This is a genomic window from Micromonospora sp. USAFONa4 (assembly GCF_057197825.1).
This window is the reverse complement of record NZ_CM170072.1, coordinates 3,071,699-3,299,985: the sequence shown is the minus strand read 5'-3', so window position 1 is coordinate 3,299,985 and position 228,287 is coordinate 3,071,699. Positions and strand designations below refer to the sequence as shown.

Genomic DNA, 228,287 nt, shown 5'->3' with positions numbered 1-228,287 from the left:
CCGCCCGGGGCAGCCCGAAGAGTGCCATTCCCGGCTGGTAGGGGGTGTAGCCGAGCAGTTGTTCGCCGGGTGGCAGGGCGGCGATCGCGTCGTGCCCGAGGTACGGCGTGCCGGTGTCGACGAGCCGCCGGCCGGACTCCTCGACGACCAGCACCTCCTCCTGCGCCCGGTCGGTGCGTCCGCCGGCCCGTTGGATGCTCTGCCAGGCCAGCGGCAGCAGGGCGGTGGCGAACCAGGCGAACCCGGTGACCGCCCAGCGGGCCCGCAGCCCGGCCGCCGGCGCTGCGGGGTCGCGCCGCCGCAGCAGGAGCTGGCCGGTCGCGGCGAGGGCCGCGAGGAGGTATCCGACGGCGGCGACGGCGCCCCAGGCCCGGTGCGGGAGCAGGGTGGACGTGGCGGCGGTGATCGCGGCGAACGCCGCCGACGCGGCGTACAGGCCGAGGTCGAGGGCGAGGCCGCCGGCGGCGGAGTCGAGGCGCTGCCAGCCACGGCGGCGGGCGGTCGGGGCGGCGGTCACGCGGGCCAGTCTGGCAGCAGGTGCGCGTCGCCGCGTCAGGTGGGCGGATGGCGCCTGCCGCCGCGTCAGGCGGGCAGGTGGCGGTCGGTGCGGCCGCGCCCGCCGGGCCGGCGGCCCGGGGCGAGCCGGATCACGGCTCCGGCGTCGTGCAGCGGAGGGGCGAGGGTGCCGGGGCTGCCCCCGGAGCCTCGCCGGAACGCCGCGAGGAGCGTGCCGGCGGGCACCGGCCGGGCGAAGAGGTGCCCCTGGCCGGCCGTGCAGCCCAGCTCCCAGAGGGCCCGGCGCTGCGGCTCGCTCTCCACACCCTCGGCCACCACGTCGAGCCCGAGGCTGCGGCCCAGGTCGAGGGTGGAGCGGATGACGGCGGCGGCCTCGGCGGAGGTCTCCATGGCGGTCACGAAGCTGCGGTCGATCTTCAGCTCGTGCACGGGAATGCGGGAGAGCAGCGACAGGGAGGAGTAGCCGGTGCCGAAGTCGTCGAGCGCCAGCCGGACCCCCTCGTCGCGCAGCCGGCTGAGCACCCGGTCGACCACGTCGAGCTGGCTGAGGGTGAGCGTCTCGGTCAGCTCCAGCACCAGCCGGTCGGGGGGCAGGTCGTGGGCCCGCAGGCGGGCCAGCACGGAGCCGGGGAAGCGGGCGTCGAGGAGGCTGCGCGGCGACACGTTGACCGCCACGGGCACGTCGAAGCCGGCGTCCCGCCAGCTGCCCGCCGCGAGCAGGGCCTGGTCGAGGATCGCCTCGGCGAAGGCGGGGAGCAGGCCCGAGCGTTCCACCGCCTCCAGGAAGCGCAGCGGGTCGATCATCCCGTGGGTGGGGTGGTGCCAGCGGGCGAGGGCTTCGGCGCCGGTGACCCGGCCGGTGCCCAGGTCGACGATGGGCTGGAAGTTGACGGTGAACTCGTGGTCGGCGACGGCGCGCGGCAGTTCGCCGCCGAGGGTGAGCCGGCCGAGGTCGGCGGTGTCGCGGGTCGGTGCGTACGTCGAGGTCCGCTGACCGGCCCGTTTGGCCTGGTACATGGCCACGTCCGCGCGGCGCAGCAGCTCCGGCATGCCGCCGGTGGCGGGTGCGGCGGCGATCCCGCCGCTCGCCTCGACGCTGATCCGCATGCCGTCGAGGTCGAACGGCTCGTGCAGCGTGGCGAGCAGGGTCTCCGCGCGGTGCGCGGCCACCGCGGGGGCCGGCAGGCCCCGCAGGAGTACGGCGAACTCGTCGCCGCCGAGCCGGGCCACCAGGTCCCCCTCCTGGGCGGCGTCGCGCAGCCGCTCGGCGACCTGCACCAGGACGTGGTCCCCGGCGGCGTGCCCGAGGGTGTCGTTGACCTCCTTGAAGTGGTTGAGGTCGATCAGCACCAGCGCGGTCACCCCGTCGGCGTGCCGGGTGTCGAGCTGTTCGGTGCCCTGGTCGAGCAGGTGTCGGCGGTTGGCCAGCCCGGTCAGCGCGTCGTGGGTGGCGGCGTACGCGTGCTCGTCGGCGACCCGGGCCAGTTCGGCGTACGCCTGCGCGTTGCGCACGGCCGTGCAGAGCGCCGAGGCGAAGGTGCGCAGCGTGTACTGCTCCCGCTCGGAGAGCTGCACGGGCCCCCGGAACCGCAGCCGCAGTACGCCCACGTCGACCGTCCGGTCGTGCCCCTCCAGGGCGGCGGGGACCACGGTGCCGTCCACGGCGGTCGGCTCGCCGGCCGGCCCGTCGTACGTGATGGCGACGGCACCGCCGCGTACTGTCCGGCCGCCGTCGCGCAGCTCGATCTCCACCTCGTCGGCGGAGAAGAGCTCGGCGGCCTGGGTGACCGCCGTGGTGAGGACCTTGTCCAGGTCGACCACGTTGAGCGCGTCGGTGGTGCGGGCCAGCCGCTGCCACGCCTGCTGCTCGGTGCGGGCCTTGACCCGGTTGGAGTAGAGCAGGTGGAGGCTGAGTACGAGGGGCGGCACCGCCAGCAGGAGCCGGGGGTCCCCGTGGAGGATGAACAGCGTGGTGACGATGAGGACGAAGCGCGCCAGCGCGCTGGTCAGGCGCAGCCCGAGGTCCTCGCGGAAGAGTTGCCTGAGCCGGGTGCCGGTGGCGAGTGCGATGACCGGGAGGGTCAGCACTTCGTCGAGGATCACCGTGACGGCGTAGGCGACCCCGATCGGGCCGAGGGCCGGCCACAGGTCGGTGATCGGTGGCGATCCTCCGGCCGCGTGGAGGGCTGCTCCGCCGCCCACCGCCAGCAGCATGGTCTTGGCCACTCCGAAGGCGGCCTTCAGGGGCGGGAGCTTGGCGAGGTACTGGGCTATCGCCACCCCGATGCCGGTGGTCAGGATCACCAGCGGAGTCGGCGCGACCGCCAGGCTCAGGATGATCGCTGTCTCACTCCAGGAGATCGCGTGGACCGTGGCGCGGATCCGGATCCGCCACTTGATCGTCATGGCGAGGAGGGCCAGGCAGATCAGAGTGAGCGAGAGCGTCAGGTGGTTGCGTGACCAGTCCAGCCGGGTCAGCTCGCGGAGACACAGGGCGGCCGCGATGGCGGCCACGACGCAGACGAGGCCGACGTGCAGCGTGAGCCGCCGCTCGGCCTCTGTCTTGCCCACGTCCGGTCGTGTCACGGCATCCCGACTGCTTCCGACTGCAAAGCACGCCAAGATTACCCGCGGTCACGCGCCAGCCACAATCCTCAGTTCCACTCGTGTGCCGACATCGCTATCCCTCCCCGGTTTCGCGTTGGCCGTTGCGCGGCTGTGTTCCGCGACGCCGACAGCCTAAGTGCGGTTCGGCCAATTATGGAGGGATATATGTGACTATGGGCAATGGATGAGAACCGTGCCCTGCGGCGTGACTTTCTGCTTCTGGCCGGGAACTCAGTGCTGTGTTTCTATCGACTTCCGGTTAACGCTAGATAATGAACCGGTGGCGGCGTCGGCGCATCGGACACGACGGTGCAGTTTGCAGCGGCCGACGGCGTGGCGCCGGGCCGTGGCCCGTGCCCTGGGCACATCGTGTGGTCGAGGCCACCGCTTCCGTGCCGGTACGCCCGTCCGCCCGGGTGGTTCCGTCAGCGCTCACCGCCTGCCGCCGCCCCCGACGAGGTCACGGAACGATCGGAGCAAGATGCACTCCGTACGTTGCCCCGATCGATGCGGCCGGAGATTCTCCCGACGGTGATGATCGCTTCCGTGGCGTTGCGGAGTCAATGAGGTCCCGTCGTTCCGGGGCGGCATCCCGAGTCACCGTCCACCGGAAGGGAGGGCTATCGGTCCGGTCCGTGAAGTGGGAGGGAAACGGCCGCGGGACAACGGGCCGTAAACGCGTTCCGAATTCGCGACAGGGGTGGTGCCCACTCGCCGGGAGTCGCGGCCGTCGCGCGATCGAAAGGGGCATCGGTTCAGCCGGTGCGGGCCCATCGCCGGCCGGCGTGCCCGTGCCGGTGACCCCCGTGCACCCGTACCGGAAAAGATAGGCTCGCGAGCGTGACCGATCCCGCGCAGCTCACCCACGTCGATCCGGCGGGCGCGGCCCGCATGGTCGACGTCTCCGCGAAGGCGGTCACCGGCCGCCTGGCCGTCGCCGCCGGCCGGCTCCGCACCACGCCCGAGGTCGTCGAGCTGCTGCGCCGCGACGGGCTGCCCAAGGGCGACGCGTTGGCGGTCGGCCGCCTCGCCGGCATCATGGGCGCGAAGCGCACCCCCGACCTGATCCCGCTCTGCCATCCCATCGCCCTGCACGGCGTCACGGTCGACCTGACGCTCACCGACGACACCGTCGAGATCACCGCCACCGCGCGGACGGCGGACCGCACCGGCGTGGAGATGGAGGCGCTGACCGCGGTGGCCGTCGCCGGGCTGGCGCTCGTCGACATGGTCAAGGCGGTCGACCCGGCGGCCAGCGTCGACGCGGTCCGGGTGCTGCGCAAGGAGGGCGGCAAGACCGGCCTGTGGGTCCGCCCGCAGGAGCGGCCGTGATCCGGGCCCGGGTGGTCGTGGCGTCCAACCGCGCCGCGGCGGGGGTGTACGCGGACACCAGCGGCCCCCTGCTCGTCGCGGGCCTGCGCGACCTCGGCTGCGAGGTGGACGGGCCGGTGGTGGTGCCCGACGGCGAGCCCGTGGGCGAGGCGCTGCGCGCCGCCCTGGCCGACGGGATCGACGTGGTGCTGACCAGCGGCGGTACGGGGATCAACCCCTCCGACCGCACCCCCGAGGTGACCCGGGCGCTGCTCGATCACGAGATCCCCGGCATCGCCGAGGCGATCCGGGCGCACAGCCGCGACAAGGTCCCCGCCGCCGCGCTCTCCCGGGGGCTCGCCGGCGTCGTCGGCCGGATGCTGGTGGTCAACCTGCCCGGGTCGACCGGCGGGGCCAGGGACGGCCTCGCCGTGCTCGGGCCGATCCTCCGCCACGCCGTCGACCAGCTCCGCGGCGGCGACCACTGACGACGCGGGAGGGCCGCGACCAACCGGCGGGCGCGGCGCCGCTGACGGCGCGGCCGGCATGCCGCACCGTTAGGCTCGGCCGGTGAGCACGGAAACCGCCCCGGCCGCCGAGCCGGCCACCGCGCCCCCGCCCGCCGGCTGGGAGGAGGCCCGCTCCCGGGTCTACGCGGTCGGCCTGGCCGCCGCGCTCCCCGCCGTCAGCCGGCCGCTCGCCGAGATCGACGGGCACACCCTCGCCGAGCCGCTGGCCACCCGTACGGACCTGCCCGCCTTCCCCACCTCCAGCGTCGACGGCTGGGCCGTGCGCGGCACCGGGCCGTGGCGGCCGGTCGGGCGGGTGCTGGCGGGCGGCACCCCGGCCCCGCTGACCGACGACGGGACGACCGTCGAGATCGCCACCGGCGCGATGGTGCCGGAGGGCACCACATCCGTGCTGCGGGTGGAGGAGTCCCGTCGTACGCCGGAGGGCCTCGTCGACGGCACGCCGCGGCCGGCGCCGGAGTGGCGCGAGCCGGGCGAGGAGGCGTACGCCGGGGAGGAACTGGTCCCCGCCGGCACGCCGGTGGACCCGGCGCTGATCGGCCTGGCCGCCTCCTGCGGGCACGACAGCCTGCTGGTGCGGCGGCAGCCCCGCGCCGCGCTGCTGGTCTTCGGCGACGAGCTGCTGACCGCCGGCCCGCCCGGCGCCGGACGGGTGCGCGACGCGCTCGGGCCGGCGGTGCCGGCCTGGCTGCGCCGGTACGGCTGCCTGGTCCGCCCGTCGGACGTGGTCGGACCGGTGGCGGACACGCTCCCCGCGCACGTGGCGGCGCTGCGCGCGGCGCTGAGCACCGCCGACCTCGTGTGCACCACCGGCGGCACGATGCACGGGCCGGTCGACCACCTGCATCCCGCGCTGGAGGCGCTCGGCGCCGACTACGTGGTCAACACGGTGGCGGTGCGGCCCGGTTTCCCGATGCTGCTGGCGCGGCTGGCCGACGCCGACGGCCGGGTCCGGTTCGTCGCCGGGCTGCCCGGCAACCCGCAGTCCGCCATCGTCGCCCTGGTCTCGCTTGTCGCCCCGCTGCTGGCCGGCCTGGCGGGCCGCCCGATGCCGGTGCTGCCGCACGCCACGCTCGCCGAGCCGGTGCGCGGCCGGGGCGGGTACACCCACCTGGCGCTGGTCCGGTTGGACCGGACCGCCGGCACCGCCCACCCGGTCCGGCACGTCGGCTCGGCGATGCTGCGCGGGCTGGCGGGCGCCGACGGGTTCGCCGTCATCCGCCCCGGCACCTCCGGCGAGCCGGGGGACCGGGTGCCGGTCGTACCGCTGCCGCTGCTGCCCGGGGAGCGTGCGTGGTGACCACGCCGACGGCCGACGCCTCGGGCCGGTCCACGACGTTCGGCGAGGTCACCGACCGGCCGCTCGACCTTGCCGCGCACGAGGCGGCGGTCGCCGACCGCCGGGCCGGTGCGGTCGTCTCGTTCCAGGGGGTGGTCCGCGACCACGACCACGGCCGGGCGGTGACCAGCCTGGAGTACGAGGGCCACCCGAGCGCCGGGCGGATCCTGCGCGAGGTCGCGGCCGAGATAGCCGCCGACCCGGACGTGTACGCGGTCGCGGTGTCGCACCGGGTCGGCCCGCTCGCCATCGGCGACGCGGCCCTGGTGGCGGCCGTCAGCACCGCCCACCGGGCCGCCGCGTTCGCGGCCTGCGCCCGACTGGTCGACGAGGTCAAGGCGCGGCTGCCGATCTGGAAGCGGCAGGTCTTCGCCGACGGCACCGAGGAGTGGGTGAACTGCCCCTGAGGGGCGGCCCACCCGGTCAGCGGCGCAGGCTCGGCGCGGCCTGCCGGCCGAACCGGTCGGCGTAGAAGGCCGGCTCGGCACCGGGACGCCACGGCAGCGCGGCGACCAGCAGGATCAGGGCCAGCGCCAGCGAGTTCTCCATCAGCGCGCCGAAGAGGCCGTCCTGGTAGTGCGACACCTCGGGGAGCTGGTGCTCGTACGGCCAGATCGGGGAGACCAGGAAGAGCAGGTAGAGCCCGACGGCGGCGACGCCGTGCCGGAGCCCGGTCAGCGTCGGGTACCAGATCGGCGGGCGTAGCCCCGTCACCCCCGGCGGCCCGCCGTACCCGCCCTGGCCGGCCCGCTGCGCCAACCCGCGGCTGGCCTCGCGACGGCGTACGGCGGCGTCGGCCAGCACGATGATCGCCGGGATCACCCAGACCAGGTGGTGCGTCCAGGAGATCGGGCTGATCACGTTGGCGGTGAGGCCGACCAGCGTGAACGCGGTCAGCTCGTCGCCGTCGGCGCGGGCGTTGACGGCGCGGGAGAGGCCGACCGCCAGCATCAGCACCGAGAACGCCAGCCAGAGCAGGCCGGGCGTCTCGATCGAGTCGTACAGCCGGGCCAGCAGCCCCGCCAGCGACTGGTTGGGCGTCATGTCGGCGGCCCCGACGCGCTCGGTCTGCCAGAGCACGCCGCCGAAGTAGGCCCGCGACTCGGTGCCGACGACCGCGAAGGAACCGACGGTCACCGCGATCACCGTGCCGATCGCGGTGGTCGCGGCACGCCACTGCCGCGTGATCATCAGGTAGGCGATGAACAGCGCCGGGGTCAGCTTGACGGCGGTGGCCAGGCCGATGCCCACGCCGGCCCACGCCCCGCTGTAGACGAAGCGCAGCAGCGGGCCGTCGGTCGGGGGGATGTGGGTGCCCCGGCGGGCCCGCCAGCGCAGGCCGATCAAATCGGCCATGATCAGTGCGAAGAGGAGCAGGTTCACCTGGCCGTAGCCGAGGGTCTCCCGGGCCGGCTCGATGGCGACCGCCAGCGGCGTCGCGATCCCCACGGTGAACCAGAGGGGCCAGCCGAGCCGGTCGACGATCGGGCGGAGCAGCCCGGCCAGCACGACGGCCAGGGCGGCGATGCTGGCGAGCGCGTTGACCATCCCGGCCAGCTCGACCGGCAGGTGCGCCATCGGCAGCATCACCAGACCGCCGAACGGCGGGTAGGTGAAGCCGAGGGTGGTGCCGGGTGCGATGAACTCGTAGAGCTCGTGACCGCTCGCCCACCACACCACCGCGCCGTGGTAGATCTTCATGTCGAAGAAGTTGTACGGCCGCCCGAAAGCACCGATGGCGAGCCATGCGGCATAGGCGACGGCGGCCACGATGCCAGCCCGTACGACTGTCCTACGATCGATCCCACGCGTTACGCGACGGACTGGGGCGAGGCGGTCCACCCGTCTTCCGACGGTCGCCGGCATGGCGTGGCCACCCCCGTACCAAGGTCGTCCTACCCGTCCAGGTCCTGCACGGAGCCTAGAACGGCGCCTCACGTTAATGCCTCCCGCGTTATGCGACCGTGTCCGATCCCACACATGTTTTTGACATTTCCACCGCGTTAACGCCTGTCGGGTGGTTCAGGTGATTCGCGGTGTTGACACGTGAAGGCCCGGGTGGGGGGAGGTATCGACGCAGGTCAGCCAGGCAGTCGACGGGCCGTCGCTGCCGATCGTACGGCGATCCGGGCCTCCCTGCGGGCGGTACGGACGGCTCGCTGCACGGAACGTCGGGAGTGGCCGATCCGGTGACCCGTCCGCCACCGCAGCCCCGGCCTGCCACCGGTGTCGGCGGCGGCGAGCAGCAGCCCGCCGAAGAGGCCGAGGTTCTTCAGGAAGTGGACCTGGTTGTTGCGCCGCGCCGCCGGGTCGTCGTTGTTCCAGAAGGGATGCCCGGCGAGGGTCACCGGGACCAGCGTGCCGGCCAGGACCAGCGCCGCCGGCCGGGCGAACCGGCCGGTGGCGAGCATCAGCCCGGCGCCGACCTGCACCGCCGAGTTGACGCGGATCAGCGTCTCGGTGTCGGTGGGGATGCGGGGGTCGGCCTTCTCCAGCAGCGGAGTCACCCGGTCCGTCACGGGCTTCGCCGCCGGGACCAGCCGTCCGGGGTTGCGGAGGTTGGTGAACCCGCTGACCACGAAGATGCCGCTCAGCATGGCGCGGGCGAGGGAACGCACGGGTTTCATGGGTCAGTCATACCCCGTCGTCGGCCCGGCTACCCCCGCAACCGCCGATCCGGATCGGCGGACGTGCACCTCGCGCCACGCCGATTCGAGCGACCGTCGCTGATGGACGGCCCGTGAGGGGTAACGTGCCCCGCGTGACGACGCTGCGGCTGCGACCCGAGGACCCGGCCGACACCGGCGCGGTCCGGCGGGTGCTGGCCGGCGCGTTCGCCCGCCCCGACGTGACCACGCCGCCCGAGGTGGGGCTGGTCGAGGAGCTGCGGGACAGCGACGCCTGGCTGCCGGAGCTGGCGATGGTCGCCGAGTACGGCGGCGAGGTCGTCGGCTACGCCCTGCTCACCCGGGTCCGGGTGAAGTCCGACGACCACACCGCGCCGGCGCTGGCGCTCGGCCCCGTGGCGGTCGCGCCGCACCGGCGGCGGATCGGGCTCGGCACGGCGGTGGTGCAGGCCGCCATCGAGGCGGCCACGGAGCTGGGCGAGCGGCTGGTGGTGGTGCTCGGCGACCCGGGCTACTACCACCGGTTCGGCTTCGGCCGGGCGGACCGGATGGGCCTGACCAGCCCCTGGTCGGGTCTCGGCGACCCCTGGCAGGCGCTGGTGCTGCCGCCGGCCACGAGCGGCGAGGGCCCGCCGCCGCGCGGCGAGGTGCTCTTCCCGCCGCCCTGGTCCAGGGTCTGACGCCCGTCGCGGCCGGTCAGGCCGGTTGGGTACGCAGGTAGCGGCCGAAGTGCGGGACGGTGAAGGCGACCGTGCCGCGTTCACCGGAGTAGATCAGGCCCTTCTTGATCAGTGCGTCCCGGGCCGGGGAGAGGCTGGCCGGCTTGCGCCCGAGGGCCCGGGCGATCTCCGCCGTCGGCACGGCGGCGTCCATGTCGTCGCGGCCCCCGCCGTCGACCTCGCCCTCCACCAGGGACAGCGTGGCCATGGCCCGCATGTACTCGCGCTCGGCGGGGGTGGCCCGTTCGAAGCGGGAGCCGAAGAAGCCCACGGCCAGCTCGGCCTCGGCCTCGGGCGCGGCGACCCGTACGTCGGCGGCGGTGATCGGCGAGCGGGGCGCGTGGTCCCAGGTCGCCTTCCCGTACGCCTGGACGAAGTAGGGATAGCCGCCGGACTTCTCGTAGAGCAGGTCGAGCGCCTTCTGCTCGTACTCGACCTCCTCGCGCTCGGCCGGCGCGCAGAGCGCCTGGTCGGCGGCGATCCGGTCGAGCCGGTCGATGCGCTGGTAGCGGAAGAGCCGCTCCGAGTACGACTTGGCCGCGCTGAGCACGGCCGGCAGGTGCGGCAGCCCGGCGCCGACCACGATCAGCGGCGCGCCGAGCTGGGACAGCTCGTGGCAGGCGGCGCAGAGCGCGGAGACGTCCTCCGGGCCGAGGTCCTGCATCTCGTCGATGAAGATCGCGATGCCGGTGCCGACGTCGGAGGCCACCGCGGCGGCGTCGCTGAGCAGCTCGACCAGGTCGATCTCGATGTCGCCGGAGTCGGCGCGGCCGCTGGCGGCGGGCACGTCGATGCCCGGCTGCCACCGGTCGCGCAGCTTCGGGGCGGCGGTGCCGCGACCGGTCGGCGTGGTCCGCTGGGCGAACGCCTTGAGCACGCCGAGGAAGGCGTCGATCCGGTCGGGCGCGCGGTGCCGGGGCGCCAGTTCCCGGACGGCCATGTGCAGCGCTGCGGCGATCGGGCGGCGTAGCGACTGGTCCGGTCGGGCCTCGATCTTGCCGCTGCCCCAGAGGTGGTTGATCGCCTGGGAGCGGAGGGTGTTGAGCAGCACCGTCTTGCCGACGCCGCGCAGGCCGGTGAGCATCAGGCTGCGTTCCGGCCGGCCCCGGGCGATGCGCTCCAGCACGACGTCGAAGACGTCCAGCTCGCGCCCCCGCCCGGCGAGTTCGGGGGGACGCTGACCGGCGCCCGGGGCGTACGGGTTGCGGACCGGATCCACGCATCGCACAGTATCGGGCCGTCTAGCTGGGGGACTAGACATCCGTAGATGGGGCAACCGGCGTGTCGGGTCACCGGGATCGGTCTCGACACAAAACTAGGGCTGTCTAGCGTCCATGCTAGACAGCCCTAGTTTTGGTAATCAGCGCTTCTTCAGGCAGAGCACGTAGTCGAGGAAGTCCAGCGAGTTGTCGTGCACGTAGTTCGCGGTCGCCTCCGGGGCGCGGGTCTTGCACCGGTCGCCGTCCGCCGTGCCCGGGATCCGCAGGAGCACCTCGTACGTGTTGGGGCCGCAGGGCACCTTACGCAGCTCGGCCTTGCTGGCCGTGCCGTCGTTGACCACGCAGTCGCCCTTGGCGAACACCTTCCTGCTGGGGCTCGGTGCGGCGGTGGTCGGCTCCACGCTGGGCTCGTCCGTCGGTTCCTCGGTCGGTCGGCTCGTCGGCTGGCTCGTCGGGCCGGCGGTGGCGTTCACCGTCGGGGCCGCGACCGGGTCGTCGTCGCCGGCCTGCCAGAAACCCCAGCCGGCGAGGCCGAGGCACGGGCAGAGCAGGAGCACCGCCACCAGGCCGATGATCAGCGCGACCTTGCCACCGCTCTTGTTCGCGGGCGGAGCGGCCGACGGCATCGCGTACCCGCCGGGCCCCGGCGGCGGGGTGCCCCACTGGTTGCCCGGCGTGGGTGCCGGCCCGGCCGGCGGATACGGTCCCGCCTGCGGGTAGTTCCCCTGGCCCGCCGGCGGCTGCGCCCCGGGCGGCGGCGGATAGCCGGCCCCGGAGGAGGGCGGCGGGTAGCCGGCCCCGGACGTCGGTGGCGGGTAGCCCGCCCCCGAGGTGGGCGGCGGGTAGCCGGCCCCGGAGGAGGGCGGCGGGGGGTAGCCCGGTTCCGGCGCCGGCGGCTGCGCGGGCTGGTTCCACGCCGGGTCCTGCTGGCCCCACTGCGGGGTGGCCGGCGCTTCACCCCCGTACGGCGGCTGGCCCCACTGCGGTTCGCCGCCGGGCTGCGGCTGACCCCACTGCGCGGCGGCCGGCGGCTGCCCCCACTCCGGCAGGGTCGGGTCGATGGGGGGCGGGCCGCCCGGGGTGCCGGGCGGGCGCTGGTAGGGGTCGTCCGGCTGTGCGGGTGATCCGTAGGTCGTCATCTCTTCCTCAGGGGTGCGGTGGCTCAGCGCTGCTTCAGGCAGAGCACGAAGTCGAGGGTGTCCAGCTCGCTGTCGAAGAAGTACCAGTTGGTGTAGCCGTCAACCTTGGCGCACTTCGCCGCGGCGTCCTTCTCGCCGCTGGTCGCCCCGTCGATCCGGCGCAGCACCTCGTACGTCTGCGGCGCGCAGTCGCTGATCAGCAGCTTGGGCTTGCCGCCGGCCGGCCCGTCGTTGCGGACGCACTGGCCGGCCTTGACGAAGCGCGGATCGGTGGAGGACTCGGGGGCGGGTGTGCTCGGTGCGGCGGCCGTCGCGCCCGCCGGAGATTCCGGCGGGTCGGTCCGGGCGGCGGGCGCGGGCCCGCTCGGCGTGGCGGCGGGCTTCCTGTCGTCCTGGTCGAGCAGGTAGAGCACCGCGGCCCCGCCGACCAGCACCAGCAACGTCACCGTGACCAGCACCGCGACGACCGGGGCCGTCCGCCCGCGCCGCCGTCGCGGTGGCGGGGCGGGACCTTCCGCGTACGGGGAGGGGACGGCGGTGCCGTCGCTCCGGGCGGCGTACGGCACCGGGCCGTGCCCCGGTGGGGGCGGGCCGTACGCGTCCGCCCAGGGCTCCTGCCCCGCAGACCCGGCCGACGGACCGTACGACTCGTCGGGGTGCCGCCCGTGCCACGGGTCCGGGTTCCCGCGACCCGGTGCTCCGTAGTTCGCCATGCACGCCTCCCGTGCGAGTGGTGAGAGGCCGGCCACCAACCAGGGACGCCGACGCCGACGTCACCGTAGCGTGTCCACCGATGAGCCCACCTCCACCGAGTGCGCAGCCGCCCGTCGACGCAGGTACCCCGCCCGGCCCGGTCGCCGGGGCGGGTCGTACGGCTGCTGCCGCGCCGGCCCTGCTCTGGACCGCGCTGCTGCTGGTCTACGTCCTGTGGGGCTCCACCTACCTGGGCATCAAGATCGTGGTGGAGTCCATGCCACCGCTCGGCTCGGCGGCCGCCCGGTTTGCCGCCGCCGGCCTGGTGCTGGCGATCGTGCTACGGGCGCTGCGGGGGCGGGGCGCGCTGCGGGTGGACCGGCGACAGCTCGCCTCGGCCGCGCTGGTCGGGGTCCTCCTGCTGGCCTGCGGCAACGGGCTGGTGGTGCTCGCCGAGTCCGGTCCGGTGGGGGTGGCGGTGCCGTCCGGGGTCGCCGCCCTGCTGGTGGCGACCGTTCCGCTGCTGGTGGTGCTGCTGCGTACGGTCACCGGTGACCGACCCCGGTCGTGGACGCTGGCGGGGGTGACGCTGGGCTTCGTCGGCCTGGTGCTGCTGGTGCTGCCGACCGGCGGGGCGGACGCCGTGCCGCTCACCGGGGCGCTGACCGTGGTCGCGGCGGCCAGCTGCTGGTCGATCGGCTCCTTCCTCTCCGGGCGGATGCGGATGCCCGCCGATCCGTTCGTCGCCACCGTCTACGAGATGTTCGCCGGGGCGGCGGCGCTGGCCCTCCTCTCGGTGGGCCGTGGCGAGCTGCGCGGCTTCGACCTGGGCGCGGTGACCACCCGGTCGTGGCTCGCGCTCGCGTACCTGATGGTGGCCGGCTCGCTTGTCGCCTTCACCGCGTACGTCTGGCTGCTGCACCACGCCCCGATCTCGCTGGCCGCCACGTACGCCTACGTCAACCCGGTGGTCGCGGTGGCGCTCGGCGCGTTGTTCGCCGCCGAGCCGGTCACCGCGCGGGTGGTGCTCGGCGGCGCGGTCATCGTCGCCGGGGTGGCCCTCGTGGTGAGCACCGAGAGACCGCGACGTCCCGTCCGGGGGGCCGCGCCGGAGCCGTCGCGCCGGTAGCGTCCGCCCATGTCGACCGGGCTGCTGGCATGCGTGGCGCTGCTCGGCGCCCTGGCCGGCCTCGCCGCACCCCGGGTCGCCCGCCACTTCGCCGCTCCGCTCGCTCCGCGCGTCGCCGGCACCGCCCCGGACGCACCGCGCGTCGCCGGCGCCGCGCCGAACGCGGTGCGGGACGCCGGGTCCACGCCGCGCGTCGTCGAGGCCGCGCCGGGCGCGGAGCGCGTCGCCGGGGCGGTGCCGTCCGCCGGGTGGGGCGCGGCGGCGGGTGCGCTCGCGTTCGCCGGGCTCGCGGCGGCCCTTGGGGCGGATCCGGTGCTGCCGGTCCTCCTCGTGCTGGCCGCCGTCGGGCTGGTGCTCGCCCTGGTCGACCTGGCCTGCCTGCGGCTGCCCGACCCGCTGGTCGGGGCCGCCGCGCTGGTCGCCGCCGTCGGGCTGACCGGCGTGGCGGCAACGGCCGGTAGCCCCGGACGCCTGCTCGGCGCGGCGGCTGGGGCGGCGCTCTGCTCCGCCTGCCACGTGGTGCTGGCGGTGCTGCCGGGCTCCCGGCTGGGCTTCGGCGACGTGAAGCTCGCCGCCGTCCTGGGCCTGCCGCTCGGCTGGCTCGGCGGGTCGTCCCTGGCGCTCGGGCTGCTCCTGCCGCACCTGCTGCACGGTGTGCTGGTGCTCGTCCTGCTGGTGGCCGGCAGGGTGCGTCGCGACACCCCGCTCCCGCTGGGCCCGGCCCTGCTCACCGGCGCCTGGCTGGCCGCCCTGGCCGCCTGAGGCCGCCGCACCGACCGGCGCACCGGTGCCTGACGGCTTGACGCGCCCCGCACGGACAGGCACACCGGGCCGCCCTGACGGCCTGGGCGGTCACCCCGCGGCCGGAAGGACCCACAGCCCGACGGGGTGGCTCAGATCAGGCGGAGCTGGCGGTCGCGGGGGCGGCGGGGCTCGGCCTCGCCGAAGCGCTCGAAGAGGCCCGGGTCGATGACGTCGAGGAACGGCGACGGGGCGCAGTCGCGTTCCGTGCCGTGCCGGCTGCGGCGGGCCGCGTGGGTCACGTACAGCCGGTCCTGGGCGCGGGTCAGCCCGACGAAGAAGAGCCGTCGTTCCTCGGCGATCGCGTCGTCGTCGGGGGTGCTGCCGGGCCAGCGCAGCGGGAGCAGACCGTCCTCGGCGCCGACCAGGAAGACCACCGGGAACTCCAGCCCCTTGGCGGCGTGCAGGGTGAGCAGGGTGACCGCCTCGGCGCGCGGGTCGAGCGCGTCCACCTCCGCCCCGGTGGCGAGCTGGGACAGGAACAGCGGCAGGTCGTCGCCGCAGCGGCGGGCCAGCGGGGTGAGCAGGTCGACGGCCGACCGGACGTCCTCCGGGCGGACCGCGCCGGCACCGTCCAGCGTGGGCACCGCGAAGCGCTCCGCCAGCACCTGACCGGCCAGCCGGACCCGGGCGGCCAGCGAGCCGTCGAGCCCGTCGGCGTGGCGCAGTTCGCGGGCGATGGCGGCCACCCCGGGCCGGTCCCGCAGCCGGTCGTGCGAGCGCTTCTGCACCGGGATGTTCGCCCGCGCGAGGGCGTCCACGATGGGTGCGGCCTGCGCGTCGGTGCGGTAGAGCACCGCGATGTCGGAGAACGACAGCGAGGTGGACCGGCCGTCGATCCGCCCCGAGTCCAGCGACCGGTGGGAGAGGCCGCCGACCAGCTCGTCGATGGTGCGTACGACGAAGTCGGCCTCGTCGGCGACGGACGCCGCCGGGTAGCGACCCACCAGCGGGGCCTCCGGGTCGAGCCGGGCCGGGTCGAGCCGGCGGCCCCGCACCAGCGACGACGGCGCGATGGCCTGCACGGCGGCGGCCAGGATGGGCGCGGAGGACCGGTAGTTGCGGTTCAGCCGGACCAGCCGGGCGTCGGTGAAGTCCTGCGAGAAGCGCAGGAAGTAGCCGACGTCGGCGCCCCGGAAGGAGTAGATCGCCTGGTCCGGGTCGCCGATCGCGCAGAGGTTGCCGTCGGCGGGGCTGAGCAGGCGCAGCAGCTCGTACTGCACCTCGTCGACGTCCTGGTACTCGTCGACGAAGATCCAGCGCCAGCGCTCCCGGTAGTGCCGTACCAGCTTCTTGTCGGCCCGCAGCAGCGCGACCGGCAGGGTCAGCAGCTCGTCCAGGTCCACCAGGTCCTGCTTGCGCAGCAGGGCCGCATAGCCGGCCTCGTCGTCGCCGGCCTCGGCGCGGGCCTCCGCCCGCTGGGCGTCGTCGGCGATCCGGAAGTCCGTCGGCAGGCCGGCGGCGTCGGCGTTCTCCCGCAGGATGGTCAGGCCCAGCGAGTGGAAGGTGCCGACGGTGACGTCCTCGGCGACCGGCCCGAGCAGGCCGTCCAGGCGGTGCCGCAGTTCCTCGGCGGCCCGCCGGGTGAACGTGATCGCCAGGCACTGCTCGGGGAAGACGTTCAGTTCCGCGCAGAGGTAGGCGATCCGGTGGGTCAGCGTCCGGGTCTTGCCGGTGCCCGGCCCGGCGACGATGAGCAGCGGACCGCCCGGCGCGGAGGCGGCCACCCGCTGCATGGCGTCCAGGCGATCGAGCAGGCCGGTGCCGACCTCCTCCATGCCGGCGAGCATCGGCTCGAACGGCTCGTGCGGCGAGGGCGTCGGCGCGATCGGGGGCGGGGGCGCGGCCGGCGCGGCCTTGCGCTTCGGTTCGGGCTTGGTCGCCGCCGGGCGCTTGGCCCGGGGCTTCGGCGCCGGCTCCGCGGGGGTGCGCTGCGCCGGCACGGGTACGTCGAAGAGTGTCTCCTGGGCCCCGCCGGCGTTGCCGCCCAACTCGGCCGGGTCGAAGAGGGTGATGACGCCGTACTCGCCGTCGTAGCCGGGGACCCGGCGCACGTCGCCCCGGCGCAGCCGGCCGATGCCCTCGGCGAGCAGTTCCCCGCCGACCCGGCCGATCTCGTCGAGCGGCGTGCTGGTGAGGATCTCCAGCTCCGGGCCGAGAGCGGCGATCAGCTCGTGGAGCTTCCCCTCGACCCTCTTGGACCGGGCGCCCACCTTGTTGATCTCGCCGAGGATCTCGGCCAGCGGCACCAGGTGGGTGACGTCGGGGGCGTGCGCGGGGCGGTGCCCCGACGGCCGGTCGGCCAGCTCCTCGATCCGGCTCAGTACGCCCACGGTCAGCGGCTTGCCGCACTCCGGGCAGCGGCCAGCGGCGGCCCGGGTCTCCTCGGGCGACCAGTTGATCCCGCAGAGCCGGTGCCCGTCCGCGTGGTACTTGCCCTCCTCGGGGAAGAACTCGATGGTCCCGGCGAGCCCGTCACCGGTACGCAGGGCGTCGCGGATCGCGAAGTAGTCGCGGGCGGTGGCGAAGACGGTCGCCTCCCGGGCCAGCGCCGGCGGCGAGTGCGCGTCCGAGTTCGACACCAGCCGGTAGCCGTCCAGGCTGCCGACACGCCAGTTCATGTCGGGGTCGGAGGAGAGGCCGGTCTCCACGGCGAAGATGTGCCCGGCCAGGTCGGCGTAGCAGTCGGCGATCGCGTCGAAGCCCGACTTGGAGCCCAGCGCGGAGAACCACGGCGTCCAGATGTGCGCCGGCACGAGGTAGCCGTCGGCGCTGGCCTCCAGGGTGATCTCCAGCAGGTCCCGGGAGTCCAGGCCGAGGATCGGCCGGCCGTCCGAGCCAAGGTTGCCGATCCGCCCGAGCGCCGCGTTGAAGCGGGCCACCGCGTCCAGGTCTGGCAGGTAGATCAGGTGGTGCACCTTGTGGGTGCGGTCGTCCCGCTTGTAGATCGTGGAGATCTCCACGCTGAGCATGAACCGGACCGGGTCCGCCTCCGCCTCGCTCGCCAGCCGGGGCGGCAGCCGGCGGGCGATGTCCCGCTCCGCCTCCGGGCTGAGCCGGTGCAGGCCGGGCTCGGCCGGGTGCAGCGTCTCGCGGAGGTGGTCGTACCAGGCGGGGTGGGTAAAGTCGCCGGTGCCGAGCACCCCGATGCCCTTGCGCCGCGCCCACCAGCCGAGGTTGGGCAGGGTGAGGTCGCGGCTGCACGCGCGCGAGTACTTCGAGTGGATGTGCAGATCCGCGACGAACGGCGGGACGCCGCCGGGGGGTGCGGGACTGAACGGAGGCACGCCGCATCCTGTCACGCCCGCGCCATTACCCACCCGTCGCCACGCACACCCGTGACCTGAGCATCCGGTGCTGGACAACGCCGGCCGCCCGCGCTATGGGTCAGCGGGAGCGCAGCTCCACCAGGGTGATCTGCGGTTCGGCGCCGACGCGGACCGGCGGGCCCCAGAATCCGGCGCCGTTGGTGACGTAGACCTTGGTGCCGTCGACCTCGCCCAGGCCGGAGACCACCGGCTGCTGGAGCTTCACCAGCAGGTTGAACGGGACCATCTGGCCGCCGTGGGTGTGCCCGGAGAGCTGGAGGTCGACGCCGAACTTCGCCGCCTCCGTCGCCGCGACCGGCTGGTGGGCGAGCAGCACCACCGGGCGGTTCGGGTCGCGGTCGCCGAGCGCCGCCGCGTAGTCCGCCGGGGCCGCCAGACCGGTGCCGGCGGCGGTGACGTCGTTCACCCCGGCCAGGTCGAGCACGCCGCCCCGGGCCTGGATCTCCGTCCGCTCGTTCTGCATGACCCGCAGGCCGAGCCGGTCCAGCTCCTGGACCCACTCCTCGACGCCGGAGTAGTACTCGTGGTTGCCGGTGACGAAGTAGCTGCCGTGCCGGGAGCGCAGGCCGCGCAGCGGCTCGGCCGCCTCGCCCAGCTCGGCCACCGAGCCGTCGACCAGGTCGCCGACGACGGCGACGATGTCGGCGTCCAGGCGGTTGATCGCGGCGACGATCCGCTCGGTGTGCGCCCGTCCGCGCAGCGGACCGAGGTGGATGTCGGAGACCGTGGCGATCCGCAGGCCGTCCATGCTGCGGGGGAGCTTGGCCAGCGGGATCTGCACCCGGTCGAGCTGCGGCGGGCCGAGGGCGGTGCGGATGCCGTACCCGGTGAGGCCGGTGGCGGTGAGCCCGGCGAAGATCGCTGTCCCGCGGGCGAGCAGCAACCGGCGGGAAGGGTCGTGGTCGGGCTGCGCGACGGCGTCGGCGGCCGGCGGGTCCGCCGGCCCGGCCGCGCCCACCATGGCGGGCTCGGGCGCGGCGGCGGTGGGCTCCGCGGCGGCGACCCGGCGACGCAGCACGAGCTTCGCCACCGCCATCGGCACTTCCAGCGCCACGAGCAGGACCAGCAGGTAGAACATGACGGCGAGCCAGAGGTAGCCCGGCCACGCGAGCCAGTAGAGGCCCGCCTGGGTGCCGGCCATGGTCGCCGGTACGAGCAGCGCGAGCACCAGGGCGGTGATTCCGCCGACCCGCCGCCAGCGGCCCGGGGCGGTGGTGTCCCGCACCAGGCGCTTCCAGAGGTAGAGGTGGATCAGGCCGGTGACCAGCGCGATGGTGGCGACGAACGCCAGTGCCGCCAGCATGTGTGCGCCTCCCTCAGCCGCCGGCGAAGGGCGGCAGGACGTCGATCGTGGCCCCGGCAGGTAGCGGTGCCCGCCGATCATGACAGGTCACGCCGTCGACCAGGAAACTCGCCGCCTTCAGGACGACGGCGAGCCGCTCACCGTGCCGGTCGGTCAGCTCCACGACGAGTTCGTCCAGGGACCGCCCGGCGGATGCGGTCTCCTCGGTGCGGCCGGCGGCGGCCCGCGCCCCGGCGAAGTAGCGGACGGTAACCGGCGCCTGGGCGTCGGCGACCTGGGCCGGCGGCCCGGTGTCGGCCGGGCGTGCCTGGGCGGGCAGCCCGGTGTCGGCCGGGCGCGTCGGTTCTGCCACGGTCAGCCTCCGATCGCGGACATCGGCCGGGCGGGCTGGAGGAAGGCCGGGTCGTCGATGCCGTGCCCGGCCCGCTTGCCCCACATCGCGGCCCGCCAGCGCCGGGCCAGCTCGTCGTCGTCCGCCCCGGCCCGCAGGGCGCCGCGCAGGTCGGACTCCTCAGTGGCGAAGAGACAGGCGCGCACCTGCCCGTCGGCGGTGAGCCGGGTGCGGTCGCAGTCGCCGCAGAACGGCCGGGTGACGCTGGCGATCACGCCGACCCGGGCGGGGCCCCCGTCGACCAGCCAGGTCTCGGCCGGTGCCGCGCCGCGCTCCGCCGGGTCGGGGACCAGGTCGAACGCCCCGCGCAGGGTGGCCAGGATCTCGTCGGCGGTGACCATGGTCCGACGGTCCCAGCCGTGCTGGGCGTCCAGCGGCATCTGCTCGATGAACCGCAGCTCGTAGCCGTGGTCGAGGGCGAAGCGGAGCAGCCGGGGCGCCTCGTCGTCGTTGACGCCCCGCATCAGCACCGAATTGATCTTCACGGGGGTGAGCCCGGCGTCGGCGGCCCCGGCCAGCCCGGCCACGACGTCCGCCAGGCGCGGGCGCCGGGTCAGCCGGGCGAACCGCTCCGGATCCAGCGTGTCCAACGACACGTTGACCCGGTCCAGCCCGGCGGCGCGCAGCCCGGAGGCGAGCCGGTCCAGCCCGATGCCGTTGGTGGTGAGCGAGATGCGGGGGCGCGGCTCCAGCGCCGCCACGGCGGCCACGATGTCGGCCAGGCCGGGCCGGATCAGCGGCTCCCCGCCGGTGAACCGGACCTCGGTCACGCCGAGCAGGCGCACCGCGACCCCGACCAGCCGGACGATCTCGTCGTCGCCGAGCAGTTGCGGGCCGGGCAGCCAGGCCAGCCCCTCGGCCGGCATGCAGTAGGTGCAGCGCAGGTTGCACTTGTCGGTGAGGGAGACCCGCAGGTCCCGGGCGACGCGGCCGTACCGGTCGGCGAGGGCGCCGTCGGTCGGCGGGGCGGCGGTCACCCGTCGACGGTAGCGCGCCGGAGCCCGGCCAGGGCCGACCGGGCGGTACGGGCGACCGCATCCCGGTACGCCGCGCCGAACAGTGCGGTGTGCACCAGCATCAGATGGAGCTGGTGCAGCGGCACCCGCTCCCGCCACCCGTCGGCCAGCGGCCACTCCTCCGCGTACGCGGCGAGGACCCGGTCCAGGTGCGGCGCGCCGCCGAAGAGGGCCAATTGCGCCAGGTCGGTCTCCCGGTGCCCGCCGTGCGCGGCCGGGTCCACCAGCCAGACCCGGTCGTCGGCGCCCCAGAGCAGGTTGCCCGGCCAGAGGTCCCCGTGGATCCGGGCCGGCGGCTCGTCACCGCCGAACTCGTCGATCCGCTCGACGACCTGCTCGACCAGGCCGGCCTCGGCGCCGGTGAGCGCGCCGCCGTCGACCGACATCCGGAGGTACGGGACGAGCCGGGCCCGCGCGAACCAACCCGACCAGGGGCCGTCATCGGGCGTGTTGTCCGCCGGCAGTGCCCCGATGAAGCCGTTCCACCCGGCCCCGAAGGCCGACGCCCCCGCCCGGTGCAGCCCGGCCAGTTCCCGGCCGAACAGCTCGGCCGCCTCGGGCGACGGCTCGCCGGGCTCGATCCACTCCAGCGCCAGCAGCCCGGGCAGCGCCACCACCACCTCCGGTACGGCGACCGTCCCGGCCTCGCGCAGCCAGCGCAGGCCGGCGGCCTCGGCGGCGAAGAAGCCCTCCGGCGCGGGCCTTCCGGCGGCCTCCGGCCAGGTCTTGGCGAACACCGAGTGCCCGTCGTCAAGCGTCAGCCGGGACGCGGCGCAGATGTCGCCGCCAGCGACCGGCGTCTCCCGGATCCGCTGGTGGGTCAGGAAGGTCGGCAGGTGCTCCGGGTGCGCCCGCAGGTACGCCAGATCCATCTGCGCAAGGTAACCCCTCCCGCCGGCCGTACGGGTGCCGGCCGCACGATGTCGGCGGCTCACCCCGCCGGCTGCGCCTGGTCGGGTGGCACCGCCGTCACCGCATGTCGGCGCCCATAGCCGGATCGCGGCGGTTCAGCAGGAACGTGGTCTCCGGCAGCGCGCCCCCGGCACCTCGTGGCCCCTCGGCCGAGGACGGGTCGCCGCTGCGCAGGGTCGTCGTCGCCCAGTCCCGCTGGTTCCACGAGTTGTCCTCGTCGTCGACCGTCCCGCCGAGCCACGTCTCGTCGCGGTTGGCGAGGGCCAGGTTGTGCCGCAGCACCGACGGCGAGCCGACGAACGCGAACCCGGCCTTGCCGTTGCGGTAGGCCGTGCTGTTCGTGATCCGCAGCTGCCCGTGGTTGGCCGCCTCGGTGAAGCCGTACCCGGCGTTGTCCCAGGCCGCGCTCCGGGTCACCCGGTGGCGCACCTCGGGAGCGGGGTCACCGCCGCCGAGCTTGAAGCCGTTGCCGCCGCCCTCGGTGAAGCCGGGGATGCCCCACCGGTCGACCCCGTTGCCGTACGCCCAGGACCGTTCGACGCTCACCGGGTCCGTGAACTCGCTGAGGTCCAGCCCGTCGCCCGAGTTGTGGTACATCCGGCAGCCGCGTACGAGGTTGCCGGTGCCCGAGCCGTACTTGAACGCCAGCCCGTCCGCCGTGCCGCCCGCGTCCGAGGTGTCGTGGTTGGCGTGGAAGTCGCTGTCCAGCACCTGGTTGCCCACCGTGCCCGGGTCGCGCAGCAGCAGGCCGATGCCCCCGTTGTCGTGGACCGACAGCCGGGAGAAGACGGTGTGGCGGCAGGAGACGCAGACGTACGCGTGGTCGGGCGCGTTCCTGATCTCCAGCCCGCGTACGGTCCAGTAGCTCGCCCGCTGCGTGATCGCCCACTCGCCGGCGGGCACCCGGCTCGCGTCGACCACGGCCCGCTCGTCGCGGTAGCCGCTGATGGTGATGCGTCTCTGCGCGGTGCCGCTGGTGGTGATGGCCAGGGGCTCGGTGAGCCGGTGGGTCCCGCCGCGCAGCATGATGGTCTGGCCCGGGCGTACCGCCGCGACGGCCCGGCCCAGCGTGGCGTACGGGCGGTCGGCGCTGCCGGTGCCGGTGTCCGAGCCGCCAGGTGCGACGTGGATCTCGGCCCCCGCCGCCGGGGCGGCGGGGCGGGCCGGTCCGGCGGCGGTGGGCGCACCCGTGGGCCGGGAGGGTGGTGCGGCCACCGTGGGGCCGGCCGGGGCGGGGACGCCGCCCGGGTCGGGGGCCTGGAGCACGGCGTAGCCGATGCCGCCGGCCGCGACCGTGGCGACCGTGGCGCCCGCCACGACCTTGTTGGCGAAGAAGCCCTGGACCATGGCCCAGAACGTCCCGGCGGCCGGGGCCGCCGGGACGCCCGCCACGAGCCCGGCGGCGACCGGGAACGTCGTCATGCCCGGCAGCAGCCGCTCCGGTGCCAGCAGCACGTGCCCGTGCGATCCGCACCGCGGGCAGCCCCGGCCGTGCCGGCTCAGCCGCTTGCGCCACAGCGGTCCGGCGGTGCCGTCCCAGCCGCGCAGCAGCGCGGCCAGCTCCGGGCAGCGGGGTGTCGCGCGCAGCGCGCGGACGATCAGTCGGCTCTCGTCCAGGCGCGTCCGCATCCGGCCCAGCCGTACCGCCGCGTGCTTCGGGCTGACCGACAGCGCGTCGGCCAGCTCGGTGCGGGTCAGCTCGCCGATCGCCTCCCGCCACCACCACCGCAGCAGCCGCCGGTCGTCGTCGTCCAGCCAGCCGGTGGCCTCGGCCAGTTCCCGGCGCTGCTCGCTGAGGATCAGCTCGGCCACGGTCCGCTCGGCCAGGTCGCCGCCGGCGTCGGGCAGGTCCGCGTCGGTCTCCTGCTCGCGGCGCCGGGTCCGCGCCCGACCGCGCAGGTGGAGCTGCACCTGCCGGTACGCGATGGACACCAGCCAGGCGCGGAACCGTTCCGGCTCCCGCAGGTCCGGCAGGCCCCGGATGACCCGGACCATCGTCTCCTGGACCAGGTCGTCCACGTCGGCGTGCCCGTTGAGCGCCCGCCCGACGATCCCGTAGACGAGCGGGAGGTGCGCGGAGACCAGCTCGGTGAGCGCCGCCTCGTCACCCGCGCGGGCGGCGGCGACCAGGGCGGGCACGTCCGGGTGGGACGGGTCGCGCGTGCCCGGGTCCAGTTCCGCGTCGTGGGCCGGCGCGTGGACGTCGCTGCCGGTCACGGTGGCGGTCCCTCCTCGCGTCGCGGGTGGGCGGACCGACCGGATCGGCGTGCCTTCCGCCGCCCGGACCGGCGTCTCTCCGCCGGTCTGGGCGGCGGTGGACGACGCAGCTCACGGCATGCTCGCACACCGGTATGCCCCTGTAAAGATCGTCGCCCGTCACTGTCCAGGTAAGTAGGCGATCCAAACGAAGTTCTGAATTTCCGTTGTCGACGTGACCCTGCCGTCGTCTACGGAACCAGAGCGGGCCGACGCCGACCCGCCTGGCATCCGGCCCCGGGCAGCCGGTCGCCAGGCGGGCCACCACCGCACCTCCACCACCCGTACCCAGGAAGGAAGTCAATGCGACTGACCACCCATCCCCCTGACGAACGTCCGGCACCGGCGACCACCGCCGTCCGTCGCCTGTGGCGGCGTGTGGTGCCGTTGGCGGTGCTGGCCGTCGTGGCGCCGGCTGCTGTGGCGGTCGGCAGTGCTCCGGCTCAGGCGGCGGCTGTGGACACGGGCGCGTACTACGTGTTCGTGTCGCGGCACAGCGGCAAGGTGATCGATGTGTCGAACTATTCGACGAGTGATGGTGCGCCGATTCATCAGTGGACGCGTACGGACACGTTGAACCAGCAGTGGCAGTTCGTGCCGGTGGACAACGGTTACTTCCAGTTGCGGTCGCGGCAGAGCGGGAAGGTGTTGCAGATCGCGAGTGCCGAGGATGGCGCGGCGTTGACGCAGGAGTCGGCGGGTACGAACACGCGGCAGCATTTCGGGGTGGCGGATTCGGCGGACGGGTTCGTGCGGTTCGTCAACCGGCACAGTCGTAAGGCGTTGGACGTGTGGGAGTGGTCGACCGCGAACGGTGGTCGGATCTCCCAGTTCGCCGACCTCGACGGCGCCAACCAGCAGTGGCAGCTGGTCAAGCTCGGCGGTGGCAGCACGCCGCCCGGCGCGATCACCGTGGCCGCCGACGGCAGCGGCCAGCACCGCACGGTCCAGGCCGCCGTGAACGCGGCACCGGCCAACAGCGCCAACCCGGTCGTCATCGCGATCAGCCCCGGCACCTACCGGGGCGTGGTGTCCGTCCCGTCGAACAAGACGAACATCCAGCTCCTCGGCCTGGGGGCGAGCCCGAGCGCCGTGGTGATCGTCGAGCGGCACTCGGCCGGCACCGTCAAGCCCGACGGGACGACCTACGGCACCTCCGGCAGCGCCACCATGACGGTCTCGGGCCGGGGCTTCACCGCGACCAACCTGACCATCTCCAACGACTTCGACGAGGCGGCCAACGCCAGCCAGCCGGGCCACCAGGCGGTCGCGCTCAACCTCAACTCCGACCGGTCGGTGCTGAGCAACGTGCGGCTGCTCGGCGACCAGGACACCTTCCTCGTCGGCGGGTCGGCCCGCTCCTACATCCGCAACTCGTACGTCGAGGGCACCGTCGACTTCATCTTCGGCGACGGAATCGCGGTGCTGCACAGCTCGCAGATCCACGAGAAGCGGGCCACGGGCGGGCCGGTCACCGCCGCCCGCACCCCGGCGTCGCGGGCGTACGGCTTCCTCTTCTACCGCTGCAACCTGACCAGCTCGGCGGCGGCGGGTTCGAGCAGCCTGGGCCGGCCGTGGGGTCCGGACGCGCAGGTGCTCTACCGCGAGTCCACGCTCGGCGCCCACATCAGGACCAGCCAGCCGTGGACCGACATGTCCAGCAACTCCTGGCGCAACGCGCGGTTCCTGGAGTACCGCAACAACGGCGCGGGAGCCGGCACGACCAGCAACCGGCCGCAGCTCAGCGACGTCCAGGCGCCCAACTACACCCCGCAGAAGTACCTCGCCGGCACCGACGGCTGGAACCCGGTCGCCTGACCGGTTCCACCCGTCGGGCCCGTCCCACCCTCAGGAGGAGAAACACCATGAACACCCATATTCGTCGCCTGTGGCGGCGTGTGGTGCCGTTGGCGGTGCTGGCCGTCGTGGCGCCGGCTGCTGTGGCGGTCGGCAGTGCTCCGGCTCAGGCGGCGGCTGTGGACACGGGCGCGTACTACGTGTTCGTGTCGCGGCACAGCGGCAAGGTGATCGATGTGTCGAACTATTCGACGAGTGATGGTGCGCCGATTCATCAGTGGACGCGTACGGACACGTTGAACCAGCAGTGGCAGTTCGTGCCGGTGGACAACGGTTACTTCCAGTTGCGGTCGCGGCAGAGCGGGAAGGTGTTGCAGATCGCGAGTGCCGAGGATGGCGCGGCGTTGACGCAGGAGTCGGCGGGTACGAACACGCGGCAGCATTTCGGGGTGGCGGATTCGGCGGACGGGTTCGTGCGGTTCGTCAACCGGCACAGTCGTAAGGCGTTGGACGTGTGGGAGTGGTCGACCGCGAACGGTGGTCGGATCTCCCAGTTCGCCGACCTCGACGGCGCCAACCAGCAGTGGCAGCTGGTCAAGGTCGGCTCCGGCGGCACCCCGTCGGTGCCGTACGGCAACGCGCCCGACGGGTTCGCCACCGGGGTGACCGGCGGCGCCGGCGGGCAGACCGTCACGGTGACCACCCAGGCGCAGCTCAACCAGTACGTCACCGCGTCGGCCCCCCACGTGATCCGCGTCGCCGGCACGATCAACATCAGCCCGAAGGGCACCGAACTGCGGGTGGCGTCCAACAAGACGATCATCGGCGTGGGCACCAGCGGCCACATCGTCGGCGGCGGGTTCTTCCTAGGCTCCGGGGTCAACAACGTCATCATCCGCAACCTGACGATCCAGGACACCCTGATGCCGGACGACGACCCGGGCGACGACGCCTACGACTACGACGCCATCCAGATGGACACCGTCAACCGCGTCTGGATCGACCACAACCGGCTCCAGCGGATGAACGACGGCCTGCTGGACAGCCGCAAGGACAGCACCAACATCACCGTCTCCTGGAACCACTTCGCCGACAACAACAAGACCTTCGGCATCGGCTGGACCGAGAACGTCACGGCCCGGATGACCATCCACCACAACTGGTTCCAGAACACCAGGACCCGCAACCCCAGCGCGGACAACCTGGCCAACCTGCACATGTACAACAACTACCTGCAGAACTGCGCCTCGTACGGCAACTACGTGCGGGGCCTCACCAAGGCCGTCATCGAGAACAGCTACTACGAGAACGTCCGCAACCCGTACTACGTCGAGGCGGGCGAACTCGTCCAGCGGGGCAACGTCACGGTCAACAGCCCGTGGGACTCGGGCAAGGTCAAGTCGAAGGGCTCGGCGTTCAACCCGAGCAGCTTCTACCCGTACACCCTGCACAACGCCGCCGACATTCCGGCGATGTTGCGTACCCACGCCGGCCCGCAGGCCGGAATCGGTAACTGACCGACAGGCGGTGGCACCGGCCGATCGGATCGGCCGGTGTCACCGTCGCCTTCCCGCGCCTTCGGGAAACGGCGTGAGCTGCGACGATACTCTCCGTGTCTGTGGACAACCCGCGTGTCGTCCACAGGGGTCGGCGACCGCGACGCCCCCGCCGCAGGCTGCCAGCCATGACCCCGACTGACCGCCCCCGGCTCGCCGTCCGTTCCCCCGCCGACCTCATCGCCGCCGTGCCCTACCTGCTCGGCTTCCACCCGACCGACAGCGTCGTCGTGGTGGCGATGCGGGACCGCCGGATCACCTTCGCCGCCCGCGCGGACCTGCCCGACCTCGCCGACCCGCGCGACCCCGCCGGGCACCTCGCCGGCGTCATCGCCCGGCAGCACGCCGAGACCGCCACGGTCCTCGGCTACGGCCCGGCGCTGCTGGTCACCCCGGCGGTCGACGCCGTGCGCGCCGCGCTCACCGCCGCCGGGCTCCCCGTGCTCGACGCCCTGCGCGTCACCGAGGGCCGCTACTGGTCGTACCTCTGCACCGAGCCGGCGTGCTGCCCGCCCGACGGCACCCCCTACGACGTCGGCGCCAGCGAGGTAAGCGCGGCGGCCGTCTTCGCCGGCCAGGTCGCGCTGCCCGACCGGGCCGCCCTGGTCGCGCAGGTCGCCCCGGTGACCGGTCAGGCCCGTTCGGCCGTACGCCGGGCCACCGCCCGCGCCGAGCGACGCCTCGCGGACCTGCTCGACCGCGCGCCCGCGACCGACCCGCGCGGCGAGCGGACGGTGCGGTCCGCAGGGGCGGCGGCGGTACGCACCACGCTGCGCCGGCACCGGCGGGGTCAGCGGCTCACCGACGACGAGGTCGCCTGGCTGAGCGTGCTGCTGACCCACGTGCCCGTCCGCGACCACGCCTGGGAACGCACCGACGGGCGGGACGAGGACATCGCCCTCTGGACCGACGTGCTGCGCCGGGCCGAGCCGGAGCTGACCGCCGTGCCGGCCGCGCTGCTGGCGTTCGCGGCCTGGCGGGCGGGGCAGGGCGCGCTGGCGGCCGTGGCCCTGGAACGGGCGCTGGCCGAGCACCCCGGCCACTCGATGGCGCTGCTCCTCGACGACCTGCTGCGCCGGGGCGTGCCGCCGTCGGAGCTGGACGGCTGGCCGGCGGTGGGAAGCCCCGGAGTGCTACGCCGCCGGCGCCGCCGACGCGGCCCCCGCTGACTCCCGTCAGAGCATCCCGAGCGCGGCGCCGATGACGGCCTGGGCGGTACGGCCGAGCTCCGCACCCTTGGCGTCGGTCCCGGTGATCGAGTACTGCGTGCGGAACCGGCCGTCGCGGGTGGCCGCCACGCCGGTCAGGTAGCCGAACCGGGAGCCCGTCTTGATCCACAGGACTTCGCCTCCGGGCAGCGGGAACGCGGTGAGCCCGGCGCTGTACCGGGCCGGACCACCGGTGACGTCGGGGACCCCGGGCAGGGTGAACATCTCGGCCAGCTGGGCCGGCGGCACGACCCGGCCGGCGAAGAGCGCGGCGACGAACGTGTCCAGGTCGGCGAGGCTGGAGATGACGTTGCCGGCGGCCGGGGTGAAGGTCTGGCTCCACGTCGTGGCGTCCACCAGCTCGGTGACCCCGTCCCGCACGACGGCCTGGTACCCGTGCGCGTGCGGACCGAGGATGCGCGGGTCGTCGCCGGGGGCGTACGTGTCCCGCAGGTGGAGCGGGCGGGCGATCCGCCGGTCCAGCTCCCGCGCGTACGGGTGGCCGGTGACCTTCTCCACCAGCAGGCCGGCGACGATGTAGCCCATGTTGGTGTAGTGCTGCTTCGTCCCGGGCTCGAACTCGCGGGGGTTGCGCAGGCCGAGTCGCACGATCTGCTCCGGGGTCCACCGGTCGTACCGGTGGGCGAGCTGCCACTCGATGCCGTCCGGCATGGTCGGGCTGGGGATGCCGTTGGTGTGGTCGAGCAGCTGGCGGACGGTGACGGTCGGGTAGTCGGCGGGCAGCAGCCCGGGCAGGTGCCGCTGCACCGGGTCGGCCAGGTCGATGCGGCCCTCGGCGACCAGTTGCAGCACCAGCGCGGCGGTGAAGACCTTGGTGACGCTGCCGATCCGGAAGCGTGCGTGCGGCGGCACGGGGGCCTGACCGCGCAGGTCACGGACGCCGGTGGCGCCGGTCCAGCAGCCGTCCGCGGTGGTGATCCGGACCTGGGCGCTGGTGGCGTCGGAGTTGGGTAGTCCGGCGATCGCCTGCCGGAGTGGGCCGGGGTCGAGGCTGCCGGGGCGGCAGTCGGCGGCGGAGCGGGCCGGGGGCGCGGCGGTGACCGCGCCGGGGACCACGACGGTCAGCACGGTCGCGAGCGCCGTCGCCGCGAGGGCGGTCCGGCTGTTCAGGATCTTCATGACATCGAGCCTCGTCTCCCGGTGCCGGCCGGGGCATCGGGGAGATTCCCCTGGCGCACCCGGATCGGACGACCGGGGAGAACCCGGTCATGCCTCCTGTCACACCCCGCCGTCGGTGCGCGTGACCCGCTGCCGGTAGCTGCTCAGGGAGAGGCCGAGCACCGACCGGAACTCGTTGGCGAGATGGGCGTGGTCGCTGTAGCCGAGGTCGGCGGCGACGGCGGCCAGGGTCGTGTCCGGGTCGGTACGCAGGCGCTCGGCCGCCTCCTGTAGCCGACGCCTGCGGATCATCGTCGACGGCGGCAGCCCGACGTAGCGTCCCGCGAGCCGCTGCAACGAGCGGGTGGACAGGCGCACGCGTACGGCGGCGTCCTCGACCGTCCGGATCGCCGGATCCGTGTCGATGGCCTCGGCCATCGCGTTGGCCAGCAGCGCCTCGTCGTTCGGCGGTGGGATCGCCTCGCTGAGCCACCCCGCGAAGGCGTCGACGGCCCGGCGGTGCCGGGTCCGCCGGTCACCCGGCCCGGTCATCTCGCGGTGCACCCGCTCGTGCAGGTCGGGCAGGTCCACGGCCTCGTAGCGGTCCCGCAGGGCCGCCGGGTCCGCGACCAGGTGGGGTACGGCCGCCGGCCGCAGCAGGGCGCCGACGGCCCAGCCCGTTCCGGTGAGGTCACGGTGCGAACTGCCGGTCGTCGGTCCGGAGATGCCGACCGCGTCCGGTTCCACGACGAGGTTGCAGGCGGGGAAGGCGATCAGGTGCTGCCGGGAGGACCGCCCCGGCTGGATCTGCCACTCCGGGATCCAGAACCACCGCACCAGCTGCCGCACCGCGTCCGGCGGCGGGAGCCGGTCGAACGTGGGCAGCCGCGCCGGATAGAGGACACCCCGTGGGCTCGCCGCACCCGGGGCGGGCACCTGGCGCGAATCTTCAAGCCGGCCCACGCCCGCCGTTCCTACGATCGGTCACATGACTGCAACGACCAGAGCCGCCGACGGTGCGCACACCACGAACGGTACGCCGCACGGCGCCACCAGCCTGACCCCCTTCCTGGCGATCCCCGACGCTCGCGGCGCCATCGACTTCTACCGGGAGATCTTCGGTGCCCGCGTGGTCGACGTGACCGAGATGGGCGGGGTCGTGGCCCACGCCGTCCTCGACTTCGGCCACGGGCTGCTGCAACTCGGCGAGCCGATGCCCGACTACGGGCTCGTCGCGGCCCCCGAAGGGGACCAGGACTGCTACTCGATGGGCCTCTACTGCCCCGACGTGGACGCCGTCGTCGCCCGGGCCGAGGCGGCCGGCGCCGTCGTCCGTGAGGCGCCGTCCACGTTCGTGTCCGGCGACCGGTTCGCCAGCATCAGGGACCCCTTCGGCGTACGGTGGTCGGTCATGACCCGGGTGGAGGACCTCTCCGAGGAGGAGAGCGCGCGCCGGGTCGCCGAATGGGCCGAGCAGCAGAACCAGACGAGCTGACACGGGGCCACAGCGCCGGCCGTTCGCGTGATGTCCGGCCGTCCGCGGTTGCGTGGACGAAGCTCACTTCCCCAGCGTGCGTACCGCGGTCGAGGACACCGCGGCCAGTTCGGGCTGCGCAGGCAGGAACACCGTGGGGACACCGAGCGACTCGTTCATCGCGGCGAGCCGGTACTCGCTCTGCAGGTCGGTGGTGTTCCGCAAGCCGCGGACGATCACTCCTACCTCGTGGCGACGGCAGTAGGCGGAGGTCAACCCGCTCCAGGCCGCAACGCTGACGGAGGTCCACCCCGCCGGCAGAACGGCCCGGACAGCGGCCGCTCGCGCCTCTTCGTCGGTGCCCGGATCCTTGAGGCTGTTGATGGCGACGAGCACGACCACCTCGTCGAAGAGGCGGCGTGCCCGGTCCACCACGTCCAGATGCCCGGGAGTGAAGGGATCGAAGCTGCCGGGATAGACCGCCCGCACGCCTCTGCCGGTGCTCATGGCCCGACTGTAGGCGTCGGCCATGCCCTCAGCAGAATCGCTCGCTTCCCGGTCTGCGCCGCGGGCAGGCTGTCGGGATGAAGGCGAGTTTCAGCGGTGAGGTGGCGACGTACTACGCGAGGCACCGGCGGGGTTACCCGCCCGAGGTGCTCGACGCCCTCGTCGGAGCGTTCGGCCTCAGCGCCGAGGACACGGTGGTCGACCTCGGCTGCGGCACGGGCCAGTTGAGCCTCCCGCTCGCCGCCCGGGCCGGGGCCGTCATCGGCGTGGACCCGGAGCCGGACATGCTGGTTCTGGCCCGCCAGGCCGCCCTCGACACCGCAACGGCCAACACTGTGTGGATGCTCGGCACCGACAACGACCTGCCCGCGCTGGGTCGGCTACTCGGCGAACGGACGATCGGCGCACTGACCGCCGCCGTCGCCATCCACTTCATGGACCGCGACGCGCTGTTCAGGGCCGCCCGGCCGCTGCTGCGTACCGGCGGCGGCGTCGCCGTCGTCACCAACGGAGCGCCGCTGTGGCTCCAGGACGCCGACTGGTCCAGGGCGCTGCGCGAATGCCTGGAACGGCTGCTCGGGCACCCCGTCACCGCTGCCTGCCAGACCGACGACGCCGGCCGCCTACGCAACCGGGACGCCCTCGTTCGCGCCGGCTACCGGTACGCGGAGTCGTCGGTGCAGTACGACGCGCCGCTCACCGTCGATGACATGGTCGGCGGAGTCTTCTCCGCCCTGTCGACCGACCGGCTGCCGTCCACGCAGGGACGAGCCACGTTCGCCGCAGAGGTACGCGACGCCCTCGGCGGACGCGACGAGGTCACCGAGCGGGTTCACGTCCGGCTCCAGTTCGGTACGCCCGACTGAAGCCGCACCTCGCCCAGCCAAGCCTTCCCTCTCCACGGCCCGCCGGCATCGGAGCGTGCCCCGGATGGTCAGGCCCGCTCGACCAACTCGACGACGAACGCGCGCCACGCCGTCACGTCATCAAACTGTGGGGAGCCGCCGGTCCAGCCAGGCGAGCAGGATCTGTGCGTACTGGGGGCTGATGCCGGCCAGGTTCTCGGCCTCGTGCAGGGTGGGCGCGTGGTCGCAGCCGGCCAGCCGGGCGATGGTCAGGTCTACCGCAGCGGCCGCCCGGCGCCACACCGTCAGGCTCTCCTCGATCGGGATCCAGGCGTCGGTGTCGCCGTAGCAGAGCGACACCGGGCAGGTCAGCGCCGCGAATACCGGTTCCGGATCGAAGTCCATGTCGGCCCAGGCGCCGGGCTCCGGCACCTCGCGCGGCAGGAACGCCAGCGGGAACCAGGGCCGCTCGACGGCGGCGTCCAGCTCCGCCTGGGCGACCGCCCGGGGCAGCCTGCCGCGAAGGTACGCCTCTGCGACCCCACGCAGCCGGTCCAGCTCGGCGAGGTCGGCATCGCCGTACCCGTCGCGGCGAAGTTGCTCGGCGGTGCCGTACCGCATCTGCCGGGCGGGGCTGACCCCGCTGCACCCGACGAGCACGAGGAGGTCGACCGGGTGGCGGCTGGCGGTCAGCGCCGCCGCCCAGGCCCCCTGGCTGAACCCCCACAGCCCGACCGGGACGTCACCGACCTGCCGGCGCAGCACGTCCAGGGCCGTTGCCGCGTCGTCGGCCTGGGCGTTCATCGGCACGTCGCGTCCGTCGATCCGGGCACGCCGGTCGTAGCGCAGCACCGCGATGCCGGCAGGCGGCAGCAGCCGGGCCAGGTGCTCATAGAGAAAGTACGACCGGTTGTCGGCGTGGGAGCCGTGCAGCACGGCGAGGGCGCCCCGGGCCGGCCCGGCCGGCGGGTTCAGGGTGGCGGGGAGTTGCTGCTCGCCGACGCTCAGCTCCATGCCGGGCAGTCAAGCACCGACCGGGCGTCTCCGTCTCGCCCGGTGAGGAGCTGGCGGCGCGCCGATGCGGTCCACCGTCAGGATCGGGCGGCCCTTGCGGCTCGCGTGGGACTGTCGAGCTGATGTCGCAGACGATTCACGCCATCTGGTGTCGCAGCGAACCAGGCATCGCCTGATGTCACAGACGACTCAGCTCGACAGCGTCGCGCGACCTGTGCGCCCGCGGGCGGGCTCCGCCACCGCCGCACGAGGCGCGGATCACCCGGTCGAGGCTGCGTGACGAGGCGCCAGCTCGACTGCCGGCGGTCACGAGCCGTCTCCCGCACGGCGCTCGGGTTCGGCTGGGTGTCCGTGATCCTGCTCGCCCGCGCCGGGCCCGACGTGCGCTTCGGACGTCAGGCCCGCTCGGCCAGTTCGGCGACGAACGCGCGCCACGCCGCCGGTGCGAAGGTGAGTGCCGGGCCGGCCGGGTCCTTCGAGTCACGGACGCCGACGACGCCGGGAAGGTTGTCGGCGACCTCGACGCAGGCGCCGCCGTTCGAGCTGCTGCGGGTGCTCTTGCGCCACTGCGCGCTGGTCAGGTCATCCATGATCGCGCTCTCAACAGGTCGATGGTCTGGTCTCGCGGCAGCGTGGCCGATCTCACGGTATCCCAGGCCGCCCAGAGCGGAGCAACGTCATTCGGCGGGCACCGGCAGGCTGGTCTCCGTCGAAAGATGTAGGGGATGTTCGTTCCGTAAGGCGAGTCGGTGGGTACGACGCCGGCACAGAATGGGTCCGTGCCCCAACCCATCGCAAGCACCGCATGAGCGTCGGGCTGCTGCTGTCGCTCGCCGGCCTGGCCCTGGTCGACAGCACGAGCATCGGCACGCTCTTCATCCCCGTCTGGCTGCTGCTCGCTCCCGGGCCGGTAAACGCCCGCCGGATCCTCGTCTACCTCGGCACGATCGCCGTCTTCTACTTCGGCGTCGGACTGCTGCTCGCCCTCGGCGGCAGCCGGCTGGCCGACGTCCTCGGCGGCGCGATGGACAACCGGCCGGTGCTCTGGGCGCAGCTCGTCCTAGGGGTCGGGCTGTTCCTGCTCAGCTTCCGCTACGACAGCAAGCGGCGTCCGCGCAGCGGCGGGGTGCTGCGCTGGCGGGACCGGGCCACCGCCGGCGACTCCTCCGCGCGGTGGCTGGTGGGGCTGGCGCTGCTCGCCGCGCTCGCGGAGGTGGCGACGATGCTGCCGTACCTCGGCGCGGTCGGGCTGCTGACCACCTCGGGTCTCGGCGCGGCCGAGATGGTGGGGCTGCTCGCCGGCTACTGCCTGGTCATGGTCCTGCCGGCGGTGCTGCTGCTGGCGGCCCGGATGGCGCTGCCGAGGCTGATCGAGCCGGTGCTGGCCCGGCTCAACGCCTGGATCCTGCGAACCTCGGGCAGCATGCTCGGCTGGATCCTCGGCATCGCCGGCTTCCTGGTGGCCCGCGACGCGGCGTTCCGGCTGGGGCTGTTCGACACGTGGATCAGGTTGTGACCTGCTCGGTGGACCCGGTCGGTGCGGCGCAGCGCGAAGGTACGTCGCGCCTGCCCGACCGGGTCCGCGAGGAGTGGCCCGCCAGGCTCAGCGAGTGACGCGGGCCGTGTCGTCGATCTGCCCGTACTCGCAGGTGTCCTCGTTGCACAGTTCGGTGCTGCCGGTGAACAGCGCCTCGCCGGTGCGGAAGATGGCGCCGTCCGGCTGCGCGAGCACCCGTGCCGGCACCGCCTGCGGCTGGCCCGTGCACGAGAGGGGCGCCCAACCGGACCCGTAGGCGATCCTGTTGCCCGAGCGCTGCCTGACGTTCAGCTCGAAGGAGCCGGACATGCCGGCCGGGCACGTCACGGAGACGGTGACGTCCACGGCGACGCCCCGGGCGACCAGGGTCGCGGACGTGACGTCGGTGGTGCTCGCCGCGCTCGCCGGCGTTGCCCCCAGCAACACGAACAGTGGCAGGCCGAGCAGTGCGGTGGCGGTCCTGATGCGGCGCACGATGGTTCTCCCTGTGACGAAGGTCGATTACCGGCGTCAACCATAAGTCCTGTCAACACCCTGAGTGATCATCCGATGGCACAGCATGACGCGACGGGACGGTGACGTCGATCCGGTCGGAGCGGGCGTAGACGTTCATCGCCTCGCCGCGCAGGAAGCCGACCAGCGTCAGCCCGGCCTCCTCGGCCAGCTCCACCGCCAGGGTGCTCGGCGCGGAGACCGCCGCGAGCAGGGGCACCCCCGCCATCCACGCCTTCTGGGTCAGCTCGAAGCTCGCCCGCCCGGAGACCAGCAGGACGTGCCCGGCCAGCGGCAGCCGCCGCTCGCGGACCGCCCAGCCGACCACCTTGTCGACGGCGTTGTGCCGGCCCACGTCCTCGCGCAGCACCACCAGATCGCCGTCGGCGGTGAACAGGCCCGCCGCGTGCAGGCCGCCCGTGCGGTCGAATCCGCGCTGCGCCGCGCGTAGCCGGTCCGGCAGGGCGGTCAGGACCGCCGCCGGCACGGTCAGCGGGTCGTCGCCCACCGCGAAGACCGATCGGGTACGCACGGCGTCGATGCTCGCCTTGCCGCACACCCCGCAGGAGCTGGTGGTGTAGAAGTTCCGGGCCGGATCGACAGCGGGTTCGGGCACGCCGGGCGACAGCACCACGTCCACCACGTTGTACGTGTTGGGCGTCTCCGCGCCGGCGCAGAGCTGCGCGGTGCGTACGTCGTCGGCGGAGCGGATCAGCCCCTCGGTCAGCAGGAAGCCGATCGCCAGGTCGAGGTCGTCGCCCGGCGTACGCATGGTCACCGCGAGCGGCCGTCGCCGGCCGGGACCGGCCGCACCGACCCGGATCTCCAGCGGTTCCTCCACGGCGAGGCTGTCCTGCCGGCGTACCGAGGCGCGGCCCGTCGCCGCCGCGTCGAGGTCGATGCGGAGCACGCCGCGCCGGTCAGTCGCCCGTCCCATCCCGCCATCCTGCACCCCGGGGTCGGGGCGCCGCGCGGCGACGGCCCGTCCGTATCCGCGATGTACGCGGCCTGTACGCCGCCCGCCGTACGGTGTGACCGTCCGCAGGAGGAAGTCCGGAGAGGGTGGGGCCATGACCGTCAGGGTCGCTGTCGTGGACGACGGGTCGCTGACCTTCCGTGGCGTCGCCGACGCCCTCCTGCGGGCCCCCGGGGTGACAGTGGTCGGCGTGTTCCCCTCGGTCGAGCCGGTCGCCGCCCTGCGGGACGCGCTGCAGGTCGTCGTCGCCGACCGCTGCGCGGAGTCGGACGCCGGCCCGTGGTGGCCCGACGGGCCGGCGTTCGTCGTCCTCGCGACGTGCCAGGACGCGGTACGGGTGCGGGCCGCCCTGGACGCGGGCGCGCTCGCCTATCTCGGGCGGGACGTCGACGGGGCCACCCTGCTGCGGGCGGTCCACGCCGTCGGGCGGGGCGACCTCTACCTCGACGGCGCGGCGCGGGAGGCCCTGCTGCCCGACGCCGTCGCCGATGTCGGCGACGGCGGACCGCCCATGCTGACCGCCCGGGAACGGGACGTGTTGCGGCTCGTCGCCGAGGGCCTCACCCACCAGCAGATCGCCCGCAGGCTCTGCCTGTCCAAGTCGACGGTCGACACCTACACGCACCGCCTGCGACAGAAGACGGGCGCGGTGAACAAGGCGGGACTGACGCGGATCGCGATGGCGTTCGAGGCGAACCCCGCCGCCTAGGACCGGGCGGCCGGCACGTCAGCCCCGGGTCTGCACGAGGAACGAGTAGCCGATCCGCTTCGTGCCGTCCCAGTTGTACATCGGGTAGCACGGTCCCGGCGACGTCCACGAGCTGACGTACGCCGGCCGGGCCGCGTTGCACGCCTTGAGCGTGGAGTAGAGCGGGCTGTTGTAGGCCGCCTGGGCGGGCGCGGCCAGGCCGAGCACGGCACCGCCGGCCACGGCGGCGACCGCGATCAGGCTGCGTACGCGCGCGCGACGCGGAGTCTTCGTCATCGTTGCTCCCTTACCTCGGCAGATCTGCCGTGCCCGTCCCCCGTCGAGCCCATCGCCCGGGAGGGCCGCGCCACCGGACCAGGCTGCACCGGCGGCCGTCCACGGTCACGTCCCACTTCTGTGTAGGCCGCCGCTCCACACGGGAGATCCCGGCAACCTCCCGCCCGTCGCCTCGCGTCTCCCGGCGAGGCGTCGGGCGGATACCGTGGCCCGGTGGAGGCGTACGCGGCGGTGGTGCTGGCGGGCGGGGCCGCGCGCCGGATGGGGGGCGTCGACAAGCCCGCCCGGACGGTCGGCGGCCGGCCCATGCGGGACCGGGTGCTCGCCGCGGTCGCCGACGCCGCGCCGCGCATCCTGGTCGGGCCTGCCGCACCGGTGCCCGCCGGGGTGCGGGTGACCCGGGAGGAGCCGCCGGGCGGCGGCCCCGTCGCCGCCGTCGCGGCCGGGCTGGCCCTGCTCGACCCCGGTACGCCGGTGGTCGCCCTGCTCGCCGCCGACCTGCCCCTGCTCACCCGCGCGGCGGTCGGGGAGTTGCTCGGCCACCTCGACGCCGGTCACGACGGCGCGTGCTACGTCGACGGCGACGGGCGGCGGCAGACGCTCTGCGGCGTGTGGCGGGTGGCCGTGCTGCGCGCCGCCCTGGACCGCCTCGCCGCCGAGCGCGCCAGCGGGCAGCCCGACGGGTCCGCCGCGCCGCTGGCGGGGGCACCGATCAGGGCGCTGCTCGCCGGGCTGCGGGTGCGCGAGGTGCCGTGGGCCGGTGCCGGCCCGCCGCCCTGGTTCGACTGCGACACTGACGAGGACGTACGCCGGGCGGAGGAGTGGGCGCGATGACGGTCATGGACGACTGGGTGACGGCGGCCTGTGCCGAGCTGGAACTGGATCCCGCCCAGGTGCCGGTGCCGGCCGTGCTCGACCTGGCCAAGGACGTGGCGCACCAGGTGCTGCGGCCGGGTGCGCCCGTCACCGCGTACCTGCTGGGGCTGGCGGTCGGGCGGGGCGCGGACCCGGCCGGCGCCGCGGCCCGGCTCAGCGCGCTGGCCGCCGCCTGGCCGGTCGGGCTCGGTGCCGAACGCCCGGGCGGGACACCCGCCTGACCTCCGCTGTCCGATCACGGTCGGGCTGATTGGTCTCCCCCGTCGCGTGGGTAGGGTGACCGTGACGGACGGAGGCGATCATGACGGCGGACCACCCCTCGGCGCCGGGCGGCGACTCGCCCGGCACCCTGCCGGCGCACCACGAGCCGATCCTGCTCGACGAGCCCAGCACGGCCGACCTGCGGGCCAAGGTCACCCAGGCCTGGCACGAGTTCGCCCGGGCACTCGCCGAGCGGTTGGCGGCGCTGCCCACGGGCACGCACGTGGAGCTGACCCTCGACCCGACGGCCTCCGGCACCGGCGACGCGGTCTACTCGGTAAGCATCGACGTCGGCGAGGAGGGCCGGCTGGCCGCCCGCGCGGTCGGCAACGCCACCCTGCCGGACGGCTACCGGCTGGACCGGGCCGCCGTGGCGGACATGATCGCGCTCGGCTGGTCGCCGCCCGGCGTGGTGCCGGGCTCCGGCGAGCACTTCGGGCTGGACAGCGGCACCGCCGAGGCCACCCGGCTGGCCGCCCTGCTCACCCGGACGCTGCGCGACGTCTACGGCGCCCCGCACCCCGCCTTCCTCGTCTACCTCATCCACGACGCCGAGGGCGAAGCGCTGCCGGTGGAACCGCTGGGCACCGCGCGCAGCGAGTTCGGCCCCGACCGTAACGTGGAGGCCGACCTCGACGAGGCGCTCGCGGCGGCCGCCGCCGCCCAGGCGCCCGAGCACGACGCGGCGGCGCTCGCCGAGCAGGTCCGCACCGTCGTCTCGACAATGCTCAAGTCGGAGCCGGACCGGTTGCAGGTCGACTCCGACGGCGACATCAACATCCGCGCCGGTTCGGCGATGGTCTTCGTCCGGGTCCGCGACAACCCGCCGCTGGTGGACGTCTTCTCCCCGGTGCTGACCGAGGTCGAGCCGACCGAGCGGCTCTACGTGAAGCTCTCCGAGCTGACCAACCGGATGCCGATCGGCCGGCTCTACTGCGCCGACGACACCGTGTGGGCGTCCATCCCCGTCTTCGGCCGCAACTTCCAGGCCACCCACCTCATGCTCGCGGTCCAGGTGATGACCGGGCTCGCGGACGAGCTGGACGACCGCCTGCACGGCGAGTTCGGCGGGAAGCGGTTCTTCGGCGAGGGCGACAAGCCGGTCAAGCGGGACCAGGAGGAACACCGCACCGGCATGTACCTCTGATCCACGCCCCACCCCGTGGTGGGTGGCGGGTGGAGCCCGGAAACCCCGAGAAACCGGGCCCCACCCGCCGGGGAGGGAGGATCAGGTCACGGGGAGCCAGTCGAGGCTCCGGGCGGTGGTCGGATCGGTGGCCCGCAGGCCGGCGGCGGAGACGGTCCAGAGCACGTCCCCGACCAGCAGCGACCGCAGGACCGGGCCCGCCGGGCCCGTGTGGGAGACCGTGCCGACCTCGCCGATGTCGGTCCCGGACACCCGCAGCAGGCGTACGTCGTCGCCGACCGGCAGCGCGACCAGGCCCGTCTCCGGGTGGTGCAGGAAGGCGTGCGTGTCGTGCTCCAGCGCGGAGTACGCCTTCGGCACGTGCCACTGGTCGAGCCGGCTCGGCCGGGCCGGGTCACGTACGTCGAACAGCGAGACCTGGAGCCCCTGTGCCCGTCCCCGCCGGTCGGCCTCCTGGCCCACCCCGAGCAGCCGGCCCTCCGGCAGCGGGTGCAGGTACGCCGAGTACCCGGTGATCTTCAGCTCCCCGGTGACCCGGGGCGCGGTCGGGTCGGTCAGGTCGACCGCGTAGAGCGGATCGGTGAGCCGGAACGTGACCACGTACGCGGAGTCGCCGAGGAAGCGCACGGACCAGATCCGCTCGCCCGGGCCGAGGCCGGTGACCGCGCCCGTCCGGACCAGCGTGTCCCCGTCGGGACGCAGCACGTGGACGGCGGACTCCGAGTTCGGCCGGGTGCCCCAGGCGTCGCCCGTGGTGGTGGCCACCCGCAGGTGCCCCTGCCACTCGGAGAGGGCGTACTGGTTGACGAGCGACCCGGGTACCGAACCGGAGGCCACGTAGCGGGGACGCCCGGGCGCGCCGGTGTCGAACCGGTGGATCTCGGTGACCTGCGGGTCGGGCCGCCGGACGTCCCCCCGGAACGAGCCGGGCCGGGGCGGCACCGGCCGTTCCCCGGCGAGGTAGAGGCTGCTCCCGGTGCCGTAGACGGTGGTGGCGTCGGCGGCGACGCTGACCGGGTCGCCGTCGCCGAGGCGGTCGCCGGCGAGGTCGAAGCTGAGCACGGTCAGCATCGACGTGCCGGACCAGGCGGGCGGCCGGCTCAACCGGTCGCAGCCGACGCGGCCGGTGTGCCGTTCCGCCCCGGCCGTCCACTCGTACGCCGGCAGCCACGCCTCCACTCCGGCGGCGGCGATCACCGCGCGGTTGGCGGCGGTCCGCGTCGCGTCGGTGCCCCGTTCGGCGTACGGGAAGACCAGTTGGGGGCGGCTGCGGACCACGACCCGGGCGGTGGCCCCGGTCTGCCGGGCGTCGACGAGGCTGCCGTCCATCCGGTAGGTGCCGAGCACCCGCGGCGTGCCCGCGAGGTCGACCAGGATCAGGCGCGGCGCGGTGCGGGCCCGCGCGGCGCGGGTCGCCGCCTGGAGTTCCGCGCCGATCTGGGTCAGCACCAGCGCCCGGTCGCCGTGCAACAGCAGGGTCGCCTGCTCACCCCACGCCAGCTCCGGCAGCGTCCGCGTGAGGTCGAGGCGGCCGGTCTCCCGGCGGGCGGCCGGGTCCACCACCCGCAGCACACCCCGGGTGACGGTCACGATCCGCCGCCCGTCGGTCTTGACCAGGTCGGGTTCGTCCGCGCCGGCCTCGTGCACGTTGGTCGTGGAGTGCTCCTGGGCGGGCTGGGCGGACTGGGCTGACGCCCGGGACCCGGACGCGTCCTTGGCCACGTCGCCGAAGGCGGCCCCGGTGCGCCAGCCGTTGCCGAAGCCCCACGGGCCGACGGACGCGTCGGCGGCGGCGCGGAGCCCGTCCAGCGCCTGGGCGCAGGAGTCGTAGGAGACCAGCACGGGCGCGGCCGTCGGCTGCCTCGGGCGCGGTGGGTCGGGCGGCGCCGCCGGGATCGCGCTGCCGCCGAGCAGGGTGAGCGCGGCCAGCGTGCCGACCGCGAAGATGTGGGCTCCCCGTGTCATGGCCGGTTCGACGCGCCCGGCCGGCGGGTGGTTCCGGCCCTCCGCCGACCTTCCGCGCCGCGTTCCGCCGCGCCCGGGTCAGCGGGGCGAGGGGCCGACGCCGGGGGAGTCCACGAGCCGGGAGAGCACGATGGTGCTCCGGGTCGAGGTCACGAAGGGCTCGGCCCGCAGCCGTTCCAGCGCCGCCTCCAGGTGCCCGATGTCGGCGGCCCGCAGGTGTACGAGGGCGTCGGCCTCGCCCGAGACGGTGTACGCGCCGACCACCTCCGGGTGCCGGCGGGTGGCGACCCCGATCTGGGCGGGGGTGGTCCGACCGGCGCAGAACAGCTCGACGAACGCCTCGGTGGTCCAGCCGACGGCGGCGGGGTCGACGACGGCGGTGAAGCCCCGGATCACGCCGGCCGCCCGCAGCCGGTCCACCCGCCGTTTGACCGCCGGAGCGGAGAGCGACACCCGCTGACCGATGTCGGCGTACGAGGCGCGGGCGTCCGCGACGAGCAACGCAATGATCCGCTGGTCCACGTCATCTATCTGCAACGTTCCGCCTCTGGGAAGCAACGGTTGTGGCTGTTACCAAAGTTCGAGGGTACCTACCCTTGGTCATCGTGAACCAGCAGCGAGTCGCGCGAAAGCGGACATATCTCATGTGCTCGCCCGAGCACTTCGCGGTCGAGTACGCGATCAATCCGTGGATGGACGTGACCACCCCGGTCGACTCGCAGCTTGCGGTCAAGCAGTGGGACCGGCTGCGGGAGACCCTGGTCGGTCTCGGCCACGAGGTGCACCTGCTGACCCCCGGGCAGGGCCTGCCCGACATGGTCTACGCGGCCAACGGGGCGTTCGTGGTCGACGGCACGGTCTACGGCGCGCAGTTCAAGCACGAGCAGCGGGCCGCCGAGGCCGCCGCGCACCGGGCGTTCTACGAGTCGCAGGGCTGGCGGTTCATCGCGCCGATCGAGACCAACGAGGGCGAGGGCGACTTCGCGTACCTGCCGGAGGCGCACGGCGGGCTGATCCTCGCCGGGCACGGCTTCCGCACCGAGCTGCCGGCGCACGCCGAGGCGCAGGAGGCCCTCGGCCGGCCCGTGGTGTCGCTGCGCCTGGTCGACCCGCGCTTCTACCACCTGGACGTCGCGCTCGCCTCGATCGACGACGAGAACGTCGTCTACTACCCGGGCGCCTTCTCCGCCGCCAGCCAGCGGGTGCTCACCCAGCTCTTCCCCGACGCGGTGGTCGCCGACGCCGAGGACGCCCTGGCCTTCGGCCTCAACCTGGTCAGCGACGGGCTCAACGTCGTGCTGAACAGCGAGGCGACCCGCCTGGCCGGGAAGCTGAAGGCCGCCGGCTACCACCCGGTGCCGGTCGAGCTGGCCGAGCTGAAGAAGGGCGGCGGCAGCGTGAAGTGCTGCATCGCCGAACTCCGCCACTGACCCGCCGCTCCGCCGCCCCGCCGCCACCGGACGCGTGGGGGTGGGGCGGGGTGGTGGTTCAGCCGAGCGTGGCCAGCTCGGTCACCAGGACGTTGGACAGCACCTGGCCGTCGAGCTGGACCTCGCGCAGGTACCACCGCTGCTGCGGCGTACGGGGCTGGTTGAACTGCCACACCCCGCGCGGGCTGTCGATCTGGCCGATCTTGCCGAGGGCCAGGTTGACCTGCTGCGGGGTGGGCGACCCGCCGGCGATCCGGATCGCCTGGTCGAGCACCTGCGCGGCGTCGTACGAGGCCATCGCGTAGGTGGTCGGCGAGGTGCCGTGCTTCTTGCGGTACGCCGAGGCGAACCGGCGGTTGGCCGTGTTGTTCAGGTCGGACGAGTAGTTCAGCGCCGTCTGGATGCCCAGCGCGTCCTCGGCCTTGACGCTGCTCAGCACGGCGCCCTCGGTGAGGAAGCCGGGGGCGTAGACCTTGCCGGTGAACCCCTCGATGCGCAGCTGCTTGATGAACTCGACGGCGGCCGGCCCGGCGAAGAAGCAGAACACCGCCGTCGGGTTCCGGTCCAGCGCCTTGCGGATGTCGGCCCGGTACGCGGACTTCGACGGGTTGGTGAAGACCTCCGTCGAGACCACCGCGTCCTTGATCCGGGGGTCGGACTCGCCGAACTCCTGCCGGAAGCCCCGCACCACGTCCTGGCTGCCGACGCTGTCCGGCGCGATGATCGCCAGCCGCGCCGACGACTCCAGCTGTTCGCGCAGGTAGCGGCCCAGCGCCCGGCCGGCCTCGTCGAGCACGTACGACGTCCGCCAGATGTAGACGACGCTCTGGAGGCTGGACGGCGAGGCGTTGGAACCGATCAGGGGCACCCGGGCCTGTTCGACGGTGTCGCGGATGCCGGACATGACGTTCGCGTCGACCACGCCGGTGAGGGCGAGCACGCCCTGCTTCAGCAGCCCCTCGACGGCGGCCTTGCCGGTCTTGACGCTCTCGCCCTCGTCGGCGGTGAGCAGGGTGGTGGGGTGCCCGCCCAGCAGCTTGTCGTTGAGCTCGAGGAAGAGCTGGAAGCCGTTGGTGATCTCGTCGCCGATCGCCTTGAGGCCGCCGCTGGTCGGCGCCACGAGGCCGATCTTGATCGGGCTTCCCGTGCCCGCCTCGCCGTCGGCGTCGTCGGTGCCGCACCCGGCGACCAGTCCGGCCGTACCGAGAGCGGCCAGCAGTTGGAGGGCCCGCCTGCGGTTCATCTGCGACACCGAGTTCCTTCCGGGGAGCGTTGCAGGGCGGATCACGCCCCCTCGGCGTTCTACCCGGTCAGCGACGCTGCGTCAATGCTTAGCGATCTTTCCGCAGCGATCGGAAAGCAGCCGTGATCTGTGGCCACGCGGCGGACTCCGGATCGATGAGCCCGAAATGCTCGCATTCCGGCAGCTCAACGAGGTGAACGTCGCCGCCCGCCGCCCGGCCGGCGGCAACGAACTCCCGACTCATCCCGACCGGGACGTGCTCATCGAGTGAGCCATGCGCGACTACTGTCCGTGTCGGGATGGGCACCAATGAACGTGGATCAGCTGCGGCGTACCGCTCGGGGTGGTCCGCCGGGCCGCCGCCCAGCAGCGCGACCACCGCCCCCTCGTCCAGATCCAGCCGGTACGCCTCCGCGAGGTTCGACACCGGGGCCAGCGCCAGCACGCCGCCGACGGCCTCCGGGGCGGTCGCCGCCACGTACAGCGCGAGGTGTCCCCCCGCCGAGTGGCCCACCAGCAGCGGCGGCCCGGCGGCGACCCGGCCGGGCAGCGCCTCGGCCGCGAGCCGGGGCAGCTCCGTCACCCCGGTCAGCACGTCGGTCAGCGTCGCGGGCCAGCCGCCACCCGGCTGCCCCGTCCGGCGGTACTCCACCTGCGCCACCGGGTGGCCCAGCCCGGCCAGCGCGGCGGCCAGCGGGTCGGTGTGCCGCCGGTCGTACTCGGCCCGCCAGAAGCCGCCGTGCACCACGACGACCAGCTGCCGGGCCGGGCCCGACCCGGCCGGGACGCGCAGGTCGGCGAGCTGGTCCGGGTGGTCGCCGTAGGAGACGGTGACGTCGGGGGCCGGAGCGGGGCGGCTGAGCACGTCGCGGGGGTCGGCGGGCATGGCGCGACCGTAGCGCGGATCACGCGCGGATCCGCCGTCGGGATCGGTCCCCGGGCGCATGGGCGCTCGCGGCTGGGTAAAGATGGGTCCCATGACCGAAGCGCACTCCGCTGGACAGAACGACGAGCCGGGCCAGGATGGCACCGGTCACTCCGGAACGGTGGTGGTGGTCGGCCCGGACGGGCGGCCCGTCGGCACCGTGCAGACCGACGAGGCACACGGCGAGGACCCGACCCGACTGGTCGAGCAGCCGGCCAAGGTGATGCGGATCGGCAGCATGATCAAGCAGCTGCTCGAGGAGGTCAAGGCCGCCCCGCTCGACGACGCCAGCCGGCACCGGATGCGGGAGATCCACCAGCGCTCGATCGTCGAGCTGAAGGAGGGGCTCGCCCCCGAGCTGCGCGAGGAGCTGGAACGCATCTCGCTGCCCTTCACCGAGGAGAAGGCGCCCAGCGAGGGCGAGCTGCGCATCGCGCACGCCCAGCTCGTCGGCTGGCTGGAGGGCCTGTTCCACGGCATCCAGGCGGCCCTGGTCGCACAGCAGATGGCCGCCCGGGTGCAGCTGGAGCAGATGCGCTCCGGCCGGCAGGCGCTGCCCAGCGGCCCCGGCGCCGGCATGCTGCCGGGCATGCCGGGGATGGGCCAGCCGCCGCAGGGCGGCGAGGGGCACAGCACCGGCCAGTACCTCTGACCGCGCGGCCGGCCGGGGACGCCGGCCGGCCGCTCAGCCCACCCCGAAGACCTTCTCCAGGTACGCCGCCACGCCGTCCGCCGAGTTCGCCGCCGTGACCTCGTCGGCGATCTCCAGGACGGCGCGGTGCGCGTTCGCCACCGCCACTCCCCGCCCGGCCCAGGTCAGCATCGGCACGTCGTTCGGCATGTCGCCGAAGGCGAGCACGTCCCGGGCGTCGATGCCGAGCCGCGCGCAGTACCACGCCAGCCCGGCCGCCTTGGTCACGCCGGCGGCGGAGATCTCCACCAGCCCCGAGTACGACGAGTGGGTCGCCTCGGCCAGCCCTTCGAGGGCGGCGGCCACCAGCGCGACGAACGCGTCCGGATCCTGCTCGGCGGACCGGGCCAACAGCTTCACCGCCGGTGCCGCCAGCAGCTCCTCGGGGGTCTCGACCGCCCGGATCGCGTCGTGGTCGGCGTCCCAGCGCAGCGGGTAGTGCGCCTCGTGCCGCATCTGCCGGCTGTCGACGATCTCCACCGCGAAGCTGATCTCCGGCACCTCGGCGCGCAGCCGCCGGGCCACCTCGGCGAGCAGTTCCGGGGCGAGCGGGTCGGCCCGAACCACCTCGTCCGCGACCGGGTCGTAGACCACCGCGCCGTTGGCGCAGATCGCCGGCAGCGGCTCGGCGAGCTGCTCGTACACCATCTTGAGCCACCGGATGGGACGGCCGGTGACCAGCACGACCGGCGTGCCCCGCGCGGACAGCCGGGCCAGCACGTCGGCGGTGTGCGGGCTGAGCGTGCGGTCGTCCCGGAGCAGGGTGCCGTCGATGTCGGTGGCGATCAGCCGTGGTGCCTCTCCCATCAGCGGGACAGTAGCCGATCGAGGTACACCGCCACCCCGTCGTCGTCGTTGCGCAGGGTCACCTCGTCCGCGGCGGCGCGGACCACCGGGTGGGCGTTGGAGACCGCGACCCGGGCCCAGCCGGCCCACTCGAACATCGGCAGGTCGTTGGGCATGTCGCCGAAGACGAGGACCTCGGCCGGGTCGACGCCGAGGCGCTGCGCCACCACGGTCAGCCCGGTGGACTTGTCGACCCCCGGCGGGCAGATCTCGACGAAGCCCAGCCCCGCCTGGGTGAGCGTGGCGACCTCCGGCGCGACGATCCGCCGGGCGACCGCGAGCAGTTCGTCGACGTGGTGGTCGGCGGTCCGGACGAAAGCCTTGATCACGTCGCACGAGAGGCACTCGGCGCGGCTGCGCGCCTCGAACTCGTGCTGGTAGGGCCAGCTCGGGTGGTAGTCGCCCCAGAGCGGGGCGCCGTGCTCGTCCGACGCCTCGACCATCACGGTCAGCGGCCCGACGGCCGCCTCCAGGTCGGCCAGCAGCGCGGTCAGCACCTCGGCGGAGAGGCGCTCGTCGCGCAGCACCACCGGCCCGGCCGGGTCGCTCTGGTCGACGACCCGGCCGCCGCCGGCCATCACCAGGAAGTCCGCGGCCCGGATGTCGTTGCGAGTCATTCCGGCCAGCCTCGGGCCGCGACCGGTGGCGCCGACCACCGGGATACCGGCGGCCCGCACCCGGTCGAGCACCGCGTGGGTGTACGCCGAGACGGTGTCGTCGCTGCGGACGAGCGTCCCGTCGAGATCCGTGGCGATCAGCTTGGGCAGGCCCGGGCGGGTCATCGTTCCTCCTTCGCCCGCCGCCGTCGCAGCCAGCCGTCTCGGTCCTCGGTGCCTCGACCCTGAGTGACGGCGGGCAGCAAACGTACCTCGCGGAACGGGCCCCCACCATGGCGTTGCGGCGAATGCCGTGCCAACGGTCGACGGCCCGCCGGTGTCCCCGTCCGGGGCCCCGCCGCGGGCCGTAGGGTGGGACGGATGGGAGAGCGGGACTGGCCGGTGGCGGAGGCCGTCGACACCGAGCGGCTGCTGCTGGAGCCGCTCCGCGTCGACCACGCCGAGGAACTCGCCCCGCTCCTGGACGACCCGGCCCTGCACGAGTACATCGGGGGCAGCCCGGCCACCTTGGAGCAGCTCCGGGAGCGGTACCGCCGGCAGACGGCCGGGCGATCGCCGGACGGCCGGGAGGGCTGGCTCAACTGGGTCGTCCGGCACCGGGACAGCGGCGACGCGGTCGGCACCGTGCAGGCCACCGTGCGGCTCGACGGTGACCGGCAGGTCGCCGAGCTGGCCTGGGTCGTCCTGACGCCACACCAGGGCCGCGGCTACGCCGGCGAGGCCGCCGCCGGCCTGGTCGGCTGGCTGGCGGAGCGCGACATCCGGGCGCTGGTCGCGCACGTGCACCCCGACCACCGGGCCTCCGCGCGGGTGGCCGAGCGGCTCGGCCTGCGGGCCACCGACGAGCGAGCGGACGGCGAGGTCCGCTGGGTGGCCCCCTAGTCCGGGAGGTCTGGGCGGGCGAAGGGGGCGGCCGGCCCGACGGTGAGGTCGGCCGGCGCGGGCGGCAGCCCGTCGTCCGTCAGCTCACGCGGCCTGCGGCGGCGCCAGCCCACCGGCTCCGCCCCCGCTCCGCCGTCCGCCCCGGTTTCGGCACCCGCCCCGGTCCCGCCTTCCGCCTCGGTCCCGCCGCCGGACTTCCCGGCGATCCGGGCCGTGCCGGCCGGGGCCAGCTTCAGCGCCGCCGCGAAGAGCGCACAGGCCAGGAACGCCGTCACCAGGCCCCGGCCGTACTCGACCTGGAACCCGTCGTCAGTGGAGTAGAAGAAGACGCGTTGGGCGGCCTCGTCGAGCGAGGCGGTGGCCGCGACCAGCAGCCCCAGCAGCGCCCCGGCCACGGCCAGCCCGGCGAGCCGGGCGTTCGGACGCACCGCGGGAGTGCCGCGCAGCGCGAGCACCACCGCGCAGACCAGGGCGAACAGCCCGACCAGGTAGCCCACCCCGAACCCGCCGACGTCGGACACCCCGCCCGGCACCCGCAGCGGGGTGTTGCCCTGCGGGCCGCCGTTGGGGATGGTCATCACCTGCCACTCGCCGAGCATCGAGGCGAGGGCGGCCACCGCGCCGAGCGCCGCGAGCAGCACGGGCAGCCGGGGGTCCCGGCCCAGGCCGGAGAACGTACGTCCGAACCGCCCCGGCCTGTCCGGCTGGGCGGTGCCCCACTCCAGGACGGCGGCACCGTCGGACCGGTGTTCCTGCCGGGGAATGGGGGAACTCTGGGACATCGGCCACCCTTCCGCGTTCGCGGGCCTGCCCCGAATCATGACACAGTACGCACCCGGTGACGCGGAGCGTGAACGGTCGCCGGCGGGTGCCCGTTGGGCTAGCGTCGGGTGCATGCCTATCCGTACCGCTTCCGCACAATGGCAGGGCAACCTCACCGAGGGGTCCGGCACGATCCGCACCGGCAAGGGCGGGCTGGAGGGGAACTACTCCTTCAAGTCCCGTTTCGAGGAGGGTGAGGGCACCAACCCCGAGGAGCTGATCGGCGCGGCCCACGCCGGCTGCTTCTCGATGGCCTTCTCCAAGGCGCTCGCCGAGGCCGGCTCGCCGCCCACCTCCGTGGAGACCACCGCCAAGGTCCACCTCGACAAGACCGACGCCGGGATGACGGTGACCCGGATCGAGCTGGAAACCGTCGGCCAGGTGCCCGGCATCGACGAGGCCCAGTTCACCAAGCTCGCGGAGACCGCCAAGGAGAACTGCCCGATCTCCCGCCTGCTCGCCCCGGGCGCCCAGATCAGCCTGACCGCCCGCCTCGCCTCCTGACCGTCCCCGTCGTCGGCGTCGACCGCCACGGGAACCACGCTCCCCGTGGCGGCCCGCCGAGCCGGGCCGGGCGCGCGGTCGGCGGGCTCCGGGCGGTCGGCCGCAGGCTCCGGACCCGGGACGGGCGGCCGGTCGCCGGCTCCGACCGACCCCGGCGGCCGAGCCGGACCGGCGCTCGGGTCGGCGGGCCTGACCGGCGCGGGCGGGCCGTGTCGTCGGGCAGAATGGGCGGGGTGCCGGTGGAGATGAGTCGCGAGCGCTTCGAGGAGCTGGTCGGCGACGCGCTCGACGAGGTGCCCGAGGAACTCCTCGCCCTGATGAGCAACGTCGTGATCCTGGTGGAGGACGACCCGCCCCCCGGCGAGGACCTGCTCGGCCTCTACGAGGGGCACGCCCTCACCGAACGCGGCTGGGACTACGCCGGCGTGCTGCCGGACCGCATCCTGATCTACCGCAACCCCATCCTGCGCATCTGCGACGACGACGAGGACGTCGTCGACGAGGTCGCGGTGACGGTGGTGCACGAGATCGCCCACCACTTCGGCATCGACGACGCCCGCCTGCACGAGCTGGGCTGGGGCTAGCGGGCGGCGGTTGCCACCGTCGCCTACCGTCGGTCCAGGTACCGCGAACTCAGGAGGCACTTCCAATGCGCAGCGAGCTGTTCTCGGCGGAGAACCTTGAGAAGGAGTCCGCGCAGCCCGGCATGCGGCTGCAGAACTCCAAGATGTTGAAGGTCGAACTCAACGGCGAGATGATGGCCCGGGTCGGGTCGATGGTCGCCTACCAGGGGCAGGTGCAGTTCCAGGCGCTCGGCTCCGGCGGGCTCGGCAAGTTCCTCAAGCAGAAGCTGACCGGCGAGGGCGTCCCGCTGATGAAGGTCTCGGGCCGGGGTGACGTCTTCCTCGCCGACTTCGCCAAGGACGTGCACGTCATCGACCTGGAGCCCGGCGACGCGCTCTCCATCAACGGCTCCAGCGTGCTGGCCTTCGACTCCACCCTCCAGTACGACATCCGGATGGTCGGCGGGGCCGGCATGGCGTCCTCGTCGGGCCTGTTCAACTGCGTCTTCAGCGGTTACGGCCGGATCGCCATCACCACCAAGGGCACTCCGGTGGTGCTCAGCGTCGACGCCCCCACCTACGTCGACCCGCAGGCGGCGGTCTGCTGGTCGGCCAACCTCCAGACCGGCTACCACCGCGCCGAGCAGCTCGGCCTCGGCACGCTGCTGGGCCGGAGCACCGGCGAGGCGTTCACGATGAGCTTCGCCGGCCAGGGCTTCGTCGTCGTCCAGCCCTCCGAGGAACCGCCCGTCATGGGCAGCGGCTCCCAGGAGCAGCAGGGCGGGCTCCTCGGCGGCCTGCTCAGCTGAGGCACGCCCCGCACCACCCCGCACCGCCCCCGCCCGCGCCGACCGGCCCCGCCGGATCCGCCGCCCATCGGGGGCGGTGCCGTTGCCGGGCCGCGGTCGGCTCCGGGGCGGTCCCGGGACTGCCGTCAGCCGAGATCGCCGGCGCGCAGGCGGGCCAGCCAGGCGGCGGCGTCGGCGTAGTCGGCGTCCGAGAGGCCGGCGGGGGCCGGGATCGGGCGGTCGCCCGTCCCGGGGAACCGGTGCCGGGGGTACGAGCCCAGGAAGCGCACGTCGGCGCAGACCCGGCGCAGCCCCTGCAACGCCTCGCCCAGGCGTACGTCCGCCACGTGCCCGGCGCAGTCGAGGAAGAAGACGTAGCGGCCGAGCGCCTCGCCCGTCGGGCGGGACTCGATCCGGCTCATGTTGACCCCGCGGACGGCCAGCTCCATCAGCACCGACAGCAGCGCGCCCACCCGGTCATGCGCGATGTAGACCGCCAGGGACGTCACGTCGTCGCCAGTCGGCGGCGGGGGCGGCCCGGGGCGGGACACCAGCGCGAAGCGGGTCACCGCGTCCGGGTGGTCGGCGATCTTGTCGGCGAGCACGTCGAGCCGGTGCCGCCCGGCCCCGATCGGGGCGCAGATCGCCGCGTCGTACTCGCCGGTGGCGGCTCCGGCGGCGGCGGCGCCGTTGGAGAGCACGTCGACGACCACCGCGTCGGGCAGGTGCGCGCGTAGCCAGCCCCGGCACTGGGTGGACGCCTGCGGGTGGGCGGCGACGCTGCGCACGTGCGGGAGCGCCGTGCCGGGCCGCGCGGCGAGCACGAACTCGACCGGCAGGACCACCTCGCGGGTGATCACCAGGGGTTCGCCCTCGGCGAGTTCGTCCAGGGTCACCCCGACGGCGCCGCCGATCGAGTTCTCCAGCGGCACCAGGGCCGCGTCCGCCTCCCCGGTCCGTACGCCCTCCAGCGCCTCGGGGACGCTGCGGGCCGGCGTGCGGCTGCCCCGCTCGGCGGCGGGGATGCTCTTCAACGCCTGCTCGGCGAAGGTGCCCTCCGGCCCGAGATAGACGAAGCGCGTCGGCGGTGTTCCCGGCATGGCGACAGCCTACGCACCCGGTACGCCGAGCGACCCGCCCTCGCAGACGCGCGTCCGGATGCCGGGCGGCCCGGCGGCGCGGACCTCGGCGGTGCAGACGTCGGTGCCGGCGGTGACCAGGCGCGGGGCGCCCGGCCGGCCCTGGGTGATCACCTGGAGCGTCTCGTGCCCGGTCACGTCGAGCACCGTGTAGTGCCACTCGCCCGCGCAGAGCGGCCCGGTCCGCACCCGGACCCGCACGCCGTTCGGCAGCACGCCACCCCGGCCCCGCACCAGGTCGACGATCCGGGCTCCCGAGGGGCCGTCCGGGCACGGGACCGCGACCAGGCCGGGGTCGACCGTGGGGGTGGGCAGGCCGGTGGCGGGCGGCAGGGTCGGCGCGGTGCTGGGAATGCCGGTCGGTGCGGGGCTGGCGGTGCGGGTCGGCGCGGTGGTCGGGGCGGGCTCCCGAAGCTCGGGCGGCGTGCCGCAGGCGGCCAGGGAGAGCATGGCCAGCAACGCGGCTGCCGCTGCCGGTGCCGCCCTCAGCCCCGTGGCTGGCTGGACCGGCCGGTGCCGGCGCGGGTGGCGGTGATCGGGGGCGCGGGTAAGAGCGGGTCGCCGGGCAGCAGACGGGCGTGCCGTACCGGCGGGTGGCCGGGGCGTCACCGATGGTTGGTCCGCGTGGGCGTGCGTCCGGCCCGCTCCGGGGTGCCCGGCGTCGACGCGGGGCGGGCGGGCGGGTGTGGCGGGGCGCGAGGGGGTGGGCGGCACGGCCGATCCTCGGGACATCGGGAAGCGTCACTGCGGCCGGGAGGCCGAGCCCATCCTAGGAGGAACCGGCGGGCGGGTGAAGATCAGCCGAGGACGCGATGGCCGGCACGCTCCAGGGCGGCAGTCGCCTCGCGGAGCCGCACGGCGGGAACCAGCAGGTAGTCGGTGTCGTAGGTGGAGAAGGCGACCACGCTGACCCGGGCTGCGGCGAGGGGGTCGACCAGCGCGGCGAGGGTGCCGCTGACCGCCAGGTCGAGCGGTTCGGCGACCCGCAGGCAGCGCCAGGCGGTCTCGCCGACGGCCTGCTCGGGCGCCCGGTCGGCGGGGCAGATCAGCGAGATCCCGTCGGCCGTCCAGCTCACCGTGACGACGTCGCCGTTGCTCAGCCCGCCCGACAACTCGGGCGGCAGGGCGGAGCCGGCGGCCAGGCGGCACACGGCGTACTTCCCCGGCAGCAGAGCGATATCGAGCATGAGGGCACCTTACGGCCTCGGTACGGGCCCGCCCCAGATTCGCCGCGTGCGGCGAACGCCACATCCCGCCGCTGGTCAGACCGGGGAGAAGAACGTAAGTGAACCGGCGACCGTCCCGCTGGTGAACACCGGGGTGGAGATCGCATCGACGGTCGAGTCCGGCGCGTCGGTCGACGCGGCCTGGACCCGGAGCAGCCCTCGGGCCAGGCGTCCGGAGGAGAGCGCCAGCAGCGGCGGGATCTTGTCGATCTCGGGCTCGGTCAGCTCGCACCGGTTGGCGGTGAAGTCGAGCAGCCGTAGCCCGCCGTCGAGCAGCGGCAGCCCCGTCACGTCCTCCGGGTCGCCCAGGCAGAGCAGCTCGCAGCCGGCGACGGAGACGGCGACGACCCTCGTCCCGGCGTCGATCAGCAGGCACGGCTCGTCGGCGTGGGAGACGGTCGACGACCACCGACCGAGGTTGTCGAACTCCTGCCCTGTCGGTGTTCCCGCCGCCGGCACGAACACGTCAGAGAGCGAGAGTTCGACGTGGGCCACCGCGCCTCCTATGTACACCGACGGTCCGTCCACGCTAGCCGGTCGTCGCGGGTGACGCCGACCGCGCGTGGTCACCGGGCCGCCGGTGGGTGAGGGAATGCCCTGACCAGGCGGCCGGCGACGGCGCGACCGACGGGTGCCGACCGGCACCCGGGTGCGTGGCGTCGCCGGTGACGTTACCGTCGGTTGGCCGGCTTGTCAGCGGCCGTTCGGCCGCCCTCGTACCACCGGTAGTCCGCAGCCGGCCGGTACGCGCCGTTCACCCAGGTCTCCGGGTGCTGTGCGACCCGCGAGAGCTTCTCGGCCGTGGCCGGGCTGATCCGGCTGCCCCCGGCGACGAGCAGGCGGTCCAGCTCGCGGTGGGTGGCCATGAGGCAGTCCTTCGGCAGGCCGTAGACGCTGATGACGCCGGAGCCGACGAACGTCAGCACCGGCGTCACCGGGATCGGCAGCCCCACGGCGTCGGAGAGGGCCTTGCTGGCCCGCTTGGCGTCGCGGCGGGCCTCGGCCACGTAGGGCGGGCGCTTGCCGTTGATCTGGACCACGTCGCCGGCCACCAGCACCCGGGCCCGGCCGTGGTCGGCGATGGTGACCGCGAAGAGCCCGCTCGGCCCGATGGCAAGGAAGCCGGCACGTTCGTCGCGCTCGTGGTCGAGCAGGAGATCGGCGGCGTCCGTGCGGGGCCACTCGATGACGTGCCACGCGGGCCCGAGATGGTCGAGCCGGCCGAGCGCCCGTGCCCCGGCCGCCTCCAGCCGCCGGGCGCCCCGCTCCGCCCTGCGGCGGCGGGCCCACTCCAACGGGGACGGACGGACGGGTGCGAGCACCCCCGGCGACTCCACGCGGGGGTGTGGCACCGCTGCGGGCGGCAGTGCCCGGGCGGGGGGTACGGCTTGACGAGCGGGAAAGACAGTCATCGCGACCTCCGGCAAAAGGTCCCTCGAAGTTATGTCCTCACTACCCTACGTTGCCAGTCCCCTGTGTCGGCAAGTTGGAACGCCGGAGTGAGTGTGGATGAATGCCATATTCATCCACCCCTGTTTTATCGGATGCCGCCAAACCCTGCCCTACGCTGCGAGGGTGACCCACTACGTGGACAGCGAAGTCGGTCGGCTCGGGACGGTGCTGCTGCACCGCCCCGGTCCTGAGTTGGCCCGGCTCACCCCCCGGAACAACGACTCGCTCCTCTTCGACGCCATCCCATGGGTCGGACGGGCCCAGGAGGAGCACGACGCCTTCGCCGCCGCCCTGCGCGAGCGCGGCGTCGAGGTGCTCTACCTTGCCACCCTCCTGGCCGAGACGCTCGCCGTCGCCGACGCGCGGGCCGAACTCACCGGGGAGGTGCTCCGCTCGCCCAGGCTCGGCGACTCGCTGCGCGCCCGGGTCGCCGACCACCTCGCGTACCTCGATCCCGCCGCGCTCGCCGACGTGCTCATCGCCGGACTGGCCCACGAGGAGCTCCGGGTCAGCCGGGAGCGGCCGGGCGGCCTCGTCTACACCCTGATGGACCGGCACGACTTCGTCATCGACCCGCTGCCGAACCTGCTGTTCACCCGGGACTCCTCGTTCTGGGTCGGCGACCGGGTCGGGGTGACCAGCCTGGCGATGCCGGCGCGGCGGCGGGAGACCACGCTGACCGACGCCATCTACCGGCACCACCCGCGCTTCGCCGGCACCGAGCTCGTCTACCAGCCCGGCCTGGAGCACCTGGAGGGCGGCGACGTGCTGCTGTTCGCGCCGGGGGTGCTGGCCGTCGGGGTGGGCGAGCGGACCACACCCGCCGGCGCGGAACGCCTCGCCCGGCAGGTCTTCGCCGCCGGGCTCGCGCACACCATCCTCGTCGTCCCGATCGCCCAGGAACGGGCGACCATGCACCTCGACACCGTCTGCACGATGGTGGACGTCGACGCCGTGCTGATGTACCCGAACATCGCCCACACGCTGTCGGCGTACACGGTGATCGCCGGGGCGGACGGTGAGGACCCGCGGGTGGACGGCCCGGCGCCGTTCCTGCGGGCCGCCGCCGACGCGATGGACCTGCCCCAGCTCCGGGTCATCGACACCGGCCTGGACCCGGTGACCGCGGAACGCGAGCAGTGGGACGACGGCAACAACACCCTGGCCATCGCGCCCCGGCTCTGCGTGGGCTACGAGCGCAACACGGAGACCAACGCGCAGCTGGAGCGGGCCGGCATCGAGGTGATCCCGATCGCCGGCTCGGAGCTGGGCTCGGGCCGGGGCGGACCACGCTGCATGTCCTGCCCGCTGGTCCGCGAGCCGCTGGGCGGGCCGGTGTGAGGAAGGGCCCCTTCCTGACGTATTCGGTACAGGAAGGGGCCCTTCCTCACACCGCAGCCGCCGCGCGAGGCGGGCGCGGCTGCGAGGGCGGAGGGTGCGCGGGGTGTCCGGCTCAGCGCAGGGTGAGTTGGCGGCCGAGCAGGCCGTGGCGGGCCCGCCGGCCGGCGGCGTCCAGCGGGGTGGGCTCGGCGAGCGCCTCCGCGTACCGCTTGGCGAAGTCGGCGACCGGCTGCTCCCAGTCGGCGGCCGGGACGTCCTCCGGCAGGTCCCAGACGGGCACGAGCCGGCCGTGGGCCCGGAACATGCCCGCGAAGCGGGTGTCCTCGCCGAGCACCAGCGTGCCGGCGACACTCAGCCGGGACAGCGCGTCCAGCGCGGCGTCCTCGTCGTCGGGCAGCACCCAGCGCACGTGCGCCTTCTCCGGCACCTGGCACCAGTACGCGGCCCGGGCGGCGGCGAGCCGTACGGTGGGGTAGATCGCGGCGTTCGCCCGCTCCAGGGACGCCTGCACGTTCGGGTCGTCGCCGGCCCCCGGGTCGAGCCAGAACTCGAACCCGTCGTGCATGGTGACCTCCAGCGGGCCGTCGGCGAGGACGTCCTGCAACCGGGGGCCGGGGCCGGGCAGCGGCGGCACGGGCACCGGTCGGCCCGGCTCGGCCCGCAGTGCGCAGAGCAGCGCCTCGGCCAGGTCCCGGGAGATGTCGCCCGACTGGAGGTGACGCTGGAGCCCGATGAGGACCCGCCCGTCCGGCTTGGTCATGGCAGGGGTGGCCATCGGCAGCACGGTGGCCAGGGTGACCTCCCGGTCGCCGAACTCCTCGACCAGGGCGGGGGCCAGCCGCAGCGGCGCGGAGGCGGCCGGCACCAGTTCCCGCAGGGCGATCCACTCCGGCTCGTCGGTCAGCCCCTCGAACGGTCGGGGCACGAAGATGTCCCGTACCTTCTCCCGCTTGGGGGTGGCTTCGGCGGCCCGCTGGCTCTTTCGACGCTTGCTCACGGCGACACAGCCTAGAGGCCCCGGCGGCCCGGCGGGGGCGGGACCCGCCCTCGCGGTCGGTCAGCCGGCCACGGCAAGGTCCGACCGGGTGACGTCGGCGGGGTCGAACTCGGCCCACACGCTCTGGCCCAGGCCGTCGCGCTCGACGCCCCAGCGGTCGGCCAGCCCCGAGATGATGTGCAGCCCTCGGCCGTCGACGGCGTCGGTGTCGGCGATCCGCATCGTGGGGCCCGCGGCGGCGCCGCCGTCGGTCACCCGGATCTGCACCTGCTGGCCGCCGGACGAGTCGCGCAGCCGCCAGGCCACCCGGACCACTCCGCCGGGCAGCGGGTCGGCGTGCCGGACCGCGTTGCCGACCAGTTCGGCGAGGACCGCGACGAGGTCGGCCAGGAGCGGCGGGGGTACGACGTCGGCCAGTTCCTCGGCGAGGCGTCGCCGCGCCACCCGCGCCCCAGCGGCGTGGTGGGGGACCACCACGCACCATGCCCGATCGGCAGCTCCCGTCGACACCTTCGTCCCTTCCCGCCCCCGTTGCCCGTCGCCGGTCACCCGCGCGGCAGCCGCACCTCTGCGACCGTACCGCCACCGGCCCTCGGCCGTAGGGATACCCATCCATTCTGCTGTTCAACGATCCGACGGACGAGATAGAGGCCGAGTCCGGCCCCGGCGTAGCGGCGGCGGTCGCCCGACTCGCCCTGCCAGAACCGGTCGAAGGCCCGCTCCACGTGCTCCGGCCGGATGCCGATGCCCCGGTCGCGTACCTGGAAGGAGACCGTCGACCCGTCCGCGTCGGCGGTGATCTCGATGAGCGAGCCGGGCTCGGAGTACTTGCCGGCGTTCGTGCAGAGTTCCGTGAGCATGGTGGCGAGGCTCAGCCGGTGGCCGAGCGCCTTGGGCAGGTCCTCGGGGAGGCGGAGGACGAGCCGTTGCCGCAGCTCCGCCGGGAGGTCGACCGCCGCCGCGCGCAGCGCGTCACCGAGGTCGTACGGGGCGGGGGGCTGGTCGCCCGGCCCCGCCTCGGCGGCGGAGGAGAGCAGCCGGTCCACCAGCCGGGCCAGCTCGTTGGCGCGTTGCCCGATCACGCGGGCGGCCTGCCGCCGGTCGGTCTCGGTCAGCGACTCCCAGTGGTCGGTCAGCGTGTCCGCATAGCCCTTGATCACGGTCACCGGCGTACGCAGCTCGTGGCTGGTCACCGCCACGAAGAGGTCCCGGTCGTGGTCGCGGCGCTGCTGGTCGGTGATGTCCCGGAAGGTGACCACCCGCAGGGTGCCGGGGCCGGGCAGCTCGCCGGAGGTGATCGTGAGCCAGCGGCCGTCCGGCATCCGGTGGTCGCGCACCTGCCCGGACGGGGGCAGCGGGAAGGGCAACGGCCGGTTGAGCGCCTGGGCCACGGAACGGCCGGTGACCCGGGCGGCGGCCGGGTTCCAGAGCCGGACGTGGTTGTCCCGGTCGACCACGGCCAGGCCGTCCGCCAGCGCCGCCACCACCGGCCCGTCGCCGTGCACGGGCAGCCCGGTCTGGTCGCCGTACATGTGGGCGATGCAGGAGGCCAGGTAGCCCGCGACGGCGTGCTGCTCGGCGTCGGGCGGGTCGTCGCCGTCGGGGTAGAGCACGTGCAGGCTGCCGACCGTCAGCCCGCCGATCTCCGCGCGGGAGACCACCATCCGGAGCAGGCCCCGTTCGGCGAGCTCGGCGGAGAGCCTGCCGGTCAGCTCGTCCGTGCGGACCTGGCGCACCCGCGCGCCGGAGAGCAGGCAGACGGTGGCGGGGTCGTCGGCCGGCACGGGGTGGCCGACGGCCCACTCGGCGGCGCCGGTCGCGGCGATCACCCGGCCGCCGGTCGGCGCGAACTCGACGAACGCCGTGCCCGCCGCGCCGAGCGCGGACCGGGCCACGCGGAGCAGGTGGGTGAGCACCGGAAGGCCGGTGCCGCCCGAGTTGATCATTTCGATCACCGTGGTGTGGCCGGCGATGAGAGCGGAGAGGTCGGTGCGCTCCGGCATCCTCCGAGTGTGCCCCGCCGGCCAGTCCGGGGACACCCCTGCCCGACCGGGCCTCCGTGCGCTGCCACCCCGGTCAGCGGCCCAGGCTGGCCAGCGTGTGCGCCGGCCGGTCGGTGATGATGCCGTCCACCCCGGCGGCCAGGACGAGGTCCAGGTCCGCCGGCTCGTTCACGGTCCACACGAAGACCTGGTTGCCCGCCGCCCGCAGGGCGGGCACCAGCTGCGGGCGGGCGCGCACCAGGGCGACGCCGGGGCCGGCGATCCGGGTGCCGAACGGCAGCCGCCCCGGCCGCACCCAGCGCGGCAGCACGTCCAGCAGCAGCACCGTGGGCAGCGCGGGGGCCAACCCCCGGATCCGGCGTACGGCCAGCGGCGAGAACGACATCACGGTGACCCGTACCGGATCGTCCGGTTTCGGCTCGGTCAGGCCGTACCGGCGCAGCATCGCGACGAGTCGGCGCTCGACGTTCCCGCCGTGGCGGGAGGGGTGCTTGGTCTCCACCAGCAGCCGCACCGGCCTGCCGGCGGCCAGCACCGCGTCCAGCAGCCGCTCCAGGGTCAGCAGCCGGGTGTGCGACTCGTCCAGCACCTCGTCGCCGTCGGCGGGCGCGCAGCCGGGGTGCCAGGAGCCGAAGTCCAGCGCCTCCAGCTCCGCGAGGGTACGGGCGCTGACCAGTCCCTGGCCGTTGCTGGTGCGGTCGAGCCGGCGGTCGTGCACGCAGACCAGGTGGCCGTCCCGGGTCAGCCGGACGTCGCACTCCAGCCCGTCCGCGCCCTCGTCGAGGGCCCGCAGGTAGGCCGCGAGGGTGTGCTCGGGCAGGTCGTGCGAGGAACCGCGGTGCGCGAAGACGAGAGGGGCGTCCATCCCGACCGTCCTAGAGGACCCGGCCCGGCTGCCCGTCCTCGCGGACCACTCCTCGCCCGGCGGCGGCCCACTCGCCCATCCCGCCCTCGACGTTGCGCACCTGGTCCCAGCCGTTGCGCATCAGGTAGGCGACCACCTGTGCGGAGCGCCCACCGGAGCGGCAGATGACGGCGACGTCGCGGTCGGTCGGCACCTCGGCGATCCGGGCCGGCAGTTCCATCATCGGCAGGTGGTGCGCGCCGGGGGCGTGGCCGGCGTTCCACTCGTCGTCCTCCCGGACGTCGAGCAGGTACGCGTCGTCGGCGATCTCGGTCACGGTCACGGTGGGAACCTGGGATCCGAACACGGGCCAAGCCTAGATCCTCGCCCGGGCGGCCGGTGGCGGGCCGCCCCCGGGAGTCACAGCCGGGTGACCCACCGCGGGTTGGCGCGCGCCCAGTCCGGCACGCGGGTGCCGCGTACCGCCTCGAAGAGGCCGTTCCCGCCGTTGTCGAGCACCACGTACGACACCTGGTCGATGGTCTGGGGGTGGGAGGGGACCTGCACGCCGCGCAGCGCGTCCGCCGGCAGGTCGCGCAGCGCGAGGACCAGGTCCTCCAGCCGTACGCCGTTGGTGTCCACGGTCAACGAGCCGCCCACGGCACGGATCACCTGGTCCAGCTTGACCGGGTTGGTCCGCAGCGACGTCTCGCTCGTGCGCTCCAGCACCGCCCGGAGCAGTTGCTGCTGGTGGGTCTGCCTGTCGTAGTCGCCGCCCGGCAGGTCGTAGCGCTGGCGGACGTAGTCCAGCGCCTCACCGCCGTCCATCTGCTGGCAGCCGGGCGCGAAGACGCGGTCGGTGTGGATCGAGCGGACCTCGGTGTCCACGCACATGCGTACGCCGCCGAGCAGGTCGATGACCTTGCGGAAGCCGGAGAAGTCGATCAGGGCCGCGCCGTCGAAGCGGATGCCGGTCAACCGGGACAGGGTGGCCGAGAGCAGGCGGGTGCCCGGCTGGCCGCCCCCGCCGTGCTCGTACGCCGCATTGATCTTGTCCTGGCCGCCGCCGTAGCCGTTGCCGGCGGGGATGGCCACGAGCAGGTCCCGGGGGACGGAGACCAGGTACGCCTCGCGCCCGCCGGCGGGGACGTGCACGATGAGGATGGTGTCCGAGCGTCGGTCCGCCGCGCTGCCGCTCTGCCAGCGGTCGGTCCCCACCAGCAGGTAGTTCAGCGGCCCGTCGGGGTCGGTGCGCTCCCGGCGGGCGGTGGGGTCGAGCAGTTGCTCCCGGACGACGCTGCGGTCGTACCGGTCGCTCAGCACCTCCAGGCCCGCCACGGCGAGCCCGGCCAGCAGCACCAGGGCCACGCCCAGGCCGAGCAGCAGCCGGGGCCAGCGGACGCGGGGCGGCCGGGCGGGCCGGGTGTCGGTCCCGGCCCGGCCCCGACCGTCGCCCGTCGATCTGGACGTGACGCCTCCCCGCGACCCGTACGTGAATCCCTCTCACGTCAGGCTACGGTCGACCAGGGCGGTCCGGGCCGCTTCGCCGACATCGCCCGGCGAACCGCCCCGGGCCGGCGTCACTCGCGGTTGGAGACCACCTCGGGGTTGGCGAAGACGAATTCGGCCAGCTTGTCCTGTTTCACCGCGCGGAACATGTCCATCGTCTGGGCGCTGAGCGTCTCGCGGGTGCCGTCGCTGTGGAAGGTGCCGCCGTTCGTCTTCAGCATGACCAGGTCGTTGCCGGTCACCCCGCGCATGGTGAAGACGAAGTCGGGGACCGGCACGCCGGCGGTGTCGAGGATGAATGCCTTGCCGGCGGCGTCGATCAGCTTGTTCAGCTTGATCGGGTTGGTCAGCGTCCCGTCCTGGGTGGCCTTCTTCGCCATCGCCTTGATCAGCTGCTGCTGGTTCTGCTGCCGGTCGTAGTCGCCGTTCTTGAGGCTCTTGCGCTGCCGGGAGTAGTCCAGCGCCGCCCAGCCCTCCATCTCGCGGCAGCCCTTCTTGTGCACCACGGGCGTCCGCTGCTTGCCGGTCTTCTTCGCGTCCGCGTTCCACATCGGCTTGCCGTCCACGTACGACATGTGGATCGACTCGACCTCCTGCTTGACGCAGATGCGCACCGTGCCGAGAGCCTCGATGACGTTCTTGAATCCGCCGAAGTTGATGATGGCCGCGCCGTCGAAGCTGATCCCGGTCATCTTCTTGATGGTCTGCGCCATCAGCTGGGCGCCGCCCTCCCAGCCGCCGCCGTTGCGGGCGCCGGCCTGGAACGCCGCGTTGATCTTGTCGGTGCCGCCCTTGTAGCCGCTCGGCCTGAAGGCCGGGATCTGGGCCTCGGTGTCCCGGGGGATCGAGATCAGGTACGCCTGGTCGTGCGTGGCCGGGATGTGCAGCACGATGATGCTGTCCGCCCGCACGTCGTCGGCGGCCCACCGCTCCCGGGCGTCCACACCGAGCAGCAGCATGTCGATCGGACCGTCCAGGCTGGCGCCACCCTCGGCGTCGGTCTTGCCGGCGTCGCCGAGCAGGTTGCGCTGGGCGATGTTGCCGGTGGCGCTGCTGATCAGCGCCTTGCTGCCGACGATGGCCGCTCCGCTGGCCACCATCAGCACGGCGCCGAAGATCAGGGTGAGTCGGGCCCAGAGCGGGTCCTTACGGCGCGACCGCTTCTTCGCGGACCCGCCACCGGGCCTGCCGCCCTTGACGGGCTGCTTCGGGATGCTCGTGGAGGCCCGGACCGGGCCACGGGGGGACTCCAGCGCCGGAGGGCGACGGCTGGTCTGAACCGGCATGCGTGCTCCAGCTCGCGTTTGTCAGGGGGCGGGATCACTTTACGGACGCTTTCCCGTCCTGGCGAGGTCGTCCGACCGTCAAATACCGTTCGTACGGCCGTCATCCAGGAAAACTGACCGAACGGACAGATCGATACGGCTGGTCGGCGGTTGGCTCACAGGAAGCGCTCGGCCGGCTCTCCGAATCGTGATGACGTCCGTCGATCACGGGAGGGCCGGCCGGCGGAGCTGGTCAGTTTCCGGTGCCGTCCTTCTTCTTCTGGTTGGCCTCGACCCAGGCCGTCATGGTGTCGGCCGACATCGCCTTGTACATGGTCAGCGCCTTCTCCTTGTCCGAGACCACCACCGACTCACCGTCGATGGTCTGGCTGCCGACGTGCGGGCTGGTCACGAAGGTGAGGTTCTCGCCGCGCAGGTTGCGGAACTGGACCCCCATGTCGACAAGCGAGAAGCCCTGGTCGACGGTGACCGCGGCGGTGACCGACTTGAGGAAGTCGTTCAGCTTCTTCGGATTGGTCAGCGTGCCCGTGCTCGCCGCCTTGTCCATCAGGGCGCGGAGGAACTCCTGCTGGTGCCGCATCCGGGCGAAGTCGCCGTCCGGGAACTGCTTGCGCTGCCGGATCCAGTCCAGCGCCTCGGCGCCGTCCATGTGGTTGGTGCCCTTGGTGAACGTCCGGTACGGCTTGTGGATCGAGGTGACGGTCCGCTCGACCTTCAGGTCGACGCCGCCGAGGGCGTCGGTGACCTGCTTGAATCCGGCGAAGTCGATCGCCATCACGTGGTCGAGCCGCACGTCGGTGAAGCACTCCACCGTCCGGACGGCCAGCGGCAGCCCGCCGAAGGCGAAGGCGGCATTGATCTTTCCGCGCTGACCGGAGCCGCAGTCCGCGCTGGCGCTCTCCGGGATCGGCACGTAGAGGTCGCGGGGGATGGAGACCAGGTAGGCCTTCTGGTGGTCCGACGGGATGTGCATCACGATGATGGTGTCGGCCCGCCACTTGCTGGACTTGTCCACCGGGGCGTCCGGGTCCCGGGAGTCGCTGCCCACCAGCAGGATGTTCAGGGCGCCGTCCACCGCCTTGGCCGGGCGGCCCCCCGTGAGCTCCGAGAACGGGTCGGTGCGGGCCAGGTCGTCGTCGAGGCCGCGGGCGTAGAACCAGGCGCCCACCCCGCCGAGCAGCGCGAGCACCAGCACGGCCACGCCGGCCACCAGGGCGATCCGGCCCCAGCGGGGGCGGACGCCGCCCCGGCCCGGCCGGTCCGGTCCGGTCGGTCCGCCTGGCCCGGCCGGTCCGCCCGGCCCCGCGGGACCGCCCGGGCCGCCGGCCCGTGGCTCGTCCGCTGCCGGGGACCAGCGGGCCTCGGCCGGCCGGGCGCGTCCGGCGTCCCGGCCGGGGCCGGGCACCGAGGCGCGCCCGGCGCTGCGGTGCAGGTGCGGGAGTGGAACTCCGGCGGGCATGGTCGCTGACATGTAACTCAGGGTACGTACGCGTAGCCACTGTCGCCCTGTGGCGCCGCCGACGAGTGCACCGGCGGCGGGCGTTCGCTAGACCATCCGCTCGCGGAAGTACTCGATCGTGCGGCGGAGGCCGTCCTCGGGCGCCACGGTCGGCTCGTATCCGAGCAGCTCGCGGGCGAGGGTCAGGTCCGGGCGGCGCATCTCCGGGTCGTCGGCGCTGCGGGTGATGTAGGTCACCTCGGAGCTGCTCCCGGTGAGCGACACGATCGTCTCGGCCAGCTGCCGCATGCTCATCTCGTGCTCGGTGCCGCAGTTGATCGGCCCCGTCTCGCGGGAGTCGAGGAGCAGCAGGATGCCGTGCACCAGGTCGGACACGTAGCAGATCGAACGGGTCTGGTTGCCGGTGCCGTGCACGGTGATCGGCTCGCCGCGCAGCGCCTGCGAGATGAAGGTCGGGATGGCCCGGCCGTCGTCCGGGCGCATCCGCGGGCCGTACGTGTTGAAGATCCGGACGATGGCCGTGTCGAGCCCCCGGCTCCGGTGGTAGGCCATGGTGGCCGCCTCGGAGAAGCGCTTCGCCTCGTCGTAGACGGCGCGGATGCCGATCGGGTTGACGTTGCCCCAGTACGACTCGGGCTGCGGGTGCTCCTTCGGGTCCCCGTACGCCTCGGAGGTGGAGGCCATCAGGAAGCGGGCGCCGTCGGCGACCGCGCGCTCCAGCAGGTGCAGGGTGGCCACCGAGCCGACGCGGAGGATCTCCACCGGCAGCTTCTCGAAGTCGGTCGGGCTCGCCGGCGAGGCCATGTGCAGGATGGCGTCGAACCGCTCGGCCATCGCCGGGTGGTGGGTCGGCAGGCCGTCGGAGATGTCGGCCTCGACCAGGGTGAAGTTCGGCTCGTCCAGCAGGTGGGCGACGTTCTCCTTCGACCCGGTGATGAAGTTGTCGAGCGCGACCACGGTGCAGCCGCGAGCGATCAGGGAGTCCACCAGGTGCGACGGTACGAAGCCGGCGCCGCCCGTGACGAGGATGCGGTGACCGGGTCCGAAGCGGGCAACAGCGTTCATGCCGGTCAGCCTACCCACTGTCCCGAGCCGCCCTGACGCAAGGAAGGGCCCCTGTTACCGCCTGGCGATAACAAGGGGCCCTTCCTTGCGTCTGTCGGGTCGTCAGTGGGCGCCGGCGCCCGTGACGGAACGCACCTCCAGCTCCGCGTACTTCTCCTCGTCGTGCTCCTTGGAGATCACGGTGCCGATCCACCCGCACAGGAAGCCGAACGGGATGGACAGGATGCCCGGGTTGGACAGCGGGAACCACTGCCAGTCGTGCTCCGGGAACATCGAGGTGGGCGCGCCGGAGACCACCGGCGAGAAGAACACCAGCAGTACGGCGGAGAGCAGGCCGCCGTAGATGGCCCACACCGCGCCCGAGGTGTTGAACCGCCGCCAGAACAGGCTGTACAGGATCGCCGGCAGGTTGCCGGAGGCGGCCACCGCGAAGGCCAACGCCACCAGGAAGGCCACGTTCAGGTTCTGCGCGTAGATCGACAGCACGATCGAGATCGCGCCGATCACCAGGGCGGAGACCCGGGCGACCCTGACCTCCTGCCGCTCGGACGCCTTACCGTCCTTGATCACGTTGGCGTAGAAGTCGTGCGCCAGGCTGGACGAGGAGGCCAGGGTCAGGCCGGCCACCACGGCCAGGATCGTGGCGAAGGCGACCGCCGCGATGACCGCGAGCAGGGTCGCCCCGCCGAGATCGCCGCCGAGGAATTCGATGCCGAGCGCCTCGGCGAGCTGCGGCGCGGCCGTGTTGCCGGCCTTGTCCTGAGCGGTGATCGCCTCGCTGCCGACCAGCGCCGCCGCGCCGAAGCCGAGGGCCAGGGTGAGCAGGTAGAAGGTGCCGATGATGCCGATCGCCCAGAGCACGCTCTTGCGGGCCGTCTTCGCCGTCGGGACGGTGTAGAAGCGGATCAGGATGTGCGGCAGGCCGGCGGTGCCGAGCACGAGCGCGATGCCGAGCGACAGCAGGTCGACCTTGTTGTAGAAGGTCTGCGTAGGGTTGCCGGCCACCTCCTGGCAGTAGCGCAGACACGGTTCGAGGAAGGCGTCCCCCTTGCCGGAGGCGGCGGCCGCGTCGCCGAGCAGCGACGACAGGTTGAACTTGTACTTCGCCAGCACCAGGAGCGTCATCACCAGCGCGCCGCCCATCAGCAGGAACGCCTTGACGATCTGCACGTAGGTGGTGCCCTTCATGCCGCCCACCGTGACGTAGACGATCATGAGCGCGCCGACCATGATGATGGTGGCGACCTTGGCGGTGTCGGCGTCCATGCCGAGGAACGTCGTACCCGGCTTGATGCCGAGCAGCAGGGCGACCAGCGCGCCCGCGCCGACCATCTGCGCCAGCAGGTAGAAGATCGACACCGTGATGGTGGAGACGGCGGCGGCGGTCCGCACCGGGCGCTGGCGCATCCGGAAGGCCAGCACGTCGGCCATCGTGTACCGCCCGGAGTTGCGCAGCAGCTCCGCGACCAGCAGCAGCGCCACCAGCCAGGCGACCAGGAAGCCGATGGAATAGAGGAAGCCGTCGTAGCCGTAGAGGGCGATCATGCCGGCGATGCCGAGGAACGAGGCGGCCGACATGTAGTCGCCGCCGATGGCCATGCCGTTCTGGAAACCGGAGAAGGACCGGCCGCCGGCGTAGAAGTCGGTCGCGGTCTTGGTCTGCCGGCTGGCCCAGATGGTGATGGCCAGGGTCACCGCCACGAAGACCAGGAAGAGCGTGATGGTGAGGTTGCGGGCGGTGGTGCTGCCCGCCTCAGCCGCGAGGACCGTGTTCATTGCCCACCTCCCCGATCTCGGCACGGATCCGGTCGGCGACCGGGTCGATCTTCCGGTCGGCGAACCGCGAGTAGAGCCAGGCGATGAGGAAGGTCGAGACGAACTGGAGCAGGCCGAAGACGAGGGCGATGTTGATGTTGCTGCCGAAGAGCTTCGTGCCCATGAAGTCCCGCGCGTACGCGGACAGGATGACGTAGAGCGCGTACCACAGGAAGAACGCGACGGTCATCGGGAAGATGAAGCCGCGCAGCGTGCGCCGCAACCCGGCGAACTCGTCCGACCGCTGCACGGCCAGGTACCGGTCCGCCGCCGAGGTCGACGGCGTGGACGCGGGTGTGTCCGTGGACATTCGTGGATCACCACCTTCACAGGCGTGGGGAGTTTCGCGCACGGTAGAAAGCGCGCTCCCCGCCACGGAAGGGCGAGATCGACGCCGGTCGTCGGCTGCGCCGAACGGCACGGTGGCTGCGCCGAGTGACGCAGCTCACTCCGTTCACCGGTAGCTCGTGTGGCCCGGGTGGGCCGGACGGTCGACGTCGACGCCGCCGGTGGCGGTCGTCAGGTCAGCTCGCGGTAGCGGCCCCGGTAGTGCAGCAGCGGGTCCGTCTCCCCGGTCAGCTCGACGGCCTCGATGGTGGCCTCCACCAGCAGGCCCCAGCCGTACTCGCGGGCGGAGTCGAGCCGGCACCCCGCCCAGCCGCCGGCGTCGGCCGGCACCGGGCCGTAGGTGGTCTCGGTCCAGGCGCCGGTGGCGAACAGGCCGCCGGGGGACGGGAAGAGTCCCGCGAACCGGTCGGCGAGCTGCCGGTGCGCCGGGCTCAGCGGGGCCACCGCGAAGCGCCCGGCGGACTCGACCGCCGCCCACAGGTCGGACTCCGGGTCGACCAGGCCGAGCAGCCGGTCCGGCTCGCCCTCCGCGACCAGCGTGGAGGAGACCGTCAGGCCCGCCGGCTCCGGCGCCGTCCAGAGCGTCACCGGCGACGCCAGCCGACCCCGCAACCGGCGCACGGGCGAGCGTTGGTCGGCGGGCACGGCGAACGGGTCGATGTGGTGGATCTCGGCGCCCGGCTCATGATTCACGTGAAACATTGTGCGGCCTGCCCCGCCCCGACCGGGCCCGGATGTGACGCTCAGTTGGCCGAGATCTTGGACGTTCTGCGCCCTTCCAGGGGCCGTTCCCGGCCAAGATCTCGGCGGGTGCGCGTACCGCTGGAGGGGTCAGTCGTCGGCGGTCAGTGACCGGCGGGCGACGGCCAGCACCTCCGGGTCCGTGCAGCCGGCGGCGTACCCGGCGATCCGGCGGCGGATGTCGCGGCCGAGCAGCCAGGAGCCGATCCGGTCCGCGACCGGGCGGAGGAACGCGGGCCGGCAGCGGAAGCTGTACCGCCAGGTGGCGACGGCGTGGCCGGGCTCCGGGGCGGGCGCGAACCGCCAACCGCCGGCGAACATCTCGAAGAACCACGGCCCGCGGACCATCGTCATCCCGACGTGGCTCGGCGGGGCCCAGGAGACGTACTCGCTCACCATCGTCAGGCCGTGCCGGGACCGGGTGAAGGTCCGCACCCCCTTGCCGGGCCGGGTCGCCCCGTCGGTGAAGTGCTGCTCCCGCACGAACGGGTCCCACCGGTAGCGCACGGGCGCCGTGGTCTGGGAGACCGCGAAGGCCAGCTCGGGTGGGACCGGCACGGTGATCACCGCTTCGACTACGGGCATCAGGCCATTGTCCTGTCCGATCGTCAGCGGCGCGGGGTCACCGTGGCGAGCAGTTCCGGCATCCGGCGGTCCAGCACGTCGCCTGCCAGGTATGCGCCGAGCAGCGCCGCCCCCAGGCCGTACGCCGCCCCGAGCGGCAGGGCCAGCCAGAGCCACACGTCGCCGAGCAGCCCGGCGGCCACCACCATCGGCACCGCCGCCACCGCGGTGGCGAGCATCGCCAGCAGGGTGAGGAAGCTCTTCGCGATCCCGGCACCGGTGTTCAACGCGAACGGGTTGCTCGTCTCCGGCAGCGAGTACGCCCCGAGCACCGAGACGAAGCAGTTCACCGCCAGCCCCGCGCCGTACGTGCCGAACAGCGTGCCCGCCATCAGCCCGATCCAGCCGGGCTCGCCGATGACCACCGCGACGACCACGGAGATCACCGCCAGCATCGGCAGGACGTAGAGCGAGAACGCGGCCATCCGGGCGCGCAGCTCCTGCTGGCCGGAGACGCCCGCGACCACGTTCGCCGCGTACGCGCTGCCGTCGAAGCCGAACTGGTTGGCCAGGGTGACGGCGGCGAGCAGCCCGACGAAGAGCATCGACAGGCTGGACAGCACCGGGGACGCCTCGGAGCTGGGCGTGAACCCCTCCGCGCCGTCGATCGTGAAGCCCGAGCCGCCCAGGTTGACCATGACCGGCACGAAGAGACCGACGACCGCGACGGTGATCAGGTTGGCCCGGCGTCGGGCGTCCCGCCACCAGTAGCGGGCCTCCCGCGCGACGAGGGCGCCGAACCGGTCCCGCCGGGCCCAGCCGAGGGCCCTCGGGAAGAGCTGGGCGACCGCCCCGCCGGTCGTACCACGCTGGGCGCGGGCCGGGCCGGCACTGGCCGCGCCCACCATCGCGGACTCCAGCGAGCGGGACCACCAGGCCAGCAGCGCGACGATCGTCGCCGCAGTGATCAGCAGCTTCACCGGTGCGGCCCAGACGCGGCCCTCGGCCACGTCGATGCCGGCCGTCCAGGGGGCGCCGAACGGGGTCCAGGCGACCACCTCGGCCACCCCCTGGAGGCGGTCCCAGTCGGCGTCGGAGAGGGCGGCGATGCCCAGGAGCTGCAACGGCCCGAGCAGCGCGGCGAGTACGGCGAGCAGCACGGCGGCCAGGTCGCGGACCCGGCGGGACCGCAGCGCGGTGGCGAAGGCGCTGGTCACCGCGCGGGCCGCGGCGACGCAGAGCAGCAGCCCGCCGACCACCCCGACGAAGGCGACCGCCGCGGCCGACCAGCCACCCAGCGTCCCGGCGGTGACCACCAGCCCGCACAGGGCCAGCAGCACCGAGATCGTGGGGACGCTGACGAAGGCGGCGGCGAAGAGCCCGGTGACGAGCGTGCGGCGGGGCAGCGGCAGCAGCGCGAACCTCGCCGGATCCAGCGTCTCGTCCACCCCGAAGAAGACCAGCGGCAGCAGCAGCCAGCCGAGCACCGTCAGGCCGCCACCGAAGGCGGCCACCATCAGCGCGTAGCGGCTCTCGTCGGCCAGGCCGGGCGCGGCGAAGAGGAAGAAGCCGGTGCCGGCGAACCAGAGCCCAAGCACCGCGCCGCCCACGAAGAGGGCGACCCGCCAGCCCTGACCCCGGAAGTTGTTGCCCATCACCCGCAGCTTGAGCCGGACGAAGTGCCGGGCGGAGACCCGCCGGGCGGGCCGGGCGGAGACGGTCGGTCCGGTCACTGCGACAGCCACGCCAACTCCTCGCCGGTCGCCGTACGGCCGCCGACCACCTCGACGAAGACCTGCTCCAGCGAGCGGCCACCGCGCACCTCGTCGATGGGACCGACCCGCTTGATGGTGCCGGCCGCCAGGATCGCCACGTGCGAGCAGAGTCGCTCGACGACCTCCATCACGTGGCTGGAGAAGACGACGGTGCCGCCCCCGGTCACGTACCGGTGCAGGATGTCCCGGATCAGCGCGGCCGAGACCGGGTCGACCGCCTCGAACGGTTCGTCCAGCACCAGCAGCCGGGGCCCGTGCAGCAGCGCGCAGGCGAGGCCGATCTTCTTCTTCATGCCCGCCGAGTAGTCGACGACCAGCGTCCGGCCGGCGTCGCCGAGCGCGAGCACGTCCAGCAGCTCCGCCGCCCGCTGGTCGACCACCGCCGGGTCCATGCCTCGCAGCAGACCGTGGTACGCGAGCAGCTCCGCCCCGCTGAGCCGGTCGAAGAGCCGTACGCCGTCGGGCATCACGCCGAGCAGCTGCTTCGCCCGCACCGGGTCGGCCCAGACGTCGTGCCCGAGCACCCGGGCGCCCCCGGCGTCCGGCCGGAGCAGCCCGACCGCCATCGACAGGGTGGTGGTCTTCCCCGCGCCGTTCGGGCCGAGCAGGCCGTAGAAGGAACCGGCCGGCACGTCGAGGTCGACACCGGCGACGGCGACCTTGCCGTCGAAGTGTTTCGCCAGGCCACGCAGGGAGAGCGCCGGGTGCTCAGCAGTCATGCGTCGACCGTATCCGGCCCGGACCAGCGGCTGCTCCGGCCGCAGGATGATCCCCGGTCATCCCCGAGTCGTACCCGTCCGCGCCGCTGAACGCCCAGCCCGCCTGGCAGGAAGGGCCCCTTCCCCTACCGCAGGCGCTAGACAGGGGCCCTTCCTTACAGCCGCAGCGCCTCCGGTGCGTGCAGGCGGAGCATGGTGGCGCCGATGTCGGCCGGCGCCCGCCGGCGGGTCGCCATCGAGACCGCCACCATCACGGTGAAGGCGAGCGGCACCGTCCAGGCGGCCGGCTGCGCGGTGAGCGTCGCCGGCCAGCCGGACAGCGGCGGGCCGAGCACCGTGACCAGCACCGCCCCGACCGCCGCGCCGCCGCCGACCAGGATCCCGGCGGCGGCGCCGAGGTCGGTCAGCCCGCGCCACCAGATGCCGAGCACCAGCAGCGGGCAGAAGCTGGACGCGGCGACCGCGAAGGCCAGCCCGACGACCTGCGACACGTCCAGCCCGGCGAGGTTGAGCGCGAGGACCGTCGGCACGGCCTCGGCGATCACCGTGGCGAGCCGGAAGCCGCGTACCGAGCCGCGCCCCAGCACGTCCGTGGAGATCACCCCGGCGACGCTGGTGAGCAGCCCCGACGAGGTGGAGAGGAAGGCCGCGAACGCGCCGGCCGCGACCAGCGCGGCGAGCAGCCGGCCGGCGGTGCCGTCGCCGAGCGCCGCGCCGGGCAGCAGCACCACCACCGCGTCGGTCTGCCCGCTGAGCAGCAGTTGCGGGGTGTAGATCCGGCCGAGCACCCCGTAGATGGTGGGCAGCAGGTAGAACGCCCCGACCAGGGCGAGCACCACCAGCGTCGTGCGGCGGGCGGCGGCACCGTCGGGGTTGGTGTAGAAGCGGACCAGCACGTGCGGCAGGCCCATCGTGCCGAGGAACGTGGCCAGGATCAGCGAGTACGTGGCGAACAGCCCCCGGTCGTCGTCCCCGGCGGCGCTGGGCAGCAGCCAGTCGGCGGCGTCGGTGGCGACCCCGGACACCTCCGGCACCGGGTCGCCGGCGGCGAAGGAGAGCTCGTCGCCGGGGCGTACCTCCTGGATCCGGCCGTCGGGGAGGGTGAGGGTCGCGCGGTGCTCGACCACGACGGTGGTCGCGGTCCGGAACGTCGGCCCGTCGGGCGGGGTCACCGCCGGGCGGGCGTCGGCCTGCCACTGCAATGCCAGGAAGATCGCCGGTACGGCCAGCGCGGTCAGCTTCAGCCAGTACTGGAAGGCCTGCACGAAGGTGATCGCGCGCATGCCGCCGAGCGCGACGTTCGCGGTGACCACCACGGCCACCAGCAGGGCCCCCAACGGGTACGGCGAGCCGGTCACCGTCGCCAGCGTCAGGCCCGCCCCCTGGAGCTGCGGCACGAGGTAGAGCCAGCCGATGAAGATCACGAAGGCGGTGGCGAGGGTACGCAGCCGACGCGACCCGAGCCGCAGCTCGCAGAAGTCCGGCAGCGTGAACGCGCCGGAGCGGCGCAGCGGCGCGGCCACGAAGAGCAGCAGGGCGAGGTAGCCGGCGGCGAAGCCGACGGGGTACCAGAGCACGTCGACGCCGTACTTGAGGATCAGCCCGGCGACCCCGAGGAAGCTCGCCGCGGACAGGTACTCCCCGCCGATGGCGGCGGCGTTCCAGGTGGGGCTGATCGCCCGCGAGGCGACCAGGAAGTCGGAGGTGGTCCGCGCCAGCCGCAGCCCGTAGAAGCCGATGCCGACGGTGACCAGGGTGACCGCCACGATCGCCGGTACGACGAAGCCGTTGCCCACCTCAGCGCTCCGGCCGCTGGACCAGGTCGGTGAAGTCCTGCTCGTTGCGTTCGGCCAGCCGCACGTACGCCCACCCGACGGCGATCAGGAACGGGAACGACACCACCCCGAGCAGCAGCCAGGGCAGGTTGACGCCGAGCACGGTGACCCGGCCGACGGCGGGCGCGACGGCGAAGAGCCACGGCAGCCCGCCGAGCCCGATCGCCACCACCAGGGACAGCCGCAGGGCCAGCGCGAACTGGGCCCGGACCAGCCCCCGTACGAGCGCGTCGCCGACCCGGGTCTGCTGGGCCAGTTCGGCGCGGGTGCGCTCCGCCCGGTCCTCGCGGCGGGACACCTCGGCCAGCACGATCCGCGTCCGGGGCTGGGCGACCGGGGCCCGCTGCGGCACCCCGGGCCGGCCCGCGTGCTCGGGCGTCCCGGACCCGCCCTGCCGGGGCGCGGGGACGGGATCGTCGGCAGCGGCCACCCCGGCAGTCTCGCCCGATCGCCGCGAATGTCAAGGGTAGCAGCGGCGTCACGCCCGCCCGGGCCGACTCGGGCGGAGCCGTCCACACCGGGCTGTGGACAACCTGTGGAGAACGGGTCACCCCTGTGGATAACTCGTGGAAAGTGCGGCGGGGAGGCCGGTGGTCGGTGGCCGGTGGTCGGTCACCCCGCCGCGGCACTCACTTCGTGTCGACGTGCTCCAGGCCGACGCGCTCCGGGCGGGCGGAGGCGGAGCCGAGCCAGGTGTGCGGGTTGCCGTACCAGCACCAGCCGAGCTTCGGTGCGTTCTGGCTGATCCAGAGCGCGGGCACCCGCTTGTCGCCGCAGCGGGAGCCGACCAGCGAGAAGCACTTGTTCTTCGCCAGCGCCTCCGGGTACAGGGTGACGAAGGCGAGCCCCTCGTCGATGGTGAGCGGCAGCCGGTCCTGGCCGGTGATCACCTCCATGGCGGCGGCGGGCGCCAGGTTCAGCGTCTCCTCGCCCCGGTCGACGTCGAAGAGCAGGTACGCCGGCCCGGCCGGCACCTCCAGATCCTTGATCGGGTCGAACTTCGGCAGGTCGCCCTCGGCGTAGTGCCGGTCGACGATCCCCGGCTTCCGCTTGCCGGCGAGGGTGGTCAGCGCGACGCGCTCCTCCACCGGCACCAGGTCGCGGGTGACCACCAGGAGGAAGGGCACCCGCCCCTCGGTCGGGGCGGGCAGGTCGGCCGCCCCCGCGACGGCCGCCGCGCGCAGCGGCGCGACCAGGTCACGGAAGGCGTCCTCGGTCAGCTCGGCCAGGGCCGGATAGCGCAGCTCCACCAGCCGGTCGAGCTGGCGGTCGAATTCGGTCGCGGCGTCGAACAAGGCGGCCTCCAATTGTCGTACGGAGTACCGTACAGCGTACGACGACGCGAGCGTATTCCCGTCGACGAAAGAATTTCCGTCCGCGCGCGTCCGTCGGCGGCGAGCCACAGCTGTGCCCGCCGACGGGGTGGGTCAGCGGCTCCAGTCCTGCTTCGCCGCGCGGACCAGCTTGTCCTTCAGCTCGCGGGTGTGCCGGCGGCTGACCGGCAGCTCCGCCGAGTCGACCACCACGACGTAGCCGGAGTTGACCAGCCGCAGCTCCGCGATCAGCTTGAGCTGCACCAGGTAGGACCGGTGGATGCGGACGAACCCGGCGTCCGCCCAGCGCTCCGCGAGAGTCGCCAGCGACACCCGGACCAGGTGGGAGCCGTCGGCCGTGTGCAGGCGGGCGTAGTCGCCCTGCGCCTCCACCCAGCGCACCGCCGAGCGGGGCAGCATCCGCGTCGTGCCGGCCAGCTCGATGGGGATGGTGGGGTCCTCCTCCGCCCGGGCCAGCGCCGCCGGGTGCGACGGCACCACCCGCGCGCCGATCACCCGGCGCAACGACTCGGCGAGCCGCTCGGCGCGTACCGGCTTGCGGACGTAGTCGGTGGCGCCCAGGTCGAACGCGTCCACCGCCCCGTCGTCGTACGCGGTGACGAAGACGATCGCCGGTGGCCGGGCGAAGCGGCGCAGCACCCGGGCCAGCTCCATGCCGTCCAGCCCGGGCATCCGGATGTCGAGGAAGACCACGTCCACGTCGCCGTCCCGGAGCACCCGCAGCGCCTCCGTCGCGTCCCCCGCCGTGTGCAGCCGGGCCACCCGGGGGTCGGCCCGCAGGTGGTACGCCAACTCGTCCAGCGCCGGTGGCTCGTCGTCGACCGCCAGCACCCGCAGGAACCCGGCCGCCCCCACCTCCGCGGCCCGCTCGATCACGAGCCGGCCCGTACGCCGGGATGGAACTTCGGCACCCGCATGCTCACCTTCGTACCCGAGCCGAGGCCCGTCTCGACGACCAGGCCGAAGCCGTCCCCGAAGACCGACCGGAGCCGCTCGTCGACGTTGGAGAGCCCGACGTGCTGGCCCGGGTCGTCCCCCGCGCCGGCCAGCGCGGCGTCGCCCGGGTCCCCGCCGGCCAGCTCGGCGATGCCGGCGGTCAGCGTGCTCGGATCCATCCCCACTCCGTCGTCCTCCACGGTGATGTGGCACTCGGTGCCCGCGTCCCGGGCCTCGATGCTCACCATGCCCGTGCCCGGCTTGCGGGACAACCCGTGCCGGACGGCGTTCTCCACCAGCGGTTGCAGGCAGAGGAACGGCAGCGTCACGGGCAGCACCTCCGGGGCGATCTGGAGGCGCACCTGGAGCCGGTCGCCGAACCGGGCCCGCTCGATGGTCAGGTAGCGGTCGATCGAGCGCAGCTCCTCGGCCAGCGTGGTGAACTCGCCGTGCGCCCGGAACGAGTACCGCGTGAACTCGGCGAACTCCAGGATCAGCTCCCGGGCCCGGTCCGGGTCGGTGCGGACGAACGAGCCGATCGCGGTCAGCGCGTTGTAGATGAAGTGCGGGCTGATCTGCGCGCGCAGGGCGCGTACCTCGGCGCGGGCCAGCCGCTCCCGCGAGGAGTCCAGCTCGGCCAGGGCGAGCTGGTTGCCGGCCCAGTGTGCCGTCTCCAGGGTGGCCTGCACCAGGCCCGGCTCCGGCTGGCCGTCGGCGACCGCGACCAGCACCCCGACCCTGCGCCCGTCCGCACCGGTCAGCGGGGCGACCACCGCGCCGCGTACCGGGCAGTCGACCCGGTCGCAGTGCAGCTCCGGCTCGCCGAGGACGGTCGAGCGGCCCGTCGCCACCGCCCGCCGGGCCGCCGCGACCAGTTGCGCGTGGTGGTGCCCGCCCCGCCCGTCGAGGGCGAGCAGGCTCTCCCGGTCCGTAAGCGCCAGCCCGGCCGCCCCCACCAGCGCCCGCAGATGGCGTACGGCCTTCGCCGCGTTCGCGGTGCTCAGGCCCGCGCGCAGCGGCTCGGCGGCCAGCCCGGCGGTGTGCAGCACCTCGTACGTGGCCCGTTGGGTGGCCGTGGCGATGCCCCGCCGCGCGCGCAGCCGGACCACCGCGAACAGGGCCGCACCCAGCGCGGTGAGCAGCGAGACGACGCCGAAGACGCCCGAGAGGTTGCCACCCACGCAGCGATCCTGGCCCCTGCCGGCCCGCAGGCCAAGGGGTCAGTACGCGCCCTTGCGGGCGAGCACCACCCCGACCGTGCGCCACAGGATGCTCAGGTCGTACGCCAGCGACCAGTTGTCGACGTAGTAGAGGTCGAGCCGGACCGCCTCGTCCCAGGACAGGTCGGAGCGGCCGGAGACCTGCCACAGCCCCGTCATGCCCGGCCGGACCAGCAGGCGGCGGCGCACGTCGCCGAGGAAGTCGCCGTCGTCGGCGGGCAGCGGGCGCGGCCCGACCAGCGACATCTCGCCCTTCAACACGTTGATCAACTGCGGCAGCTCGTCCAGCGAGGAGGCGCGCAGGAAGCGGCCCACCGGGAAGACCCGGGGATCCTCCTTCATCTTGAACAGCATGCCGTCGGTCTCGTTCCGGTCGACCAGGCTGGCCAGCCGGTCCTCCGCGTTCACGTACATGGTGCGGAACTTCCAGACCCGGAACGTGCGGCCCTCGTGGCCCACCCGGGGCTGGCGGAAGAAGACCGGGCCCGGGTCGGAGATCCGGATCCCGATCGCGATGAACAGGAAGACCGGGGCCAGCAGCAGCAGGCCGAACCCGGCGGCCACCCGGTCCATGAGGTTCTTGGCCAGCAGCGCCGGCCCGGAGAGGGTCGGCTCCTCGACGTGCAGCAGCGGCAGACCCTCGATCGGCCGGATGTGCACCCGGGGGCCGGCGATGTCGGTCAGCTGCGGGGCGACGACCAGGTCGACGCCCGAGCCCTCCAGCTGCCAGGCCAGCCGGCGCAGCTCGCCCGGCTCGGAGCTCGCCGAGCCGCAGACCGCGATCGTGTCGCCGCCGACCTCCCGGACGAGGGCGAGGACGTCGCGGCCCGCGTACACCGGGACCGGGGTCTCGATGCCCTTGGCCGCCGCGTAGCCGTCGGTGATGTGGATGGCGACCGGCATCAGCCCGGCGGCCGGGTTGCGGGTGACCGCCGTGTAGACCTCCAGGCACTCCGGCAGGGTGCCGATCAGCACCATCCGGTGACCCGCCTGGCTGATGTTGCGCCGGACCACGTGCAGCACGAAGCGGCAGAGCATCCGGTTCAGCAGGATCAGCAGCAGCGCCGCGAGCAGGGCGGTGCCGACCGTGTAGCGGGACAGGTCGGTCTTGGTGGCGAAGGCGAGGAAGGACACCGTCGCGGCGACGGCCACGCCGGCCCGGATCACCCGCTTGTACTCGTCGGGGCCCAGGCCGAGGTAGCGCCGGTCGTAGGCCCGGTTGGCCCAGAGGCTGACGAGCCAGCCGAGCGGCAGGAGGCCGAACGCCACCGTGTGGAACCACGTCGGGTCCTGCTCGGCGTTGTAGAAGCCCGCCCGCGACTGGTCGAACGTCTCGATGGCGATCAGGCTGGCGACCGCGGCGGCTGCGAAGTCGAGCAGCAGCAGGAGCGTGATGTAGGGGCGGTGCCAGCGGGACACGCGACGGCGGGCCCGAGCCCACGCGGACCGGGGTACGCCGTTGTGGGACGGCGGTGCCGGCGGCTGGATCTCGAAGCTGTCGACGTGCCGCACGAGTTTGCTCCGGCCTGTGTTGGTTACCGGGCGCTGGAGGCTTGTCGTCACCTCACCCATGTCCTCCCGCATGACACGAGCCGCTCACTCGCCGTGAGGGCCCGGTCGCCCACCGTCCCAGTCTCCCACGCGGGCGCCGACCCGTGCGCTGACCCGGGGGACAACGCGGCGGGTGTGGTGCCGCTGGGCGTCTGGCCGGCTCCGCGCCATTTCAGAAGCCGGGGACCGAGCCACTATACCGATGGATGACGGGCCCGGTAGAGCCGCAACTCAGACCTTCGGCGCGGGATGGCCGATTCCGTTCCGTAGTCGGCAGTGTCGTCACTCACCGTACGAGCCGCGACAACCGCCGGTCAGCGAGCGGCTTCCCGCCGGTCTGGCAGGTCGCGCAGTACTGGAGGCTGGAGTCGGCGAACGAGACCTCGCGGACGGTGTCCCCGCAGACCGGGCAGGGCTGCCCCGTCCGGGCGTGCACCTTCAGCCCCGAGCGCTTCTCACCCTTCAGCTCGGCCGCCTTCTGCCCGACCGAGCGGCGTACCGCGTCGCCGAGCACCTCCCGCGTCGCCGCGTGCAGGGTCGCCAACTGCTCGTCGGTCAGCCGGTTGGTCAGCGCGAACGGGGACAGCTTCGCCGCGTGCAGGATCTCGTCGGAGTACGCGTTGCCGACGCCGGCCAGCACCGTCTGGTCGGTGAGCACCCCCTTGACCTGGCCCTTGCGGCTGCGCATCCGCTCGGTGAAGGTGGCCAGGTCGGCGGCGAGCGCGTCCGGGCCGAGCCGGGCCACCCCGGGCACCGCCTGCGGGTCGGTGACCAGGTAGACGGCGAGGCTCTTCTGGGTGCCGGCCTCGGTCAGGTCGAAGCCGGAACCGTCGTCGAGGCGTACCCGCAGCGCGATCGGGCCCTTGCCGGGGCGCAGCGGGGCGGCGGACGGGAACGCCTCCCGGTAGTGCAGCCAGCCCGCCCGGGCCAGGTGGACCACCAGGTGCAGGTCGCCGTCGAGCACCACGTCGAGGAACTTGCCGTGCCGGCGGGCGTCCGTCACGGTCCGCCCGGCGGCGGCGGTCGGCGCCGGGTCGTACGTCTTCAGGGCGCTGATCGCGGCGACCTCCAACCGGTCGACCCGCCGCCCCACCGCCCGCTCACGCAGGTAGTCCGTGAGCGCCTCAACCTCCGGTAGTTCGGGCACCAGCCAACGGTAGCCTTCTTTCCCGTGAGAATCGTGGTGGCGCACAACCGGTACCGGGAGGCCCAGCCCTCCGGTGAGAACACGATCGTCGACGCGGAGATCGCCCAGCTCACCGCAGCCGGGGTGGAGGTGCTGCCGTTCATCCGCAGCTCGGACGAGATCCCGACGATGTCGAAGTCGGCCAAGGCGCTGCTGCCGATCTCGCCGATCTGGGCGCCCCGCGCGCAGGAGGACCTGAGCCGGCTGATCACCGAGCACCGGCCGGACGTGCTGCACCTGCACAACCCGTACCCCCTGATCTCGCCCTGGATCGTGCGGACCGCGCACCGGCACGGCGTGCCGGTGGTGCAGACGGTGCACAACTACCGCCAGGTCTGCTCCTCTGGGCTCTACTTCCGTGACGGGATGATCTGCCAGGACTGCCGGGGCCGGGCCCTGGGCGTGCCGGCGATCGTGCACCGCTGCTACCGGGGCTCGCGGGCGCAGAGCGCCCTGATGGCGACCACGCTGGCCGTGCACCGGGGCACCTGGCGCTCGGTGGACCGCTTCGTCGCGCTCACCTCGGCGGTCGCCGACCACCTGCGCGACTACGGCGTCCCGGCCGAGCGGATCGTGGTGAAGCCGAACGGCATCCCCGACCCGGGAACGCCCGCGCCGCTCGGCGACGGCTTCCTCTACATGGCCCGGCTCTCCCCGGAGAAGGGGCTGGGCCTGCTGCTTGACGCGTGGCGGCGGCACCCGGACGGGGCGCTCGGCCCGCTGCGCATCGCGGGCGACGGCGAGCTGCGCCCGCTGGCCGAGGCCGCCGCCGCCGAGCGCGCCGACGTGACCTACCTCGGGCCGCTGGACCGTGCCGGGGTGCGCGCCGCGGTCGAGGCCAGCGCGGTGATCATCGCGGCCTCCACCTGGCACGACGTGCTGCCCACCGTGATCATCGAGGCGTTCGCCGCCGGCCGTCCGGTGCTCGGCACCGCGCTCGGCGGCATCCCGTACCTCGTCGGCGCCGACGCGCCCCGGGAGCCGGCCGGCACCGGCCCGGCCGCCGTCGCCACGGCCGCCCCGGGCGAGGGCCGCGTCGCGCTGCCCGCCGGCGTGCAGGCGGGCGAGGCGGGCTGGGTGGTGCCCCCGGAGCCGGCCGCCATGGCCGCCGCCCTGCCGGTGGCCCGGGCCGGGGCCGCGACGCTGGCCCCGGCCGCCCGGCTGCGGTACGAGCGCACGTTCCACCCCGACGTGGTCACCAAGCGCCTCCTCGACATCTACGCGGGCATCTCGGCTCCCGCCCCACCCCGCTGAGCCCCGCCCCACCTCGCTGAGCCCCGCCCCGCCTTGCGCCTGCCCCGCCTTGCGCCTGCCCCGCCTTGCGCCTGCCCCGCCTTGCGCCTGCCGACCGCTGGCCGACGTAACCGGAGGCTCATCCACCTTCCGGGAACTCCGTTCCACGCCTTAGGACGACGGGAGATCTTGGTAGCGAAGCGCCCCTGGAGGGGCCGTTTCCTACCAAGATCCTCGTGCGGTCAGGCGTGGGCCGGACGTGCCGGCCTAGCGGTAGCACAGACGGGGCAGCTCGACAGGGGGCGAAGGAGGGTAGGTCAACCGGGCGCAGGCCGCCCCGGCGGCACACCTCAGCGCAGCGAGGCGCGGGCGGAGAAGGCGATGCTGGCGAGCAGGAAACCGCCGTTGACGATCGTGAACGCGACCATCACCCAGAGGACGAGGGCGGGGGCGAAGGCCAGCACCAGGCCGGCGGCGAAGATGACCGCGCCGTAGTCGCGGACCAGCTTCACCAGGCGTACGGGCAGCGAGGTCGAGGTGACCATGCTGGCGGCGTTCGGGCCGGCCTGCATCACGGAGGTCACCAGGTTGACCATCCAGGTGCCGGCGAAGATGGCGACCAGCCAGCTCGGCGTCGACGGCTCCTGCGCCACGGCCGTCGCCGACAGGGCGGCCACCAGGGCGATCTGGGCGGCCACGTCGCAGAGGATGTCGACCCGGGCGCCTGCGGCGCTGCCCTGCCCGGTCACCCGGGCGAGCTGGCCGTCGGCGCAGTCCAGGCAGTACGCCACCTGCCAGCCGACCAGCGCGAGCAGCCCGACCGCCCAGGCCGGCACCTCACCGGCGGCGACCCGCCCGGCGAGCGCGACCACGGTGACCGAGGTGGCCAGGCCGAGCACCAGGTTGGCGATGGTCAGCGCCGTCGGGCGCAGCCCGAGGCGCTGAGCGACGAGCGCGAAGACCGCGCCCAGCCACTGGCTGATCGATTCGCTGAACAGGCCGCCGCCCCGGTTCACCCGGTGGAAGTCGGCGACGGTGGGACGGGGCTCAGCCAAGGTGGTCGCGGATTGCACCGGCGTAGTCTGCCAGCCGTTCCCGCGTCTCGGTAGGCGACATCGCCAGGTGTTCGAGGATCGTGTAGCGGTCCGGCCGGGTCCGGGGCGCGAACTGCACGGCATCGACGAACTGCTCGTCGGTCAGGCCCAGGTCACCCGGCGTGGTGGCGAGGCCGTGCCGGTGCAGGCAGTGGGCGAGTCGACCGAACCGGTCGGTGTCCCCGCGCAGGAAGGTGCAGAAGAGGGCACCGAGCCCCACCTGCTCGCCGTGGGCGGCGGTGCCGGGGTGCAGCCGGTCGATCGCGTGGGAGATCTCGTGGTCGCCGCCGCTGGCGGGGCGCGTCGACCCGCACACCGAGCTGGCGATGCCGCCCATGATCAGCGCCTCGGCCAGCGTGGTGAGGAAGCTGTCGTCGGTGATCTTTCCGGGGTGGTTGAGCAGCGCCTCGGCGCCCGTCCGGGCCAGCGTCACCGCGAGCCCGTCGATGGGCTCGCCGCGTACCTCGTGGGCCAGCTCCCAGTCGGCGCAGGCGTTCAGGTTGCTCACCGCGTCGCCGATGCCGGCCTGGGTCTGCCGGTCCGGACCGTTCTCCACGAAGTCGAGGTCGACGATGACCGCGATCGGGATGTGCACCCCGTAGGAGCCCTTGCCGCCCTCGTGGTCGAGCGAGGCGGTGGGGGAGGCGATGCCGTCGTTCGCCAGGCTCGTCGCCACCGTCACCATCGGGATCCCGTACCGGGTGGCCGCGTACTTGGCGGTGTCGATGGTCTTGCCGCCGCCGATGCCCACCACGGCGTCGTAGTGGCGGCGGCGCAGCCGGTCGCCGAGGTCGTTCGCCGCGTCGATGGTGCCACCGGCGACCGTGAAGACGTCGGCCGCGCCGAGCGACGGCCGGCACAGCTCGACGATCCGTTCACCCTGCCCGGGGCCGACCACCACGGCCACGTCCCCGCCGGCCGAGATCCGCCGGTCGGCCAGCAGCGGCCCGAGGTCGGCCACCGCCCCCCGCCGGACCTCGATCACCAGCGGGGTGTTGACCGTACGGGCTAGTAGTGGCACGCGATCTCCCGCGCCCGGGCCAGGTCGGCGTGGTTGTCGACCTCGACCCAGGAGACGTCGCCGATCGGGGCCGCCCGCACCTCGCCACCCCGGTCGGCGAACTCCTGGTAGCCGTCCTCGTAGTAGAGGTTCGGGTCACGCCGCCACGTCGCCTCCAGCGCGTCGGCGAGGGCGTCGGCCACCTGCGGCTCGATCAGCGTCGCGCCGATGTACTCCCCGTACGCCTCGCCCGGGTCCATCAGCTTGGTGATCCGGGTGAGCTGGCCGGCGGCGTCGAAGGTGGTCTTCATCTCCTCCTCGGCCAGCGGCTTGATGGTGTCGACGGCGAGCAGGATGCCCGGGCCGCGCTCGGCCAGCAGGGTCTTCTCCACGCTCACCGGGTGCACGGTGTCGCCGTTGACCAGCAGCACGCCCCGGGCGAAGTGCTCCCGGGCCAGCCAGAGGGAGTACGCGTTGTTCCACTCCTCGGCCTTGTCGTTGTGCACGAGGGTGAGCGTGACGCCGTACCGCTTCTCCAGGTCGGCCTGGCGGGAGACGACCGCGTCGGCGGCGTAGCCGACCACGATCACGATGTCGGTGAGCCCCACCTCGGCCAGGTTGCGCAGCGCGATGTCCAGGATGGTGGTGTCGCCGTCCACCGGCACCAACGCCTTGGGCAGGGTGTCGGTGTACGGGCGCAGCCGGCGCCCCGCCCCGGCTGCGAGCACCATCCCGATCATTGAGGCGTCCTCCGTCGTACGAGTCCCGGTCACCGCTGGAGGATAGCCCCGGGCGGCGGCACCGCTGCGGTCAACCGGGTCAGCCGGGCAGCGCCGCCAAGTCCGCCAGCACCCCCAGCCGCTCCTCGGCGCTCAGCACGGCGTACGGGGCGGCGGCCCGCCGGTCGGTCTCCAGCTCGATGGCGAGCTGCTCCGGGCCGGGCGGCAGGGCGGCGGCGCTCGCCGCGTCGTGTCCGGCGGCGGTCCACGCGGCGGCGTGCGCGTCGGCCCGGTGGTAGCGCATCGTGCCGAGCCGGTTCAGCAGCAGCACGCCGGCCGTGGTGCCGTCCGGCTCGTAGGGCGGCGCCGTGGCGGCGAACGCGGCACCCGCTTCGGCGCCCTCCTCGTCGGCCAGCACCAGCGCGCATGTGAGTAGCCGGCCGAACGCCTCCACCAGCCGCAGCACCCGGTCCTCGTGCCCCGCCCAGAGTTCCTCGGTGACCTCCGCGTGCACCTGCCAGATCTCGGCGAGGAAGGCCAGCCCGCGCTCGGTGGCGGAGAGCCCGCCCTCGGGACTGCGGTGGATCATCCCGTACGCGACCTGCTTGTCCAGGGCCCGCCGGCACTCGACCGGGTCCCGGTAGCGGGTGACCGCGGCGAAGCCCGCCTCGTCGACCGTCCCGCCCGGCGCCGCGAGGCGGGTGCGGAACTCCAGCAGGAAGCCGGTGGCCGCCGGCCCGCCGTACCGCTGGCTCAGCTCGGCGCCGCCGCCGTCGCGGCCGGCGAGGATGCCGGCGACGAACGCACGGTCCACCGCCGGGGCGACCAGGCCGGCGAACCGGTGCGGCGCCAGCTCGACGGTGTCGTTCACAGACCGATCGAACGCAGGGCGGCGAAGCCTTCGGCCGCGATCCGGCGGATGAGGCCGTCGTTGACGTCGCGGTGCTCGTCGAGCAGGTCCAGCTCGTCGGCGGCGAGCCACCGGAACTCGATGTGCCTGCCCGCCTCCAGCGTCGGCCGGGCCAGGTCGCCGTCGACCCGGACCAGCCAGTCGCGCTCGACGCGGGCCAGGCCGTCGTCGGCGACGTAGCGGTACTCCCCGACGTGGCCGAGCACGTGCGACACCGTCCAGCCGGTCTCCTCGGTCACCTCCCGGCGCAGCGCGTCCAGCCAGTCCTCGCCCGGTTCCAGATGGCCGCCGACGATGTCCCAGCAGTTGGGAAAGATGCGCCGGTGGGGAGACCGTCGCTGGACGAAGAGTCGACCGTCGTCGTCGACGATCAGCGCGCCGGCGCAGCGTAGAGGCTCGGTGGACACGCCACGACAGTAGCGAGCGGTGGCGCGCTCCGGCGACGCCCGGCCTCGTCGCCGGTCCGGGGGCGGCCCCGATGGCCGGGCCGGCCGGAACGCCGGCACGCGCGATGGTGTGGCGGGCCGATCGACGGGTAAGGATTCCCGTGCGGGCACGGACGGGCCGTGACCCGCGACGGAGGTCCTCATGCGTGGCGCGGATCGGCTGGTCGAGCAGCAGTACGCGATGCTCCTGCGGCGGGACGTGGCCCGGCTGCCGGACCTCTACGCGGCCGACGCCTTCTACTCGATGCCCGGCGTCACGGTGCGCCCGATCGAGTTGCCCGCCCTGCTGCGCACCTGGACCGGGGCGTTCCCGGACCTGTCCGTGGACCCGCTCGGGTCGGTGCAGACGGCCGGCGGCGCGGCCGTCGAGCAGCGGCTGACCGGCACCCACACGGGCGTGCTGCACACCCCGTTCGGCACCGTCGCGCCGACCGGCCGGCTGGTGAGCTGGGACGTGGTGGACGTCGTCCGGGTCCGGCGCGGACGGATCGCGGCCTGGCGGTCCTACTTCGACTGGGGGCAGCTCATCGCGGCGCTCGGCCTGCACGTGGACGGGCTGTCCCGGGAAGCGCAGCACGACCCGCTCGGCCTTCCGGTCTGACCTGTCGCCGACCGGTCGACGCCGGTCACCCGTCCCGGTGGCTCAGGATGCGGACATCGCCGTGCCTTCCGCGCGCACCCCGTCGCCTTCCGTACGCTGAACAGCCATGACCGCCGAGCAGCTGATCTCCTTCGCCCGTGGCGCTCCTTCCCTGGACATCGTCGATGTCGAGGGGCTCAAGGCCGCCGCCGTCCGCGCGTTCGACGCCGACCCCGCCGGGGTGACCGCGTACGGCACCTCCGTCGGCTACCTCCCGCTGCGGAAGTGGATCGCCGAGAAGCACGGGGTCTCCGCCGACCAGGTGCTGATCACCAACGGGTCGTTGCAGGCGGACGCTTTCCTCTTCGACCACCTGGTCCGCCCCGGTGACGCGGTGGTGGTGGAGCGTCCGACGTACGACCGGACGCTGCTCAACCTCCAGCGGATGGGCAGCGAGTTGCACGGCGTCTCCATCCAGCCGGACGGGCTCGACACCGCCGAGCTGCGCAAGCTGCTGGAGTCCGGGGTGCGGCCCCGGCTGGCGCACGTCATCCCGAACTACCAGAACCCGGCCGGCGTGACGCTGAGCCTGGAGAAGCGCCGGGAGCTGCTCGACCTCGCGGCCGAGTACGAGTTCACGATCTTCGAGGACGACCCGTACGCCGACATCCGGTTCCGGGGCGAGGCGCTGCCGTCGATGCTCTCGCTGGACACCCGCAACGTGGTGGTGCACGCCTCCAGCTTCACCAAGACGGTCTGCCCGGGCGTACGGGTCGGCTACCTGGTGGGTCCGGCGGACCTGATCGGCGACATCGCGAAGAAGGCGACCAGCCTCTACATCTCGCCGGGCATGGTCTCCGAGGCGATCGTGCACCAGTTCTGCGTCTCCGGCGACATCGAGCGCTCGATCGAGACCGTGCGCGCCGCGCTCGGCGAGCGGGCCCGGGTGCTGGCCGAGTCGCTGCGCCGGCACATTCCGGAGGCCCGGTTCGTGGAGCCGGACGGCGGCTACTTCCTCTGGGTCGAGCTGCCCGAGGACGTCGAGGTCGACAGGCTCGCGCCGGCCGCCGCCGAGCGCGGCGTCGCCGTGGTCAAGGGCAGCGACTTCGTCGTCGACGGCGGGCGGCACGCCCTGCGGCTGGCGTACTCGGCGGTGACGGCCGACCGCATCGACGAGGGCGTGCGGCGCCTGGCGGAGGCCATGGCGGCCGTACGGAGCTGAATTTCTGTCAGATTTCTGACAGTTGGACGATCGTGGCCGCCCCGGGTCTCCCGCCGGGGCGGCCGACGGCCCACAATGCTGCGAGCGTCACTCACCACGTGTAGCGGAACTCACCGCCCGGTCCCGGCCCCCGCCGCGCCCGGCGACGGGACCGGGCCAGCCCGGCCGGCGGCACGTGGGGCGGCGCGACCAGCACAACCCCCGCCCCCAAAGGGCGCCGGGTGGGCCGTGTCGTCCCCTCACCCCCCTGAAGCGACCCGGCCCACCCGGCGCCACCCTCCCGCCGATCGTCACCGGCGGTGATCATCGACGGCGGCGTACTGTTCACCGGCGGCAGCGCGTGGGGAGGGGGCGTGATGACGGACCGGGAACGGACGACCGCGTCGAACGGCGGACGGGTGCTCAGGCCCCGGGACTGGGTGGCGCCGGTGCGGGCGATGACCCGCCGGCTCAACTCCGACACCCCCCAGCAGGCGTCCCCGCCGACCGGCCCGCAGCGCAGCGCGGTGGTCGACTGCGCCCTCTACGTGGACGGCCGCCGGCAGCCCGGCGACTGGCGGTACGCCGAGGCGCTCGCCGCGGCCCGCCGCGAGGAGCACGGCTTCGTCTGGCTCGGCCTGCACGAGCCGGAGTTGGCCGAGATGACCGCCATCGCCGCCACGTACGGGCTGCACGAACTGGCCGTCGAGGATGCGGTGAAGGCGCAGCAGCGCCCCAAGCTGGAGCAGTTCGGCGAGGTCAGCTTCCTGGTGCTGCGGACCGCCCGGTACTGCGAGCACGCCGAGCTGACCGAGCACTCCGAGGTCGTCGAGACCGGCCAGGTGATGCTCTTCATCGGCCCGAACTTCCTGATCAGCGTGCGGCACGGGGACGCCTGCCGGCTGGCCCCCGTACGCGCCGACCTGGAGACGAAGCAGGACCTGCTGCTCCAGGGTCCCTGGGCGGTGGCGTACGCGGTCACCGACCGGGTGGTGGACATCTACCTGGAGGTCGCCGACCGGCTGGAGGACGACCTCGACACGCTGGAGGCCGACGTGTTCGACCGCCAGTCCACCGGCCGGATCCAGCGGATCTACCAGATGAAGCGGGAACTGGTGGAGTTCAAGCGGGCGGTCATGCCGTTGCAGCGCCCGCTGCTGACCCTCACCGCGCAGATGAACCGCGACGTGCCGAAGGAGATCCGCCGCTACTTCCGCGACGTGCAGGACCACCTGAGCCGCACCGTCGAGCAGGTCAACTCCTACGACGACCTGCTCAACTCGATCCTCCAGGCGCGGCTGGCCCAGGTCACGGTCGACCAGAACAACGACATGCGCAAGATCGCGGCGTGGGCCGCCATCGCCGCCGTGTGGACCGCCATCGCCGGCATCTACGGGATGAACTTCGAGGTCATGCCCGAGCTGCGGATGACGTACGGCTATCCGGTCGTGCTCGCCCTGATGCTCGCGATCTCGCTCGCCCTCTACCGCTGGTTCCGCCGCAACGGCTGGCTCTGACGGACCGGGCCCGACGCGCAGCCGCCGCCGGGCGCGGACCCGGTGCCGTGGCCCCGCCGGGCGCGGAAGCGCCGGCGGTGCGGCGGGGAGCCGCTTCGCCGGCGCTTTCCGGGACCGACAGGGGTGTCAGCGGCGGCCGTTCTTGGCGCCGCCCTTGCCGAGCGCCTCGGTCAGGTCGTCCGCCGGGCGGCCCGAGGCGTCCTTGGCGCCCTCGGCCACCGACGGGACCTTGTCCGTCGCGTGGACCGTCGGCTGCTTGCCGGGGGTGGTGGTGGAGGCGCTGTCGCCGCCGGCCACCGCCGAGCTGCCGGCGCCGGTCGGGCCGCCGGCCACGCCCGAACCGCTCGACACCGTCGAGGCGTCGGTCACCGGCGTCCGGATCTCCATGGTCTCCACCTCGTCGCGCATCGGCTCCAGGGTGCGGGTCGGGTCGTACTCGGCCCACTCCTGCTGCTCCCGGCGCCGCCGCATCGCCACCGCGGCGACCCCGGCCACCGCGCCGGCCGCGAGCAGACCGGTCATCATGGACCCGCCCCGCCGGGAGTTCTTCTTCCGGGAAGCCTTCATGTTCTTCGCCTTGACCTTCCTGCCGGCAGCGACCTGCTTGGCTGCCAGGGCCTTCCTGCCGGTGACCGCCTTGCCCGCCGCCTCGGCCTGCGCCTTGCGGACGGCCAGGGCCAGCGGCGCGAGCGCGGCGACCGTGGACGCGAGGCCGCTCGACGCGCGGTCGCGCACGATGACGGCCGTCGGCGCGACGGCGCCCCGGGCCGCCTGGACGCGCGGGGTGACGGTGGCGCCGGCACCCCTCGCGGCGTACGTGGCGGCCTGCCTCAGGTGACCGAGGCCCTGGTTCAGCTCCACCTTGGCCAGCTGCCCCTGGGTCTTACGCCGCCCGATTCCAAACACGGTCCCACCTCCTGGGAGTTGTTCCTTCGTCATCCTCCACCTTCGGATGCCTCCGCACTGCCAGATCGGGCACATGGGAGGATCCGCATGGAACTGACCAACGAGTGAGGAGTACCCGTGGCCGAGGCTGTCTACGCCACCTTGCACACCAACGCTGGCCCGATCCGGCTGGAGCTCTTCCAGAACCACGCCCCGAAGACCGTGAAGAACTTCGTCGAGCTGGCGGAGGGCAACCGCGAATACATCGACCCGCGTACGGGTCAGCCGGGCAGCGGGCCGTACTACGACGGCACGATCTCGCACCGGGTGATCAGCGGCTTCATGATCCAGATGGGCGACCCGACCGGCACCGGGCGCGGTGGTCCGGGCTACAAGTTCGGTGACGAGTTTCACCCGGAGCTGCGCTTCGACCAGCCGTACCTGCTGGCGATGGCGAACGCCGGGCCGGGCACCAACGGCTCGCAGTTCTTCATCACCGTGTCGCCGACGCCGCACCTGAACAACCGGCACACCATCTTCGGGAAGGTGGCCGACGAGCAGTCCGTGAAGGTCGTCGACGCGATCGCCAACACCCCGACCGGCCCGAACGACCGGCCGCTTCAGGACGTCGTCATCGAGCGGGTCGAGATCGAGCGGACCGCTGCCTGAGCGGTCCGCGAGGTACCTTTGCCGACATGACTGAGCGCTCCGAGGGCCGGAACCGGTTGGTGGTCCGCGCGATCCGCGACGGCGGGCCGGCGTGGTGAGCGAGTCACCACCCACCACCCCGGTCTGCTACCGGCACCCCGACCGGGAGACCTACGTCCGCTGCACCCGTTGCGACCGGCCGATCTGCCCGGACTGCATGCGGGAGGCGTCGGTCGGGTTCCAGTGCCCGGAGTGCGTGGCGGAGGGACGTCGTAGCGTGCGGCCGGCGCGTACCGCCTTCGGTGGCGGTGCCGCCGGCCGCCACGGCTACGTCACCAAGGCGCTGATCGCGCTCAACGTGCTGATGATGCTGCTCTCCATCGCCTCCGACCGGGGCGGGGACGCGGTGGTCGGCGGCTCCGGCTTCGGCGGTCTGATGGGCGGCAGCACGCCCCTGACCGACTGGGGCTCGGTGCTCGGCGGCGCGATCTTCCCGGACGGCACGGTCGGCGGCATCGCCGAGGGCGAGTGGTACCGCCTGGTCACCGCGATGTTCCTGCACTACGGCGTGGTCCACCTCTTGCTGAACATGTGGGCGCTGTGGGTGCTCGGCCGGTCGCTGGAGGCCAGCCTCGGGCCGCTGCGGTTCCTGACGCTCTACATGGTGGCCGGGTTGGGCGGGAACGTCGCCGCCTACCTGTTCAGCGCCGAGAACCAACTCACCGCAGGCGCCTCCACGTCGATCTTCGGCCTGTTCGCCGCGCTGGTGGTCATCGAACGGAAGATGGGGCGGGACATCTCCCAGGTGCTCCCCGTCCTGGTGATCAACCTGGTCTTCACGTTCACCGTGCCGGGCATCTCGATCCCCGGACACCTGGGCGGCCTGGTGATCGGCGCGCTGCTGGCGCTCGTGTTCGCGTACGCCCCACGGTCGCGTCGGACGCTGGTGCAGTTCGCGGGCGGCGCGTTGATCGTGGTGGCGTTGATAGGGCTGGCCATGGTCCGAACCGCGGCCATCGTCGGCGGCTGACCCCGCCGCCCGGATGCGCGGGCCCGCTCAGTGCGGGCGGGCCTCGCGCAGGGCCTCGGCCACCTCGGCGGGATCCGCGCCGAGGTCGTGGCGGCCGAACAGGTGCAGCGACTCCCCCGCGTCGATCTCCAGCAGTTCGCTGGTCAGGCCCCGCCGCGCGCGGCGGTCCACGGTCACCTTCTCGACGGCCGACCAGGGCAGCCGCCGGTGTCCCGCGAAGCCCCGGACGACCGTGATCCCGTCCGGGTCGACCGCGAGCCGGACGGGCGCGACGAGGTCGCGCGCGGCCCAGCCGGCGAGCGCGGCGGCCGTGAGCACGGCCAGCGCCAGCCGGATCGGGTCGCTCCCGTCGAGGAGCAGGGCCAGCGCGAGCAGCGCGACCGCGCCGGTCAGCTTGAGCGCCGGCAGGGTGGGCGGCACCCGCCACTGCCGGGTCGGGGCCGGGTGTGCAGCCATCCGTTCAGCATGCCAGGGCACCGGGGGAGGACGCCCGGCCCGCCGACGACGTAAGATCGGGGCCGGCCCAAGTTACCGGGGAGTAGTCATGAGTGACGCAGTCATCGTCGGCGCGGTACGCACCCCGGTGGGGCGGCGCAAGGGCAGCCTGGCCGCCGTGCACCCGGTCGACCTCTCGGCGCACGTGCTGCGTGCCCTCGCCGAGCGCACCGGCATCGACCCGGCGCAGGTCGACGACGTGATCTGGGGCTGTGTCTCCCAGGTCGGCGACCAGTCGTGGAACGTCGCCCGCAACGGCGTGCTCGCCGCCGGCTGGCCCGAGTCGGTGCCCGGCACCACACTCGACCGGCAGTGCGGCTCCAGCCAGCAGGCCCTGCACTTCGCCGCCGCCACCGTCCTCTCCGGCCAGGCCGACCTGGTCGTCGCCGGTGGCGTCGAGTCGATGACCCGGGTCGCGATGGGCTCCAGCGTGGCCGGCGGGTCGCCCTTCAGCGACCAGCTGCGCGACCGCTACCGCGGCGTCGAGGGCTTCGCCGACGACGCGCCGCTGCCGTTCAACCAGGGCGTCGGGGCGGAGCTGATCGCCGAGCGCTGGCGCTTCTCCCGCGCGCAGCTCGACGAGTTCGCCCTCGCCAGCCACGAGAAGGCCGCCGCCGCGCAGGACGCCGGCGCCTTCGACGCCGAGATCGCCCCGGTCGCCCTGGCCGACGGCGGCAAGTTCGCCGCCGACGAGGGCATCCGGCGGGACACCTCGCTGGAGAAGCTCGGCGAGCTGGCCACCCCGTTCCGCCCCGACGGCGTCGTCACCGCCGGCTCCGCGTCGCAGATCTCCGACGGCGCGGCGGCGCTCGCCGTCACCACGAGCGAGTGGGCCAGCCGGCACGGCCTGCGCCCGCTGGCCCGCGTGCACACCGCCGTCGTCGCCGCCGACGACCCCGTCACCATGCTCACCGCGCCCATCCCGGCCACCGCGAAGGCGCTGCGCCGCGCCGGGCTGGGCATCGAGGAGATCGGGGTGTACGAGGTGAACGAGGCGTTCGCGCCGGTGCCGCTGGCCTGGCTGGCGGAGACCGAGGCGGACCCGGAGCGGCTCAACCCGCGCGGCGGCGCGATCGCCCTCGGCCACCCGCTCGGCGGATCCGGCGCCCGGATCATGACCACCATGCTCGCCCACATGCGGGACAACGACATCCGCTACGGCCTCCAGACGATGTGCGAGGGCGGCGGCATGGCCAACGCGACAATCGTCGAGCTGCTGTAGGGCGCACCGCCGAGCTGCCGTGGGGCGACGGGAAAACCCGTGGTCCCGCGGCACGGGCGGCGGCTAGGTTGCCCGGCGTGACCGAGTTGCCCGGCGTGCCTGACGCCACCACGCCGCCCGCCGACCAGGCGACCACGCCACGCGCCCACCGGGCGACCACACCACCTGTCGACTGGACGGACCCGCACTGGCGGGATGCCGCGCTCGGCTGGGTCGGCGACCAACTCGGCCGGCACGGCCGGCGGATCGTCGGGCCGGTCGAGCCCCGGGTCCGACCCTGGTCGCTGGTCTGGCGGGTGCCCACCGACGCCGGCGACGTCTGGTTCAAGGCGAACAACCCCGGCACCCGGCACGAGGCGGCGCTGCTGGCCGCGTTGGCCCGGCTCGCCCCCGGCCGGGTGCTCGACCCGGTCGCCGTGGACGCCGAGCGCGGCTGGTCCCTGCTGCCCGACGGCGGCCGGACGTTGCGCGATGCGCTGGGTGGCGACCGGACGTTGCGCGATGCGCTGGGTGGCGACCGGAGCCTGCTGAGCCGCTGGGAACGGGTCCTGCCCGAGTACGCCGACCTGCAGCGCGTGGTCGCGTCCGGGGCCGGCGAACTGCTCGCCCTCGGCGTGCCCGACCACCGGCCGGAGATGCTGCCGGAGCTGTTCGAGGCGTTGCTGGACGACGAGGAGTCGCTGCTGCTCGGGGCGGAGGACGGGCTCACCGCCGATGCGTACGGGCGGCTGCGCGCCCACCGGCCCGCCTTCGCCGAGGACTGCCGGCGGCTGGCCGCGTCGGGCCTCACGCCGACCGTCCAGCACGACGACCTGCACGACGGCAACGTGTTCGTGGCCGGCGACGGGCACCGCTTCTTCGACTGGGGCGACGCCTCCGTGGCCCACCCGTTCGGCACCCTGCTGGTGACGCTCAACTCGGTCGCGGACGCGTTCGGGCTGCCCGAGGGCGACCCGGCGCTGGCGCGGCTGCGCGACGCCTACCTGGAGCCGTGGTTGGACGGGCACGACCGGGCGACGCTGCGCGAGGCGGCCCGCCTGGCCGTCCGCGTCACCCGGGTCAGCCGGGCGCTCTCCTGGCGCCGCGCCCTGCGCAGCGCCGACCCGACCCGAGCGGAGTACGCGGCTGCGGTGCCCGGCTGGTTGCAGGAACTGTTCGCGCCGGATCCGGTCTGAGCCGGACGTCGGCGGCGCCGGTGTCGGACGTGCCGGTGTCGGCGCGACGCCGGCCGACCGGCCCTTCGGCGGCCGGCGCTCAGGCCGCCCAAGCGGTGCGTCGGGTGGTTGTGGTGCGTCGTGGTGGGGTGTGGCCCGCCGTGCCCGGCTCCGGGCGGTCAGGCTTGATCCCTGCGCCGGGCACGGCGGGCCACACCCCGTCGGTGCCTACTCTCGCGTCCGCCCCTCGGGCTCCTACCGGAGATCTTGGCAAGAAACGGCCCCTCCGGGGGCTGTTTCGTACCAAGATCTCCACCGGTGATCCGGTGATCCGGTGATCCGGTGATCCGGTGATCCGGTGATCCGGTGATCCGGTTACCCCTGGGCTCGGGGAGCCGTGGCGTCGGCCCGGGCGATCACGGCGGTGGCGTTGTCGCCGCCGCCAGCTTCCCAGGGTGCCGTGGAGCAGGTCCCGCGCCGCCTCTTCGGGTCGCGGTGCTGCCAGGAGTTCCCGCATCAGGTGGTAGTCGAGCTGGTCGCTGACGCCGTCGGTGCAGAGCAGCCAGACGTCGCCGGGGCGCGGCGACACCGCGAGCAGGTGCGCCTCCGGCTCGTCGCGTGGAAGTTCCAAAATTCCCGCGTGACCCACGTCACCCCAGGTCGCGCCTCGTTGGGCAGGGCATGGACGTCTTCTCCCGAACGTTCCTCCCGGCCGCCACCGAGGCCGGGTTGGCGGTGCAGACCGTCACCCGGCACATGCCGGTCTTCCGGCGCTGCGTCGGTTCCGGCGACGCCACCATCCTCGTCACCCGGTGCGCCCGGCCGGACCGCCCGATGGCCGGCGAGTACCTGCTCCTGCTGACCCACCGACGGCTGGTCGTCACCCAGCAGACCCGCGTGCTGCACCGGCTGCGCCTGCACCTCAACACGGAACTGCGCGAGCTCAGCAACGTCACCTGGAGCCCCGACCCGCGCCTGCACTCGGTCGAGCTGGCGGCCACCGCGATCGACGGGATCCGCGAGCGGTTCCTCATCCGCACCCGCCACCCGAAGCAGGTGTGGCAGCTCGACGCGCTGCTCAACCACGCCTTCCGGACCCGGCTGCGGACGCCCCGGGAGCGGCTCGTCGCCACCATCGGCGAGGTGCCGCCGGTCGCGCGGCCGGTCGCCTTCCGGCCCGCCGTGGTGCGCTGACCGTCTTCTTACCGAATCCGAACATCCGCTGACCCGCGCGGCGGCACCGGGTCGGCAATCATGGGCCGGTGACCGTCGACGCCGCGCCTCGCGGGCTCGTCCTCGTGGTGGAGGACGAGCCGGCCATCGCCGACCTGGTCCGGCTCTACCTGAACCGGGACGGCTTCGGCGTACACCTGGAACGGGACGGGGCGGCCGGGCTGGCCGCCGCCCGCCGCCTGCGCCCGGTGGCCTGCGTCCTCGACATCGCGCTGCCCGCCATGACCGGCACCGAGGTCTGTCGCCGCCTGCGCGAGGCTGGCGACTGGACGCCGGTCATCTTCCTCACCGCCCGCGACGACGAGGTGGACCGCGTCGTCGGGCTGGAACTGGGGGCGGACGACTACGTCACCAAGCCGTTCAGCCCCCGCGAACTGGTCGCCCGGGTGCGGGCGGTGCTGCGGCGCACCGCCGGGACGCCCGAGGGCACGGGCCTGCCCCGGGTCGTCGGCGCGGTGGCCCTCGACCCGACCCGCCGGACGGTGACGGTCGCGGGCACCCCGGTCCAGCTCACCTCCACCGAGTTCGACCTGCTGGCGCACCTGATGGCCCGACCGGGGCGGGTCTTCACCAGGGAGGAGCTGCTCGCCGGGGTCTGGGGGTACGCGGCGCACGCCGGCACCCGGACCGTCGACGTGCACGTCGCACAGGTCCGGGCGAAGCTGGGCGCGGCCGGCGTGATCCGCACCCACCGGGGCGTCGGGTACTCCGCCGATGGCTGAGCCGACCGTCGCGCCGCCGCCACGGCACCGTCCCGGCCGGACGCTGACCTCCCGCGCGGTGCTGGTCACCTGCGCGGTCGCCCTGGTCTCGGTGCTGGTCACCGCGATCGTCGCGGTGCCCCTGGCGGTACGTGGCGTGGAGCGGCATGACCGGGAGGCGTTGGCCGCCCAGGCCCGGCTCGCGGCCGAGGTGCTGCGCCCCAGGCTGGAGACCGGACGGACCACCGACGAGGAGCGCATCGTCCGGCAGTTGAACGCCCAGGGCGTCGACGCGTACCTCGTCCGGGGCGGGGCGGCCGAGCGCCCAGGCCTGCCGCCACGGGTGGTGCGGCGTGTCGCCGAGGGGCGTAACGTGTCGACCCGCCGCGTGATCGACGGGCGGCGCACGCTGATCGAGGGGCGCGCCCTGCCCGGCGGCGACGGGGTGGTGCTGACCCGGGCCCGGCCCGCCGCGCCGTGGCGGCAGGTGGTGCCCAGCCTCTGGCTGCCGCTGCTGGCCGGGCTCGCCGCCGGGGTGGCCGCCGGGCTGCTGCTCGCCCGCCGGCTGGCCCGACCGATCCGGCGCGCCGCCGACGCCGCCGCCCGGCTGCGCGCCGGGGACCGGGCGGTACGCGTGCCGGTGGAGCCGCCCGACGAGGTGGCCGACCTGGCGTACGCGCTGAACGGGCTGGCCGCCGCGCTGGCCACGAGCGAGGGCCGGCAACGGGAGTTCCTGCTCTCCGTCTCGCACGAGTTGCGCACCCCGTTGACCGCGATCCGGGGCTACGCCGAGGCACTGGCCGACGGGGTGATCGGGCCGGCGGACGCGGCCGACGCCGGTCGTACCGTGCTCGCGGAGGCGCGGCACCTGGACCGGCTGGTCAGCGACCTGCTGGCGCTGGCCCGGCTGGAGGCCGCCGACTTCCCGCTCGAACCGGTGCCGGTGGACCTCGCCCGGCTGGCCGCCGACGCGGGCCGGACCTGGGCCGACCGGTGCGCGGCGGTGGGGGTGCCGTTCCGCGCGGAGGTCCCGGACGCGCCGGTGCCGGTCCACACCGATCCGGGCCGGATCCGGCAGGTGGTGGACGGGCTGCTGGAGAACGCGCTGCGGGTCGTACCGCCGGGGGCGCCGATCGTGCTCGCGGTCCGGGCGGCCGGCGCGGACCCACTGGCGGGCGGCGTCGTCGAGGTCCGCGACGGCGGACCGGGCCTCACCGACGACGACCTGGCGGTCGCCTTCGAGCGCGGCGCCCTGCACCAGCGTTACCGGGGGGTGCGCAAGGTCGGCAGCGGGTTGGGGCTGGCGCTCGCCGCCGGCCTGGTCCGCCGGCTCGGCGGGGACGTCGCGGCCGGGCACGCGCCGGAGGGCGGCGCCGCGTTCACCGTCCGGCTGCCCCCGGATCCTTACCGGATCCGAACATCGCTCTGACCCTCCGCTCGCCGGTGGGCGGGAGGCTGGGGTTCCACGGACGAGAGGGAGACCCATGGCACGTTGGGGAATCGCCACCACCACGCTGCTCGCGGCGGTCGCGCTCGGCGTCGGCGGATGCGGTGCCGCCGGACCGGCCGGTCAGCCGGCCCGGGAGACCGCCGTCGAGGTCGCTGCGGTGCTGGGCGCGGAGGGCCAGGCGCTGGCCGCGCTGGGCTTCGACGCCGGCGACCTGGACGTCGAGCCGCTGGCCGCACCCGCCTCGCCGGAGGCGTCGCCGGGCGCGGCCGGGGAGAAGCGGCGGGAACGCGCCGAGGAGCGCCGCGAGCGCCGGCAGGCCCGGGTGCTGCTGCGGCGGGACGCCCTGCACGGCGAGGCCGTGGTGCGGACGAAGGACGGCGGTACGCGGACCGTCGCCGTGCAGCGGGGCGAGGTGACCGCCGTCGACGGCGACTCGATGACCGTGAAGTCCGCCGACGGCTTCACCATGACCTGGACCTTCGGCGACAAGCTGCGCGTCGTGGAGCGTCGCACGACGATCCGGTCCGCCGACGTGAAGGTCGGCACGACGGTCGGCGTGGCCGGTGCCAAGGAGGGCGACGGCGGGGTCGCCCGCCTGGTGGTCGTGCCGGCCCGGCAGAAGTAGGTGGGGGTGTGGCCCGTCGGCGACAGCGGGCCACCCCACGCCGGTCGGCGCGGGCGGTGCCACCCGGGGAGGGCGGCACCGCCCGCGCGGGCGGCTCAGTAGACGCGGGAGCCGATGAAGTCGTCGTGCCCGTAGCCGACCGGGTTGGCGAAGTTGCGGGACTCGAAGGACCACTGCTGGCGGCTGCTGGTGGAGCAGGCGGCCAGGCGCAGCCGGGGGGTGCCCAGCAGCGGGTTGTCGAACGCCAGGCAGAGGTTGGCGTTGCCGGCCGCCTTGATCTGGTTGCCGGCCAGCACGAACTTCTGGTTGGCGCCGCCGTGGCAGTCGTGGATGTTCACCGCCGTGCCGGCGCTCAGCGACCCGCCCGAGACGTCCAGGCAGCGGTCGTGGGAGAGCTCCGAGTGCAGCGACTGGCGGGTCGGGTCGTACCAGAAGCCCTGGTTGCGCCCGCCGTGACAGCCGTACGACTGCTGGGGGGTGCCGTTGCGCGAGTCGTAGCCCTTGCCGTCGACGCAGGTGCCCGTGGCGGCGTTGCGCAGCTGCTTGAACTCGAAGAGCCCGTCGTAGAGCACGCCGTTGCCGGTGCTGGCCGGGTCCACGCAGGTCGCCCGCTGTCGCCCGGAGTCGACGAACTGGGTGACGCACTGGGCGAACATGCCGTGCCCCCGCTTGTTCGGGTGGAACGACTGCCGGGCCGCGTTCTCGTCCCAGACGCCGATCTCGATGAACAGGCCGCGTACGGAGGTGCTGTCGGTGCACACCTCGTGGCCGTGGAAGAGCCGGCTGGCGTCCAGGTAGCGGGTGCCCGTGTTGGTCGCCGCCGCCCGCAGCGCCGACTCGAACATCGGCACCGCCTTGTTCCGGGCGAACGCGGCGTCGGCCAGGTAGAGCAGGCAGCCGCCCGCGTACCAGCCGGGGAAGTTCGGGTTGTCCTCCACGTCCGGGCTGCCCGGGCTCGGGTACGACATCAGCACCAGCTCGTAGTCCGAGCGCAGGTAGCCGGCGCCCGTCATCGTCTGCCGGATGTCGGTGAGCGCGTCCTCGACCGCCCGCCGGCTGCCGTCGGTGCGGACGCTCCACTGGTCGGTGTAGGTGGGGTGGCAGGCGCCCTGGAGGAGGACCCGGCGGACGGCGCAGTCGGTGGCGACCGGGCCGAACTGGATCGTGCCGTCGCCGTTGGCGCCGACCACCACCCAGATCAGCTTGATGTGCGTGTTGCGCGCCTTGATGGCCAGGTGGTCGCCCTGGTTCAGCTCGTTGTGCTGGGTGGGCCCGCCCCGGATCAGGTTCCACGGGGTCGCGCCGGAGCAGGCGATGTTGTACTTCTCGTCGGCGGTGAGGCCGGTGCGGAACACCGCCTGGTCGTACGAGCGGTCGCACCAGTTGCCGGGCTCGTGGGTGCCGGGCACGTAGTTGCCCACCCCCTCGCCCGAGATCTCGCTGTCGCCCATGGTGATCAGCGCGGTGCGGCGCTGCTCGATGGGGCGGACGGCGGGCGTGCCGTAGAGCGCGGTGGCCTCGGCGGCGCGGATCGTCTCCAGGTTGGCGGGGAGCGGCTGGACGGCCGGACGGTCGGCCGCGGTGGCGGGGGAGGCCGTTCCGGCGAGCATCGGCAGGACGAGAGCGGCGGCGGCGACGACGGTGAGGGCCCGTCGTCGGGTCGCGCGTTCGCGCCTGGTGGAGGAACCAAGCATCGACGCACTCCTTTCGAACTCGATCGCGGGACGTCGATCGAGTTACCAGAAGGTAGCGTCGGCTTCGAGGTATGTGAATGCGTCTCGTAATTGTTGCGCGCAGAGTGCAGAACAGGGCGATCCGGTCGAATCGCGCGGCGGCCGGCTTCCCGGCGGGTCAGCTCCCCGGCGGGAGGGCGTAGCCCACGTAGCCCCGGAACTGCACGCGCCAGCCCGCCGGCACCAGCGCCGTGCACGCCGGCCGGCTGCCCGTGCAGACGATGGCGTCCACCGAGGCCGGGTCGGCCGGCGGACGCCCCGGCAGCACCGACTGGAGCGCCACCAGCTCCGGCGGGCGGCCGTCCGCGCCGCGCAGCAGCAGCCACCAGGGGTACTCCCAGTTGTCGTTCTGCTGCACCAGGCCGATCCGGCGGGCGTCCGTCGCGCGTACCGCCTCGGCGGCCCAGCGGAACTCCTCCGCCCACTGGGGACGCCGCAGGAACCGGGTGTCCCATTCGGAGGTGGTGAAGACCGAGCCCGCCCCGACCAGCCGGCGCGGGAAGCCGTACGACACCGCCAGCACCCCGGCCAGCGCGCAGCCGGCCAGCACGCTCACCGCGAGCCCGAAGGCCACCGGCCGCCGTCCACCCGCGCCGCCGGCCCGGCGCCGGAACAGCGCGTCCAGCCAGAGCCCCGCCAGCGGTACGGCCAGCGCCAGCGCGTAGAGCAGCAGGCGGTTCCCCCACGGCTGCCACTTGATCATGGCGGTGTGCAGCAGCACGGCCGCCACCACGACGACGGCGTACGCGCGCAGCGGACCCGCCTGCGCCGGGGCGACCCGACCGGGCCGGACCAGCGCGTACGCCGCCCCGATCGCCGCCAGCGCCCCGGCCAGCGGGAAGGCCACCCGGTCCTCGTCCGGATACCACGACGGCACCGGGAACCGTTCCCGCCCGAAGGTGGTGGCCCGGTCCTGCGGGTCCACCCCGATGATCCCGGCGGCGCCGACGATCGCCTCGGCACCCGCCCGGCGCAGCGGCGCGAGCGGCGTGTCGAACGCGGTGTGCGCGATCCGCAGCGCGTTGACCAGCAGCGACGGCGGGTCGTGCCGTTCCATCGGAATGGACTCGCGCAGCCGGGGCGGCCCGAGCGGATGCCCGAACTCGGCGGTCACCCGGGCCAGGAACGGCCCGACCACCACCACCGCCACCAGCAGGATCAGCGTCGACCCGGCGACCGTCCGACGCACCTGCCGCCGCGACCGGACGCCACCGACCCGGGCCAGCCGGAGCTGGGCCAGCCCCCAGAGCAGCAGCAGCGGCCCGACCGCGACCAGGCCGCTGGTCTTGGTCAGCGCGGTCAGCCCGGTGGCCGCCCCCAGCGCCAGCACCGCCCCGGCCCCGGCGCGCCGGCGCAGCCCGTCCAGCGCCACCGTTGCCGCGCAGGCCACCCAGGCGGCGCAGACCAGGTCCGTCTGGGTGCTGGTCGCCTGGAGCGCCACCATCGGGGTGGTGGCGAGCACGAACGCGGTCAGCAGCTGGGCCCGCCGTCCCCCGCCGAGCTGCGCGGTGATCCGGGTAGCCGCCAGCAGTACGCCGACGCCGGCCGCCCACTGCACCAGGTGGTGCAGCGCGTCCCCGCCGGTGAACAGGCGCAGGTGCAGCAGCAGGTACTCGGCGCCGGGCGGGATGGTCACCTGCCGGTGGATGGCGGTGGGCCAGAAGTCCAGGCCGCCCTGCGCCACCCAGCGCTCCACCTTCGGCAGGTGGTAGGTCTGCGAGTCGAAGTTGTTCGGCTCGGCCAGCAGGGCGATCAGCAACTCGACCAGCAGCAGCCCGCCGACCGTGCCGGCGAGCAGCCGCTCACCCCGGCCCGCCGTACGCCAGGCGTCAGCCAGCCGGGTCCACCAGCCGGCGGGGCGGGGTGCGACGCGGCGCGCGGCGGCCGGCGGCGGCGGAGGGGGCGGGGCGCCGACGGCCGGGCCGGCCGTCGCGCCGACCAGCGCGGGCTCGGGCGCGGCGACGACCTCGACCGCGCGGTGCGCGGCGGCGACCACGTCCGTGCCGCGCGCTTCGTCCCGGCGGCGTCGCCAGCCGACGGCGGCGAGCGCACCGGCGAGGAACGTCAGCCAGGCCACGGCGAACGCCGGCAGGGTGAGCAGCCGCAGCGCGCCCAGCAGTTCCACCGTGAGCACCGCGAACGCCCCGGTCACCAGAGCCGCCCGGACCAGCGCGAGGCGCCGCCCCGCCACGGTCCCGGCCGCGACCGGACGGAGCGCGACGGCGAGCAGTCCGATCGCGGCGACCGGCGCCAGGGCGAGCGGGTAGCCGACTGCCGACATGGCGGCAGTAAACACCATGAACCTGAGGTCGCCGCGCCCAATGCCCGCAGTGCTGAGCACCGCGTCGTCAACCGCCAGGCTAGGCTAGGGCCGACATATCGTCGCCACCGTGGAGATTCCCGTGAAGCTCTCGATCCTCATGCCGGTCTACAACGAGGAAGAACGCATCGCGGATGCCCTCAAGCAGGCATTGGCGGTCGACTACCCGTGTGAGATCGAGCTGGTCGTGGTCGACGACGGCAGTCGGGACGGCACCGGTGAGATCCTCGGTCGGGCCGACGACGCGCGCCTGCGGGTCATCACCCACCAGCGTAACGCCGGCAAGGGTGCCGCCATCAAGACGGCGGTCGACAACGCCGAGGGCGACTACATGGTCATTCTCGACGCCGACCTGGAATACGACCCGCTGGACATCCCGAAGCTGCTCGACCCGGTGCTCGACGGGCGGGCCACGGTGGTCTACGGCAATCGCACCTTCGGCAGCCACAGCGCCTACAGCTTCTGGTACGTGATGGGCAACAAGGGCGTCACGATGGCGGCGAACGTCCTGTTCAACTCCTACATCGGCGACCTGGAGACCTGCTTCAAGCTGATGCCGGTCGCGCTCTACCGCTCGCTCGACATCCGCTCGCGCGGCTTCGGCATGGAGGCCGAGGTGACCGGCAAGCTGCTGCGCCAGCGCATCCGCCCCTACGAGGTCCCGATCAGCTACCGGGCGCGGGGCCGCGAAGAGGGCAAGAAGATCACCTGGAAGGACGGCGTCGAGGCGATCTGGATCCTGGGCCGCGAGCGCACCCGCCGCCGCCCCCTCGGCGCCCCGACCCGCTGACCCCTCCCGCCCTCCCGCTTCGCCTCCCCGCCGCCGCCGGCCTCCCCGCCGCCGCGGCCGGCGTGACTCAATGGCCGGCGTGACTCAGCGGCCGGCGTGACTCAGCGGCCGGCCGACACCGGCGCCGCGTCCAGGAAGCCGGCGACCGAACGGTGCAGCCCGGCGGCGTCCAGCCCGTGCCAGCGGGTGTGGTCCTCGGCCGAGCCGTAGCGGCGCAGCTCCTCCCGTCCCACGCCGAGCGCCAGCAGCCGGTGCGGCCGGTCGGCCAGGGCCGCCGACACCACCCGGGCCGACGTACCGGCCAGGTAGGGCTCCACCAGGATCACCGCGTCGCCGGCCAGCGCCCGCAGCCCCGCCGTGTCGAACGGCCGCGGCCGGTGGGTGTAGGCCACCGTCACGCCCAGGTCGGCCACCGCCGCCACCGCCGCGTCCAGCACCGGCCCCACCGCGACCAGCAGCGGTGCGCCCGGCCCCGCGTCCCGGACGACCCGCAGCGCGCCGTCGCCGCCGTACGGACGGGCGTTGTGCAGCGTCGACAGTCGCAGGTACGCCGAGCCGTCGGCGGCCACCGCGTCCCGCAGCAGCGCCGGCACCTCGTCGGGGTGACCGGGGACGTGCACGGTCCAACCGTGCAGGGTGTCGATCAACGAGACGTCGGCCGGGGACAGGTGGGTCCGGCCTGCGGCCGCCCGGTCGTACGACGCGCCGATGCTGACCAGCACCGCGCCCACGCCCTGGTGGTCCAGGTCGAGCTTGAGCTGCTCGTACGCCCGCTCGACGAGGAACGGGGCGTAGCTGTGCGCGATCGGCCGGAGCCCGGTCAGGGCGAGCCCGCCGGCCACGCCCACCAGCAGTTGTTCCCGGATGCCGACGTTCAGCACCCGGTCCGGGTGCCGGTCCTCGGCCGGCTCGAACGCGTCGGCGGAGATGTCGGCCAGCACCAGGGCCGTACGCGGATCCTCCGCCAGCAGCGCGGTGGTGGTCTCGATGAAGCGGTCCCGCACGGTCACTCCCCCTGGTCGACGACCGCGACGACGACGTGCGGCCGGTGGTTGTCGTGCCCGGTCAGGGCGGTGTGCAGGGCGTCGTGGTCGTGCCCGTCGACGGTGGTGGCGGTCCAGCCGTTGACGGTGAACCGGGCCGCGGCGCCGCCCGCCCAGCCGTGCGTGGCGGAGCCGTTGTCGACCACGATCGCGGTCAGGCTGCCCAGCCCGGTCGCCCCCGCGTACGCGATCGCCTCGTGGTTGGAGCCCTCGTCGAGTTCCGCGTCGCCGAGCAGCACGTGCACCCGGGGCGTCAGCAGGCCCTGGGCGCGCAGCCCGAGCGCGGTGCCCACGCCGAGCCCGAGCCCGTGACCCAGCGAGCCGGAGCCGATCTCCACCCCGGGCACCAGCACCCGGTCGGGGTGGTCGCCGAGCCGGCTGGCGGGCCCGCCCTGGTCGTCGAGCCAGCCGGCGGGGATGAACCCCTTCGCGGCGAGTACGGCGTAGTAGCCGGCCACGGCGTGGCCCTTGGAGAGCAGGAACCGGTCCCGCCCGGGGTCGTCGACGGTCTCCGGGGTGACCCGGAGGACCCGGTCGTAGAGCACCCAGAGCACGTCGACGGTGGAGCGGACGTTCGGGCTGAACTCCCGACCCGCGCGCACCCGCTCGTACAGCGGCGCGACGGGTCCCGGCAGCGGCGGGGCGCCCGGGTGGCGGGGTGGCGCGGCGGTGGGGTCACGGGGTGGCGCGGCGGTCGGGGCCGGACCCGCGCTGGCGGTGGTCGTGGTCATGCCGCTAGCCTGCAAGTTGAAGTCCACTTGAACTCAAGGCGACGTGATGCACGAATCTCTGACCATCGGCCAGCTCTCCGTCCGCAGCGGCGTCGCGCCCTCGGCGCTGCGCTACTACGAGCGGCTCGGGCTCATCCGGGCGGAGCGGACGGGCGGCAACCAGCGCCGCTACGCCCGCACCGAGCTGCGCCGGGTGGCGTTCGTCCGGATCTCCCAGCAGGTCGGCATCTCGCTGGAGGAGATCCGGGAGGCGCTGGACTCCCTGCCCGCGGCCCGCACGCCGAGCGCGGACGACTGGGCGCGGCTCTCCGCGACCTGGCGGGAGCGGCTGAACGAGAAGATCCGGCTGATGACGAAGCTCCGCGACGACCTCGACGGCTGCATCGGCTGCGGCTGCCTTTCCCTGCAACGCTGCACGCTCAACAACCCCGGCGACTCGCTCGCCGGCGAGGGCCCCGGCGCCCGCCTGGTGCTCCCCCGCGAGGTCGCGGACCCGGCGCCGACGCCCTGACCGCCGGGGCGGACCCCGCGTCAGCCGGTCGTGAGCAGCACCTTGCCGACGTGGTCGTTCGACTCGACCAGGCGGTGCGCCTGCGCCGCCTCGGTCATCGGCACCCGCCGGTCCACGACCGGCCGGACCGCCCCCGACTCGACCAGCGGCCACACCTGCTCGCGGACGCCGCGCACGATCTCCGCCTTCTCCTCCAGCGGCCGGGACCGCAGCGCGGTGGCCGCGATCGTGCCCCGCTTGGCCAGCAGCGCCGAGAGATCCAGCTCGCCCTTGCGGCCACCCTGCATGCCGATCACCACCAGCCGGCCGCCCGTGGCCAGCGCCGCCACGTTCCGGGGCAGGTAGGCGGCGCCCATGATGTCGAGGATGACGTCGGCGCCCCGGCCGCCGGTGACCCGCCGGACCTCCTCGACGAAGTCCTGCTCCCGGTAGTCGATCGTGTGCGCCGCCCCCAGCTCACGCAGCCGCTCGTGCTTCGCGGCGCGGGCGGTGACCACCACCGTGGCGCCGAGCGCGGCCCCGAGCTGGATCGCGAAGGTGCCGATGCCGCTGCCGCCGCCGTGCAGCAGCAGCGTCTCGCCCCTGCCGAGCCGGGCCACCCGCACCACGTTCGACCAGACCGTGCAGGCGACCTCGGGCAGCGCCGCCGCGTCGACCAGGTCGACGCCGGCCGGCACCGGCAGGAGCTGCCCGGCCGGCACCGCGACCCGCTCCGCGTAGCCGCCGCCGGCCAGCAGCGCGCAGACCTCCCGGCCCACCTCCCAGCCGGCCACGTCGGGACCGATCGCGCTGATCACCCCGGAGCACTCCAGCCCGGGGTACGCGGGCGCGCCCGGCGGCGGCGGGTAGTGCCCCTGCCGTTGCAGCAGGTCGGCCCGGTTGACCGCGCTGGCCCGCACGTCGACGACCACCTCGCCCGGGCCGGGCTCGGGATCAGGCACCTCGCTCCAGAGCAGTGCGTCGGGTCCGCCGGGCTCCGGGACAGTCATCGCGCGCATGTTCCGTGTCTACCCCACCCGCCCGTCGGTCCACGCCCGGGCCAGGATCTCGTCCACCGTCCGCGCCGGGGTCAGCGCCGACGTGTCCAGCCAGAGCCCGATCCGGGGCGTCTGTGCCCGGAAGTCCGCGTCCAGGTCGGCGACCGGCCAGTCCCCGTACCCCTTCTTGTCGCGGGCCTCCTCGCGGGCGGCGACGGCCTCGGCACTCGGCGCGAGCACCACGACCGCCAACGGCCGGTGCCGGATCCGGTCGACCATTGCCGGCAGCTCCGCCCCGAGGATCACGTCCTGGAGCACCACCGTGAAGCCGGCGGCGGCGTACCGGTCCGCCGCCGACGCCGCGAGGTCGTAGCGCAGCCGGAGCTGCCGCCAGGCCTCCGCCGACGGCTCGGCGGTCATCTCCTCCCGGCCGCTGACCACCATCCGCCGGAAGACGTCGCCGCGCAGGTGCACCGCGCGGGGCAGCCGCCGGGCCAGCGCCTCGGCCACAGTGGACTTTCCGGCGGCCATGATTCCGCTGATCAGCACCACCGACGGGTTCTCCCACACGCCGTCGATCATGCCAGCGCGGGTGCGGTGCCCGCTCGCCCGGAGCGGGTCCGTGGCAGACTAGGCACGTCGCGCGCCCCACGGGGAGCGCGGCCCGGGAGGGTTCGCCTAGTGGCCGATGGCGCTGGTCTTGAAAACCGGTAAGGCAGCGATGTCTTCGTGGGTTCGAATCCCACACCCTCCGCAGCCGATGATCTATTCCGGTGCAGCTCAGCCCCGGTTTTCAGGCCGGGGCTGACCGCCGGTGAGGGCTGGGAAGGCTCATTCGTAGTGGTAGCGGCACTGCGCGATCTGCACCGTGTCGTCCATGATCCGGTACACGAGGCGGTGTTCCTGGTCGATGCGTCTCGACCAGAACCCCGCCCAGTTGCCGCGAAGCTGCTCCGGTTTGCCGATGCCTTCATGGCCGTTGCGTCGGATGTCCTCGATCAAGGTGTTCACTCGCCTGAGCATCTGACGATCTCGCTGCCAGGTCAGGTAGTCGTCCCAGCCTCGGCCGGCGAACTGGACCTTCACGCGGCCGAGGCCCCACCTGAAATGGCGTCGGGGTCGATCAGGTCGTGTGTCTCCCCACCCCCGTTGCGCAACTCTTCGACGGCTTCGTTCAGGCGGCGCGCGTTGGCGGGGCTGGCCATCAGGTAGGCCGTCTCCTTCAACGACTCGTACTCCCGCAACGAGATGATGACTGCGGCCTCCCGGCCGGAGCGGGTCACCACCACTTCCTCGGCGTCGTCCACGACATGATCGAGCATCTTGGCCAGGTTCTGTCGGACTTCCGAGTAGGGGACGATCCGCATGCTGCCTCCCAACGTTACGTACAATAAATTGTACAAGGTCACGGAGCCGCTTGTCGGATGCTCCGACGCCAGGCAAGCCTGAGTCTGTGCAGAAGAGGGTGCGGCGGCTACGCCTGCTTCAGCCTGCTCGCTCGGCTCGCCGCGACGTGGTGTCGTCAGCAGCGGAGGTAGGTGCCGCACAGCGGCGGCGCGTCGACGCGGCAGACCTTCCAGCCGCCGCCGAAGCCGCCCTCCTCCGTGGTGTGGAAGCGCCACCGGTGGGTGGCGCCGGTGAAGGTGACGTTCCCCGTGGAGTCGACCTCCGTGAACCGGAGGTCCACCATCGCCGAGACCGTGCCGTCCGGGTCGCTCTGCCAGTTGGTCGTCTCGACCCGTACGCCGAAGGTGACCTGTGATTCGACCTGTTTGCGCAGATCGCGGGCCTGCCGAAACAGCTCGTCCCGATTGTCGCCGCACAGGCACCGGTTGATGTCGGGGTTCTCGTCCGGCTGGAAGACCGCCAGGAGGTACGCCTCGGCCGCCGCAGCCGGCGTCTTCTCGCCTCGCCCCGCCTCGACCGCCCTCGTCACCGCCTGCCTGACGGGCGCACCGATGCAGGCAATCGCGAAGGCGACGGCGGCGGCGACCGTCGCCCGGCGACGCCACTGCCGGGCGCGTGTCACACGACGGCCAGCGGGCGTACGGGCGAGCCCGTGCCGCCGACGATCGGCAGCGGGGCGAGGACGAACAGGAACTCGCTCACGCCGGCCTCCGCCAGCGGGTCCAGCCGCAGGTGCTCGACGATGTAGATGCCCGCCTCCACCAGCAGCAGCCGGTGGACCGGCAGCACCCGGAGCCCGACGCCGGGAGGGATCTGCTCGTAGGCGGTGGTGTCCGCGCCCGTCAGGGCGACCCCGTGCTCCGCGAGCCAGGCCGCGCCGGAGGGGTCGACGCCGGGCACCCCCGTGTCGAGACCGAGGTAGGCCGCCGGATCCGACCAGTGCCGGGCCCAGCCGGTACGCACCAGCGCCACGTCACCCTCGGCCAGCCGCACACCCGTACGTCGCAGGCACCGTTCGAGGTCGTCGGCGGTCACGCCGTACCCGCCGGGAAGGACGTCGACTCCGTGGGCCGAGGCGACGTCCAGCAGCACCCCCCGTCGGACGAGCGGCGGAATGGTCTCGGCGCCGTGTACGCGGAACCGGCCCCCCGACTGTGCCTCGGCGGCGTCGTGGCCGCCGTGCAGCAGTCCGTCCTGCGAGATGTGCGACAGCGCGTCGACGTGCGTCCCGACGTGCCCGCCGGTGACGATCAGCTCGCCGGCCGACGAGCCGCCGTCGGCACGCACCACGTCGCCGTGCCGGCGGAGCAGGGCCAGGCGGAACCCCGGGTGGTTCGGCGCGCAGGGCATCCCCTCCTCGAACGGCTGGCTGAGGTCGTGGATGGTGACGCCCGCGGCGACGGCGTCCAGGAGTGCGGTCATGGCGGTGATCCTGTCTCTGCGGATGACGGATGCGTGCCGGGGCCGATTCTGGGTGCGGGTCCCGGGTGATGATTCCCCGTAATGGCTCCGCCACGTATCCGGTACGGGTCACGCGACAAAATCGGGATTGCCACGGCGGATGTCGTCGCCGTCGCGTGTGAAGCGGGACCAGCCGACGGCCGGTCACTGTACTCGGCGACCACCCCACCGGTCGACCCCTGAAATGTTCGACACTTAACGTGTCCGCAATCAATACCGCGAGTTCGCCCCTGCCCGCCAAGCCGCTCGTGCCGTACACTCGCATCCGATTCAATAACGAGTCGGGCAAGGGGTGCGGTTCACGGTGCGACACGACAACTCGGACTGCAATTTCGCGGAATTGAACGCGCCGCTGGTGGCCGCGCTTCAGGCCGAGCCGGCGCGGTCCGCGCTCGTCGCGGCAGCGCCGTCGGTACGGCGCTTCATGGACGATCTCGGTGCCACCCGGATGCGGTTCATCCCCTATCCGCTGGTCATCGACCGGGACGAGTTCGACCGGATGGCGGAGGCGGCCTGCGCCATGATCGAGGCGCAGACGGCGGTGATCCGCGAGTTCCTCCGGTCGGGGCCTCCCGAGAAACTGTTGGCGGAATTCGGCCTGCCCGCCGAGATCGCGCCCTTCGTCAATTGGGAACAACTGGATTCCGTCGAGCAGGTCTTCGCCCGCGTCGACGTGCTGCCGACCCCGTCCGGATACCAGTTCTGTGAATTCAACATCGACTCGTCGATTTCCGGATTCGAGTTCCACGACTGCTACCAGGTGATGGGTGAGGCGGTCGACATTCCGTGGCTCGCCGGCACGCCACGGCCCGAGGAACAGATCGCGGACGTCGTCATCAGGGCTTTCCACCAGGGCAGTTTCGACCGGGTGGTGGTGTGTGACTGGTCGAGCCGCATCGGGGTCGGCTACTTCGGCTTCGAGTTGCTGACCGAGACGCTGCGCCGGCGACTGCCCGACGTGCCGGTCGAGCTGGTCTTCCACGCCGACTATCCGCAGCGGTGGCTCGATCCGGCGGCCGGAAAGCGCACCCTGGTCTATCGCGGCTTCATGCACGAGGACATGGACGACGACTACGACTTCATCACCCGGCTGGTCGGCAGCGGTGCCTCCGTGATCAACCTCTTCGAGGCCGAGATCCGCACGCACAAGCGTTGGTTGGCGATGTTCTGGGAGGAGCGCTTCGCCAGCCTGCTGCCCGAAGGCGTACGCGACATGGTCGCCCGCTACGTGCCCCACACCGTCTCGGTGACCCCGGAGAACCGTGACCGCCTGCTGGCGGACCGCGCCGAGTACGTGTTCAAGTTCGGGCACTCGTCCGGCGGGCACGACGTCCTGCTCGGCGCCGACCACGACGCGGGCACGATCGCCGCCCGGCTGGCCGAACGTGGCCCCGACGGCTGGCTCGCCCAGCGCCGCGTGCAGCTCGCGGAGTGCCGGTTCGCCCCCGAGGCCGATGCCGAGCCGGTGCCCCACCACGTGGTGCTCGGGCTCTACGTGCTCGGCGGCGAGTGCTCCGGCATGAACATCCGCGCCGACCGGGGCTCGGCCGTGGTCAACATCCACCAGTCGGCGGCCAGCGGCTGGGCCATCCCCATGGACGCCGACGAACGGCGACAGCTCATCGAGCGCGTGCAGGCGATCGGGCCGGCGGCCCGCGAACGACACTGACACCAGTTGGAGGCACGATGGAAATTCCCCTGTACCAGGTCGACGCGTTCACCGACCGGGTGTTCTTCGGCAATCCGGCCGCGGTCTGCCCCCTGGACGAGTGGCTCAGCGACGAGGTGATGCAGGCGATCGGCCTGGAGAACAACCTCGCGGAGACCGCGTTCATCATCGACCGGGGCGACAGCTTCGCGCTGCGCTGGTTCACGCCGTCGATGGAGGTCGACCTGTGCGGGCACGCCACGCTCGCTGCGGCCCACGTGGTGCTGAACCACCTGCGGCCCGAGTGGGACGAGGTCACCTTCCACTCCAACACCGGTCCCCTCGTCGTCAGCCGTACCCCGGAGGGACAGTTCTCGATGTCCTTCCCCGCGTTGCCGCGCGAGCGGGTCGACCCGCCGGAGGCCCTGCTCGCCGGGCTGTCGATCGCGCCCACCGCGGTCTACGGCGGCATGGACTACATGGCGGTCTACGACAACGAGGAGGACCTGCGCGCGATCGAACCCGACCAGCGGATGCTCGGGACCCTCGACCGGCGCGGGGTGGTCGTGACGGCCCCCGGCGTCTCCTCCGACTTCGTCGCCCGCTTCTTCGGCCCCAAGCTGTCGATCCCGGAGGACCAGTTCACCGGGTCGTCCCACTGCATGCTGGTCCCCTACTGGGCGGACGCGCTGGGCAGGACCAGCCTGACGTCCCGCCAGTTCTCTCCCCGGCTCGGCAAGACGCTGACCATCCACGCCAACTGCGAGCTGCGCGGCGACCGGGTCGTCCTGGGCGGGTCGACGCGCCAGTACCTCGCCGGCGTCATCACCCTCGACGACGACGAGGTCGCCCGGCTCAGTCGCTGAGCTGCCGTGCCTCCGGCCGTGCCCCGTCGGCCGCCGCCCCTCCGGGCGGCGGCTCCGGGGCCGGCTCGGGTCCGGACTCGGGCTCGGTGGGCATCTCCACCACCCGACGCAGCGGCGAGAAGTACAGCGGAACGATGGAGACGAGTTCGCCGGCGACCGCGAGCGCGAGGGTCTGGCGGACGCCGATGACGTTCGCGACCAGCCCGGCGACCGACGCGCCCAGCGGGATCACGCCCCAGACCAGGAACCGCATCGTCGCGCTCAACCGGGCCTGCATGCCCGGCGCGCACAGCGCCTGCCGGACCGACAGTTGCAGGATGTTGGAGACGACGATGCATCCCGAGGCGATGCCGTAGCCGATGCCGGCGACGATCAGCCAGCCGCCGCTGCGCGCGAACGGCAGCGGAATCGAGGCGATTCCCGCCAGCACGCACGCGCCGAGGACCGTCGGCCCGACGCCGAAGCGCCGGGACAGCCGGACCGCCGAGAGCGCGCCGAGGGTCGCGCCGGCACCGGCCCCGGAGAAGATGATCCCGATGTACGCCGACGGCAGCCGCAGCACCGACGCCAGCAGCAGCAGGAACATGGTGGTGGTCGCGATGTTGCAGAAGTTGTACGTCGAGCTGCGGATGGCCATCACCCGGAACATCGGCACCCGCAGCACGTACCTGACGCCGTCGCGTACGTCTTGGAACAGCGTGGTGGTGCGCGGCGGTGGAACGGCCGCAGCCGCCCCGGTCACCCGGATCCGGCTGAGCAGCAGCGTGGCGATGCCGAAGCAGACGGCCGTGGCACCGAGGACGTACGACGACGTGGCCAACGCCATCAGGAAGCCGGCGATGGCGGGGCCGGTGATCTCCGCCAGCGAGAGGGTGAACTCCACCCGCGAGTTGGCGCCGGGCAGCAGCTGCCGGTCGACGATCCGCGGCAGGACGCTCTGGTAGGAGATCCCCAGGAAGACCGTGCACAGGCTCCCCGCGAACATCAACGCGTACAGCGCGGGCATGGTGAGGTCGCCGGCCAGCGCCAGTGCCGCGACGACCCCGAACACGGCCGTACGGCCCAGGCTGGAGAACACCAGGACCCGTTCCCCGCGCCGGCGGTCGATCCACGCACCGGCCGGTAGTCCGAGGAGCAGGAAGCCCAGGAACTCGCAGGTCACCAGGAAACCGACCTGCGCCGGTGTGGCGTTCAGGGTCTTCACGGCGAACAGCGGAATGACGACCGTCGCCACCTCGAAGCCGAACTGGCTGACGGTCTCGGCGCTCCACAGCAGGCGGAAGTTCTTCTTCAGGGCGATCTCCTACCCGTGACCGGCGGCGATGTTCAGGCCCCCGGGTGCAGCAGCACCGGTGCCAGCAGGACGTTCGAGATGCCTCGGACCACGGCCCCCGGCACCGTGGTCAGGCGGCAGGTGAAGCCGGTGTGCCCACCGGGCCCGTAGTGCATCCCCCACACCGCGTACCAGTCCCGTTCCGTGACGCCGTCGGTGTCGAAGCCCGGCTCCGCCCGCTGGACGACCCTCCGTTGCAGGATGTGGCGACCGCTCCCGGCCGCCGAGGCGAGCGCCGCCCGCCACGTCTCGTCGTCGACCGTCCAGCCGGCCACCGTGCCCTCGCCACGGGCCAGGGTGGTGGGCTTCAGGATGGTGTCCGCCCGGTCACCGACGAAGCCGGTCAGGTCGGTGGCCCCATCGACGTGGGTCGTCTCGGGCAGGATGCGCCGCAACGCGGCGCGTTCGCCGTCGGTCAGCGCGTCCTGCACCTCGGGGAGCCACACCAGGGCGAGGCACGCCTTGCTGTTGTACATGTCGTGCACCGGCGAGGTGGCCATCGGCGGCAGGGCGGAGCCCGGCTCCGGATGCAGCCGCTGCCAGGCCGCCACGGGGTCCGGCTCCTCCGCGAGTTCCGTCAGGTTGAACAACCGCAGCAGGTGGGTCACCCCGGCGACGTGGTCGGCGACGCTGCCGTCCGGCTCGTGCAGGTCAGCGACCTCCGCCAGGCGGGTCCGCAGCGGACGATCGGAGTACGCCTCCAGGCACTCGCCCAGGGGACGCCAGTCGCCGGCCCACTCCGCGAGGGCACCGGTCGCCTCGACCATGAGCACCTCCGCCTGCCCGGGCGCCTCGGCGTCATGCCCCGTGCGCGTGGTCTCCACCGTGCGCAGCAGGTCGAGCAGGGCGGTGATGGGGTCGAGGTGTCGCAGTCCGTGCCGCTCGGCGAAGGGCCGGAAGGCCGGCTCCGCCATGACGGCGGGGAGCCAGGCGGTGCGTTCGGCACCGCCGACGGCGGGGCTCAGGCCCAGCTCCAGGACCTTGAACCCGGTCCCGTCGTGGATCAGGTCGGCGCGGCCGTACGGCACCAGGGCGGGCAGGTCGGTCCCGGCCAACAGCGGGCGCAGCACCTCCGGCACGTCGGTCAGCGCGCCGAACGCGGCCGTGCTGCCACCCGCGAGCAGGTGCGGCAGCCGCCCCACGACGTCGAGCAGCATCGTGAAGTCGGCGTAGAACGACGTGAGCTCCCGCTCGTCGACGAACATCACCCGGTGGAAGCTCTGTGCCTCGATGTCGGGCCCCAGCACCCGTCCGGCGGTGCGCGCCGGCAGGTCCGGTGGCAGCTCACCGTCGCGTACCGCCCGCAGGTAGTCCCTCGCCGGGTCCTGCGACGCCGACCGGTGCGGCGCGCTCATGCGGCCGCCTCCCGCGTTGCGGCGGCCCGCCGGTGGGCGCGTGCGGTGCCGCCGACGGTCAGCCGTGGCGTGCGCTGGTCAGGCCGACAAGAACAGGGCACCCGCTGCCTCCAGTTCGCGTATCTGGCGGTAGTCATCCGAGATGGTCTCCGGGCTCTCGTGGACCAGGAAGACCAGGCCCGGGGTCGTGTACGAGTTGACGGTGACCTGCAACGGGTCGCCGGTCTCCAGGTAGGTGTCGACGGTGTGGAAGGACGGCAGCCCGCGCAGCAGGGGCAGGTCGTAGCCGGCGAGGGTCCCCGAGTGGCGGGACAGCAACTGCACCATGGCGGCGTGCCGGCGGAGCGCGGGACGCCAGCCCTCGCGGACCCGGGCGGCGAAGCGTTCCGGGGCCACGATCGTCTCGGCCACCAACTGCACCGCGTTGGTGCCCGTCGCCTCGGTCAGCTGCGAGATGTCGATCGAGCCCATGAACCGGGCGCCGGTCTCGACGAGCACCGGCTCACCGGCGATCATCATGACCTCCGTGTGCGCCGTCCCCTCGCGGATGTCGAGGGCGTCGAGCACGGTCCCGACGAAGCCGTGCAGCTGGTCGAAGACGGCATCGCGGGGATCGACGAGCCGTTCCAGGTCGTAGAGCGCCGTACCGCCCTCGTGGCGCTTCCTGGTGTGCCAGATGTCCGAGACGACGTACCCGCTCCCCGCCGACACGGTGTTGACGGCGTACTCGTCGCCGGTCATGAACGGCTGGACGAGGAGTTCCCCGATCGGGTCGCCGAACACGTCGGGTGCGCCAAGCCAGCTCTTGAACGCGGTGTCGAGGTCCGCCTCGGAGCGGCACCGCAGGAAGCCGAAGCTGCCGGAACTGGCTCGGGGCTTGACGACGGCGTCGCCGAGCCAGCCCCCCACGCGCAGCCACTCCGCCGCCTCGTCGCGGGAGGCGGTGCTCAGGTGCGGGATGACGGCGACGCCCCCGGCCGCCGCGGCGCGTGCCATGTGGTGCTTGTCGCGGCGGCACCGGGTGGTCGCCGGATCGTTGCCGGGCACGCCGAGTGCCCTGGCCAGCTGGTCACCCAGCTCGACCCCGGTCTCGGCGCCGGCCACCACGCTGCGCGGGCGCAGGCCCGCCCGGTCGAGCCGGTCGACGATGGTGCTGACGTCGCCGTCGTGGAGGTAGCTGTCGAGATAGGCGTGGTCGACGCCGGTACGCAGGAGGAACTGCGGCAGGTCCGGGTCGCTCTGCACGTGCACCGCGCCGAAGCCGTAACCGGCGAGGGCCGGCGCGAGCGCGTTGGCCGTCGAGTACCCGTCCACGACGACACAGACTTGGCTGGCGTGTCGCATGATCCGCCTCAGGACTCTCGGGCCAGCAGGAAGTACGTCCGCATCGGGGGGATCATGTCGAGCCGGTCGGCGACGGGTGAGTGCCGGGCCGCCCCCTCCAGCAGGTCGAACACGTTGTCCGGGGTGATGTCCCGGGTGAACATCGTCTTGATGGCGATCTTCAGGAAGTCCCGGTAGTTGGTGGTGTCCATCAGCACCCCGGCGCGCTCGAACGCGGCGAGCTCGTCCTGGTCGATCGGCTGCCGCGCGACCTGGTGCGTGCTCGGGATGCTGGGCGACTGGACCTCGCCGGTGAAGCAGGCGGCGAGCGAGTCGGCCTGGAAGTCGAGCACGAGGTGGGTGCGGTCCTTCGTCCAGCCGGAGACCGCGCTGTGGGCCTGGGTGGCGTCGAGGAACCAGATCTCACCGACGTTCATGTGGTAGAGCGTCGAGTTGTGCGAGCTGACGCAGGACTCGTGGGTCTCCAGCGGAAGGTGGATCCGGATGAGGTTGCTGTCGAGTTCGAGGTAGTCCCGGTGCGGCACGAGCGCGCTGCCGGGGGTCAGCCGGGCGAGCCGGCCGTACTTGAGGCGGGACATGTCGAACAGCTCACCCACCAGGTGCCGCACGTACGGCAGGCGCTGGCCCAGGTCGGTGACGACGGCCGGGCCCTCGAACGGGTCGAGTCCCGCGTCGAGGCCGAGGCCCGTGCCGTTCCACACCGCGCAACTCTTCCAGGCGCCGCAGACGAAGTCGCTGTACTTGTCCGTGTAGGGAAACGACGCCATGGTGTCGAGGTCCGTGGCGAGGCTGTCGGCGTCGATGTCGCACGTGCCGAGGATGCCGGTTTCGGTCGAGTTCATAACGGTGGTCATGGTCGGTACCTTCCAGCGGGGTGAGGGGCGGAGCCGCACGTCGTCGGGAGGGCGGCCGGCGTGACTCACACGCCGAGTCGCTCCTTGAGCTCGGCGAAGAAGGGCACGTGGAGGAACTCCCGCTTCTCCTCGTCGTACCGGGTGTACCGGCGGGTGAAGTCGATCAGGCCCGCGCGGGCGGCCTCGACCCCCTCGGTCAGGACGACGTCCTCCAGCTCGGTGATCTGGGTGACGAGCGTGCTCAGCGCCTCGGGCAGGCTCGGCAGAAGCCGGATCCGCCCCTCGTCGATCGTCAGGGCGCCCTGTTCGCGCAGGTAGTTGAAGAGCAGTTGCGACGCGATCGCGTCGTAGTTCGGCTTCGGGATCCCCTCGACCGAGTAGCGCAGCAGCCGCTCGGCCAGGACGAACTCGAAGGTCAGCGCGGCGAGCTCACGGTCGATGTCCGCGTCGTCGAGGCAGACCAGCATCGACTTGACGTCGACCCGCATCTCCTCCAGGCCGGCGAGCGGCTTGTAGCTCTTCGCGGACAGGAACTGCGGGATCGGCATGCTGCCCGTGCGGTGGTGGAACTCGTGCAGCCGGACCCAGGAGCCGGCGGCCCGCTCGACGCCGCTGTCGTCGACGCCGGTGAGCAGCGGGAACGAGCCCGGGACCATGGCGGCGTCGATGAGTCGGCGGGTGAGGCCGTGCCGGGTGACGAACTTGTCGATGAAGTAGAAGATCAGGTCGTCCGGCTCCTGGCGACCGTCGATGTGGTTCTCCGGGAAGAGCGCCACGACGACCCGACTGTCGAAACCGTCGCTGTGCCGGAGCAGGTTGACCGGCATCGTCGGGCTCGGGTAGCGCTCCACCAGCACGGGGTCGGACGGGATGGGCTCGTACTCCAGGTAGTCCAGACCGAGGGACGGGAAGTACGCGGCCGAGAACACGGACAGGAGCGCGTTGTCGGCCCGCGAGTTGATGTGCCGCTTCGTGGCCGTGAGCTGCGGCGTGTCGTGCGCGCCGGACAGGTCCTCGACGAGTGCCCGGGCCGCGGGCTGGGCACCGAGCGTCGCCGAGTCGGCGATCCAACCGGCCAGCCGGCGCAGCGCCTCCGGCGAGCCGGGCTCGGTCTCGCGCTGGTAGCGGGCACGCAGCTCGTTCACTTCGTTGACGACGGCGTCTGTTTCCACTGTTGGCAGGGACGATCGCATGGCAGCTCCTTTCCTCGGAACCGGATGACTCCGGCGGTCGCCACCACGGGCCCCGGGGCGTCGTCGGTGGCGGCCGTCAGTGCCGTTCTCGGTTGGTCGCGCTACGCCAGGTCCCGGGCGAAGTCGTCCAGCAGGTCCGCCCACGCCGGGACGTACGACTCCGCGAGCGCGACGAAGTGCTGCGCCTCGGCCGGGGTGGAGACCAGGTGACTCATGCCGGCCTCGTCGTCGCTGACGGACGCGGCGTGGCCCGTCTCCGCCCGGATGTGCGAGTCGATCCAGGCGTAGTCGCGCTGCTCGGGAAGGACCTGGCGACCATCCACGGTGACCTTGCCGTACAGGCGCCGGAAGGCGACCGCGATGTCGAGGGCGATGGTCTCCACGACACGGAGCTGGACCGCGCCACCCAGCTCCTCGGCCGCCATGGCGTCCATGACGTCGAGGATGCGGGTCAGCGCGGGGGATTCGGCAGGCGCGTCCGCGCTGCCCAGGGCCGAGCGCAGCGGCGCGCAGATCGTGTCCGCCCACCACAGGTAGTGGACACCGTCCACACCCTCCGGTGCGACCTCCGCGAACGCCGCCGCCCGATTGTCCAGATCGTCCCCGATGACTCGGTAGGCCATCTGATACGCTCCGAGTACTTCTCGACTCACTGTGTAGTCGCGAGCCAGACGTCGCCCGTGGGCACCGAGGCTGGAGATGGTGGTGAACATGAACGCCTGAGTGGTCCGCTGCCACTTCTCCGCGATCCGCAGCGCACCGGCGGGGCTCACCGAGGTGGCCTCCTTCGCGCCCGCGAAGAACCGGTTGTTGCGTCGGGTGAGGCCTGCCTCGTCGATCAGTCGATCGATGGTGGCGTCGGCCTGCACACGGAGGTCGGTCAGGTCGAGTGCGGTGGTCATCGTGCCCTCCTCGCTTATAGGGACCGGGCGGAACGCTCCCCGAAGCCCGCCAGGACAGGCCAGTGTCGACGAAGGTCATCGAGTCGACGCGGGCCTATGATCATCGAATACGGTGTATCGCGCAACGGGAAGACGACTGAACCCCTGTGCTGCCCCCTAAGCGGGGTGCATCCCCTCGCGCGGTGCCTCAGGGGGCGGATAATCCCCGCCAGCTCAGCGTGACCAGCGTCAACTCGACGCGAGCGACGGTACGGCGCGGGCCAGACCGCTGTCCGGCTCGCCGGCATCCACGAACGGCGCCGCCAGTCGCTCCGGCACCCCCATGTTGCGCGCGAAGATCCCGAGCCGGCGCTGCCAGGCGGACACATCGGTTGGCGGCGCGATCGGCACGGTGCCGCGGGCGACCAGCTCGGCGTACTCGTCGCGATCCGCGTTGCCGGTGGCGATCGAGTGCCGGAGGGCCGCCTCCAGGTCGCGCTGGGCGTTGACGACGCACATCGTCCACTTGAGCAGGACGGTCGCGGTGCAACCGGGTGCGACGTCGAGCACCCCGGCGTTGCGCCGCAGTCGCGACGAGTCGGTGGTGTTGATCGCCACCTTGAGGTGGGCGGACACCACCTCCGCGCCGCGCACCTCCGGATACCACTGGCTGAGCTGACGGAGCGCCAGGTCGGCGCGATCGGCCGCCTCGGGGTGACCGTTGCGCAGGAAGTGACGGAAGTCGTCGGGCAGCGCGTAGGTCGTCGGGTCGACGCGGTGCACCGCGATGTGCGCCGCCGGCGGGTAGTAGACGAGCGCGGTGTCCTGGCTGAAGGGACTCAGCATGCCGCCGTACTCGTCCTCGAGCTTCAGGCACGTGTAGTTCTTCGTGGTGCGCTCGGGCAGCTCGACGAAGAGGATCTGGCGCAGCGCCATGTAGATGGGCGGCAGCGCGAGCGACGGGTTGAGACGGCGGGCGATCGCCGGGGTCTCGGTGGCGGCACAGAGGGCGACCTGGTCGCCGACGACCGTCTTCCGCGCGCCGTCCTCGACGTACTCCACCTCGTAGGTGCCGTCGGAGCGGCGGCTCACCCCGGTCACGTCGGCGCCACCGCGTACCTCGACACCGCTGCGGCGCAGCTCCTGGTCGAGCAGCGCGGTGACCACGACCGGGTTGATGCCCCGTTGCGGCGTGACGAAGGCGGCGCCGACGTCGGCGACCCCGTCCGGTGCGGGGATCTCGCGGCAGACCTGCTCCGGCGCGCCGAACAGCGCGTTGGCCGGGTCCTCGGCGCAGAGCTGCGCGTAACGGTCCTGGATGACCCGCATGTTCTCCCGGCACTGGCCGATGATGTCGGTGCCGCTGTCCTGCATGGCCTGGGAGGCGATGACCCGGCTGTGGTCCTTGCCACCGAAGACGAGGTCGGGAAAGAAACGTTCGTTGACCAGGCGTCCGTCGAAGCAGTCCCGGGCGCTCTGCGGATCGAACGGATACTCGGCACCGCTGTGGTTCTCGCTGACGATGTTGCTGGCCCCCGTGCAGATGGGGTGGGCCTCGGGCGAGCGGGCCTCGGCCCGCTCCAGCAGAAGGACCCGGTATCCCGCGCGGCTACGCATGATCGCGGTCAGGCAGCCCGCGATACCTCCGCCGATCACGATGTGCAGCTCGGTTCGCTTCACTCTGTCAATCCCTCTGTCATGGGCAACGATCCTTTGCCGCAACACGAGCTGAACCAGGTCCCGGTTTCGACACCGTGCCCGGCCGGACAGCGCGTCCTGCTGCGGATCTTGGGGTGGAAGAGCGGTGTTGAGGCAGGCCGGGGGACGTTGGCTGGAGGAGGGGTGCCCTCGTTGGCGGTAGACGGTAACAAACTTCGATCACCCCCGGAAGGATCTTCCGATGGGACAGGGGTTCGAGCGACCGGGCGTGCTCACACCGCTCTCACCAGCGCCGTTGCCGGCTCGGGGGCGTCCACTTTCGCGCTCCGGAGCGGATGACGCGGATCTGTACCCTCTCTGCCATGTCTGGTTCCCCCCTCGTCGACGACCTGCGTGCGGCGCTCGGCGACGCCGTCCTGACCGACCCCGATCTGCTCCGGATGCACCGCAAGGACGAGGCCGATCTCTGCGAGGCCGGCACCCCGCTGGTCGTCGTCCGTCCACGTGACACGGCCGATGTGGTCGAGGCGGTGACGATCGCCGGGCGGTACGGCGTGCCGGTGGTGCCGCAGGGGGCGCGTACGGGGCTGGCGGGCGCGGCGAACGCGGTCGACGGCGCGGTGGTGATCAGCATGGTCGCGATGGACGCGGTGCTGGAGATCGACCCGGTGAGCCGGATCGCCGTGGTGCAGCCAGGGGTGGTCAACGCGGCGTTGTCGGCGGAGGTGGCGAAACAGGGGTTGTGGTATCCGCCGGATCCGGGATCGTGGGAGATGTCGACGATCGGTGGGAACGTCTCCACCAACGCGGGTGGCATGTGCTGCGTCAAGTACGGCGTGACCACCGAGTACGTGTTGGGTCTGGAGGTCGTGTTGGCTTCCGGGGAGGTGTTGCGTACTGGTCGGCGTACCGCCAAGGGGGTGGCCGGGTACGACCTCACCCGGCTCTTCGTCGGCTCCGAGGGCACCCTCGGGGTGATCACGGAGGTGACGGTGGCGCTGCGGCCCGCCCCGGCGGAGTCGCTGACCATGGTGGCGGTCTTCCCGACCACCGCCGCCGCCGGTCGGGCGGTCGCCCGGATCGCTGAACACGGACTCACCCCCAGCCTGCTGGAACTGATCGACCGCACGTACCTGCGGGCGATCGAGGCGTACCGCCCGATGGGCCTGCGTACCGACGTCGAGGCGCTGCTGCTGGCGTCGGCGGACACCGGGCCCCAGGCCGCGGGGGACCTGGCGCGGCTCGCCGAGCTGTGCGAGGCGGCCGGCGCCGACGAGATCCACACAGCCACCGACGCCGTGGAGGCGGCGGCCCTGTTGCAGGCCCGCCGGCTGGGGCACGCGGCGATGGAGAAGTTCGCCAGGGAGTCGTTCCCCACCGGCAACGGTGGGATGGTGATCGACGACGTGGCGGTGCCCCGGGCGGCGTTGGCGGCGCTGCTCGACGGGGTGGCCCGGATCGCGGCGGAGTGCGACGTGACCATCGGCGTGGTCGGCCACGCCGGCGACGGCAACATGCACCCGAACATCGTGGTGGACCGGGCCGACCCGGCGAGCCTCGAACGCGGCCGGCGCGCGTTCGACGAGATCATGCGCCTCGGCCTCGAACTGGGCGGCACCTGCACCGGCGAGCACGGCGTGGGCCTGCTCAAGCGCGACTGGCTGGCCCGCGAGATCGGCCCGGTGAGCCTGCGGGTGCACCAGGCGATCAAGGCCGCCCTGGACCCGGCCGGCCTGCTCAACCCCGGCAAGGTCTTCTGATGCCCGCCACCCTCCGGCGGGCCGTACGGAGATGAGGAGAGCGTGCCGACCATAGCCATCGTCGACGGATACTCCACAGGCAGCGCGCTGAGCCGGGCGCTGGCCGAACGGGGGGTGACCTGCGTCCACGTGCGCAGCGGCGAGTCCCTGTACGACTACTACCTGAAGACGTTCCGCCCCGGCGACTACGCGGTCGACCTCGGCTTCGTCGCCGACGAGGACCACCTCGTCGACCGGCTGCGGGCGCTCGGCGTCGACCGGGTCGTCGCGGGCACCGAGCCGGGGGTGCTCCTCGCCGACACGCTCAACCACCTGCTCGGCACGCCCGGCAACGACATCGCCACGGTCACCGCGCGGCGAGACAAGTCGGCGATGGCGGCGACCGTGGCCGCCGCCGGTCTCGCCGTGCCCGCCGGCCGGTGCTTCGAGTCCGTGGACCAGGCGGTCGACTGGTACGCGGCCAACCTGTCCGGCCCGGCCGTCGTCAAGCCCGTGGACGGCGCGGGCACCGACAACGTGCGGTTCTGCGAGAGTCCCGACGAGGTGCGCCTTGCCTGCGCCACGGTCCTGGCCTCGGCCAACCTGTACGGCGTACCCAATCGACGGGTGCTGGTCCAGGAGCGGCTCGTCGGGACCGAGTTCTACGTCAACACGGTCTCGTACGCGGGCGCGCACCGGGTCGCCGAGATCTGGCGGTACACGAAACGGCCGGGCCCGGGTGGCGGGCCCATCTACGACTACGAGGAGCCGGTCGACCGGGGCTCGGCCCTGGCCCGGCAGCTCCGTGAGTTCGTCTTCGGGGTGCTCGACGCGCTCGGTGTCCGTTCCTCGGCGGCACACACCGAGCTCATGCTCACCGACCGGGGGCCGGTGCTGATCGAGGCCGGGGCCCGCCTCGGGGGAGCGACCCTGCCCGACGTCGTGGCGAAGTTCTGCGGTGTGTCGCAGACCTTCCTACAGGCCCAGCACCTCGTCGATCCGGCGTCGCTCGACCAGTTCGACGACCGTACGCCGGGCTGGGCCGCCGCCGTCCGGAACGTGTCGCTGATCAACCCGGTCCCCGTCGCCGCGCAGGCGGGGGACTGGCACGCCCGGCTGTCGGAGCTGCCGGCGGCCGTGGCGGTCGCCGCGCGCTGCTCCCCCGGGGCCGAACTGCCGCAGACCGTCGACCTGTTCAGCTCGCCCGGCTACCTCTATCTCGCCGCGGAGGACCCGGCCGAGGTCGAGCGGAGCTACGAGATGTTGCGCCGCTGGGAACGGCACGGCCTGTACGGGAGCTGACCCCGCGCGCCCGGCGCTGCCGGTTCGATCGCGGGCGCCGACGGGGTAAGAAGGTGCGGAGGAACAACCGCTCACCGGAAGGACCCCCCGATGACCCTGGAACGACCGATCGCCCCGGACCCGTACGAGCTGCTGCCGACCGTTGCGTCGTTCACGCTGACGAGTGACGACGTGCAGAACGGCGAGCCGATGGACGCCGCGTACGCCCACGGCAGCGTCGGGGGCGACAACGTCTCGCCGCAGCTCGCCTGGTCCGGCTTCCCGGCCGAGACCAAGGGCTTCGTGGTGACCTGCCTCGACCCGGACGCGCCGACGGGCAGCGGATTCTGGCACTGGGTCCTGGTCAACCTGCCGGCCGACGTGACGCGGCTGCCGCGCGGCGCGGCCGGCGACGACCTCGGCGGCGCCTTCACGGTCCGCAACGACTACGGCGACCGGGGCTACGGCGGCGCCGCCCCACCGGCCGGCGACCGGCCGCACCGCTACGTGTTCGCGGTGCACGCCCTGGACGTGGAGCGCCTCGACGTCACCCCCGCCGCGACCCCCGCCGTGGTCGGCTTCAACCTGGCCTTCCACACCCTGGCCCGCGCCGTGATCCGTCCCACCTACCAGGTCAAGGAGTAACCCGGACCGGGCCCGGCCTCAGGAGGGGACCCGGGCCACCGCGAAGACCGACTGGCCGAACGGGGGGAGGACGCGCTGTTCCGCCGCCTTGGTGGCGGGAAGCACGAGGGTGTCGTAGACCTTGACCATCGGGCCCTCCTTCGGCATCAGCCGGAAGACCTTGGTCGCCATGAAGTAGCCGATCAGGCCGAGCGCGTTCGCGTAGTGGATTTTCTCCACCGTCAGGCCGGCGTCGGTCATCGCGGCGGCCAGGGTCTTCTTCGTGTAGCGCCGCACGTGGCCGGTGGCGATGTCCGCCGGGCTCATCGCGAACTGGAAGGCGGGCACGATGATGATGACGTTGCCGCCCGGCCGGACCAGGTCGCGCATGCTGCGCAGCGCGCCCACGTGGTCCTCGATGTGCTCCAGCACGTTGTACGACACGGCGGCGCTGTAGTCGCCCCGGTCGGGGTGCGGCAGCAGCATCTGCCGGACCTCGATGTGGGGCTGGTCGGCCAGCCGCTCCTTCAGCAGGATCAGCCGGTCCGGGTCGGCCTCGGTGGCGGTGAAGCGCGGCAGGTGCTCCGCCCACTCCAGCGCGTAGTCGCCGAGCCCGCTGCCGATCTCGATCGGGTTGTCACCGAGGTACGGCAGGGCCAGCTCGACGAACCAGCGACGGTGGTTGACCGCCGTCGCGAGACCCTCCAGGACCTCGGACTGCACGCGCTGATCCCCAGTGATTTCTGCCATGCGTCGATTCCTCACGATATGAACTCGACCCGCGCCTGGACCGACAGAGTGAATCATCCGCACTGGCAACAGAAAAATCGGGGCACCCGTGGTGGCCGAAATGCGGTCGGGGGTGGGCACGTGATCGGCGGTCGGCGAACCCGGCACATGGTACGCCAGTACCCCGAAACATGTCACCTTGGCGTCATAGCCTGACTACTCTACGAATCGTCATGACTACTCCTGAATCGGGCCTCCCCGCTGGCGAGTCAGGGCCCGGGGCGTCGGTGGACGGGCCCGACCGGGGCGTACGGCCCTGGAAGGGGTGGTGGACGGACGCCGCCGCGGTGGCGAGTTTCGTCGTGCTGGGCTTCTGGGTGACCGCGCGGCTCTGGCTGCGCCCGTCGCACGGCATCCGGGACAACCGCACCGACCAGTCGCAGTTCGAGTGGATGATGGCGCACGGCGCGCGCGTGGTGACCGATTTTGTTGATCCATTCACCTCGGACCGGATGAACGTGCCGGAGACCGTCAATCTGATGGCAAATACGTCCGTATTATCCATATCTCTGCCAATGACGCCCGTCACGCTCCTGCTCGGCACCCGCGCCTCCTTTCTGCTCTTTCTCACCCTGGGCATGATCGCCACGGCGACGGCCTGGTACTTCCTGCTTTCCCGGGTGGTCGTCGGCGCCCGCGGGCCGGCCTGGCTCGGCGCCGCGTTCTGCGCGTACGCCCCGGCGATGGTCTCGCACGCCAACGCGCACCCCAACATCGTCTCGCAGTACGTGGTGCCCCTGATCGTCTGGCGCACCCTGCGGCTCGCCGAGCCGGGGCGCTGGCTGCGCAACGGGCTGCTGCTCGCGGCGGTCATCGTGTGGCAGGCATTCCTCAACCTCGAGGTGCTGCTGATGACCGCCATCGGGCTGGGCGTGGTGGTCGGGGCGCTCGCCCTCGGCCGGCCCGAGCTGCGCCAGCGGGTCCGGCCGTTCCTCGCGGGCCTGGCGGTGGCCGCCGCCGTGGCGCTGGTGGTGCTCGCGTACCCGCTCCACGTGCAGTTCTTCGGTCCGGGGGCGTACAACGGGCTGTCCTGGCTGATCCGGGGCTACTCGACGGACCTCGCGTCGTTCGTGGCGTACTCGCGGGAGTCCCTGGCCGGTGACGCGCGCAGCGCGCAGGGACTGGCGAAGAACCCCACCGAGGAGAACGCCTTCTTCGGCTGGCCGCTGGTGGTGCTCGTCGTCGCCCTGGTCTGGTGGCTGCGCCGGCACGTCGTGGTCCGCGGCCTCGCCGTACTCGCGCTCTTCTTCGGCCTGCTCTCCCTCGGGCGGGAGGTGCAACTGAACGGCAGGGGGACCGGGATACCCGGCCCGTGGGCGGCGTTGGAGAACCTGCCCGTCCTGCACTCGGTGGTGCCGACCCGGTGGGCGCTGGCGATCACCCCGATCGTCGGGGTGCTGCTCGCCTACGGGGCGGACCACGCGCGCGCCCTGGCCGACCGGCACCCGCGGGCACGCCCGCAGATCCGCTTCGCCACCGCCACGGTGCTGGTCATGGCCCTGCTGCCGATCCTGCCGACCCCGCTGCCCACCACCCGGCTCGACCCCGTGCCCGACTTCGTCACCTCGGGCGCCTGGCGGCCGTACGCGGACGGCGGGCGGAGCATCGTGACCCTCCCGCTGCCCGACACCCACTACGCCGATCCGCTGCGCTGGTCGGCGCGCACCGGCCTGGACATGCCCATCGCCCGCGGCTACTTCCTCGGCCCGGACACCCGCCCCGGTCGGGACCGGATCGCCCTGTTCTCCGCGCCACCCCGCCCCACCAGCGAGTTCTTCGCCGAGATCCGACGGACCGGCGCGGTGCCGCCGATCACCCCGCAGGCACGGGTCGACGCGGTCGGGGACCTGCGGTACTGGCGGGCGGGCGCGGTGGTCCTCGGGCCGCACCGGCAGGCCGACGCGCTGCGCCGGGGCATGACCGAGCTGACCGGCGTGCGCCCCACGTACACCGGTGGGGTCTGGCTCTGGGACGTCCGCCCGCTCACCGACTGACGCCGCGCGGCCCGGAGGCGGCCGGTCAGGCCTGGCGGACGCAGCAGCCCTGGCAGATCTTGGGCTTGGGGAGGGTGAAGGCCAGGCAGCAGGTGCGCCGCTGCACGGTCGGCTCGCCGTTCGGGCCCGGAACCAGCTCCACCAGGTCGGCGAGGTCGAGCGCGCCGAGCAGCGTCTCGATCGTCTCGACCGACGAGCCGGGCAGGCCGTCGGCGGCCCGGAGGACGCCGTGGGCGATGCCCGAGGCCACCGACCCGAGCAGGGTGCGCGCGCCGATGCGGACCTCGGCCTGGATCGCGGCGACCATCGGGGCCAGGTGGGCGTCGAGCAGCGAGGCCCGGAGCACCCGGAGCAGTTCCGCCTCGTCCGCGACGGCCCGCACCTCGGGCAGCCCGGCGAGCGCCAGCGGGTCGTTCGGCAGCACCGCGACCGTGGTCGAGCGGCGCAGGCCCATGGTGAGCAGCGGTCGGTGGTCCTCGAAGTGGATCAGCACGTCGGCCGGGTCGAGCAGCGGCACCCGTCGGGCCGAGGCCCAGCCGAGCGCCACGGGCAGCGCCGTCCAGTAGCTGTACGACTTCCAGGCCAGCGCGGCGCAGGCGTGCGGGGTGCCGCCCCAGCGCGAGCTGGCCGAGCGCAGGAACTCCGGGAGGAGGGTGCCGTCGACCAGGGCGGTCGCCGGGCGCCAGCCGAACTCGTCGTGCACCAGCAGGCCGGACGCGAGGCCGGGCACGTCGTCGGTGCCGAACATCGCGCGCATGGCGGCGGTGACCGGGGCCAGCGGCGCGGCGGCGGCGTGGCGCTCCGGCATCACCGCTGTCACTGGACTCACCCACCCCGTCGTCGCCGTCGGCGGGCACCCGCCCGTCGCTGAGATAAGGCTAGCCTAACCACATCTCGCGAGATAAGGGAAGGCTCGCCTGCCTCGGATCCGGAGGGGCCTGTCACTTCGCCCGTGCGGCGTACTACCCGGTCATCGGGGCGGAAAACGTCGCCCCAGTATCGACAATCATCGCTATCTGTCAAGGCTCGTGTCGGCAAGGTGCCAGTTCCGTGTGCGCGTCGCCACAGAACGTGAAACTGATACTCCCGGCCACGAGGAAGCTGATGACCTCACCGCTCGATCGGGCTGCCGACTCCTTCGCCGCCGAGATCGCCCGGCACCGCACGGGGCGGGGGCTGTCCAAGAAGCAGCTCGCCACCCTGATGGGCTTCGACCCGTCGTACGTCAGCCACGTCGAGGGGCGCCGGCACCGCCCCACCGAGGACTTCGCGCGCCGCGCCGAGGCCGTACTGGAGGCCGGCGGCGCGATCTGGCAGCGCTTCAAGGAGTACGACGAGCTGCGGCACGCCCGGGCCGAGCGGGCACACCGGGACCCACCCGTACCCGGGCAGTGGATGCCGCCCGGCACCGGACTGATCGTCGAGCGGGAACTCGCCACCCTCACCCACCTCGGCGACGCCTACCGCTGCGTCATCCGGCGCGAGCTGTACAACGCCGGCACCGAGCCGGTCACCCGCTACCTGGTGCGGATCGCCGTCGACCGCTACCCCAACGACCCGGGACGCTCCAACCTGCACCACCGCGAACACCCGCTGACCTTCGCCGAGCTGCGGCTGCGGGCGTACCGGGAGGACGGGGACGAGCGGGAGGCGATGCACTGGCGGGCCAAGCACGACCGCGACGCCTTCAAGGAGCTGTGGCTGCTCTTCGAGAACGCCGACCGGCGCTTCCCCCTCTACCCCGGGGACCGGGCCACCATCGAGTACGCGTACTGCGTCGGGCACGACAAGTGGGGCCCCTGGTTCCAGCGGGCGGTCCGGCTGCCCACCCGGCAGATGGCCGTACGCCTGGACCTTCCGGCCGCGGTCGACCCGCAGGTGTGGGGCGCGGAGACCTCGCTCTCGGCGGAGGAGGGCCCGCTGCGCACGCCCGTGACCAGGCGCGAGGACGCCGACCGGGTGATCTTCGACTGGGCGACCGAGGACCCGCCGCTCAACGCGCGGTACCGGCTGCAGTGGCGGTTCCGCGGCCGGCCCGACGCCGAGCCCGAGGAGGCCGGGCGGATCCGGCCCAGCGACCGGATGCGCGGCATCGGCATCGTGCAGCGCGGCGCCGACCTGCTCCGCCAACCGGCCCGCCCGTTCGACCTGCCCCGCGAGGAACGGGAGGCCCGGGACGTCGCCGACCGCCTCGCGGCGACCCTGGTCCGCCTCGACGAGTTGCACCCGTTCCGCAAAGGGGTGGGCATCGCCGCCCCGCAGCTCGGCCTCGGGCGGGCGGTGGCGGTGGTCCGGCCCCCCGACCGGTCGGCAGATCCCGTCGTGCTGCTCAACCCCCGCGTCGTCGACGCCTCTCCCGACAGCGACGAGCAGTACGAGGGGTGCCTCTCCTTCTTCGACCACCGTGGCCTGGTGCCCCGGCCGCTCCGGCTCGACGTGGAGCACGCCCAGTACGACGGCAGCCGGATCATCACCTCGTTCGAGTTCGGCATGGCCCGGCTCGTCGCCCACGAGATCGACCACCTGGAGGGGCGGCTCTACGTCGACCGGATGGCGCCGGGGGTGCCGCTGGTGCCGGTCGAGGAGTACCGCGAGACCGGCCGGCCCTGGCGCTACTGACCTGCACCCGCACCCGCCCCGGCGGCACGACCACGTCCGCCCGGGTGGGAAGGACGGACGGCCGGGCGGACGTGGTCGTGCGGGGCGGTGCCGGTCCGCCCGCTTGGGGACCGGGGCGCGTGCCCCAGGGGGCAGGAGCACGCGCCCCGGTATGGGGGGAGGAACGTTTCTAGAGGTTGCCGAAGGTGTCGTAGCGGGTGTTCTCCGGCGGGACGCCGTCCTCGGCGAGCACCCGGAGGGTGGCCCGGACCATGCGGGCGGAACCGGAGACGTAGCAGTCGTGCGCCGTCCACGGGCCGTACCGGCCGACCACGTCGGGGACGTCACCCAGTTCGCCGTCGAAGTCGGGATCCTCACTGCACGCCGGAGTGACCGACAGCCACGGGTGCGCGGCCACCAACTCCTGGAGCCCGGCCAGGCCGTACAGGTCCGCCGCCGTACGGGCGCCGTAGAAGACGTGCACCCAGCGGGTCCGGTTGTAGCTGGCCAACTCCTCCACCAGCGCCTTGATCGGAGCCAGGCCGACGCCGCCCGCCACGCAGAGGATGTCCCGCTCCGAGGAGCGGTCCAGGGTCATCGACCCCATCGGCGCCGCCACCCGGAGCAGGTCGCCGGGCTTGACCCGGCGGACCAGCGCCCCGGACACCCAGCCGGCGCCCTCCGGCGTACGGACGTGGAACTCCAGCAGGTTGTCGTCGTTCGGGGCGTTCGCCACCGAGTAGGTGCGCCACACCCGGGGGAGGTGGCGGGGCACCTCCACGCTGACGTACTGGCCGGCCCGCCACGACAGCGGATGCTGCAACGCCCGGCAGGTCAGCACCGCCGTGTCCCTGCCGTACCGCTCGTGGGTCAGCACCTCCGCGTGCCAGAACGGCGGGTTGTCGTCGGCCGCCGCCCCGGCCAGCATCTTCTCCGTGATCGCCGCGTACGCGTCCCGCCACGCCTGGTCGTACTCCAGGTTCCAGCCGTCGCCGGCGACGCTGCGCAGCGCGTCCAGCAGCGCGACGCCCATGGTCTCGTAGTGCGCCGCCTCGACGTGGTACTTGCGGTGGTCCCGCCCCAGCGAGCGCAGGTACTCGTCGAAGCTCTCCGGGTCGCCGACCGTCTGGGCGGCGGTGACGATCGCCTCCAGGATCCGGTCGCCCTGCCCGGTCATCTCCACCGGGAAGAGCTTGCGCAGCTCGGGGTCGAGCAGGAAGAGCCGGGCGTAGAAGTGACCGCTCAGCCGCTCCCGGTGCTCCTCGACCAGGGTCCAGCTCTCCTTCAGCAGCCTTGCGAAGTCGTCCACGAGGCGCGCTCCTTCTCCTGACGGCGGATCGGGCACCCATAGAATGTCCACGGAGCGTGCCGACCGGTCGCACAGAATGTGCGACCGGCTCGTGAGGCTCGTTCGGGCGGTGCCGCCGGCCGGTGACGTCGGCCCTCGACGTCGGGCAGAGTGGTGCGGTGACCGTTGAGCTGCAACGCCCGGCGACCCGCCGGATGCTCGGCACCGAGACGCTGCTCGTGCTCGGCCTCTCGCTCGGCCAGTCCGCCGTCTACGCGACGGTGTCGATCGTGGCGAAGCTGACCGCCGACGGGCCGCTGTCGAAGCAGACCGCCGCGCTCAACACGTCGGTGTCACCCCGGCCGTGGCTGGACCTGACGTACCAGCTGCTCGGGATCGTCTTCGCGCTGCTGCCGGTGCTGCTCGCCGTACACCTGCTGGCGCGGGACCCCGGCGATCCGGCGCGGACGCTCGGCCTGGACGCCCGGCGGCCCGGTCAGGACCTGGCCCGCGGCGCCGGCCTGGCCGCGCTGATCGGCCTGCCCGGCCTGGCGCTGTTCTGGGCGGCGGCCCAGCTCGGCGTCAACGCCACCCTGGTGCCGGCCGCGCTGCCCGACCTCTGGTGGACGGTGCCGGTGCTGATCCTCGCCGCCGTGCAGAACTCGGTGCTGGAGGAGGTGATCGTCGTCGGCTACCTGACGACCCGGCTGCGCCAGCTCCAGTGGCGGGTCGGCGCGATCGTGGCGACGAGCGCCCTGCTGCGCGGCTCGTACCACCTCTACCAGGGCTTCGGCGCCTTCCTCGGCAACGTGGTGATGGGCGTCGTGTTCAGCCTCTTCTACCTGCGCACCCGCCGGGTCATGCCGCTGGTCGTCGCGCACACGCTGCTCGACATCGTCGCCTTCCTCGGCTACGCCCTGCTGCCGAAGGAATGGTTCGACTGGCTCTGACGCCCGCCAGCTGCCGTCGGGGTGCCGCCCCGGTAGATCTTGGTCGGAAAGTGCCCCTCCGGGGGCCATTTCTCACCAAGATCTACCAGCGGTCCGCGTCCTTCCCCGCCGCGTTCCGCTCAGCCGAGCGCCGGCCGCCGGCGATCAGCGGGGCGTGGGTCGCCGGTAGGCGGTGATCGCGCGGGCGGCGAGCCGCTCGGCCGCCGCCGCGTCCCCGGCCGCGGCCACGAGCACCGCCGCGCCGGGCAGCAGCCGGGACGCCACCCGCAGCGCCAGCCAGCCGCCAGCCTGGGCGGCCAACGGCGCCGCCAGCCGCCACGCCGCCTCCGCCGCCCGGGGCCAGCCCGCCTCGTCGGGCGCGTCCGCCGCCCGGGCCGCCGCCAACGCGGCCCGCGCGCTCTCCGCGTCCGGGTGCACGCGGGTCAGCACCAGCAACTCCACCGCCCGGTCCGGATGCGCCGGATCCTGGCCGTACGCCGCCGCCAGGTGCAGCACCAGGTTGGCCTGCGCCCACAGCACCGCCGCCAGCTCGGCCACCGGCGCGAAGAGCCCCGCCAGCGCGGCGGTAGCCCCGCCCACCCCGGCCTGCCGGACGAACCGCCGGGTCGCCAGCCGCGCCAAGCCGTCCGCTCCCGCATCGGGGTACGCGTCGCGCAGCCGCTGCGCCCAGTCGCGGGCCCGTGGCCCGAACGCCTCGACGGCGGCAAGGGCCAGCAACTCCGGCGCGAACGCGGGATGCTCCAGCACCCGCGCGGCGGCCAGCCGAAGGACCGTTTCCGGCGTACGCCCCGGCGGGGTCCCCGCCGCCCCCTCGCCGGCGTGCCGCTCGACCACCTGCGGGGGTGCGGCGGCCGGGGCCTGGACGGGGGTCTGGACCGGGGCCTCGGCGGCGACCGTCGCCGGGGTGAGCGTCGCCGGGACGGCCTTCTTCGCGGGCGTCGCCTTCCGGGCAGGCTCGGTCCTCGCGGCCGGTGCGGCCTTCTTCGCGGGCGTCGCCTTCTTCGCGGGCGCGGCCTTCCGGGCGGCTGTGGTCTTCCGGGCGGGTGCGCCCTTCGTCGCCGCCGGGGGCGCCGCGCCTTCCGCCGTCCCCGGTACTGCGGCCTCCGCCGCCGCTCCGGGCTCGGCAGCCTGGTCTGCCGCCTTCTTTGCTGTGGGCGGTCGCGTTGGCGCGGCCTTCTTCGCGACCGCCCTCTTCCCGGGGGCCTTGGGGGTGGGGGCGGCGTTACCGCCAGAGGTCTGCGTGCCGGAGCCGGGCGGGCCGGCAGCGGTGGGGGATCCCGGCTGATCGCGGGTAGCGGCGGGCGCGCCGCCGCCGGTGTGCGCGACGTCACTCCCGTCGGTCTCGTCCACCTGGCCGGGCTGCTCTTGTGGCGCCTGTTCGGCCGTGCGGTCGGCCTGGTCGGGCTGCTTCTGTGGCGCCTGTTTGGCCGTGCGGTCGGTCTGGCCGGGCTGCTCTCGTGCTGCTTGTTCGGCCGTGCGGTCGGCCTGGCGGGGCAGCGGCGGATCGGCCGAGGGCGGTTGGAAGAGCACCGCAGGCGCCGGCTTCGCCCGCCGGGGGCGCTTCCCGGAATCCTCCGGCCCGGTCGGCTCCGGCGGCGCAGGGGGCGGACTGAAGGTCGCCTTCGGGGAACGTCGGCGCGCTCCCTCAGCAGGCTCTCGGCGGGTCGGCTCGCGCGGCGGCTGCTCCTGCATATCGATGGAGCGTAGTCCTGATCACGCCCGTGCACAGCAGGGAAAGCCGAGGCCGGGGGGAGTCCCGGGCTGGTTCGGGACAGCCCGTTGCGCGGGCGGAGGAGCGGACCGGGGAAGTCGCTTTGCTCCTGATGGGTGAGGCCCTGTATCCTCGGGCGCGGTGGTCTGCAGGGCCACCAGGGAGACTTCGCCTAGTCTGGTCTATGGCGCCGCACTGCTAATGCGGTTGGGGTCTTAAAGCCCCTCCCGGGTTCGAATCCCGGAGTCTCCGCGCGAAAGCCGGGTGTGTAGACTGGCCAAGCACCGAGCGCCCGTAGCTCAACGGATAGAGCATCTGACTACGGATCAGAAGGTTAGGGGTTCGAGTCCCTTCGGGCGCACCACTTGAGCAGGGAATATAGCCGATCGGCTATATTCCCTGCTTTCGTATGGGTCATGTGTGGGGCGCGGTTGTGACCCACGTTTGAGCAGCTCAGAGGCGCTTTGGTTCGCGGTCGCGCCGCTCGAGCGGCTTCTGAGCAGCCGAGCACCATCGGAGCACCACGGTCTCGATATGTGGGATATCTAAGTGCGATAATGGGAAGCCCCCGAGGCGGGGGCACATGTTTTCGCAGGTAGCGGCCTTAGCCCGGCATGCGCTGGCGACATCCTTGCGGCCCGACCCATCTGATTACCGCTCAGATGCTCCCAGTCACGAGAGACGGCATCGACCGAGACCGCAGGGTATGGACGAAGAGTCGCTCGTCGATCATCAGGTCCACCTCGTCGGCGACCCGTTCGCGTTGGCGTGTTACGTCTGCTCAGGGAGTCGGCGAGGCGAAGCGGGAACCGTGTCGCTGGCCTGGTCGCGTCGTGGGGATGGTCTGTTGGCGGCACAGTCGTGGGGCCGGATCGCGTTTCGCCGACGCCGTGTCAGCAGTGCAGTAAGTAGTCCCAGCCGCAGGAGAACCTGTGGCTGGGACTCTGTGCGAACACTGGACCTAGTGACTTCTGGGAGCGGGTTGTCCGGTGAGCTCCTGTGGGTTGGTGAGCTGCCGGCTGGTGAGCACTCGTCGCGCTTTCGCGCGCCGATGGGTGCGGCACTGAGACACCCTCAGCTGGGGTATGTGCTTCGGTGGCTTTCGGGCTCCTGCCCCGGTGATGTCCGGTTCCGGGTGTGGCTTGGTCGGCGCCGGGGCGGTGCCGTCGTCGGTGTCTCGGGTGCGGTCGATCTGTCGCTTGATCTCCGCACCGGGTTTGCCGGCCTCGATGAGGTACGAGGCCGTGATCTCGGCGGCCTTGTGCGCGGCTGGCGGTAGGACGGTGGTGTAGATGTCGGCGGTGACGCGGATGTTGGCGTGTCCGAGTTGGTCCTGGACGGTTTTGATGTCCGCGCCGGCGCAGTGGGCGAGTGAGGCTGCGCCGTGTCGGAGGTCGTGCAGGCGGATCGGTGGGAGTCCGGCGCGGTCGACGAGGAGCCGTAGGCGTTGGGTGAGGTAGCCGGGGTGCAGGGGTAGTCCGTCGGGGCTGGTGAACACGTAGCCGCTGTCGTGGCACACCTTGTTGGCGTCGATGCGTTTGGCGCGGCGATCTTGCTGGCGTTGTCGCTGCTGGCGCAGTACCTGCACGGTGTGCTTGTCGAGCGCGACCAGGCGGCGGCTGGCCGCGGATTTCGGTGGTCCCTCGTGCACGTCGTACCCGGCCGTGGTCCGCTGCCGGACCACCGACAGTTGCCCCTCGTGCAGGTCGACGTCGGCCCATCGGAGCCCGGCGGCCTCGCCGCGTCGCAGTCCGCGCAGCGCGATCAGCCACCACAGGGCGTAGAGGGTGTCGTCGCGGACGAAGTCGAGGAAGGCGGCGAGCTGCGCGGCTGTCCACACCGCGATCACCGGGCGCTCTCCGGTGGCCTTCCACTCGGCGACGCGGGCGTCGGTCCACACCTCGGGCTGGAGGCGTTCCCGCGGGGGTAGTTCCAGACCTCGGGCCGGGTTGTCGGGGATCAGGCGGTCGCGCTGTGCGCGGCTGAGGGCGGCCCGCAGGGTGGCGTGGATGTGCTGCAACGTGCAGACAGTCTGGGGCTGTCCGGTCCGATTACGGGTGCCGGCGATCTGCGTGAAGGCGGCGTCGAGTTGCCGCGAGTTCAGGTCGCCGAGAATCAGGTGTCCGATATGGGGAATCAGGAAGTTCTCGATGTCCCGCGTGTAGTGCATTCTCGTCGTGGGCCGGATCGACTTCCGGGTCGACAACCAGTACCGCAGCCATCGGGCGATGGTCCACGACCGGCCGGCCTGTTCCTCTCGCGAGAGCGCCAGCAGCTCGTCGCAGGCCCGCCGGGCCGCCTTCTCGGACCGGTAGCCGCCCCGTCGGATGCGTTCGACCTTGCCCAACACGTTCCTGGTCGAGCACTGGAAGTACCAGCTCCCGTGATTGGATTCCAAGAGTTTCGGGCAGGCGTTGCCCAGCGGGCGGCGGGTGTCGGGGTGCAGACAGCCACACCGTTTCAGAGTCACGCCATCGCTTTTCATAGCTTTTGTCCCTTCGTTCGGGTGTCATATCTACCGACGAACGAACAGCCGATGAGCATCTGATTCGGGGCAATATTGAAGGCCCCTGCCGAAGAAACCCGATATCGAAGATGGCCATGCCAGACAAGCGCTGAAGTCCCGGGGACTCAGGCGCGATGGGGTCAGGCTTCGGGATCTTGGGTGCAGAGAGCGCCTCGCTCGTCCGCCGGGTGCCCTCATCCGTGGGGTCCGCAAGTGGTCGATGGAGGCACTCCGGTCTGAGCCGGAGGACGCCTCTCGAGCACCCACATGCTCACTCAACTGGAAGCAGCCGAGGCCGTCGCCGTCGAGGCCGATGAGCCGCAGCCACGCGATGAGGTCGATCGCGAATTGCGTGGCGGTGCACCAGGCACATGGTTGATGGCGATTTGCGGGAGGACAGCCAACGGCACGCTCGGCCCCGCCGATCGACCAGCAGAGCGAGTAATGCACCCGCCGGCCGTGCTTGCTGTCCAGTTCCCGGCGAAACGCTGGCGGCACTCGTCCGACCGCAGTGATTCGGCCGCATCCACGCACGTCCTGCCTGATGGCTTGGGCGAGCACGTCGAGGTGATCGGCGGCGGTGATCGCGCCGGCGCTGCCGCCCGCAGCTCGACGCGCCGACACAAAGCTCGGCGCGACGAACTCAGGAGCAGTGGCGGCGGCCGCAGTGAGTGGCTATCTGCTCGCTTCATGTAGCCTCGAAGTGTGTCTCTGCCAACCTCGCCCGGCGACCGCGCCCAACATATCGTCAAGCAACTCGCGGCCTTGGTGCATGAGTTGGAGTCTGTCGCTCCTCCGAGCCGAGTCGCCGTGCGCAACACGCTGCGCAAGGCGCTAATGGCCGAAGTGGCTCGACTCGAAGAGGCGGTAGGTCGCTTCGATCCTATTCTGCGACCACGCAGCCTGTTCGATCCCAGCGCTCCGGGCACCACTGGTCGCATTGTCGCGCTCACTACGATCGCCCAACAGCGGCATCCGCTAATCTCTCTTCAGCAATTCTACGGCGCGGGTGTTTACGCGCTCTACTACAAGGGTCCGTTCGACGCCTACTCAAGCCTCTCGGGTTCTGAACAGCCGATTTACGTCGGCAAGGCTGATCCTAAAAATGTCGCGGCAAAGGACGCGGTCAGCCAGGGCACGAGCTTGTTTGACCGCCTCAACGAGCATAGGCGCAACATTGGGAGAGCGGCCTCCACTCTTCGCGAGGAGGATTTCGACTGCCGTTTTCTTATCGTGCAGACTGGCTACCAGCGTGCCGCTGAGGAGTATTTGATTAACTTCTTCAAGCCCATCTGGAACAGCGAGATGAGGATCTGTTACGGCCTGGGCAAGCACGGCGACAGCGCTACCACCCGCGCGAACAAACGATCACCTTGGGATACTCTGCACCCTGGCAGGAAATGGGCCAGTGGCTTGGCAGAGGATCAGAAGCCGGAAAGCCAGATCAGGAGCGAGATCGCGGATCATCTAAGGCGATTCCCGCCGTACGCGACGCCCGAGGCGATCCTGACGACTTTCCTTAGCGACCTTGGTCAGTTAGCGCCCGGCAACTTCACCACCGCCGAGAATGACGACGCGTCTGTCGAGGCCGACTCTGCCGTCGGGGATGCGTCGGCCGACAGCCTGCCAGCGGGCCAGTTGTTCTGAACACGGACGTGGTCGCGGCCTGGTGAGGGCACGGGTATGCCAGCCTGGCCTATGGCGGCGTCGCTGACGAGAGGTTAAGCCGCAGTTCTTCGATGACAGAGAGCGCGTCGTCCTCTTCGATGTCGCCAGCCCGTCGCAGGCGCCAGGCCGAGCCGCTCGTGAGTACGACGTCGAGCGCCCTGCCGGCTAAGTCCCGCAGCGACGTGCTGACCCGAATGTCTCGCCGCCCCACCAGGAACCGCGGGGCGTAGGCCGACTCCGAGACCGGCACGCCGGTAAGCGACTGGAGTACGGTCGCGGCGGCGGCGACCGCTCGATCGGCCTCGCCGACGGTCAGGTTGGGCCCGGCCAACACGGCCGCGTCGAGGGCGCGACGCACGAGATCGGCGCGTTCATCAGGCACGCTCGCCTCTAGAGCCTCACACCACTCGACCGCGTCGTCGTTGTCGAACGGACCGAAGTGCCAGGTCGCCATGCCCCTCCTCTGACAGGCGTAACCAAACCACATCCATGACCTCGCCGACTTCCCGGCTCGGTCGTCACTCGACCCCGGCCGCGTCGCGAACCGCGACGCACCGCGAGAGCCTCTTCCCAAGATCGATAACTCCGCGGTATGCTCCTGCCGTGTCTGAGCCGCCAGGAAAGCCAAACAGGGATCGCACCTCGGTGGAGCTTTTCGCCGGTGGCGGCGGGTTGGCGATGGCCGTGCACCGCGCGGGCTTCCGTCCCCTCCTGGTCAACGAACTCGTCAAGCACGCGTGCGAGACCCTCAAGGCCAACGCGGCCACCCCACGAGGTGAGACCGAGGGCGCCCCCTCTCCCGACGGGCGATGGCCTCTGGTCGAGGGCGACGTCCGCGACGTTGAGTTCGACTACCTGTGGGATCGCGTTGACCTGCTCGCCGGGGGCCCACCCTGCCAGCCCTTCAGCTTGGGCGGCGTCGCCAAGGGCGACGAGGACAAGCGCAACATGTTCCCGGAGATGTTCCGCGCCATCCGCCAGATCCAACCCAAGGCCGTCATCTGCGAGAACGTCCGAGGCCTACTGCGCCCGTCCTTCAAACCGTACTTCGACTACATCGAACGGGAACTGCGACTGCCGTTCGAGGAACGCGACGAGGACGTCACGTGGCGTGAGCATGACGAGGTGCTACGGAAGCGGCTGGACGAGGAGCCGGCGGACCCTAAACGGCGGTATGACGTCGTGACCATAAGGGTCAACGCCGCCGACTACGGCGTCCCTCAGATCCGAAACAGAATCATCATCGTGGCGTTTAGATCAGATTTAGGCGTCGATATCAAACGCTTCGAGAAGAACGTAGGCCCGAAATACTCGGAAGCGGCGCTGGTACGGTCCATGCTGGACGGCACCTACTGGAAGCGGCATCCGGACGTTCCCGCCCACGTGCGTCAACGTGTCATGTCACGACTGCCGGACACCCCGCCGCCCAAGGTTGACGACACGCTGCCATGGCGCACTCTGCGGGACGCCATCAAGGGCCTCGGCGACAACCGCCCCCTCCCTCCTGTGCCGTGGGATCGACTCGATCGGCGGGAATACCGACTGGGCGGTTTCACCGACCACATCGGCTGGCCCGACGCGCGGATCTACGCGGGACACACTCCCAATGAGCTTGACCGGCCGGCCAAGACCGTCAAAGCCGGCGTGCATGGCGTACCCGGCGGGGAGTCGGTGCTCCTGACCGACGAACCGCTACCCGCACCGGCCGAAGGGTCGCCCTACCCCTACCGCCACCGATACATGACCGTGCGCGAGACAGCACGAGTAATGACCTTCCCCGACACCTGGAAGCTCGCCGGCCCTCGCGGTGAGCAGATGCGCCAACTCGGCAACGCGGTCCCCGTCATGCTCGGCGAGTTCTTCGCCCGAGCCATCGCCACCGCCCTCGACGAGGCGGAAAGCCAGCCGTGACGTCACCGGCGCGCCCGGACCAGCACTGGGCGGATAAGCCACCCGCTCCGCGGGCATGGAAAGGACGAAGCGGCCGCAGTCGACGAGCCGCCTCAGCCGAGCAGGACCGAGCTGCCGGCGGGCCTGACCGTCGCTGGGTCGACCTCGGCGACGGACGCCGGGCGCGCGCCTCCGTCGAACTGAAACTGCTACCGCGCACGCGGCGAATCCGCGCCTATCTGCGATGGTCAGATCGTGGACGCTCACCCGCCCGCTACCTCGGACAGGTAGAACACGCCACCCGAGCGGAGAATCTGGCCGAGGGTTGGCGACTCGCGTCAGGGCGAGGACTCCTCGCGGTGCCAGAGACCGCCGAAACCTCATGGGCGAAGACCCCGGCGGTAAGAGCTGTGATGCGCGCCAACAAAGCTCGCGACACCAGCCCAGAACTACGAATACGTACACTTCTGCACAAGGCGGGCTTCCGCTACCGGGTCAACGCTCGCCCGTTGCCCACACTTCGGCGAACCGCCGACGTCGTGTTCCCCACCGCTCGCGTCGCGGTATTCGTGGACGGCTGCTACTGGCACGGATGCCCCGACCACTACCGTCCCGCTCGAATCAACGACCAGTTCTGGCATGAGAAAATCGACGGGAATCGAGCTCGCGACCGAGAGACAGACCAGCTGCTCGCCGATGCCGGATGGGTCGTAGTCCGGGTCTGGGAACACGAGGATGCCATCAGCGCCGCCGAACACATCGGCCAAGTGGTCCGAGCATCTCCTCGGTAGTGCGGCCGTGCAAGACGGCGCGCACCGTCCTCCCCGGTGCGCGCCGCTGGTGCAAGTCAGTGCGTGTGAAAGCCGTTCTCCAGGTCGAACATCGTGCCCTCGGCCTTGGCGCGCAGCGCGGCGATCACCCGGCGGGCCAGCAGCTCCGACATCCGTTCGCGGATCTGCTCCTGGTCACACCAGGCCCAGCTGCGTAGCTCGTCTGGCGGCAGCTGGATGTCAGCCGTGCCCAGCTCGTCGAGGGCGCCACCGTCGTAGACGAACATGACACCCTCGGTGCGTCCCGGCCGCGGCGGCACCCAGTCGGTAACCAGCAGCCGGCCGGGGACGATCGACTTGCCCAACTCCTCCTTGACCTCACGGACCGCCGCCTGCCGGGGGGACTCGTCGGCGTCGACACACCCGCCGACGATCTCCCAGTAGTCCTTGTAGGTGGGCTCGACCAGCAGAGCCCGCCTGGCAGCGTCGGTGAACAGAACTGCGGCGCCCATGCGTTCTCGTGGAAGCGTCGCCGTGTAGTCGCCGGATGGTGTGCTCACCGCCGCAGGCTACCCGTGCCGGCGACCGTGCCACGCGCCTTCGGCAGTCTTACGAGGCCAGCATCGCCCGCAGACAACCCGTTCCACATCCATGCAAGTGAAACACCTCGGCCAGCAGACCAGCCGCCGGTCGACGCCGTTCTGCGCGAACGCGGCCCAGGTTCGTACCACAAGTCATCCCAGAAACAGCGTTCACAGCACGGCGGCGACCCGGTCAAGGACAGCAATGCTGCGGTCGCCGCTGACCAGCCGGGACTCGGCAACCGAGAACGGCGCGTCCGCACGTAGTAGTTCCAAGGTCGACACGTATCTCGCATCGGCAGACAGGAAAAGATCACATTCAACAAGATATGAGCTGTGCTGCTCGTCGGCTGGGTTGCCGTCGGTGATCTTAAGGGCGGCCTGAGCAAGCCGGATCGCCCACCTGATCCAGTTTCGCTTCATTGCTTCTATGACAACGTCACTGACCCAGAATTTGGTGAAATCGGCACGGTTGGAACGCAACTTCGACAGGTCGACGTAGGCGCCGATCCAGTCGGCAAAAGTCGCGTCCTCCTCCGTCAGGAAGGCCCGGCCACCGAGCGTCGCGAGCTCGCGCCAGTACAGGTCGCGACACTCGAGCCGCCACATCTCAACCGGCTCGCCGGACCACCCGTCAAGATACCAGTCTGGCGCCTCCGGAAGGGGCGTGGCGAGGATCGCGGTAAGCGGCCGAACTCCGAATTTGGACTTGAGCATCTCGGCTCGCTGATCCCGCTGGCGCCGCACAAGGTACTCGCTCCGTGGACGCTGGCGCATCTGGGACTCGTGCAACGGCTGCGAGTCCCGCAGTGCCCGCCGCCAGATCTGTTTGGTCCAAAATGTATTCAGGGATGCCACCTTGCCGGTATCCGGCATTGAGCGAATCCACCCCGGGCGGACCCGACGAACTTCATTGATCATCTCTGCCGATTCGGACTGCGCCTCCGTGGCAAGCCGTCGACGCGGACCCACCGCCATTGCCTCGATGATTCGCTGCCGAACATGCGGCACTGGCAGCCGAATGACTTCTAGCAGCGTACTTGGAGGAACAACAACCTCGAGGCCCCGTGCAGTCACCATCTTATCGAACGATCTAGCTACTCCTTCGTCTCCGACCGAGGACCAAAGATTGGTGTCCATCATGACCCGCATGCGGCCATAGTGACAGAAGTTCCCCAGATGGCCCCACTCGATTTTGCGCAGCCCGTAACGCAACGAAACCGTCAGAGTGGACTACGGACGCGACCGAGGTGCCGCTTCGAGGTCCGCCTCCCGGATTCCCTGGTAGATCGTGATGGCTTCCAGCGGTCGGCACCCACGCGCTGAGCGTGCCTGCGGTCGGGTTGTAATCCATCCCATCCACAGGGCGCCTCATGATCTGAAAACACCGTTAGCGAGGCTCTGGCTCACTTTCGGTGGTGACGTTCTGTAGCGGCGTTGAAGGCGTGGACGCGAGCCTCTGACATTGGCACTTCAGGGCGCGTGTGAAGGCTTCAAACATGGATCCGCCATACCTTTGCCCCGATAATGCCGATTTGGACAGTACTGCCGTCCGGCCGGCTGGGCCCCTACTCTCTGCTACCACCGAATGTGAGACAGAGCCGTTAGCGAGACAGCCCCCCGAAGGAGGCCGACGCCCAGCGCCGGATGCGCTGCTCTGCTGCGAGGCCATATGACGGCGGTCGTGCTCGGTCCGGGCACCTTCAAGGGCCGTGCGACCTACTTCGTACCGGTGATGAAGCTTTGGTTCGCGAGCAGTTGGCACCTTGTCTGCTCATTGTCGAGGCCCCAGTGTTCTGCAAGGTCATCGACAAGTGTTGGGAGGTCTGCGGGTTGCGCCGGTTGGCCGTCGTGTCTGGTGTAGGGGCCGTCGGTTTCACACAGCACGCGGTCTCGAGGTAGACGGGCTAGCAGGGTGCGTCCCTTGACGCTTCGAAGCATGGCGGGGTTGATGGAGAAGAACAGACCGGCGGCCAAGGCGTCGTCGGCGATGCCTAACGGGCCGGTGTACCAGTGCAGGACCGCCCGGATTTTCGCGTCGGTGAGGCGTTGCACGGCGATCCGGTCGGCTCCGCGAGTGTGGACGGTGACCGGACGGTCTCGTAGTTGTGGCAGGGCCAACAGGGCGTCGAATACTCGCAGCTGGATGTCGCGGGTATCGCGTCCGGCTGGGGAGAAATCGAGGCCGACTTCACCGATCCAGGCGGCGGTGGCGGCGTGGCGGCTGAAGCGCAGGACGCCGCCCATGCCGAGCCGGTGGGCGTGGAGCGGGTGCAGGCCGAGGGCGGCGCGCGCGGCGCCGGTGCGCGGTAGCAGCGTCGTCATGCGTCGGTAGTCGTCGGGGCTGTTGGTGACGGCCACCACCTGCACGTCGGCGGCGGTAGCAGCGGCGAGCACGGTACTCGGGTTGGGGTAGGCATCGATATGACAGTGGGTGTCGAGCAGCTGATCGGTCATCGGCTTCCCCAAGAGGTGGTGGTCAACTCTGCGAGAGCACCGTCGGCGTTGGCGAGCCATGCGCGGATCTCTGCGGCACCGCGCCGCCACAGTTGCAGGTGTTGCTGGTGTTCGCCTGCCGGTAGTGGAGAGTTGCGCAGCAGGCTCAGGTCGTCGCGGCTGGGGTTGACGCCGTGGACAAGTGCTCGTAGGTCGGCGCCGGTGCGGCGGTCGGGGTGCAGGAGGCCGTCGTCGTGCAGGGCGTCCCAGGAGTACGTGGCGGCGTCGTCGCGGTGGATGCGGGCCAAGGCGGCGCGGCGGACGAGGCAGGGTAGGCAGTAGCCGCAGTTGCCTTGGGGGCGCTCGCGCCAGCGTGGGGTCTCGGGGTGGGAGCAGGAGACGCTCAGGGAGGCGAGTTGGGCGAGCAGACGCCGGTTGCGGCAGTTTTTCATCATCTCGCCCTTGGTCTGTAGCCGGTAGGGGTTGATGATCGGGTTGTCGATTCCGCTGCGCCGGCAGGACTCGGAGAGCAGAGTCATGAAATGCGGGTGGGTGGTGCGGGTGCTTGCCGAGCCGGTGCGTGCCCTGGTCAGGGGTACGTTCAGCCCGATCCACCCGTTTTCCGGCACGTAGACCGGGGTTGTCGGGCCGATGGCTGATGCGGCGGCGAGTGCGGCGGAGATGAACAGCAGCGACCGGGATCGGGTGGTGCGTTCGTGGTGGCCGGGTAGTGGTTGGGCTTGCTGTTCGTCGGGCGGGGCCGGTCGGCAGAACAGCCGGCGCAGGTGGACGCGCTCGCCGTAGGTTTCTGAAAGCGCAGTGTAGAGGTCGCGCTGGGCGGTGGAGGCTTGCCCGCCTTCGTGGTGACCAACGAGCAGCAGTCGCCGGTCGGGGTCTTCTTCGAGCAGGTCGATCACCCCGCACAGCGAGTCGAGGCCGCCGGAGAATAGTGAGACAGCGTCGATCTGGAGACCGGCGGCCGTGGGCGCGGGGGTACGGTTGCGGCGGGCCCTGATGTCCCACTGGTCACCGGTGAGGAAGCCGAGTGTTTGCGCCCATCCGGTTTCGCCCCACAGGGCGGGGTCGGTGACCGGCACGTCGACGCGCATGCTCCGGGTCCAGCCGTCACGTTGGGTTCGGCGCTGGACTGTCCGGTCGCCGCAGTAGACCCCGGCGGCGAAGCGCAACAGGTCGATGCCGGCGCGGGTGGGTGTCCAGCCGTCGAAGAAGGCGGTCGTGAACTCGATGGTCGCCTTTCGGCTGCCTGGTGCCCAGTCCAGCAGGCGGTGCACGCCGTTGGGCACGGGCTCGGTCAGCGCTGTGCGGATGCGCATCCGCACCGTCGCGGTGGGCATCTCAGCTCTCCAGCATGTCGAGCGCCTCGTAGACCGTGCGCAGCGTTTCGTCGATGATGGCGCGTCCCTGCGGTCCGGCCCAGTCGACCTGCAGGGCGTCTGAGGGCATGCCGAGGTGCACGAAGCTGTGCACCATCTGCTGCAGGTCCTGCTCTGCCTGCTGGGTCTTGACCGGGTCGTCGAGGCGGGCGAGACGCTCGGCGATCACCGGGATGCGGTTGTAGATGTAGCGGGCGAGGAACAGTTCGAGCAGGTCCCGGACGTGGTCGGCGTCCAGGCTCACGGCGTCGAGTTCGGCCCAGCTGTCGGCATCGGGGAACAGTTCGGCGAGCACGTCGAACATCGCGTCGCGGGCGGCTTGGCTGTCGAGGTCGGCGCCGTCTCCGGCGACGTAACCGGCCAGGGCGTCCAGGACCATGAGCCGGTCGGCTCCGACGAGGTTGCCGAGGCCTTGAGCGTCCAGGGTCTCACCGAGGCCGGTGCCGCCGATTCCGGCGAGTACCGCACCCAGGCGTTGGGCCCCGACGCGTCCAGCTCTGGCCCCGGCGACCGCGCCGGTGACGCCGCCGAGAACGGCGACGTGACGAGCCAAGACCCGGCGCAGCACAGTCGGGCTGCGCCGGCCCGAGTCGGCTGCCTGCATGAGCGAGGTCGCGGCGTGTTTCAGCGGCGTCCATGCACCGCCGCTGCCGCCGGTGCGGTCGGTCGAGGTTCCCATCAGCGCGAAGCTCGGGCCTTACGCACGAGCGCGACCATGCCGGTCAGATCCGCCCGGTCGGCGTTGTGCCAGCTGGTCAGCAGCGTATCGGTCCGAGGATCGTCGGCGGGAAGACGCGCAGCCACCGTGGCAACCTGCTGGGCTGGCACCGCAGTGACGGGAAGCCGGCCGAGCGCGGCGAACAGCGCGTTGCGCGAGCCCGGCAGTTTCTCCATGGCCTCGCACACCGCGGTGAACGCCTTGTCCGGGGTGGTCAGCAACTCGCGGGCGAGCGCTTCGATTACGGCGTCGTGGTCGGCCTGCGGTGCGGTCTTCAAGTCTTCCAGAGCTGCTCGGCGCAACCTTGTCACGCCGAGCAGATGTTGCAGCAGCCGCTGCTGACGGCCGCTGAGACGCCCGAGTGTCACCACGTCCAGGCTCAGCCTGTCGCGGGAATAGGTGAAGTACGGGCGAAGATCCACCGCTCCCAGGCGGGGCGGCAGCTGCAACCACGCCTGCACCTCCGGCTTGTCGGCCCATTGCCGCACCGTCTCGTCGACGGGCTTCACCGCGGCGGGCTTGGCCTTCTTGCGGGCCTTGGCCGGAGCCTCGGCGGCCCCGCTTGGGTCGGTTGCGGGCGGATCCTGCTGCGGATCGGAGTCGTTGTCTCCCTCGGAGAAGACCAATTGCTCAGCTGCCGCCAACTGGGGGCATGACGCCCCCCGGGCGGTGACCTGCCAGTCGAACAACTGCTGGAACTGCGGAAACTGCTGGTCCTCCAGGAGCATCAACTTGGCCAGGATCGACGGGTCGAGGCTCACCTTGCGCCGGCCCGCGCTCAAGCGTCGAAGCTGCAATGTGTTGAGGAACTGCTTGAGCTGGCGTGGGTTGCGTCGCGAGCCGCCTGCCAGCACCGGCGCGATCTGCGCCGCCCACTGCAGATCGGTCACCAACTCCGGCGGCGCGTCAATCTTGAGGTCGGCCAGCGTTCCCAGGTCGAAGATCACTTCGAGCATGTTCGTCGCCCGCTGCGCAACGACGTGCTCGCGTACCGCCCCGAACTCGTCCTCACCCAGGTGCAGTTCGGCCAGGAGCAGGTTGACATAGGTGACCGCCTCGGGGATCGCGAGCGCGGGCACGGTGATCTTCTGCTGGAGCATCTTCTCGAGGTACTGCGCGCCGATTCCTGAGGCGCGCTGGTCGTCGCGCAGCTCCGGGTACCGGGCGTCGATAGCGACCGCGACGATCTGCGGGTGCGCGGCGAGTACGAACGCCGTACGAGGCGCGCCCAGCAGCAACCGGATTGCCTCGAAGGTGTCCACGACAGTTTCGGGCAGGCAGCGGTCGAGGTCGTCGATGAACACCACGACCGCTGCGACTTCGTCCTTGAGGGCCTCCATCAACGCGGCGAAGCGGTCACGGAAGTCGTCGACCTCCGTGATCGGCTCCGCGGCCGCGCTGGCCGCCGGCTCAGGGCTGTCCTCGAGGCGCTGGGCCGCCGCCGCCGCGCCAGCCTGCGCCGCCTGTTGCATCAACTGCAACATCTGTGGATCCATGCTCGGATCCAGCATCCCCGCCACGAGCGGAACGGAGCCCGGAATCAGCCCCGTCCCCCTGCGGGCCACCCGGCGAGCCGGCCGGCGCAGCTTGCGAGCCAACGCCCGCAACCGCCCGATCTCCTCCTGCTCTTCCTCTTGCTCCGGAACCGCCGCCGCGAGCTGACTCAAGACCGTGGACATCAGCGAGACCTTGACGTCTTCGTAGTCCTCGTAGCGCCACGGGCTGAACGGCACACATACGTAGCGCCGCTTCTCGCCGGCGTCCTGCCCGGGATCGGCGGCGAGCTCGGCGCAGGCCTGCTTCATCAGACTGCTCTTGCCCGACCCCCAGTCGCCGAGCACCCCGACGGTCAGCGGGAGCAGCTTCGGCTCTGACAGGACGACGAGCAGGCTGTCGAGCAGGAACTCGAAGCCCAGCAAATCCACGTCGGTCTCGTTGTCCGACCACATGGCGACCGCCCCCGTACGACGTCTGCAACCCACCCGCTCTGGCACGACGCAGCTCGGCGCGGCGCAAGAACACGGTACCTGCCAGCGGCAACCGCGCCGATCGGGTGACGCCCCGCCACCGGCCCGGCACGGCGGCCACCTATCGGATGTCCTGCTCCACCCGTGGCGGCCTTCATGAGGCGCTCCGAGGCCAGTAGCGTGATGCGGGTGGAGCCGCGAACCCGGGGAAGGGCCAGCCGCTACTTGCCAGCGGCGACATCGACAGCGAGCGCGACAAGGGCTGTGACCGCCTGGAGCGCGCCAAAGCCCAACGCCCACAACGCGATACGGGCTTCGAACGCCATCCGTCTGCCAGGTGTCTGGGTCACCACCGGCGACGCAACCTCCTGGACGGCTGCCGGCGTCGGAGGTGACGGCACAGCCGCGAACGACGGCGGAACGATGTGTATCCGGTGAAGCCAAGGATCCAGCCAACTTGCAGCGCCGAGATGGCGAACCCAGGCCACAATCTTCTGTCGCTTGTGCTTTGGGCAGCCTACGAGAACCTTGCCGTCCTTCATGCAGGGCTTGTGTGTGGTCTTGGTGAGGACGAGACACTTGGCGTCGATCCTGAAGCCGAAGTAGTAGCAGACGTACAGCACGCCTGCCGACGAGAAGAACAGAATGCAGACGACGTTCTCCCAGAACGTGGGCTGCGCGACGGGCTCCGGATTCGCTGCCACGAGAAGCACGACACTGCAATCTACAGCAGGCGATCAACTAGCCTCGGAACGTGAGCGTCTCACGGAGGCTCGTCGACCGCTGCCGTCCGACGCTCGGTACGCGCTCGCAGCGACGACCAGTAAGGGTCTTCGCGCCGGTGGTTACCAGCCGTGGTGGTGCTCCGTTGGTGCTCGGATGTTCGGAACCTGACCAGCACGCTCGGAACAGGACCAGCACAGCACGTCCTGCATGGCCAATCGCCGGCTGCGGAAGATTGGAACCCCGCTCCCGTCATCGCCCTGACCAGCAGACACACGGTCGTCCGTTTCAGCATGTATAAGCACGTGGTGGCGGTGGCGTCGATCGACGCACTTGCACCGGTGGGCAAAGAGGTAGTTACCCTGAACGCGGTATCTGGCAGGGTCGCCAAGGCGTTGTTATTCCGGGCATGATGCGGCAGATTGGCCAGCGGCTGGTCGGTACCCGGCACAGTCGGGGCCATCGATAAGTCACGGCGAGGGAAGGCCGATATGGTTCACGCTGACGAGGTGAAGGTTGCGAACCGGGCCGAGGCGCTCTCGTGGGCCGCTGCCCCTGCAGGACCCCTTCCGGCGCCGCCGCTTGATACCCGGGCTCAGGTGCTGCCGATAGGTGACCTGCAGTGGGCTGACGCCGAGCGTCTGTTTGTCAGGCTGTTGGATACGGTCCAGCCGCTGCAGTTCGTCAAGCTTTTTGGCGTTCGAGGGCAGGCCCAAGCGGGGATCGATGCCTACGCCCGGCTCCCGATCGATCTGACTCCGGATGGGAATGGCGGTCGGGACTACATCGCCCTGCAGTCCCGCAGGGTTAGGTCGCTGACCCCCGCCAAGATTAGGAAGGCTGTCGATGACCTGTTGAAGGGTGAATGGGCCGATCGGACGGCGACCTTTTACTTCGCCACCTCCTTCGATCTTCAGGACACGAAGTTCGACACCATGATCCGGGAGCAGACCGAACGGTTGGCCGGGCTCAGGATTGCCTTCGTCCCGTGGGGTCTGCAAGAAGTCTCCACGCTTTTGAAGGACCAGCCGCTTCTGGTCGACGACTTCTTCGGGCGGGCATGGGTCGGACGCTTCTGCGGCCAAGAGACAGCCCAGGCCCTCACCGAAACCCTGACGCGCGCGCTCTCTCCCGAGCCGCACGGCTTGGATCCAGCGGTCGCGGTGACACAGCGCCCTGTGGGCCAACGGGTTGCGGTACCACGCCGTGTCGGACTCGTGCCTGCCCTCGCGGCGTCATTTCAGCCGCGTGGCGGGTTGTACGATGATGTCCGCCCCGGGGAGACAGTTGTCCTAACGGGTCTGGGTGGCGTCGGTAAGACACAACTCGCCGCTGACTTCGTCCGCGCCTACGGCCCAGACTCTGCCGTGGTCGTCTGGGTGACCGCGTCGTCTCGGGACCAGGTACTGGCGACCTACGCGGAGGCGGCTCGTGAGGTGCTTGGCCCGCAGGACAGTGTCGAACTGGCAGCCGAGCGGTTTCTCGCCTGGTTGGCAACCACGCAGGATGGTTGGGTTGTCGTTCTCGATGATCTGCAGACGACTGCCGACCTACGCGGTCTCTGGCCGCGAGGACCTGCCGGAAGAGTCGCCGTCACGACCAGACGTCGTGACGCCGCCCTTACCGGATCCCAGCGACGGGTCGTCGACGTGGATGTCTTCAGCGCCGAACAGGCATTCGATTACTTGCGCTCGGCACTCCAGCAACGCCATGTACTCGCTGACGACATCGACGGCGTTGTCGACGACCTGCAAAGACTGCCGCTCGCACTTGCCCAGGCCGCGGCGTTCATGCTTGATCGGCAGCTACGGTGCAGCCAGTACCGGCACCGATTCGCGGACCGACGCAGGCGCCTGTTCGAACTGCTACCCGAACCGGACGCACTACCCGACGAGCACCGTCACACGGTCGCGACGACTTGGTCACTATCCATGGACGTCGCAGATCGGCTTCCGCCGGCCGGTGTCGCCCGGCCGTTGATGGAACTGCTCAGTGTTCTGGACTCCGACAGCATCCTGGCCGGCCTCGTGACCGGGCACGCTGCCCGAAATTGGCTCTCCTACGCGGTGCACTCGGATGCCGGAGCGACTGGTGCCCTCACTCCTGTCGACATCGATGTGTTTCAGGACGGCCTGCTGACGCTGCATCGGCTGAGCCTGCTTCGCCACGACGGTGACATCGTCCGGGTTCATGCGCTCGTGCAGCGTGTCACCCGCGAGGAACTCGACGTCGACCGCCGCTCGTCGGTGGTCTGGGCGGCTGCTGATCTGCTGCTGGAGTACTGGCTCAACGGCGGGCATAGTGCGGAACTCGCCCTGACGATGCGGGCCAACGTCGACGCGCTGCGGCGTCACGACCACGGCGAGCTCATCGGATCGGCCGTGCACCCGGTACTGATCCTGGCCGGCGTCCGTCAAGGCGAACGCGGAGATCCGCTGGGTGCCGTCGAGTACTTCGAGGATCTGCTGGCCTCAGCGATGCAGCATCTGCCGCCTCATCATCCGACAATCTTGGAGATCCGCGGTCTTGCCGCCCGATGGCGGGCAGCAGCCGGAGATCCCGTCAGCGCCATCGCGATCCACGAGGAACTGGTCGATGACTTCGAGCGCCACAAAGGACCCGACGACCCTGGCACCATCGTGGCCCGCGCCAACCTAGTCGTCTGCCGAGCTAAAGCCGGCGCCCTGGCCCGAGGCGTCCAAGAGATGAAGCAGATTCTGGTCGACTGCGAGCGGGTTTTCGGACCGCGAAACATCCACACGCTCGACGCACGGGGGCACCTTGCCGGAATGTACGGGGAGGTCGGGGAGTACGAGAAGGCCCGCGTGATGTTCGCCCAGTTGGCCGCCGACCTGCTCGAATTCTTCGGCCCCGACCATCGGGACACTCTCACGGCGCAGGGTCTGCACGCTCGCTGGATCATGGAATGCGGTAACCCGCGGGCGGCCATCCCACTTCTGCGACGTGTGCTCAAAACACGCCTGCATCAGCTCGGCCCCGACGATCCCGACACACTCGCGACTCGAAGCAACCTCGCCCAAGCACTCCAAGCGGCCGGAGAGGTCCGGGAAGCGGCCGAAGAGCTTGATACCGTGCGGGCCGACCACGTGCGGGTGATGGGCTCGGACCATCCGCAAACATTGACCGCGCGTAATAACTATCTGCTCGGCGTGTCTCTCGAAATGGATGCGGACGAGGCGGCAAACGCCTGGATGGATCTTATCGACGACAGTGAACGTGTTCTCGGCCAATATGCTCCAGCAACGCTAAACAGTATGCACAACTTCGGTGAGTGGCTCGCGTACGCCGGTTACCTGGATGACGCCGTCGGATGGCTGCAGAACACACTCACCGGACGGACCATCGCCCTCGGTCTGGAACACCCACACACGAAGGCCACCCAAGAGTTCCTCAACCAACTGCGAGGCGCGACAGGCGGGACCGTCCGGGCATAGGGCTGGTCCGTCCGGTGCGAGGGCCGGTGCGCCCGAGTTCTAGCCTCTCCGAATCGGTGCGGCCGTCAACGACGGTCAAGCTGCGCTCCTCAAGTTCTGCCTGCTCGGGAGTCGAGGCCTCTGGTCTGCCTCGCTTGATACCACATCTGTCGATGGACGTAGGGGGCCGAGCGAGGCAGAAAATCCTTGCCCCGGTCGCGGGACTCCGGGAAGCGCGCTCGCTTATCGGCTGCGAGACCTTGCCGCCCTTGGTCTGGTGTCGGTCTCACCTACCGAGGACGTGCGCGGGCGGGCTGCGGCTCCTGCGGGGCCTGCTCGGGGCGGTCGGCGTCGAGTGGGGCGCTGCCGAGCCGGTCGGTCAGCGGCGCGGGTGGCGCCGTGGTCGCCGGTCACGGGTAACACTTCTCGGAGCAGATGGAGCCGATGAACCCCGTCAGCTCGGGGTGGTTCTGGAACCATTCGAGATGATCGGGGAGACGCAGGTGGTCGAAGCGCAGGTGGAGATCGTGCTCCCGTCGCTTGCGGGCGTACTTGCTGTCTTCGGCGATGACGTGCAGCAACTCCAGGCCGTGGGGGTTGCCGCCATGAAAGGGGCGCATCCGCTCGTACGGGTCGGCGGCCTCGCCGATCTTGATGAAGGGGTCGCTGGCGATGAAGTACACGCCGGCGTAGTGGTGCGGCAGGCCGGGGTCGCCGAGGTAGCCGAAGACGGTCGACTCGGCTTCGATCATGGCCTCGGTCGGGTCGCCGTGGGTGCCGTAGCTGCGGATCTCTTGTCGGTATCGGGCGGTCAGCCGCTTCCGACCTTTGTATTCGCCGTAGGTGGTCATGGGTCACCGTGCCGGCTGGTGGTGAGGCTGTCAACCTTCACGCCGACCCTGTTGAGACTCTGGGCTTGCTCTACCTGGGTCTAGCGGAGCGCACCAAGCATGCGAGTGTGGCCGCGGAGTTCGGCGAGGTACTCCGCGACGTCGCGGTCGGCGCTGGCGGCCAGGGGCCCAGGCGGGCCGCTGCCGCCTGCCACACGATCGCCAACTCGACCTCCCTCGCCGTGATCCGCCGTTCCAGTTCCTCAAGGCTGCCCATCGCTGGCGATTTCCCCGGTGGCACGGGCGGTGGCCAGGGCGGTCTGCCCGGTGGTCAGCCCGACTGGGGAATCATCGCCACACCGTGCGATGTCTACCGGGCTGGCACGGCTTTGGTCTTGACCGTCGGCTTGGGCTCTGGCTTTGCTGGCTCGTCGCCTATGTCCTTGGTGGGCTTGAGGACTCGTACGTCGAGCATCCGGGCGCGTAGGGCCATGCTCGTGTCCATGGTCAGCAGCCGGATGGGCAGCGATCGGGTGTAGGGCTGCAGCGCGAGTGTCCGATCGATGATCTCGTCGTCGGTGTCGGCCAGCCGCACATGGTGCGCGTCGTCGAACAGCACCTCGATGGTGACCTTGTCGTGGGGCACACCGCCGGCTTCGATGACCTCGTTGTGGTTGTCGGCCTCGCGGATCGTCACGCGTGATCGCGGCTGCTCCAGCAGCTCGTCCAGAACGCCGAGGGTGTGCGCGGCACGCCACCGGCTCTGTTGGTTGCCCGATTCTTTGAGCCGGTCCAGCTCGTCGACCACCACCCGGGGCACCACGAGGCGTACCTCCTCGTATCCGACGTTGAGCAGATCTGCGTACGCGATGTCACGGATCTTGTCGGGGTGGTGGATGAAGACGCTGGTGTCCACCACGATCACGTAAGCGTCGGAGCTCCACCTGGCGATCTCGGCCTTGAGCGCTGACCATGCCTGTTCCCACACGTCGGCCCGCTCGGTGAGCTCAGCGCTGAGTAGATCCTGGGTAAACCGATCGCGGCGGTCGCCGAACTCGGCCAAGCGCCAGAACCGCGCGGTGAAGATCAGGCGGTCGATATCGGTGGACCGGATCTGGTTGCGCAGGACCCGAGCGTTCTCGTTCGCCCAGTCCAGGTACTTGGTCAGATCACCGTGGTTGTTCCCGATCGTTGTTTTGGCCCGGAACAGCAGGTCGAGCACGTGCGAGGCGTGGGCGCCGGACGACAAGGTGACAAGCATGGCGACGATCTTGCCAGCTCCGTCCGCCTTAGCAGCACTGACATTCGGCGGCATCGCAGCTGACATTCGGACGACATTCAACCAAGATCAAAATCATTCGCCGTCATCGGGCGGCGGACTGTGGAGGCGCTGCTGCGAGGGCTTGCGCCAAGCGTTGCCCGCGCCTGCCGCTGGGCTGCATTCTTGGTTGGTTCCCTCGTTGCTGAGTCTGACGTCTTGGGTCTGTCGGGACATATCCACCGTAGTCGAGGAGAGCGACCAGCTGTGTGGGTTTCCACACCGCGACGGCGGGCCGCTGCGCGGTGGCCTTCCACTCGGCTACGCGGGTCTCGGTCCACACCTGGGCCTGTGGACGCGGCGGACGCGCGGGTAGCTCTACGTGACGGGCCGGGTTGGTGGTGAGCAGATCCTCTCGGACCGCGCCGGTCAGCGCCGCCCGCAGCGTTGTGTGAATGTGCTGCAGGGTGCAGGTGCTCTGCAGTTGCCCCGATCGGTTACGGGTGGCCGCGATCTGCCCGAACGCCGCGGTCAGCTGCCGTGCGCTCAGATCACCGCCATCTGCGCTGCCCGCGTTCCTTGGTTGACATCAGGCACTCTGAGCTACTGACCCTTGGGGGTGTGGGCGGGAACAGCATCGGCTATGGCGCAGGGCCGGCGCTCCACCCCTGGACGCCGGCCCCGCTGCGCGTTGTCGACGGAGCGCAGAAGAGCACGCGCTTGGTCGTCGACGGCGCGACCCCTCGCCGTGAGTATCGATTGAAGCCGTCAATGGTTAGAAGGGTGAGGAAGCGGTGTCCGCGGCGGTGTGGCGGCCGGGCTGCCGGTGAAGCACCTGCGCAGCTGCGCCTATGCGTCCGACGTCACCTGATGAAGGTGGACGAAGAGCCGGGCGCAGGTGGCGTCGGGCAGGAAGTCCCAGCCCGGAAGGAAGATCTTGAATCCGACGGGACCGCCTGCTGGGCACAGATCCGCCGACCAGTGCCCGTCGCCGGTTCATGTCGTGCACTTCGACCAGGGACACGACGGAGGCGTCGCGGTAGGCGGTGGCGGCCAGCAGTTGAGGTGCCAGTGCATCCGGTGCAGGCGGTCTGGGGTTGCCCGTGCCGGTTGCGGGTGGCGGCGATCTGTGCGAACGCGGCGGTGAGCTGCCGCGAGTTCAGATCGCCGAGGGTCAACTGACCCAGGTGCGGAATCAGGAAAGGGCTCGACGTCGCGGATGTAGTGCAGTCGTGTGGTCGGTCGGATCCGGGTCCTGGTCGACAGCCAGTACCGGAGCCAGCGGGCCAGGGTCCAGGGCCGGCCGGCCTGCTCCTGGGACAACGACAGCAACTCGTCGCGGGCCTTACCACTGGCAGCGGACGGTCGGCCGCACTACAGCGGCGGTTACCAGCCGTGATGGTGCTCCGTTGGTGCTCGGATGTTCGGCGCATGACCCGCACGCTCGGAACAAAACAAGCACAGTGCGTCCCGCGCGGCCGATCGTCGCCCCGCAGGATGTTGCACTCGAATCGCGGTACCGCCCTGACCAGCAGATACTCAGCCACTTGTTTCGGCACGCAACAGCACTCAGCGATACGCACAAAGTGATGATTACGCAGCGTAGAGAGCATCTGACGGGTTCGGACTACGGATCAGAAGGTTAGGGGTTCGAGTCCCTTCGGGCGCACAAGATCAAATAACGTCTGGCCTGCGGAAACGCGGTCAGGCGTTTTTTGTTGATCGTCCGCTCTGGATGGTGGGTGTCGCGTGGGTGTCATGCGGGTGTCGTAACTCTCTGTGATCATCGTGGTGGTGCGGGGGCTTTGACCTGCTGTTTTGCGGGTGGGTCGGGCTGCGGCGAGGACCAGGCGTGCGGTGGCGTCGGCGCATCTGCGCTGGGCGGGGGGTAGGACGCTGGTGTAGGTGTCGGCGGTGGTGACGATGCTGGCGTGGCCGAGGAGGTCTTGCACGGTTTTGAGGTCGGCTCCGGCTCCGTGGGCGAGGGACGCCGCGCCGTGACGTAGGTCGTGGAGCCGGATCGGTGGGAGGTCGGCTCGGGTGACGAGTCGGTGAAGTGCCGGGTGGCGTGCTGAGGGTGTAGCGGTCTGCCGTCGGGGCGGATGGACACGTGCGAAGGCCATCTGCGGGGCTGCCTGTCTAGGTCAGTGTTCGGCGCGTAGCCGGGTGAGGAGCTGTTCGACGCGTGCGCGTATGTCGTCGCGGATGGCGCGGACGGTGTCGAGGTCGTGACCGGAGGGATCGTCGATGTTCCAGTTTTCGTAGTGTTTGCGGGGGAAGAGGAGTGGGGTGTCGCCGCATCCCATGGTGATGATGACGTCGCTGGTGAGGAGGGCCTGGTCGTCGATTTGCCAGGGTTGTGTGGTGTCGATGTCGATGTCGACCTCGGTCATGGCGGCGAGCGTGGCGGGGTTGAGTTGACCGGGTGTGGCTGCGGCTGAGTGAACGCGGACGCTGTTGCCGGCGAGGTGGCGTAGCCATCCGGCGGCCATCTGGGAGCGGCCGGTGTTGTTGGCGCAGATGAATAGGACGATGGACGGGGTGCTCATGGTGGGCTCCGGTGGGCGGTTAGGGCGTGTTGCGGAGTTTGGGAGCAAGGCTCGCGCGGATGCCGTGGTGTCGGCGCCGTCGCGGAAGCCGGCCGTTCGCGGGCAGGGCTTGGGCTTGGTGGTCAAGGGCCGGGCGTTGCGGTCGAGGTGGTCAGCGGATCAGCGTGGCCTGGGGTCCGCTTGGTGGTCTGGGCGGTCGGGTCGTTTCGGCTCTCTGTTGAGGGCTTGCGTGGCTTCGGCGGGTTGCCGTGTGAGGTTGCTGCGGGTGAGTGAGCGGGAGCGGGGGATGGTGGCGGGGACGATGTTCGCTGTGGCGTGCAGTAGTTCGGGGATGGCGCCGAGGCGTTGGCGAAGGTGTCGGCCGGTGAGGCTTTGGAGCAGGCCGGCGGTGGCGCGTTGCAGGAGTTTCGCGACAGGCCGGACGCGGGTGTCGTAGCGGCGCAGGGCGCTTTCGAGGTTGCGAGGATTGGTGGGTAGTTCGGCGGCGAGGACGCTGGCGCCGAGCAGCGCGGCGTGTACGCCTGAGCCGGAGAGCGGGTCGACGCAGTGCGCGGCATCGCCGACGAGCACGACGCGTCCGGTGTGCCAGCGGGGCATGCGGACTTGCGCGAAGCGGGTGACGCGGATCGTGTCGACGGTGTTGGTGTAGGCCGTCAGGTCGTTGAATCGTGGGCCGTTCGCGTTCAGCAGCTTCCGTACGCTGGGAAGCAGCTCGTGTGCATTCCATCGGTGCTCACCGGTGCTCAGGGAGGTGAGCAGCAGGAGTTCCTCGGTGCCGGGGTAGGGGAAGATCTGCGCGGTGGAGCCGGCGCCAAGTAGGAGGTCTGCGCTGTCGCGCCGTGCGGCGCTGGCCGGCACATCGATCCAGACGCTGGTGTAACCGTTGAGATAGACGAAGGCGTCGTCGGCGCCGAAGACCAGGCGCCGAACGGTGGACCGCAAGCCGTCCGCGCCGACGATCACATCGAAGCTGCCGGTGGTGCCGTCGTCGAAGTGTGCGACGACGTGCTCGGTGCGCTGTTCGATCGCGGTCAGGCGGCACCCGAAGCGGACAGGAACGACCGTCGAGGCGTAACGGGAGATTGCGCTCACCAGCTCGCCGCAGCGCGCGAGCCGGTACCCCACAGGGCGTAACTTGCCCAGATTGCGACCTTTGCGGGCGATGCGGATATCCGGGGAGTCTCCGCTCGCCCGCTCGATGACGTCCCCGGCCCCCAAGCCCTCAAGCAGCTGCCGGGCCGTCCGATCGAGCTGGATCTGATAGCCCCCGCGGTAAGGCTCGGCGACCGTGTCGACGACCGTCACCTCATGCCCCACCCGACGCATGGACAACGCCGCCACGCTCCCGGCGATCCCCGCTCCGACTACCAGCACACGCATACCGTCACCCCTAACTGACCATCCGGTCGGTTGAACAGTTCAGATGGTATAGTGTCTTGCTGTGACCGCAACCCTCATCCGAAGCCGCGCCGGCCGGCGCGAATGGCTCTCCCTGGTCGTGCTCACGCTCGCCGTCGTGCTGCTGGCGGTCGACGGCACGGTGCTCGTCCTGGCGATCCCGGCGCTGACCGCGGACCTGCTGCCCACCTCGACGCAGGTGCTGTGGACCGGCGACATCTACTCGTTCATGCTCGCCGGCCTGCTGGTGACGATGGGTAACCTCGCCGACCGGATCGGGCGCAAGAAGCTGCTGCTGATCGGATCGGTCGGGTTCGGGCTCGCCTCGGTGGCCGCCGCGTTCGCGCCGAACCCGGAGATGCTGATCCTCGCGCGCGCGCTGCTGGGCCTGTTCGGCGCGACGATCATGCCGTCGACCCTGTCGATCCTGCGCAACATGTTCGAAGACCCCAAACAGCGGGCCAGTGCGATCGCGGTGTGGGCGGCCGGCGCGACCGGTGGCGCGGCGGTGGGCCCGCTCGTGGGCGGGGCGCTGCTGGAGAACTTCTGGTGGGGCTCGGTGTTCCTGATCAACGTGCCGGTGATGCTGCTCGTCCTGGTGTGTGGCATCGCGTTGCTGCCGGAGTCGAAAGGCTCTGCGGGCAAGCGCATCGACCTGGCCTCGGCAGTGCTGTCAGTGGTGACGATCGTCGCGATCGTGTATGCCATCAAGCACGCCGCCAGTGACGGCTTCGATGTCGCCGTCGCCGTCACCGCGGCGATCGGTCTGGCGGCAGGCGCGATGTTCGTACGCCGGCAACGCCGGCTCGAGCATCCGCTGGTGGACATCTCCCTGTTCAGGGTCCCCGCGTTCGCCGGAGCGGTCATGGCGGAGACGATCGCGGTCTTCGGCTTCATCGGTCTGTTGTTCTTCTTCTCGCAGTACCTGCAGCTCGTCCGCGGCCTCGGCCCGCTGCAAGCGGGCCTGGTGGAGTTGCCCGCGACGATCGCGTCGATGCTCGTCATCGCGATCGCCGCGACCGTGCTCACCCGCCTGGGTCGCGGCCGCGCCATCGCCGTGTCGATGATCGTCTCGGCGTCCGGACTCGCCCTGCTGGCTGCCGCCGAGAATGCTCCCGGCTACTGGCTGCTGTGCGCCGCGCTGTCCATCTGCGGCCTGGGCGCCGGTCTGAGCATGACGCTGTCCACCGACGCCGTCGTCGGCGCCGTTCCCAAAGAGCGGGCAGGCGCCGCGTCATCGGTGTCGGAGACCGCCTACGAGCTGGGGGTCGCCCTCGGCATCGCCGTGCTCGGATCGCTGCACAACGCCCTCTACCGGGCCAACCTCGATCTCCCCGCGGGGCTACCCGAAGACGCACGCAGCGCCTTCACCGACTCCCTCGCCACCGGCGCCGCCGTCGCCGCGCAGACTGGTGACGAACTGGCTGCCACCATGAACGCGGCACAACACGCCTTCACCGAGAGCATGCAGGTCACCTCCCTGGTCGCTGCGGCGCTCCTACTGTTGGCATCCGCCGTCGCGTGGCGATTGATCCCCTCGACCAAGGAAGTGGAGACCCCGTATGGCCGACACCACTAGACGACCAGCGACCCGCGACCGGGAACGCACCCGCCAGGCCGTCATCGCCGCGACCGAACAGCTGCTGCAAGAGCGCGGAATGCGGTTCAGCATCGCCGACGTCGCCGCCGCCGCCGAGATATCCAAAGGCGGGGTGCTCTACCACTTTCCCAACCGAGACGCGCTCCTCGTCGCGGTGGTCGAGCATGCCATCGCCCGCTTCCGCAGCGAGGTCATGCACCACACCGACATCTCCGAGAACCGCGCCGGAAAGCTGCTGCGCGGCTACGTCCGCGCACTCTGCGGCGGCAGCGAAGAAGCCGTCCGGACCTTCGCCCCCTTCACCCACTGGGCAGGCATCGAGGAAATTCCCGAGATCGCCACGCTGCTGCGCGCCGACGCCGAATGGTGGCGCACCACCCTACTCAAAGACGGACTACCCGCCAGCCGAACCCACACCGTCCGGTTCGCCGCCGAAGGCGTTGCCGCCGCCATCGCAACCGACGTCTCCTACATCACCGACGACGAACTCACACTCACCCGCACCGCACTCCTCGAACTGGCCGAACCCGACGCGCGCCCCTGATCGATGCGATGACACCTGGCGTTCGTCACCGCGCTCAGAGCAGACGCATGCCGGGCAGGGCAGGGCTGTGTTGACCCGCAACTGGACGAGAGATATCGCGACGTCGAAAGGAGCACGACCATGAACATCGCCAGTACCCGATCCGCCGACGTCGTCGTCGTCGGTGCCGGGCTCGCAGGGCTCACAGCGGCAGATCAACTCGCCCGCGCGGGGCATGACGTCGTCGTCCTCGAAGGGCGCGACCGGATCGGCGGAAGGATCCGCAGAACCGAAGTTGCGGGCGTCTGCGTTGATGCCGGCGCGACCTGGGTGGCGCCAGGCCACACCGCGGTACGCGATCTCGCAAGCCGCCTCGGCTGCGAGTTCGTGCCCCAATTCCACCAGGGCAAGGGAATCGTCTCCTTCGGTGGCAGGCGCAGGATCGAAAGCATCACCGCCCTGGCCCCCTGGGTCATGCTCGACCTCTGGCGAATCACGAGCAAGCTACAGAAGACCGTCGACGCTCTTCCCGTCTCGTCCCCCTGGGAACACCCCCGTGCCGCACGGCTCGACTCGATGTCGTTCGGAGAATGGCTGACGGCGAACCACGCCTTGAAGAACACCCGGAAATTCATGAACATCTTCAGCCTGGTGCACTGGGGCGCGCCCGTCGGCGACGTGTCCCTGTTCAACGTGCTGCGATACATCAAGAACCTCGGCGGCATCGAACACATGCTCGCCGTCGAAGGCGGTGACCAACAGGACCGGGTGCTGGGCACCACCTACACGCTGGTCGAGAGGCTCGCCGACACGTTGGGCTCCCGTGTGCTGGTAGGCGCTCCCGCCGAACGCATCACCACGGTCGGTGAACGCGTCACGGTCGAGACCAGCAACCACACGATCGAAGCCCGGTACGTCATCGTCACGGCGTCACCGACCCACCGCTCGACGATCGAGTTCACGCCGGAACTCCCACAGCGCCACTACGGCCTCTCCCGCAGCTGGCGGCTGGGAGCGCTCAGCAAGGCATTCGTCGCCTACAGCCGCCCTTTCTGGCGAGACGGCGGCCTCTCAGGAACAGCGATGTCCGACGACGAGACCGTTTTCCTGACCTTCGATGTCAGTCCCCACGCCAACGGCCCCGGCATCCTCATGGTGTTCTGCGACGCACGCGCATTCGACGGATACGACGAGGACGAGCGCCGCCGCCGCGTCGTCAGCCACCTCGTCCACCTGTACGGTGAGCCCGCACGCCAGACCAGCGACTACACCGATTTCTCCTGGGGCAACGACGTATTCGCGCCCGGCGGGCCGAATCCGGCAGTCGGACCGAAGGCATGGACAACATTCGGACAGCTGCTGCGCGAACCGGTAGGCCTCGTGCACTGGGCTGGTACCGAGACAGCCGACGAGACCTCCGGCAGCATGAACGGCGCAATCCTGTCCGGCCAGCGCGCAGCAACCGAGGTGGCCACCCGCCTACACGCCGGGCGGTGACTACGGCATCCACGCGGCCAAAAAGGGCAATACCGGACATCGGCACAAGTATCTGACGCAGTCGGGGCCGGTGGGTGGATACCACGACGCTGGCGGGCTTGCCGAGGCGGTGAGCGACGGGCCGATCGGTGGCCGGGGTCAGCAGCCCGCAGCCGGTACCACCGCAGCCGCGATCCGCCGTCGCCGGTGACCTTGCTGCGGCGCGGCGGAATGGTGTATCGGCGACTGCGAAAGCCGCATGTCCTCGCAGCGGGGCTCCGATCGGCTGACCTACGTTGATCAGACGACCGGGTGCGAGGCCTTACTGCACCTGAATGTTCTCTCGGCCGGCAAGTTGGTCGGGGACGGCAGACGCGTCGAGTAGCGTCCGTGTGCTGAGGTCCGCGTTGGCCCAGCGTCCTGGCCTGTTCGCGCACCGGCGGGTGGGTGGAGGGTCAGCGGGCCCCGGCGGGGGCTCGGAGCAGCCGCTCGACCACGTCGGTCAGGGTGGCCACCGCCGGGCCGTTTGGGGTGGTGACCACCACGAGGTGGTGGCGGGTGGTCCGCATGATGGCCAGGGCCTCGTAGGCGAGCGTCGAGCCGTCGAGCACGAGGACGTCGCGCATCACCTCGCCGGCGGTCTGGTCGTCCGGCTGGTCCATGGTGTCGCGGACGTGGACCACGCCGACGGCCGCGCCGTCGCGCAGGACGACCACCCGCAGGTGGCCGGTGTCGCGGGCCACCGCGCGCACCGTCAGGACGGTGTCGGCCGTCCCCACCGCGGTCAGCTCACGCTCCGGGCCGGTGAGATCGGCCAGGGTGAGTTGGTCGAGGTCGAGGGCATCGGTGAGTTGCGCGGAGTACGACGCGTCGAGCGCGCCGACGTTGGCCGAGTGCTCGACCAGGTGGCGCAGATCGGCGGCGTTCTGGCCGGTGGCGATGGTGTCCCGGGGCTCTACGCCGACCCGGCGCAGGCACCAGTTGGCGCTGGCGTTGAGGGCACGCAGCACCGGGCGGGTGAACCACATGAAGGCGCGCATCGGCATCGCCAGGGCGATGGCGGTCTTCTCCGGGTGGGCGATGGCGTACGACTTGGGGGCCATCTCGCCGATGACCAGGTGCAGGAAGGTCACGACCAGCAACGCCAGTGCGAAACCGGCCGCGTCGGCCGTCCAGCCGGGTGCGCCCCAGGACAGGAACATCGGAGTCAGCGCGTAGTTGACGGCCGGTTTGGTGACCGCGCCGAGCCCGAGCGCGCAGGCGGTGATACCGAGCTGGCAGCCGGCCAGCAGCACGGTCAGCTCGTCGAAGCTGCGCACCGCCGCGCGGGCCGACCGGCTGTGCTCGGAACGCGCGTCGAGCCGGTGCCGACGGGCCGCCAGCAACGCGAACTCGGCGGCCACGAAGAAGGCGCTGAGCACGATCAGCACAACGGTGACAGCCACCACCACCCATGGGCCACCCATCAGCGGTTCTCCTCCGTCCGCAGCAGGACCAGCGACGGGACGTGCCGCTCCAACTCCACCACCTCGAGTGTCAGGGGGACCTCGCCGAGGCTCAGCCGGGCCACGGCGCCGGGGGCGGGCAGCTCGCCGAGCAGTTCGATGACCAGGCCGGCGAGGGTCTCGCTGTCCGATTCGGGCAGGTCATGCCCGATGGTGCGCTCGACCTCGTCCAGTGGCAGCGTGCCGACCAGTTCCCAACTGCCGTCCGCCGCTGCCAGCGCGGCTGGCGACGTGGGTGCCGTGGCCTCGTCGTGCTCGTCCTCGATCTCCCCCACCAGTTCCTCGGCAAGATCCTCCACGGTCACCACGCCGGCCAGCCCGCCGTGCTCGTCGAGCACACAGGCGAGCTGGACTTTCCGCTCGGCGAGGGTCTGCACGACCCGGGGCAGTGGCATCGAGGTCGGGACCAGCACCGGCGGCCGCATGATGTCGGCCACCGTGCCGGCACCGTCGCGGTCGATGGCGAGCAGGTCGGCGAGGTGCACCACCCCGATCACGCCGTCGCGGTCGTCGAGCACCGGATAGCGCGAGTGGCCGCCGGCGATCTTGGTCCAGAGTTCCTTGGTGGTCAGGCCGGGCTCCACGACATCCACCCGGGCCCGCGGGACCATCGCGTGGGCGGCGTCGCGGTCAGGAAAGTCGAGCACCCGGTCGAGCAGCATCCACAGTTCGGTGGGCAGGTCCCCGGAGTCGCGGGAATCGCTGACGATGTGTTCGAGGTCGCGGCGGCTGGCGGCGTGTTCCACGTCGTGCACCGGTTCCATGCCGAACAGGCGCAGCAGGGCATTGGAGGACTTGTCGAAGAAGGCGATCAGCCACCCGAACACCCGTAGGTAGATCTGGGTGGATCCGGCCAGCCAGAGGGCCACCGGCTCGGGCCGCGAGATGGCGAGGTTCTTGGCGAACAGCTCGCCGAACAGCATCTGCACGAAGGTCGAGAGCAGCAGCGCGGCCACTGTGCCGACGGCGACGCCGACGCCGGTCGGGACGCCGACCCCGCCGAGGGCGGTGCCGACCGACTCACCGATCAACGGCTCGGCGACGTAGCCGACCAACAGGGCGGTCACTGTGATCCCTAGCTGGGCGCCGGACAGCATGAAGGAGGTCCGGCGGGTCACGTCCAGCGCTCGCCTGGCGGCGGTATCACCCTCTGCGGCGCGGGCCTTGAGCCGCGACCGGTCGACGGCCATGTACGCGAATTCCTGCGCCACGAAGTAGCCGGTGGCCGCGGTGATCGCCAACACCACCAGCAGCCCCAGGAGGAGACTCAGCACCCACACGGGGCCACGCTCCCGATGCCGGTGGCGCCGGGCGAATCAGGCCCGCAACGGCGAGCCAATGGTCTCGGACGTTGGCCGTCGCCCATCGGGTCGTGCCCCTCCTCGTGTCAGCAGTGACCGAAGTGTGGCACGGCTGCCTGGCAGCAACCTGACAATTCCCCTCCTGACTGATATGCCCCCCTCTTCCTGACCTTTCCCTTGGCGGCGAGGCCCAGGCGTACCGGCAGACTTCTGGTGCTCGTGGCCGCTGACGGGCCTAGGCGGTGTCTTCGAAGGATCTTGGTGTCGGATGTGAGGTCCCCCCGCCTTGATGGAAGCGGTGGTTACCTGCTGCCGGCTGGTGCAGGTTGACATGACCGCAGCGTGTGCAGCTGTCTGTGCTGGACATGATCTGTCGAGAAACTCACCTTCAGAAGAGGGGGGACGATGGCTCGTCCTGCCAAGCCTCCGCAGACCTACATCGCGGACTGTCTCGACTGCAACCACCACTGGGTGTCTCGCGCCGGATTTGGCGTTCCGGGTCAGTATTAGAAGGTTGGGGGTTCGAGTCCCGTCGGGTGCACGTCACGATCAAGGCCGTTACCAGCGGAGACGCTGGCAACGGCCTCGATCGCTTCTGTGGGTGGGGACGGGGCGTCCCAGGATTTGAAGTCAGAGCGCCGGGGACAGGTGCAGGAGACGGTTGGGCGAGCCGGCCCCCGGGTTGATCACGACCGGGTTGGCGACGCTGAACAGGTAGCTGGCCACCTGGGCCGGTGTCCAGGTCGGGTTGTTGCTGAGCACCCGAGCGGCGACGCCGGCGACGAGCGGCGCGGCGTGCGAGGTGCCGCTGATCGTCTGGGTCGCGGTGGTCGAGTTCCACCAGGCCGACGTGATGCGATCGCCTGGAGCGAAGATGTCCAGGCAGGGACCGAAGTTCGACCAGCTTGCCCGGTTGTCGTTAGTCAACGTCGCGCCCACGGTCAGCACGGCCGGCACCGACGCGGGTGAGACGGTGCAGGCGCTCACGTTCGAGTTGCCGGCCGGAACCGTTACCGTGATGCCGTCGGCGACCGCGTTCGTCACTGCCGTGTTGAGCGCGACGGTGGGGCTGGTCAGCACGCCGATGTTCGCCACGGCCGGCTGCCCGGCGAGGTGGTTGGCGATCATCCAGTTGATCCCGTTGATCAACATTGACAGCGTGCTCGGCAGGGCGCAGTCGAACACCTTGACCGCGACCGGCACGACGTTCTTGGCCGCCCCGTAGGTCGTCCCGCCGACGGTGCCGGCGACGTGGGTGCCGTGCCCGCTGCAGTCGTTGGCCGGGAGCGTGCCGTCGACGGCGTCGTAGCCGTACACCGCCTGGCCGCCGAAGTCGGCATGGCCGATCTGGATTCCGCTGTCCACGATGTACGCCCGGACGCCGGTCCCGACACTGGTGAAGTTGTAGGTGCCGCTGAGCCCCAGCGGTGCGTCGATCCGGTCGAGGTTCCACGGCGCGTTCGTCTGGGTGGTGGCCAAGCTGGTCAGGCGGTCCTGCTCCACGACCGCCACCGCCGGGTCGGCGGCCAGCCGGCGGGCCACCGGCTCGGAGGTCCGTACGGAGAAGCCGGTCAGCGCGTCGCGCCAGACCTGGTCCGGGCGGAAGCCGTACCGGTCGGCGAGGCGGGACACTCCAGCCTGCCGATCGGCGACCGTACCGCCGCTGTCCTTGAGGGTGACCACGTAGCTGCCGGGCACGGGGGTGGCGTTGCCGGTGCCGAGGATCTCGCCGGTCGCCCCGGACCGCGCCTCGGTGGCGGGTGTCGCAGTGGCCGGTCCGGCAGCCACGGTGAGGAGCAGGACCGTGGTGGCGAGCGTGGCCATGGCGGCCGTTCCGGCTCGACGTTCGCGGGCGAAGATCGTGTGGCGGTGGAGTCTCATCTCCCAGCCTCCCTTTGTTCCGGCCATTCCGGCGGGCGTACGACGCGCCGATTGAATGGTCCGAACGGTTTTGCTGGATCGTACAGTCGATATATGGCTCTATTCCATCGTGGAATTAACGAATTCAATCGACAGAGGTCTTTTTGGGCGTGGAGTGAGAAGAGTTCTGTCTCTATGTATCAGGGCTGCTTCCGGGGCCTCGACTGCGGCTGCTGCTGTCTGCCGGGCCGCAGCCGGCCGCGTCCTGGGCGCGGCCACGCCGGAAGCAACCGCGAGGACTGACGGCTGCACAGGCATCCGTACAGCCTCGCCTGGTCGTCGCCTCGCCGGTGCGTGGCCTGCGCATCGCGTCGATCAGCCAGCACCCTGCGCGTCAACCGGGTCACCGCCTGGCCAGCCTCGTCAGGACGCCCACGAGCGTGACCAGTGCGATGACCTGCGTGACGGCCACCGCAGTCGTCAGACTCGCCGGCGAGAGCTCGTACAGGAATCCGGCAGCGGCACCGCCGGCCAGCGCCCCTGCGCCCTGCACCGCGGCGAACACCCCGTACGCGGTCGCTCTGCGTTCCCGTGGCACGAGATCGGCGACCAGCGCCTTGACGGTGGAGTCCTGCACACCCACGGCGGCACCCCACAGCAGGACCCCCGCCGCTGCCAGCGGCAGACCACCGGCGAACAGCAGGGCGGGCACGGCGGCGATCAGCGCCGGGAGCGCGATCAGCACCCGTGGGCCGGTCCGGTCGTAGAGAGCGCCGGTGAGGAGGGCGGCGAGCGCGCCGACGGCCATCGCGGCTGCGTACATCAGCGGCACCGTCGCGGTCGCGACGACGCCCGCGCGGACGAGGTGGAAGCCGATCAGCCCGAATGTCACCAGGCCGGCTGTGCACAGCGCCATCGCCGCCGCGAACCAGTGGAACATCGCCGGCAACGGCGTCCGCCGCGCCGCCCTGGTGGCCTGCGGGTCGGATGACGCCGAGGGGGTGCCGCCGGCCGGTGTGTTGCTCGCGGCCGGCATGTCAGTGCGCGCCCGGACGGCGAGCAGCAACAGCATTGCGACGACGCCTGGCAGGGCAAGGACGGCCAGCGCCGGCCAGAGGGTGCCCGCTGCCATCGCGACGACCGCGGCTACGAGCAGCGGACCGGCGAAAGCGCCGACCTGGTCGAGTGCCTTGTGCACGCCCAGCCCTCGACCCAACCCGACGCGGCTGGCGGCGTCGGCCAACAGCGCCGACTTGGCCGGACTGCGGACCGCCTTGCCCAGCCGTTCGGCGAGGATCAACGCGGCGGCGACGGCCAGACCAGCGCCGCCCAACAGCGGCGTGAAGGCGAGCAGCGGTACGCAGACCGCGGTCAGCCCGTACCCGAGGAGGGTCAACGACCAGTACCGCCGGGTCCGGTCCGCAAGCGGCCCGGACACCAGCCGCAGCAGCAGTGCCGCCGCCTCGCCGGCGCCGGTGACCAGCCCGACGACGACAGCGGACGCGCCCAGTGAGGCCAGCAGCGGCCCGTACACCGAGCGGGCACCTTCGTACACCATGTCGGCGGCCAGGCTCACCACGCCGAACCCGACGACGACCCGCCACGCCGAGCCGTTGCCTGCGGCCACCCCTGTCCGGGACCGCAGCGGGCTGCGGGTCACCGCCCGCTTGCCGGCGGCATCCACTCCTGCGGCGTCATCCCCACGGTCCACGTCCGAACGCACGTCGGCATTATCCGCAGCGGTGGCGGCAGGAAGCAGGGCAGCCCTGGGCGGCCTACTCGGCGACCCTCGTCGGAGGCCGTCGTTCTCCAGTGGCTGGCCGGTGCCGTCCTGTGCCGCGTACGCCCGATGGGCGGCCGACGGGCGGTGACGGCCGTCGGGGCCGATAATTGGTCGATGACCAACCCCGATCTCGACCCGGAGCTGTATCCGCCGCTCGATCCTCGGGAGCCCGTGCCCGACGACGCGGCGCAACTACTTCCCGACACGCCCGACGAGCTGCCGGAAGCACCCGCCGAGCCGCTTCCGGACGACGGTGACCAGTCCGGCGGGGTCCGCGAACCGGCCTGATCGGCCGCGCGGGCCGGAGGTCACCGGGGGCGGGGAAATGCTCGTCCACCGCTCCGGCGTGATGCCGCTCAGACGAACGCCGCGGATCGGCGACGGTGACGCCGGTGGCCGTGGCGGCACTACATCCAGATGTACTCCTCAGCGATGGCCCCGTCCCGCCACTTCGCCACCGTAACCATCCGGCTGCCGTCCTCGAACTCGCCCACCACGCGGGCGAGCACTGGCCGCGCCCGGACCGGCGTCTGTCGCTACGTATGCAACAAACCTGCACGTCTCCGCACTTGCTTCACAGGCAAGCGCTTTCCTAGCCTGTGTTTCATCGATGTTTCGATCCCTGACCGGGCTGAGGGTACGGACACGAAGCCGCATGCGGTGTCGGGCTGTGCAGGCAGTGCCCCGCACCGTGCTCACTCCTGAGGAGTCCAACAGTGCGAACCACAGTGCGACACAAGCTTCTTGCCGGCGGCACCGCCGTGGCTGCCGCAGCCGCGCTCGCCGCGGCGCTTCCGATGACCCAGGCGTCTGGTGCGGCTGGCGGGCCCAGTCCCGCATCGGTCGGCGTCAACGCGACGAACCTCAGCCTCGGGGCCGGCTCCGACGGCTCCAGCAAGGCCAGCGGCACCAGCTACGGCAACGTGCTCGACGGCAACATGAGCACCTACTGGTCGCCGACCGGCTCGACCGGCCGCATCTCGATCAAGTGGGACACCGCCACCACGGTGGCCTCGATCAACATCCGGGAGGCGGCCGGCGCCGTCGGGGTCATCGGCTCCTGGCGGGTCGTCAACAACGACACCGGCGCCACCCTGGCCAGCGGCAACGGGGCCGGGGTCATCAACTTCGCCGCCACGTCGCTGCGCAAGATCAACTTCGAGATCACCGGCTCGACCGGTACGCCGAGGGTCGCCGAGTTCGAGACGTACGCCTCGGGCGGGACCACCCCGCCGCCGACGACTCCGCCGCCGACCACGCCGCCGCCCACCACCCCGCCGCCGACCACGCCCCAGCCGACCACGCCCCCGCCGTCGAGCGGCACGCTGTACGTGGCGCCGACCGGCACCGACAGCGCGTCCGGCACGGAGGCGAACCCGACGACGCTCACCTCCGCGATCACCCGGATCGCCGCCGGCGGCACGATCTACCTGCGCGGCGGCACCTACCGCTACTCGCAGACCATCACCATCGGCCAGGGCAACAACGGCACGTCGAGCGCGCGCAAGAACATCTTCGCCTACCCGGGCGAGACCCCGATCCTGAACTTCTCGGCCCAGAGCGAGGACCCGGCGAACCGTGGCCTCGCGTTGGGCGGGTCGTACTGGCACATCCGCGGCATCGTCGTGGAGCGGGCCGGGGACAACGGCATCCTGCTCGCCGGCAACAACAACATCATCGAGCGTACGGTGACCCGCCACAACCGGGACTCGGGGCTCCAGCTCTCGCGGCTGGTGGCCAACGCGCCCCGCGACCAGTGGCCCTCCAACAACCTCGTGGTCAGCACCGTCTCGCACGACAACGTCGACTCCGACGGCGAGGATGCCGACGGGTTCGCCCCGAAGCTCACCGTCGGCCCCGGCAACGTCTTCCGCTACACCGTGGCCCACAACAACATCGACGACGGCTACGACCTCTACACGAAGAGCGACACCGGGGCCATCGGCGCGGTGACCATCGAGTCCTCCCTCGCCTACAACAACGGCACCCTGAGCAACGGCGGCCAGGCCGGGGCCGGCGACCGCAACGGCTACAAGCTCGGCGGCGAGGACATCGGGGTGAACCACATCGTCCGGGGCAACATCGCCTACGACAACGGCAAGCACGGATTCACCTACAACCGCAACCTGGGCACGATGCAGGTGTCGAACAACGCCAGCATCGGCAACGCCGAGCGCAACTTCACCTTCGACGGCGGTTCCTCGGTGTTCCGGAACAACACCTCGTGTGACGGCGGCTCGAACGACAAGATCATCGGTAACTCCGACAGCTCGAACCAGTTCTGGTCCGGCACCAACGGATCCCGGTGCGCCCAGTACTCCGGTGTCCTGGGCTGGTCCTTCGCGTCCGACGGCCGCCTCGTGGTGACCTTCGGCGGCAGGGTCGTCACCCCGTAACGAACGGTACGACGCCGGCGTCACCGCAGCGGTGACGCCGGCGTTCCGTCCGGTGCTGCCGGCCGTCGCCGGGCTCGGCCGGGGAAGTGTGTCGTACGGCGTGATCCTGCCAGGAACCCGCCGGCGCGACCGACGGCACCATGCCGGTAGGTGGGCATCGATATGTTTACATGCCTCCATCGACTCGTGTATGAAGGCTGCAAGCACGTCTGGGTGCTGGTTCCTCGGAGGGAGCGACGATGAAACATGCCATGCGCCGCCTACGAACGGCGGCGGTCGCGCTGGGCGCCTGCACACTCGGGCTGAGTCTGATGTCGGCACCCGCCGCCGAGGCGTACTCGGTGCAACCTCTCGCGCCGCAATCCGAACGGGCACCCGAATCGGAGCAGTTCTCGGCGGAGGGCGTCACCACTGTCGGTGAACTCCGTACCGTCACCGGCACGCTCTCCTCGGCCGGCGACGCCCGTACGCAGGTCATCCGGCACCCTGGCGCGTCGTACGTCAAGGTGCACTTCAGCGCGCTGCGACTGGCCCACGGCGACTACGTCACCGTGGCGAGCCCCGACGGCCGGGAGAGCTACCGGTACGACCGCTATCTGAACCGGGCGACCGGCGCGGACTACACCACCGACGGGCAGCCGGGCTTCTGGGCGATGTCGGTGGAGGGCGACACCGCGGTGGTGACGATGCACAGCAGCCGCGCCTCCCGTGGCAACGTCGCGACCATCGACCGGTTCTGGCGCGGCTACGACCGCGCGGAGATCGCGCAGCACAACTTCTCCACGCAGTCCGTCTGCAGCACCGACGCCCGCCGCGACGTGGTCTGCTACCAGAACAGCCACCCCACCGAGTACGCCCGCGGCAGGGCCGTGGCGCGGCTGCTGATCAGCGGCGGCGGGATGTGCACCACCTGGCGGGTCGGCAACACCAACCGCATGCTGACCAACAAGCACTGCTTCTCCACGCAGGCCGCCGTCACCGGCAGCGAGATGCAGTTCAACTACCAGTGCGCCACCTGCGGCGGCTCGAACCCCGGCGCCGGCACCAAGGTGAGCGGGGCGACCCTCTACAAGGTGAGCAGCGGCGGCTCCGGCGAACTGGACTACGCGCTGTACTCGGTGAACAACTTCACCAGCATCCAGAGCTTCGGCACGCTGTACCTGGCGACGACCGCCACCACCACCGGCACGCGGATGTACATCCCGGGGCACGGTGACGGCAGCCCGAAGCGACTGTCGATCTTCGAGGACACCCAGAACGGTGCGAACTGCACCGTGAAGAACGCGAACTACAACGCCTCGAACATCAGCTACAGCTGCGACACCTCCGGCGGCAACTCGGGCTCGCCGGTGCTGAACTCCAGCCACCGGGTGATCGCCCTGCACCACCTCGGCGGCTGCCCGTCGAACCAGGGCGCGAAGGCGCACCTGATCTACAACCAGATCGCCAGCCTGATCGACAACAACGGCTGACGACGACTGACGGCGGGCCGTCGGGGCGCGACACGCACCCCGGCGGCCCGTCCGCGCGCTCGCTCATCGCCCCCCGGCGCGTGCCGGTCGCGCGAGCACGGGGACACGTCAGGCCGGCACCGGTTGATCGAACTGGGTGCGGTACAACTCGGCGTACCGGCCGCCCCGGGCCAGCAGGTCGGGGTGCCGGCCGCGTTCCACGATCCGGCCCTGTTCGAGCACCAGGATCTGGTCGGCGGAGCGGATCGTGGAGAGCCGGTGCGCGATGACCACGCTGGTCCGTCCGGTCAACGCCTCACCCAGCGCCGCCTGCACCGCCGCCTCGGACGTCGAGTCGAGGTGTGCGGTGGCCTCGTCGAGGATCACCACGCGCGGGCGGGAGAGCAGCAGCCGGGCGATGGTGAGCCGCTGGCGTTCGCCGCCGGAGAGGCGGTACCCCCGCTCGCCCACGACCGTCTCCAGGCCGTCCGGCAGCGAGCGGATCAGGTCGGCCAGCCGCGCGCGACGCAGCACGTCCCACAGGTCGTCCTCGTTGGCGTCCGGTCGGGCGTAGAGCAGGTTGGCGCGGATCGTGTCGTGCAGCAGGTGACCGTCCTGGGTGACCACCCCGAGGGCGTCCCGGACCGAGTCGCCGGTCAGGTCGCGGACGTCGCGCCCGGCGAGCCGGACGGCGCCGTCCTCCACGTCGTACAGGCGCGGCAGCAGTTGCGCGATTGTGGACTTGCCCGCGCCCGACGAGCCGACCAAGGCGACCATCTGTCCGGGCTCGGCGCGGAACGAGATCCCGTGCAGCACCTCCTCGCCGCCGCGGGTGTCGAGCTTCGCCACGTCCTCCAGCGAGGCCAGGGAGACCTTCTCGGCCGACGGGTATCCGAAGCGGACGTCGTCGAACTCCACCGCCACCGGCCCGTCGGGCAGCGGCCGGGCGTCCGGCTTGTCCTCGATCATCGGCTTGAGGTCCAGGATCTCGAAGACCCGCTCGAAGCTGACCAGCGCGCTCATGATCTCCACCCGCGCGCTGGCGAGCGAGGTCAGCGGCGCGTACAGGCGCGACAGCAGCAGGGCGAGCGCGACGACCGCGCCGGCGTCGAGCTGCCCGCCGATGGCGTACACGCCGCCCAGGCCGTACACCAGGGCCAGCGCGAGGGAACCGACCACCGTGAGGGCCGTGATGAAGACGGTCTGCAACATGGCGGTACGCACGCCGATGTCGCGCACGCGCCGCGCGCGGGCGGCGAACTCGGCGGACTCCTCCGCCGGCCGCCCGTAGAGCTTGACCAGGGTGGCGCCGGGCGCCGAGAACTTCTCGGTCATCCGGGTGCTCATCGCCGCGTTCAGGTCGGCGGCCTCCCGTTCGAGCCGGGCGAGCTTCCGGCCCATCCGCCGCGCGGGCAGCACGAAGATCGGCAGCAGCACCAGCGCCAGCAGGGTGATCTGCCAGGAGAAGGTCAGCATCACCGCGAGCGTCAGCAGCAGCGTCACGGCGTTGCCGACCACGCCCGAGAGCGTGTCGCTGAACGCCTGCTGCGCCCCGATCACGTCGTTGTTGAGCCGCGAGACCAGGGCGCCGGTGCGGGTCCGGGTGAAGAACGCGACGGGCATCCGCTGCACGTGGTCGAAGACGGCGGTCCGCAGGTCGAGGATCAGGCCCTCGCCGATCCGCGCCGACTGGTAGCGGGTGAGCAGCCCCAGCCCGGCCTCGGCGAGCGCGATCAGGGCGATCGCCACGGCCAGCCGCACCACCGTCGCCGTGTCGGTGCCGGAGACGATCGCGTCGACCACCCGCCCGGCCAGCACCGGTGCGGCGACGGTCAGCACCGCGGCCACGACGCTGCCCGCCAGGAACCACGCGAGCAGGCGGCGGTGCGGGCGGGCGAAGCCGCCGATCCGCCTCAGGGTCGCCTTGGAGAAGGGCCGCTGGTCACGCTGATGCATCGCGTGGTGCAGGGACATCCACGCGGTGACTTCCATGCTCATGCCGCGAACCTAGGACCTGTAGCGAGGTTGAGGTCAAGCGGATTCCGTCCTGGTTGGACGCTTTCGGCGCGGGCGATGCCCGCCTGACACCCCCAGGCCGGGCGGTCCGTCCGGTCGCGGTCGCGCCCGAGTTGGGATACTGTGCGTGCTGTTTCCATCACGCTGTCGTCCGAAGGGGAACCCATGGGGAACCGTGAACCGGTCGCGGAACCGTCCTTTGCCAGCGAAGGCGCCAAGCCGATGCCCTGGTCGAAGGCGCATGAACGGCTGACCGAGGCGGGCGAGTTCTTCCTGTCCACCGTCCGCCCGGACGGCCGACCGCACGCCGTGCCGCTGCTGGCCATGTGGCTCGACGACGACGCCATGTACTTCTGCTCCAGCGAGTCCGCCCACAAGGTCGACAACCTGGCCACCAACCCGCACTGCGTCCTCACCGTCGGCAGCCCCGAGCTGGACCTGTCCGTCGAGGGCACGGCGTCGCGGATCACCGACCCGGCGTCGCTGAAGCGCGTCGCCGAGGCGTACGGGGAGAAGTACGGCTGGGAGGTGACCCCGGTTGACGGTGGGATCGACGGCGACGGGATCGGCCCGTCGCCGTACCTCGTCTACCGGGTGGCTCCCGCCAAGGTCGTCGGCATGGACAAGGAATCCGGCTTCGCCGCTACCCGGTGGCGGTTCGAGTGAGCGCGTCGGCCGGGCGCGTGGACTGAACGCGCAGCCGGGACGGGCGGGCGGTGCGGCGCAGCCACCAGTACGCGATGGCCGCGTTCACCAGCGTGCTGCCCCATCCGTTCACCTCGGCGGCCACGATCGGATTGAGGGACCATCCGGTCGCCGCGCTCACCAGGAAGATCACCCGCCCCCACACGGTCTGCAGCGCGAACGCGAAGCTGTAAACCATCCACTTGCGATGCTCGGCATAGCGACGCCGCCGGGCGGCGCGGAAACCGAGCACGGTCGTGACGATCCATCCCACGGACGCCAGGGCGCTGCCGAGCAGCCCGTTCGGTATCGCGGCGAACGGCATGAGGGCGAGCCCCAGCAGGGCGGCCGGGAGGGCGCCGGCGAACACGTACAGCCGGCCGCTGGTCCGGTGCACCGCGGGATAGCGCAGACGCAGCCACGGCCAGACCTGGAGGCACAACGTCACCAGCGCGATGGTGCCGAAGAGGATGTGCACCACCAGGACGGAGTAGTGCGCGGTGAACCCCTCGTTGAGGATCACGCGCGCCTGGGTCGGGTCGAGGCGCAGGTACGGCGGCAGGACGAACAGCAGGAACCCGGCGACGAGCGCCACCAGCGGCACGATCCATGGCCGCCGCCACCACGGTCCGGACGACCCGCCGGCACCCGTCCTGCCCGTCGGCCGCCGGGACTCCTCGTCCTGCCGGGCCGGGCGGCCGGCCTCCTCCACATACTGGGTCACGGTGGTTTTCCTCCCAGGTCCGGGCGCTTCGCGCGGCGGTCTGCCTCGACCCCGTGTGCCTTTTCAACCTAGAGTCCGACAACCCGGCATATTTCTTTCAACGTGCTCCACTCGCCGTCGGCCCGCTCCACACCTCGAAGCAGGCCGATGACGTGGTCGCGCCTGCGCGGCACCGCGCGACACCGGGGGCGCGGCCATCGGGTTGGTATCCTTCGCCGTGTCGGCCCACCTGGCCGGCCTGGGCCCCCGCGCCGCGCGTGACCACCGCCCCGGGCGGCCGTCGACCACCCGGAACAGCTCAGGACAGTCGAGAGCCGAGGCGACGATGACCACCTTCAGTTGGTCGGAGCTTCGGCGCCGGCCAGTCCACGAGGACGACCACCTGCTCGTGCTCGACAAGCCGCCAGGCATCTCCGTGATGGGCGAGCGGCACGCCGAGTCCCTGACCGACCTGGCCGCCGCCGCCGGGGAGCCGGTGCACTGGGTGCACCGCATCGACAAGGTCACCTCGGGGCTGCTGCTGCTGGCCAGGACGCCGTCGGCGCACGCCTCGCTGACCCGGCAGTTCGCCAACCGGGGCGCCGACAAGCGCTATCTGGCCTGGGTCGAGGGGACGCGACTGCCCGAGACCGGCACCATCGACCTGCCGCTGCGGCCGGGCCGCAAGGGCACCATCCGGATCGCGGGTGAGCGCGAGGCCATCCGCTACGACGCCGACCGCCGCCGCTTCGCGCTGCCGGAGTCGGCCGTCGACCGGTCCAGGCCCTCCTACGAGTCCCGTACCGACTTCGCCACGGCGCTGGTCAGCGGCGACCGTACGCTGCTGGTGCTCAAGCCGGTGACCGGCCGGCGTCACCAGATCCGCGTCCACCTGGCGTGGCTCGGCTTCCCGATCGTCGGCGACCCGCTGTTCCACCGGGGGCAGGCGGACCAGCGGACGTACCTGCACTCGTGGGGCTGCGAGATCACCTGCGACTGGCGCGACGAGCCGCGTACCCGGTTCTGGGCCGCGCCCGGCGAGGAGTTCCTCGACGTCTTCGCCGAGGGCCGGAAGCCCCAGCTCGACGACGCCCTCGACGCGCTGACCGCCTGACCGTCCGACCCGGCCGCCGGCGTCCCCGGTCGAAGCGGCCGCCGGAAGTTCCAGCGGCGGCAGACCGGAGGTGTCGTTTCCGACAGATCCGGCCCCTTGTTCCGGCTCGCCATAGCGGCGCGGCGGGCCCGACCATTAGGCTCGATTGCTGAGTGGAGCAGTCAGACATCGTCTCCACTCGATGCCGGGTTGCGAGTATTGGCTGGTTGCGGCACCGAAGGGCAGGACGGAGTGACCCGAGACGGCGAGCCAGGGGCCGACTTCGCCGAACGCGAGGACAGCAGACGCGTGGCGTACGAGGTGACCGGCGCGCCCGACGGCTTCCCCGTCTTCCTGCTCCACGGCACGCCCGGCAGCCGCCGTGGCCCGAAGCCGCGCGGCATCGTCCTCTACCGCATGGGCGTCCGGCTGATCGCCTACGACCGACCCGGCTACGGCGACTCCGACCGGCGCGAGGACCGCGACGTCGCCGACGCCGCCCGCGACGTGGAGGCGATCGCCGACCACCTGGGCGTGGAGCAGTTCGCCGTCGTCGGCCGCTCCGGCGGCGGCCCGCACGCCCTCGCCTGCGCGGCCGACGCCCGGCTGCGCGGCCGGGTGACCCGGGTGGCCGTGCTGGTCAGCCTCGCCCCGTGGAACGCCATCGAGCTGGACTGGGTCGGCGGCATGAACACCGGCAACGTGCGCGGGTTCGGGGTCGGCAGCCCCGACACCGCCGCGGTGGTGGAGGAGATCCGCCAGCGCGCCGAGCGGGCCGCCGCGGACCCGCGACTGCTCCTGGCGGACCTGCGGACGGAGATGAGCACGGCGGACCGCCGGGCCGTCAACGACCCGGCGCTGCGCCGGCTGATCACCGACACCTACGCGGAGGCGCTCCGCTCCGGGCCGTACGGATGGATCGACGACGTGCTGGCGTTCCGCCGCCCCTGGGCGTTCGACCTGTCGGCGATCGACACTGCGGCGACGCCGGTCCGGCTGTGGCACGGCGCCGACGACAACTTCGCCCCGGTCAGCCACGGCCGCTGGCTGGCCGCGCAGATACCCGGCGCCGAGATGGAGGTCCGGCCCGGGGCGGCGCACTTCGACGCGGTCGAGGAGTTGCCGCGCATCCTGCGCTGGCTCGTCGACCCCGACGCGGCGCTGGGCGCCGACCTGCTGATCGGCGCCCGGCCCGGTCAGTAGGGGTGCGGGTCGAGCACCCGGCGCACGTACCGCCCGTCGCGTAGCACCACGACGCTGGGGTGGTGCTGCCCGATCCGGTTGGCGAGCCGGTCGGCGATCCGCATCCGGCCGATGCTCACCCGCCCGCCGGACAGCGCCTGCTGGGCGGTTTCCAGGTTGCCCCGGCTGCGCAGCGTGTCGGGGTGCTCGGCCCCGAGCACCTCGGTCAACTGCTCCACCACGGCCCGCAGCCGGTCGCGTCCCTTCTCCGTGTCCCCGGCGAGGATGGTGAAGACCGCGACGTTGTTGGCCGCCGCCATGGCGAACGGGTGCCGGTCGCCGAGCGCGGCGAACACCTCCCGCGCCGTGGTCTCGGTGAGCGACCGGCCGGTGCCCGTGTCGCCGGCGTCCCACAGGGCCACGCCCAGGTTGATCCGGCAGACCAGCGAGTACGGGTGATCGGCGCCGAACAGCCGGACGAACATCTGCTCCACCTCGCCCAGCTCCGTCAGCGCCTGCGCGCTCTGCCCCTGCAACATCAGGTTCGCCGTCCGGCTGAGCCAGCTGAACAGGGTGTCCGGGCTGGTGGGCCCCTGGGTGGCCAGCAGCCGCTGGTAGGTCTCGTCGAGCAACTGGGCCGCCTCGGCGATCTCCCCGGTGCTGCGCAGCGACACGGCCAGGTTGGCCTGCGCGGTGAGCAGGTCCCGGGAGTGCTCGCCGAAGAGGTTCCGGTAACCCGTCACCGTCTCCCGCAGCAGCGCCACGGAACCCTCGTAGTCGCCCGTCTCCCGAAGGTCCCGGGCCAGGTTGTTGGCCGACGCCAACGTGTTCGGGTGATCGTGGCCGAGGACGACCCGCAGCCGACGGTTGGTGGCCTGGTCGCCGTCGAGGGCCTTGTCGAACATGCCCATCAGCCGGTAGGACGCGGCCAGGTTGTTGGCGGCGATGAGGGTCCCCCGGTGGTCCTCGCCGAAGACCTCGACCGACGCGGCGTACGTCCGCAGGTCACGCTCCAGGGCCTCCCGGTAGCGGCCCAGGGTACGCAGGTCGGCGCCGTAGCCGCCGGCGGTCATCAACGTGTGCGGGTGGCTTTCGCCGATCAGCTCCTCCTGCTGGCGCAGCGTGTCCTCGTCCAGCCGGTGGGCCTCCTCGAACCGCCCGAGGCTGCGCAGCAGGTTGGCCCAGTTGAACCGCAGGTGCAGCAGCTGGACGCGCAGCTTGCGGTGTTCCGGCCCGTCCGGCGGGAACTCCGCCAGCAGCGTCGACCAGACGGCCTCGGTCTCCCGCGCGTACCGCTCGCCCTGCTCGTAGCCGCCGTTGACGTAGATGTAGCGGATCCGGTCGATGACGAGCTGCCGGACGTCGTCGTCGCGGCAGGAGATGGCGTCGGACCCGTCGAGGTGCGGCCAGAGCATCCGCAGGCGCTGCCGGTTGGCCGGGTCCGACACCTCGCCGGGCGGTCGCGACCCGGCGAGGATCTGGTGCACCTCGTGCTTGGCCGTGATGAGCTCGGCGTCGGACATGCGGGCGCGCAGGGCGTTCTGCAACAGCCGGTGCACCTGCACCCGGTGGGCGTGCGGGTCGAGCTTGATCAGCGCGAGCTTGTTCATCCGCTGCACCAGCGCCGCCGCGATGTCGCGTTCGGAGACCCGGTCGGCGACGCGGGCCGCCACCACCTTGTCGTACGGGGCGATGACCTGGGCCACCTGGTCGCCGTAGAGCAGTTCCAGGGAGATCTCCGGGGCGAGCACCGACGCGAGTTGGAGCAGCCGGTACGCCCCCGGGGAGCCCTGCCTCAGCCGTTGCAGCGGGAGGTCCCAGACCTCCGTCTCCAGGCCGGTGCGGCGCAGCCCGGCGAGGTATTCGTCGACCGGCGTCCGGGTGTCGGCCAGCCACGCCCCGACCGTCGCGACGAAGATCGGCACGTTCTCCACGGCGTCGGCGACCCGCTCGGCCTCGGCGACGCTCATCAGGTGCTCGCCCAGCCGGGCGCGCAGGTGCGCGACGCTCTCCGCCCGCTCGAACGCCTCCACGTCCACCGCCCGCGCCAGGTCGCCCCAGTCCGGGTTGCGGGTGGTGACCAGTACGTGGCCATTGCCCTGCGGCAGGTAGGGCCGGACGTGTTCGTACTGGTCGGCGTTGTCGAAGATGAGCAGCCAGTGCGGCGGAGGGCTGCCGTCGGCGCGGCGCTCGGTCTGGCCCAGCCGCTGCCGCAGGGCACGGTTGGTCTCCGGGATGGTCGTCTGGGCCGGCAGGCCCAGCTCGTCGCTGAGCTCCGTCATGAGCACGTCGACGAACTGCGGCGGGTCGGCGGCCACCCACCAGATGATGTCGTACGCGCCCCGGAACCGGTGCGCGTACTCGATGGCGAGCTGCGTCTTGCCGAGACCGGGGCCGCCCCGCAGCGCGACGGGGGTGCCGCCCCCGCCCGACGCCTTCAGCTCCTCGCGGAGCCTGCGCAGCAGGTCCTCGCGCCCGGTGAAGCGGGCGTTGCGGGCCGGCGCGTTGAACACCGTGGCGCGCACCCCCGGGAAGCGGGCGGGACGCAGTCCGGTCGCGCCCACCGTGCGTCCCACCAGCTTCAGCAGGTGGGACGCCGCGTCCTCGGCGGTGAGGTCGTGCACGGCCGTCCAGCTGCCCACCGGGACGTCCGGCACCGGCGGGGTGTCGTCGACGTGCACGGCCAGCCAGCTCGGCGTGCCCTGGTCGGTGTCGGGGCGGGCGCGCCGGGCCGCCAGGTAGGCCCGGGAGACCAGCCGGACCTCCCGGAAGGCCGGGCCCGTCGGCTCGGGCGCCGGCCCGTCCAGGGGCGCGGTGACGACCCGCAGGTCGGCCGAGTTCAGCACGGCCTGCGCCCACTCCGCCCAGACCTGGTCCTCGGGCACGTGGCGCAGCACGATCAGCTCGTCCACGACCGTCGGCTTGCGCTCGAAGCGCTGCACCGTCCGGCGGCGCAACTGGTCGTCCATCCGGGGCAGACCGGTGATCCTGCCGTTGGTGATGTGGCTGGTCAGCGTCTCGTACGCGGACAGCAGCGTGGTCCGGCCGCCCGGCTCGTCGCCGAACGTCGCAAGCGTCTCCTCGTAGGCGTAGTACGCGCGGTAGGGCACCTCGACGGTCAGCCAGTACGCCTGCCGCTCGCTGTCGGTCATGCCGCCCGGCAGGCCGGTGAACTTCTGCATGGCCAGCGACCGGCCGGCGTCCCGCTTGCTCTTCTCCCCGTCGTCGACGCGCATCGGCACGGGCAGCACCCGCCGCGCCCGGCGCCCCTCGTAGTCGCGGACCCGGGCGGCCACCGCCGCGGCGCCGTCGATGCCCTGGTCGCTGAGGGTGAAGCAGTCGACCAGGACGTCGGGCAGGTGGATGGTGCAGATCTCGGCGACGTCGCTGATTCCGGTGCGGCTGTCGATGAGGGCGTAGTCGTAGTGCCGCTTCATGTCCTCGCGCAGCGCGTCGAAGAACTGCGCGCCGCCGAGCCGGTTGTAGAAGTTGTCCCAGTTGAGGCCGGTCACGCTGGTCGCGTAGTCGGGGTTGTGCCGGCCGGCCAGCAGCAGGTCGAGGCTGCCGCCGCCGGGGAACTCCCAACCCACCGAGAACGCGTAGCGGTGGACCCGTGCGTACTCCCGGTGCCAGTCGCCCGGCCGGGAGTCGGCGCCGGTCTCCTCGCGCCGGCGCGCGTTCTCCCACTCGTAGTCCAGGATCAGGTCCATCACGCCCCCGGTGGTGGCGACCTGTTCCGGGTCGAGGAACGGGGCGTAGAACCGGTGCAGGCCGGGAGACTCCAGGTCCCAGTCGGCGACGAGCACCCGCTGGCCGTTCGCGGCGAGGATCCACGCGGTGTTGGCCAGCGCCATGGTGCGGCCCGTACCGCCCTTGTAGGAGTAGAAGGTGACGACCTGCCCTTCGCGCGATGGCGTCATCGCTCGTCCTTCCCTCGCGTCGTGTCGAACGGCCGCGTCGGCGGCAGGCCCGGACCGGTGACCGGCGGGCCGTCGGACGGCCGGGACGGCCGCAGCGTCGGCTTCGGGGCGGCCGGGCCGTCGGGCGGGTACACCGGACCGTGCCGGAGGAACTGCTTGCGGGCCTCGGTCACCAGCAACGGCGCGCAGCGCTCGAACTCGTCGATCGCGCGCGCCGGCAGCACCCGGGGGAATCCGGCGTCCTGCAACGTACCGGCGATCGACTCGGGCGCCGACTCGCCACGCTCGTGCTCGGCGGCGATGACCAACGGGACGACCCAGCGGGGCAGGCCGTCCAGCGCGGCCCGGGCGGCGGCGGCACCGGTCGCGGCGTCCACCAGCACGACGGTGGGGCTCGCCGGCGCCAGGGCGCGGGCCGCCGCCAGGTCGACGACCCGGGTGGGCAGGCCCAGCCGCTCGCCGGTCGCGGCGACGTAGTCGGCCACCGCCAGCTCGTGCTGCCCGGCGTACGGCCGCCACCGCGTGTGGTCGGTGAGGGTGGTGACCACCAGCGCCGGGCCCCCGCCGTCGGTGACCGGGTGGCTGGACAACGTCGCCGCCCGGGAACGGGCCAGCGGCTGCGTCTCGGTCACCGTGACGATGCGCGCCGCCAGCGCCGCGAGGACGCTCTCGTACTGGCGGCGGTAGGCGCTGAGCTTGCAGAGGGCGCGCAGCCCGTTCTCGGCGTAGTCGGCCCGGTCGTCGGCGTCGTGGACCAGGTCGAGGGCCTGCGTCGTCTCGGGCCGGTCGCCCCAGGACGGCAGGGGCAGCCACAGCACCGGCAACAGGTGCCGCTCGGCCCGCGCCGGGGCGAGCCGGGTGAGCCGGCTGCGGAACGACTCGCGCTCGCCCAGCGCCCACGCGTTGCGGAAGTAGTTCGGCGAGTGCAGCGGCACGAAGACGTGCGTGAGGCTCAGCGCCTCGGTGAGGGTCTGCCTGAGGTCGGCCCCGGGGCTGACCTGACCGTCGAAGAAGCCGGCGTCGAGGTCGCCGCTCCTCGTGGCGCCGCGCCGCACGGCGGCGGCCAGGTCGTGGAAGAACCGGCTGACCCAGTAGTCGGTGTCCGGCCGGGACGCGGCCGACAGCGGCACCGAGTGGGCGTAGCTCAGGAAGAAGTACGTCTCCCGGCGCGCGACGGCACGGGCCCCCGTGAGGTCAGACCACGTCATGTCCGACCTCCTCGAACGTCTCGCGCAACAGCCGCACGTCCGTCGGGACCTCCGCCCGTACCCAGTGCGTCTGGTAGGCCCGGGCGATCCGCTGCGCGAGCCGCCAGACCACCGCGTCGTAGGCGTCCTTGCCGTTCTTGCCGAGGCTCAACAGGCCGTAGATGCCCTCGTCGTGGTATTGCGGGGCGATGTCCGAGGGCAACCGGGTCGGGGTGAACATCTGCCGCCGCGACACGACCTCCGGCAGCCGTCGACGGTCCACCACCGACCAGTTGACCGGGACGACGGGTGTCTCCCCGGCGGACGGCTCGGCACCCGGCCGGTGCAGGACCTGCCGCCGGGTGAACGCGTCCCACTCCTTGGCGCACCAGGCGCTGTTCAGGTACTGCGGCGAGATCAACGGGATGAAGACCTGGCACTGGCCGGCGGCGAAGGCCAGGTCCTCGGTCCACACCTGCCCGCCGTCGAGCATCCGGTCCATGAATCCGGCCGTCCGTCCCGGGCCGAGGCCGAGCAGCTCGACGACGTGGTCGGACAGGTCGACGAAGAGCTGGAAGACCTTCTGGTTGGTGTCGCGCGGGGGCGCGGCCACCCGGTTCTTCGTGCGGGCGTAGCTGAGGAAGAACACGGGGGCGCTCTCGTCCTCCCCGTACGTTTCCTCTGCCACCTACCGCTCCCGACCGGTGCAGCGACTCCCAGCCGTCCACAGTATCGACAGCCGCCAACCCGTCGCTGCCCCGTTCGTCACCGGCGGTGCTCATCCATCCACCCTCGGGCGAAGTCGACGGCCACCCGGAGACCCACGAGCCGGGCGTCGGCGCCGCCGACCCGCCCGGTACGCACCGGCCCGGCTTCCGTCAGGGCCCGGCCGATCAGCGGGAAGTCGGAGTCGTGCAGGTCCGGGGCCCGGAAGTCGCGCCGGACCCGCCGCCCGGCGGCGTCGCGCACGTAGCACCGGTACGCCCGGTCGGCCGGCGGGCGGCGCAACCGGTACTCGGCCAGGTGGAACGCCGTGCAGACCGACCAGTCGACGCCGAGCAGCAGCACCACGGCGTCGGCGGCGTGGAGCGCGCCGAGGGGCGAGCGTTCGCCGAGATGGCAGTCGAGGTCGTGGACGGCGGTCAGCCGGGCCGCGTCGGGGCCGAGGGCGGCGAAGGAGGTCTGCGGGTGGCGGCTCCGGTACGCCCCCGGCTGCCGGCGTACGTGCTCGGCGAAGACCCCCATGCCCTCGGCGGGGCTGCGCTCCGGGTCGAACGGCACGATGGCCGCCTCCGCCGCCGCGATCCCCGTGGCGTCCATGCCGGCGGTCGCCGCCCGGAACGCCCGCGAGGTGGTGGAGTTGCCGGCTGTCTGCGCCGGTACGACCACCGTGCCCGCCCCGCCCAGCACGTCCCGCAGGGCGGCCAGCAGCGTGGCGGGGCCGCCCGCCATCCGGCCGACGCGGGACAGGGCGCAGTGCACCAGCACGGTGGACCCCGGCCGCAGTCCCAGCGCGCGCAGGTCCGCCGTCAGCGTGGCCCGCCGGAGCGGGCCGGCGGTCACGGCCATGTGTCCACCGTGGCGCGCATCCCGCCGACGAACCGCTCGCCGGCGGCGGTCAGGACGCCGAGGTCGAGCAGGGCGTCGAGGGCCCCGTCGGTCCAGTCCCGGTAGCGGCGGAAGTGCCCCCCGGCGGCCGGCCCGGGGCGGTGGCGCCACACGTCGGCGACCGCCAGATGGGCGTAGACGCCGTGCAGCACGCCCTCCACCGGGCGCGGGTCGTCCCGCCACGGCACGCGCAGCGTCCGGGTGTCGTCGCGGTCGAACAGGTCGCAGACGTCCAGCACCGCGCTGAGCTTGAGGTGCTGCACCTCGTGCACCAGCAGCACGGCGAGGGTGGCGTCGTCGGGTACGGCCGTGACGGCCACCGCGCCGAAGGCCGCGCCGGCGGCGGCGCTGCGGAACCGGCCGGTCGGCTCCGCGCGCAGCGGCACGACGGCCCGCAGCAGGGTGCGTACGCCCGCCGTGTAGCTGGTGGCCTCGGCGTCGATCCGCCGAACCGCCCCCTCCAGCCGCCGCGTCCACCCCAGCGCGACGGCGCCGGACAGCCGCGGCTCGACCGGCAGGTCGTAGCCGTCCCGGTGCGGATCGGTGTCCTCCAACAGCAGCCGGTCACCGCCGAGAGGGACGGCACGAACCGGCAGCCAGCCGTCCGGCCCGTCCTCCCGGGCCGGGTCGCCGTCGTGGCCCGGGAGGACGGCGATCCGCCGGCCGACGAGCCGGACGCCGCCGTCGTCGACGACGAGCCTGACGACGCCCCGCTCGGCACCGACCGCGAGCGCGCCGAGCGTCGGCAGGCTGACCACCCCGTCGCGCACCGGGACGGGCAGGTCGGCCCGGACCCCGGCGCGGACGGCGGCGGCCGCCGCCACGCACGCCAGGTAGGACAGCTCGGCCGTCCCGTCCCGGCAGCGCCGGGCCCAGCGGCGCACGAAGGGGTGGGCCAGCACGGCGCGGACGGCGTCAGGGTGCGCGTCGTCCAGGTGGACCAGCAGCCGCCACCCGTCGGCCGCCACCGGGTCGCCCGCGGCCCGCTCGCTGAGCGCGACCAGCAGGGCGCGCACCAGCGCCAGGTGGACGGCGGCCAGCTGCGCGGCCGAGGCCGCCGTGCCCGCGCCGGTGGCCAGGTCGTCGAGGACGCGCGGGTGGAGCGAGTCGGTGGGCCCGGCGGCTTCGTCGGCGACCGGTGCCGCTGTCACCACCCGGACGAGTTCCAGCAGGTCCGGGCAGTAGACGGACGGGTTGTCGAAGCCGTTCCCGGCGCGGTACCGGTGGGCGTAGAGTCCGCCGCCGCAGTGCCCGACCACCGGGCAGGCGCGGCAGGTCGCGCAGAGACCTTCGAGACCGGTCTGCCGTACGGCGATCGCCGGGTGGGCCGCGGCGTCGTCCACCCGGTGGCGGAAGACGTCCAGGCCGGTGGCCGCGGCGCCGTCGAAGGCGGACTTGAGCGAGTCGACCTGCTCGAAGGTGCCGTCGGTCTCGACGACGACCAGGTCGGCCGGGCCGAGCCCGACCGCCTCGCTGCGGCTGCCGTGCCCCGCCGCGGTGGAGAGCAGGGACTCCAGCAGGCGGATCGGCACCGGACGCCCGTCGGCCGTCCAGCGCCGGTGGACGGCCAGCAGCCAGTCGGCGTACGGGGTGGCGAGGCCGTCGGGGCGGGACGGCGGACTGTCCCAGTTGGCGTGCGGCAGCAGGAAGTCGACGTGCGGCGGCTCCTCGGCCAGCAGCGCCTCGTACACCCGGATCGGGTCGTTGGCGAGGTCGACGGTGCAGAGGATGCCCGCGTAGCTGCTGCGGTAGGCGGGGCTGCGCAGCAGCGACAGCGCCCGCAGCACCTGGGGGTGGCTGCTCGACCCGTTGGCGTGGCGGCGGTGCCGGTCGTTGGCGGCCCGGTCGCCGTCGAGCGAGATCCCCACCTTCACGTCGTGGGCGACCAGCACGTCGCAGGTCGCCGGGGTGAGCAGCACCCCGTTGGTCTGCATCCGCAGGTCGAGCCGGGCCACCGGGCCGATGACGCGCCGCAGGGTGGCGGCGGTGGCGTCGAGCCGGGCGGCGCCGGCGAGCAGGGGCTCACCGCCGTGCAGGACCACCCGTACGACGCCGAGCCGGTGCGCCGCCGCGTGCTCCGCGATCCGCTCCGCGACTGCCGCCACCGTGTCGGGGGCCATCACCCGGGGCTGGCGCCGCCAGGACTGGTCGGGGTGTTCGTAGACGTAGCAGTGGTCGCAGGCGAGGTCGCAGCGGCTGACCAGCTTAAGCACGTACTGCGTCAGCGGGGCGACCTGCCCGGTCGGCCGACCGCCCGGCCCGGCTGGCTCAGATCGCAGAGATGAAGGCCGCGACATCGACACGGGCCGGGCGATCCTCCCTGCGGCTGGTCACGCGGGCGACGGAGCGGGCCCGGTCGAGCGGGATCCGGCCGAGCGGGGTACGCCGGAGGTCGTCCAGTGGCGGCGGGGTCGGATCGGGCTGGCGTGCGGTGCGATCCACGTCGGTTCCCCCATTTGGAGTCGGGAGTGGACGGACGACCGCCCACGGCGACGGTCAACGACGACTATCGACGATGCTATATGGCACAACCTGTGATGTCACGGCTGCGCAGCGCCATCCTGCTCGATCATCTTCGCCATCCAGCCCTCGTTGGACAGCGAGATGATGCGCTCCGCCTCGGCGACGAACGCGTCGTCGTCGGCCCAGCCCAGCCCGGCCTCGCGGACCGTGCGCAGCCGGGTCAGCTGGTCGGCGGTGCGGGCGTACTCGATCTGGTGGTGCTCGTACTGCTGGGCTGAGCCGTAGCCGACCAGCGCCGTGGTCACTGCCGCCGCGACACCGATCCAGGCGGTGAGGCCGAGGTTGTCGCCGAGCACCCCGACCGTCGCGGAGACCAGGGCGGCGGCGATCGTGAGCCCCGTCGCCGCGTGCCGGACCCGCCGCGCGGCGCGGGCCATCCGGCGGGCCGCCGGCAGGTAGTAGCCGTCGACCTGCCGCTGCAACCGTTCCGTCACGTACGTGGTCACGTCCGAGACGGCTGGCAGCGGACGGTCGGCCGGCGGCGCGTCCAGGGTGCGGCCGACCAGGTCGCCGGCGTCGTCCATGAGCGCGTCGAACCGACCGAGCAGGACGGCGTCCCGGTCCGCCCCGCCGAACGGGGCGACCCCGGCGAGGTAGCGGTAGGTGTCCGCCTTCAGCGCCTCGGAGACCGAGCGGAGCCGCGTCCACACGTGCACCGCCTCCCGGGAGGACCACCGGGCCGCCAGCGGCACCACGAGCAGCGCCGCCGCCGCGACGATCGCGAGCGCCCGCCCCACACCGGGGTGGGCGTGCGCGAGCTGGTTGGCGAGGGTGCCGCACACGGCGGCCCCCACGGTGAGCGCGGCGATGGTCAACCGCGCACGGGTGATCGCACGCTTGGCCTCGCCGGACGCACGTGACCAGGCGGCCTGCCGCTGCCAGATCGTCGCGACCGCTGCCGGGACATCGAAGTTCGCCACGATCCGATGGTAGGGCGGCCGCGCCCGCGCCAGGGGGACCCGAAGCGGCCGTTGCGATCCGCGGGTCAGCGGGGCAGGAAGCTGTCGTACGCCTCGTCGTACCAGTCCGCCTCGTTGTGTCGGCGGAGCGCGCCGTTCACCCGGGTCAGCATCAGCCAGTTGTCGTTGAGCACCAACGCCGCGTCCTCGGGCCGGCTGGCCAGCACCCGGCCCACGGTACGCAGCATGTGCGGCCTGCCCTTGTCGGTCAGCGTGTCCTTGCGCATGTGGAAGTCGATGTCGACGTAGGTCTCCGGCTCCCACTCCCACTGGACGCCACCGTCATCCTCGGCGCCGTAGTAGCCCCGGCTACCTCCGACGACGCTTACGACGTAGCCGCACTCCTCGTCCAGGTCGGCGCTGAGCATCCGGTCGCCGGAGTGGGTCGTCGTTTCGGTTGCTGCTGGAGCGACCAACGCCGCCAACTGCTCCAGCGGGACGTCACCCGCGAGCGTCAGTCGGTAGGTGATGGACATGCACTCGGCCTTCCTCAATCCCGCCGGACGATCTGGATGATCTGGACGATCTGGCCGCTCCGTCTGACGGCCACCAACTCCTTCAATGCCGGTACCGGCCAGTCGTCGAACTGCTTCTGCAGGGCGGCGAGGTCTCCACGCCAGTCCTGGAGGTTCAGCACCACGCGCTGGGTCTGCTGCCGCTCAACCTTCCTGGCCACCGCACTCCAGACGGACCGTATTGGCGCTGAAGAAGTGGGAGCGTAGCAATCGAAGACGAGTCCTTCGATCAGGTAATCCGGTGATCTTTTCGGATCGACGACGTCGCTGGCGTTCAGTTTGGCCGTCGCGATCTCCTGTTTCGTGGGATTCTGGTGCACCCGGTAGCCCTTGTAGGCGATCGTGTCGGCGGTCTCGTTCTCAAGTTCCAGACTGCGGCGTTCCGTTGCTTTCTCCTTGGGTGAGATTCGGGTGCGTGGTCCGGTCGGTGTGCCGCCAGGGGTGTCCGTGGCCGGCCTGGTCCAGGGCACGTGACCGTCAGTGGGTTCACGCGTGGACTTCGCGTGGTCGGCGGTGTCGGTGTCGTCCGCCGGGGAGGCGCCGGGGGCGGGTGCTGTGACGGTGGGGCTGGACGGTGTGCTGCCGCCAGCCCCGGTCAGTTTCCCGCCGACCCCAGCTGGCGGGCCTCGGCGATCGCCGTCTCGACCGCCTGCCGGGCGCTGGCGGTGCGTTGGGCGACCAGGCTCAGGACCTGGGTGATGCTCTCCAGGGACTGCACGAGGGGGCCGGGTTGGCCGCCGTGCAGGACGGTGGTGACGAGTTGTCGTGTCTCGCGGACCTGCGCGGCGGTGGCGGCGGCGGTGTCGCGGATGTCGTCGCACGCGTTGTGCACCGGTGCCAGGCCGGCGATCGTCTCGTGCGGGCTGGCCTCCTGCGGGACGGCCGCGGTGGCCTTCGTGGCCTCGCCGATGGTGGTTGCGAGGCTGCCCAGGCTGCCCCGGACGGCCGAGATGCCGTCGCGTACCCGGATCACGCCCGCCGCCACGGCGGCGAAGCCGGCGCCGGCGGCGCGCAGGGCAACCTCCTGCGCCTGGTTGTCGGCGGCGGCCGCCAGTGCCTGCGCCCTGTCGACGCCGGTGGTCAAGGCGCGCAGTTCCCCGGTGATTTTCTCGATGTGCGACACGCGGCCGACTTCCCCCGATCGACGACAGTGAGATACCCGAAGCTGAAACCTAGCGACCTGCGGCCCCGGGCCGCCAGACCTCGGAGGCGGTGCAGGGCCGTGCAGCGCCACCGGACGAGGTGCAAGGAAGGGCCCCTTCCTTACACCCAGGTCGGCCTCCGGGGCGCGCCGGCGTCCCCTCGACCAGCCTGGTCGCGGGGCGGATCAGTCGGCCCGGTGCAGTGGTCCCCATTCCGTCGACGCCTGCGCCTCGACCACCCGGTCCGCCTCCCGCAGCGCCCGCTCCGACACCCACGCGACCGGCCGGCGGCACCGCACCAGCGGCTCGTTGTCCGGGCCCCGGCCGCGCTGCTCGCCGGCCAGCACCCAGGGGCGTACGCCCGGGCCGCGCAGCCGACGCAGGTGGCAGTAGTCGTAGAGGCGGCGGGCCACCCACAGCCGCAGCGGCCGATCGCCCCACCACGACTCGACGGCGAGCGGATTGGCGGAGAGGCCGGGCAGGTCGATGCCGGTCAGCGCGTCCTTGCTGGACTGTCCCGACCCGTGCTCGCCGGACAGGTCGACGCCCGGCCCGCGGGACCACCGGACGTACAACTGCTCACCCGGGGCCGCCTTGCGCAGCAGGTCGACGAGCTGGTCCAGCTCGTCGACGACCGGCAGCACCGCCTCGTACCGGACCACGCCCATGGTGTTCCAGTTGCCCCGCCCGGAGCCACTCATTCGTCCCGCTGCGACCGCTCCGCACGAACCGGCCCGGTGCCGGTGCCCAATCCCCGTCCCGGGCCGGTCGTACGACCGCTCAGGCCGGCGTGGCCGTGGCCTTGCGGTGCCGCTCGGCCCGGCGGCGCACCTGCGTGTACGCGCTGGTCAGCCCCATCGCCCGGCGGACCTCGACGAGCGTCTGCCGCACCTCGTGGCGGGTCCGTTCCGTACCCTCGAAGATCAACTGGTCGACCAGCCCGGGCTCGGCCTCGATCCGGGCCCGGCGCTCCCGGATCGGGTCCAGGAACCGGTCGAGCGCGACCGCCAGCTTCTCCTTCACCTCCACGTCGCCGACCCGCCCGGCCCGGTAGCGCTCCTTGAGGTCGTCGACCTGAGCCCGATCGGGGTTGAAGACGTCGTGGTACGCGAAGACAGGGTTCCCCTCGACGGTGCCGGGCACGTCGGCGCGGACCCGGTTCGGGTCGGTGTACATGCCCATCACCGCCCGGCGCACCGTCGCCGGATCGGCGGAGAGCGCGATCGTGTTGCCCAGGCTCTTGCTCATCTTCGCCCGGCCGTCCGTGCCGACCAGGGTGGGCGTCTCCGATGCGATCGTCTCCGGCACGGGGAACACCTCCCCGTAGAGGTGGTTGAAGCGCCGGGCGATCTCCCGCGTCACCTCCACGTGCGCCGCGTTGTCCTTGCCGACCGGGACGACCTGCCCCTTCACGCAGAGGATGTCGGCGGCCTGGAGCACCGGGTATCCGAGCAGGCCGTAGGGCATCTCCTCCTTGCCGGCGTCGCGGGCCATGTCCTTGAGCGAGGGCACGCGCTCCAGCCGGGGCACCGTGACCAGGTTCTGGAAGAGGGTGTTCAGGTCGCCGACCTCCGGGATGGCCGACTGGAGGTAGAAGGTGGCGCGCCGCGGGTCGACGCCGGCGGCCAGGATGTCGGTGACCATCTCCCGCGCGTTGCCCGCGACCCGCTCGATGTCCTCGCGGGTGTTCCGCGTGGTGAGCATGTGCAGGTCGGCGATGATGAAGAAGCTCTCGTAGCGCTGGTGCAGCCGCACCCGGTTGGCGATGCTGCCGACGTAGTGGCCGAGGTGCAGCCGCCCGGTGGGGCGGTCCCCGGTGAGCATCCGTGCGACGGACATGGTGGTACGCCTTTCGTGCCTGGTGGACGAGTGTGTGCGCGGGCGCGCGTCGACCGGGGATGTCATCCCGGGTCGGTCAGGGTCGGCTCAGTGAGCCGAACGCCATCGCGCGCCGTCGCGGAACCGCAGTCCACCGGCACGAAGTACGTCGATCATCCGCTCGCGGCCGTCGTCGGAGCGGGTCGGAGAGGTGGTCACGACACCGAGCGGGAGGCCGTCGACCAGGTCGACGGCCTCCGGCGCGTAGCTGATCGGCCGGACCATGCCCCCACGGTAGCGGGTCAGGCCCTGCCCGCTCAGCCCTGCCGGTAGCTGTCCCGGTAGTAGTCGCCGATCCGGTCCCGGTAGCCGGGCTCGCCGTAGGCGTCCGGGTCGAAGGCCGGTGAATCCTTGACCTGCTCGCGGGTGCGGTCCACGTGCACCGTGCGGTCCAGGTGGTCCACCCGCGTCACGGTGCCGGCCGGAAGCAGGACCTTGCGGCCGAAGAACCACGGTCCGGTGTCCACCACCAGCCAGCGGGCGTCGGTGTCGTCGCTGGCCTCGTCGACGGAGCCGATCCGCCCGTCGGTGGCCTCCACCCGGTAGCCGACCAGGTCGAGCGGGGTGCCGGGGCCGGGGGCGTCGGGTCCGTCGCCGCCGAATTCCGGCCCGTCCGGCGGGGCGGAGTCGGGGTTGGCTCCGGAGTACCCGCCGGCGAGGGCGGACGGGTCGCGCCAGGTCCAGGGATTGAACGTCGACGGCTGCACGGGTCACCTCCGATGACGGTCTGCGCCGGTCCCCAAGTCAGTGCCCCGCCCGCGCTCCCGGGAAACAACACGGCAATTTTCGGTTCACTGAAATTTCTCGGTGCGAAGTACGTCATATTCGCCGACCGTCGATGGATGACACGGCTGTGCCGCAGGCGGCGGCGACGGGAAATGGGCCGCGCACATTGGCCGGGGATGCGGAGTGTCCAGTCGGCACATTCGTTCGGCCAGCCGGGCCGCCCATTCTGGTGACGCATCTGTCGCAGAGGAAATGGGGGACACGGATGTACCGCACCATTCGTCGGCTCGGGGTCGTGCTCGCCGTCGCGCTCGGGCTCGTCACCGGGGCCGGCGCCGGCGCGCAGGCGGCCGTCGTCAACCCGGTCACGCCGCAGTCGCTCTGCGGGCCCGGATACACGGTCCTGGACCAGGACCCGATCCGGCACGCGGAGACCGGCGTCCGGCTCGGCACCGTGTACCTGCTGCACAACCCGATGGTCGGCTACGGCTGCACGGTCACCGTCAAGTCCGCCTACGTGGGGGCGCTGAGCCGCACCCAGGTCTACCTCGCCGCCCAGTACCTGCCCACTCAGACCGACGACGGCGACAAGCTCTGGGCGGCCGGGCCCTCCCGGGCGTACGTCAGAGGCGGTTGCATCATCTGGGGCGGTTTCATGGCCGACCCGAGCGGCACGATCCATTACCACGACCGGGCGAACCCCGCGATCGGCGGCATCGGCACCTGCTTCTGACGGCATTTTCGGGAGGCCCGCGTCATGCGGGCCTCCCGTTTCCGGGGACCCGTCCGAACCGTTCACCGCAGTTTCGGAATGGCAGAAGGAAACGCTTACTGCTCACCGTCCTCTCTTCGACTTCGGGGAGAGCCACGTGCACAGGGAGTCGCCGGACGGTTGGTCCCCTAGTTCGGCTGTCGCTCGCGCCAGCTCCGGGCCGCCGAGGCGCTGCCCGTCGAGCCGCACGGCGTACGGAAGCACTGCGCCCCGCTCGCCGCGCTTCCGGCTTGAGCGCACGACACGGCGCCGGCGCCGGCGGCGGCAGGTCCTCAGCGGCGGCAGGTTCCTGACCTGCGTCTCGACCACTGGCCCGCCAGGTCGCGCTGGCATACTCGGCAGCCATGGTGCTGTCGCGTGGCTGGGCGCTCTTTCTCACGGGGGTCGGAATCTGGACCTGGGTGATCTGGCCGAGGTTCGCCGTCGCCATCTGGAAGGACCCGCGGTCCTGGTCCACCGGCACGGTCGGGGAGTTCCCGGCCACCGGCTTCCTCTGGATCCACGCCCTGCTGATCGCGGCGTCCCTGATCATCGGCACCACCGTCGGTGTGCTTGGCGTCCGAGCCTGGCGGGCGTCCGGCTGGCGTGCCGATCGCCAGGCGCCCTGACGGACGCTCCACCGTCACCGGGCTGCTGCTCCGCAGTGCGCCCAAGGTCCACTACTACCGAGCTGCTTCACCGGGCCCCCGAGGTCCACTGCCAGCGGGCTGCTCCACCGCACACCACGGCGCTCCGCGAGACGCCGCATCAGACTCACTGTTGCGGGCTCGCTCCAGGGCCGTGGCAATACCGGCGGTTCCTGGCGCCGTTGACACCTCCGCCGGCATCCCTGTGGTCAGGACATGTGCAGATGAGGCGTGACTGCGGCGGGTGCGGGCGTTTGGCAGGCGGCAGCGCTGCCCGTGACGGTGGTGCCTTGGCTGCCGGGCGAAGCGCCGCAAGGCGCCCTGGCTGCGGAGGGCAAGCGCCGCACCGGCGCGCTGAGCAGGCGATATAGCGAGCGGGAAATGATGTGACCGGGGACGCTACCCCCGGATTTGACGTTCAAACCCGCAGACGCGTAACTTTCTCTCTGCCAGCGCGGAACGGGGCAAACAGGGCGAAAGTCCTGAGGCGTCGAACCGAACTGGCCCGGGTCGGACGGGATCGAATCCTTGGACGACGCGGCCCCGGGCGGGGCTCACCGGATCTGCCGCGAGGCGGATTTGGCGCAGCGAAGCCGACCGGGTAAGGTTCACGGCCGGCAGGGATCCGGGCGAGCTCGCGGGAAACCGCAGAGCGGCCGGTCTGCCAAATCCGATGATCGACGCGGTGGTTCGCTGCTGCGTGCGCTCCTCGGAGCCAACCCGTACGAAGCACGACAGACCGGGACAAACGGTTTGACACGGCGAAGACGGTGAGGTAACGTAGTAAAAGTGCCCGACGCGAGAGCATCGGACACGATGAACGAAATGCCCCGGGTCGGGTGCTCCACGGTGTGGGGTTTCTGGGCGGTGTGTGGTTGTTCTTTGAGAACTCAACAGGGTGCTTGATAAGCCAGTGCCAATTATGATTTATACCCTGGACTGGTCAGGCTTCGGTTTGGCTGGTCTTGGATTCCTTTGGCAACACTTTTGTTGTCGGGACAGTTTTTCAACAAGTTTTTGTTGGAGAGTTTGATCCTGGCTCAGGACGAACGCTGGCGGCGTGCTTAACACATGCAAGTCGAGCGGAAAGGCCCTTCGGGGTACTCGAGCGGCGAACGGGTGAGTAACACGTGAGCAACCTGCCCTAGGCTTTGGGATAACCCTCGGAAACGGGGGCTAATACCGAATAGGACCACCGGTCGCATGGTTGGTGGTGGAAAGTTTTTCGGCCTGGGATGGGCTCGCGGCCTATCAGCTTGTTGGTGGGGTGATGGCCTACCAAGGCGACGACGGGTAGCCGGCCTGAGAGGGCGACCGGCCACACTGGGACTGAGACACGGCCCAGACTCCTACGGGAGGCAGCAGTGGGGAATATTGCACAATGGGCGGAAGCCTGATGCAGCGACGCCGCGTGAGGGATGACGGCCTTCGGGTTGTAAACCTCTTTCAGCAGGGACGAAGCGTAAGTGACGGTACCTGCAGAAGAAGCACCGGCCAACTACGTGCCAGCAGCCGCGGTAAGACGTAGGGTGCGAGCGTTGTCCGGATTTATTGGGCGTAAAGAGCTCGTAGGCGGCTTGTCGCGTCGACTGTGAAAACCCGCAGCTCAACTGCGGGCCTGCAGTCGATACGGGCAGGCTAGAGTTCGGTAGGGGAGACTGGAATTCCTGGTGTAGCGGTGAAATGCGCAGATATCAGGAGGAACACCGGTGGCGAAGGCGGGTCTCTGGGCCGATACTGACGCTGAGGAGCGAAAGCGTGGGGAGCGAACAGGATTAGATACCCTGGTAGTCCACGCTGTAAACGTTGGGCGCTAGGTGTGGGGGGCCTCTCCGGTTCCCTGTGCCGCAGCTAACGCATTAAGCGCCCCGCCTGGGGAGTACGGCCGCAAGGCTAAAACTCAAAGGAATTGACGGGGGCCCGCACAAGCGGCGGAGCATGCGGATTAATTCGATGCAACGCGAAGAACCTTACCTGGGTTTGACATGGCCGCAAAACCGGCAGAGATGTCGGGTCCTTCGGGGGCGGTCACAGGTGGTGCATGGCTGTCGTCAGCTCGTGTCGTGAGATGTTGGGTTAAGTCCCGCAACGAGCGCAACCCTCGTTCGATGTTGCCAGCGCGTTATGGCGGGGACTCATCGAAGACTGCCGGGGTCAACTCGGAGGAAGGTGGGGATGACGTCAAGTCATCATGCCCCTTATGTCCAGGGCTTCACGCATGCTACAATGGCCGGTACAATGGGCTGCGATACCGTGAGGTGGAGCGAATCCCAAAAAGCCGGTCTCAGTTCGGATCGGGGTCTGCAACTCGACCCCGTGAAGTCGGAGTCGCTAGTAATCGCAGATCAGCAACGCTGCGGTGAATACGTTCCCGGGCCTTGTACACACCGCCCGTCACGTCACGAAAGTCGGCAACACCCGAAGCCGGTGGCCCAACCCTTGTGGAGGGAGCCGTCGAAGGTGGGGCTGGCGATTGGGACGAAGTCGTAACAAGGTAGCCGTACCGGAAGGTGCGGCTGGATCACCTCCTTTCTAAGGAGCACCTTCCGACGAAAGTCGGTAAGGAGCCCGCACTGCCCGAATGTGGTGGTGGGGTGCTCAATGGCGGAGACACTGGTGAGTTGGATGCCGGCAACGGCCGGGATACCTAGTACGGCCATCTTTCGGGGTGGTGTGGAACAGTTCCTCCTGGTGCGGCTGGGGTTTGGCGTAGAGCACCCTGTTGGGTCCTGAAAGAACAACCGGTGGTTGTTTCTTTCGGAGCCATTGCTTCGCCTGTGGGTGGAGCTGGTTGCCAGGCATGGCCTGGTCTCGCATACCGATCACTGTGGTGGTGCTGGTGTGGGGCTGTGGGGTTGTGGGTTGGTCGTTTGTTGAGAATTGCACAGTGGACGCGAGCATCTTTGTGGTCAAGTTGTCAAGGGCGAACGGTGGATGCCTTGGCACCAGGAGCCGATGAAGGACGTGGGAGGCCGCGATAGGCCTGGGGGAGCTGTCAACCAAGCTGTGATCCCAGGGTGTCCGAATGGGGAAACCTGGCTGGAGTCATGTCCAGTCACCCACACCTGAACACATAGGGTGTGTGGGGGGAACGCGGGGAAGTGAAACATCTCAGTACCCGTAGGAAGAGAAAACAAATAGTGATTCCGTGAGTAGTGGCGAGCGAAAGCGGATTGAGGCTAAACCGGCTGCGTGTGATACCTGTCAGGGGTTGCGTGGTTGGGGTTGTGGGACCCTGCTGAATGAGCTGACACTTGTTCGAGAAGTTACAAAGCCAGTTGCTAGCCGAACAGTCTGGAAAGGCTGACCGTAGGCGGTGAGAGTCCGGTAGGTGAAAGTGGCTGGTCTTCTGTGGGTGTTCCCGAGTAGCGGCGGACCCCTGTAATCTGCCGTGAATCTGCCAGGACCACCTGGTAAGCCTAAATACTTCCTGGTGACCGATAGCGGACGAGTACCGTGAGGGAATGGTGAAAAGTACCCCGGGAGGGGAGTGAAATAGTACCTGAAACCGTTCGCCTACAATCCGTCGGAGCCTTGCGGGGTGACGGCGTGCCTTTTGAAGAATGAGCCTGCGAGTTAGTGGCATGTGGCGAGGTTAACCCGTGTGGGGGAGCCGTAGCGAAAGCGAGTCTGAATAGGGCGATTCAGTCGCGTGTCCTAGACCCGAAGCGGAGTGATCTAGCCATGGGCAGGCTGAAGCGCGGGTAAGACCGCGTGGAGGGCCGAACCCACCAACGTTGAAAAGTTGGGGGATGACCTGTGGTTAGGGGTGAAAGGCCAATCAAACTCCGTGATAGCTGGTTCTCCCCGAAATGCATTTAGGTGCAGCGTCGCGTGTTTCTTGCCGGAGGTAGAGCACTGGATGGTCTAGGGGGCCCACAAGCTTACCGAAATCAGCCAAACTCCGAATGCCGGTAAGTGAGAGCGCGGCAGTGAGACTGCGGGGGATAAGCTTCGTAGTCGAGAGGGAAACAGCCCAGATCACCAGCTAAGGCCCCTAAGCGTGTGCTAAGTGGAAAAGGATGTGGGGTCGCATAGACAACCAGGAGGTTGGCTTAGAAGCAGCCACCCTTTAAAGAGTGCGTAATAGCTCACTGGTCAAGTGGTTCCGCGCCGACAATGTAGCGGGGCTCAAGCACACCGCCGAAGCTGTGGCATTCACATTTTAACCACGCAACGCCTTGATGTGTTGTGCAGGTGTGTGGATGGGTAGGGGAGCGTCGTGCCGGGGGTGAAGCAGCGGGGTGACCCAGTTGTGGACGCGGCACGAGTGAGAATGCAGGCATGAGTAGCGAAAGAAGGGTGAGAAACCCTTCCGCCGGATGACCAAGGGTTCCAGGGCCAGGCTAATCCGCCCTGGGTGAGTCGGGACCTAAGGCGAGGCCGAGAGGCGTAGTCGATGGACAACGGGTTGATATTCCCGTACCCGCGAAAGAGCGTCCCTGATGAACCTCGTTGTGCTAACCACCCGAACCGGCTGCGATCTTCGGATCAAGGTTGGGGAGCGTGGGAACCTGGCGGGTAGTAGTCAAGCGATGGGGTGACGCAGGAAGGTAGCTGAGCCCGGCCGGTGGTTGTGCCGGGGTAAGCGTGTAGGCCGGTGTGTAGGCAAATCCGCACGCCATGAAGGCTGAGACGTGATGCCGAGCCGATTCAGGTGAAGTCAGTGATCCTATGCTGCCGAGAAAAGCCTCTAGCGAGTTCTTAGCGGCCCGTACCCCAAACCGACACAGGTGGTCAGGTAGAGAATACCGAGGCGATCGGGCGAACTGTGGTTAAGGAACTCGGCAAATTGCCCCCGTAACTTAGGGAGAAGGGGGGCCGGAGACGTGAAGCCCCGCGCGGGTGGAGCGTTGTATGGCCGCAGAGAGCAGGGGGAAGCGACTGTTTACTAAAAACACAGGTCCATGCGAAGAAGTAATTCGATGTATATGGACTGACGCCTGCCCGGTGCTGGAACGTTAAGGGGACCTGTTAGCTCCTTCGGGGGCGAAGCGGAGAACTTAAGCGCCAGTAAACGGCGGTGGTAACTATAACCATCCTAAGGTAGCGAAATTCCTTGTCGGGTAAGTTCCGACCTGCACGAATGGCGTAACGACTTCCCCACTGTCTCAACCACAGGCCCGGCGAAATTGCATTACGAGTAAAGATGCTCGTTACGCGCGGCAGGACGGAAAGACCCCGGGACCTTTACTATAGCTTGACATTGGTATCCGAATTAGCTTGTGTAGGATAGGTGGGAGCCGGTGAAGTCCATACGCCAGTATGGGTGGAGGCAATCTTGAAATACCACTCTGGTTGATTTGGGTATCTAACTTCGGACCGTTATCCGGTTCAGGGACAGTGTCTGGTGGGTAGTTTAACTGGGGCGGTTGCCTCCTAAAGGGTAACGGAGGCGCCCAAAGGTTCCCTCAGCCTGGTTGGCAATCAGGTGTTGAGTGCAAGTACACAAGGGAGCTTGACTGTGAGACTGACAGGTCGAGCAGGGACGAAAGTCGGGACTAGTGATCCGGCACTTGCGAGTGGAAGCGGTGTCGCTCAACGGATAAAAGGTACCCCGGGGATAACAGGCTGATCTTCCCCAAGAGTCCATATCGACGGGATGGTTTGGCACCTCGATGTCGGCTCGTCGCATCCTGGGGCTGTAGCAGGTCCCAAGGGTTGGGCTGTTCGCCCATTAAAGCGGTACGCGAGCTGGGTTTAGAACGTCGTGAGACAGTTCGGTCCCTATCCGCCGTGCGCGTAGGATACTTGAGAAGGGCTGTCCCTAGTACGAGAGGACCGGGACGGACGAACCTCTGGTGTGCCAGTTGTCCCGCCAGGGGCACGGCTGGTTAGCTACGTTCGGAAGGGATAACCGCTGAAAGCATCTAAGCGGGAAGCTCGCTTCAAGATGAGGTATCCCACCCACCTTTGGTGGGGTAAGGCCCCCAGCTAGACGACTGGGTTGATAGGCCGGAAATGTAAGCCCGGTAACGGGTTCAGTTGACCGGTACTAATAGGCCGAGGACTTGACTACTAAGCTGCTACGCGTCCACTGTGCAACTCACAGCAAACGAACAACAGACCACATTGTGTGTGGTGTTGTTTGATATGTTGATAGAGTTACGGCGGTCATGGCGGAGGGGAAACGCCCGGTTACATTCCGAACCCGGAAGCTAAGCCCTCCAGCGCCGATGGTACTGCACTCGGGAGGGTGTGGGAGAGTAGGACACCGCCGGACAATCTTTCAGTTCAGGGCCACCCCGTACGGGGTGGCCCTGAACTGCGTTACGGCTCATTCCGGGGCTCACGAGCAGCCGCCCGTCGCGCTCCGCCGCCGCCAACGCACCATTTATCGGAGCAGCTTTCCGAGGGGTACGCCGGCTAACGGCGGCAGGCTCTCAACGAGAGACAACCGCGGCGAGAGCCCCGGCACCCTGGTGGTGGGAGCAGTGGAACGGCTAGCACCAGCACCAGCGCCCGCACGAGCGCGAGCGTCGGCACCAGCACCAGCACCAGAGCCAGAGCCAGCGGCGGCTGACTCGGCCCGGCACCGCCTCGCGTCGGCACCGCTGGCGCGGGCGGGGCACGGGTGCAGACGTGGGGACGGTGTTCGGCACCCTACGAGGGCCGTGACGCGGTGCGCGTACGACATGGGGAAGCCCCGCCGGCGACGTGGCCGGCGGGGCTTCCCCGAGCGGGAGTCAGGCGGCCGTCAGGACGGCTCGCGACCGCAGATGAAGCGCGGCTCGGCGGAGTAACGCCAGGTGAACTTCTCCCGCTTCACGACCTTGCCGTCCTTCTTGAACACGCGGTAGGCGTCCTGGGTGAAGCCCTGGCTGCCGCTGGCCGGGATGCAGGTGGGGCCGGGCTCCAGGTAGACCGTCTTCGGCTGGGTGATGTTGCGGCGCGGGGTGTACTCGGTCTTCACGCTGTCCCAGATCTTCGTGCTCCAGATCGACACGGTGATCGAGCTCGACGTGTAGGAGGTGTCGATCAGGACGCCGTGCTCGGTGTTGTTGCGGAACTTGAAGTCCAGGTCCGGCCAGAAGATGGTCGACTCGATGACCGCCGGGTAGCGGCTGAACCAGTACGAGTGCGGTTTGTGCTCGACGTCCTCCAGCCCGGCGTAGTACGTGGCGTTGAACAGCGTCGTGGTGAACTGCGAGGTGCCGCCGCCGACCCCCGGGACCAGCTTGCCGTCGAGGATGACCGGGGCGTCCCGGTAGCCCTGGGCGTAGCCGCGCTCGCCGGTGTGCCCGTTGAGGGAGAACGTCTCGCCGGGCAGCACCACCGTGCCGTCCACGTCCTTCGCGATCGTGACGATGTTCTGGCTGCGCGGCGAGGAGAGCCCACCGGTGAAGTGCGTGGTGAAGGTGGAGACCCGCTCCTTGATGCCCAACCCGCCCAGCTTCGCCGCGGTCAGCTCCGGCTCCGCCGGCTTCAGCTCGCCGGTGACCTTCCGGTCGTCCGCCCTCGGCAGGACGGCGAGCAGGTCGCGGCCGAGGGCCGCACTGTCGAGCTGCTGCCCGGGCTTGCCGTCGACGACCTTCGGCTTGCCGCCGGAGATGGTCATCCGGGCGTCCTTCGGCGGCACCTCGATCGCGGCCAGGTCGTCGCCGAGCGCGGCCCGCAGCCGCTTCACGTCGACCTGAGGGGTCAGCTTGCCGGCCTTGTCGGCGGTGAACCGCAGGCTCCGCGCGATCGCCTTCGGCGGGATCTGCACCGAGCCCTTGCCGGTGGTCAGCGTGACCGGGGCGGCGACGGCCGGCTTCGCCAGCTCGGCGACCAGCCGGTCCACCTCCTCGGCGGTGGTCGCCGGGTGGGACTCGACCAGCGGCACGGTCACCGGCTGGCCGGCGAGCCAGCCCTCCCGCACCACCTGCGCGGAGCGTTCCGGATCGAGGGCGAGGCTCGGCTTCGGGTGCACCGCCTTCGGCGTGGTGCCCTTCCAGGTGATCGCCGGCATGGTCATCTTCCGGCCCTGGTCGCCGACTACCTTCTCGAGGGCGGCGTCGAGCCGGGCGGCGTCCACGGTCACCACCGGCTGCACCGTCCGGGACCCCACGAGCCGGTCGACGGCGTGCGCGTCGGCCTCGGCCGCCGCCGCCACGGTGGCGTCGACGTCGACCGCCAGGCCGACGGTGGCCGGGTCGATCGTGGCGGTCCGCTCGCCGACGCGTACCGACAGCGGGGCGTTGAGCGAGGCGGCGCGGCGTTCGAGCTCCGTCCGCAACTCCCGGGCGGCGTCCGCGCGGCTCCGGCCGCCCAGCTCCGCGCCGAGCACCGTCGTCCCGCGCGGCACGTCACCGGCGTACGCGTAGGCGCCCGCCCCCGCCACGGAGGCCAGCACCGCCGTGGCGGCCCCGGCGGCCAGCAGCAGGCGGATCCGGCGGGACCGTGACCCGCCCGGCCGGCCCGCCGGCGCGACCGGCTCCGGTTCGTCACCGGGCCAGGTCACAGCCTTGACCTGCACTGTGGGCCGGTCGTCGGCGGGTGGAGTCTTCTCGCCGTACAGCGTCACGGTCACCTCGATCGGACGTACCACAACGGGGGAGCGCACCTCCGCCCGGAAGACACCTACGGTAACCGGCGCCCCGGCGGGGCGGGAGCCAGCGCCCCACCCGTCGCTCGCGGCGTGTCGCCCGGCGTGTCGGGGGACACCGGCCGGTGGTCGGTCTGGCCGGCGGGCATGGCACGGTAGGGAACATGGGAGCGGACGAGGCGGTCCTGGCGTACGGGGGCGGTTGGCTGGACCGGGCGGGGGAGCTGCGTGCCGACCCGGAGCGGCTCGCCGCCCTGCTGGCGGACCCAGCGAGCACCCTGCTGCCGCTCTGGCGGGACCGCTGCCTGGTCGCGGGGGACGTGCCGGTGCGGCTGACCGGGGAACGGGCGGCCAAGGCGCTGACCGTCGCCGACGAGACCGTCTTCCTGGGCATGGACGACGGCTCGGCCGTCTTCGCCGTCGACCTCTCCGGGCTGCCCGAGGCCGCCGCCGTCGAGGTGGCGGAGGCGGGCGCCGCCGTGGACGTCCGGGCGCTGGTCGGCCGGCTCGACCCGGCCGGGGCGGCCGTCCAGGCGTACGCGCGGGGGCTGCTGCACTGGCACCGGCAGCAGCGCTTCTGCGGCACGTGCGGGGCGTCGACCGTCGCCCGGGGCGGCGGACACGTCCGGTCGTGCGCGCGGGCGGACTGCGGCCGGCTCCTCTTTCCCCGGATCGAGCCGGCCGTCATCGTGCTGATCGAGGCGCCCGGCGTCCCCGACCGTTGCCTGCTGGCCCGGCACGCGGGCGCGCCCGAGGGGGCGTACTCGACGCTCGCCGGCTTCGTCGAGGTGGGCGAGAGCCTGGAGGACGCCGTCCGGCGGGAGATGGCGGAGGAAGCCGGGGTGACGGTGACCGACCTGGCGTACGTGGGCTCGCAGGCGTGGCCGTTCCCGGCTGGCCTGATGGTCGGCTTCCGGGCCACCGCCGCGTCGGAGGAGGTGCGGGTGGACGGCGAGGAGCTGCTGGAGGCGCGCTGGTTCACCCGGGACGAGCTGCGCCGGCGCGCGGCCGCCGGACGGCCGCTGGGCCGAACCGACTCGATCGACCACCACCTGCTGCACTCCTGGCTGGCGGCCGGGGCCTGACCGGGCCAGCTCCCCCAAGCGGGCCGTGCCCACCGCCGGTGTTTCAGCGGACGAGCACGGCGACGGGCGCGGACGGCGTGCCGGTGTCGATGCCGTCGGTGGCGGCGACCCGGAACTCGTAGCGGTGCCCGCGGACCAGCAACACGGCGGTGAAGTCCGTTCCGCCCACCGGCACCGGGTCCGTGCGCCATTCCCCGCCGGCCGTGACGTCGCGGACCTGGACGCGGTAGGCGAGGCCCGGCCCCGCCGGACGCCAGCTCAGTCGCGCCTCGCCGTTGCCGGCTGCCGTCGCCGCCAGCCCGGCCGGCGTGGGCAGCCGAGGGACGGCCCGGACCGGCCTGCTCTGCCGCCCGGCACCGGCCTGGTTGGCCGCGGCGACGACGAACTCGTACTCGTGTCCGTTGCGCAGCTGGCGGATGGTGGCCTCGGTCCCCTGCACGGGCACCTCCTCCTCAATGAACTCCCGCTCCCCGGCGGTGAGGTCCCGCCGGTAGACGCGGTGCCACCCGCCGGGACTGGTCGAGCGCCAGGTCAGCTCCACCTCGGCCGTGCCGACCTTCGTCACCCGCAGGTCGGTCGGCACCACCTTCGGCGCGCTGAAGGTCGCCCGGGCCCGCACCGGCGGGGAGAGCGGTCCCTCGCGGTCGCGGTCCACCGCGCTGACGGTGAACTCGTACTCGTGGCCGTGCTCAAGGTGGCGGGCGAGGTGACTCGGCCGGCTCTCGAGTGCGGGCGACCCGGGTCGGCTCTGGCCCGCCGTCAGGTCGCGCCGGTAGACCCGGTAAGAGACGCCGGGACCGAGGTTGGCCCAGCCCAGCCGGATGTCGCCGTCCGGCTGGGCCTGTGCGGTCAGTCGGGCCGGCGCGGCCGGCGGGCTGACCGATGCGATGGCCCGGACGGGCGCCGAGGGCGGGCTGTCCCCGCCGCCGCCGACCGCGACGACGGTGAACTCGTACGTCCGGGCGTGCCACAGCGAGCCGACGGTGGCACTGGTGCCGGTGAACGTGCCGACGAGGGCCGGTTCCCGCTGTCCCGCCGTGACGTCGCGCCGGTAGAGCCGGAACACCTGGACGAACGGGATCGGCTCCCAGTGCACCGCGACGTCCCCGGTGCGGCCGGCCTCGGCCCGCACCCCGCTCGGCGGCGGTGGCGGCGGCACGGTGGCGGTCATCCGCGCCACCGGCGAGGGAGGGCCCTCGCCCCGCCGACCGACGGCGGTCACCCGGAACTCGTACTCGTGGCCGTTGACCAGGAAGTCGGCCGAGGCGCGGGGCTCGGCGGACGGCTCGCCGATCCGCACGAAGTGGGTCTGCCCGGCGGTCACGTCCCGGCGGTGCACCAGGTAACGCAGCTCGTCATCGACCGGGACGGGACGCCACCGCAGCTCGGCGTTGCCCGCGCCCCGCGCCTCGGCCGTGAGAGCCGCCGGCGCCGGCGGCACGTCGGCCCGGTCCGGCCGGGGGCGGGGCCAGTCGACCTCGACGAAGCGCGGCCGGTAGAGGCCGGCGTCGGCGTACGTCACGGCGTCGTCGACGTTGTTGACGTTGTAGGAGATCAGCAGCTTGCCCGGACGAGCCAGGTCGGGGTGCAGGTCGGCGTCGTAGACGAGATGCCCGGCGTCGGTCTCGGGCGCGCGGTGCAGGTAGTCCGGCCCCTCGAACGGACCCGTCGGCCCAGCCGCCGTGTACGCCACCACGTCGGCGCTGAAGACCAGGTTGTTCTCGTGGGTCACGACCACGTACCGGTCGCCGACCCGCTGCACCCCGTACGACGTGCCGACCCCGCTGAGGATGCGGGCGGACCGGTCCGCCGCGGGCGCCCAGCCGGTGCCCGTCCAGAACTCCCACGGGCCGCTCAGGTCGGTCCCGGCGACCCGGGCGAGATGCGCGAACTTCGTCTCGCCGCTCGCCTCGGTGCCGTAGATCAGGGTGTGTCCGCCATCGCGGAGCAGGCTGGAGCCCCACGAGATGCGCTCTCCCAGCGGCAGTGGCCGGACCGCCGTGGGTGTCATGCCGGGCAGTGCGAAGGTCGCCAGCGAGGTGCCCAGCAGGACGTGGTCCAGCGGGCCGTCGCCCGTCCGGCGATAGCGGTTGACCAGCATCTGGAGGGTCTCGCCGACGACCTGGGCGTCGCCGATCCAGTAGAACTGGTCGGCGGCCGGCGGCGGCACGAGCGAGGCGGGGTCCTCGGCGGTGCCGCCGTGCACCGTCTCGCGCAGTTCGTCGCCCTGCTGCACCACGGCGGAGTTGTTGATGAACGACGCGGTGCGGGGGCGGGACCCGTCCGGGCCCACGGGGCCGAGGAACGTGTCGGAGAAGAGCCAGAGGAGCCGGCCGTCGGGGAGCCGGACCGAGGCCGTCCGGTCGGCGCCGTTCCACCGGCCGGAGGTGTCGCCGTAACGCTCGAAGAGGGCGGTGAGCCGGTCGGCCGACATGCCGCCCTCGGCCCGTGCACCGCCCGGTACGCCGGCCGTCAGGCTGAGCGCCAGCGCGGTGGCGTACAGAACGAGCAACCAGCGGGCGTGGGTGCGGGCCTTCCCTGGACCGGACCCGGTCGTGGCCGTGCTGACGCTCACCAGAAACCCCCGTCTCCTGGTTATCCGTCCCGCACTGTGACATGTCCTCCCGCTTGGGTGGTAGTGGCCGTACGGGTGCGTTTCGACCTGCTGCCCCGTTCGTGGGCCAATGTCAGGAGTCCGATGGCGACGGCGGTGACCGCCGCCGTCGCCAGGGCTGCCCCGGCGATCCCGGCGACGGTCCGTGGCACGACGGTCGCGACGGCGGCCACGAAGATCGCCGTGGACGTCCACAGCGGCGCCGCGGGCCACCGGACCGACGCCGCGACCCGGGCGTTGACCAGGATGAACACGACCGCGTACAGGGCACCGGTGGCGGCGAAGACCGGGGCGTAACGACCGGCCGCGGCGTAGTCGGGGCCGCCGGCCAGGCGGAAGGCCAGCCCGCCCGCGAGCGCCGAACCGAGCACCAGCACCGCCCCGGCGCCGGCGACCAGGGCCAGCGCGGCGAGCAGGGCCCGCCGGTCCCCCTTGGCCAGGCGGGGCAGCACGATCACGGTCACCACCTGCGGCGCCCACAGCGCCCCCTTGGTCAGCACGGTGCCGACAGCGTAGGTGCCGGAGACGTCCGGCGGCAGGAAGCGGCGGGCGAGCAGGAGGTCGGCGTAGGAGACCACCAGCATCGCCAGGGTGGCGCCGCTGGCGGTGAGCACCGTCCGGGTGGCGAGGGAGGGCACGGCCGGGTCGATGCCTGCGCCCCGGTTGAGGCGCACCAGCAGCGCGAGCACCAGCACCGAGGTGAGCGCGCCGGCCAGCAGCGACCCGGTGAGCCCGCCGCCGAGCGAGAGCCCGGCCACCATGCCCCCGTAGCGGCCGGCGCCGAGCAGCGCCATGCCGCCGGCGAGCCGCAGGAAGCGCTGGTCGCCCTGCAACTCGCCGAGCCAGCGGCCGGCCGCCACGACCGCCACGGTCAGCACGCCGAGCAGCAGCACCGCCGGGGCGGTCAGCCGGAGCTGGACGGCGGCCACCGGCAGCGTCAGGGCGAGCAGCGCGGCGGTGACGAGCACCGTGAGCAGGGTCGGCCGGGCGGTGGCGGCGCGACCGTGCCGGGCCCGGTGCACGGCGACCGCGATCTGGAGCCCGGTGCTGGCCACGCCGCCGATCGCACCCAGCGCCAGGAGCGTGGCGAGCGCGCTCAGCTCCGCCGGATCGAGGTGCCGCGCGCCGAGGACGGGCACCACGTAGGCCAGCCCGTTGACGAACACGCCGGCGAGTGTCACCGCGACGCCGGCGGTGCCGAGCCCGGTCGCCCGGCCGGGCTTTTCCGAATCCGTACCCATCAACCGTCCCGTGTCGCCGGCACTCCCGGCTGTGCAACGGGCGCGCGTACAGTGGCGCCACGCCGGTGCCACGCCCGGTCAGCGTAATGAGGAGGTCAACCCTGCGGGAGAGGTCGATGCTCGTCGGGCTCGGGCTGGCCGTCACCCTGCTGGTGCTGGCTCCGCTGGCGGCACCCGGTTACGTGCTCAGCTACGACATGGTCTTCGTGCCGCACCAGCCGTGGCGCGCCGAACTCGTCACCCCGTCCGACTCGCTGCCACGGGCGGTGCCGTTGGACGCCCTGGTGTCGCTGGCGAGCCAGGCGGTGCCCGGGTGGCTGGTGCAGCGGCTGGCGCTGGTCGCGGTGCTGCTGCTCGCCACCGTCGGCGCCGGGTTGCTGGTGCCGGCCCGGCACGCGGTCACCCGGCTGGTGGCCGCCGTCGGATACGTGTGGACGCCCTACCTGGCGGAGCGGCTGCTGATCGGGCACTGGGGTCTGCTCCTGGCGTACGCGTCGCTGCCCTGGCTGGTGCTGGCGGTGATCCGGCTGCGGGCCGGTGGACGGTGGGCGCTGCCGCTGCTGGTGCTGGCGGCCGCCCTCGCCGCGGTGACCCCGACCGGCGGCCTCATCGCCCTGGCGGCCACCGTCGTGCTGGTGCCGCGGCGGGGCGGGGGCCGGGTCGGCGCGATCGCGATCGCACTGGTGCTGCTGCTGAACGCGCCCTGGCTGGTGGCTGCCGCCCTGACCAGGGCGGACGCCCGGACCGATCCCGACGGGGTGGCGGCGTTCGCGGCACGGGCGGAGAACTGGAGCGGGGCGCTCGGAGCCCTCGCCGGCACGGGTGGGATCTGGAATGCGCAGACCACACCGGTTAGCCGGTCGTCCCCGCTGGCGCCGCTGGCCACCGCCGTCGTGCTGGCCCTGGCGGTCCTCGGCTACCGGGCGCTGCGCCACCGGTGGCCGGACGGGTTCTGCCACCGGCTGGCCGTGCTGGCGGCCGGCGGGTTCCTGCTCGCCGCCCTGGGCGTGCTGCCCGGCCTGGGCACGTCGCTGGAGTGGCTGGTGGCCACGGTGCCGGGAGCCGGGGTGCTGCGCGACGGGCAGAAGTTCCTCGTCCCGTACGCCCTGCTGGTGGCCCTGGGGTTCGCGCTCGGCGCGGAACGGCTGGCCGGGGCGGCTGGCCGGGTCGGGCGGGCCGGCGCCGGCGCGGTGCTGGTCGGGGCGCTGGCGCTGCCGGTGGTGGTCCTGCCGGACCTGGCGTTCGGCGCGGCCGGCCGGCTGCGGCCGGTGGCCTATCCGGCGGACTGGGACGCCGTCGCCGCCCGCCTCGACGGCCAGCCGGGCGAGGTGCTCTCGTTGCCGCTGGGTGCCTACCGGGCGTATCCCTGGAACGGCGGCCGGACGGCGCTCGACCCGCTGCCCCGCTACGTCGACGCCGAGGTCCTCGTCGACGACACGCTCTGGGTGGGCACGAGCGAGGTGAGCGGGGAGAACCGGCGCGTCGCGCACGTGCGGCGGGTGCTCGACTCCGGTGCCCCGGTGCGGGCCACCGGGGTGCGCTGGGTGGTGGTGCAACGGGTGGCCGGCGGGCAACTGACGGACCCGGCGACGCTGGTCGGGCTCCGCGAGGTGTACGCGGGCGAGGACCTGACCCTGTACGAGAACCCGGCCGCGCGCTCCGGCGCGCGGTGAGCTGCCGAGGATTCCCCCTGGCAGGCCGGAATCGATCGTCCTCGCGGCCCTCCCCACCGACGCTACTTGGTGGTAACGTCCCGCGCACGCAGCTCACGAGGAGGAAGTCAGCACCATGCGCAGTGCTCTCTCGTTGGTTCTCGCCGGAGTGATCGCGGTCGCTCTCGGCGTCTTCGGGTCGGTGGCGCTGGCCACCACCCTCACCGGCACCTCGTCGTCCGAGGCCGCCAAGGCCGAGCAGGCCGCGCGGACCAGCTCGGACGGCGGTGGCGGCGGCGCCAACAAGCCGCTGGTCTACGGCACGAGGTAGGACGGCTCCACCGGTTCCATCTGCTCCGCCGGCACCACGCTCCGAACGTTCGCGGCCCTCGTCACGAGGGCCGCGAATTTTTCGCCCGAGATCGGCCAGGTGAAGCGGGCCGCGTGTGCCCGCGCCGCCGTGCCCATCGCGGTGCGCCGAGCGTCGTCGGTCAGCAGCAGCCGCACCTTGGCGACGAAGTCGTCGACGCCGTCGGCGAGCAGGCCGGTCTCGCCGTCGACGAGCGCCTCCTCGACTCCGCCGGCACCGCGGAACGCCACCGTCGGCGTGCCGACCGCCCCGGCCTCCACGATGGTCAGCCCCCAGCCCTCCTTGAGCGAGGGGGTGAGCGCGACCCAGGCGCTGGCCAGCAGCTCCCGCTTCTCGGCGTCACGGATGAAGCCGGTGAACCGGACCCGGTCGGTGACGCCCAACTCCTCGGCGAGCTGGCGCAGCTGCGGCTCCCACCAGCCCTGGCCGGCGACCACGAGGGTGAGCCCGGGCAGCTCGCCGGTGAGCCCGGCAACCGCGTGCAGGGCCAGCTCGACCTGCTTGTGCGGCACCAGCCGGCCGAGCACCACCAGGGACGGCTGCGGGGTGCGCGGCACCGGCCCCACCGTCATGTCGGGGGTGCCGTTGTGCACGATGGCGACCCGGGACGGGTCGATGCCGAGGGTGGCCAGTTCCCGTCGGGTGGCCGCCGAGACGGTCACGTACTGGCAGCGGCGGTAGACGCGCGGGGCGAGCCAGGACTCGACCCACCAGCCGAAGCCGGCCAGCCAGCGGCCCAGCACCACCGGCCACTGCTCACGGTGCACGTGGTGCACGAGTGCGATGACCGGCCGGCGGGCGTACAGGGCGGACAGGAAGGGCAGGCCGTTGCCGACGTCCACGATCAGGTCGGGGCGACCGCCCCGGCGCCGGGTCAGCGGCCCGAGGCCCAGGGCGCCGGCCAGGTAGACGAGCGCGGCACGCAGGTAGACGGTGTGTCGGCCGCCGCGCCGCAGCACGCGTACGCCTGCGGCGGTGACCTCCTCGGCGGGGCCGGCGGAGTGGGTGGCGCAGAGCAGGGTGGCCCGGTGGCCCCGGCGTACGAGTTCACCGGCGATCCGCTCGACGTACACCTCGGAACCGCCGCCCTCCGGGTTCCGGGTGTCGCGCCAGTTGAGGAAAAGTACGTGCCGGGTGGCGGCAGGCGGTGCTTCCACACTTACTCCTACTGCCGAGTAGTCTTCGCGTCGCGTCACACTATGGGCTTCGTCACGGCCCCCGCAATGCCCGATCGGAGGCGAAATGCAGCAGGCGCCGGCCCGCCCGGAGCTGACCGACCGACCGGACGCCACATCGAGAAGGGTGTGGCGTCTGCGCTTGGTCGCGGTCTGTCTCGGTTTGTCGGCCCTGGCGTTCCTCCAGGACCCGGGCATGATCGTCATCGACACCAAGGTGGACCTGGCGGTCGATCCAGCCGGATGGCTGAGCCGCGCCCTGCACGTCTGGGACCCGGACGGAACCTTCGGCCAGCTTCAGAATCAGGCGTACGGCTACCTCTGGCCGATGGGCCCGTTCTTCCTGCTCGGCGAGGTGCTCGACATCCCGGCCTGGGTGGTGCAGCGGCTCTGGTGGGCGCTGGTCATGACGGTGGCCTGCACCGGCGTGGTCCGGCTGGCCGAGCGGCTGCACATCGGCACGCCGGCCGCCCGCCTGCTCGCCGGGGTGGCCTTCGCGCTCTCCCCCCGGCTGGTCACCGAGCTGGGCCCGATCTCGGTGGAGGCCTGGCCGAGCGCCCTCGCACCCTGGGTGCTGGTGCCCCTGGTGGGGCTGGCCCAAGGCGGCTCCGTACGCCGGGCGGTGACCCTGTCCGCGCTGGTCGTGGCGTGCGCCGGCGGCGTCAACGCGACGGCGGTGCTGGCCGTCGTGCCGCTCGCCGGTCTGTGGCTGGTCGGCCTGCACCCGTTCCGGCTGCGGATCAGGGCGCTCGTCGCCTGGGGGCTGGCGGTGGGTGCCGCCACCGCCTGGTGGCTGGTGCCCCTGCTGCTGCTGGGCCGGTACAGTCCGCCGTTCCTGGACTACATCGAGACGGCGCCGGTCACCACGGCCCCCACCGACATGACCACCGTGCTGCGCGGCGCCTCGCACTGGCACGCGTACCTCAACGGCGCGTACGGGCCGCCCTGGTCGGCCGGCTGGCGGCTGGCCACCGAGCAGCCGCTGGTGGTCGCCACCCTGGTGGTGGCCGGCCTCGGCCTTGCCGGCCTGGCCCGGCGCGGGATGCCGCACCGGCGCTTCCTGGTCACCGGCCTGCTGGTCGGGCTGGCCCTGGTCGGGCTCGGCCACGTCGGCGCTGTCGACGGGTTCGGCGCCCAGACGCAGCGGGACTTCCTCGACGCGGCCGGCGCGCCACTGCGCAACGTGCACAAGTTCGACGTGGTGCTGCGGCTGCCGCTCATCCTCGGGCTCGCCCACCTGCTGGGGCTGGTGGCACGGGCGGCCCGGGCGGGCGACCGGCCCGACGTGAACCCGGGCCTGCCCCGCCTGCTCCAGCCGGTGCGGCTGCGCGCCACGCTGGTCACCGGCACCGCCCTCGTGGCGGTCGCCGGGGTGGCCGCCCCGGCGCTGGCCGCCGGACTGCCCGCGCAGGGCAGCTTCCGGGAGGTGCCCGGCTACTGGCACCAGGCGACCTCCTGGCTGGACAGCAACCTCGGCGACGACCGGGTGCTGGTGGTGCCCGCCGCCCGCTTCCCCCGCTACCTGTGGGGCAGCCCGAGCGACGAGGTCACCCAGCCGCTGTTGGAGAGCCCCTGGGCGGTACGCAGTTCGGTGCCGCTCACCCCGCCGGGCACGATCCGGCTGCTCGACGCCGTCGAGTCGGCGCTGGCCAACGGCGAGGGTTCCGCCGGGCTGGCCGACCTGCTCGCCCGCTCCGGCGTGCGGTACCTGCTGCTCCGCTCCGACCTCGACTACGGGCGCTCGGGCGCCACCCAACCGGTGGTGGTCCGGCAGGCACTGCAACGCTCGCCCGGCATCCGCCCGGTGCGGGCCTTCGGACCGGAGGTCGGTGGCGGCCAACTGCCCGGCAACTTCGTCGACCACGGCCTGGACGTGAAGGTCCGGGCCCTGGAGGTGTACGAGGTCGCCCAGCCGGTCAGCCCCGTCGTCGCGTACGACGCGAAGGGCCTGACGACAGTGGTGGGCGGGCCGGAGTCGCTGCTCCAGATCGCGGCGGCCGGCCGGCTCTCCGACGCCCCGACGGTGCTCGCCGGGGACCGGCCGGCGGGGCTGACCGACGGCCCGGTGGTGCTCACCGACGGGATGCGCCGGCGCGAGGTCGCGTTCGGGCAGCCGCACGACAACGCCTCGGCGACCATGACGTCGGCGGACGAGGCGAGGCTCGGTGCGCCCGCCCGGGACTACCTGCCGCCGTGGGGCGAGGGCCAGGCCTCCACCGTGCGCTACCTGGGCATCGGGTCGGTCACCGCGTCGAGTTCCTGGTCCGACGCGCAGCCGCTGGTCGGCGGCCGGCCGGCGCACCAGCCGTACGCGGCGCTCGACGGCAACCTCGCCACCGCCTGGCGCTCGGCGCCCGGGACGGTCACCACCGCGCAGTGGCTGGAGGTGGAGCTGACCGAGCCGCAGGTGGTCCGCGAGGTGGGCGTCGTCTTCGACACCGGCGCCGACTCCCTGCCCACGAAGATCACCGTCAGCGCCGGCAACCAGCAGGCGGTGGTGGAAAACCCGGGCCAGAGCGTGCAGGTCACCGTGCCCGCCGGCTATCCGACCCGGCGGGTGCGGATCTCCATCGACGAGGTCTTCGACATCCGGGCCGGCTTCGGCGGCGTCGGCATCGCCGAGATCACCATCCCGGGCGTGCGGGCCGAGCGCACCCTGGCCGTGCCGGCGCCCCCGGCGACCGCCGCTCCGGCCTCCGTGGTGCTCACCGCCGCTGCCGGCGCCGCGCCCTGCGTCTTCGACGAGGGGCGGCCGATCTGCGACGGCGGGCTCGTCCGGGAGTCCGAGGACGGCGACCGGATCGACCGGACGCTGAGCCTGCCGGTCGCCGCCGGCTACGACGTCGCGCTGCGGGTGCGCCCGCGTGCGGGCGGCACGCTGAACGCGCTGCTCGACGGCGGTGGCGCGGCGGCCGTCGCGCGCGGGGTCAGTCCGGTGGTGGCGGCCTCCAGCGTCGGCGTCTCCCACCCCGCGGCCCGGCCGGGCGCGGTGGTCGACGGCGACCCGGCGACGACATGGTACGCCGCCAGCTCCGACCGGCAGCCGTGGCTGCGGCTGACCTGGCCGAAGGCCCGCCAGATCGCCGGGCTGAAGGTGACCCTGCCGCCCACCGCGGCGGCGGCCCGCCCGTGGCAGGCGACCGTGATCGGAGACGGCGGCATGCGCGGCGGCGTCTTCGACGAGGGCGGCAGCCTGGTCTTCGACCGGCCGCTGAAGACGGACGAGATCACCCTGCTGATCTCCGACGTGGTGCCGGCCAACACCTTCGACCCGTACCGGCGGCTGTCACAGAGCCTGCCCGTCGGCGTCGGCGAGCTGACCGTGCTGCCGGACGGACCGGTGCCCCGCAACGACCCGGAGGCGCGCGTCACGCTCCCCTGCGGCAGCGGGCCCACCGTGGAGGTCGGTGCCGTGCGGCGCCGGACGGCGCTGGTGGCCAGCCGGCGGGAGCTGGCGGAGCTGCGCGAGGTGGACGCCCTCCTGTGTGGCGCCGGAGCGAAGGATCCGCTGCCGCTGGCCGGCGCAGAGGTGCGGGTGGTGGCGGCGGCGAGCCGCCTGGCTACGCCCACCCGGCTCGTCCTGACGCCGCACGCCGTGGTCCCGGGGTCCACCGACGGCAGCGCGGCCGGCTCGGCGGGCGTCGCCGGCTCGGCGCAGGTCCCGGACGCCGTGCAGACCCCGGTCCGGGTGGACGGCTGGTCGGCCACCCGGCGGTCGCTGCACCTGGACGGGTACCCGGGGCAGCGGGTGCTGGCCCTGCGGGAGAACGCGAACGCCGGGTGGGAGGCCACCGCGGGCGGCGAGCGACTCACCCCGTTCGTGGTGGACGGCTGGCAGCAGGGCTGGCTGGTGCCGGCCGGGTTCTCCGGCGAGGTGCTGCTGCGGTTCGCCCCGGACGACGGGTACGCCCTGGCGCTGGGCGCCGGCGCGATCGCGCTGGGCGGGGTCGCGCTGGCCGCCCTGCTTCCGGGCCGGGGCGTGCCCGTGCCGGCGACAGGACCGCCGCGTCGACGCCGGCACCGGCTGCTCGCCCTGCTGTTCGGCGGGACTGCGCTGCTGCTGGTCGGCGGCCTGGCCGCGGTCGCGGTGGCGCTGCTGGCGGCGGCCGGCGTGGTGGCCGGCCACGCGCTGACGCCGCACCTGCACCCACCGGACCGGCGTCGGCTGTACCGGATGGCCGGGCGCTGGCTGCCGGTGGCCTGCTTCGCGCTGGCCGGCTGGTACGCGGTGACCCGGGGTGGGCACACCGACGCGGCGCCTCAGTTGGCGGCGGTCGCCGCCGTGACGGTGCTCTGGTTCTCCCTCGTGCTCCCGCGCCGACGCGGCCGGGGAGCGTTCCAGCGCTGGAAGGGGCGCTCGACGGCGTAGTAGCTGATGGCGGCGAGGACCAGCCCACCGGCGACGGTGAGCAGGAAGATCTCGCCCGTGTCGCCGGTGAAGTTCGGCCGGTCGCCCACGATGTAGACCCCCTCCAGCACGAACGGGTGCCAGAGGAACAGCCCGTAGGACACCCGGCCGAGCCACCGGCCGACCGCGCCGCCGAGGACGGCCTTGGTGCGGGTGGCCGGCCCGAACGCCACCGGCAGCACCACCATCACCGCCACGAGGGCGTACAGCGCCATCTTCAGCCCGAACTCGGCGGCGGTGGGCTCGGCCAGGTCGCGGGGCCCCACGATCGGCGTGGTGGCCACGGCCAGGGCGGCCAGCGCGACCGACCAGCAGGCCAGCGGTGCGGCGCCCAGGTCGTCCAGCCACCGCCAGCGGTGACCGGTGCCGGTGCGCAGCGATACGTGGACGGTCGCCAGCGCCATGCCGGCGCCGAACCAGCCGGCGTACGAGGGCAGCCACATGGTGTGCAGGCCCAGGTCGAGCAGGCCTGATCCCATCAGGGCCACCCAGCCGGCGGTGATCGCCAGCCCCGCCGCCACGATGAGGACGGTGGACCGGCCGGGCCGCCAGCGCCGCCGCATCAGCAGCACGGCGAGCAGCGGCAGCAGCAGGTAGAAGGTCGCCTCGGTGGCGAGGCTCCAGGTCTGGCTCAGGCCGTGGCGCAACTGCCGGGGCTCGTAGATCTGGGTCAGCGTCAGGTGCCGCCACCAGTCGCCGGCGGAGGCGGGCTGATTCTGCGGCAGCACCAGCAGGCAGACCACCACGGTCAACCAGTAGGCGGGCAGGATGCGGGTGGCGCGGCGCCACAGGTAGCGCCGGGCGGAGGGGGACCGCTGCCCGGTGGCCGACGAGTGGGCGTACGGGCGGAAGAGCAGGAAGCCGGAGAGCACGAAGAAGATGGCGACGCCCACGTCGAGGCGGGACAACCAGCTGCCGAGCCCCGAGTCGCCGGTGTTGGCACCGGTGGCGAACCCGACGTGGTGCCCGACGACTGCCAGCGCGCCGATCACCCGTACGGCGTCCAAGGCGGGCAGTCGGCGGAGGTCGTGATCCGGAGTTGGGGCAGACATCAACCGTCCAGAGGGTCGCGTGAATATGTAACCCGGGAGTAACCTGCGGCCAAGTTTAGGGACAGGACCGCTCGCCGGACACCGGCTGACTGTCTTTGTTAGGAGGATCAGTGAAGGCTCGTCTGGGCGCCGTGCTGTTCGGGATAGGCGTCTTGTGTCTCGTGCTCGCCGCGGGAGCGGCGTTCTTCGTGGCACCGACGGTGACGAAACTGCCGTACGACCTCAAGTTGTGCAACGCGGAGGGCAAGCCGGACGGCTGCCTGAAGCCGAGCGTCGCGGTGGCGGAGAACGCCAAGTTCCTGCAGCTCAAGAAGGACGCCCCGCCGACCGTGCAGACCGGCAGGCTGGAGTCCACCACCGAGGTGGCGCCGCAGGCCGGCAGCACCGAGGCGGAGATGACCGGCGACCTGGAGGGCAAGGCGGTCGTCTGGGGCGCGTACGGCACGGTGAAGTGGGTCCAGACCGGCGAGGTGATCAGCCAGTACTCAGCGGAGTTGGCCCTGGACCGGAAGACCGCCGCGGCGGTCGACTGGGACAAGCAGTTCCTCCAGGCCGACGGCCCGGAGGGGCCGAGCGAGGTCACCTTCGGTGGTCAGACCTACAAGTTCCCGTTCAACACGGAGCGCAAGGACTACGAGTACTTCGACCGTGACCTGCGCAAGGCGCTGCCGATCCGGTTCGACGGCACCGAGAAGATCAACGGCACGGAGGCGTACCGGTTCCAGCAGGTCATCGAGGAGACCGACCTGGGCATGCCGGCCGAGCGGGTGGGTGCCCTGCTCGGGGCGTTCGCGCCGGGCGCGACCAGCGGCAAGGTGATGTACAGCAACACCCGCACCATCTGGGTCGAGCCGGTCAGCGGCAACTTCGTCAAGGTGCGCGAGCAGCAGAAGAAGACGCTGGTGCCGGACCAGGGCGCGAGCACCCCGCTGCTGGACGGCGACTTCGTCTACACCGACCAGACGATCGCCAACAGCGTCGAGTCGGCCGGGAAGAACCGCGACAAGCTGCTGCTGATCGGGCGGACCATCCCGCTCGCGCTGACGGTCGTCGGCGCGCTGGCGCTGCTCGTCGGGCTCTGGCTGGTGCTGGCCGGACGCCGGGCCACCGCCGCCGCGCGGCACCGCGCCGACGGCGACGCCGACGCTGCCACGGCGCCCGCGCCACGGGCGTCGTCCGAGCAGGTCACCTCCGGGGCGCCCGTGCATGACGGCGAGGCCGGGCGCCGGTAGCGGACGCCTCGGCCGGCGTCCAGGTGTGGGCGTCGGTCACCGGCAACCAGTTGACAGGCCGCCACCGTCGTCCCCGTCCGGGGGCGACGGTGGCGGCCTGTTGTGCAGGAGGCCTCGCCGTTACTGAACCGTAACCTGAATCGCTGCTCGTCACGGACGGTCGTGCTCGAAGGGTGACGTGCCCGGTTTGCGCGAGAATCATTGATCAATGTCCATGGGATCGGGGGTCCGGTTGCGTTGGCTCACTACTCCGCGTGACCTTGGTTGTGGCGGTCGGCGATCCGGGTCTTGTGACCTGCGTCTTCGCGCGGCATCATCGTCCCAGTTCCCTACTCACCGGTAACTGTGGCAGCCCGGTGCGGGGCTGTCGCCAGTCGACCGGCGACCCGCGCGAGATCCCCGAGGGGAGGAACCGTGCAGGACCGGTTCGACGACCAGGGCCGCCACCGGTGGCGGCGCTTTGCCGCGCTGCTGGTGCCCGACGGGACACCGCGCCCCGTGGCGATCTCGGGCGTCCGCAGCGCCACGCTCTTCTGACCTGAATTTCGGGACCGCGGCGGTTGTGCTCCGTGGGTCCGTTCCAGCTCCGTCCCCTCTGGCCCGCCAGGAGGCGTACGTGACGACCGACGATCCGCTGCCCGCGTGGCCCGGCCGGTTCCGCGAGGCGTGGCGCGGCTTGCGCCGCTGGCGGCGGGTGCGACCGTTCCGGGGCGACCTGCTGACCGGTCTGGAGATCTCCGGTACCACTCAGATGTCGCTCGGCAATCCCACCTTGTCCGCCGTGCCGGTGCCCGCCGAGCCAACCTCGGTGGAGACTGGGCCTGTCGAGCCGGTGCGGGCGGACGCCGAACTCGTGTGCGCCGCCGTCGGCCCCGCCGAGCCCGTGCCTCCCGGCACCGTGCCGGCCGGCAGGGGACCTGCCAATGCCATGTCGGCGGCCGAGTCGATGCAGTACGACGCCAGGCCGCGGGACCTCCGTCCGTACGCGGTGCTGCCGGTGCTGCTCGGCCTTGCCGCCGCCGTGGGGCTCGCCGCGCCCGGCCCGACGCCGGTGCGCGCCGTGGCGCCGCCGACTCCCGCCTGCCCCACCACAACTCCCGGCCAGGGCGGAACGCAGCCGGCCCCGAGCGGCACGCCGGCCGGAACGCGACCCGCGCCGAGTGGCACGCCGGGCGCGTTGCCGGCCCCGCCCGGGACGCCGGCCCCGCCCGGGACGCCGGCCCCGCCCGGGACGCCGGCCCCGCCCGGGACGCCGGGCCCGCCCGGGACGCCGGGCGCGACGCCGGCCCCGACCACCCCCGGCCCGTTCCCGTCTACGGGCGGCGGAGGCGACGCCGGGCGCGACATCCTCGACGGCATCGGTGACCTTTTCGATCGCGGCTGGCAGGACGACGAGGAACTGGCCCCCGGGGCGACGCCGCCGTCCACGCCGGGCGTCCGTCCCACGGTCACGCAGAGCGTCCGTCCCACGGTCACGCCGAGCGTCCGTCCCTCGGCCACGCCGAGCGTCCGTCCCACGGCCTCGGCCCCGGGTCGGCCGGCGGCACCCGGCCGGGGGTGCGCCCCGGCCAGCCCGGAGCCGAGCCGACCCGGGCAGGTGGTGGCGGGCAGGCCGCTGCCCCGGATCGCCGCCGACCCGGGACAGCCGGTGGTGGCGGCGGTCCCGTCGAAGCTCACCGGGTCGAAGGTGACCATGGACGGGCTGCGGTTCGAGGGCATCGTCGACCTGCCCACCGCCGACGGCAGCCTGAAGGCACTGAAGTTCACCATGGACCGCGCGGTCACCGACGAATTCCTGCTCCGTGCGCCCGCCCCGGCCGGCCGGACGATGCGGTTCGCCACGGACCGGCTGACGGTGCAGGGGGACGTCGCCTTCTACGCCACCCGGTTCGTCGGGCGGCTGCTCGGCGTCAAGATCACGCTGACCCCGGACCTGCCGTTCCCCGACGGCCTGCCGATCACGTCACCTGTTCCGATCACCTTCACCGAGCCGGTCATGGAACTGGCGTTCGTCGACAGCGACACACTGACCGCCACGCCGGCATTGAAGCTGACCCTCTCCTGACCTCACCCCACCACCACCGACGGTGCGGGGCCGGTGTCCCACCGGCCCCGCACCGTCGACCTCAGAGGCGGGCGAGCGCCTTGCGCAGCGGGTCGAGCCCCAGCGAGCCGAGGTCGAGCGCCTGCCGGTGGAACTCCTTGAGGTCGAAGTCGGCGCCCTTGCGGGCCTTCGCCTCGTCACGGGCCTGGAGCCAGATCCGCTCGCCCACCTTGTAGGAGGGGGCCTGCCCCGGCCAGCCGAGGTAGCGGTTCAGCTCGAAACGCAGGTTCTCCTCCGGCACCCGGCAGTGCGCCCGCATGAACTCCCAGCCCAGCTCCGGCGTCCAGCGCTCGCCGGGGTGGAAGCCGAACGGGTTGTCCTTCGGGATCTCCAACTCCAGGTGCATGCCGATGTCGACGATCACCCGGGCGGCCCGGAACGCCTGCCCGTCGAGCATGCCGAGCTTGTCGCCCGGGTCCTCCAGGTAGCCCAGCTCGTCCATCAGCCGCTCCGCGTAGAGCGCCCAGCCCTCGCCGTGCCCGGAGACCCAGCAGAGCAGGCGCTGCCAGCGGTTGAGCAGCTCGGCCCGGACGGCCGTCTGCGCGACCTGGAGGTGGTGGCCCGGCACGCCCTCGTGGAAGACGGTGGTCACCTCGCGCCAGGTGGAGAAGTCGGTGACGCCCTGCGGCACCGCCCACCACATCCGCCCCGGGCGGGAGAAGTCCTCGCTCGGGCCGGTGTAGTAGATCGCGCCGTCACTGGTCGGGGCGAGGCAGCACTCGATGCGGCGTACCTGCTCCGGGATGTCGAAGTGGGTGCCGTGCAGGTCGCCGATGGCCTTGTCGGCGAGCGCCTGCATCCAGTCCCGGAACGCCTCCTTGCCCCGGATCGTCCGGGCCGGGTCGGCGTCCAGCGCCTCGACCGCCTCGTCGATGGTGGCGCCGGGGCCGACGATCCGGCCGGCCACCGCGCGCATGTCGGCCTCCAGCCGGGCCAGTTCCTCGAACCCCCAGGCGTACGTCTCGTCGAGGTCGACCCTGGCGCCGAGGAAGTACTGCGAGGCCAGCTCGTAGCGCTCGCGACCCGCGGCCTGCTTCTCCCGGCCGAGCGGGGCCAGCTCGGTGCGGAGGAACTGGCCGAACTCGGCCGTCGCCGCGGTGGCCGCCGCCGCACCCCGCCGCAGCTCGGCGCCGAGGGTGCCGTCGGCGCCCAGCCGCTCGACCAGCCCGTGGAAGAAGTTGTCGCCGTCCGGATCGACCCAGATGTCGCACTGCTTGGCGACCTCGACCAGCTGGACCCGGGCACTGACGTGGCCGGCGGCGGCCGCCTCGCGCAGCGTCGCCTTGTAGCCCTCCAGGGTGCTCGCGAAGCGGTTGAGCCGGGCCGCCACGTGGGCCTTGGCGTCGTCGCCCTCGGTCGGCATCAGGTCGAAGACCATGCGGACCTCGTGCAGGCCGCTGGAGATCACGTTGACCTCGCTGCTCGCCTCGCCGGCGTCGTAGCGGGCGAGGTCGAGGCCGAGCCGCTCCTGCATGGCCTCCTTGGCGGTCCGCTCCGCCTCCGACTCCGGCTCGGTCACCTCCAGGTCGGTCAGCGTCCGCCGGATCAGCTCCGCGCGGGCCGTGTACCCGTCGGGTGACAGGTCGTCGAGCTGGTCGTCGTAGCCGGCGATGCCGACATAGGTGGCGCCGATCGGGCTCAGCGGCGCCCACTCGGCCACGTAGCGGTTCGCGAGGTCATCGATTCGTCCCACGCTGCGACCCTACGTGAGGGCACCGTCAAGTTGTCGAACGCGTTCTGCGTGTTCAGGCCGGCAGGCCGGCGGGGTCTAAGTCGCTCGGGAACGGCAGGTCGGCCGAGAGCCACCGACCGCCGACCGCGCTGGCGGCGGGCGGGTTCTGTGGTGGTCGACACGGCGTGGAGAAAGTCGCGGGACTTCGTCGTACGGCTGCGGCAGAGTGTCAGGGGTGACAGTGGATTCCACTCCTGACCGGGCGGTGCTGCGGAGCTGGCTGCCCGGGTTCCTGGCGCTGGCCGCCATCTGGGGCTCCAGCTTCCTGTTCATCAAGATCGGCATCGGGGAGCTGCATCCACTGCACCTCACCCTCTACCGGGTCGCCGCCGGCGCGGTGACCCTGCTGTTGGTGCTCGCCGTGCTCCGCGACCGCCTGCCCGCCGAGCCCCGGGTGTGGGCGCACCTGACCGTGGCCGCCGCGTTCGGCGTCGCCGTGCCGTTCACCCTCTTCGGCTACGGCGAGCAGCGCGTCGAGTCGATGCTCGCGGGCATCTGGAACGCCACCACCCCGCTCATCGTGCTGCCGCTGGCCGTGCTGGTGTTCCGCACCGAGCGGCTCACCATGCGCCGGGCGGTCGGGATGGCGCTGGGCTTCGCCGGGGTGCTGGTGGTGCTCGGGGTATGGCAGGGGGTGGGCGGCGCCCACTTCACCGGGCAACTCATGTGCCTGGGCGCGGCCGCCTGCTACGGCGTCGCCATCCCGTACCAGAAGAAGTTCGTCGCGGGCAGCGCGCACTCCGGACTCTCGCTCTCGGCGGCGCAGCTCCTGGTCGCGACCGCCCAGCTCGCGGTCGTCGCGCCGTTGGTTGCCGGGGCGCCGCCTGCCCCGACCGGCCTCTCGGCCGAGGTGCTCGCCAGCGTGCTCGCGCTCGGGGCGCTCGGCACCGGCCTCGCCTTCGTCATCAACCTGCGCAACATCCGGGTCGCCGGGGCGAGCACCGCCTCCACCGTGACCTACCTGGTGCCGGTGTTCGCGGTGCTGATCGGTGCCCTGGCCCTCGACGAGCGGCTCACCTGGCACCAGCCGGTGGGCGCGCTCATCGTGCTGTCCGGCGTCGCCGTCTCACAGGGCCTGATCGGCCGTCGCCGGCCCGCACCCGCCGGCCTCACCGAACCGTCCGCGCCCGCCGGCGTGATCGAGTCGACCACGGTCGCTGCCGCTGCCGTCGCGCCGGTCGCTGCCGTCGTGCCGGCCGGCGTCGCCGCGCAGGCCGCGCCGTCCGTGCCGGCTGCCCGCCGCTGAGCGACCCCGCCCATCGCCCGACCTCCGCCCTTCTTCCGTCGCTCGTCGCCCGGCCTATGCCCGCTGCCGGCTGCCCGCTGCCCGCTGCCGGCTGCCCGCTGCCCGCTGCCGGCTGCCCGCTGCCCGCTGCCGGCTGCCCGCTGCCCGCTGCCGGCTGCCCGCTGCCCGCTGCCGGCTGCCCGCTGCCCGCTGCCGGCTGCCCGCTGCCCGCTGCCGGCTGCCCGCTGCCGGCTGCCCGCCGCCCGTGGCCGGTGCCTCGGCGGACGGGTGGACGGGTGGAACACCATGGGTGTCAACGCCGGCCTTTGACAGCCATGGTGTTCCACTCGTGAAGGTGGCGGGACATGCCGTGGGCCGGCGACCTTGAGGAACGGCGCGGCCCGTCGCCGCACGCGCCGCCGCTTCGCACCCGTCCAGACGCGGTCACCGCTCCGCCGCCCGTCAGTGACGGCCGGGCAGCGTGTGAGGCCGGGCCGCCTACTGAGGCCGGGCGGCGTGTGAGGCTGGGTGGCGTGTCCGGCTGGGTGGCGTGTGAGGCCGGGCGTTGGGGCTGGGCCGCGTGTGAGGGTGGCGCTTGTGATGGCCGCGCCCCGGCCACCGGCGTCCGTGTGATGCGGTCTCATGTACGGGGCAGCTCGACAGCGTCCGTGGTGTCATCCCCCTGGTCGCCGGCGTGTTGCCGGCGAGGGGCCGATCCGCCAGGTCGAGCGGGCAGGTCGAGCGGGCAGGACCTCAGCGGGCGGAGCGGGCCCAGTCGACCAGCCGGTCGGCGTCCCAGGTGTTGACCACCCGGTCGGCGGGCACCCCGCACAGGGCGGCGCGCTCGCAGCCGAACCGCTGCCAGTCGAGCTGCCCGGGCGCGTGCGCGTCGGTGTTGACGGCGAAGTCGCAGCCCGCCTCCAGCGCCCGGCGGATCAGCCGCTTCGGCGGGTCCTGCCGCTCCGGCCGCGAGTTGATCTCGACGGCCACCCCTCGTTCGGCGCAGGCGGCGAAGACGGCGTCGGCGTCGAAGTCGCTCTCTGCCCGGGTACGCGGCCGGTGCGCCCGGTCGCCCGGCCCCTTCACCCCCGCCGGCCGGGACGACACCATCCGTCCCGTGCAGTGGCCGAGGATGTCCAGGTGCGGGTTCGTGATCGCGGTCAGCATCCGCCGGGTCATCTTCGCCCGGTCGTCGTTCAGGCCGCTGTGCACCGAGCCGACCACCACGTCGAGGCGGGCCAGCAGCTCCTCGTCCTGGTCGAGCGACCCGTCGGCGAGGATGTCCACCTCGATGCCGGTCAGGATCCGGAAGCCCTCCGGCAGCGCCTCGTTGACCTTCGCCACGTGGTCGAGCTGCCGGCGCAGCCGGTTGGCGGTCAGCCCCCGGGCCACCTTCAGGCGGGGCGAGTGGTCGGTCAGCACCACGTACTCGTGGCCCAACTCGACCGCCGCGAGCGCCATCTCCTCAATGGGTGAGCCGCCGTCGGACCAGTCGGAGTGGGTGTGGCAGTCACCGCGCAGCGCGGCACGCAACGCGGTGGCCGCCTCGTCCAGGTCCGTGCCCTCCGTGGCGAGCAGCCGCCGCAGGTAGACCGGCTCCTCGCCGGCGATCGACTCGGCCACGCAGCGGGCGGTGACGTCGCCGACCCCGGACAGCTCGGTGAGCTTGCCGGTGCGGGCCCGTTGGGCCAACTCCGCCGCCGGCAGTGCGGCGAGGGCCGTGGCCGCCGAGCGGAACGCCCTGACCCGGTAGGTCGCCTCGTTCGCCCGCTCCAGGAGGAAGGCGATCCGGCGCAGGTCGGCGATGGGGTCCCGGGCGCTCATGCCATGGAAAATACGCCTCCGCGCCGCCGGTCGCGTGACGACCGACGGCGCGGAGGGCCATGGAATCAGCGGAGGGCCACGGAATCAGGAGTGCGGCAGCTTCACCAGCGACCTGTCGCCGATGCCGAGGGTGGTCGGGTTGTTGCCGATCGCCGACCAGACCTCCACCCGCACGGTGCCGTTCGACAGGTTGCCGAGGGAACCGGTGGAGGAGTGCAGGCCGCTCTGCTGGGTGTAGCGCTCGTAGCCGGGAACCGGGTCGGTGGCGAAGTAGCGGTACGTCTCCACCCGCTCCCAGCTGCCGTTGCCGGTCAGGTCGTAGGAGACCCGCACCTGCACCCCGTTGCCGACCGCGTTGCCGGCGTCGAGGAACAGGTCGAACGTGGTCTGCCCGCCGCCGTACGCCAGATCCAGGCCCGTCGCGGTGAACACCTGCGGGTTGGTCGGCGTGCCGTCGCGGTTCGCGCCGCCCGCGCCGGCCACCGTGACGGTCGCCGGGCTGCCGGCCGCGGCCAGCCCGCCACCGGGCAGCAGGTACCGGGTGGGGAAGTCCGACGACGGCGGCGGGGTGGTGGGCGGCGGGGTCGTCGGCGGGGCCGTGGTGGGCGGTGCCGTCGTCGGCGGGGTGGTCGTGGGCGGCGTCGTGCCGCTGACCCCGCCGGTCGCGGTGCCACCGCTCCAGGTGTACGCCCCGCTGGTGGCCGTCTTCCCGGCGGGCACGGCGAGCCGGGTGCCGTCGGAGAAAGTGACCGTCAGCGGCGCGGCGGTGATGTTGCTCGCCACGTAGGTACGCGCGCCGTTGCGCTGGAACACCGCCGCCAGCGGGTGGTTGGCCGTGACCGGGGTGTGCACCGTCCCGAGGGCCGCGAGGTTGCGGATCCAGTGGAAGGTGTGCGCCCGGCTCTCGCCTTCCTCCGGCGTGTACCCGGGGTTCGCGCGGAGCTTCGCGAGCGCCGCGTCCGGGTCGCCGAGCGCCAGGAACTGCCAGAGGATGTCCTGCCACACCGTCGGTTCGCCGCCGTTGTTGCGCACCAGCTCCTGGTAGTTGGCGCGGTTTGACGCCGGGTACTGCCCGAGGTAGAGGTGCCCGCCCGTGACCGGGAGCATGTTGATGCCCTGGATCATCTCCGGGTCGGCGCTGAACCAGGTGGCGTACGCGCCGCCGTCACCCCAGACCATGCCGACCGTGGAGTGCCCGAACGCCGCCGGGTAGTTCTCGTTCGTCACGTCGAACCAGTACTCGTGGATCGCCGCGGCCTGGGTGGTGTGGATGAAGATGCCGGCGTCGCGTACGGCGGTGTTGCCGGTCGCCTGCCCCCACTGGATGAGGGCGTTGGCGAAGTTCATCCCCTCGGACGAGGACTCCTGGTTGTTGCCGGCGTGGAACGAGCCGTGTCCGGCGGCCCAGTCGTGCCCGGCGTAGATGTCGAAGTCGCGCAGGTACGGGAAGCGGTTGTCCGTGCGGTCGTAGTTGTTCGCGTCCCGGATCAGCAGGTCGATCATGCCGCCGTACTGGTCCTGCCGGGCCCAGGTCGGGTCGAACTTGGCCAGGGTGGCGGCGGCGGCGATGTAGTAGCCGTAGTGGAAGTGGTGGTCGTTGAGTTCCTGGTCGGAGCCGTAGGAGGCCGGGTAGCCGATCAGGGTTCCCCAGTTGCGGTCGTAGTGGAAGACGCCCTCGGTCTCCCCGGGCGTGGCGGTGAGCCAGTCGTTGAGGGTGCCCCGGATGGCGTTCAGCGCGGCGGTACGCGTCTCGGCGTCGCCGACCTGGTCGGCGATCTCGGCGATCCGGGCGGCCCGGCCCAGGCCCTTGCCCGTCCAGTAGGTGTCACTGCCGCGCTGGTCCATCGGGTTGCCCCGGACGGCCGCGAGGTGGTTGCGCAGCGTCGTCAGGTCCGCCCCGGCGCCGGTGGCGACGGCGGGGACCTCCGGCAGTACGCCGTTGAACTTCATCGAGGTGCGGAACGCGTCGACGCCGGTGAGCACCTTCATCCGGCCGCGCGCCGACGGGTAGGTGAGCGCCAGCGGGGTGGCGCCGGTCAGCGACCGCCACTGGTGCGGGTAGAGGCTGACGACCGTCCGGTTCGCCGTGCCCTCCCGGGCGGTCGTGGTGAAGGCGTACGTGGTGTTGACGGTGCTGGTCGCCTGGTCGTAGGCGTACGAGACCCGGGTGCCGGTGACGTGGGCGTGAGCGTACCGGCCGTAGGTGGTGGCCAGTTCGGCGCGGGACGCGGCGTCGGTGCTCGGCGTGGTGGGCAGCAGGGCGACCGAGAAGTAGCCCTTGCCGGCCAGGGTGGAGGTGATCCGTCCACCGTTGACGGACCAGGTGGCGCCGGTGGGCGCGTACGCCACGTAGTCGTGCCCCCGGACGGTGAAGCCGATCGTGGCGCCGCTGTTCGACCAGACCGTGGGGCTGCCGCCGGTGGCGTTGACCAGGGCGTCGCCGCCGCTGGTGCGGAAGTACGCGAACGGCAGGCCGTGGCCGATGGTGGCGCGCATGGTCCGGGCGCCGTCGGTCCAGTGCGGGGTGACCGTCCAGTCGGTCCAGCCGTCGACCTTGACGACCGGGGCACCCAGCCCCGCGATGCCGACCCGGATGTCCTCGGAGTACGTGTACTTGAACTCGCCGACGCCGGTCGCGGTGCCGCTGATCGTCGGGGTGGAGGTGGCCGAGATCCCGAGACCGTCGCCGGACGGCTGGTAGGAGGCCGGGTGCGCGTGCAGCGGCTCGCTGAAGGCGCAGTTGGTCCGCTTCCACAGCAGCGACGACCACCAGTCGTTGGTGGGTACCGGCCCGGGGGGCGCGTCGGCGGTGGCGAACTGCCGGGGGTTGGTGGTCATGTCTCCGCAGCCGGTGGGCAGGGGGCCCACACGGTCGGTGGTGTAGCTGCCGGCGCCGACGGTGGCGGCCTGGGCGGGGGTGGTGGTCACGACGGCGAGGCCGCCGAGGGCGAGGGCCAGGGCGGAGGTGGCCGCCACGGCCCAGGTGCGGCGTGTCGCAGGAGGTGTCACAGTGCCTCCGGTCGGGGGGCGCCGGTCGGGGACGGGCGCGTTCTGCGAGCGAATTGTGTGGAAAGTGGTCTCAGAGAGCGCTCTCTTGCGACGGGACGCTAGCTCAGGGCCGAGACTTCCGTCAATGTTTCCCAGCGATGAAGCGCTGATGACGACAAACCGGAGCGGGTCGTCAGGCGGTCGGCGGGGCCTTCGGGCAGCCGTGCCGGCGGTGCCAGGCGGCCACCTCGGCGGCCGGTTCCTTGTTGCCCTTGCGCCGCCACGAGTTCAGGTATGGCGCCGGCCACACCACGCCCCGGCGGATCCACCAGCCGTCCCGGCCCGTGCACGGCGGGGAGATGCCGAAGTGCAGGTGGCACACGTTGTTCGCGTTCCCGGTCCGGCCCACCTCGCCGAGCCGCTGCCCGGCGCGCACCCGCACCCCGGCGTCGATGCCGTCGGCCACGCGGCGCAGGTGCGAGCCGTAGTAGCGCACCCCGTCGTCGCCGAGCAGCGACACCGACAGCCCGCCGTTGTGCGGCCCCCGCGGCCCGCGCCTGTCGAACCGGTCGACCCGGCTCACCTCGAGGAGGACGCCGTCGGTCACCGCCACGACCGGCTCGCCGCAGTCGGCGAAGATGTCCGTCCCCGGATAGGCCGAGTGGGTCGGGTGGTAGGCGACGTTCGCCGCGCGTACCGGAAAGACGTGCGGCAGCCCGGCGCGGGTCGGCGCGGTCGACGGACCGGTCGGGGCGGCGGCGCCGGTTGGGGTGGGAGCGCCGGTCGGGGTGACGGCCGGCGGCGCGGGCTGCCCGGCCGTCGCCGGCAGGCTCGGCCGGGGTGCGCCGGGCGTCGTCCCGGGCCGCGTCGTCGCGCAGCCGGCGGCCAGCACCGGCACCAGCACCAGCAGGACCGGGTACGCCGGACGCGCGCGGCGTCCGATCGTCGGCGAGGGCATCCGGTCATCCTCGCAGAGTCGGTACGGTGGTGGAGGTGCGCGGCAGAAGGGGAGGGGTCGATGACGACCGGACGGTACGCCTTCCCGCCCGAGCCGGACGCCGGGTTCCGGCCGGCGCCACGGGTCCCCTCGGGGCTCTTCCCGTCCGCGCCGCCGTCCCAGCCCACCTATCGCGAACCGCACCCGGTCACCGGCGCGGGCGTCGCGTCCGGCGCCGCCGTGGCGACCGTCTGGCTGCTCCTGTTCGGCCTGCTCGGCCGCAGCGTGCCCGGGTACGCCTGGTGGACGCTGCTGGCCGGCGGCCTGGCCTGGCTGGCCGCGCTGCTGCTGGTCCGCGCGGGCGACCGGGGCGTGGCCACCGGCATCGCGATCGTCACCGCCGGCGGGTGGAGCATCGCCGCCGCCATCGTCACGGTGCGGTGGGTGTCGAGCGGGGACTGGCCGCTCTGGTGAGCCCGGTCCGGCCCGTCCCGCCCAGCGGCGACCCGCCTGCCGGCGCCCGTTGCGGCGGGCCCGTGGCTGCGCTGCGTCGCGGGCCGGCTGCGCAGCGAATCCTGCCTTGACGTGGCCGCCCGAACTCGGCACCCTCGGCGTTATGGCCTGGACCACTCCGCGGCTCGATCCCGAGCGCAGCCGCCGTCGCCAGCAGCTCCTCGCCGAGTTGGCGGGCGCCCGGGCGGTACGCCAGCGCGTACGGCCGCAGCGGGTGCGCAGCGAGCGCCTGCGGGAGCTGATCGCCACCCGCCGCCGCGTCGCCGGCTGACGACCGGCAGACTTTCCCCAGGATTGACCGGCCCTTCGGGGCGTTGACCGGTCGCCTGCCGACCCGACCGGCTAACGTGCACGCGTAACGGGTCGGCCTGCCGAGGCTCTTTTGGGGGAACCGTGTCGTACTTCGCTGCGGCCGTCGTACGTGACGACAGCGGTTGGACGGCCGCCGAGGTGAACCTGCGGGGGGTCACCGACATCGAGGACGTCGCCGACCGGCTGCGCGACGTCGACTCCGACGCCGACCTGTCGCTGCTCTTCGTCGAGGCCGACGACACGTACCTGGTGATCATGCGCCTGGACGAGGGGGAGGACCTGCGGGTCTTCGGCTCCGACTCGGCCTACGCGGAGGAGTCCCGGCTGGGCGCCCTGCTGGTCGGGGACCTGAAGACCTCGGTGACCGGGCTCGACGACACCGACGAGCCGCGCCCGTCCGGCCGCGGCGACGACGACACCGAGCAGCCCGCCGTCGACCCCGAGGCCGACCCGGTCGGCGAGGCGGACCTCCTGGCCGACCTGGGCATCCCCGCGCAGAAGCTGCTCAACCTCTGCGCGCAGGAGGGCATGATGCCGGCCGACGTCACCGCCGAGGTGTGCCAGGTGCTCGGCTGCGCCGACGAGGTCGAGGAACTGCGTGAGGTCTGAGCCGTCCGGGCCCGGCCGGGCCGGTACGGGTGGCGCCGAGCCGGCCGACGCGACCGATCCGGCGCTGGGCACCGTACGCCCCGGTCAGCCGACCCCCGGCGCGGCGGGTCGGGTCGGGCCCGGCGCCCACGAGGGGCTGGCCGAACCGGACGGCGCCGGCCGGCGGCAGCGGCACGAGCTGTGGATGCGGCGGGCCCTGGCGGTCGCCGTTACCGGCCCCGACAGCCCCGCCGACACCGGCCCCGACGCCGCCGACGACATCCCGGTCGGCGCCGTGCTCTACGGGCCGGACGGCACCGAACTGGCGATCGGGCGCAACGAGCGGGAGCTGACCGGCGACCCGACCGCGCACGCCGAGGTGCTGGCGTTGCGCCGGGCCGCCGGACGGCTCGGCCGCTGGCGGCTCGACGGCTGCACCCTGGTCGTCACCCTGGAACCCTGCACGATGTGCGCGGGCGCCCTGGTGCTGGCCCGGGTGTCCACCGTGGTTTTCGGCGCCTGGGAGCCCAAGACCGGGGCCGCCGGGTCGCTGTGGGACGTGCTGCGCGACCGCCGGCTCAACCACCGGCCGGAGGTCTACGGCGGCATCCTGGAGTCGGAGAGCGCCGCGATCCTGCGCGCCTTCTTCCGCTGACCCTCAGGCGTCGGCCGGGGCGGGCC

The 228,287-nt window shown here is 72.1% G+C and carries 198 protein-coding genes, 3 tRNA genes, 3 rRNA genes and 4 pseudogenes (2 of these 208 running past the window's edge); 80 read left to right on the top strand and 128 right to left on the bottom strand.

Annotated features, from left to right (window positions below):
• Both AC0OO9_RS14410 and AC0OO9_RS14405 read right to left on the bottom strand, forming a co-directional pair.
• Positions 1-517: pseudogene (locus AC0OO9_RS14410) on the bottom strand (glycosyltransferase 87 family protein) (its annotated part extends 811 nt beyond the left edge of the window); the annotation flags it as partial.
• Positions 518-582: 65 nt separating this feature from the next.
• A complete protein-coding gene (locus tag AC0OO9_RS14405) occupies positions 583-3,087 on the bottom strand; it encodes a putative bifunctional diguanylate cyclase/phosphodiesterase (protein WP_484517623.1) in 2,505 nt (834 codons plus the stop codon).
• Between the two features lie 876 nt (positions 3,088-3,963).
• On the opposite strand from AC0OO9_RS14405, the gene moaC reads away from it, so the two are divergent.
• From moaC to AC0OO9_RS14385, 4 genes are all read left to right on the top strand, one after another.
• Complete coding sequence (gene moaC, locus AC0OO9_RS14400) at positions 3,964-4,455, top strand: cyclic pyranopterin monophosphate synthase MoaC (RefSeq protein WP_151456340.1); 492 nt, start codon at positions 3,964-3,966, stop codon at positions 4,453-4,455.
• Positions 4,452-4,922 (top strand): MogA/MoaB family molybdenum cofactor biosynthesis protein, encoded by a 471-nt coding sequence (locus AC0OO9_RS14395; RefSeq protein ID WP_121399159.1) that lies wholly within the window; start codon positions 4,452-4,454, stop codon positions 4,920-4,922. Before moaC ends, AC0OO9_RS14395 begins: the two co-directional genes overlap by 4 nt.
• 82 nt (positions 4,923-5,004) lie before the next feature.
• Entirely contained in the window at positions 5,005-6,264 is a 1,260-nt protein-coding gene (locus AC0OO9_RS14390; protein ID WP_484517621.1) for a molybdopterin molybdotransferase MoeA, read from the top strand.
• Positions 6,261-6,710 (top strand): molybdenum cofactor biosynthesis protein MoaE, encoded by a 450-nt coding sequence (locus AC0OO9_RS14385; protein ID WP_357577736.1) that lies wholly within the window; start codon positions 6,261-6,263, stop codon positions 6,708-6,710. The genes AC0OO9_RS14390 and AC0OO9_RS14385 overlap by 4 nt, the downstream gene beginning before the upstream one ends.
• 16 nt (positions 6,711-6,726) lie before the next feature.
• On the opposite strand, the gene AC0OO9_RS14380 is transcribed toward AC0OO9_RS14385, so the two are convergent.
• Positions 6,727-8,169, bottom strand: coding sequence for a glycosyltransferase 87 family protein (locus AC0OO9_RS14380; protein WP_132235524.1), 1,443 nt, complete (start codon positions 8,167-8,169; stop codon positions 6,727-6,729).
• A 215-nt stretch (positions 8,170-8,384) separates the two neighbouring features.
• Complete coding sequence (locus AC0OO9_RS14375) at positions 8,385-8,930, bottom strand: DoxX family protein (RefSeq protein ID WP_484517620.1); 546 nt, start codon at positions 8,928-8,930, stop codon at positions 8,385-8,387.
• 125 nt (positions 8,931-9,055) lie between these two features.
• Here AC0OO9_RS14375 and AC0OO9_RS14370 point away from each other — a divergent pair, with 125 nt between their 5' ends.
• Positions 9,056-9,610, top strand: coding sequence for a GNAT family N-acetyltransferase (locus AC0OO9_RS14370; RefSeq protein WP_484517951.1), 555 nt, complete (start codon positions 9,056-9,058; stop codon positions 9,608-9,610).
• Positions 9,611-9,626: 16 nt separating this feature from the next.
• Here the strand turns inward: AC0OO9_RS14370 and AC0OO9_RS14365 are convergent, their stop codons facing one another.
• From AC0OO9_RS14365 to AC0OO9_RS14355, 3 genes are all read right to left on the bottom strand, one after another.
• Positions 9,627-10,868, bottom strand: coding sequence for an AAA family ATPase (locus AC0OO9_RS14365; RefSeq protein WP_484517619.1), 1,242 nt, complete (start codon positions 10,866-10,868; stop codon positions 9,627-9,629).
• Positions 10,869-11,009: 141 nt separating this feature from the next.
• Positions 11,010-11,495 (bottom strand): PT domain-containing protein, encoded by a 486-nt coding sequence (locus tag AC0OO9_RS14360; protein ID WP_484517950.1) that lies wholly within the window; start codon positions 11,493-11,495, stop codon positions 11,010-11,012.
• 536 nt (positions 11,496-12,031) lie between these two features.
• Positions 12,032-12,574 carry an LppU/SCO3897 family protein gene (locus AC0OO9_RS14355; protein WP_484517949.1) on the bottom strand — a complete coding sequence of 181 codons (543 nt, stop codon included), beginning with the start codon at positions 12,572-12,574 and terminating at the stop codon, positions 12,032-12,034.
• Between the two features lie 227 nt (positions 12,575-12,801).
• On the opposite strand from AC0OO9_RS14355, the gene AC0OO9_RS14350 reads away from it, so the two are divergent.
• Together AC0OO9_RS14350 and AC0OO9_RS14345 are read left to right on the top strand one after the other, a co-directional pair.
• Positions 12,802-13,830 carry an EamA family transporter gene (locus AC0OO9_RS14350; protein ID WP_484517618.1) on the top strand — a complete coding sequence of 343 codons (1,029 nt, stop codon included), beginning with the start codon at positions 12,802-12,804 and terminating at the stop codon, positions 13,828-13,830.
• A 9-nt stretch (positions 13,831-13,839) separates the two neighbouring features.
• A complete protein-coding gene (locus tag AC0OO9_RS14345; protein WP_484517617.1) occupies positions 13,840-14,592 on the top strand; it encodes a prepilin peptidase in 753 nt (250 codons plus the stop codon).
• A gap of 131 nt (positions 14,593-14,723) precedes the next feature.
• Here AC0OO9_RS14345 and AC0OO9_RS14340 read toward each other — a convergent pair whose 3' ends face one another.
• The 6 genes from AC0OO9_RS14340 to AC0OO9_RS14315 all read right to left on the bottom strand — a co-directional run bounded on the left by AC0OO9_RS14340 (position 14,724) and on the right by AC0OO9_RS14315 (position 23,799).
• Positions 14,724-17,918 (bottom strand): UvrD-helicase domain-containing protein, encoded by a 3,195-nt coding sequence (locus AC0OO9_RS14340; protein WP_484517616.1) that lies wholly within the window; start codon positions 17,916-17,918, stop codon positions 14,724-14,726.
• A 100-nt stretch (positions 17,919-18,018) separates the two neighbouring features.
• The gene (locus AC0OO9_RS14335) at positions 18,019-19,263 is read right to left on the bottom strand and encodes a metallophosphoesterase (protein WP_484517615.1); all 1,245 of its coding nucleotides are present in this window, start codon (positions 19,261-19,263) and stop codon (positions 18,019-18,021) included.
• A 13-nt stretch (positions 19,264-19,276) separates the two neighbouring features.
• Positions 19,277-19,582, bottom strand: a complete 306-nt coding sequence (locus AC0OO9_RS14330) for a MoaD/ThiS family protein (RefSeq protein ID WP_484517948.1) — start codon at positions 19,580-19,582, stop codon at positions 19,277-19,279.
• A gap of 35 nt (positions 19,583-19,617) precedes the next feature.
• Positions 19,618-20,631: a GTP 3',8-cyclase MoaA gene (gene moaA, locus AC0OO9_RS14325; RefSeq protein ID WP_484517614.1), complete on the bottom strand. Its 1,014-nt coding sequence runs from the start codon at positions 20,629-20,631 to the stop codon at positions 19,618-19,620.
• Entirely contained in the window at positions 20,628-21,542 is a 915-nt protein-coding gene (locus AC0OO9_RS14320; protein ID WP_484517613.1) for a fructosamine kinase family protein, read from the bottom strand. The genes moaA and AC0OO9_RS14320 overlap by 4 nt, the downstream gene beginning before the upstream one ends.
• Before the next feature lie 97 nt (positions 21,543-21,639).
• Positions 21,640-23,799: a sigma-70 family RNA polymerase sigma factor gene (locus AC0OO9_RS14315; RefSeq protein ID WP_484517612.1), complete on the bottom strand. Its 2,160-nt coding sequence runs from the start codon at positions 23,797-23,799 to the stop codon at positions 21,640-21,642.
• 342 nt (positions 23,800-24,141) lie between these two features.
• Here AC0OO9_RS14315 and AC0OO9_RS14310 point away from each other — a divergent pair, with 342 nt between their 5' ends.
• From AC0OO9_RS14310 to AC0OO9_RS14300, 3 genes are all read left to right on the top strand, one after another.
• Positions 24,142-25,656: a pectinesterase family protein gene (locus tag AC0OO9_RS14310; protein ID WP_484517611.1), complete on the top strand. Its 1,515-nt coding sequence runs from the start codon at positions 24,142-24,144 to the stop codon at positions 25,654-25,656.
• Between the two features lie 47 nt (positions 25,657-25,703).
• Positions 25,704-27,152: an RICIN domain-containing protein gene (locus AC0OO9_RS14305; protein WP_484517610.1), complete on the top strand. Its 1,449-nt coding sequence runs from the start codon at positions 25,704-25,706 to the stop codon at positions 27,150-27,152.
• Between the two features lie 167 nt (positions 27,153-27,319).
• Positions 27,320-28,360: a DUF4192 domain-containing protein gene (locus tag AC0OO9_RS14300; RefSeq protein ID WP_484517609.1), complete on the top strand. Its 1,041-nt coding sequence runs from the start codon at positions 27,320-27,322 to the stop codon at positions 28,358-28,360.
• A gap of 6 nt (positions 28,361-28,366) precedes the next feature.
• Here the strand turns inward: AC0OO9_RS14300 and AC0OO9_RS14295 are convergent, their stop codons facing one another.
• Both AC0OO9_RS14295 and AC0OO9_RS14290 read right to left on the bottom strand, forming a co-directional pair.
• Complete coding sequence (locus AC0OO9_RS14295; protein WP_484517608.1) at positions 28,367-29,539, bottom strand: serine hydrolase domain-containing protein; 1,173 nt, start codon at positions 29,537-29,539, stop codon at positions 28,367-28,369.
• Positions 29,540-29,638: 99 nt separating this feature from the next.
• Positions 29,639-30,403: an AraC family transcriptional regulator gene (locus tag AC0OO9_RS14290; protein WP_484517947.1), complete on the bottom strand. Its 765-nt coding sequence runs from the start codon at positions 30,401-30,403 to the stop codon at positions 29,639-29,641.
• 103 nt (positions 30,404-30,506) lie between these two features.
• On the opposite strand from AC0OO9_RS14290, the gene AC0OO9_RS14285 reads away from it, so the two are divergent.
• On the top strand, positions 30,507-31,013 hold the full coding sequence (locus AC0OO9_RS14285; RefSeq protein WP_484517607.1) for a VOC family protein: 507 nt from the start codon (positions 30,507-30,509) through the stop codon (positions 31,011-31,013).
• 63 nt (positions 31,014-31,076) lie between these two features.
• On the opposite strand, the gene coaD is transcribed toward AC0OO9_RS14285, so the two are convergent.
• Positions 31,077-31,499, bottom strand: coding sequence for a pantetheine-phosphate adenylyltransferase (gene coaD / locus AC0OO9_RS14280; RefSeq protein ID WP_484517606.1), 423 nt, complete (start codon positions 31,497-31,499; stop codon positions 31,077-31,079).
• A 77-nt stretch (positions 31,500-31,576) separates the two neighbouring features.
• Here coaD and AC0OO9_RS14275 point away from each other — a divergent pair, with 77 nt between their 5' ends.
• On the top strand, positions 31,577-32,365 hold the full coding sequence (locus AC0OO9_RS14275) for a class I SAM-dependent methyltransferase (protein WP_484517605.1): 789 nt from the start codon (positions 31,577-31,579) through the stop codon (positions 32,363-32,365).
• A 120-nt stretch (positions 32,366-32,485) separates the two neighbouring features.
• On the opposite strand, the gene AC0OO9_RS14270 is transcribed toward AC0OO9_RS14275, so the two are convergent.
• From AC0OO9_RS14270 to AC0OO9_RS14260, 3 genes and pseudogenes are all read right to left on the bottom strand, one after another.
• Positions 32,486-33,358: an alpha/beta hydrolase family protein gene (locus AC0OO9_RS14270; protein ID WP_484517604.1), complete on the bottom strand. Its 873-nt coding sequence runs from the start codon at positions 33,356-33,358 to the stop codon at positions 32,486-32,488.
• 395 nt (positions 33,359-33,753) lie between these two features.
• Complete coding sequence (locus tag AC0OO9_RS14265) at positions 33,754-33,948, bottom strand: DUF397 domain-containing protein (protein ID WP_484517603.1); 195 nt, start codon at positions 33,946-33,948, stop codon at positions 33,754-33,756.
• Positions 33,936-34,040 (bottom strand): annotated as a pseudogene (locus AC0OO9_RS14260) (XRE family transcriptional regulator); the annotation flags it as partial. The gene AC0OO9_RS14265 and the pseudogene AC0OO9_RS14260, both read right to left, overlap by 13 nt.
• Before the next feature lie 123 nt (positions 34,041-34,163).
• Here AC0OO9_RS14260 and AC0OO9_RS14255 point away from each other — a divergent pair.
• Complete coding sequence (locus AC0OO9_RS14255; protein ID WP_484517602.1) at positions 34,164-34,874, top strand: GAP family protein; 711 nt, start codon at positions 34,164-34,166, stop codon at positions 34,872-34,874.
• Positions 34,875-34,961: 87 nt separating this feature from the next.
• Here AC0OO9_RS14255 and AC0OO9_RS14250 read toward each other — a convergent pair whose 3' ends face one another.
• Positions 34,962-35,369 (bottom strand): hypothetical protein, encoded by a 408-nt coding sequence (locus AC0OO9_RS14250; RefSeq protein WP_484517601.1) that lies wholly within the window; start codon positions 35,367-35,369, stop codon positions 34,962-34,964.
• A 52-nt stretch (positions 35,370-35,421) separates the two neighbouring features.
• Positions 35,422-36,324: a formate dehydrogenase accessory sulfurtransferase FdhD gene (gene fdhD, locus AC0OO9_RS14245; RefSeq protein WP_484517600.1), complete on the bottom strand. Its 903-nt coding sequence runs from the start codon at positions 36,322-36,324 to the stop codon at positions 35,422-35,424.
• A 133-nt stretch (positions 36,325-36,457) separates the two neighbouring features.
• Between fdhD and AC0OO9_RS14240 the strand changes: the two genes are divergently transcribed.
• A complete protein-coding gene (locus tag AC0OO9_RS14240; protein ID WP_484517599.1) occupies positions 36,458-37,072 on the top strand; it encodes a LuxR C-terminal-related transcriptional regulator in 615 nt (204 codons plus the stop codon).
• A gap of 18 nt (positions 37,073-37,090) precedes the next feature.
• Here the strand turns inward: AC0OO9_RS14240 and AC0OO9_RS14235 are convergent, their stop codons facing one another.
• On the bottom strand, positions 37,091-37,348 hold the full coding sequence (locus AC0OO9_RS14235) for a hypothetical protein (protein ID WP_484517598.1): 258 nt from the start codon (positions 37,346-37,348) through the stop codon (positions 37,091-37,093).
• Positions 37,349-37,561: 213 nt separating this feature from the next.
• On the opposite strand from AC0OO9_RS14235, the gene mobA reads away from it, so the two are divergent.
• From mobA to AC0OO9_RS14220, 3 genes are all read left to right on the top strand, one after another.
• Positions 37,562-38,182 (top strand): molybdenum cofactor guanylyltransferase, encoded by a 621-nt coding sequence (mobA, locus tag AC0OO9_RS14230; protein WP_484517597.1) that lies wholly within the window; start codon positions 37,562-37,564, stop codon positions 38,180-38,182.
• Positions 38,179-38,445, top strand: coding sequence for a DUF6457 domain-containing protein (locus AC0OO9_RS14225; RefSeq protein WP_484517596.1), 267 nt, complete (start codon positions 38,179-38,181; stop codon positions 38,443-38,445). The genes mobA and AC0OO9_RS14225 overlap by 4 nt, the downstream gene beginning before the upstream one ends.
• An 80-nt stretch (positions 38,446-38,525) precedes the next feature.
• Complete coding sequence (locus AC0OO9_RS14220; protein WP_484517595.1) at positions 38,526-39,632, top strand: T3SS (YopN, CesT) and YbjN peptide-binding chaperone 1; 1,107 nt, start codon at positions 38,526-38,528, stop codon at positions 39,630-39,632.
• Between the two features lie 81 nt (positions 39,633-39,713).
• On the opposite strand, the gene AC0OO9_RS14215 is transcribed toward AC0OO9_RS14220, so the two are convergent.
• Together AC0OO9_RS14215 and AC0OO9_RS14210 are read right to left on the bottom strand one after the other, a co-directional pair.
• On the bottom strand, positions 39,714-41,597 hold the full coding sequence (locus AC0OO9_RS14215) for a beta-propeller domain-containing protein (RefSeq protein ID WP_484517594.1): 1,884 nt from the start codon (positions 41,595-41,597) through the stop codon (positions 39,714-39,716).
• A gap of 78 nt (positions 41,598-41,675) precedes the next feature.
• A complete protein-coding gene (locus AC0OO9_RS14210) occupies positions 41,676-42,134 on the bottom strand; it encodes an Lrp/AsnC family transcriptional regulator (RefSeq protein WP_484517592.1) in 459 nt (152 codons plus the stop codon).
• A 59-nt stretch (positions 42,135-42,193) separates the two neighbouring features.
• On the opposite strand from AC0OO9_RS14210, the gene ddaH reads away from it, so the two are divergent.
• Complete coding sequence (gene ddaH / locus AC0OO9_RS14205; RefSeq protein WP_484517591.1) at positions 42,194-43,027, top strand: dimethylargininase; 834 nt, start codon at positions 42,194-42,196, stop codon at positions 43,025-43,027.
• A 58-nt stretch (positions 43,028-43,085) separates the two neighbouring features.
• On the opposite strand, the gene AC0OO9_RS14200 is transcribed toward ddaH, so the two are convergent.
• Both AC0OO9_RS14200 and AC0OO9_RS14195 read right to left on the bottom strand, forming a co-directional pair.
• Positions 43,086-44,279, bottom strand: coding sequence for an ABC transporter substrate-binding protein (locus AC0OO9_RS14200; protein ID WP_484517590.1), 1,194 nt, complete (start codon positions 44,277-44,279; stop codon positions 43,086-43,088).
• Positions 44,280-44,358: 79 nt separating this feature from the next.
• Complete coding sequence (locus tag AC0OO9_RS14195; protein ID WP_484517589.1) at positions 44,359-45,156, bottom strand: alpha/beta hydrolase family protein; 798 nt, start codon at positions 45,154-45,156, stop codon at positions 44,359-44,361.
• 82 nt (positions 45,157-45,238) lie between these two features.
• Here AC0OO9_RS14195 and AC0OO9_RS14190 point away from each other — a divergent pair, with 82 nt between their 5' ends.
• Positions 45,239-45,847 (top strand): bacterial proteasome activator family protein, encoded by a 609-nt coding sequence (locus tag AC0OO9_RS14190; protein WP_132240499.1) that lies wholly within the window; start codon positions 45,239-45,241, stop codon positions 45,845-45,847.
• Positions 45,848-45,880: 33 nt separating this feature from the next.
• Here the strand turns inward: AC0OO9_RS14190 and AC0OO9_RS14185 are convergent, their stop codons facing one another.
• Together AC0OO9_RS14185 and AC0OO9_RS14180 are read right to left on the bottom strand one after the other, a co-directional pair.
• On the bottom strand, positions 45,881-46,693 hold the full coding sequence (locus AC0OO9_RS14185) for an HAD family hydrolase (protein ID WP_357577769.1): 813 nt from the start codon (positions 46,691-46,693) through the stop codon (positions 45,881-45,883).
• Positions 46,693-47,514 (bottom strand): HAD family hydrolase, encoded by an 822-nt coding sequence (locus AC0OO9_RS14180; protein ID WP_484517588.1) that lies wholly within the window; start codon positions 47,512-47,514, stop codon positions 46,693-46,695. The genes AC0OO9_RS14185 and AC0OO9_RS14180 overlap by 1 nt, the downstream gene beginning before the upstream one ends.
• 195 nt (positions 47,515-47,709) lie before the next feature.
• Here AC0OO9_RS14180 and AC0OO9_RS14175 point away from each other — a divergent pair, with 195 nt between their 5' ends.
• Positions 47,710-48,231 carry a GNAT family N-acetyltransferase gene (locus AC0OO9_RS14175; RefSeq protein WP_484517587.1) on the top strand — a complete coding sequence of 174 codons (522 nt, stop codon included), beginning with the start codon at positions 47,710-47,712 and terminating at the stop codon, positions 48,229-48,231.
• Here AC0OO9_RS14175 and AC0OO9_RS14170 read toward each other — a convergent pair.
• A complete protein-coding gene (locus tag AC0OO9_RS14170; protein ID WP_484517586.1) occupies positions 48,228-49,013 on the bottom strand; it encodes a hypothetical protein in 786 nt (261 codons plus the stop codon). The two genes, AC0OO9_RS14175 and AC0OO9_RS14170, sit on opposite strands and share 4 nt — an antisense overlap.
• Positions 49,014-49,125: 112 nt before the next feature.
• Here AC0OO9_RS14170 and AC0OO9_RS14165 point away from each other — a divergent pair, with 112 nt between their 5' ends.
• The 3 genes from AC0OO9_RS14165 to AC0OO9_RS14155 all read left to right on the top strand — a co-directional run bounded on the left by AC0OO9_RS14165 (position 49,126) and on the right by AC0OO9_RS14155 (position 50,929).
• Positions 49,126-49,557 (top strand): OsmC family protein, encoded by a 432-nt coding sequence (locus AC0OO9_RS14165; RefSeq protein ID WP_393005346.1) that lies wholly within the window; start codon positions 49,126-49,128, stop codon positions 49,555-49,557.
• Positions 49,558-49,796: 239 nt separating this feature from the next.
• Positions 49,797-50,141 (top strand): metallopeptidase family protein, encoded by a 345-nt coding sequence (locus tag AC0OO9_RS14160; RefSeq protein WP_172896728.1) that lies wholly within the window; start codon positions 49,797-49,799, stop codon positions 50,139-50,141.
• A 65-nt stretch (positions 50,142-50,206) separates the two neighbouring features.
• Positions 50,207-50,929: an AIM24 family protein gene (locus tag AC0OO9_RS14155; protein ID WP_151457315.1), complete on the top strand. Its 723-nt coding sequence runs from the start codon at positions 50,207-50,209 to the stop codon at positions 50,927-50,929.
• Between the two features lie 125 nt (positions 50,930-51,054).
• Here the strand turns inward: AC0OO9_RS14155 and pheA are convergent, their stop codons facing one another.
• From pheA to AC0OO9_RS14130, 5 genes are all read right to left on the bottom strand, one after another.
• Positions 51,055-52,008, bottom strand: a complete 954-nt coding sequence (pheA, locus tag AC0OO9_RS14150) for a prephenate dehydratase (RefSeq protein WP_484517585.1) — start codon at positions 52,006-52,008, stop codon at positions 51,055-51,057.
• 9 nt (positions 52,009-52,017) lie between these two features.
• A complete protein-coding gene (locus tag AC0OO9_RS14145; RefSeq protein ID WP_484517584.1) occupies positions 52,018-52,497 on the bottom strand; it encodes a hypothetical protein in 480 nt (159 codons plus the stop codon).
• A gap of 347 nt (positions 52,498-52,844) precedes the next feature.
• Positions 52,845-53,234: an ACT domain-containing protein gene (locus AC0OO9_RS14140; protein WP_121397477.1), complete on the bottom strand. Its 390-nt coding sequence runs from the start codon at positions 53,232-53,234 to the stop codon at positions 52,845-52,847.
• Positions 53,235-53,309: 75 nt separating this feature from the next.
• Positions 53,310-53,768, bottom strand: coding sequence for a hypothetical protein (locus AC0OO9_RS14135; RefSeq protein ID WP_421456217.1), 459 nt, complete (start codon positions 53,766-53,768; stop codon positions 53,310-53,312).
• 176 nt (positions 53,769-53,944) lie between these two features.
• Positions 53,945-54,685 (bottom strand): hypothetical protein, encoded by a 741-nt coding sequence (locus AC0OO9_RS14130; protein ID WP_484517583.1) that lies wholly within the window; start codon positions 54,683-54,685, stop codon positions 53,945-53,947.
• Between the two features lie 163 nt (positions 54,686-54,848).
• Here AC0OO9_RS14130 and AC0OO9_RS14125 point away from each other — a divergent pair, with 163 nt between their 5' ends.
• Complete coding sequence (locus AC0OO9_RS14125) at positions 54,849-56,066, top strand: arginine deiminase (RefSeq protein WP_484517582.1); 1,218 nt, start codon at positions 54,849-54,851, stop codon at positions 56,064-56,066.
• Between the two features lie 112 nt (positions 56,067-56,178).
• Here the strand turns inward: AC0OO9_RS14125 and AC0OO9_RS14120 are convergent, their stop codons facing one another.
• From AC0OO9_RS14120 to AC0OO9_RS14015, 22 genes are all read right to left on the bottom strand, one after another.
• Positions 56,179-57,063 carry a DUF5926 family protein gene (locus AC0OO9_RS14120; protein WP_484517581.1) on the bottom strand — a complete coding sequence of 295 codons (885 nt, stop codon included), beginning with the start codon at positions 57,061-57,063 and terminating at the stop codon, positions 56,179-56,181.
• A gap of 60 nt (positions 57,064-57,123) precedes the next feature.
• Positions 57,124-57,573: an ATP-binding protein gene (locus AC0OO9_RS14115; protein ID WP_484517580.1), complete on the bottom strand. Its 450-nt coding sequence runs from the start codon at positions 57,571-57,573 to the stop codon at positions 57,124-57,126.
• Positions 57,574-57,608: 35 nt separating this feature from the next.
• A complete protein-coding gene (locus tag AC0OO9_RS14110; RefSeq protein WP_484517579.1) occupies positions 57,609-59,066 on the bottom strand; it encodes a sensor histidine kinase in 1,458 nt (485 codons plus the stop codon).
• Between the two features lie 73 nt (positions 59,067-59,139).
• Entirely contained in the window at positions 59,140-59,931 is a 792-nt protein-coding gene (locus tag AC0OO9_RS14105) for a glycerophosphodiester phosphodiesterase (RefSeq protein WP_484517578.1), read from the bottom strand.
• 10 nt (positions 59,932-59,941) lie between these two features.
• A complete protein-coding gene (locus AC0OO9_RS14100) occupies positions 59,942-60,277 on the bottom strand; it encodes a rhodanese-like domain-containing protein (protein WP_132240515.1) in 336 nt (111 codons plus the stop codon).
• A 53-nt stretch (positions 60,278-60,330) separates the two neighbouring features.
• Positions 60,331-61,278 (bottom strand): LCP family protein, encoded by a 948-nt coding sequence (locus AC0OO9_RS14095; RefSeq protein ID WP_484517577.1) that lies wholly within the window; start codon positions 61,276-61,278, stop codon positions 60,331-60,333.
• Positions 61,279-61,490: 212 nt separating this feature from the next.
• Positions 61,491-62,705 carry an LCP family protein gene (locus AC0OO9_RS14090; RefSeq protein ID WP_421456198.1) on the bottom strand — a complete coding sequence of 405 codons (1,215 nt, stop codon included), beginning with the start codon at positions 62,703-62,705 and terminating at the stop codon, positions 61,491-61,493.
• 232 nt (positions 62,706-62,937) lie between these two features.
• Positions 62,938-64,176 carry an LCP family protein gene (locus AC0OO9_RS14085; protein ID WP_484517576.1) on the bottom strand — a complete coding sequence of 413 codons (1,239 nt, stop codon included), beginning with the start codon at positions 64,174-64,176 and terminating at the stop codon, positions 62,938-62,940.
• Positions 64,177-64,251: 75 nt separating this feature from the next.
• Positions 64,252-65,229, bottom strand: a complete 978-nt coding sequence (locus AC0OO9_RS14080) for a UDP-glucuronic acid decarboxylase family protein (protein ID WP_132240518.1) — start codon at positions 65,227-65,229, stop codon at positions 64,252-64,254.
• Between the two features lie 102 nt (positions 65,230-65,331).
• A complete protein-coding gene (locus AC0OO9_RS14075) occupies positions 65,332-67,005 on the bottom strand; it encodes a solute symporter family protein (protein WP_484517575.1) in 1,674 nt (557 codons plus the stop codon).
• Entirely contained in the window at positions 66,983-67,354 is a 372-nt protein-coding gene (locus tag AC0OO9_RS14070) for a DUF485 domain-containing protein (RefSeq protein WP_327029984.1), read from the bottom strand. The genes AC0OO9_RS14075 and AC0OO9_RS14070 overlap by 23 nt, the downstream gene beginning before the upstream one ends.
• Before the next feature lie 209 nt (positions 67,355-67,563).
• Positions 67,564-68,139 carry a flavin reductase family protein gene (locus AC0OO9_RS14065; protein WP_484517946.1) on the bottom strand — a complete coding sequence of 192 codons (576 nt, stop codon included), beginning with the start codon at positions 68,137-68,139 and terminating at the stop codon, positions 67,564-67,566.
• 84 nt (positions 68,140-68,223) lie between these two features.
• Positions 68,224-68,718: an SRPBCC family protein gene (locus AC0OO9_RS14060; RefSeq protein ID WP_484517574.1), complete on the bottom strand. Its 495-nt coding sequence runs from the start codon at positions 68,716-68,718 to the stop codon at positions 68,224-68,226.
• A 23-nt stretch (positions 68,719-68,741) separates the two neighbouring features.
• On the bottom strand, positions 68,742-70,442 hold the full coding sequence (locus AC0OO9_RS14055) for an ABC transporter permease (protein WP_484517573.1): 1,701 nt from the start codon (positions 70,440-70,442) through the stop codon (positions 68,742-68,744).
• Complete coding sequence (locus tag AC0OO9_RS14050) at positions 70,427-71,191, bottom strand: ABC transporter ATP-binding protein (protein WP_311409885.1); 765 nt, start codon at positions 71,189-71,191, stop codon at positions 70,427-70,429. The genes AC0OO9_RS14055 and AC0OO9_RS14050 overlap by 16 nt, the downstream gene beginning before the upstream one ends.
• A 155-nt stretch (positions 71,192-71,346) precedes the next feature.
• Entirely contained in the window at positions 71,347-72,987 is a 1,641-nt protein-coding gene (locus AC0OO9_RS14045; RefSeq protein WP_484517572.1) for a sodium/solute symporter, read from the bottom strand.
• A 1-nt stretch (position 72,988) separates the two neighbouring features.
• Positions 72,989-73,378: a hypothetical protein gene (locus AC0OO9_RS14040; protein WP_484517945.1), complete on the bottom strand. Its 390-nt coding sequence runs from the start codon at positions 73,376-73,378 to the stop codon at positions 72,989-72,991.
• A 277-nt stretch (positions 73,379-73,655) separates the two neighbouring features.
• Complete coding sequence (locus tag AC0OO9_RS14035) at positions 73,656-74,321, bottom strand: DUF5701 family protein (protein WP_484517571.1); 666 nt, start codon at positions 74,319-74,321, stop codon at positions 73,656-73,658.
• Positions 74,322-74,453: 132 nt separating this feature from the next.
• Entirely contained in the window at positions 74,454-75,215 is a 762-nt protein-coding gene (locus tag AC0OO9_RS14030; protein ID WP_132240561.1) for a LytR/AlgR family response regulator transcription factor, read from the bottom strand.
• A 17-nt stretch (positions 75,216-75,232) separates the two neighbouring features.
• Positions 75,233-76,477 carry a sensor histidine kinase gene (locus AC0OO9_RS14025; protein WP_484517570.1) on the bottom strand — a complete coding sequence of 415 codons (1,245 nt, stop codon included), beginning with the start codon at positions 76,475-76,477 and terminating at the stop codon, positions 75,233-75,235.
• Between the two features lie 39 nt (positions 76,478-76,516).
• The gene (locus AC0OO9_RS14020) at positions 76,517-78,088 is read right to left on the bottom strand and encodes a sugar transferase (protein ID WP_357580136.1); all 1,572 of its coding nucleotides are present in this window, start codon (positions 78,086-78,088) and stop codon (positions 76,517-76,519) included.
• Between the two features lie 265 nt (positions 78,089-78,353).
• The gene (locus tag AC0OO9_RS14015; protein WP_484517569.1) at positions 78,354-79,214 is read right to left on the bottom strand and encodes an Fpg/Nei family DNA glycosylase; all 861 of its coding nucleotides are present in this window, start codon (positions 79,212-79,214) and stop codon (positions 78,354-78,356) included.
• 24 nt (positions 79,215-79,238) lie between these two features.
• Here AC0OO9_RS14015 and AC0OO9_RS14010 point away from each other — a divergent pair, with 24 nt between their 5' ends.
• On the top strand, positions 79,239-80,507 hold the full coding sequence (locus AC0OO9_RS14010) for a glycosyltransferase (protein ID WP_484517568.1): 1,269 nt from the start codon (positions 79,239-79,241) through the stop codon (positions 80,505-80,507).
• Positions 80,508-80,836: 329 nt separating this feature from the next.
• Here the strand turns inward: AC0OO9_RS14010 and AC0OO9_RS14005 are convergent, their stop codons facing one another.
• The 5 genes from AC0OO9_RS14005 to AC0OO9_RS13985 form a co-directional block, all read right to left on the bottom strand.
• Positions 80,837-81,559 (bottom strand): CDP-alcohol phosphatidyltransferase family protein, encoded by a 723-nt coding sequence (locus AC0OO9_RS14005; protein WP_484517567.1) that lies wholly within the window; start codon positions 81,557-81,559, stop codon positions 80,837-80,839.
• Positions 81,534-82,601, bottom strand: coding sequence for an iron-containing alcohol dehydrogenase family protein (locus AC0OO9_RS14000; RefSeq protein ID WP_132240533.1), 1,068 nt, complete (start codon positions 82,599-82,601; stop codon positions 81,534-81,536). Before AC0OO9_RS14000 ends, AC0OO9_RS14005 begins: the two co-directional genes overlap by 26 nt.
• Positions 82,589-83,320, bottom strand: coding sequence for a phosphocholine cytidylyltransferase family protein (locus AC0OO9_RS13995; RefSeq protein ID WP_132240563.1), 732 nt, complete (start codon positions 83,318-83,320; stop codon positions 82,589-82,591). The genes AC0OO9_RS14000 and AC0OO9_RS13995 overlap by 13 nt, the downstream gene beginning before the upstream one ends.
• A gap of 79 nt (positions 83,321-83,399) precedes the next feature.
• A complete protein-coding gene (locus AC0OO9_RS13990) occupies positions 83,400-84,170 on the bottom strand; it encodes a hypothetical protein (protein WP_484517566.1) in 771 nt (256 codons plus the stop codon).
• On the bottom strand, positions 84,167-84,616 hold the full coding sequence (locus AC0OO9_RS13985; protein ID WP_484517565.1) for an NUDIX domain-containing protein: 450 nt from the start codon (positions 84,614-84,616) through the stop codon (positions 84,167-84,169). Before AC0OO9_RS13985 ends, AC0OO9_RS13990 begins: the two co-directional genes overlap by 4 nt.
• A gap of 181 nt (positions 84,617-84,797) precedes the next feature.
• Between AC0OO9_RS13985 and AC0OO9_RS13980 the strand changes: the two genes are divergently transcribed.
• The 3 genes from AC0OO9_RS13980 to corA all read left to right on the top strand — a co-directional run bounded on the left by AC0OO9_RS13980 (position 84,798) and on the right by corA (position 87,953).
• Positions 84,798-85,256: an ester cyclase gene (locus AC0OO9_RS13980; protein ID WP_132240536.1), complete on the top strand. Its 459-nt coding sequence runs from the start codon at positions 84,798-84,800 to the stop codon at positions 85,254-85,256.
• 106 nt (positions 85,257-85,362) lie between these two features.
• Complete coding sequence (locus AC0OO9_RS13975) at positions 85,363-86,457, top strand: aminotransferase-like domain-containing protein (protein WP_121397512.1); 1,095 nt, start codon at positions 85,363-85,365, stop codon at positions 86,455-86,457.
• A 437-nt stretch (positions 86,458-86,894) separates the two neighbouring features.
• Positions 86,895-87,953 carry a magnesium/cobalt transporter CorA gene (gene corA, locus AC0OO9_RS13970; protein ID WP_421458551.1) on the top strand — a complete coding sequence of 353 codons (1,059 nt, stop codon included), beginning with the start codon at positions 86,895-86,897 and terminating at the stop codon, positions 87,951-87,953.
• Between the two features lie 126 nt (positions 87,954-88,079).
• Here the strand turns inward: corA and AC0OO9_RS13965 are convergent, their stop codons facing one another.
• Positions 88,080-88,892: a hypothetical protein gene (locus tag AC0OO9_RS13965; protein ID WP_484517564.1), complete on the bottom strand. Its 813-nt coding sequence runs from the start codon at positions 88,890-88,892 to the stop codon at positions 88,080-88,082.
• An 84-nt stretch (positions 88,893-88,976) separates the two neighbouring features.
• Between AC0OO9_RS13965 and AC0OO9_RS13960 the strand changes: the two genes are divergently transcribed.
• Both AC0OO9_RS13960 and AC0OO9_RS13955 read left to right on the top strand, forming a co-directional pair.
• Positions 88,977-89,507, top strand: coding sequence for a peptidylprolyl isomerase (locus tag AC0OO9_RS13960; RefSeq protein WP_132240538.1), 531 nt, complete (start codon positions 88,977-88,979; stop codon positions 89,505-89,507).
• A gap of 94 nt (positions 89,508-89,601) precedes the next feature.
• Entirely contained in the window at positions 89,602-90,516 is a 915-nt protein-coding gene (locus AC0OO9_RS13955) for a rhomboid family intramembrane serine protease (RefSeq protein WP_484517563.1), read from the top strand.
• Positions 90,517-90,543: 27 nt separating this feature from the next.
• On the opposite strand, the gene AC0OO9_RS13950 is transcribed toward AC0OO9_RS13955, so the two are convergent.
• The gene (locus AC0OO9_RS13950) at positions 90,544-90,972 is read right to left on the bottom strand and encodes a PH domain-containing protein (protein ID WP_151457294.1); all 429 of its coding nucleotides are present in this window, start codon (positions 90,970-90,972) and stop codon (positions 90,544-90,546) included.
• 88 nt (positions 90,973-91,060) lie between these two features.
• Here AC0OO9_RS13950 and AC0OO9_RS13945 point away from each other — a divergent pair, with 88 nt between their 5' ends.
• From AC0OO9_RS13945 to AC0OO9_RS13920, 6 genes are all read left to right on the top strand, one after another.
• Positions 91,061-92,233, top strand: a complete 1,173-nt coding sequence (locus AC0OO9_RS13945) for a thiolase family protein (RefSeq protein WP_132240541.1) — start codon at positions 91,061-91,063, stop codon at positions 92,231-92,233.
• Positions 92,234-92,310: 77 nt separating this feature from the next.
• Positions 92,311-93,408: a phosphotransferase gene (locus AC0OO9_RS13940; protein WP_484517562.1), complete on the top strand. Its 1,098-nt coding sequence runs from the start codon at positions 92,311-92,313 to the stop codon at positions 93,406-93,408.
• 660 nt (positions 93,409-94,068) lie between these two features.
• Entirely contained in the window at positions 94,069-94,581 is a 513-nt protein-coding gene (locus AC0OO9_RS13935) for a hypothetical protein (RefSeq protein ID WP_484517561.1), read from the top strand.
• Positions 94,582-94,649: 68 nt separating this feature from the next.
• Positions 94,650-95,342 (top strand): response regulator, encoded by a 693-nt coding sequence (locus AC0OO9_RS13930; protein ID WP_484517560.1) that lies wholly within the window; start codon positions 94,650-94,652, stop codon positions 95,340-95,342.
• The gene (locus AC0OO9_RS13925) at positions 95,335-96,750 is read left to right on the top strand and encodes a sensor histidine kinase (protein WP_484517559.1); all 1,416 of its coding nucleotides are present in this window, start codon (positions 95,335-95,337) and stop codon (positions 96,748-96,750) included. Before AC0OO9_RS13930 ends, AC0OO9_RS13925 begins: the two co-directional genes overlap by 8 nt.
• 55 nt (positions 96,751-96,805) lie before the next feature.
• The gene (locus AC0OO9_RS13920) at positions 96,806-97,396 is read left to right on the top strand and encodes a hypothetical protein (RefSeq protein WP_484517558.1); all 591 of its coding nucleotides are present in this window, start codon (positions 96,806-96,808) and stop codon (positions 97,394-97,396) included.
• Positions 97,397-97,491: 95 nt separating this feature from the next.
• On the opposite strand, the gene AC0OO9_RS13915 is transcribed toward AC0OO9_RS13920, so the two are convergent.
• Positions 97,492-99,090, bottom strand: coding sequence for a ricin-type beta-trefoil lectin domain protein (locus AC0OO9_RS13915; RefSeq protein WP_484517557.1), 1,599 nt, complete (start codon positions 99,088-99,090; stop codon positions 97,492-97,494).
• Positions 99,091-99,247: 157 nt separating this feature from the next.
• A complete protein-coding gene (locus AC0OO9_RS13910) occupies positions 99,248-101,410 on the bottom strand; it encodes a hypothetical protein (protein WP_484517556.1) in 2,163 nt (720 codons plus the stop codon).
• Positions 101,411-101,531: 121 nt separating this feature from the next.
• Between AC0OO9_RS13910 and AC0OO9_RS13905 the strand changes: the two genes are divergently transcribed.
• A complete protein-coding gene (locus AC0OO9_RS13905; protein WP_311410093.1) occupies positions 101,532-102,239 on the top strand; it encodes a glycosyltransferase family 2 protein in 708 nt (235 codons plus the stop codon).
• Between the two features lie 101 nt (positions 102,240-102,340).
• Here the strand turns inward: AC0OO9_RS13905 and AC0OO9_RS13900 are convergent, their stop codons facing one another.
• Positions 102,341-103,243, bottom strand: a complete 903-nt coding sequence (locus tag AC0OO9_RS13900; protein ID WP_484517555.1) for a transketolase family protein — start codon at positions 103,241-103,243, stop codon at positions 102,341-102,343.
• Between the two features lie 2 nt (positions 103,244-103,245).
• Positions 103,246-104,013 (bottom strand): transketolase, encoded by a 768-nt coding sequence (locus tag AC0OO9_RS13895; RefSeq protein ID WP_484517554.1) that lies wholly within the window; start codon positions 104,011-104,013, stop codon positions 103,246-103,248.
• A 46-nt stretch (positions 104,014-104,059) separates the two neighbouring features.
• Between AC0OO9_RS13895 and soxR the strand changes: the two genes are divergently transcribed.
• A complete protein-coding gene (gene soxR, locus AC0OO9_RS13890) occupies positions 104,060-104,524 on the top strand; it encodes a redox-sensitive transcriptional activator SoxR (RefSeq protein ID WP_484517553.1) in 465 nt (154 codons plus the stop codon).
• A 20-nt stretch (positions 104,525-104,544) separates the two neighbouring features.
• Here the strand turns inward: soxR and AC0OO9_RS13885 are convergent, their stop codons facing one another.
• Both AC0OO9_RS13885 and AC0OO9_RS13880 read right to left on the bottom strand, forming a co-directional pair.
• Entirely contained in the window at positions 104,545-105,522 is a 978-nt protein-coding gene (locus AC0OO9_RS13885) for an NAD(P)H-quinone oxidoreductase (RefSeq protein WP_484517552.1), read from the bottom strand.
• 9 nt (positions 105,523-105,531) lie between these two features.
• Entirely contained in the window at positions 105,532-106,083 is a 552-nt protein-coding gene (locus AC0OO9_RS13880) for an AAA family ATPase (protein ID WP_484517551.1), read from the bottom strand.
• An 85-nt stretch (positions 106,084-106,168) separates the two neighbouring features.
• Between AC0OO9_RS13880 and AC0OO9_RS13875 the strand changes: the two genes are divergently transcribed.
• Positions 106,169-106,255: transfer RNA gene (locus AC0OO9_RS13875), tRNA-Ser, on the top strand.
• A 77-nt stretch (positions 106,256-106,332) separates the two neighbouring features.
• On the opposite strand, the gene AC0OO9_RS13870 is transcribed toward AC0OO9_RS13875, so the two are convergent.
• From AC0OO9_RS13870 to AC0OO9_RS13855, 4 genes are all read right to left on the bottom strand, one after another.
• Positions 106,333-106,587, bottom strand: coding sequence for a Txe/YoeB family addiction module toxin (locus tag AC0OO9_RS13870; protein ID WP_484517550.1), 255 nt, complete (start codon positions 106,585-106,587; stop codon positions 106,333-106,335).
• The gene (locus AC0OO9_RS13865; protein ID WP_484517549.1) at positions 106,584-106,868 is read right to left on the bottom strand and encodes a type II toxin-antitoxin system Phd/YefM family antitoxin; all 285 of its coding nucleotides are present in this window, start codon (positions 106,866-106,868) and stop codon (positions 106,584-106,586) included. The genes AC0OO9_RS13870 and AC0OO9_RS13865 overlap by 4 nt, the downstream gene beginning before the upstream one ends.
• Before the next feature lie 155 nt (positions 106,869-107,023).
• A complete protein-coding gene (locus tag AC0OO9_RS13860; RefSeq protein ID WP_484517548.1) occupies positions 107,024-107,437 on the bottom strand; it encodes a hypothetical protein in 414 nt (137 codons plus the stop codon).
• An 89-nt stretch (positions 107,438-107,526) separates the two neighbouring features.
• On the bottom strand, positions 107,527-108,330 hold the full coding sequence (locus AC0OO9_RS13855; RefSeq protein ID WP_484517547.1) for a cyclase family protein: 804 nt from the start codon (positions 108,328-108,330) through the stop codon (positions 107,527-107,529).
• 394 nt (positions 108,331-108,724) lie between these two features.
• On the opposite strand from AC0OO9_RS13855, the gene AC0OO9_RS13850 reads away from it, so the two are divergent.
• Complete coding sequence (locus AC0OO9_RS13850) at positions 108,725-110,038, top strand: hypothetical protein (RefSeq protein WP_484517546.1); 1,314 nt, start codon at positions 108,725-108,727, stop codon at positions 110,036-110,038.
• A 17-nt stretch (positions 110,039-110,055) separates the two neighbouring features.
• Positions 110,056-110,883, top strand: a complete 828-nt coding sequence (locus tag AC0OO9_RS13845) for a PhzF family phenazine biosynthesis protein (RefSeq protein ID WP_484517545.1) — start codon at positions 110,056-110,058, stop codon at positions 110,881-110,883.
• Here AC0OO9_RS13845 and AC0OO9_RS13840 read toward each other — a convergent pair.
• From AC0OO9_RS13840 to AC0OO9_RS13810, 7 genes are all read right to left on the bottom strand, one after another.
• A complete protein-coding gene (locus tag AC0OO9_RS13840) occupies positions 110,873-112,159 on the bottom strand; it encodes an MFS transporter (protein WP_484517944.1) in 1,287 nt (428 codons plus the stop codon). The two genes, AC0OO9_RS13845 and AC0OO9_RS13840, sit on opposite strands and share 11 nt — an antisense overlap.
• 50 nt (positions 112,160-112,209) lie before the next feature.
• Complete coding sequence (locus AC0OO9_RS13835) at positions 112,210-113,571, bottom strand: hypothetical protein (protein WP_484517544.1); 1,362 nt, start codon at positions 113,569-113,571, stop codon at positions 112,210-112,212.
• 78 nt (positions 113,572-113,649) lie between these two features.
• A complete protein-coding gene (locus AC0OO9_RS13830; protein WP_484517543.1) occupies positions 113,650-114,915 on the bottom strand; it encodes a hypothetical protein in 1,266 nt (421 codons plus the stop codon).
• A gap of 8 nt (positions 114,916-114,923) precedes the next feature.
• Complete coding sequence (locus AC0OO9_RS13825; protein ID WP_484517542.1) at positions 114,924-115,769, bottom strand: aspartyl/asparaginyl beta-hydroxylase domain-containing protein; 846 nt, start codon at positions 115,767-115,769, stop codon at positions 114,924-114,926.
• Positions 115,770-115,834: 65 nt separating this feature from the next.
• Positions 115,835-116,914 carry a DUF6421 family protein gene (locus AC0OO9_RS13820; protein WP_484517541.1) on the bottom strand — a complete coding sequence of 360 codons (1,080 nt, stop codon included), beginning with the start codon at positions 116,912-116,914 and terminating at the stop codon, positions 115,835-115,837.
• Between the two features lie 149 nt (positions 116,915-117,063).
• The gene (locus tag AC0OO9_RS13815; RefSeq protein WP_421456032.1) at positions 117,064-117,864 is read right to left on the bottom strand and encodes a DUF6202 family protein; all 801 of its coding nucleotides are present in this window, start codon (positions 117,862-117,864) and stop codon (positions 117,064-117,066) included.
• A gap of 228 nt (positions 117,865-118,092) precedes the next feature.
• Positions 118,093-119,523, bottom strand: a complete 1,431-nt coding sequence (locus tag AC0OO9_RS13810; protein ID WP_484517540.1) for an FAD-dependent oxidoreductase — start codon at positions 119,521-119,523, stop codon at positions 118,093-118,095.
• 341 nt (positions 119,524-119,864) lie between these two features.
• Between AC0OO9_RS13810 and AC0OO9_RS13805 the strand changes: the two genes are divergently transcribed.
• The 3 genes from AC0OO9_RS13805 (at position 119,865) to AC0OO9_RS13795 (ending at position 123,167) form a co-directional block, all read left to right on the top strand.
• The gene (locus tag AC0OO9_RS13805; protein ID WP_484517539.1) at positions 119,865-121,262 is read left to right on the top strand and encodes an FAD-binding oxidoreductase; all 1,398 of its coding nucleotides are present in this window, start codon (positions 119,865-119,867) and stop codon (positions 121,260-121,262) included.
• Positions 121,263-121,304: 42 nt separating this feature from the next.
• Positions 121,305-122,543, top strand: coding sequence for an ATP-grasp domain-containing protein (locus AC0OO9_RS13800; protein ID WP_484517538.1), 1,239 nt, complete (start codon positions 121,305-121,307; stop codon positions 122,541-122,543).
• Between the two features lie 90 nt (positions 122,544-122,633).
• Complete coding sequence (locus AC0OO9_RS13795; RefSeq protein WP_484517537.1) at positions 122,634-123,167, top strand: YbhB/YbcL family Raf kinase inhibitor-like protein; 534 nt, start codon at positions 122,634-122,636, stop codon at positions 123,165-123,167.
• A gap of 18 nt (positions 123,168-123,185) precedes the next feature.
• Here the strand turns inward: AC0OO9_RS13795 and AC0OO9_RS13790 are convergent, their stop codons facing one another.
• Positions 123,186-123,896 (bottom strand): class I SAM-dependent methyltransferase, encoded by a 711-nt coding sequence (locus AC0OO9_RS13790; protein WP_393171962.1) that lies wholly within the window; start codon positions 123,894-123,896, stop codon positions 123,186-123,188.
• Positions 123,897-124,108: 212 nt separating this feature from the next.
• Here AC0OO9_RS13790 and AC0OO9_RS13785 point away from each other — a divergent pair, with 212 nt between their 5' ends.
• Positions 124,109-125,929 carry a DUF6311 domain-containing protein gene (locus tag AC0OO9_RS13785; RefSeq protein WP_484517536.1) on the top strand — a complete coding sequence of 607 codons (1,821 nt, stop codon included), beginning with the start codon at positions 124,109-124,111 and terminating at the stop codon, positions 125,927-125,929.
• 25 nt (positions 125,930-125,954) lie between these two features.
• Here AC0OO9_RS13785 and AC0OO9_RS13780 read toward each other — a convergent pair whose 3' ends face one another.
• Positions 125,955-126,737: an IucA/IucC family C-terminal-domain containing protein gene (locus tag AC0OO9_RS13780; protein WP_484517943.1), complete on the bottom strand. Its 783-nt coding sequence runs from the start codon at positions 126,735-126,737 to the stop codon at positions 125,955-125,957.
• 293 nt (positions 126,738-127,030) lie between these two features.
• On the opposite strand from AC0OO9_RS13780, the gene AC0OO9_RS13775 reads away from it, so the two are divergent.
• Positions 127,031-128,548: a peptide deformylase gene (locus AC0OO9_RS13775; RefSeq protein ID WP_393172009.1), complete on the top strand. Its 1,518-nt coding sequence runs from the start codon at positions 127,031-127,033 to the stop codon at positions 128,546-128,548.
• A 169-nt stretch (positions 128,549-128,717) separates the two neighbouring features.
• On the opposite strand, the gene AC0OO9_RS13770 is transcribed toward AC0OO9_RS13775, so the two are convergent.
• Positions 128,718-129,836 (bottom strand): globin domain-containing protein, encoded by a 1,119-nt coding sequence (locus AC0OO9_RS13770; protein WP_132240628.1) that lies wholly within the window; start codon positions 129,834-129,836, stop codon positions 128,718-128,720.
• A gap of 158 nt (positions 129,837-129,994) precedes the next feature.
• Here AC0OO9_RS13770 and AC0OO9_RS13765 point away from each other — a divergent pair, with 158 nt between their 5' ends.
• Entirely contained in the window at positions 129,995-130,765 is a 771-nt protein-coding gene (locus tag AC0OO9_RS13765) for a CPBP family intramembrane glutamic endopeptidase (protein WP_327029954.1), read from the top strand.
• Between the two features lie 144 nt (positions 130,766-130,909).
• Here AC0OO9_RS13765 and AC0OO9_RS13760 read toward each other — a convergent pair whose 3' ends face one another.
• Entirely contained in the window at positions 130,910-132,115 is a 1,206-nt protein-coding gene (locus tag AC0OO9_RS13760; protein WP_484517535.1) for a hypothetical protein, read from the bottom strand.
• Between the two features lie 522 nt (positions 132,116-132,637).
• Between AC0OO9_RS13760 and AC0OO9_RS13755 the strand changes: the two genes are divergently transcribed.
• Both AC0OO9_RS13755 and AC0OO9_RS13750 read left to right on the top strand, forming a co-directional pair.
• A tRNA-Ser gene (locus AC0OO9_RS13755) sits at positions 132,638-132,728 on the top strand.
• A 36-nt stretch (positions 132,729-132,764) separates the two neighbouring features.
• Positions 132,765-132,840: transfer RNA gene (locus tag AC0OO9_RS13750), tRNA-Arg, on the top strand.
• 597 nt (positions 132,841-133,437) lie between these two features.
• Here AC0OO9_RS13750 and AC0OO9_RS13745 read toward each other — a convergent pair.
• Positions 133,438-134,961: a tyrosine-type recombinase/integrase gene (locus tag AC0OO9_RS13745; RefSeq protein WP_484517533.1), complete on the bottom strand. Its 1,524-nt coding sequence runs from the start codon at positions 134,959-134,961 to the stop codon at positions 133,438-133,440.
• Positions 134,962-135,249: 288 nt separating this feature from the next.
• On the opposite strand from AC0OO9_RS13745, the gene AC0OO9_RS13740 reads away from it, so the two are divergent.
• Entirely contained in the window at positions 135,250-135,678 is a 429-nt protein-coding gene (locus tag AC0OO9_RS13740; RefSeq protein ID WP_484517532.1) for a hypothetical protein, read from the top strand.
• A gap of 9 nt (positions 135,679-135,687) precedes the next feature.
• Positions 135,688-136,629 carry an Eco29kI family restriction endonuclease gene (locus AC0OO9_RS13735; RefSeq protein WP_484517531.1) on the top strand — a complete coding sequence of 314 codons (942 nt, stop codon included), beginning with the start codon at positions 135,688-135,690 and terminating at the stop codon, positions 136,627-136,629.
• 49 nt (positions 136,630-136,678) lie between these two features.
• Here AC0OO9_RS13735 and AC0OO9_RS13730 read toward each other — a convergent pair whose 3' ends face one another.
• Complete coding sequence (locus tag AC0OO9_RS13730) at positions 136,679-137,104, bottom strand: DUF4259 domain-containing protein (RefSeq protein WP_484517530.1); 426 nt, start codon at positions 137,102-137,104, stop codon at positions 136,679-136,681.
• Between the two features lie 149 nt (positions 137,105-137,253).
• Here AC0OO9_RS13730 and AC0OO9_RS13725 point away from each other — a divergent pair, with 149 nt between their 5' ends.
• Together AC0OO9_RS13725 and AC0OO9_RS13720 are read left to right on the top strand one after the other, a co-directional pair.
• Positions 137,254-138,561 carry a DNA cytosine methyltransferase gene (locus AC0OO9_RS13725; RefSeq protein WP_484517529.1) on the top strand — a complete coding sequence of 436 codons (1,308 nt, stop codon included), beginning with the start codon at positions 137,254-137,256 and terminating at the stop codon, positions 138,559-138,561.
• Between the two features lie 392 nt (positions 138,562-138,953).
• Positions 138,954-139,331 (top strand): very short patch repair endonuclease, encoded by a 378-nt coding sequence (locus AC0OO9_RS13720; RefSeq protein WP_484517942.1) that lies wholly within the window; start codon positions 138,954-138,956, stop codon positions 139,329-139,331.
• A 56-nt stretch (positions 139,332-139,387) separates the two neighbouring features.
• Here AC0OO9_RS13720 and AC0OO9_RS13715 read toward each other — a convergent pair whose 3' ends face one another.
• From AC0OO9_RS13715 to AC0OO9_RS13685, 7 genes are all read right to left on the bottom strand, one after another.
• Positions 139,388-139,870: an NUDIX domain-containing protein gene (locus AC0OO9_RS13715; protein ID WP_484517528.1), complete on the bottom strand. Its 483-nt coding sequence runs from the start codon at positions 139,868-139,870 to the stop codon at positions 139,388-139,390.
• A gap of 192 nt (positions 139,871-140,062) precedes the next feature.
• On the bottom strand, positions 140,063-141,043 hold the full coding sequence (locus tag AC0OO9_RS13710; RefSeq protein WP_484517527.1) for a hypothetical protein: 981 nt from the start codon (positions 141,041-141,043) through the stop codon (positions 140,063-140,065).
• Positions 141,044-141,610: 567 nt separating this feature from the next.
• On the bottom strand, positions 141,611-142,348 hold the full coding sequence (locus AC0OO9_RS13705; RefSeq protein ID WP_484517526.1) for a TatD family hydrolase: 738 nt from the start codon (positions 142,346-142,348) through the stop codon (positions 141,611-141,613).
• Positions 142,345-143,682 (bottom strand): Qat anti-phage system QueC-like protein QatC, encoded by a 1,338-nt coding sequence (gene qatC / locus AC0OO9_RS13700; RefSeq protein WP_484517525.1) that lies wholly within the window; start codon positions 143,680-143,682, stop codon positions 142,345-142,347. Before qatC ends, AC0OO9_RS13705 begins: the two co-directional genes overlap by 4 nt.
• Position 143,683: 1 nt before the next feature.
• On the bottom strand, positions 143,684-144,400 hold the full coding sequence (locus AC0OO9_RS13695; RefSeq protein ID WP_484517524.1) for a hypothetical protein: 717 nt from the start codon (positions 144,398-144,400) through the stop codon (positions 143,684-143,686).
• The gene (locus AC0OO9_RS13690) at positions 144,400-146,388 is read right to left on the bottom strand and encodes a KAP family P-loop NTPase fold protein (RefSeq protein ID WP_484517523.1); all 1,989 of its coding nucleotides are present in this window, start codon (positions 146,386-146,388) and stop codon (positions 144,400-144,402) included. Before AC0OO9_RS13690 ends, AC0OO9_RS13695 begins: the two co-directional genes overlap by 1 nt.
• Before the next feature lie 239 nt (positions 146,389-146,627).
• Positions 146,628-147,119: a hypothetical protein gene (locus tag AC0OO9_RS13685; protein WP_073827125.1), complete on the bottom strand. Its 492-nt coding sequence runs from the start codon at positions 147,117-147,119 to the stop codon at positions 146,628-146,630.
• A 519-nt stretch (positions 147,120-147,638) separates the two neighbouring features.
• Here AC0OO9_RS13685 and AC0OO9_RS13680 point away from each other — a divergent pair.
• Positions 147,639-150,584 (top strand): tetratricopeptide repeat protein, encoded by a 2,946-nt coding sequence (locus tag AC0OO9_RS13680; RefSeq protein WP_484517522.1) that lies wholly within the window; start codon positions 147,639-147,641, stop codon positions 150,582-150,584.
• A gap of 389 nt (positions 150,585-150,973) precedes the next feature.
• Here the strand turns inward: AC0OO9_RS13680 and AC0OO9_RS13675 are convergent, their stop codons facing one another.
• The 5 genes and pseudogenes from AC0OO9_RS13675 to AC0OO9_RS13655 all read right to left on the bottom strand — a co-directional run bounded on the left by AC0OO9_RS13675 (position 150,974) and on the right by AC0OO9_RS13655 (position 156,580).
• Positions 150,974-151,414, bottom strand: coding sequence for a GIY-YIG nuclease family protein (locus AC0OO9_RS13675; RefSeq protein WP_484517521.1), 441 nt, complete (start codon positions 151,412-151,414; stop codon positions 150,974-150,976).
• Positions 151,415-151,763: 349 nt separating this feature from the next.
• Positions 151,764-152,720 (bottom strand): PIN domain-containing protein, encoded by a 957-nt coding sequence (locus tag AC0OO9_RS13670; protein ID WP_484517520.1) that lies wholly within the window; start codon positions 152,718-152,720, stop codon positions 151,764-151,766.
• A 1,565-nt stretch (positions 152,721-154,285) separates the two neighbouring features.
• Positions 154,286-154,755: pseudogene (locus AC0OO9_RS13665) on the bottom strand (tyrosine-type recombinase/integrase); the annotation flags it as partial.
• 40 nt (positions 154,756-154,795) lie between these two features.
• Entirely contained in the window at positions 154,796-155,200 is a 405-nt protein-coding gene (locus AC0OO9_RS13660; RefSeq protein WP_484517519.1) for an arsenate reductase ArsC, read from the bottom strand.
• Positions 155,201-155,359: 159 nt separating this feature from the next.
• On the bottom strand, positions 155,360-156,580 hold the full coding sequence (locus AC0OO9_RS13655; protein ID WP_484517518.1) for an FAD-dependent oxidoreductase: 1,221 nt from the start codon (positions 156,578-156,580) through the stop codon (positions 155,360-155,362).
• A gap of 61 nt (positions 156,581-156,641) precedes the next feature.
• Between AC0OO9_RS13655 and AC0OO9_RS13650 the strand changes: the two genes are divergently transcribed.
• The 3 genes from AC0OO9_RS13650 (at position 156,642) to AC0OO9_RS13640 (ending at position 160,218) form a co-directional block, all read left to right on the top strand.
• Complete coding sequence (locus tag AC0OO9_RS13650; protein WP_484517517.1) at positions 156,642-158,177, top strand: MFS transporter; 1,536 nt, start codon at positions 156,642-156,644, stop codon at positions 158,175-158,177.
• Entirely contained in the window at positions 158,161-158,742 is a 582-nt protein-coding gene (locus AC0OO9_RS13645) for a TetR/AcrR family transcriptional regulator (protein ID WP_484517516.1), read from the top strand. The genes AC0OO9_RS13650 and AC0OO9_RS13645 overlap by 17 nt, the downstream gene beginning before the upstream one ends.
• Before the next feature lie 120 nt (positions 158,743-158,862).
• Positions 158,863-160,218 (top strand): flavin monoamine oxidase family protein, encoded by a 1,356-nt coding sequence (locus AC0OO9_RS13640; RefSeq protein ID WP_484517515.1) that lies wholly within the window; start codon positions 158,863-158,865, stop codon positions 160,216-160,218.
• Between the two features lie 434 nt (positions 160,219-160,652).
• Here the strand turns inward: AC0OO9_RS13640 and AC0OO9_RS13635 are convergent, their stop codons facing one another.
• From AC0OO9_RS13635 to AC0OO9_RS13620, 4 genes are all read right to left on the bottom strand, one after another.
• Complete coding sequence (locus tag AC0OO9_RS13635) at positions 160,653-161,663, bottom strand: hemolysin family protein (RefSeq protein ID WP_484517514.1); 1,011 nt, start codon at positions 161,661-161,663, stop codon at positions 160,653-160,655.
• Positions 161,663-162,982 carry a hemolysin family protein gene (locus AC0OO9_RS13630; RefSeq protein WP_484517513.1) on the bottom strand — a complete coding sequence of 440 codons (1,320 nt, stop codon included), beginning with the start codon at positions 162,980-162,982 and terminating at the stop codon, positions 161,663-161,665. Before AC0OO9_RS13630 ends, AC0OO9_RS13635 begins: the two co-directional genes overlap by 1 nt.
• A 651-nt stretch (positions 162,983-163,633) precedes the next feature.
• Positions 163,634-164,884, bottom strand: a complete 1,251-nt coding sequence (locus AC0OO9_RS13625; protein ID WP_484517511.1) for a S8 family peptidase — start codon at positions 164,882-164,884, stop codon at positions 163,634-163,636.
• A gap of 382 nt (positions 164,885-165,266) precedes the next feature.
• Positions 165,267-166,421: an MFS transporter gene (locus AC0OO9_RS13620; protein WP_484517941.1), complete on the bottom strand. Its 1,155-nt coding sequence runs from the start codon at positions 166,419-166,421 to the stop codon at positions 165,267-165,269.
• Positions 166,422-166,760: 339 nt separating this feature from the next.
• On the opposite strand from AC0OO9_RS13620, the gene AC0OO9_RS13615 reads away from it, so the two are divergent.
• The 3 genes from AC0OO9_RS13615 (at position 166,761) to AC0OO9_RS13605 (ending at position 170,514) form a co-directional block, all read left to right on the top strand.
• The gene (locus AC0OO9_RS13615; RefSeq protein WP_192581334.1) at positions 166,761-166,934 is read left to right on the top strand and encodes a hypothetical protein; all 174 of its coding nucleotides are present in this window, start codon (positions 166,761-166,763) and stop codon (positions 166,932-166,934) included.
• A gap of 428 nt (positions 166,935-167,362) precedes the next feature.
• The gene (locus AC0OO9_RS13610) at positions 167,363-169,042 is read left to right on the top strand and encodes a cellulose-binding protein (protein ID WP_484517510.1); all 1,680 of its coding nucleotides are present in this window, start codon (positions 167,363-167,365) and stop codon (positions 169,040-169,042) included.
• A 239-nt stretch (positions 169,043-169,281) separates the two neighbouring features.
• A complete protein-coding gene (locus AC0OO9_RS13605) occupies positions 169,282-170,514 on the top strand; it encodes a trypsin-like serine peptidase (RefSeq protein ID WP_484517509.1) in 1,233 nt (410 codons plus the stop codon).
• 108 nt (positions 170,515-170,622) lie between these two features.
• On the opposite strand, the gene AC0OO9_RS13600 is transcribed toward AC0OO9_RS13605, so the two are convergent.
• Entirely contained in the window at positions 170,623-172,491 is a 1,869-nt protein-coding gene (locus tag AC0OO9_RS13600) for an ABC transporter ATP-binding protein (protein ID WP_393171984.1), read from the bottom strand.
• Between the two features lie 240 nt (positions 172,492-172,731).
• Between AC0OO9_RS13600 and AC0OO9_RS13595 the strand changes: the two genes are divergently transcribed.
• The gene (locus tag AC0OO9_RS13595) at positions 172,732-173,175 is read left to right on the top strand and encodes a pyridoxamine 5'-phosphate oxidase family protein (protein WP_421455846.1); all 444 of its coding nucleotides are present in this window, start codon (positions 172,732-172,734) and stop codon (positions 173,173-173,175) included.
• Here the strand turns inward: AC0OO9_RS13595 and AC0OO9_RS13590 are convergent.
• On the bottom strand, positions 173,153-173,917 hold the full coding sequence (locus tag AC0OO9_RS13590) for a DUF2306 domain-containing protein (protein WP_484517508.1): 765 nt from the start codon (positions 173,915-173,917) through the stop codon (positions 173,153-173,155). The two genes, AC0OO9_RS13595 and AC0OO9_RS13590, sit on opposite strands and share 23 nt — an antisense overlap.
• Before the next feature lie 325 nt (positions 173,918-174,242).
• Between AC0OO9_RS13590 and AC0OO9_RS13585 the strand changes: the two genes are divergently transcribed.
• The gene (locus AC0OO9_RS13585) at positions 174,243-175,010 is read left to right on the top strand and encodes an RluA family pseudouridine synthase (RefSeq protein ID WP_484517507.1); all 768 of its coding nucleotides are present in this window, start codon (positions 174,243-174,245) and stop codon (positions 175,008-175,010) included.
• Positions 175,011-175,241: 231 nt separating this feature from the next.
• On the top strand, positions 175,242-176,192 hold the full coding sequence (locus AC0OO9_RS13580; protein WP_421455836.1) for an alpha/beta fold hydrolase: 951 nt from the start codon (positions 175,242-175,244) through the stop codon (positions 176,190-176,192).
• On the opposite strand, the gene fxsT is transcribed toward AC0OO9_RS13580, so the two are convergent.
• The 14 genes from fxsT to AC0OO9_RS13510 form a co-directional block, all read right to left on the bottom strand.
• Positions 176,186-180,091 (bottom strand): FxSxx-COOH system tetratricopeptide repeat protein, encoded by a 3,906-nt coding sequence (gene fxsT, locus AC0OO9_RS13575; RefSeq protein ID WP_484517506.1) that lies wholly within the window; start codon positions 180,089-180,091, stop codon positions 176,186-176,188. The genes AC0OO9_RS13580 and fxsT overlap by 7 nt on opposite strands.
• Positions 180,088-181,299 (bottom strand): TIR-like protein FxsC, encoded by a 1,212-nt coding sequence (locus tag AC0OO9_RS13570; RefSeq protein WP_484517505.1) that lies wholly within the window; start codon positions 181,297-181,299, stop codon positions 180,088-180,090. The genes fxsT and AC0OO9_RS13570 overlap by 4 nt, the downstream gene beginning before the upstream one ends.
• Positions 181,286-181,966 (bottom strand): TIR-like protein FxsC, encoded by a 681-nt coding sequence (locus AC0OO9_RS13565; protein ID WP_484517504.1) that lies wholly within the window; start codon positions 181,964-181,966, stop codon positions 181,286-181,288. The genes AC0OO9_RS13570 and AC0OO9_RS13565 overlap by 14 nt, the downstream gene beginning before the upstream one ends.
• A gap of 77 nt (positions 181,967-182,043) precedes the next feature.
• Positions 182,044-182,847, bottom strand: coding sequence for an AAC(3) family N-acetyltransferase (locus AC0OO9_RS13560; protein WP_484517503.1), 804 nt, complete (start codon positions 182,845-182,847; stop codon positions 182,044-182,046).
• Complete coding sequence (locus AC0OO9_RS13555; RefSeq protein ID WP_484517502.1) at positions 182,838-185,183, bottom strand: FxsB family cyclophane-forming radical SAM/SPASM peptide maturase; 2,346 nt, start codon at positions 185,181-185,183, stop codon at positions 182,838-182,840. Before AC0OO9_RS13555 ends, AC0OO9_RS13560 begins: the two co-directional genes overlap by 10 nt.
• Entirely contained in the window at positions 185,155-185,328 is a 174-nt protein-coding gene (locus AC0OO9_RS13550) for a hypothetical protein (RefSeq protein ID WP_421458747.1), read from the bottom strand. The genes AC0OO9_RS13555 and AC0OO9_RS13550 overlap by 29 nt, the downstream gene beginning before the upstream one ends.
• 98 nt (positions 185,329-185,426) lie before the next feature.
• Complete coding sequence (locus tag AC0OO9_RS13545; protein ID WP_484517501.1) at positions 185,427-186,329, bottom strand: DUF4231 domain-containing protein; 903 nt, start codon at positions 186,327-186,329, stop codon at positions 185,427-185,429.
• Between the two features lie 65 nt (positions 186,330-186,394).
• The gene (locus tag AC0OO9_RS13540; RefSeq protein ID WP_484517500.1) at positions 186,395-186,844 is read right to left on the bottom strand and encodes a SitI3 family protein; all 450 of its coding nucleotides are present in this window, start codon (positions 186,842-186,844) and stop codon (positions 186,395-186,397) included.
• A gap of 14 nt (positions 186,845-186,858) precedes the next feature.
• Positions 186,859-187,290 carry a CdiA C-terminal domain-containing protein gene (locus tag AC0OO9_RS13535; RefSeq protein ID WP_484517940.1) on the bottom strand — a complete coding sequence of 144 codons (432 nt, stop codon included), beginning with the start codon at positions 187,288-187,290 and terminating at the stop codon, positions 186,859-186,861.
• Positions 187,291-187,478: 188 nt separating this feature from the next.
• The gene (locus AC0OO9_RS13530) at positions 187,479-188,006 is read right to left on the bottom strand and encodes a DUF6244 family protein (RefSeq protein WP_484517499.1); all 528 of its coding nucleotides are present in this window, start codon (positions 188,004-188,006) and stop codon (positions 187,479-187,481) included.
• Between the two features lie 204 nt (positions 188,007-188,210).
• Positions 188,211-188,726 carry a DUF6098 family protein gene (locus tag AC0OO9_RS13525; RefSeq protein ID WP_225852214.1) on the bottom strand — a complete coding sequence of 172 codons (516 nt, stop codon included), beginning with the start codon at positions 188,724-188,726 and terminating at the stop codon, positions 188,211-188,213.
• A gap of 79 nt (positions 188,727-188,805) precedes the next feature.
• Entirely contained in the window at positions 188,806-189,864 is a 1,059-nt protein-coding gene (trpS, locus tag AC0OO9_RS13520; protein WP_484517498.1) for a tryptophan--tRNA ligase, read from the bottom strand.
• Positions 189,865-189,951: 87 nt separating this feature from the next.
• Positions 189,952-190,128 carry a hypothetical protein gene (locus AC0OO9_RS13515; protein WP_357578462.1) on the bottom strand — a complete coding sequence of 59 codons (177 nt, stop codon included), beginning with the start codon at positions 190,126-190,128 and terminating at the stop codon, positions 189,952-189,954.
• Positions 190,129-190,160: 32 nt separating this feature from the next.
• Positions 190,161-190,610, bottom strand: coding sequence for a PRC-barrel domain-containing protein (locus tag AC0OO9_RS13510; protein WP_484517497.1), 450 nt, complete (start codon positions 190,608-190,610; stop codon positions 190,161-190,163).
• A 284-nt stretch (positions 190,611-190,894) separates the two neighbouring features.
• Here AC0OO9_RS13510 and AC0OO9_RS13505 point away from each other — a divergent pair, with 284 nt between their 5' ends.
• The 5 genes from AC0OO9_RS13505 to rrf all read left to right on the top strand — a co-directional run bounded on the left by AC0OO9_RS13505 (position 190,895) and on the right by rrf (position 198,250).
• On the top strand, positions 190,895-191,362 hold the full coding sequence (locus AC0OO9_RS13505; RefSeq protein WP_484517496.1) for a hypothetical protein: 468 nt from the start codon (positions 190,895-190,897) through the stop codon (positions 191,360-191,362).
• A gap of 383 nt (positions 191,363-191,745) precedes the next feature.
• A complete protein-coding gene (locus AC0OO9_RS13500) occupies positions 191,746-192,009 on the top strand; it encodes an SCO4848 family membrane protein (RefSeq protein WP_484517495.1) in 264 nt (87 codons plus the stop codon).
• 1,035 nt (positions 192,010-193,044) lie between these two features.
• Positions 193,045-194,559, top strand: a 16S ribosomal RNA gene (locus tag AC0OO9_RS13495).
• A 375-nt stretch (positions 194,560-194,934) separates the two neighbouring features.
• Positions 194,935-198,046 (top strand): 23S ribosomal RNA (locus AC0OO9_RS13490).
• A gap of 87 nt (positions 198,047-198,133) precedes the next feature.
• Positions 198,134-198,250: ribosomal RNA gene (rrf, locus tag AC0OO9_RS13485) — 5S ribosomal RNA — on the top strand.
• Together the 16S, 23S and 5S rRNA genes form the textbook arrangement of a ribosomal RNA operon.
• A 474-nt stretch (positions 198,251-198,724) precedes the next feature.
• Here the strand turns inward: rrf and AC0OO9_RS13480 are convergent.
• A complete protein-coding gene (locus tag AC0OO9_RS13480; RefSeq protein WP_484517494.1) occupies positions 198,725-200,539 on the bottom strand; it encodes a VanW family protein in 1,815 nt (604 codons plus the stop codon).
• Between the two features lie 179 nt (positions 200,540-200,718).
• On the opposite strand from AC0OO9_RS13480, the gene nudC reads away from it, so the two are divergent.
• Positions 200,719-201,639 carry an NAD(+) diphosphatase gene (gene nudC / locus AC0OO9_RS13475; RefSeq protein ID WP_484517493.1) on the top strand — a complete coding sequence of 307 codons (921 nt, stop codon included), beginning with the start codon at positions 200,719-200,721 and terminating at the stop codon, positions 201,637-201,639.
• A gap of 43 nt (positions 201,640-201,682) precedes the next feature.
• Here nudC and AC0OO9_RS13470 read toward each other — a convergent pair whose 3' ends face one another.
• Both AC0OO9_RS13470 and AC0OO9_RS13465 read right to left on the bottom strand, forming a co-directional pair.
• On the bottom strand, positions 201,683-204,214 hold the full coding sequence (locus AC0OO9_RS13470; RefSeq protein WP_484517492.1) for a fibronectin type III domain-containing protein: 2,532 nt from the start codon (positions 204,212-204,214) through the stop codon (positions 201,683-201,685).
• 20 nt (positions 204,215-204,234) lie between these two features.
• Complete coding sequence (locus AC0OO9_RS13465) at positions 204,235-205,494, bottom strand: polysaccharide biosynthesis protein (RefSeq protein WP_484517491.1); 1,260 nt, start codon at positions 205,492-205,494, stop codon at positions 204,235-204,237.
• A gap of 116 nt (positions 205,495-205,610) precedes the next feature.
• On the opposite strand from AC0OO9_RS13465, the pseudogene AC0OO9_RS13460 reads away from it, so the two are divergent.
• Together AC0OO9_RS13460 and AC0OO9_RS13455 are read left to right on the top strand one after the other, a co-directional pair.
• Positions 205,611-207,146 (top strand): annotated as a pseudogene (locus tag AC0OO9_RS13460) (MmpA family trehalose lipid delivery protein); the annotation flags it as partial.
• A 136-nt stretch (positions 207,147-207,282) separates the two neighbouring features.
• Complete coding sequence (locus AC0OO9_RS13455; RefSeq protein ID WP_132238409.1) at positions 207,283-207,477, top strand: hypothetical protein; 195 nt, start codon at positions 207,283-207,285, stop codon at positions 207,475-207,477.
• On the opposite strand, the gene AC0OO9_RS13450 is transcribed toward AC0OO9_RS13455, so the two are convergent.
• The gene (locus AC0OO9_RS13450; RefSeq protein ID WP_484517490.1) at positions 207,462-208,673 is read right to left on the bottom strand and encodes a glycosyltransferase family 4 protein; all 1,212 of its coding nucleotides are present in this window, start codon (positions 208,671-208,673) and stop codon (positions 207,462-207,464) included. The two genes, AC0OO9_RS13455 and AC0OO9_RS13450, sit on opposite strands and share 16 nt — an antisense overlap.
• A gap of 85 nt (positions 208,674-208,758) precedes the next feature.
• Between AC0OO9_RS13450 and AC0OO9_RS13445 the strand changes: the two genes are divergently transcribed.
• Positions 208,759-213,060: an alpha-(1->3)-arabinofuranosyltransferase domain-containing protein gene (locus tag AC0OO9_RS13445; RefSeq protein ID WP_484517488.1), complete on the top strand. Its 4,302-nt coding sequence runs from the start codon at positions 208,759-208,761 to the stop codon at positions 213,058-213,060.
• On the opposite strand, the gene AC0OO9_RS13440 is transcribed toward AC0OO9_RS13445, so the two are convergent.
• Positions 212,952-214,151, bottom strand: coding sequence for an acyltransferase family protein (locus tag AC0OO9_RS13440; protein ID WP_484517486.1), 1,200 nt, complete (start codon positions 214,149-214,151; stop codon positions 212,952-212,954). The two genes, AC0OO9_RS13445 and AC0OO9_RS13440, sit on opposite strands and share 109 nt — an antisense overlap.
• Before the next feature lie 110 nt (positions 214,152-214,261).
• Here AC0OO9_RS13440 and pgfA point away from each other — a divergent pair, with 110 nt between their 5' ends.
• The 3 genes from pgfA (at position 214,262) to AC0OO9_RS13425 (ending at position 217,448) form a co-directional block, all read left to right on the top strand.
• A complete protein-coding gene (gene pgfA, locus AC0OO9_RS13435) occupies positions 214,262-215,383 on the top strand; it encodes a cell envelope lipid trafficking protein PgfA (RefSeq protein WP_484517485.1) in 1,122 nt (373 codons plus the stop codon).
• Positions 215,384-215,797: 414 nt separating this feature from the next.
• Positions 215,798-215,920: a hypothetical protein gene (locus AC0OO9_RS13430; protein ID WP_484517484.1), complete on the top strand. Its 123-nt coding sequence runs from the start codon at positions 215,798-215,800 to the stop codon at positions 215,918-215,920.
• 79 nt (positions 215,921-215,999) lie between these two features.
• Positions 216,000-217,448: a DUF6114 domain-containing protein gene (locus tag AC0OO9_RS13425; RefSeq protein ID WP_484517483.1), complete on the top strand. Its 1,449-nt coding sequence runs from the start codon at positions 216,000-216,002 to the stop codon at positions 217,446-217,448.
• Between the two features lie 61 nt (positions 217,449-217,509).
• Here AC0OO9_RS13425 and AC0OO9_RS13420 read toward each other — a convergent pair whose 3' ends face one another.
• Positions 217,510-219,180, bottom strand: coding sequence for a DUF885 domain-containing protein (locus tag AC0OO9_RS13420; RefSeq protein WP_484517482.1), 1,671 nt, complete (start codon positions 219,178-219,180; stop codon positions 217,510-217,512).
• Positions 219,181-219,394: 214 nt separating this feature from the next.
• On the opposite strand from AC0OO9_RS13420, the gene AC0OO9_RS13415 reads away from it, so the two are divergent.
• Positions 219,395-220,465: a DMT family transporter gene (locus tag AC0OO9_RS13415; protein WP_484517481.1), complete on the top strand. Its 1,071-nt coding sequence runs from the start codon at positions 219,395-219,397 to the stop codon at positions 220,463-220,465.
• Between the two features lie 732 nt (positions 220,466-221,197).
• Here the strand turns inward: AC0OO9_RS13415 and AC0OO9_RS13410 are convergent.
• The 3 genes from AC0OO9_RS13410 to AC0OO9_RS13400 all read right to left on the bottom strand — a co-directional run bounded on the left by AC0OO9_RS13410 (position 221,198) and on the right by AC0OO9_RS13400 (position 226,214).
• Positions 221,198-222,268, bottom strand: coding sequence for a PHP domain-containing protein (locus AC0OO9_RS13410; RefSeq protein WP_484517480.1), 1,071 nt, complete (start codon positions 222,266-222,268; stop codon positions 221,198-221,200).
• Between the two features lie 84 nt (positions 222,269-222,352).
• Positions 222,353-225,277 (bottom strand): glycosyl hydrolase, encoded by a 2,925-nt coding sequence (locus AC0OO9_RS13405; protein WP_484517479.1) that lies wholly within the window; start codon positions 225,275-225,277, stop codon positions 222,353-222,355.
• A 172-nt stretch (positions 225,278-225,449) separates the two neighbouring features.
• Positions 225,450-226,214 carry a M23 family metallopeptidase gene (locus AC0OO9_RS13400; protein ID WP_484517478.1) on the bottom strand — a complete coding sequence of 255 codons (765 nt, stop codon included), beginning with the start codon at positions 226,212-226,214 and terminating at the stop codon, positions 225,450-225,452.
• A gap of 60 nt (positions 226,215-226,274) precedes the next feature.
• Here AC0OO9_RS13400 and AC0OO9_RS13395 point away from each other — a divergent pair, with 60 nt between their 5' ends.
• From AC0OO9_RS13395 to AC0OO9_RS13380, 4 genes are all read left to right on the top strand, one after another.
• Positions 226,275-226,667, top strand: coding sequence for a hypothetical protein (locus tag AC0OO9_RS13395; protein WP_484517477.1), 393 nt, complete (start codon positions 226,275-226,277; stop codon positions 226,665-226,667).
• A gap of 142 nt (positions 226,668-226,809) precedes the next feature.
• Positions 226,810-226,977 (top strand): hypothetical protein, encoded by a 168-nt coding sequence (locus tag AC0OO9_RS13390; RefSeq protein ID WP_165947875.1) that lies wholly within the window; start codon positions 226,810-226,812, stop codon positions 226,975-226,977.
• A 122-nt stretch (positions 226,978-227,099) separates the two neighbouring features.
• Positions 227,100-227,627: a tRNA adenosine deaminase-associated protein gene (locus AC0OO9_RS13385; RefSeq protein ID WP_421455750.1), complete on the top strand. Its 528-nt coding sequence runs from the start codon at positions 227,100-227,102 to the stop codon at positions 227,625-227,627.
• Positions 227,628-227,811: 184 nt separating this feature from the next.
• Positions 227,812-228,261, top strand: coding sequence for a nucleoside deaminase (locus AC0OO9_RS13380; protein ID WP_484517939.1), 450 nt, complete (start codon positions 227,812-227,814; stop codon positions 228,259-228,261).
• A gap of 3 nt (positions 228,262-228,264) precedes the next feature.
• Here the strand turns inward: AC0OO9_RS13380 and AC0OO9_RS13375 are convergent, their stop codons facing one another.
• Positions 228,265-228,287, bottom strand: the final stretch of a protein-coding gene (locus AC0OO9_RS13375; protein WP_484517476.1) for an acyl-CoA thioesterase. 445 nt of this gene lie beyond the right edge of the window; the window shows 23 of its 468 coding nt (coding positions 446-468); its start codon lies off the right edge, out of view; the stop codon is at positions 228,265-228,267.

Coding starts and splice junctions, on each gene's coding strand:
- AC0OO9_RS14380 (WP_132235524.1), bottom strand. CDS start 8,169: ATGCCGGCGACCGTCGGAAGACGGGTGGACCGCCTCGCCCCAGTCCGT.
- AC0OO9_RS14375 (WP_484517620.1), bottom strand. CDS start 8,930: ATGAAACCCGTGCGTTCCCTCGCCCGCGCCATGCTGAGCGGCATCTTC.
- AC0OO9_RS14360 (WP_484517950.1), bottom strand. CDS start 11,495: ATGCCGTCGGCCGCTCCGCCCGCGAACAAGAGCGGTGGCAAGGTCGCG.
- AC0OO9_RS14350 (WP_484517618.1), top strand. CDS start 12,802: ATGAGCCCACCTCCACCGAGTGCGCAGCCGCCCGTCGACGCAGGTACC.
- AC0OO9_RS14345 (WP_484517617.1), top strand. CDS start 13,840: ATGTCGACCGGGCTGCTGGCATGCGTGGCGCTGCTCGGCGCCCTGGCC.
- AC0OO9_RS14335 (WP_484517615.1), bottom strand. CDS start 19,263: ATGCTGGCGGCACTGGCGTTCGTCGCCACCATCGCGCTGGTCACCGGC.
- AC0OO9_RS14320 (WP_484517613.1), bottom strand. CDS start 21,542: ATGGATCTGGCGTACCTGCGGGCGCACCCGGAGCACCTGCCGACCTTC.
- AC0OO9_RS14310 (WP_484517611.1), top strand. CDS start 24,142: ATGCGACTGACCACCCATCCCCCTGACGAACGTCCGGCACCGGCGACC.
- AC0OO9_RS14305 (WP_484517610.1), top strand. CDS start 25,704: ATGAACACCCATATTCGTCGCCTGTGGCGGCGTGTGGTGCCGTTGGCG.
- AC0OO9_RS14300 (WP_484517609.1), top strand. CDS start 27,320: ATGACCCCGACTGACCGCCCCCGGCTCGCCGTCCGTTCCCCCGCCGAC.
- AC0OO9_RS14295 (WP_484517608.1), bottom strand. CDS start 29,539: ATGAAGATCCTGAACAGCCGGACCGCCCTCGCGGCGACGGCGCTCGCG.
- AC0OO9_RS14285 (WP_484517607.1), top strand. CDS start 30,507: ATGACTGCAACGACCAGAGCCGCCGACGGTGCGCACACCACGAACGGT.
- coaD (WP_484517606.1), bottom strand. CDS start 31,499: ATGAGCACCGGCAGAGGCGTGCGGGCGGTCTATCCCGGCAGCTTCGAT.
- AC0OO9_RS14275 (WP_484517605.1), top strand. CDS start 31,577: ATGAAGGCGAGTTTCAGCGGTGAGGTGGCGACGTACTACGCGAGGCAC.
- AC0OO9_RS14270 (WP_484517604.1), bottom strand. CDS start 33,358: ATGGAGCTGAGCGTCGGCGAGCAGCAACTCCCCGCCACCCTGAACCCG.
- AC0OO9_RS14265 (WP_484517603.1), bottom strand. CDS start 33,948: ATGGATGACCTGACCAGCGCGCAGTGGCGCAAGAGCACCCGCAGCAGC.
- AC0OO9_RS14255 (WP_484517602.1), top strand. CDS start 34,164: ATGAGCGTCGGGCTGCTGCTGTCGCTCGCCGGCCTGGCCCTGGTCGAC.
- fdhD (WP_484517600.1), bottom strand. CDS start 36,324: ATGGGACGGGCGACTGACCGGCGCGGCGTGCTCCGCATCGACCTCGAC.
- AC0OO9_RS14240 (WP_484517599.1), top strand. CDS start 36,458: ATGACCGTCAGGGTCGCTGTCGTGGACGACGGGTCGCTGACCTTCCGT.
- AC0OO9_RS14235 (WP_484517598.1), bottom strand. CDS start 37,348: ATGACGAAGACTCCGCGTCGCGCGCGCGTACGCAGCCTGATCGCGGTC.
- AC0OO9_RS14225 (WP_484517596.1), top strand. CDS start 38,179: ATGACGGTCATGGACGACTGGGTGACGGCGGCCTGTGCCGAGCTGGAA.
- AC0OO9_RS14220 (WP_484517595.1), top strand. CDS start 38,526: ATGACGGCGGACCACCCCTCGGCGCCGGGCGGCGACTCGCCCGGCACC.
- AC0OO9_RS14215 (WP_484517594.1), bottom strand. CDS start 41,597: ATGACACGGGGAGCCCACATCTTCGCGGTCGGCACGCTGGCCGCGCTC.
- AC0OO9_RS14195 (WP_484517589.1), bottom strand. CDS start 45,156: ATGCCCGCCGACCCCCGCGACGTGCTCAGCCGCCCCGCTCCGGCCCCC.
- AC0OO9_RS14190 (WP_132240499.1), top strand. CDS start 45,239: ATGGGTCCCATGACCGAAGCGCACTCCGCTGGACAGAACGACGAGCCG.
- AC0OO9_RS14185 (WP_357577769.1), bottom strand. CDS start 46,693: ATGGGAGAGGCACCACGGCTGATCGCCACCGACATCGACGGCACCCTG.
- AC0OO9_RS14180 (WP_484517588.1), bottom strand. CDS start 47,514: ATGACCCGCCCGGGCCTGCCCAAGCTGATCGCCACGGATCTCGACGGG.
- AC0OO9_RS14175 (WP_484517587.1), top strand. CDS start 47,710: ATGGGAGAGCGGGACTGGCCGGTGGCGGAGGCCGTCGACACCGAGCGG.
- AC0OO9_RS14170 (WP_484517586.1), bottom strand. CDS start 49,013: ATGTCCCAGAGTTCCCCCATTCCCCGGCAGGAACACCGGTCCGACGGT.
- AC0OO9_RS14165 (WP_393005346.1), top strand. CDS start 49,126: ATGCCTATCCGTACCGCTTCCGCACAATGGCAGGGCAACCTCACCGAG.
- AC0OO9_RS14155 (WP_151457315.1), top strand. CDS start 50,207: ATGCGCAGCGAGCTGTTCTCGGCGGAGAACCTTGAGAAGGAGTCCGCG.
- pheA (WP_484517585.1), bottom strand. CDS start 52,008: ATGCCGGGAACACCGCCGACGCGCTTCGTCTATCTCGGGCCGGAGGGC.
- AC0OO9_RS14145 (WP_484517584.1), bottom strand. CDS start 52,497: ATGCTCTCCCTGGCCGCCTGCGGCACGCCGCCCGAGCTTCGGGAGCCC.
- AC0OO9_RS14140 (WP_121397477.1), bottom strand. CDS start 53,234: ATGCTCGATATCGCTCTGCTGCCGGGGAAGTACGCCGTGTGCCGCCTG.
- AC0OO9_RS14130 (WP_484517583.1), bottom strand. CDS start 54,685: ATGACTGTCTTTCCCGCTCGTCAAGCCGTACCCCCCGCCCGGGCACTG.
- AC0OO9_RS14110 (WP_484517579.1), bottom strand. CDS start 59,066: ATGCCGGAGCGCACCGACCTCTCCGCTCTCATCGCCGGCCACACCACG.
- AC0OO9_RS14105 (WP_484517578.1), bottom strand. CDS start 59,931: ATGGACGCCCCTCTCGTCTTCGCGCACCGCGGTTCCTCGCACGACCTG.
- AC0OO9_RS14090 (WP_421456198.1), bottom strand. CDS start 62,705: ATGCCGGTTCAGACCAGCCGTCGCCCTCCGGCGCTGGAGTCCCCCCGT.
- AC0OO9_RS14085 (WP_484517576.1), bottom strand. CDS start 64,176: ATGTCAGCGACCATGCCCGCCGGAGTTCCACTCCCGCACCTGCACCGC.
- AC0OO9_RS14080 (WP_132240518.1), bottom strand. CDS start 65,229: ATGAACGCTGTTGCCCGCTTCGGACCCGGTCACCGCATCCTCGTCACG.
- AC0OO9_RS14075 (WP_484517575.1), bottom strand. CDS start 67,005: ATGAACACGGTCCTCGCGGCTGAGGCGGGCAGCACCACCGCCCGCAAC.
- AC0OO9_RS14070 (WP_327029984.1), bottom strand. CDS start 67,354: ATGTCCACGGACACACCCGCGTCCACGCCGTCGACCTCGGCGGCGGAC.
- AC0OO9_RS14060 (WP_484517574.1), bottom strand. CDS start 68,718: ATGCCCGTAGTCGAAGCGGTGATCACCGTGCCGGTCCCACCCGAGCTG.
- AC0OO9_RS14050 (WP_311409885.1), bottom strand. CDS start 71,191: ATGACTGCTGAGCACCCGGCGCTCTCCCTGCGTGGCCTGGCGAAACAC.
- AC0OO9_RS14020 (WP_357580136.1), bottom strand. CDS start 78,088: ATGGGTGAGGTGACGACAAGCCTCCAGCGCCCGGTAACCAACACAGGC.
- AC0OO9_RS13995 (WP_132240563.1), bottom strand. CDS start 83,320: ATGATCGGGATGGTGCTCGCAGCCGGGGCGGGGCGCCGGCTGCGCCCG.
- AC0OO9_RS13980 (WP_132240536.1), top strand. CDS start 84,798: ATGCGTGGCGCGGATCGGCTGGTCGAGCAGCAGTACGCGATGCTCCTG.
- AC0OO9_RS13975 (WP_121397512.1), top strand. CDS start 85,363: ATGACCGCCGAGCAGCTGATCTCCTTCGCCCGTGGCGCTCCTTCCCTG.
- corA (WP_421458551.1), top strand. CDS start 86,895: ATGACCCGCCGGCTCAACTCCGACACCCCCCAGCAGGCGTCCCCGCCG.
- AC0OO9_RS13965 (WP_484517564.1), bottom strand. CDS start 88,892: ATGACGAAGGAACAACTCCCAGGAGGTGGGACCGTGTTTGGAATCGGG.
- AC0OO9_RS13950 (WP_151457294.1), bottom strand. CDS start 90,972: ATGGCTGCACACCCGGCCCCGACCCGGCAGTGGCGGGTGCCGCCCACC.
- AC0OO9_RS13945 (WP_132240541.1), top strand. CDS start 91,061: ATGAGTGACGCAGTCATCGTCGGCGCGGTACGCACCCCGGTGGGGCGG.
- AC0OO9_RS13935 (WP_484517561.1), top strand. CDS start 94,069: ATGGACGTCTTCTCCCGAACGTTCCTCCCGGCCGCCACCGAGGCCGGG.
- AC0OO9_RS13925 (WP_484517559.1), top strand. CDS start 95,335: ATGGCTGAGCCGACCGTCGCGCCGCCGCCACGGCACCGTCCCGGCCGG.
- AC0OO9_RS13920 (WP_484517558.1), top strand. CDS start 96,806: ATGGCACGTTGGGGAATCGCCACCACCACGCTGCTCGCGGCGGTCGCG.
- AC0OO9_RS13915 (WP_484517557.1), bottom strand. CDS start 99,090: ATGCTTGGTTCCTCCACCAGGCGCGAACGCGCGACCCGACGACGGGCC.
- AC0OO9_RS13910 (WP_484517556.1), bottom strand. CDS start 101,410: ATGTCGGCAGTCGGCTACCCGCTCGCCCTGGCGCCGGTCGCCGCGATC.
- AC0OO9_RS13895 (WP_484517554.1), bottom strand. CDS start 104,013: ATGACCACGACCACCGCCAGCGCGGGTCCGGCCCCGACCGCCGCGCCA.
- soxR (WP_484517553.1), top strand. CDS start 104,060: ATGCACGAATCTCTGACCATCGGCCAGCTCTCCGTCCGCAGCGGCGTC.
- AC0OO9_RS13885 (WP_484517552.1), bottom strand. CDS start 105,522: ATGCGCGCGATGACTGTCCCGGAGCCCGGCGGACCCGACGCACTGCTC.
- AC0OO9_RS13880 (WP_484517551.1), bottom strand. CDS start 106,083: ATGATCGACGGCGTGTGGGAGAACCCGTCGGTGGTGCTGATCAGCGGA.
- AC0OO9_RS13865 (WP_484517549.1), bottom strand. CDS start 106,868: ATGCGGATCGTCCCCTACTCGGAAGTCCGACAGAACCTGGCCAAGATG.
- AC0OO9_RS13855 (WP_484517547.1), bottom strand. CDS start 108,330: ATGACCGCACTCCTGGACGCCGTCGCCGCGGGCGTCACCATCCACGAC.
- AC0OO9_RS13845 (WP_484517545.1), top strand. CDS start 110,056: ATGGAAATTCCCCTGTACCAGGTCGACGCGTTCACCGACCGGGTGTTC.
- AC0OO9_RS13835 (WP_484517544.1), bottom strand. CDS start 113,571: ATGAGCGCGCCGCACCGGTCGGCGTCGCAGGACCCGGCGAGGGACTAC.
- AC0OO9_RS13830 (WP_484517543.1), bottom strand. CDS start 114,915: ATGCGACACGCCAGCCAAGTCTGTGTCGTCGTGGACGGGTACTCGACG.
- AC0OO9_RS13825 (WP_484517542.1), bottom strand. CDS start 115,769: ATGACCACCGTTATGAACTCGACCGAAACCGGCATCCTCGGCACGTGC.
- AC0OO9_RS13815 (WP_421456032.1), bottom strand. CDS start 117,864: ATGACCACCGCACTCGACCTGACCGACCTCCGTGTGCAGGCCGACGCC.
- AC0OO9_RS13805 (WP_484517539.1), top strand. CDS start 119,865: ATGTCTGGTTCCCCCCTCGTCGACGACCTGCGTGCGGCGCTCGGCGAC.
- AC0OO9_RS13795 (WP_484517537.1), top strand. CDS start 122,634: ATGACCCTGGAACGACCGATCGCCCCGGACCCGTACGAGCTGCTGCCG.
- AC0OO9_RS13790 (WP_393171962.1), bottom strand. CDS start 123,896: ATGGCAGAAATCACTGGGGATCAGCGCGTGCAGTCCGAGGTCCTGGAG.
- AC0OO9_RS13785 (WP_484517536.1), top strand. CDS start 124,109: ATGACTACTCCTGAATCGGGCCTCCCCGCTGGCGAGTCAGGGCCCGGG.
- AC0OO9_RS13780 (WP_484517943.1), bottom strand. CDS start 126,737: ATGCCGGAGCGCCACGCCGCCGCCGCGCCGCTGGCCCCGGTCACCGCC.
- AC0OO9_RS13745 (WP_484517533.1), bottom strand. CDS start 134,961: ATGAAAAGCGATGGCGTGACTCTGAAACGGTGTGGCTGTCTGCACCCC.
- AC0OO9_RS13740 (WP_484517532.1), top strand. CDS start 135,250: ATGCTCACTCAACTGGAAGCAGCCGAGGCCGTCGCCGTCGAGGCCGAT.
- AC0OO9_RS13730 (WP_484517530.1), bottom strand. CDS start 137,104: ATGGCGACCTGGCACTTCGGTCCGTTCGACAACGACGACGCGGTCGAG.
- AC0OO9_RS13720 (WP_484517942.1), top strand. CDS start 138,954: ATGCGCGCCAACAAAGCTCGCGACACCAGCCCAGAACTACGAATACGT.
- AC0OO9_RS13710 (WP_484517527.1), bottom strand. CDS start 141,043: ATGCGGGTCATGATGGACACCAATCTTTGGTCCTCGGTCGGAGACGAA.
- AC0OO9_RS13705 (WP_484517526.1), bottom strand. CDS start 142,348: ATGACCGATCAGCTGCTCGACACCCACTGTCATATCGATGCCTACCCC.
- qatC (WP_484517525.1), bottom strand. CDS start 143,682: ATGCCCACCGCGACGGTGCGGATGCGCATCCGCACAGCGCTGACCGAG.
- AC0OO9_RS13695 (WP_484517524.1), bottom strand. CDS start 144,400: ATGGGAACCTCGACCGACCGCACCGGCGGCAGCGGCGGTGCATGGACG.
- AC0OO9_RS13690 (WP_484517523.1), bottom strand. CDS start 146,388: ATGTGGTCGGACAACGAGACCGACGTGGATTTGCTGGGCTTCGAGTTC.
- AC0OO9_RS13675 (WP_484517521.1), bottom strand. CDS start 151,414: ATGACCACCTACGGCGAATACAAAGGTCGGAAGCGGCTGACCGCCCGA.
- AC0OO9_RS13670 (WP_484517520.1), bottom strand. CDS start 152,720: ATGTCAGCTGCGATGCCGCCGAATGTCAGTGCTGCTAAGGCGGACGGA.
- AC0OO9_RS13660 (WP_484517519.1), bottom strand. CDS start 155,200: ATGAGCACCCCGTCCATCGTCCTATTCATCTGCGCCAACAACACCGGC.
- AC0OO9_RS13655 (WP_484517518.1), bottom strand. CDS start 156,580: ATGCGTGTGCTGGTAGTCGGAGCGGGGATCGCCGGGAGCGTGGCGGCG.
- AC0OO9_RS13645 (WP_484517516.1), top strand. CDS start 158,161: ATGGCCGACACCACTAGACGACCAGCGACCCGCGACCGGGAACGCACC.
- AC0OO9_RS13640 (WP_484517515.1), top strand. CDS start 158,863: ATGAACATCGCCAGTACCCGATCCGCCGACGTCGTCGTCGTCGGTGCC.
- AC0OO9_RS13635 (WP_484517514.1), bottom strand. CDS start 161,663: ATGGGTGGCCCATGGGTGGTGGTGGCTGTCACCGTTGTGCTGATCGTG.
- AC0OO9_RS13625 (WP_484517511.1), bottom strand. CDS start 164,884: ATGAGACTCCACCGCCACACGATCTTCGCCCGCGAACGTCGAGCCGGA.
- AC0OO9_RS13620 (WP_484517941.1), bottom strand. CDS start 166,421: ATGGTGTACGAAGGTGCCCGCTCGGTGTACGGGCCGCTGCTGGCCTCA.
- AC0OO9_RS13615 (WP_192581334.1), top strand. CDS start 166,761: ATGACCAACCCCGATCTCGACCCGGAGCTGTATCCGCCGCTCGATCCT.
- AC0OO9_RS13605 (WP_484517509.1), top strand. CDS start 169,282: ATGAAACATGCCATGCGCCGCCTACGAACGGCGGCGGTCGCGCTGGGC.
- AC0OO9_RS13600 (WP_393171984.1), bottom strand. CDS start 172,491: ATGAGCATGGAAGTCACCGCGTGGATGTCCCTGCACCACGCGATGCAT.
- AC0OO9_RS13595 (WP_421455846.1), top strand. CDS start 172,732: ATGCCCTGGTCGAAGGCGCATGAACGGCTGACCGAGGCGGGCGAGTTC.
- AC0OO9_RS13585 (WP_484517507.1), top strand. CDS start 174,243: ATGACCACCTTCAGTTGGTCGGAGCTTCGGCGCCGGCCAGTCCACGAG.
- fxsT (WP_484517506.1), bottom strand. CDS start 180,091: ATGACGCCATCGCGCGAAGGGCAGGTCGTCACCTTCTACTCCTACAAG.
- AC0OO9_RS13570 (WP_484517505.1), bottom strand. CDS start 181,299: ATGACGTGGTCTGACCTCACGGGGGCCCGTGCCGTCGCGCGCCGGGAG.
- AC0OO9_RS13560 (WP_484517503.1), bottom strand. CDS start 182,847: ATGGCCGTGACCGCCGGCCCGCTCCGGCGGGCCACGCTGACGGCGGAC.
- AC0OO9_RS13555 (WP_484517502.1), bottom strand. CDS start 185,183: ATGTCGCGGCCTTCATCTCTGCGATCTGAGCCAGCCGGGCCGGGCGGT.
- AC0OO9_RS13540 (WP_484517500.1), bottom strand. CDS start 186,844: ATGTCCATCACCTACCGACTGACGCTCGCGGGTGACGTCCCGCTGGAG.
- AC0OO9_RS13525 (WP_225852214.1), bottom strand. CDS start 188,726: ATGAGTGGCTCCGGGCGGGGCAACTGGAACACCATGGGCGTGGTCCGG.
- trpS (WP_484517498.1), bottom strand. CDS start 189,864: ATGTCCGTCGCACGGATGCTCACCGGGGACCGCCCCACCGGGCGGCTG.
- AC0OO9_RS13515 (WP_357578462.1), bottom strand. CDS start 190,128: ATGGTCCGGCCGATCAGCTACGCGCCGGAGGCCGTCGACCTGGTCGAC.
- AC0OO9_RS13505 (WP_484517496.1), top strand. CDS start 190,895: ATGTACCGCACCATTCGTCGGCTCGGGGTCGTGCTCGCCGTCGCGCTC.
- AC0OO9_RS13500 (WP_484517495.1), top strand. CDS start 191,746: ATGGTGCTGTCGCGTGGCTGGGCGCTCTTTCTCACGGGGGTCGGAATC.
- nudC (WP_484517493.1), top strand. CDS start 200,719: ATGGGAGCGGACGAGGCGGTCCTGGCGTACGGGGGCGGTTGGCTGGAC.
- AC0OO9_RS13465 (WP_484517491.1), bottom strand. CDS start 205,494: ATGGGTACGGATTCGGAAAAGCCCGGCCGGGCGACCGGGCTCGGCACC.
- AC0OO9_RS13455 (WP_132238409.1), top strand. CDS start 207,283: ATGCGCAGTGCTCTCTCGTTGGTTCTCGCCGGAGTGATCGCGGTCGCT.
- AC0OO9_RS13445 (WP_484517488.1), top strand. CDS start 208,759: ATGCAGCAGGCGCCGGCCCGCCCGGAGCTGACCGACCGACCGGACGCC.
- AC0OO9_RS13440 (WP_484517486.1), bottom strand. CDS start 214,151: ATGTCTGCCCCAACTCCGGATCACGACCTCCGCCGACTGCCCGCCTTG.
- AC0OO9_RS13410 (WP_484517480.1), bottom strand. CDS start 222,268: ATGAGCGCCCGGGACCCCATCGCCGACCTGCGCCGGATCGCCTTCCTC.
- AC0OO9_RS13400 (WP_484517478.1), bottom strand. CDS start 226,214: ATGCCCTCGCCGACGATCGGACGCCGCGCGCGTCCGGCGTACCCGGTC.
- AC0OO9_RS13395 (WP_484517477.1), top strand. CDS start 226,275: ATGACGACCGGACGGTACGCCTTCCCGCCCGAGCCGGACGCCGGGTTC.
- AC0OO9_RS13390 (WP_165947875.1), top strand. CDS start 226,810: ATGGCCTGGACCACTCCGCGGCTCGATCCCGAGCGCAGCCGCCGTCGC.
- AC0OO9_RS13380 (WP_484517939.1), top strand. CDS start 227,812: ATGCGGCGGGCCCTGGCGGTCGCCGTTACCGGCCCCGACAGCCCCGCC.